Raw genomic sequence first — 227474 nt, 5'->3', positions numbered from 1 at the left:
CGCGCTGAGGATCGGTCATGAACCGAGCATACGAGCGAGTAGGCGCCCGGTGACGTGACGGATATCCCGCAGGCCACACGCACCCGCACGCGCCCCTTGTGCCTCGGCCGTACGCGGGTCCCCGACCCGTAGGCTCGGCCCGGTGATGGAAACGATCGTCTTCGACATCGGCGAGACCCTCATCCGCGACGACCGCTACTGGGCCTCCTGGGCCAACTGGCTCGGCGTCCCGCCGCACACACTGAGCGCACTGGTCGGGGCCGCGGTCGTGCAGGGGCAGGACAGCGCGGACGCGTTGTCGCTGCTGCGCCCCGACATAGACGTCACCGAGGCCTCGCTGGCCCGGGCTGCCGCCGGGCGCGGCGAGCACCTCGACGAGTCGGACCTCTATCCGGACGTCCGCCCGGCCCTGGCGGAGCTGCGCGCGCTGGGCGTACGCGTGGTGGTGGCGGGCAACGGCACGGTCCGGGCGGGCGAGCTGCTGCGCGCCCTCGACCTCCCGGCGGACCTGGTGGCCACCTCCGACGAGTGGGGCGTGGCCAAGCCGGACCCGGAGTTCTTCGCCCGCGTGCTGGAGGTGTCCCGCGCGGAACCCCAGTCGACGCTGTACGTGGGCGACCACCCGGCGAACGACCTCTTCCCGGCCAAGTCCTCGGGCCTCCTGGCGGCCCATCTCCGCCGGGGCCCGTGCGGCTACTGGTGGGCGGACCATCCGGACGTCTCCGAAACGGCGGACTTCCGCATCAACGCGCTGACGGACCTTCCGGCCCTGCTGACGAAGAACCCCGAACCGGCCACCCGCCCGAGAGCACTGCGCGCGCTGTAGCCGCTCCCGTCCCGCCGGCAGACCCAGCCCGTCCGCCGTTCGGCAACGGACCCGGTGCCGGGGCGGCCGGCGCCCCCTCGGGAACCCGAGGCGCAGCCCCTCACTACCGTGTGCGGGATGAACGCGTCGCGCACCGACCCCGGCACCCCGGACTGTCGCGGTCCCCTCCGCTACCTCTGGTGGCTCGTCACCAGTCAGCGGTGGCGGATCGCCGGCGGGGCGGCCCTGGGCAGTGTGTGGATGGTGGGTCTGACGCTTCCCCCGTACCTCCTGTCCCGCGCCATCGACGACGGGCTGGAACCGGGGCGGTGGCCGGCGCTTCTCGGCTGGACGGCCGCCCTCCTCGGCGTCGGTGTGCTCAACGCGTGGCTGTCGATCATGCGGCACCGCACCATGACCCGGGTGCGGCTGGACGGCGCGTTCCGGTCGGTCCGGGTCGTCGTGCGGCACGCGACCCGGCTGGGCGGGGCGCTGCCGCGCCGGGTCACGGCCGGGGAGGTCCTCACGATCGGGTTCGGCGATGTCGCGGTGATCGCCAACACGCTGACGGCCACCGGCCCCGGCGTCGGCGCGGTCCTCGCGTATGTCGTCGTCGCCGCACTGCTCCTGGCCGTCTCGCCGCTGCTCGCCGCCGTCGTGCTGCTCGGGGTGCCGCTGCTCGTGGTCCTGGTCGGTCCGCTGCTCGGGCGGCTCCAGGGCGTCGAGGCGGCGTACCGGGAGCACCAGGGCGCGCTAGCCACCCGGTTCGGGGACATCGTCGGAGGGCTCCGCGTCCTCAACGGCATCGGCGGCAAGGATGTCTACGCCGAGCGCTACCGGCGCGGTTCGCGGGCGCTGCGGGCCGAGGGTTACCGCGTCGGCGCGGTGACCAGCTGGGTCCAGGCCCTGGGTACCGGCCTGCCCGCCCTGTTCCTCGGGGCCGTGACCTGGCTGGCGGCCCGGATGGCCGCCCGGGGCGAGATATCGGTCGGCGACCTCGTCGCGGTCTACGGGTACGCCGCCGTCCTCGTGGTGCCCGTCGCCTCGTTCATCGAGAGCGGCTACGACCTCAGCCGGGGGCTGGTCGCCGCCCGCCGCGTCATCCGCTTCCTGACCCTGGAGCCCGACTCCGCCGCCCGGGACGCGACGGCCGATGCGCCCGGACCGCCCGCCCCGCTCCACGACCCGGACTCCGGCGTCGAGGTGGCGCCCGGCCGGTTCACCGCGCTGGTCTCCGCCCGGCCCGCCGACTCCGCGGCCGTGGTCGACCGGCTCGGCCGGTTCACGGCGTCGGCCGCGACCTGGGGCGCGATACCCCTCGACGCCATCGACCTCACACAGGTCCGCCGCCGCATCCTCGTCGCGGACAACGAGGCCGATCTGTTCGCCGGTCCGCTGCGCGAGGTGATCGGCGGCCTGGACCGCGACGAGGAGTCCGTCGACCGCGCCCTCCACGCGGCCCTGGCGCAGGACGTCGTCCGCGGCCTGCCCGACGGGCTCGACTCCCCCGTCGAGGCGCAGGGCCGCAACCTCTCCGGCGGCCAGCGGCAGCGCGTCCGCCTCGTCCGCGCCCTGCTCGCCGACCCCGAGGTGCTGCTCGCCGTCGAGCCCACCTCCGCCGTCGACGCCCACACCGAGGCCGCCGTCGCGGCCCGCCTCCGTGCCGCGCGCGAGGGCCGCACCACCCTGGTCACCAGCACCTCGCCGCTCCTGCTGGACCGGGCCGACACCGTGTACTACCTCGTCGACGGCACCGTCGCCGCCGCCGGCAGCCACCGCGAACTCCTGGACCGGGAGCCCGGTTACCGCCGCCTCGTCTCCCGGGGTGCGGACGAGGGCGACCGCGAGGCCCCCGCCGAAGGAAACGTCCCGCCGCTCCGGAAGGCCCCGCGATGACCGCCGGCTCCCTGCCCGTCGCCGAGCCGGCCCGCATCCGCCGCGCGGCCCTCGGGCTGGTCCGCCCGGACGGCGGCGCCTTCGCCGCCGTGCTCGGCCTCAACGCGCTGGCCGCCGCTGCCGGGCTCGTCGGCCCCTGGCTCCTCGGCCGCATCATCGACGAGGTCAGGGGCGGGGCCGCGGTGGCCACCGTGGACCGCCTCGCCCTCGCCATCCTCGTCTTCGCGCTCGCGCAGCTCGTCCTCGCCCGGTACGCCGGCTACCTCGGCCACCGCTTCGGCGAACGGGTCCTGGCCCGCATCCGCGAGCAGTTCGCCGACCGCGCCCTCGCCCTGCCCGCCTCGGTCGTCGAGCGCGCGGGCACCGGAGACCTCACCACGCGCGGCACCACCGACGTCGCCGCCGTCGGCGCGACTCTCCGGGACACCGGACCCCAGGTCCTCATCGCCGGTGTCCAGGCCCTGTTCGTCCTCGGGGCCGTCTTCGTGCTCGACCCGCTGCTCGGCGCGTGCGGGGTGCTGGGTCTGCTCGGCATCTGGTTCGCCGCCCGCTGGTACCTGCGCCGGGCGCTCACCGCGTACCTCGCCGAGGGCGCCGCCAACTCCGAGCTCGCCGAACAGCTCGCCGCCACCGCCGCCGGGGCCCGCACCATCGAGGCCCTGGGGCTGGAGCAGCGCCGCATCGCCGCCTGCCAGGACCAGGTGGACCTGTGCTGGACCACCCGGACCCGCACCCTGTTCCTGCGCACGGTCCTCTTCCCGGCCGTGGACATCTCGTACGTCCTGCCCGTGGTCGGCGTGCTCCTCCTCGGCTGCGCGCTCCACGACCACGGCGCCGTGAGCCTCGGTACGGTCGTCGCCTCGGCCCTGTACCTGCGCCGGCTCTCCCAGCCCCTGGACACGATCCTCCAGCAGATGGAGCAGCTCCAGAGCAGCGGCGCCTCCTTCGCCCGGGTCGAGGGCATCGCCCTCGCCACCCGGGTCCCGCCGCCCGCTCCCCCCGCCCCCGCCGACGACCGCATCGAGGTCACGGGTGTGCGGTACGCGTACGAGGGCGGCCGCGACGACGTCCTGCACGGCGTCGACCTCACCGTCCGCCCCGGCGAGCGGCTGGTGATCGTCGGCCCCTCCGGCGCGGGCAAGACCACCCTCGGCAGACTCCTGGCCGGCATGGACCGCCCCCGCACCGGCTCGGTCACGGTGGGCCGGGTGCCGGTGGCCGACCTGGGCCCCGCCCAGCTCCGCCGGCACGTCGTCCTCGTCACGCAGGAGCACCACGTCTTCCTCGGCACCGTCCGCGACAACCTCAAGATCGCCTCCGGCCACGCCACCGACGACGAACTCCGCGCGGCCCTCGCCGCAGTCGGCGCCGACTGGGCCGACGACCTGCCGGACGGCCTGGACACCGACCTCGGCCACGACGCCCATCGCCCGGACGGCGCCCGCGCCCAGCAACTCGCCCTCGCCCGCGTCGTCCTGGCCGACCCGCACACCCTGATCCTCGACGAGGCCACCGCCCTCCTGGACCCGCGCACCGCCCGCCACACCGAACGGGCCCTGGCCGCCGTCCTGGAGGGCCGGACCGTCATCGCCATCGCCCACCGCCTGCACACCGCCCACGACGCCGACCGGGTGGCCGTCATGGAGGACGGCCGCCTCACCGAACTCGGCACCCACGACGACCTCGTGGCCGCCGGTGGCGCGTACGCCGCGCTCTGGCACTCCTGGCACGGCGGCTGAGCGCGTCGGCCCTCACCTCTCGCGGGCCACCCGCGCCCACACCGTCTTGCCGACCACCCGCTCGGCCACGCCCCACGCCGTCGCCAGCGCCTCGACCAGGTTCAGCCCGTGCCCGGCCTCGGCACCCGGGCCCGGCGCGTACCGCTCCGGCATCCGGTCCCCCCGGGCGTCCGACACCTCGATACGGAATGCGTCCGCCTCGGGCCGCACCCGCAGCTCGAAGTCCCTTCCCGGTACGCGCCCGTGCAGCACGGCGTTGGCCGCCAGCTCGGACACGATCACCGCCACGTCGTCGGACAGCTCGCTCCCGTACGGCACGCCCCACGCGTCCAGCTGTTGCACCACCAGCCGGCGTGCGAGCCGGGCGCCTCGGCGGGAGGCGCTGAAACGTTGGACGAAGTCGGTGCCCTCAAGGGTGATTTCGGCGTTCATGTGACTCAGAGTGGCGGAGTACTCGTACGCTGACCAGGAGTGACACCACGACGCCGTGAAGCTGTACGGGCCCGCCCGCCCGGCTGTACGGGATGTCGGCCGTGACCGGACGGACAGAGGCGGTACGGGGCAGATGGCGAACACGGAACAAGAGGAACGACCGGAGCGGCCGGCCGAGTCGGACGGGACCGCGCACCTGTTCAGGGCGCTGGGCAGGCAGATCAAGGTCCTGCGCGAACGGGCGGGCCTGAGCCAGAAGGATCTGGCCTCGGCGACGCACTGCGGGGAGGACCTGATCTCCGCGATGGAACGGGGCGTACGGACGCCTCAGCCGGAGTTCCTGATCAGGGCCGACAAGGTCCTGGGCGCGGGGGGCGTACTGGCTGCGGCCGCGGATGAGGTACGGGACGCGTTGTCGCGGTCCCGGACGCGGCATCCGGGTTGGTTCCGGGACTATGCGCGGGTCGAGGCGGAGTCGGTTGCGCTGCACATCTACAGCACCCAGGCCCTGCCCGGTCTGCTCCAGACCGAGGAGTACGCGCGGGCGGTCTTCACTCAGCGCCGACCGTTGCTGGACGAGCAGACGATCGAGAAGCGTGTGGCCGACCGTATGGCTCGCCAGCAGGTCTTCGAGCGCTGGCCCCCTCCGACGTTCAGCTTCCTGCTGGAGGAGGCGACCCTTCGGCGGCCGATCGGCGGACCCGCCGTCCACAGGGCCCAGCTGCAACGGTTACTGGATGTGGGCCGCCTCCGTACCGTCGAACTTCAGATCATGCCCACCGACCGGGACGAACACCCCAGCCTGGACGCGTCGTTCACCTTGCTCACACCGAAGGGGCGCCCCGAGGCTGCGTACACGGAGACGTACGGGCATGCGAGGCTGATCACGGACCCGGTTGAGGTGCGAGTGTTCAGCGAACGTTTCGGAATCATGCGTTCGCAGGCTCTCACCCCCAGGGATTCCCTGGAACTGATCGAGAAGATGTTGGGAGACCGATGAACACCGAGCAACTGCACTGGTTCAAGAGCAGCTACAGCGGCGGCGAGGGCGGCGCGTGCGTCGAGGTTGCTTACGACTGGCACAAGTCCAGTTACAGCAGCGGCGAGGGCGGCGAGTGCGTCGAGGTCGCGGCCTGCCCCACCACCATCCACGTCCGCGACTCCAAGGACACCCAGCGCCCCCACTTCGACGTCGCGCCGGGCGCCTGGTCCGCGTTCGTCTCGTACGCACGTCAGGGCTGACCCGCACCCGGAACACCGCGTCGTGGACCGCCGCGACGCGGTCGACCGGGGTGCCTCTGACCACCGCGTACCGGCCCCTGCCGTTCCAGAGCTGCGAGGGCTGTGATCGCGCGTTCAGGGAGGCGGAAGCGGGCCGCTGCGGGGAGTGCGAAGAGAGTCGGGCGGCGAACAGGGGGACAACCCACCCCTTGCCACTCTCAACATATAGCGCATGGGGGGCCTTGCCGCAAGACCCCCCTCGTGCCTCAGAATCGCTGGCCTGAGCCGGCACCCTGCGGCATTTGGGAGATTTGCGTAGTGCGAGAGCTGAACCCCCTGCCCACCACCCCTGCCTTCGACCTTCCCGAGCGCCTGTCCGCCAAGGCCGACCCGGCGCTGATCGCGGCGGACGAGGAGCACTTCGCGGCGGTCGCGGCGTGCCTTGAGCAGTCGATCGCGGAACTGTCCGACGCCCTCGCGACCGCCCGCAGGGCACCGGGCGGTGTGGGGCGGCAGGCGATGGACAGGGACGCGGAGATCCACCGCCTGACCGCCCGCCTGCGTACGCTGCGCCGCTTCGGGCTGGACCTGTGCCTCGGGCACATGGTCGGCACGGACGGCGCGGAGCCGGTGTACGTGGGACGGCTGGGCCTCACGGACAGCGAGGGCCGCAGGCTGCTGCTGGACTGGCGCTCGCCCGCCGCCGAGCCGTTCTTCGGGGCGACCCACGGCAACCCGATGGGGCTGGCCAGCCGCCGCCGGTACCGCTGGACCGGGGGCCGGATCAGCGACTACTGGGACGAGGTGTTCACACCGGACGGTTTCGCGGGGCATGCGGCGCTGGACGACCAGTCGGCGTTCATCGCGAGCCTGGGGAGCAACCGGTCGGCCCGGATGCGGGACGTGCTCGGCACGATCCAGGCGGACCAGGACGCGATCATCCGGGCGGGGTCGCGGGGCGCGCTGGTGGTGGACGGGGGGCCGGGGACGGGCAAGACGGTGGTCGCGCTGCACCGGTCCGCGTACCTGCTCTACTCCGATCCCCGGCTGGGGCACCACCGGGGCGGGGTGCTGTTCGTCGGACCGCACCAGCCGTACCTGGGATATGTGGCCGATGTGCTGCCGAGCCTCGGGGAGGAGGGGGTGCAGACGTGCACCCTGCGGGACATGGTGGCCGAGGGAGCCGGGGCGGTGAGCGAGCGCGACCCGGAGGTGGCGCGGCTGAAGGCATCGGCGCGGCTGGTGAAGGCGGTAGAGGCGGCGGTGGCGTTCTACGAGACGCCGCCGGCGAAGGGAATGACGGTTTCGACGCAGTGGTCCGACGTCCGGCTGACAGCCGGTGAGTGGGCGGTGGCGTTCGAGTCGGCGCCGGGGGTGCCGCACAACGAGGCGCGGGACGTGATCCAGGAGGAGCTGATCACGATCCTGGCCGAGAAGCACGAGGACGAGGAGGTTCCGGAGGAGCTGGTGCGGGCGTCGCTGTTCCGGAACCAGGAGCTGACGGCGGCGCTGAACAGCGCGTGGCCGCTGCTGGAGGCGGCGGACGTCGTCGGGGACCTGTGGTCGGTGCCCGCGTATCTGCGCACGTGCGCGCCGTGGCTGGACGCGGACGAGGTGAAGCGGCTCCAGCGGGCGGACGCGCAGGCGTGGACGGTGTCCGACCTGCCGATCCTGGACGCGGCCCGGCAGCGGCTGGGCGACCCGGAGGCGGCCCGCCGCAGACGCCGCAACGAGGCGGCGGCCGCCGCCGAACGGGCGCGGCGGGCCGAGTCCATCGACAGCCTGCTGGAGAACGCCGAGATCGACGAGAGCCAGGGCGCGGTGGGGATGCTGCGGGGGCGGGACCTCCAGGAGACGCTGCTCGACCCGGACGCGCTGTCGACGGCCGAACCGGACCTGCTCGCGGGCCCGTTCGCGCATGTGGTCGTGGACGAGGCGCAGGAACTGACGGACGCGGAGTGGCAGATGCTGCTCCAGCGGTGCCCGTCGCGCAGCTTCACCGTCGTGGGCGACCGCGCCCAGGCCCGCCACGGCTTCACGGAGTCCTGGCGGGAGCGGCTGGAGCGGGTCGGCTTCGACCGCATCACGCTGACCTCCCTGAACGTCAACTACCGGACGCCGGAGGAGATCATGTCGGAAGCGGAACCGGTGATCCGTGCCGCGCTCCCGGACGCGAACGTGCCGACGTCCATCCGCACGGGCGGCATCCCGGTGCGCCACGGCCGCGCGTCGGACCGGGACGACGTCCTCTCCACCTGGCTGAGCACACACCCCGACGGCACGGCCTGCGTGATCGGCGCCCCGGCCTTCCGCCCCGCGTCCCCCCGCGTCCGCTCCCTGACCCCGACGCTGTCGAAGGGCCTGGAGTTCGACCTGGTGATCCTCATCGACCCGGAGACCTTCGGCCGGGGCATCGAGGGGGCGGTGGACCGCTATGTGGCGATGACGCGGGCCACCCGGGAACTGGTGATCCTGACGGGAGCGTGACGGGTCCCCGAGACGTCCGGCCGGCCGGGCTCAGCGCCTGACGGTCAGTCCTTCGGGGTGGTGTCGACCTTGAAGTCCATCTTCACCTGGCCGCCGACGACCGAGGTCGCGGTGACCGTCACCCCGTACTGCTTCCCGCCGTCGGCCAGTTGGCAGCGGATCTGGGCGCCGACCCGGGCCGGGAGGTCCGTGGGGCAGGTGAAGGCGTCGGGCTCGCGGCCCACCTGCGCGGCGAGGGCGGCCTTGCCCTGGCGGGCGACCTCGGCCCTGCTCACCGACTGGGCGCCGGTGCTCGGGGCGTCGGAGCTCGGGGCGTCGGAGCTCGGGGCGTAGGTGGGCCGGGCGGAGTCGCTGGGCTGGAGGTCGGCGGAGCCGCCCGCGCCGGGGGCGTCGTCGACCTTGAAGTCCATGTCGACCTTGTCGCCGTCGACCGACTTCGCGGTGGCCGTCATGCCCAGCTTCGCGCCGCCCGAGGTGACCGTGCACCGCACGGTCGCGCCGACCTCGGCCTTGAGGTCGTCCTCGCAGGTCACGTCGTCGGGCTCACTGCCGACCTTCTTGCCCAGAGCCGTCTTGGCCTGCGCCGCGACCTCGGTCTTCTTCACTTCCTTGGAACCCACGCTCACCGAACACCCGGTGGCCAGGAGCACGGCCACCGCCCCTACCGCGGTTCGCATCACGGTCCTGTTGCGCACCGACTGCCGCATGGGTCCCCCCGGTTGAGTGTTCATGCCACCTACCTGGCGGGCCAAGCTACCACTCGCCCCGGGGCGGACCCGGACCCGAGAACTCAGCCGGTGAAGCCGTTCTCCGCAAGCCCGCACCTCGGCGAGCCCCCGGATCACCCCGTCCGTCACCAACCCGGCGATCCCCCGCCGCCGCGCGTTCCTGGGCAGGCTAGAGCGCGGGGTCCCCCAGCATCCCCGTCAGCCACCCCGCCGCCTCCGTGTCCGCGCGGGCCGTCAGGGAGGCGGGGGCCGAGGGGAAGAGGCGGCCCCAGGAGCAGGCGCGGCCTATCGCGCCCAGGCGCCAGGCCAGGCTTGCGCCGTGGCGCAGGTCTATGCCGGGGGCGCCCATGCCGGACCAGGCGTCCAGGTAGGCGTCGCGGAGCCGGGGCAGGACATGGGGTCCGTACTGTTCGCCCGCCCGGCGCAGCGGCACGAGCAGGCTGCAGAAGGGGTGGGAGACCGCCGCGTCGCCCCAGTCGAAGAACGTGAAGCGGCCCGGGGCAGGGGCGAAGAGCTGGCCGTCGTGCAGGTCCGCGTGGTCGAGGGTGTCCGGGATGCCGATCGCCGCGAGCTCGTCGCACCACTCCTCTACGCGCGGGCGCAGCCGGTGCAGTGCGGTGCGGGTCTCGGGGTCCAGGACGGGGTTGTCCCGGACCAGCCCGTCGAAGAGCGCGGGCAGGACCGCCAGGCGGGCGTCGGGGACACCGAGCCGGGCGATCTCGGCGGTACGGGAGCAGAGCGCGCGCTGCATCGTCCCGTACTGGTACAGCGCCTGTGCCCAGGCCCGTTCGCCCGCTTCGGCGGTCAGGTGCGCGTCCCGGAAGAGCGTGCCGCCGTCCGGGAGCAGGGACCAGCCCCGGTCCGCGTCCACGGCGAGCGGTGCGAGCACCTGGCCGGGCGCCCAGCGCGCCAGTGCCTCGGTCAGCCCGGCCTCGAAGGCGCTCGCGGGCGGGTTCGCCTTGAACCAGGTGTCCGGTGCGCCGTCGGCCGTCATACGGATCAGGACCGACCAGGGCCGCAGGCGCACGGACAGCCGCCGCGCCCGGCGCGGCCCCTGGGCGGCGAGCCCGCGCTCCGCCCAGGCGAGCGCGTCCGCCCGCCAGTCCGGGTCCTCCCAGGGGGTCACCGCGTCCGGGTACTGCCCGCGGTCCACCGTCTCCACCGACGTCTCCTCGTACATCGCGCCATTCCACCACCACGTGGGGCGCGGTTCCACGGTGTTTTACCAGGTGGCGCCGGCGGGGGGCGGCGCGGGACACTGTCGCCATGACCTTCCGGCGCTTCGTCTTCCTCGACCCCGACGGCGGAAGCGGCGGTGGCTGGCTCCACGCGGTGGTCGAGGCGCCGACCGGAGTCTTCTACCAACAGCAGTACGGCGGCACCGCCTGCCAACAGGGCCAGGTCGAGGGCTTCCTGGTCCCGCTGTCCGCCCCTGATCAACTGGCCGCGCTGCGCGAGCTGTTCGAGCGCCATTTCCGCGGCGCCGGCACCTGGAACCGTACGTGGACCGACGACGAGCGGGACTGGCTCCGCGAGCCGGTCGAGGCGATCGGCTACTGGGCCTGCGACGGAGTCGCCGAGGAGCCGCACCTCCTGCGGCTGGACGAGAGCCGGATCCGCGAGGCCGACGAGGCATGGGTCCCCGTGATCACGCCGGACGGCCCCGCGATGCTGGTGTGGTGCAACTCGGACTGAAACGGGCGATGTTGCGGGTATCAAGGCGACACGCACCGGCCGGCCGGCGGTCGGAGCAACGGGGGGGGAACATCATGCGGTGGGAACGCGGGAGAGCGGTCGGGGCCGGGCTGGGGGCCGCCGGGCTGGCCGTCGTCGCCTTGGGTACAGGCGTCATCGCGACCGGCACGGGGACGCTCGGGCTGGAGACGCAGACGTTCCGCCGGATCTCGTGCGACTCCGTGTCCGTCAAGGGCGGCACGGTGTGGCACTGCCGGGGCGAGAGCGCGGCCCAGACCGCCGCCAACGAGGCGGCCCGGCGCCGGGCCGAACTGGACGCCCTGCGCGGGCGGGACGATCTGAAGCCGCCGCAGCCGCTCCGCCGCACGGAGCTGATGTTCGTCGAGCACGACGGCCGCCACGACCCGGACCACGTCACCGCCTCGCGCTCGCCGGTCGGCGACCGCTGGATCGCCCACTCGGGCGGCGTCGTCGGCACGGGCGTGGGCGGGGTCGCCGTCGGGGGCGGGCTGCTGGCGTGGGGCGCCCACCGGCTCCGGCGGGGCGGGGCCCCGGACGCGTACTGAGAACAGCACCGTCGGCCGAGTCCGTGGCCCCCCGGCCCGAGCACGAGGCCAAGGCCGGCCGGCTGCCGGACCTCCTGATGGACGGGCTCGGGCCCGCCGCCCGCCCGGCCCGAGCCCGGGGCGGCCGGCGCCCCTAGAGGAACTCCGCGTACGCGTCCAGCGCGCGCAGGACCTCCGGCTCGGGCGCCGGGGGCAGTTGGAGGACGACCTCCTCGATGCCGAGGTCCGCGTAGTGCGCCAGCTTGCCCGCGCTCGGCAGGACCGCGTACGGGACGATCTGGAGGTCCTTCGGGTCGCGGCCGGCCGCCTCCCAGGCGGTACGCAGGCGCGGCACGGACTCCGTCAGGCCGCGCCCGCCGATCGGGAGCCAGCCGTCCGCGTACTCCGCGATGTGCGCGAAGAGCTTGGGGCCGGCCGCGCCGCCGATCAGGGTGCGCGGGCCGGAGACCGGACCGCGCGGTTGCTGGACCGGCTTCGGGTACGCGTGGCTGGCGCGGACCGAGCCGAACTCGCCCTCGTACGCCGTGGGTTCCTCCGCCCACAGGGCGCGCATCAGCGCCATCCGGTCGCGGCCGAGCTCGCGGCGCGTCGACCAGGTCACACCGTGGTCAGCCGCCTCCTCGACATTCCAGCCGAAGCCGAGGCCCAGGGTGAAGCGGCCGCCGGAGAGGTGGTCGAGGGTGGCGATCTGCTTGGCCAGGTCGATCGGGTCGTGCTGGGCGATCAGGGTGATGCCGGTGCCGAGGGCCAGCCGCTCGGTCACGGCGGCGGCCTGCGCGAGGGCGACGAAGGGGTCCAGGGTGCGGCCGTACTCCGGCGGCAGCTCGCCGCCGGCCGGATAGGGGGTCTCCCGGGCCGCCGGGATATGGGTGTGCTCCGGCAGATAGAGCCCGGCGAATCCCCGCTGTTCCAGCTGGTGCGCGAGCCGCACCGGTGTGATCGTTTCGTCGGTGAGGAAGATCGTTGTGGCGATCCGCATACGAAGGCACCTCCGTCGTCGTCTGGTGGCGGCACCAACGTAAGCCGTCCGTCCCGCAAAGCCGAGACACGCGCACCGGCTCCCGGCCGCTGCCGCCGCGCGCGCCTTCCCCGGTCCTTGATATTTAGGTTAGGCTCACCTAAGCAAAGTGAATCACCGACGTGCGGGACCGAAGGGGGTACGGCTGTGGGGCATGGCTGGGAGGGCGTCGTCCTCAAGCTGATGCGGGGGCGGGACTTCACGTTCACCGTGACCGCGACCGAGCAGGTCACCGACGGCTTCCGGCGGGTGCACGTCACCGATGGCGGGCTGCTCGCCGCGACCGGCGGGGCGCACCCGACGATGTGGGTCCGGCTCTGGTTCGAGCGGGCCGGGAAGCCGCATCAGCGCGCCTACACCCTGGTCGACCCCGACCCGGAGGCCGGCACCTTCAGCCTGGACTTCGCCCTGCACGACGGACCCGCGACCGACTGGGCCCGGGCGGCCGAGCCGGGCGACACCATCGACGCGACGCTCCAGGGCACCGGCTTCTCCCTCCCCGAACCGGCCCCCGCCCGCCTCTTCGTGATCGGCGACCCGGCTTCCCTGCCCGCGATCAACTCCCTGCTGGACGCCGTCCCGGAGACCCCGGCGACGATCTGGTTCGAGACCGCGCCCGGGTCGGACGAGAAGCCGCCGCTCCGCCTGGACCCCGCCCGCCACACGCTCCACCGCGTCGAGCGCCACGACCGGGGCGCCGCACTGGTCGCGTCCGTGAAGTCCACGCTCCCGCAGCTGCTGGGCGACGACACCTCGGACGCGTACGTCTGGATCGCCTGCGACACGGCGACGACCCGGTCCCTGTCGGGGTACGTGCGCAAGGAGCTGGCCGTCACCAAGGAGCGGGTGCACGCCCTGGGTTACTGGCGCTGAGCAGGTACGGGCTCGGCGTGTGCCGGGTCCGGTGCGGCGCCCAGGCCCAACCGGCTTGCGCAGGACCGCTGCTGTGCCACCGCCAGCCCCGCCACCACCGTCCCCAGCACCAGCCAGCCCACCGGCCCCGCGGCCATCACCACGCCGGTCAGCAGCGGCGGGCCCGCGGACTTCTGGATGGACTGCGCCATCCCGGCCACCCCCAGATACGCGGCCCGCTCGTCCGGCGGCGCCAGCAGGACGGCCAGCTCCCAGGAGCTGACCGACCGCATCAGCTCCGCCATCGTGACCAGCACCGCCGCCGCGAGCAGCACCGCGGCCGCCGCCCAGGTGCCGCATCCGGCGGCCCCGGCCGCCAGGGCGCAGCAGACGAACATCAGGACGCCGTACAGCAGCACCGCCCGGACCGCGCGATGCGGACCCTCGGCCCTTTTGGACACGGCCAGTTGCAGCACGACGACCAGCACGGTGTTGATGACCAGGAACGCCGGTACGAGGGCGTGCGGCGCGGAGGTACGGGAGACGAGCCAGAGCGGCAGGCCGACGCCGAGGACCGAGTCGTCGAGGTTCATCGGGATGTCGAGCAGGACGAAGCGGAGATAACCCCGGTCCCGCCAGGGGCCCTTGGGCCGCCCGGACGTCACCACGCCGGGGGCGGCCACCGCGCCCCCCGTCCGCGCCACCTCTCTCGTCCGGCCGCCCGGCTCGCCCGTCCGCCACACGAGCGCGGCGGCGACGACGAAGGACAGGGCGTTGCCGAGGATCAGGGCGCGATAGGCGTCCGTGGTCCCGACGGCCAGACCGATGGCGGCGAGTCCGGCGCCGACGCCGTATCCCGCGTTGGCCGCGCTGCGGGACAACGCCTGGTAGGCCGCCCGCCGTTCGCCCGCAGCCCGGGTGGCGAACAGCATCTCCAGGGTCTTGGCCGCCCGGTCCCCCAGATAGGTGACCGCGACGACGGACAGCAGCGTCTCGAAGCCGGTGCAGAGCAGCACCAGGGTCAGGGTGGCCGGCCGCACCAGATGACACCCGATGAGCAGCGGCCGCACCGGGAAGCGGCCGGCCAGCCGCCCGGCGAGCGGTGAACCCGCGATGCCCGCCACCCCGGCCGCGCCCAGCAGCACCCCGATCTGCTGGGCGCTCAGATGCGTCACGAAGGTGAGGTAGAGGACCGAGGACGCGGCCCACAGCCCCGACCCGGTGCGGTCGACGGCCAGTGCGAGCAGCATGATCCGGGCATCCCGGCCGCCCGGCGGATTGCGCAGCTGAGCCAGCAGCCCCGGCCCGCGCCGCGCCGTCTTCGTACCCCCCGGTGCGCCGCACCGTCCACCCCCGAATATCTCGACATCAAGAGATCAACAGACCGGGGGAAGCCTGCCGCGAGTTATTCTCGATGTCAAGATACTTGATGGCGAGATACTTGGACCGGGGTGTGCCGGAGCGCGCCGGGCCGCCTCACCCCGGCCAGACGATCGCCTGCAGCTCGCTGTACGCGTGCAGCGCGTACGAGCCGACGTCGCGGCCGACCCCGCTGCGCTTGAAGCCGCCGAACGGGGCCTCCATGTTCCGGCCGACCGTGTTCACGCCGACCCCGCCCGCGCGCAGCCTGCGGGCGACGCGGAAGGCGCGGGCCACATCGCCGGACCAGACGTAGTCGATCAGCCCGTAGTCGCTGTCGTTGGCCAGCGCGATGCCCTCCTCCTCGTCGTCGAAGGGCACCACCGCCACGACCGGGCCGAAGATCTCCTCCCGCACCACCCGCATCTCCGGGGTGCAGTCGGCCAGCAGTGTGGGCGCCACGTAGAAGCCGGTGCCGGTCGGGTCCGGGCGGTCGCCGCCCGTGACGACCCGCGCACCCTCCTTCCGGCCCAGCTCCACGTACGACTCGACGCGGTCGCGGTGGGCGGCGGAGATGACGGGACCGACCACCGTGCCCTTCACCGCCGGGTCGCCGACCTTCAAGTGGCCCGCGTACCGGGCGAGTCGGTCGATGAGCGCGTCATGGACGCCCCGCTGGACCAGGACGCGGGTCGGAGCCGTACAGATCTGTCCGCTGTAGAACGAGAACGTCGTCCCGATCCCCGCCACCGCCGAGTCGAGATCCGCGTCGTCGAAGACGAGGGCGGCCCCCTTGCCGCCCAGCTCCATCAACTGCCGCTTCATGGAACGGCCGCAGACCTCCGCGATGCGCTGCCCGACGGCCGTGGAGCCGGTGAAGCTCACCATGTCCACGTCCGGCGCGTCGACCGCCGCCTCGCCCACCCCGGGGGCCGCGCCGCCGACGACGTTGACCACACCCGCCGGCACACCCGCCTCCGCGAGCGCCGCGGCCATCCGGTAGACGGAGAGCGGGTCCTGCGGGGCCGGTTTCACGACGACCGTGTTGCCCATCGCCAGCGCCGGGGCGATCTTGCCCGCCGGGTTGGCCCAGGGGTTGTTGTACGAGGTGATGCAGGTGACCACGCCGACCGGCTGGCGGACGGCGAGCGCACCGAAGATCCCGGCCCGCCCCATCGGCCCGGCCTCGTTGATCTGGGGCGCGACCGCCTCCTCGGCCGGCTCCAGCGCGCCCTTGGCGTACCGCCGGAAGCGGGCGGCGCCCACGGCGACCTGCATGCCCCGGGCCGTCGCGGTGGTGGCGCCGCTCTCCGCCTGCGCGACGGCCGCGTGGGCGGCGAGGTCCCGCTGCATCAGGCCGGCGGCGCGGTCGAGGATCGCGGCGCGCTCCTCGGGGCGGGTGCGGGACCAGGACGCGAAGGCGTCACGGGCGGCCGTCGCCGCCTCGTACACCTGCGCGCGGCTCGCCTCGGGGGCGAGGCCGACGGTCTCCTCGGTGGCCGGGTCTGTCACCTCGTAGTGTCCGGCGGCGGGCTCGGTCCACTCGCCGCCGATGTACAGGCGCTGGGGCGAACCGTTCACCGGGTGCTCACCGTCCGGGTGTCGCGGCCGGAGCGGAGCACCGTGCCGGGGACCGCGCCGGTCACCTTGTCGTCGCGCAGGGTCTCCACCCCGTTGACGCGGACCGACACGATGCCCAGCGCCTTGGAGTCGAGCCGGGGGCTGTCGCCGGGCAGGTCGTGGACGAGGGTGGCGGGGCCGGCGTCGATGCGCTCGGGGTCGAAGAGGACGAGGTCGGCGTGGAACCCCTCCTCGACGCGACCGCGTTCCCGCAGACCGAAGAGGCGGGCGGGGTCGTCGGTGAGCATCTTCACGGCCGCTTCCAGGGGTACGAGCCTGCGGCCGCGCAGACAGTCCCCGAGGAAGCGGGTGGTGTACGGGGCGCCGCACATCCGGTCCAGATGGGCGCCCGCGTCGGAGCCGCCGAGCAGGACGTCCTCGTGCTCCCAGGTCTCCTTGCGCAGCGCCCATGAGTCCGGGTCGTTGTCGGTGGGCATCGGCCACAGGACCGTCCGCAGGCCGTCGGCCGCGCAGATCTCGACGAGGCAGTGGAAGGGGTCCTGGCCGCGCTCGGCCGCGATGTCCCGGACGACACGGCCGCTCAGGCCCTCGTTGGCCGCGCTGTAGGTGTCGCCGATGACGTACCGGCCGAAGTCCGCGAGGCGGCGGAAGACGCCGGCCTCCTTGCTGTCGGCGCGGCGGAGCATCCCGGCCCGGGTGTCCGCGTCGCGCAGCCGCTCGATGCGCTCGGGGACCGGCAGGGCGAGGATCTCGCCCCAGCCGGGGATCAGGTTCAGCGCGCAGAACGTGCCCAGCGACATGTTCATCGGTGTGAGGATCGGCATCGTCAGCGCCACGATCCGGCCGCCGGCGCGGCGGGCGCGCTCGCTGGGGACCAACTGGCGCGGCACACGCTCGGGGACGGCGGCGTCGATGGTCAGCACGTTCCAGTTGAGCGGGCGGCCGGCGGCGGCGGTCATGTCGACGAACAGCTCGATCTCGTCGTCGGAGAACTGGTCGAGGCAGCCCGCGACGATCGCCTCGATCTGCGTGCCCTCGTGCTCGCCGACGGCCCGCGAGAGCGCGAGCAGTTCCTCGGGCAGCGCGTGCCGGGAGGCGACGGGCCGGCCGTCGCCGTCGGAGTGGGTCGAGGACTGGGTGGTCGACAGGCCCCACGCCCCGGCGTCCATCGCGTCGTGGAACAGGGCCAGCATGGCGTCCATCTGCTCGGGCGTCGGCCGGCCGCCGACCGCATCCGCGCCCATGACGTGGCGGCGCAGGGCGCAGTGCCCGACCATGAACCCGGCGTTGACGGCGATCCGCCCGTCGAGCGCGTCGAGGTACTCCCGGAAGCTCGACCAGCTCCAGTCGACGCCCTCCTCCAGGGCCTTGAGCGCCATGCCCTCGACCCGCGACATCATGCGCCGGGTGTAGTCGGCGTCCTCGGGGCGGTCGGGGTGCAGCGGCGCCAGGGTGAACCCGCAGTTGCCGCCGGCGACGGTGGTGACGCCATGGTTCATCGACGGGGTGGCGTACGGGTCCCAGAAGAGCTGGGCGTCGTAGTGGGTGTGCGGGTCGACGAAGCCGGGCGCGAGGACGAGGCCGGTGGCGTCCTCGGCCGTCACGGCGGACTCGGTCACCGTGCCGGGTTCGGCGACGACGGCGATCCGGCCGTCACGGATGCCGACGTCCGCCCGGTAGGAGGCCCCGCCCGTGCCGTCCACGACGGTCGCTCCGCGGATGAGGTGGTCGAGCATGAGGGGTCCCTTCTCTGTGGTGGGTACGCATGCGTGAGCCGGGGTGCGTACGGCCGCGGCACGCACCCCGGCCTCGCGAAGCGGCGATCCGGGAAGACGCCGCCGTCCGTGGCCTTTCCAGCCGGAGGTGGCGGCCGGCCCGGCACGATCAGGCCCCTTCGGCGATTGAGGAGCGGGGGTTCGGGGGCAGCGCCCCCGAGAGGGCCTCCGCCCCCCGGGGTCACTCCGCCGCTTCGCGGAGACGCGTCGTCCGGTGCACCGGATCCGTGTCGATCTGCGGAATCACGTGCTCCCCGATCAACCGGATCGAGTTCAACGTGTCCTCGGGACTCACCCCGATCGGCAGCCCGAAGCTCAGCTGATCCGCCCCCGCCCGCTCCCACCTCCGGCACTGCCCCAGCACCTCGTCCGGGTCTCCGCAGATCATCAGCTCCTCCGCGATCAGCAGCTCGATGATCTCCGCGGAGTACTCCGGCAGCAGCTCGGGCCACTCCGGAATCCCCTCCGGCCGGGGAAACGTGTCGTGGTAGCGGAACAGCAGCGACTGGAGGTAGTTCAGCCCGCCCCCCACCGCGATCTCGACCGCCTTCGCGTGCGTCTCCGCGCAGATCGCCGTCGAGGTGACCATCACGTTGTCGTTGACGAACGCCCCCACCGGCTCCGCGTCCTTGACCGCCGTCTTGTAGGAGTCGACGACCCACTCCATGTCGGAGACCTTCTGCACGCTGAAGCCCAGCACGCCGAGCCCCTTCTTCCCCGCCATCGCGTACGAGGACGGCGAGCCGGCCGCGTACCACATCGCCGGGTGCGCCTTCCCGTACGGCTTGGGCAGGATCTTGCGCGGCGGCAGCGACCAGTGCTTGCCCTGGAAGCCCGCGTACTCGTCCTGGAGCCACATCTTGGGGAACTCGGCGATGGTCTCCTCCCAGAGTTCCTTGGTGTGGTTCATGTCGGTGATGCCCGGCATGAACCCGAGGATCTCGTGGCTGCCCGCCCCCCGCCCGGAGCCGAACTCGAAGCGCCCCTCGGACAGGTGGTCCAGCATGGCGACCTTCTCGGCCACCTTCACCGGGTGGTTGACCGGGGCCAGCGGGTTGAAGATGCCGGAGCCGAGGTGGATGCGCTCGGTGGCGTGCGCGAGATAGCCCAGGTACACATCGTTGGCCGAGAGGTGCGAGTACTCCTCCAGGAAGTGGTGCTCGGAGGCCCAGGCGTACTTGAAGCCGGACTTGTCCGCCTGGATGACGTACTCGGTCTCCTCGATCAGCGCCTTGTGCTCTGCCCCGGGGTCGGCCTTGGCCCGCGCGGCGGGCACGTACCCCTGTACAAAGAGCCCGAATTCCAAGGGGGTTCACCGTCCTCAATTGTTTCTGACACATCGTCAGATTCTGCTGCGTCCGACTGTTCCACCGCCGCCCCGACCCGTCAATACCAATACCTGACGCATCGTCAGAACAGGCTGACCCCGGCCAGCCAGCCACCGTCGATGACGAACGGCTGGCCCGTGATGTACGAGGAGTCGTCCGAGGTCAGAAAGAGCGCGAGCGCCGCCACCTCCTCGGGCCGGCCGATCCGGCCGAGCGGCACGAGCTTGCGGTAGAGCGCGTCCACCGCGCCCTTCGAGGCCTCCGGGTCCGCAGTGGGGTCCAGCGCCGCCGGATTGGTCATCGCGGTGTCCACGGCACCGGGGCAGACGGCGTTGACCCGGATGCCCCGCGCGGCCAGCTCCACCGCCGCCACCCTGGTCAGGCCCAGCACGGCATGCTTGGTCGCGGCGTACGCGCCGACGAGCGCCATGCCGGTGAGCCCGGTGTACGAGGCGGTGTTCACGATCGTCCCGCCGCCCGCCGCCGCGATCTCCGGCGCCGCGGTCTTGATCCCCAGGAAGGCCCCCACCTGATTGACCTGCACCACCTGCTGGAACTCCTCCAGCGGTGTGCTCACCAGCTCGTTGAACCGCAGGATCCCCGCGTTGTTGACCAGCCCGTCGATCTTCCCGAAGGCGTCCTTCGCGGCGGTCACGGCCGCCTGCCAGTCCGCCTCGCGGCTCACGTCCAGATGCGTGAACAGGGCTCTGTCCGCACCCAGTTCCTTGGCAAGTGCCTCGCCCTGCCCGTCGAGCACATCGGCGATCACCACCTGCGCACCCTCGGCGGCGAACAGCCGCGCCTCCTGCTCGCCCTGCCCGCGCGCCGCGCCGCTGATCAGCACGGTCCGCCCGTCCAGCTTGCCCATGACCGGCTCCTACTCGTCGAGGTGGGGTGCGACATCGGCGGCGAACGCCGCCATCTGGTCGGTCAGTTCGCCCCGGTCACGGCTGCGGAAGCGCACCTGGATCTGGTGCACCCCCATCGCCGCGTACTCCCGCAGCGACTCCGCGACCGCCTCCGGCTTCCCGCTGACCGTGCGGCGCCCCACGGACCAGCCAGGCTCGCCCACGTACAGCGGTTCCGTGATGGCGCCGACGACGATCGGCGCGTCGACGCCCGCCTCCTCGCGCAGCGCGTACAGCCGGGCGATCTGCGCGGGCAGCTTCGCCCTCGGGTCCCCCTGCGGCAGCCAGCCGTCACCGCGCACGGCGGCCCGGCGCACGGCCGCCGGCGAGGAGCCGCCCACCCAGATCGGCACCCGCTCCTGGGCGGGTCGCGGCAGCTGGCCGAGCCCGGCGAAGGAGAACCGCTCCCCCGCGAACTCCGGATACTCCTCGGGCCCGAGCGCCGCCCGCAGCGCGTCGACGGTCTCGTCGAGCACGGGCCCCCGCGCCTCGAAGTCCGCCCCGAGCGCCTCGAACTCCTCGCGCACATGCCCGGCCCCGACCCCGAGGATCAGCCGGCCGCCGCTGAGGTGGTCGAGCGTGGCGTACTGCTTGGCGGTGGCCAGCGGGTGCCGCAGCCCGACGACGGCGACATGGCTCATCAGCAGGACACGCTCGGTGACGCCCGCGAGGAAGGCGAGCGTGGCCACGGGGTCGTACCAGACCGTGCTCATGCCCTCGGCGAGCCGCCGGGGAATCGCGACATGGTCGCAGCTCGCGATGTACGCGAACCCGGTGCGGTCGGCGGTACGGGCGATCTCGGCGAGGTCGGCCGGACCGGCCCCGGCCTCCCACGGCTCCGCATAGATGGCGCTCTGCGACTGGACCGGGAGCTGCATCCCGTACGACAGCGGCCCGGCGGGCGATATCGGCACCGGCGGCCTCCTTCCCCTGCACTGATCTGACACATCGTCATGTCCGGTGGTGCGGGGACATCGTCGTACCTGACGTGCCATCAGACAAGAGGCGGGTCCGAACCCTCCCGGCGCCCGCTCCGGTGCACGGCCACCGCCTGCAGCACCAGCGCGCCCGTCGCGAACAGCGCGCTGCCGAGGAGTTGCGTGGCGCGCGACACCTCCAGATAGCGGCTCTGCTCGAACCCCACCCAGACGTATGTGAGCAGCGCGCCCCCGGCGAGCGCCGTCCGGTGCGCCCCGCCCCACCCCGCGCTCCGGGACCACCGCACGCAGGGCACCAGGACCGCCGCCAGCAGCACCGCCCAGCCGAGCACCGGCACGGCCGCCGGCACCCCGTCGGGCAGATGCTCCCGGCCCCAGTAGGCACTGGTGGCGGCGAAGGCGGACGCCCCGACCACCCACGGGCGCGGCAGCGGGGCCGCACCGCGCCCGCCCGTCGGCCGGATCAGGAACGCCACCGCGACCAGCACGGCGATCACACACCCGGCGGCGGCGAACTGCCCCGGCGCGGCCACGAAGTCCTCGGACTCCACCTGGGCCAGGGCGAGGAAGCCGGAGCCCCCGACGAACACGAGGGCGGTCACGGAGAGACCGGGGAGACCGAGCCACGGCCGGGTGCGGTCGCCGCCCCGCGCGAAGGCCTCGACCAGGGCGATGGGCACGCAGATGCTCCACACGGTGTGCAGGGTCAGCACGTCCTGGAGCAGTTGGACGGACGTGTCCAGCACGGGTACGCGCGGCCCGGCGTACGCGGCGGCCAGATCGAAGCCGCCGTAGTGCGGGTTCCACAGCATCTGGTCGACGGGCCCCTCCTCGAACAGCCCGTAGGCCGCCCCGAGCAGGATCATCGTCGGCCAGCCCCGCCCGGCCCGCCGGGCGGCCTCACGCACGAGCAGTGCGCCGCCGCCGTACAGAGGGGCGAGCAGGAACACCGAGGGCAGGGCGGTGACCGGCTGATTGCCGAGAAGGAACTCCCCGATCAGCGGAGCCAGCACGAACAGACCGAGCGCCGACCGGAGGCGGTGGTGGTGTGCGCGGTCGATAGCCATACCGCCGACGCTAGGACGGCCCCCACCCGGCGGACATCGGCCGATGGACGACGACCGCCGGGCGAAAGTATCCGGGAATGAGCCGAAAGTCGTGGGGGAGCGGGGGCGAGGGGGGGACCTCACACCCCGGCCCCCGGCCCTACTTCCGGTACAGGTCCTCGATCTCCGCATCGAAGTCCCGCGTGATCGCGTCCCGCTTCAGCTTCAGCGACGGCGTCAGATGGCCGCCCTCCTCCGTGAAGTCCACCGGGAGCACGGTGAACTTGCGGATCGACTCGGCCCGCGAGACCAGGCGGTTGGCCTCGTCGACCGCGCGCTGGAGCGCCGTGCGCAGGTCCTCGTCGTGGACGAGGTCGCGGATCGGGATGCCCTGCTTCTTCTTCATCCGGCGCCAGTGGTCGAGTCCGTCCGGCTCCAGGGTGATCAGGGCGGTGATGAACGAACGGTTGTCGCCGACCACCATGCACTGGCTGACCAGGGGGTGGGCGCGCAGCCAGTCCTCCAGCGGGGCCGGGGTGACGTTCTTGCCGCCCGAGGTGATGATGATGTCCTTCTTGCGGCCGGTGATCGTGAGGTAGCCGTCCTCGTCGAGCGCGCCCAGGTCACCGGTGGCGAACCAGCCGCCGTCCAGTACGGGGACGGGCGCGCCGCGCTCCGCGTCCCAGTAGCCCTGGAAGACCTGGCCGCCGCTGAGCAGCACCTCGCCGTCCTCGGCTATGCGGACGGCGGTGCCCGGCATCGGCCAGCCGACCGTGCCCAGGCGCGGTCGCAGGGGCGGGGTGACGGTGGCGGCGGCCGTGGTCTCCGTCAGCCCGTAGCCCTCGAAGATCTCGATGCCGGCGCCCGCGTAGAACGCGGCGAGCCGGCGGCCCAGCGGGGAGCCGCCGCAGATCGCGTACCGCACCTGCCCGCCGAGCGCGGCCCGGATGCGGCGGTAGACCAGCGGGTCGTACAGCGCGCGGGCCGCCCGCAGGCCGAGCCCGGGGCCGGGTCCGGTGCCGTGTTCGGCGGCCTCGACGGCCTGCCCGTACCGCTGGGCGATCCGGGCGGCCCGGTCGAAGGACGAGGCCCGGCCCATCTTCTCGGCGGTGGCCCGGCCGGTGTTGTAGACCTTCTCCAGGACGTACGGGATGGCCAGCAGGAACGACGGCTTGAAGCCGGCCAGGTCGGCGAGCAGGTCCTCGGTCCCGATGGACGGGGCGTGGCCGAGGCGGACCCGGGCGCGCAGACAGCCGATCGCGACCATCCGGCCGAAGACGTGCGACAGCGGCAGGAACAGCAGGGTGGACGCGGGGTACTTGCTGACCGACTTGAAGACCGGGTGCAGCAGCTCGATGGCGTTGTCGACCTCGGCGAAGAAGTTGCCGTGGGTCAGCACACAGCCCTTGGGGCGGCCGGTGGTGCCCGAGGTGTAGATGAGGGTGGCCGGGGTCTCCGGTTCCAGCGTGGCGCGGCGGGCGGCGACGGCGTCGTCGGGGATGTCCCGGCCCAGCTTCTTCAGCCGTCCGAGCACGCCGGTGTCGAACTGCCACAGATGCGTGAGGTCGCCGAGCTGCTTGCGTTCCTGGCTGATGAGGCGGCCCTGTTCGGCCGTCTCCACCGCGCAGGCGACCGCGCCCGAGTCCTGGAGGATCCAGCGGGCCTGGAAGGCGGAGGAGGTCGGGTAGATGGGGACGGTGACGAGGCCGGCGGCCCAGGCCGCGAAGTCGAGCAGCGTCCACTCGTAGGTCGTCCGGGCCATGATCGCGAGGCGGTCGCCGCCGCGCAGGCCCTCCGCGATCAGGCCCTTGGCGACGGCGAGCACCTCGGCCCCGAACTCCGCCGCCGTGACGTCCCGCCAGCTGCCGTCCGGCTGCTTGCGGCTGAGGACGGCCTCCTCGGGGGCTTAGCGGGCGTTGTCGAACGGGATCTCCGCGAGCGAGCCCCGGCGCACGGGCGGGGCGAACGCCGGTACGGAGACCTGCCGGACGCTGCCGTCGGCGGCCCTGACCTTCGCGGGCTCGACCAGGACGGGGGTGGCGGGTGCGGGGGAAGTGGCGGGTGGCGTGGACACGTGCGGCTCCTCGGCATCGGGGTCGGGCGGTTCACCTGATCCGTCCGGCGACCGGCCCTGACGCCGTCGCCGAACCGTGCTCAACTTCTTTGCGCGTCACACACGTTCGAGGATCGCCGTCACGCCCTGGCCGCCCGCCGCGCAGATCGAGATGAGGCCCCGCCCCGGGGCGTCCCGTTCCGCGAGGAGCTTGGCGAGGGTGGCGACGATCCGGGCGCCCGTCGCGGCGAAGGGGTGCCCGGTCGCGAGGGAGGACCCCGCGACGTTGAGCTTCTCCCGGTCGACGGGGGCGAGTCCCTGCTTCTCCCAGGCGGCCAGGGTGGCGAGCACCTGGGACGCGAAGGCCTCGTGCACCTCGAAGAGGTCGAAGTCCTCGATGCCCAGCCCGGCCCGCTCCAGCATCCTCGGCACCGCGTACGCGGGCGCCATCAGCAGCCCGTCCTCGCCGCCCACGTAGTCGACGGCCGCCGTCTCGTACAGGGACAGATACGCCTGCGGTTCCAGGCCGCGGCGCTCGGCCCACTCCTCGCTCGCCAGCAGCACGGTCGCGGCGCCGTCCGTGAGCGGGGTGGAGTTGCCCGCGGTCATCGTCGCGTCGGGGTGGTCCGCGCCGAACACCGGCTTCAGCGCGGCGAGTTTCCCGACCGTGGAGCCGGGGCGCAGGTTCTGGTCCCGGTCCAGGCCGAGGTACGGCACGACGAGGTCGTCCAGGAAGCCCCGCTCGTAGGCGGCGGCGAGCCGCTGGTGGCTGGTGGCGGCGAGGAGGTCCTGTTCCGCCCGGCCGATGTCCCACCGGCGGGCGGTGACCGCCGCGTGCTCGCCCATCGAAAGGCCCGTGCGGGGTTCGGCGTTGCGCGGGATGTCCGGGACGAGATGGCGGGGGCGTACGCCTGCCAGCGCCTTGACCCGGCCGGCCGCCGACTTCGCCCGGCGGGCCGCCAGCAGCAGCCTGCGCAGCTCGTCGTTGACGCCGAGCGGGGCGTCGCTCGTGGTGTCCGCGCCGCCCGCGATCGCGGAGTCGACGGCCCCGAGCATGATCTTGTCGGCGGCCGTGATCACCGCCTGGAGCCCGGTGCCGCAGGCCTGCTGGATGTCGTACGCGGGGGTGCGCGGGTCGAGCCGGGAGCCGAGCACGGTCTCCCGGGCCAGGTTGAAGTCCCGGCTGTGCTTGAGGACCGCGCCGGCGGTGAACTCACCGATCCGCTGCCCCGCCAGCCCGAACCGCTCGACCAGGCCGTCCAGCGCGGCGGTCAGCATCTGCTGGTTGGAGGCCTGTGCGTACGGGCCGTCGGAGCGGGCGAACGGGATACGGCTGCCGCCGATGACCGCGACCCGGCGGGGCTGCGGGAGTGCGAGGGGGATCAACTCGACCAACTCATCTCGACCAGCTCCTGACTCTTGAGTAACCTTACTCTGGAGTAAATCTACGACCGATCAGGGAGTCCGGACAATGGCCGACCGCTATCTGCACCTCACCGGCACAGCGACCGGCCGATTTCTGACCCGCAGGCTCGGCCTCCCGCAGCCCGCCCGGCTGCGCCGCTGGACCCCCCGGACCCCGGACCTGGCCGGCCCGGTCCTCCACCTCACCGCCGGGGATTCCGCCGTCACGGACGAGCTCGGGGCGATCCTCGCCGCGACCGGCCTGGAGATCACCGCCGGCGCCGACCGCCCGGCCGGCATCGTGCTGGACGCGACGGGCGTCGGCACCGCCGCCGGACTCGGCGCCGTGCACGCCGCCCTGCACCCGGTCGTCCGCTCGCTCGCCCCGAGCGGCCGGGTCGTCGTCCTCGGCGTGCGGCCCTCCCCGGACGACCACCACCAGGCCGCCGCCCAGCAGGCGCTGGAAGGGTTCGTGCGCTCGCTCGGCAAGGAGATCGGCAGGGGCGCCACCGTGCAGCTGCTGCGCCTCGCGCCCGGCGCGGCCGCGGGCGCCGAGTCCACCCTGCGCTTCCTGCTCTCACCCCGGTCCGCGTACATCAGCGGCCAGGTCATCGAGGTCACCGCCGCCGCCCCCGGCACCGTCGCCGACTGGTCCGCCCCGCTCGCCGGCCGCACCGCGCTGGTCACCGGCGCGGCCCGGGGCATCGGCGCCTCGGTCGCCTCCGTGCTGGCCCGGGACGGCGCCCGGGTCATCTGCCTGGACGTCCCGCAGGCCCAGGAGGACCTGGTGCGCACCGCCGACCTGCTCGGCGCCACCGCCCTGCCGCTGGACATCACGGCGGACGACGCGGCCGAGCGCATCGCCGCAGCGGCCCCCGACGGCCTCGACATTTTGGTCCACAACGCCGGGATCACCCGCGACCGGCGGCTCGCCAACATGGCCGCCGACCGCTGGGCCTCGGTCATCGACGTCAACCTCGACAGCGTCCTGCGCACCACAGACGCCCTGCTCAGGGCCGGCACCCTCAACCGGGGCGGCCGGATCGTCGCCACCGCCTCCATCGCGGGCATCGCGGGCAACAACGGCCAGACCAACTACGCGGCCAGCAAGGCCGGCATCATCGGCCTGGTCCGCTCACTCGCCCCGCGCGCCGCCGCCGACCACGGCGTCACGGTCAACGCGGTCGCCCCCGGCTTCATCGAGACCAAGATGACCGCGGCCGTCCCGCTCTTCATCCGGGAGGCCGGCCGCCGGATGAACTCCCTTTCCCAGGGCGGCCTTCCGGTCGATGTCGCCGAGACCACCGCCTGGTTCGCCCAGCCCGCGTCCACGGCCGTCAACGGCCAGGTCGTCCGCGTCTGCGGCCAGAGCCTGCTGGGAGCGTGACCCCGTGCCGAGCCTGACGCTCTCGCTGCTGCGCGGCGGGCTGACCTCTCCCTTCAAGCGGGCGGGCCGGCCGGGCGCCGTCCTGCCCGCCGGCCGGCAGCACCTCCCGGCCGCCCCGATCGCGCCCGGCCCGCTGGCCGCGTACAGCAGGATCTGCGGCTTCGCGGAGTCCGGCCCGCTGCCGGTGACGTACCCGCACGTCCTGGCCTTCCCGTCGGCCATGCGGCTGATGACCCGGTGGAGCTTCCCGCTGCCGGTCACCGGGCTCGTCCACACCTGGATCGAGATCACCGCCCACCGGGCGCTGCACCCCACCGACCGGCTCGACCTCACGGTGTACGCACAGGAGTTGACCCCGCACCGGCGGGGCACCGAGGTCACCGTGGTGACCGAGGCGCGGCTGTCGGGCGAGCTGGTGTGGGAGTCCCGCAGCGGCTATCTCTCCCGCCACACGGTCCGTACGAGCACCAGGCCGGCGGCCCCGGCGCCCGAGCCCCCGCTCCCCGCCGTCGCCGAGTGGCGGCTGCCCGCCGACCTCGGACGGCGCTACGGGGCCGCCTCGGGCGACCGCAACCCGATCCACCTCCACCCGCTGACCGCCCGGCTGTTCGGCTTCCCGCGCGCCATCGCGCACGGCATGTGGACCGTGGCCCGCTGCCTCGCCGAGGTGCCCGGGACCCCTCCGGTCCACTCCGTACGGGCCGACTTCCGGGCCCCCGTCCTGCTGCCCGGCACCGTCACCTACGCCTCGGACGGCACCGCCTTCCAGCTCCGCAGCGGCGACCGCGTCCACCTCACCGGGACGGCGGCTGCCAGGGACGGCCGTTCATAAGGTTCTCCAGGCCCGCCCACGAGAAGTTCATCAAGGTGGCCGCCGCCTCCTTGGCCGAGACGCCCGGGGTCTCGTTCGCCCAGCCGGCGAGCGACTCCGCGGCGCCCACCAGCGCCTGCGCGAGACCCGCCACATCGCGGTCCGCCAGCGCCGGATCCTGGTGGACCTCGCGGGCCGCGGCGCCGATCAGACCCGTCACGAACGCAACGATCTCCTCGCGCATCACGTTCACCTCGGTGGCGAACGGCTCCCCGTGCGTCCGTGCCTGGCGATACAGCACGGCCCAGCCGTCCGGGTTCTGCGCCGTGTGCGTGAAGAACGCCCGCAGCCCCGACCACAGTTGCCGGTCGGCCGGAAGACCCGGCTCCGCCCCCGCGCGTACCGCTTCGACCAGCGCGTTCGCCTCCCGCCTGATGCAGGCGGAGAAGAGTTCGTCCTTGGAGTTCAGATAGAGGTAGACCAGCGGCTTGGACACCCCGGCCAGCTCCGCGATCTCGTCCATCGAGGCCGCACGGAATCCGCGCTGTCCGAAGGTCTGCACCGCGGCGTCCATCATCTGCTGCTCGCGCACCGCGCGCGGCATCCGTTTGCTCTTCACAGCACCCACGTCGACTTCCTCCCGCCCCCGCTGCGCTACTCCTCGGTAAGACTACGGCGCGGGCCCGGACCACGCCGCCCACACGGAGACCCCCGGCCACCCGGTGGCCGGATCGCCCCGCCCCGGCCCCGTCCGCCGGACATGCGCGAGGGCCCCCTCTCCGCAGCGGAGAAGGGGCCCTCGGGCGGGCGGTGAGCGATCACGCGGGGACCGGCACGCGCCCCTGCTCGGTGTCGCGGACCTCGGCCTCGTCGACCGGGGAGGCCGACGCCGAGTTGTACTTGTCGTGGTCGAGGATCTTCTCCCGGGCCGAGACGATGACCGGGACCAGCGCCTGGCCTGCCACGTTCGTCGCCGTACGCATCATGTCCAGGATCGGGTCGATGGCCATCAGCAGACCGACGCCCTCCAGCGGGAGGCCCAGCGTCGACAGGGTGAGGGTCAGCATGACCGTGGCGCCGGTGAGACCGGCGGTGGCGGCGGAGCCGATCACCGAGACGAACGCGATCAGGATGTAGTCACCGACACCCAGCTGCACGTCGAAGATCTGCGCGATGAAGATCGCGGCCAGCGCCGGGTAGATCGCGGCGCAGCCGTCCATCTTGGTGGTCGCACCGAACGGGACGGAGAAGGAGGCGTACTCCTTCGGGACGCCGAGGCGCTCGGTGACCTGCTGGGTGACCGGCATGGTGCCGACCGAGGAGCGCGAGACGAAGGCCAGTTGGATCGCGGGCCAGGCGCCCTTGAAGAACTGGAGCGGGCTGACCTTGGCGACCGTGGCGAGCAGCAGCGGGTAGACGCCGAACATCACCAGGGCGCAGCCGATGTAGACGTCGGCGGTGAACGTCGCGTACTTGCCGATCAGGTCCCAGCCGTAGTCGGCGATGGCGTAGCCGATGAGGCCGATGGTGCCGAGCGGGGCGAGGCGGATGACCCACCACAGGGCCTTCTGGAGCAGCTCCAGGACGGCCTCGCTGAGGTTGAGGATCGGCTGTGCCTTCTCGCCGAGCTGCAGGGCGGCGATCCCGGCGACGGCGGCCATGAAGACGATCTGGAGGACGTTCAGCTCGGTGAACGGCGAGATCACGTTCTGCGGGATGATACCGGTCAGGAAGTCGAGCCAGGAGCCCGCGTGCTCCGGGAGCTTGCCGTCCTTCGGGGTGAGGCCGGTGCCGGAGCCCGGGTTGGTGATCAGGCCGATCGCGAGGCCGATGGCGACCGCGATCAGCGAGGTGATCATGAACCAGAGGACCGTGCGGCCGGCCAGCCTGGCGGCGTTGTTGACCTTGCGCAGGTTGGTGATCGACACCAGGATCGCGAAGAAGACGAGGGGCGCCACGGCCAGCTTCAGCAGCTGGACGAAGATGTGGCCGACCTTGTCGAGCGTGGTGTAGAGCCAGTCGATGTCCTGGCTGCGGGCGAGCCAGCCGAGCAGGACACCGAGGACCAGACCGGCGACGATCTGGGCCCAGAACGGGACCTTGGGTATGCGGAAACCGGAGCCCGAGGGCTCTTCGGTGGTGGCGGACGCGGGGTTCGCGGACACGGACACACTCCAGATGTGACGCATCGGGACGCACGGGGACGGTGTGCGGGGGACGGGGGTGCGGCGCCCGCGTCAGGGGCGGCGCCGCTGTGATGCCGGTATCAGACGGTGCGGCAACAGACCGCGGACATACAGCGGCAGAGATCGACATGAAGGCGCTCCACGAGCGGGATGCTCGTGGCAGGTCGGAGGCGCACAGCTGTCTTCATGTCGAACACGTTAACACTTGAACTTTGAGAACCTCAAAGGTCTTCTTTGGGCCCGGAGCGCGGCTCCGCGCCCCGCCCGGACGCCTCAACTGCCCCTGGGTGCGCGAAAACCCCAGTACAGGAGCGTTCGCTCCCGCGCTGGGGTTTGACGAAGAAAGGAGGTGGGTGTGATCAGGTTTACATTTCCCTTACCCGACCCTCACCGGGTCACCACCGGCCACTCCCGGCCGCTACTGGGTGACGCCGTCCTCACGCGTGCGGTTGGCCTCCAGGCGCGCCTTGGCGCGGTCGACCTTCGACACGATCTGCTCGGACATCTCGTCGCGCTGCTTGCGCAGCAGGACGTAGCTGAGCGGCGCGGAGAGCACCAGGGCGAGCAGGATGACCCAGACGATGTTGGATCCCCCGGCCCCGGAAGGAATCACCCCGTAGTTGACCGCGATGGCGGCGACGACGAAACAGCCGACGAAGATGCTGAGACGCATCGCGGTGTACCGGATCGTTGCGCTCGGCTTGGCAGCGGACACAGCTCGCCTTCTCTCTACGTACGACAGTCCTGCCCGACCAGTGAAGCATGCCCCACAATCGATCAGTTCGGAGGGCCGCGCCAAGCGCGGGCGGGCCGGCCCGGCGCGGCGCCCTCAGCCGAGCGGCAGCAGCATGATGACGTCGTCGCGGTCGTCGCCGTCGGCCACCCGGATCGCGCCCGGCACCCGGCCGACCTCCTTGTACCCACAGGCGGCGTAGAAGCGGTCGGCACCCGTGCCGCCGCGGCAGGTGAGCCGGATGGCCTCGATGCCGTCGATCCCCCGGGCCGCGTCGGCGGCGGCCGCCATCAGATCCCGGCCGTAGCCCCGGCCCTGGTGGCGGGGGTGGACCATCACCGTGTAGAGCCAGAGCCAGTGCGTCATCAGCCGGTGCGTGTTGTGCGTGAGGAACGCGGTGGCGGCGACGGCCCCGCCCTCGTCGTAGCCCACCAGCAGGCGGGTGCGCCCCTCGGCCATCGCGACGAGGTGCTTGACCAGCTCGGGCCGGACGTCGTCGGCCGAGACGGGCGGCACGAAGCCCACCGCCCCGCCCGCGTTGGACACATCGGCCCAAAGCTCGGCTATCCCGTCCCGCACGGACCGGTCGAACTTCGGATCCAGCTCGAATGTAAGCGCCATAGAGGCAGATTAACCATTACGAGCCATCGGCTCAACCACCGTCCGGAACGCGAGAGAGCTCCGGCCGGGGACGGCGGCCGGAGCTCTCGTGAAGCAGTACAGCAGTACAGCAGGACACGCGGGGCGCGCGCCGCTTCAGACCCGCATGGGCTGCGGCGACTCGCGGCGCTCCGCGTCCGGGCCCGGGTACTCGCGGATGATCTCGTACCGGGTGTTGCGCTCGACGGGCCGGAAGCCGGCGTCGCGGATCAGGTCCAGCAGATCCTCGCGGCCGAGCTTGCTGGGCGTGCCGTAGTTGTCCGCGTCGTGCGTGATCTTGTACTCGACGACCGAGCCGTCCATGTCGTCCGCGCCGTGCTGAAGGGCGAGCTGGGCGGTCTGTACGCCGTGCATCACCCAGAACACCTTGACGTGCGGGACGTTGTCGAACAGCAGCCGGGAGACCGCGAAGGTCTTCAGCGCCTCGGCACCGGTCGCCATCGTCGTACGCGCCTGGAGCTTGTTGCGGACCTTGCCGTCCTTCATGTCCACGAAGTCGTGCTGGTAGCGCAGCGGGATGAAGACCTGGAAGCCGCCGGTCTCGTCCTGGAGCTCACGCAGCCGCAGCACGTGGTCGACGCGGTGCCGGGGCTCCTCGATGTGCCCGTACAGCATCGTCGCCGGGGTCTTGAGCCCCTTCTCGTGGGCGAGCCGGTGGATGCGCGACCAGTCCTCCCAGTGGGTGCGGTGGTCGACGATGTGCTGGCGGACCTCCCAGTCGAAGATCTCCGCGCCGCCACCGGTCAGCGACTCGAGGCCGGCCTCGATCAGCTCGTCGAGGATCTCGGAGGCGGAGAGCCCGGAGATCGTCTCGAAGTGGTGGATCTCGGTGGCGGTGAACGCCTTCAGGGAGACCTGCGGCAGCGCTTCCTTCAGCGCGCTCAGCGAGCGCGGGTAGTAGCGCCACGGCAGCGAGGGGTGCAGCCCGTTGACGATGTGCAGCTCGGTGAGGCTCTCGCCCTCCATCGCCTTGGCGAGCTTCACCGCCTCCTCGATGCGCATCGTGTACGCGTCCTTCTCGCCCGGCTTGCGCTGGAACGAGCAGTACGCGCAGGACGCGGTGCACACGTTGGTCATGTTGAGGTGCCGGTTGACGTTGAAGTGGACGACGTCGCCGTTCTTGCGCGTACGCACCTCATGGGCCAGACCGCCGAGCCACGCCAGGTCGTCGGACTCGTAGAGCGCGATCCCGTCCTCGCGGGTCAGCCGCTCACCGCCCCTGACCTTCTGCTCCAGCTCGCGCTTGAGTCCCGCGTCCACTAGGGCGCCTCCCATATCTCCGTGTAACAGACTCCGCCCACCGTACGCCTAGCCCTCTTCGGGGAGGTCTCCGACCCGGTTCTCCCACTTGGTGGAGAGCACGATCGTGGTACGGGTGCGCGAGACGCCCTTGGTGCCGCTGAGCCGGCGGATGGTCTTCTCCAGACCGTCCACGTCACCGACGCGCACCTTGAGCATGTAGGAGTCGTCGCCCGCGATGAACCAGGCGTCCTCGATCTCCGCGAGGTCCTTCAGCCGGCGCGCCACGTCCTCGTGGTCGGCGGCGTCGGAGAGCGAGATGCCGATCAGGGCCGTGACCCCGAGGCCGAGCGAGGCCGCGTCGACGGTGGCGCGGTAGCCGGTGATGACACCGGCGGTTTCCAGCCGGTTGATGCGGTCGGTGACGCTGGGCCCGGAGAGCCCCACGAGCCGCCCCAGCTCGGCGTACGAGGCCCTGCCGTTCTCCCTGAGGGCCTGGATGAGCTGCCTGTCCACCGCGTCCATGTGTCTGGAACCTTCCATTGTTCAGCAGTATCGCAAGTCTACGTGTAGAATCTAAGGCGTGCAGGCATCAGAGCCTGTAAATCTTCCAGAGCATCCAAAAAATGCTTTCGAATCTTCAGAATCCTCAGGAGTGAGAACACCGTGTACACGATCGAGATGGCCTACGCCCGGATGCGCGAGCTGCAGGACCTGGCCAACCGCTCGCGTGCCCATCAGCCCGCCGCGGCCCACCGGGTCGACAAGACCCGCAACCCGCGCACCCCGAAGTAGCACCGGCCCCCACCGGGTCAGTCACGGGAGCCACCACCGAGCTCCCCCTCCCAGCGGCGGTACAGCCGGTGCGGCACCCCTGCCGCGTCCAGCACCCGCCCCGCGACGAAATCCACCAGATCCTGGATGTGCGTCGCACCCGCGTAGAACGCCGGAGAGGCGGGCAGCACGACCGCGCCCGCCTCGTCCAGGGTCACCAGGTGCTTCAGCGTCTGGCCGTTCAGCGGCGTCTCGCGCACCGCGACGACCAGCTTCCGCCGCTCCTTGAGCGTCACGCTCGCGGCCCGTTGCAGCAGGTCCTTCGAGAGCCCGAGCGCCACGCCGGCCACGCATGCCGTCGACGCCGGGACGATCAGCATCCCCTTCGCGGGGTACGACCCCGAGGACGGGCCCGCGGCCAGGTCGCCGGCCGCCCAGTGCCGTACGCCGGACACGTCCGCGTCGAAGGTGTGCGGCTTCCCGTCCGCCCCGCGCGCCAGCCAGGCGGCCAGATCCTCCCGCCAGTGCGCGTCCCGGAACGCGATCCCGGTCTCGTCCAGCAGCGTCAGCCGCGACGCCCGGCTCACGACCAGATCGACACTCTCCCCGGCGGCCAGCAGCCCGCGCAGCACGGCAGCGGCGAATGGCGTACCCGAAGCGCCCGAAACCCCGACAATCCAAGGCGTTCGCCGCTGCTGACTCACTGAAGTCCCGGAATCCACACCCCCGAGCCTATCCGGCGCACGGCGGCCGGGACCGCACGAGGGGCTCCGCACGTTCCCAAGGATGCAGGGCGGACGAAGGGGGGCGTGTCTCATGGACGGCACACGTACGGGGGCCGGAAACCGGGCCCTCATGGCCGGCGCGGTCATGCTGGGCTGGATCGCGCTGCTCTGGGCCCTGGAGGCCGTCGATCTCGCGACCGGCCACGGCCTCGACAGCCATGGCATCAGCCCGCGCGAGCCGGGCGAGCTGCTCGACATCGTGCCCGCCGCCTTTCTGCACGACGGCTGGGCCCATGTCTCGTCGAACAGCGTCCCGTTGCTGGTCCTGGGCTTCATAGCCGCCCTTGGCGGACTGCGCCGCTTCGCCGGCGTGGTGCTCACCGTGATCGTGACCGGTGGCCTCGGCGTCTGGCTCGTCGCCCCGGCGAACACGGTCACGCTCGGCGCGTCGGGCGTGGTCTTCGGCCTCTTCGGCTATCTGCTCGTCCGCGGCTTCGTGGACCGCCGCCCGCTGGACGTGGTCGTCGGCCTGGTCGTCGCCGCGGTGTACGGCTCCCTGCTCCAGGGTGTCCTGCCCACCGACCCGGGCGTCAGCTGGCAGGGCCATATCTTCGGCCTGATCGGCGGGGTGCTGGCCGCGTTCGCCCTGCGCCGGTCCACCCGCGCCGGGCTCAGACCGTCAGGCCCCGCACCAGCAGATCCAGCAGCGCGCACGCGAACAGGGCGATTCCGATGAAGCCGTTCACCGAGAAGAACGCCCGGTTCAGCCGCGACAGGTCGTGCGGGCGCACCACCCGGTGCTCGTAAACGAAGGCGACCGCGACGATCACCATGCCGATCCAGTAGAAGAGCCCCGCCTCCGTGGCGAGGCCGAACCAGACCAGCAGGCCGGTCGTCACCGCGTGGCAGACCCGCGCGCCCCACAGCGCGGCCGGGATGCCGAAGCGCGCCGGGAAGGACAGCACCCCGTGGGCGCGGTCGGCCTGCACGTCCTGGCAGGCGAAGATCAGGTCGAAGCCGCCGATCCAGATGCCGACGGCGAGCCCCAGGATCACCGCGTCCCACGACCAGCTGCCGGTCACCGCCAGCCAGGCACCGACCGGCCCGATGGCCTGCGCGAGGCCCAGGATCGCGTGCGGGTAGTTCGTGAACCGCTTGCCGTACGGGTAGACGACCATCGGGATCACCGCGACCGGCGCCAGCGCCAGACAGAGCGGGTTCAGCAGGGCGGCCGCCCCGAGGAACACCACGACGGCGGCGAGCGCCCCCGTCCAGGCCGACTTCACCGACACCGCACCCGTCACCAGCTCCCGGCCGGCGGTACGCGGATTGCGGGCGTCGATCTCGCGGTCGATGATCCGGTTCGCGGCCATCGCGAACGTCCGCAGCCCGACCATCGCGACGGTGACCAGCAGCAGCGTCACCCAGTGGATCGAGCCGTCGTCCAGGAACATCGCGGTCAGGGCGGCGATGTACGCGAAGGGCAGCGCGAAGATCGAGTGCTCGATCATCACGAGCCGCAGGAACGCCCTGACCTTGCTGCTCGGTTGTGCGGGCCCGGAGCCCAGGGTCGCTTCGGCGGCGCTCACAGTCCGTATTCCTTCCACCGGCGGTCGACCTTCGCCGCCGTCTCCGGGTCGGACTCGACCATGTCCGGCCAGCCCCCGTCCCGCGTGTAGCCCTCCTCGGGCCACTTCTTCGTCGCGTCGATGCCCGCCTTGCCGCCCCAGAACTGCTGGTACGAGGCGTGGTCGAGGTGGTCGACCGGGCCCTCGGCGACCGTCAGGTCGCGCGCGTAGTCGGTGTTGCCGAGCGCCCGCCAGGACACCTCGTGCAGATCGTGGACGTCGCAGTCCGCGTCCACGACGACGATCAGCTTGGTCAGCGACATCATGTGCGCGCCCCAGATCGCGCTCATCACCTTCTGCGCGTGCTTCGGGTACTTCTTGTCGATCGAGACGATCGCGCAGTTGTGGAAGCCCCCGGACTCCGGCAGGTGGTAGTCCACGATGTCCGGCACGATGATCTTGAGCAGCGGGAGGAAGAACCGCTCCGTGGCCCGCCCCAGCGGACCGTCCTCGGTCGGCGGCCGGCCGACCACGATGGACTGGAGCAGCGGCCGCTTCCGCATGGTCACGCAGTCGATGGTCAGCGCCGGGAACGGCTCCTGCGGGGTGTAGAACCCGGTGTGGTCGCCGAACGGCCCCTCGGGCAGCGTCTCCCCGGGCTCCAGCCATCCCTCGATGACGACCTCGGCATGGGCCGGGACCTGGAGCGGCACGGTCTTGCAGTCGACCATCTCGATGCGCTTGCCCTGGATGAACCCGGCGAAGAGGTACTCGTCGATGTCCCCGGGCAGCGGCGCGGTGGAGGCGTAGGTGACCGCGGGCGGGGCCCCGAAGGCGATGGCGACCGGCAGCCGCTCACCGCGCCGGGCGGCGACCTGGTAGTGGTTGCGGCTGTCCTTGTGGATCTGCCAGTGCATCCCGATGGTGCGGCGGTCATGGCGCTGGAGCCGGTAGAGCCCCAGGTTCCGCACGCCGGTCTCGGGGTGCTTGGTGTGCGTGAGCCCGAGGTTGAAGAACGAGCCGCCGTCCTTGGGCCAGGTGAACAGCGCCGGCAGCCGGTCGAGGTCCACGTCGTCGCCGGTGAGGACGACCTCCTGGACGGGCGCGTTCTCCGGCTTCACCTTCTTCGGCGGTACGTGCACCATCGTGCCGAGCTTCCCGAAGGCCTCCCGGACCCCGACGAAGCCGTGCGGCAGCTCCGGCTTGAGCAGCCCGCCGATCTTGTCGCTGATCTCGGCGTACGACTTCAGCCCGAGCGCCTTCAGCAGCCGCCTGTCGGTGCCGAACACGTTCATGGCCAGGGGCATCGACGAGCCCTTGACGTTCTCGAAGAGCAGCGCGGGCCCGCCGGCCTTGTTCACCCGGTCGACGATCTCACCGACCTCCAGATACGGGTCGACCTCGGCCTTGATGCGCTTGAGCTCGCCCTCGCGCTCCAGAGCCCGGAGCAGGGATCGAAGATCGTCGTAAGCCATACGGACAAGTATCTGCCACCCGCTACTCTGGGCCCGTCACCGGGGCGGGACATTGCCCCGCCAACTCTCCTCGGGGGGACTTTTCCACCATGCTCCGGGCTCTGATCTACCTCCTGCCGCTGGCGCTGACGATCTTCGCGTTCATCGACTGCCTGAACACCCCGGAGGACGAGGCCAAGCACCTGCCGAAGATCGCCTGGGTCTTCATCATCCTGCTGTTCTGGATCGTCGGCCCGATCGTGTGGCTGGCAGCGGGCAAGGTGCGCGAGGTGCCCGCCGGAGGCCGTACGCCCTCCGAGTGGCACCGCGGCCACCGGCAGCAGTGGGTGGCGCCGGACGACAATCCCGACTTCCTCAAGTCGCTGAAGGAAGAGAACAAGAAGGACGAGTCCCTCCTCAAGGACTGGGAGGCCGACCTGCGCCGCCGCGAGGAGGAGCTCAAGCGGCGGGAGAGCGGGCCGGAGGGCTCGACCCCGCCCGCCTCGTAGGACACACACTCTGGTCCGACGGGGCCTCAGGAGGCGTACAGCAGCTGCCCCAGCCGGTTGAGCAGGGGCAGCAGTGCTGTGCGCTCCTCGGGGGTGAGCGCCTCCAGCGCGCCGTGCACGGCGCGCATCTCGGCGCGGATGGTGTGGGCGAGCCGCGTCCCCTCGGGGGTGCGGCTCGCGACTTTGGAGCGGCGGTCGCCGGGGGCGGGGGCCCGGGTGACCAGACCCCGGGCCTCCATGCGGCTGATGAGCCCGGTGGCGTTGGACGCGTCGCAGACGAGGTGGGCGGCGAGGGCGCTCATCGGCATGGGCGCGTGAAGGGCGATCAGCGCGCGGGCCTGCGAGGTGGACAGACCGTGCCGGGCGGCGACGGCGGTGAGGTCGTCGTGGTGGCCGCGCACGACGAGGGCCAGGGGCTCCAGCAGGTCGTCCGGGGTGGGCGCGGCGCGATCGTCCGGAGCAGTGGCGGCGCGGGGCGTCGGTTCGGTGGTCATGGTCGGCCATTCTTCGATCGGCGACTGCCGACCTTTATTTGACATGCTCAATGATTGGCAGTTACATGGAAGTAATTGCTTGAGCATATCAAGCTCTGGCCCGCCCCCGCAGGCCGTTTCCCGACAGGCCGTTCACCCGCACACCGCCCACCGCAGGGAGTACCCCCATGCCCTCCGTACCCGAGACCGTCGACCGCCTTCGCACCACCTTCCGCACCGGGCGCACCAAGAGCCTCGACTGGCGCACAGGGCAGCTCCGGCAGCTGCGGGCCCTGCTCACCGAGCGCGGCGACGAACTGGCCGACGCGCTCCGCGCCGACCTCGGCAAGAGCCGCAAAGAGGCCTACCGCACCGAGATCGACTTCACGGTCCGGGAGATCGACCACACCCTGGAGCACCTGGCCGACTGGCTGCGGCCCGAGCCCGCCCCCGTACCGGCCTCGCTGGGCGGGGCGACGGCCCACACCGTGCAGGACCCGCTCGGCCTCGTCCTGGTCATCGCGCCCTGGAACTACCCGGTGCAGCTCCTGCTGGCCCCGCTCGCGGGCGCGCTGGCCGGGGGCAACGCGGTGGTGGCCAAGCCGAGCGAGCTGGCGCCCGCCACCTCCGCCGCCGTCGCCCGGCTGCTGCCGCTGTATCTGGACACGGACGCGGTCGCCGTCGTGGAGGGGGCCGTCCCGGAGACCACCGAGCTGCTGGCCGAGCACTTCGACCACATCTTCTACACGGGCAACGGCACAGTGGGCCGGATCGTGATGGCCGCCGCGGCGAAGAACCTCACTCCGGTGACGCTCGAACTGGGCGGCAAGTCCCCCGTCTTCGTGGACCGGGACACGGACGTGCGGGCGGTCGCGGCCCGGCTGGCGGCCGGAAAGTTCCTCAACGCGGGCCAGACCTGCGTCGCCCCCGACTACGTCCTGACCGACCCGGAGACCGCCGCCGCCCTCGCGGACGCGCTCGCCGGCGCGGTCGAGGGGCTGTTCGGGGCGGACGCCTCGCAGCACCCGGAGTACGGACGGATCGTCAACGAGCGCCACTTCGACCGGCTGGCCGGACTCCTGGACTCGGGACGCACGGTGACCGGCGGGACGTACGACCGGGACAGCAAGTACATCGCGCCGACCGTGCTGGCCGATGTGGCGCCGGACGCTCCCGTGATGCGCGAGGAGATCTTCGGCCCGGTGCTGCCGATCGTCACGGTGGCCGGGCTCGACGAGGCCATCGCGTTCATCAACGACCGCGACAAGCCGCTCGCGCTGTACGCCTTCACCGACTCGGACGCCGTACGCCGGCGGCTGATCACCGAGACCTCGTCGGGCGCGGTCGGCATCGGCCTGCCGCTGGCCCATCTCACCGTCTCGGACCTGCCGTTCGGCGGGGTCGGCGAGAGCGGCATGGGCAGCTACCACGGCCGCTACTCGCTGGAGACGTTCAGCCACCGCAAGGCCGTCCTGGACACCCCGATGCCGGCCTGACACACCGCTGCCCGCCCCCGGATCCCGGGGGCGGGCAGTCGCGTGCGTGCGGTGCGGGTCTCAGACGCCGGCGTAGGAGTGCTTGCCGGTGACGAAGATGTTGACGCCGTAGTAGTTGAAGATCCAGCAGCCGAAGGCGATCAGCGCCAGGTAGGCGGCCTTGCGGCCCTTCCAGCCGGCGGTGGCGCGGGCGTGCAGATAGCAGGCGTACGCGACCCAGGTGATGAAGGACCAGACCTCCTTGGGGTCCCAGCCCCAGTAACGGCCCCAGGCGTCGCCCGCCCAGATCGCGCCCGCGATGATCGTGAACGTCCACAGCGGGAAGACGGCCGCGTTGATCCGGTACGAGAACTTGTCGAGGCTCGACGCGGACGGCAGCCGGGAGAGCACGGAGTCGGCGAACGCGCCCGGCCGGCCCCCGTTGGCGAGCTTGCTCTCGTAGCTGTCGCGGAAGAGGTACATCAGCGTGCCGGCCCCGCCGATGAAGAACACCGCGCCGCAGATGATGGCGGTGGAGACGTGGATCCACAGCCAGTACGAGTGCAGCGCGGGCACCAGCTGGTCGCTGGAGGTGTAGAGCACCGTGGTCGCGATGCCGAGGTCCAGCAGGACGGTGGTGACCAGGATCAGCCCCATCCAGCGGACGTTCTTCCGCAGCGCGAGCAGGATCAGGTAGGCGCCGACCGCCACCACGGAGAACGTGATGGAGAACTCGTACATGTTGCCCCAGGGGGCGCGCTGCACCGACAGGGCGCGGGCGACGACGCCGCCGGCCTGGACGAGGAACGCCAGCACGGTCAGGGAGACCGCGATCCGCCCGTAGAGGTCGCCCTTGAAGGTGCCGCCGGCCGCGCCGGGCCCGTCCGGGACGTCCCGGGTACCGGCCGCGGAGCGGGTGACGATCTTCGGGCGTTCCAGTACGGCGGTGGCCCCGCCCTGCTGCGCCACCTGGACCTTCACCGTGCCCGCTGCGGCCTGTTCGGTGGTCAGCGCGGCTGCGGTGCGGCCGACCTTGCTGCGGCTGCCGAACACCCACTCCGCGATGTGCGCGAAGAAGGCCAGGGTGTAGACGGCCATCGACGAATAGATCAGCACATTGCTGGTGTGTGCCAGATTCTCGTTGGTTGCGGCGGCGAGATTCACTTCTCAGCCCCTTCGGCAGGTTCTGCGGATGACGCCTCGGCGGCGTCGGTGTCGGGGCCGGGCGCGGTGGGCGCCTCGGCGTTGAGCGTGACCGCGAGATCGGCCAGCTCCTCGGGAAGCTTCGCGGACTCGCTGCGGCCGAGCCCGGCCATCTCGACGACGGTCACCCCGTCCTCGCCGCGCACGGCCCGGACCCAGACCCGGCGGCGCTGGATGAACAGCGAGCCGGCGAGCCCGGCGATGGCGCCGATGGCGCCGGTGAGCGCCCAGCCGCTGGCGGGCTGCTCGGAGATCTGGAAGCTGGCCCATTCCTGAAGGCCCTCGAAGGTGATGGAGCCGGCCCCACCGGGCAGCTTCATCGTCTCGCCGACCAGCAGCCGCTGCTTGAGCTGCTTGCCCTGGGAGTCCTTGAACTCCTTCATCTTGGACGTGTTCAGCTGGTACACGTTCTGCGCGATGCCGGAGTCGACGCCGAGGGAGCCGTGGTAGCCGTTGAGCGCGAGGACGGGCATGTCGGCGGCCGGGAACTGCGAGAACATCGTGCCCTTGCCGTTGCCGGCGAAGGTCGGCACGAAGAAGGCCTGGAAGCCCAGCTGGTCCTTCTTGCCGCTCTTGTCGCGGTAGCCGTCCAGGACCTTGATCGCCCCGCTCGACGTGACGTTGTTGTCGAGGGGCAGCAGCGGCACGGCGGCCTTGTAGACCTCCTTGCCCCGGCCGTCCTTGACGGAGACGACGGGTGCGTAGCCGTGGGCGTTGAGGTAGACCTTGGTGCCGTCGACGACGAGGGGCTCGTTGACCTTGATGACGGTCTTCTTCGGCTTGCCGTAGGCGCCGTCGGAGTAGGTGACGCGCGCCTCGTACGTGCGGGGCGTGCCGATCTGCGGGCCCTGGCGCTCGTACGTACCGACGAAGTCGTCGAGGGTGAAGCTGAAGGGTGCCAGCGAGTCGGTGTCGAAGAGCGAGCCGGACTTGAAGTCGTCGTACTGGGTGATGGTGTTGGAGAACCCGTCGCCCTCGACGACCAGCTTGGCGCCCTCCGACTTGAAGAGCTGCCCCACGGCGAAGGCCACCAGCATCACGATCAGCGCGATGTGGAACATCAGGTTCCCGGCCTCGCGCAGATAGCCCTTCTCGGCGGCGACGGCGTTCCCGTCGACATGGGCCCGGTAGCGGCGCCGGCGCATCATCGCGAGCGCGGCCTCGTGGACCTGCTCGGGCTCGGCCTCGGTGCGCCAGGTGGTGTACGCGGGCAGCCGGGTCAGCCGCTTGGGGGCGCCCGGCGGGCGGCTGCGCAGCTGGCCGACGAAGGTGCCGGTGCGCGGCACGATGCAGCCGATGAGCGAGACGAACAGCAGGATGTAGATCGCGGAGAACCACACCGAGCTGTAGACGTCGAAGAACTGGAGCTTCTCGTAGATCGGCGTGACCGTGGGGTGCAGCCCCTTGAAGGTCTGCACCTTGAGCTCGTCGACGCTGTTCTGCGGGATCAGCGAGCCGGGGATGGCGCCGAGCGACAGCAGGAAGAGCAGGATCAGCGCGACCCGCATGGAGGTCAGCTGGCGCCAGAACCAGCGGGCCCAGCCGATGACCCCCATCGCGGGGAGGTTCGCGAGGGCCTCCTCGCGCGGGGCCGTGGAGAGCTGGGAGCCGGCGGCGCCCAGTTCACGGGCGGTCTCCCGGTCCTGCTCGGCGCGTACCTCCCGCTCGTCGGGGCGCTCGCGCTCCTGGGCGGGGTTGGACTTGGTGTTGCTCATCGGTACTCAGATCCCCACCGTGAAGCCGGTCGACCAGCCCTGCAGTTCCTGCATCATGCTGCCCCACGCGCCGGTCAGCAGGAGCAGCCCGGTCACGATCATCATGCCGCCGCCGATGCGCATGACCCAGGCGTAGTGGCGCTTGACCCAGCCGAACGCGCCGAGGGCCTTGCGGAAGGCGACGGCGGCGAGCACGAAGGGCAGGCCGAGCCCGGCGCAGTACGCGACGGTCAGTATCGCCCCGCGTCCGGCGGTGCCCTCGTTCATCGCGAGCATGCTCACGGAGCTGAGCGTCGGTCCCAGGCAGGGCGTCCAGCCGATGCCGAAGAGCGCGCCGAGCAGCGGGGCGCCCACCAGACCGGTCACCGGCTTCTTGTGGATACGGAACTCGCGCTGGGTCATCCACGGCATCAGGCCCATGAAGAAGATCCCCATGAGGATCATCAGGACGCCGAGGAACTTGGTGAGCGGGCCGCTGTTCGCCTGGAGCGTGTCGCCGAAGTAGCCGAAGAGCGCGCCGCCGGAGACGAACACGGCGGTGAACCCGGCCACGAAGAGCGAGGCCCCCGCGACCATCCGGCCCCGCCGGGCCTCGGCGAGGTCGGCGCCGCTGACCCCGGTGACGTAACTGAGGTAGCCGGGGACGAGCGGCAGGACGCAGGGCGAGAAGAAGGAGACGAGCCCGCCGAGCAGGGCGATGGGCAGGGAGACCAGAAGGGCCCCGCTCAGGACCGTCTCGTTCTGTGTGGCGGCGAGGGTGATCACCTGATCACTTCTCCGCGATCAACGGGTCGAGCATCTTGTGCAGCTGGGTGTCGTCGAGCGGGCCCACGAAACGCGCGGCCAGCTTGCCCTCCCGGTCGATGACGACGGTCGACGGGATGGACTGCAGCTTGAAGGTGCCCTTGGGGAAGCGCAGCAGGAGCTTGCCGGTCGGGTCGTAGAAGCTGGGGTAGGTGACGCCGAAGTCCTTCTCGAAGCTGACGGCCTGGGCCCGCTCCGGGTCACGGGTGTTGACCCCGACGAACTGGACTCCCTTGCCCTCGGTGGCCTTGGCCACCTTGGTGAAGTACTTCGCCTCCAGCCGGCACGGGGCGCACCACGAGCCCCAGGCGTTGAGGACGACGACCTTGCCCTTGTAGTCGGCGAGGTCGATCTTCTTGCCGTCCAGCCCCTCGCCGTCGAGCTTCGGGGCTTCGGCGCGCTCGCCCTTGGCGGCGGTCGCGATCCCGCTGTTGCCCGTGACGAAGTGCGTGTCGCCGCCACCGCTGGTCTTGTCGCCCGAATCGCACGCGCTGAGCGTCAGTGCGAGCGCGACGGCCGCCGCGGGGGCGGCGAGCAGGGTGAAGCGGCGTCGGGGTGCGCGGCCATGGCTCATGTGAAAAGTTTCGCATGGCGGTTTCGGGGATCTTGGGCACCCCCCTCGGTGCCCGTAAAGCCCGTTGTCAGGCTTGTTTAAAGAAGGCGTTCCAGCCGCCCGCGGGTGCCTGGCCGACCTCCAGCGTACGGAGCTTGGCAAGGACCGCCGGGTCCTGGACGTCGAGCCAGTCGACGAACTGCCGGAAGGATACGAGCCGCACGTCGGGCTTCCCCGCGATGTGCTTGAGCGCGTCCTCGACGGCGTCCATGTAGATGCCGCCGTTCCACTCCTCGAAGTGGTTTCCGATGTAGAAGGGGGCGCGGTTCGTCTCGTACGCGCGCTTGAAACCGTTGATGTACGACTGCGTGGCCTGCTCGCGCCAGCCGGGATAGCGCGACGGCATTCCCTTGGTCGAATTCTGCGACTGGTTGGCCAGGATGTTGTAGTCCATGGAGAGGACCTCGAAGGTGTGCCCGGGGAACGGGATGCCCTGGAGCGGCAGGTCCCAGACGTCCATGCGCTTGGTGGGCCAGACCTGGGTGCCGCCGGGCGAGCTGGCGTCGTAGCGCCAGCCGTTCTTCTTCGCGGTGGGCAGCAGATTGTCCTGTCCGAGCAGACAGGGGGTGCGGCCGCCGACGAGTTCCTTGCGGTAATCGAAAGGCAGCGGGTCGAGGTCGCTCCACCCGGTATTGGTGCGCCATTCGATGACGAAGGAGATCGCCTGATCGATTTCGCTCTGCCACTGGGAGGCCGTCCAGTTGCCGACCGATCCGGAACCGCCGCAGAAATGCCCGTTGAAGTGCGTGCCGATCTCATGGCCGTCGAGCCAGGCCTGCCGGACGTTCTTCAGTGTCTCCTTGATGTGACCGTCGGTGAGATAACCGATGTCGGAGGCGCCGATGGGGTTGTTGGGCGGGCGGTAGAGCGTTTTCTTCGATTCGGGCAGCAGATAGAGCCCGGAGAGGAAGAAGGTCATCGTCGCGTCGTGCTGCCGGGCGAGTTCCAGAAAACGCGGGAAGAGTCCGTTGCCGACCTCGCCGGCGCCGTCCCAGGAAAAGATCACGAACTGCGGCGGCTTCTGGCCGGGTTCGAGCGGGACGGGCGCGGCCGGCTGGTGCGGCTGCTTGCCGGTGTCGGCCGTGGAACCGTCCCCGATGGCCCTGACGCCCTTCTTGCCGGTGCCCTTGCCCGTGCCCTTGGCGGTTCCGCCGGCGGCCTGATGGCCGGTGGACCCCTTGTCTGGTCCCGCCCCTCCGGTACCGGAGTCGGAGGAACTGCATCCCGCCAACCCGGCGGCGGCCGCGGCCCCTAGTCCGGCTCCGAGCAGACCCCTTCGGCTGATGTCACGCATGCGGGTTCCCATCTGCGGTCGTTTTGCCTCAAGTCCATACAAACTGGCAAAGGCTTAGATGGGTGAAGCAACACGGGGGTTCCTCGAATTAACACACAATTCTTTACGTAACCAGACCTCAGCCATGACCGAACACAGGTCCTAACTCCTACATCGGACCTATCGTGACAAATCGCCCGCCCCGGTCGCGGTCGGGCCCGCCCCCGACCGCGACCGGGGCGGGCCAGGACCGAGAGGGCCGTTACGCCCCGACCCCCTTGGAGGCCCCCTTCACCGGCTTCGCCCCGGCCAGCAGATGCGCCGGCACGAGATCCCGGGCCGGCTCCGAGTAGCCGACGGACACGATCTTGTCGCCCTGGTACGTGAAGCTCGTCAGCGAGGCGAGCGTGCACTGCCGCTTGCGCGGGTCGTGCCACAGCCTGCGCCGCTCGACGAAGCTGCGCACGATCCAGATCGGCAGCTGGTGGCTGACGCAGACCGCCTCGTGCCCCCGGGCCGCGTCCCGCGCCGCGTCCAGCGCGCCCATCATCCGGACGACCTGCTCGATGTACGGCTCGCCCCAGGACGGCCGGAACGGGTTCGTCAGGTGCTTCCAGTTGTCGGGCTTGCGCAGCGCGCCGTCGCCGACCCCGAAGGTCTTGCCCTCGAAGACGTTGGCCGCCTCGATGAGCCGGGCGTCGGTCGCCAGGTCAAGGCCGTGCGCCTTGGCGACGGGCGTCGCCGTCTCCTGGGCGCGCTCGAGCGGGGAGGCGACGACATGGGTGATGTCGCGCTTCTCCAGGTGCTCGGCGACCCGGTCGGCCATCTGCCGGCCGAGCTCGGAGAGGTGGTAACCGGGGCGGCGCCCGTAGAGCACGCCCTCCGGGTTGTGCACCTCTCCGTGGCGCATCAGATGGACGACGGTGATGTCCCCGCGTCCGTTGCCTGCGGTCTGGCTGGTCTCGCTCATGCGGTGGCCTCCGAAGCGGCGCGGGCGGCGGCCGGCAGCGCGGCGGCGATGCGCTCGACGGCCCGGGTGTCGTGGGCGGTGGAGACGAACCACGACTCGAACGCGGACGGCGGGAGGTAGACACCCTGCGCCAGCATCGAGTGGAAGAACGGCGTGAAGCGGAAGGCTTCCTGCCGCTTGGCGTCCTCGTAATCACGGACGGGCCCGCCCGTGAAGAACACGGAGAACATGTTGCTCGCCGCCTGCACGGTGTGCGCGACGCCCTCCTTGTCCAGGGCGGCGCTCACCAGCCCCCGGATCTCCGCGGAGACCGCGTCGACCTTCGCGTACGCGACGTCGTCCAGCAGCCGCAGCTGGGCGAGCCCGGCGGCGGTGGCGACCGGGTTACCGGACAGCGTGCCCGCCTGGTAGACCGGCCCGGCCGGGGCCAGGTGCGCCATCACGTCGGCGCGCCCGCCGAAGGCCGCGGCCGGGAAGCCGCCGCCCATGACCTTGCCGAACGTCATCAGGTCGGGCCGCACCCCGTCGATGCCGAACCAGCCGGCCTTCGACGTACGGAACCCGGTCATGACCTCGTCGGAGATGTACAGCGCGCCATTGGCGGCGCAGATCTCCTTGAGCCCCGCGTTGAAACCGTCCAGCGGCGGTACGACGCCCATGTTGCCCGGCGACGCCTCGGTGATGACGCACGCGATCTCGCCGGGCTGCGCGGCGAACGCGGCGCGCACGGCCTCCAGGTCGTTGTACGGCAGCACGATCGTGTCGCCGGCCTGGGCGCCGGTGACGCCCGGGGTGTCCGGCAGGCCGAAGGTGGCCACCCCGGACCCGGCGGCGGCGAGCAGCGCGTCGACGTGTCCGTGGTAGCAGCCGGCGAACTTCACGACCTTGGCCCGGCCGGTGAAGCCCCGGGCGAGGCGGATCGCGGACATGGTCGCCTCGGTGCCGGAGGACACGAGCCGCACCTGCTCCACCGGCTCGACGCGGGCCACGATCTCCTCGGCGAGCGCGACCTCGCCCTCACCGGGCGTACCGAACGAGGTGCCGCGGGCGACGGCGTCCTGAACTGCGGCGATGACATCGGGGTGGGAATGGCCGAGAATCATCGGCCCCCACGAGCAGACGAGGTCGACATACTCACGACCGTCGGCATCAGTGAGGTACGGACCGGTACCGGACACCATGAACCGGGGCGTACCGCCCACGGCCCGGAAGGCACGGACCGGTGAGTTCACGCCGCCGGGCGTCACGAGGGACGCGCGGTCGAAAAGCGTCTGTGAAACTGGGGCTTCGTATGAATACGCCACTTTGGTCCTGATCTGCGATTCGAGGGTCGGAGGGCCGGGCCGGAATTTCGGCCACCGGTGAGCGGGGAGCGTGTTCTCCTCGTATGACGAAGGGCGTCAGCCCCCTCGCGTCTGCGAAACTGGGGCGTCATAGGGAAAGCTCACACATGCCATGGTGTCAGAGCCACGGACGGTCTTTGCGGACAGGTGTTTCACCGCACGCCCGTGGGGGAGGTCACTGACACGATGATCGGGTTGCGCGGCGGGGGCTGTGCCTCCTAGTTAGTAGTCGGGTGGATGAGATATGCATCGCGGTGGCGGAGTGGGCGAAGGGACCAACGGCGGTCTGGGGCCCGAGCCTGCCCGGCGGGGCCGGCACCGGCGTGAGGCTGAGCGCAAGCAGGGCATACAGGCCGGTGGCGCGCAGGCGGGCGGCGGAGCCGGAAACAGGAGTGGTGGCCGGGTGGGGGTGACCTACAAGTATTTCGGTGCTCCCAACGGGGCCACGGCCGCACGCGTGCCCATTTCCATGCGCCCGGAGGAGCTCGGCGGCGACGAGCTGGGCATGGGCGGCATGTTCACCAAGATCAAGCCCGAGACGGTGGCCGCGATGGTCCTCACCGGCATACAGGGCATACCTCTGCACAGGGTCCCGCCGCTGGAGCTGGTCGTCCTGCACCCCGACTACGCGGTGGTCAAGCTCCCGATGACGGTCGTGGACCCGCTGCGCGGCGTCGGCGAGGAGTCGGTGGGCGCCGCCGCCTTCATCTGGTCGACGGTCCCGGACCGGGGCGGCCCGCGCGACGCGTTCAACGTCTACCAGTTGCTGCACGAGTGGCAGGATTTCAGCCATCGTCTGCATGACGCGGGACACCAGGCGTACTGCCTTGTATGGCCCTGACCTGAGGTTTTCCAAGGGCGGCCGTGACCGCGCTCCGGCGCATTCGCCCACGCGGCGGCCCCGTTCCTCGCGGCCCTCTCCCGACAAGTAGCCTTGCCGGGAGAGAAAGCGGGTGGAGCGGTTGCCCAGCACCCATAGATACGATAGAGAAGCTGGCCGGGAGCCGGGAGCCGGGAGCCGGGAGCCGGGAGCCGGGAGCCGGGAGCCGGGAGCCGGGAGCCGGGAGCCGGGAGCCGGGAGCCGGGAGCCGGGAGCCGGGAGCCGGGAGCCGGGAGCCGGGAGCCGGGAGCCGGGAGCCGGAGCCGGAGCCGGGAGCCGGGGCCGGGAGCCGGGAGCCGGGAGCCGGGGCCGGGAGCCGGGAGCCGGGAGCCGGGAGCCGGGAGCCGGGAGCCGGGAGCCGGGAGCCGGGAGCCGGGAGCCGGGAGCCGGGAGCCGGGAGCCGGGAGCCGGGAGCCGGGAGCCGGGAGCCGGGAGCCGGGAGCCGGGAGCCGGGAGCCGGGAGCCGGGAGCCGGGAGCCGGGAGCCATCTGAAACCGTTGTGTGCGATCCTGCCGTCAGGCGGAGGTACGCGATGGAGCCCAATGAGAGCATTGTCGTCCCCGTAGGACCCGACGCCGCACGCTGGCGAACATTCGGGGGCGACCGCACCCTGATCGTGGCGGCGAGGACAGTGACCTCGCTCGTGCGCGTACTGGACGTGGTGCCCGAGGTCGTGCACGACGATCCTCGGATCACCGTGGTGTTCGCGTACGATCCGGCATCGGCCTTCAACGACGGTGTGCTCGACCTGCTCCGCTCAACGGGCTGCCGCACCCTCCCATGGTCCCAACTCCCCGATGTCACACCGGACCTGTTGATCTCCGCCTCCGAGAACGTCACGGTCCCCGTCGGCGACTATCCGGTGCTGGTACTGCCGCATGGAGTCGGGTTCCAGAAGCAGGTCCCCGAGTCGGCCGGCCCCGGCACCCGGCTCTCCGGGCTCGTTCCCGAGGATCTGCTGGCGACGCGCCGGGCCTGGCTGGCCGTGTCGCACCCCGTTCAGTCGACGCAGCTGGCGGCAGCTCACCCGGCGACGGCCGGGAGAACGGTTCTCGTGGGCGATCCCTGCTTCGACCGGCTTCGGGCCAGCGCCCTGTGGCGGGACCGATACCGGTCCGCCCTCGGGGTACACCCCGGACAACAACTGGTTCTGGTGAGCTCGACCTGGGGTGAGGAATCGCTGGCCGGATCGTGTCCGGGGCTTCCCGCGCAGCTCTTGGCCCAGCTCCCGGCCGACGAGTTCCGGGTGGCGCTCGTCCTTCACCCGAACGTCTGGTCCGGCCACGGCACCTGGCAGATCCGGGTCATGCAGCGAACCGCAGTGGAGGCAGGACTGATCGTCGTCGACCCCACGGACGGCTGGCAGCAGACCCTGGTGGCGTCCGATCTGGTGATCGGGGACCACGGCTCGGTGACGCTCTACGGAGCAGCGATCGGGCGGCCCGTGCTGCTCGGCGCGTTCGGCTCCGAGGCTGTGCCGGGTACGGCGGGGGACGTGCTCCGCGCGGCGGCGGGGCGGCTGGACGCGAGCCTGCCGCTGCGCACACAGGTGGAGGCCGCGATGGCTGGGCACCATGAGGACCGATATGCCGCGGTCTCCGCCGGGGCCTTCGCGGAGCCCGGGGATTCCCTGCGACGTCTGCGCGAGGTGGTCTACAGCCTCCTTGGCCTGTCCCGGCCCGAACACCCGGTCCGCAGCACCCGCGCGTTCCCTCTTCCTCCCGCGGACAGCCCACGTGCCCGGTCCTTCATGGTGAACACCTCTGTCGTACGGAACGGCGGGGCGGAGATCCATGTGGATGTCCGCCGCTTCCCCGCCGCTCTGGCCGGGGAGACGGGAGAGGGAAAGGCCTCGTTCTGGCACCTCGCCTGCGACATCGACGAGCCGGACACCCGGCTCACGGAGAGCGCCACCGTCGTCTGTTCCGTTTCGGGACTCTTCTCTCCGGAGGCGGGGAGACAGCGCATCGAGGGCTTGCTGACCGATTTCCCCGGGGCCCGCATCGCCGCAGTGCCGGGGGAGGACGGATGCCTGGTCGGAGTACGGGACGGACGGCTCGTGAACGTCGGTGCCCAGCACGGGCCGTGCCCGGACCCCGGTACGGCTGCGGCCGCGGTATACGCCTTCCTGCGTCTCGGCACACCGTTCGAAGGCGCGACGCCAGTCCTGCGTCACGGGGCACGCCGGCAACGGCTGCTGTTCCGCCCGGCGAGTCCTCCGACGGCTCAGCCGGAGTTCAGCCGGGCGAGGACGTCCGCCGCCCGTGGGCTCCCGCCCTCCTCGTAGACCGTGAGGGCCCGACGCAGGTGGTCCCGCGCCTCGTCCGGGTCGTCCAAGAGGTCCGCCAGATCCTCCAGAGCCTGCGCCTCGTAGTGGGAGGCTCCTGCCTGCCGCAGGGCGTCGGCGGCCTGGGTGAGGTCGGAAACCGCACCCACGACGTCACCGAGCCGGGCCTTGACCCGGCCGGCATCGGCCAGGACCCGAGCCGCCATCCGCTGGTCGTGGAGGGTGAGAAACACGTCCCGGGCCAGGGCCAGATCCGCCAGAGCGGCGGCGTGGTCACCGACCACGCTCTGGGCTCGGCCGAGGAAGTACCGGGCCAGGGCCTCTCCTCGTTCCTCCCCGGCCTCGGCGTTCAGAGCCAGCGAGGTACGGTACGCGGCGACCGCCCGGGCAGGATCGTGCAGATCCCAGTAGCGACCCAGGAACTCCTGCACCGATGCGTGGAGGACCGGATGCCCCGACTCCACGGCCAGCCGCTCGGCGATGTCAAGTTGTGTCTTCGCCGGCTCGTCCTGTCCCAGGTCGAGCAGAGGCCGTGACAGCAGGCTGCGCAGTCTGGACTCGGCTGCGGCGTTGCCGTCGCGTCGTGCGGCGTCGGCACCCAGTTCGAGCGACTCCCGCCAGTCCGCGAGGTGCCGGTGATGGAAGAAGAGGGCCGTGAACGCCTCCGCCAGTTGCCACACGGGGCGCTCGAAGCCGAACCGGGACGCGGTACGGAGCACGGCCAGGATGTTGGCACGTTCGGCTTCCAGCCAGCTGATCGCATCGTCACCGGGATCGTCGGCCGTGGCGAACGGGTCGTTGTCGGCCGAGCGACCGACGGCCCCGAAGATCTCCTCCAGCCCCGCGATCCGAAGCCGGTCGGCGCGGATGGCGCGGTCGGCCACGGCTGTCAGCGCGAGGTAGTGGCCGGTGACCCTGCGGACGATTTCCTGTTCGGTGCCCGGTGGGTCGACGGTCCCGGACACATCCCGGGCATGGAGTCGTACCAGGCCGTGCAACGCGTATCTGCGCTCGTCAGTGATGGACAGCAGACTGGCGGTCTCCAGCACGTCCAGCGCTTCCTGGGCCGCCTCGGCCGTGTCGAGCCCGGCGGCCAGCGCAGCGAGGGCGGTGTCGAAGCTGAGGCCTGGAACATGGCCGAGGACGCGGTACATGCGCGCGGCGGATTCGGGCAGGTCACGGTAGGCGATTTCAAGGGCTGCGGACACGGTGCGCTCCTCGTGGGCTGAGGACACGGTGAATCGGCTGAGGCGGCGCTGCTCATCGGACAGCTCATCGACGAGCGCGCTGACTGTCAGGCGGCGGTGTGTCAGCAACCGCGCGCCACAGATGCGAAGGGCGATCGGCAGTCCACCGCACATGTTCACCAGCCTCGCGGAGGCGGCGGGTTCGCGCGCGATGCGCTGCGGGCCGCAGAGGGCCGAGAGAAGTTCCAGGCCGCTGTCGACGCCGAGGACGTCGAGGTGGAGCAGAGACGCGCCGTCGAGGACGAGCTCACCGAGCTGCCACGTGCTGGTCGCCAGCACGGCACAGCCCGGCCCCTGCGGCAGCAAGGTGGTGACCTGCGCCGGGCGCGTCACGTCGTCAAGCACCACCAGCATCCGGCGCTCGGCGGACAGGTCCCGGTAGAGGGCCGTCCGGTCGGCGAGCCCCGCGGGGAGGAACTGATCCGCGACCCCGAGAGACCTCAGGCAGGTGGCGAGCGCCTCGGAGACGTCCCCGCCGGTCCCGGAGCGCAGCGCGCTGAAGTCGACGAAAAGCTGGCCGTCGGGGAAGAGCGACTGGTTGCTGTGGGCCCATTGGCTGGCCGCCGCTGTCTTGCCGATGCCGGGCATCCCGCTGAACACGCCGATCGGGCATTCGGGGACGTCGCCCTTGCCGAATAAGTCGTCGAGTGCGGCCAGGGCGTCGTGACGGTTGACGAACCCACGGGGTGGTCTCGGTACCTGGTCGACGCGCCGTCCCGCGTGTTCCGCGGTCGGCGCGGCTTGGTAATTGAAGGAAATGCCCCCGTGGACGACCCCACTTGGGCCAGTTGCCCATCGACATGGCCGGAGAGACTGTTCATGACCCCAGGCGCCACGGGGCGTTCCGGCTCACCTCGCGTGCTCATGGACCACCGCCTGTTCAGATCGCCGACCAGAGCCCACGGTACTGGACCCACGGCGGGGAGGAAGGCGTTCCGCCGACGCGTCCGGACGGCCTCGTACCAGACCCGTTCACAGGCCTCTGCGCCGCGGCCCTCGGCCGCCCGGTCGGCGCGACGACGAGCGGCCCCGCGCGGGACCCGTGCGCCTCGGACCGCTCGCGATGCGCTCCCGCTCGTCATGTCTGTTCTCGAAATCCGCGCATGTGCCGACGGCAGCGGAACGGAACCGGCCGCGCCGGAACATCGGCGCCGCGCGGATGCTGATGCAGCTCTCCGGTGCGTCCGGCCTGAACGACCACGTCCGCACGTCCGTCCAGGGTGTTGCGCGTCTCGTCGACCGAGCGTCAACAGCATTGCCTCGCACCCGAGATGGGTCGCCGTATTCCCGGGCAGAGGGTCCGGTGGTGGAGGGAAGCCCCCTGGATGCACCGGAACCCCTGCGTCGCTCCGTGCCGTGGACCTAGGCTGTGACGGTCAGACACCTACCCAGGGAGCCCGGCATGGACCCGATCACCGCAGCGGCCCTCACGGCCTTGGCCGGAAGTGTCGGCGGCGATGCCGGCCGCCAGGCGTGGCAGGGTCTCAACACGCTGGTGAGGCGTCCGTTCCGGCGCGGATCGGCAGAGGACGCCCAGACCGAGGGGTCACCCGGCATCAGCTCGGGCGAGCTGGAGGTCGCGGAACTGGAGAACAATCCGGGCGACCCGGTGCGCGCCCAGGCTCTGGCCACCGCTCTCGGCGTGCGTGCCGCCCTGGACGGGGAGTTCCGTGCGTCGCTCGCCGAGTGGTGGCAGGAAGCGCAGAGCGGTTCGAGCCATGAGGTGCACAACAGCATCAGCGGAGGAACCCAGAACGGCCCCGTACTCCAGGGCCGGGACTTCTCAAGCCTCACGTTCAACATGTCCAGGGACGACGACCGCTGACCGCGGAGGCCGCCGGCCTCAGGCCGCCCTGTTCGCATCACGGCCGAACAGCCACAGAAACGCGTAGAGGGGCGCGAACGCCAGGGCGAGCAGCACACCAAGTACCGCCACTGCGACACGGCCTGACCGGCTGCCGTACTCCTCTTGCCGACCGGCCACCCAGATCCCGAATGCGACGAAGGGAGCGATGTTCAGCAACGGCTGCCATATCAATCCACACTGAGCCAGGACAGCAAGCCCCAGCACCGTTGACGACGGGCCACGCCATTGCAGCGTTTCAGCCAGGTCGCCACCGAGGGCCTCCGGCTTCGGCACAGTCAGGAGGCCGACCAGGACGAGCAACGTGGCCAGACCGCCCAGGAAATCGGTTCGGCCGGCGATCCAGGCCGCGGCAGGCGCCGTCCAGCCGGAGGGAATACCGAGTGCCTCGCATGCGGCGGCGGCCCCCAAGAGCGGCTTGTCGCCGTGAGCGGCTCCGTACACGGCCGAGCACCCGGCAAGCGACGCCAGAACCCGGTACAGCGCGGGACCAAAGCGCATGGTCCGCACTTCCCGGATCACTGTATTCACCGTTTCATGCACAGGTGCCGTCACGGACACGTCGCCGTGCACGGCTCCTGCCTGAATCACGGCCCCATTGACATGGCCACCGCTCATCTCGTTGCCCCGGCCTCGCTGATCCACCATGCGCAGAAGGTACTCGGGGCACCAGGCGTACCGCCTCGTCCGGCCCTGGTCCCAGCCCGGTTCCCGGTCCCGGATCCGGCCCTGAACACACTCGCGCCGAACACACGCCCCAGCGGTACCGCCTCGCCCTGACCTGCATGAAAGGCGTCCGTCGGCCAGCGGTATCCGGCCATTCATTGGCCGAAGAAGGATCTTCAGTCGACCTGTGAAACCTGCCGATGCAGGAGGCACCGACACTGAAGGAGGCCTGCCATGGGCGACATTCTGCCGGCCCTGTCCATTCCCGTGCTGGTCTTCGGCGGCGGGATCTATGCCGCGGTCGACACCTGGTGGCGGCGCCGGCATCCGGCGCCCCCGTCCCCGCACACCCACCAGGCCGCCCGGCTGGCCGAGGAGGCGATGCTGGTGGACGCGGAGCGGATCGTGGACGGGGCCTACGAGACCTTCGGCGGGCTCTACGACGGGCCGGGCGCGCCGGACACCCGCCTTCCGGCCGACGACGCCGTGCACGCCGCGCCGTAGGATCCCCGGTCATGTCCGCCGACCGCGCTCACCACCCGTTGACTGTCAGTGCCCCGTCCTACAGTGCCGGTATGGAGCACAGCATGGCATCTTCCGTACGGATCGAGCCCTGGTCGGACGACGACTTCGAGCTACTGCGCCGGGCCAACGCCCCGGAACTGATGGACCATCTGGGCGGCCCCGAGACGGAGGAGGCACTGGCCGGGCGGCACAGCCGCTATGTGGCGCTCAGCGCGGACCGGACGGGCCGGGGCAGGATGTTCCGCATCGCGCTGCCCGGCGTCGCCGACGCCGTGGGCACGATCGGCTTCTGGGAGCGGACCTGGCAGGGCCGCGAGGTGTACGAGACGGGGTGGGCCGTCCTCGCGGAGTTCCAGGGCCGGGGCATCGCGTCCGCCGCGACCCGCGCGGTGGCCGAGCGCGCCCGCGCCGAGAACAAGCACCGCTATCTGCACGCCTACCCGTCCGTGGACAACGGCCCGTCGAACGGGGTGTGCCGCAAGGCGGGGTTCGTCCTGATCGGGGAGTGCGAGGTGGAGTACCCGCCGGGCCACCCCCTGCTGACGAACGACTGGCGGCTGGACCTCCACCCGGAGCGCCCGGACAGCTGACCCGCTCGAATCCGTTTGACGGGCGCGGGGCTCTCCTGGATATTTATCTGCGTCGCACAGATGATGCGTTACGCATATATCACTCGTACCGAAGGGGACTCACCGCCATGCTCACTCTCGTCACCGGCTGCCGCGGCCGCGTCGGCTCCGCGCTCGCCGCCCTCCTGCACGCGGGCGGCCACGGCGTGCGCGCCGCCTCGCGCAACCCGGACCAGCTCTCCCTGCCGCCCGGGGTCCCGGCCGTCGCCTGCGACCTCGGCGACCCGGCCACCTTCCCCGCCGCCCTGGCGGGCGTCGACTCCGTCTTCCTCTACGCCGAGCCGTCCGGCATCGACGCGTTCCTCGACGCCGCCGGGGCCGCGGGCGTACGGCACATCGTGCTGCTCTCCTCCAGCGCGGTCCTCGCCCCGGACGCCGCGTCCAACCCGATCGCCGCCTCCCACCACGCGGTGGAGCGGGCCCTGACCGCCTCGCCCCTCACCGCGACCCTCCTGCGCCCCGGCGCCTTCGCGGGCAACGCGTACCAGTGGTCGCAGGCCTTCCGCTCCGGACGCCCCGTCGACCTGCCCTACCCGCACAGCGGGGGCAGCCCCATCGACGAGACCGACATCGCCAAGGCGGCGCTCGCCGTCCTCACCGACGAGCGGCTCCAGGGCGCCGCCTACCACCTCACCGGCCCGGAATCGCTCACCGCGGCCGAGCAGGTCGCCGTCCTGGCCTCGGCGTCCGGCACCCCCGTCACCGTCCGCACCGTGAGCCGGGACGCCTGGAAGCAGGCCGTGGCCCCCTTCGTCCCGGAGGAGATCGCCGAGGGGCTGCTGTCCTACTGGGCGGCCACCGACGGCCTGCCGGCCGAGGTGACGGGCGAGACGGAGAAGCTGACCGGCCGGCCCGCCCGCACGTTCGCCGCCTGGGCCGCCGAGAACGCCGCCGCCTTCCGCCCCTGACCTCCCCCGTCCCCCTCCCCCGCGCCCGAAATCCCTCGCTGCGGCGCGTGGCCCGATGGCATCCTGAGCCGGTGAACGGACCGGAGATCCACCTCGAAGTCGCCCCCGGGCTCAGGCTCTTCGTCGCACACGGGCGGCGGCTGGGGCGGACACCCGTGACCACGGACGGCTCGTCCACGCTCGGCCATGTCGTGGAGTCGCTCGGCATCCCGCTCACCGAGGCCGGACAGCTGCTCGTCGACGGCCGCCCGGTGCCGGTCTCGCACATTCCGGCGGCCGGCGAAGTCGTCGAGGTACGCCCCGTGCGGCGGCCCCAGCAGGTGCCGGGCGCGCCCCTGCGGTTCCTGCTCGACGTCCACCTCGGCACCCTCGCCCGGCGGCTGCGGCTGCTCGGGGTCGACGCGGCCTACGAGAGCGAGGACCTCGGCGATCCGGCCCTGGCCGCGCTGTCGGCGAAGGAGCGGCGCGTGCTGCTCTCGCGGGACCGGGGGCTGCTGCACCGGCGGGAGATCTGGGCGGGGGCGTACGTCTACAGCGACCGGCCCGAGGACCAACTGCGCGACGTACTGGAGCGGTTCGCGCCGCGCCTGGACCCGTGGACGCGGTGCACGGCCTGCAACGGACTGCTGGCGGCCGCCGACAAGGACTCGGTCGGCCCGCGCCTGGAGGACGGCACGCAGCGCTCGTACGACGTCTTCGCGCAGTGCACGGAGTGCGAGCGGGTGTACTGGCGCGGCGCCCACCACGCCCGTCTGGAGGCGATCGTCGCGGAGGCCGTCCGCGACTTCGGCGCCACCCGCACCTGACGGACGACCGGCGCCCTACACCTCGCGCAGCCGGGCGGCCTGCGCCGCGCTCAGCTCCACCGTCCGCCGCATATGGGCGATGAGCAGGGCGACCTCGTCGTCGTCGTACGCCTCGAACATGGCCGCCCAGTCGCCGTTCAGCCGCTCCCAGACCGCGCCGAACTCCGCCATCCGCGCGGGCACGGTGGTCACGAGCACCCGCCGCCGGTCCGCCGTGTCCCGGGCGCGCGTCACGTAGCCGGCCCGCTCCAGCCGGTCGACCAGCCGGGTCGCCGACCCCGTGGTCAGCCCGGTGAGCTCGGCGATGCGGCCCGTGGTGACCGGCGCCGCCTCCAGGCCGAGCAGATTGAGGCACTGGAGGTCGGTGGGGTGGAGCCCCAGATGGTCGGCGACGGCCTGGTTGAACAGGGCGTAGGCGGCCATGTACCGGCGCGACGTGGTGGAGAGCTCGGCCAGCAGAGCGGTACGGCGGGCGGCGGAGGGCTTCTGCGGCATGCGGAGAGTGTACGGAGCGCACACCGCGCCCCGGCCGCCTTCCGCCCCCTCCCGGCCTCAGAACACGTACTCGTCCCCGGTGGCCGGCGCCAGCACCTCGTGCTCGCTGTTGGCCGTGTTCCGGTCCGTCGCGCCGCCGTTCCACACCGTGTCGATGCGGACGGTCACCTCGGCGGGCCGCCCCCGCAGCTGCAGTTCGAGCGCGAGCTCCGGCCGCTGCGAGCCGTCGGCGGGCAGCGGGCCCGTGCGGCAGAGCACGGTCTCCCGGTCGGACTGCAGACACGCGGCGGGCAGCTCCTGGCGGCCGTCGAGCGGCACGGACACCCGCAGCCGCACGGTCGCGCCGGGCAGGTCCGAGGGCCCGCTGTTCTCGCTCCGCAGCCAGATCCCGAGCCCGCTGTCCCACAGCGAGACATGCCCGTGGTGCGAGACGTCCGCCTCCGGCGCGAACTCCGGCGCATCGGAGGCGGGATCCGGCGCGAGGCTCCGGACCACCGGAGGACCGACCGCCGAGGCCGTACCGACCGCACCCGGCGCCACAGCGGACGCCATTGCCGCCGCAGCGGCCACCCCCAGCAGAGCCTTACGCGTCACTAGCATGCCCTGAAGATACAGATCACCCCGAATTATCCGTATTTACCGACCGGTTCGGCGCGTCTCGTCGTACGCGGGCATGGCACCCTGCTCCCATGCTCGTGCTCCGCTCCCTCGCCCTGTTCCTCGTCGCCGCGCTCTTCGAGATCGGCGGCGCCTGGCTCGTCTGGCAGGGCGTGCGCGAACACCGGGGCTGGGCCTGGATCGGCGCGGGCGTGATCGCGCTGGCCACCTACGGCTTCGTGGCCACGCTCCAGCCGGACGGCGAGTTCGGCCGGGTGCTCGCCGCGTACGGCGGGATCTTCGTGGCGGGCTCGATCGCCTGGGGCATGGCCGCCGACGGCTACCGCCCCGACCGCTGGGACGTGACCGGCGCGCTGATCTGTCTGGCGGGCATGGCCGTGATCATGTACGCCCCGCGCAACCACTGACGGCGCCCCTGCCTATCCTGGCCCCGTACCGATCAGCTGTCCGAGGAGCCCGCCATGGCCGCATCCCCCATCGCCGTCATCACCGGAGCGAGCAGCGGCATCGGTGCCGCGACCGCCCGGCAGCTGGCGGCCGCCGGCTACCGCGTGGTGCTGACCGCCCGCCGCAAGGACCGCATCGAGGATCTCGCCGCCGAGATCACCCGAGCGGGCCACGAGGCCACCGCCTACGCCCTCGACGTCACCGACCGTGCGGCCGTCGACGAGTTCGCCACGGCCTTCCGCACGCTCGCCGTCCTCGTCAACAACGCGGGCGGCGCACTCGGCGCGGACCCGGTCGCGAGCGGCGACCCGGCCGACTGGCGCCAGATGTACGAGACCAATGTCATCGGCACCCTCAACGTCACCCAGGCCCTGCTGCCGGCCCTCACCGCGAGCGGCGACGGCACGGTGGTCATCCTCTCCTCGACCGCGGGCCTGTCCACCTACGAGGGCGGCGGCGGGTACGTGGCCGCCAAGCACGGCGAACACGTCCTGGCCGAGACCCTGCGCCTGGAGATCGTCGGCACCCCGGTCCGCGTCATCGAGGTCGCCCCCGGCATGGTGAAGACCGAGGAGTTCGCCACCACCCGCTTCCGCGGCGACACCGAGAAGGCGGCCAAGGTCTACGCGGGCGTCGACGCCCCCCTGACCGCCGACGACGTGGCCGACACGATCACCTGGGCGGTCACCCGCCCCAGCCACGTCAACATCGACCTGCTGGTGGTCCGCCCCCGCGCCCAGGCCTCCAACTCCAAGGTCCACCGCACGGGCTGAACCCCGCGCCCCCGACGCGGGGTCCCCGGACCCGGGCCCCCGCGTCAGCCCTTCACGCAGATGACCTGCTTCAGCTTCGCGACGACCTCGACGAGGTCCCGCTGCTGGTCGATGACCTTCTCGATCGGCTTGTACGCCCCCGGGATCTCGTCCACGACGCCGGAGTCCTTACGGCACTCCACGCCCCGCGTCTGGTCCTCCAGGTCCTTCGTCGAGAAGCGCTTCTTCGCCGCGTTCCGGCTCATCTTCCGGCCCGCGCCGTGCGAGGCGGAGTTGAAGGACTTCTCGTTGCCGAGGCCCTTCACGATGTACGAGCCGGTGCCCATCGAGCCCGGGATGATCCCGAAGTCACCGGAGCCGGCCCGGATGGCACCCTTCCGGGTGACCAGCAGGTCCATGCCGTCGTACCGCTCCTCCGCCACGTAGTTGTGGTGGCAGGAGATGACCGGCTCGAAGGTGACCTTGGCCTTCTTGAACTCCTTGCGGACCACGTCCTGGAAGAGCGCCATCATGATCGCGCGGTTGTTCTTCGCGTACTCCTGCGCCCAGAACAGGTCGTTGCGGTAGTCCCCCATCTCCGGGGTGTCCGCGAGGAAGACCGCCAGGTCGCGGTCGACCAGACCCTGGTTGTGCGCCAGCTGCCGCGCCCGGCCGATGTGGAAGTCGGCCAGCTCCTTGCCGATGTTCCGGGACCCGGAGTGCAGCATCAGCCAGACCGAACCCGCCTCGTCGAGGCAGAACTCGATGAAGTGGTTTCCCGACCCGAGCGTTCCCATCTGCTTCGTGGCCCGTTCCCGACGGAACCTGACCGCGTCGGCCACCCCGTCGAACCGGCCCCAGAAGTCGTCCCAGTGGGTCGCCGACAGCCCGTGCAGCCGGCCCGGGTCCACCGGGTCGTCGTGCATCCCCCGGCCCACCGGAATGGCCTGCTCGATCTTGGACCGGAGCCCGGACAGGTCCCCGGGCAGATCGTTGGCGGTCAGCGAGGTCTTCACCGCGGACATGCCGCAGCCGATGTCCACGCCCACCGCCGCCGGGCAGACCGCCCCGTGCATCGCGATCACCGAGCCGACCGTGGCGCCCTTGCCGAAATGGACGTCCGGCATGACGGCCAGGCCCTTGATCCAGGGCAGCGTGGAGACGTTGCGCAGCTGCTGCATCGCCACGTCCTCGACCGACGCCGGATCGGTCCACATCCGGATCGGGACCTTCGCCCCCGGTACCTCTGCATACGACATAGTTCCTCGATTCCCCCGAAAAGTCTGAAAGCGCAAAACCGGTGCCAAGGTCGGCAAATGAGTCGGTCGACCGGCATTCACGGCGGCGCGTGCGATACACATTGTGTCCATCGGCCGTCATCGAGCGGCAACCGTTTTTCGCACGAAGGGAGCCCAGGACCGTGCGACGAATGGCGTACGCAACCGGCGCCGTGCTCATCGCCGCGCTCGCCGCGGGCTGCAGCGGCGACACCGGAACCGGTGATTCCGCCGACGACAGCAAGCCGGGCGCGGTCGCCTCCTCGACGGCTCCCCCGGGCAAGTACAGCAGCCTCCCCGAGGCCTGCACCGCCATCCCGCCCGCCACCCTGAAGGACCTCCTGCCCGGCACCGCGGAACTGCCCGAGGCCCAGCAGGAGAAGATCTACGAGGGCTCCGCCACGGTCACCTACGACACCGACCGCAGGGTCGGCTGCCGCTGGAAGTCCGATGCCCCCGAGGGCGTCCGCAGCGTCCACATCGACTTCGAGCGCGTCGTCTCGTACGACACCTCGGTGAGCGACGACGACCGCGCCCGCGAGGTGTACGCGAAGAAGGAGGAGGCGGCCGACCTCCCCCCGGCGACCGGCGCGTCCGACACCGCCGGCGGCGAGACCCCGGCCTCGCCGTCCGCGACCGGCGGCCCCGCGAAGGGAGAGAAGCAGGACGGCGGCACGGACCCGAGCGCGGACCCGAGCGAGAACACGGACAGTCCGGACGGATCGGACGGCAGCCCGGCCGAGAACCTCCAGCCGCGCGTGCTCGACGGGCTCGGCGACAGCGCGTTCCTGGACGACGCGCTCCCCCGTGCGGGTTCCACCGCGCAGCACCACACCGTGAGCGTGGTATTCCGCACATCGAACGTCATCGTCACCATCGAGTACACCGCGCAGCCGGCCCTCGCCACCGCCGACCCCGACAGCCGGGAACTCCAGGAGAAGGCCCAGGCACTGGGCCGGAAGCTGGTCGAATCGATCAGGGGCTGACACCGCCCCCGGGCCGCCGGGAGCGCACGCGGCCCGCCCCTCGCGCCGTCCGGCCGAGGCGGCATCCGATGGCCGTCCGTCGTACCGTGGCCCTTCCGGAGCCACCGGCGGCCACCGCCGTGCGCCCCACCGCCCACCGACCGTCTGGCAGACCGACCGCCGCGCCATCCGAGTGAAGGAACCATGCACCGATCAGCTCCGCGACTCACCCGCATACTCGCCTGCGCCGCCGTTCCGGTGATGCTCGTCGTCGCCGGCTGCTCGTCGGACTCCGACGGCAAGAAGGACCAGGACGCGTCCGCGTCCGCCTCGGCGGACGCGTCGAAGTCGGCGCCGGTGGTCGCACCGGCCAAGTTCGCCGAGCTGCCCGACCCGTGCAAGGCGGTGGCCGCGAAGACGGTCAAGTCCCTGGTCCCCTCGGCCAAGGACAAGAGCGGCACGCGCGGCAAGTCCAGCGACGAGTCCGCGCGCGGCAGCTGCTCCTGGAACGGCCTCGACGACAACGGCGTCAAGGGCTCCCAGTACCGCTGGCTCGACGTCGGCTTCACCCGCTTCGCCTCGGACCAGGCGCTGGGCAGCGGTGCCGCGCGCGCCGAGCAGGACTACGCGAAGCAGATCGCCAAGGCCAAGGCGACCGACGACGCGAAGAAGCTCGAGACCGCCCCCGCCGACTCCCTCGGGGACCAGGCGACCACGATCACCTACGACCTCGCCAAGACGGGTGAGGACTTCAAGTACGCGACGATCGTCGCCCGTACGGGGAACGTGGTCGTCGTCGTCAACTACAACGGCGCGGGCTACGCGGGCTCGAAGACCCCTTCCGCCGACACCATCCTGAAGGGCGCCAGGATGGCGGCCAGGGATGCGGTCGCCGCGGTCGCCGACGCCAACGGGAGCAAGCAGGCGAGCGGCTCCCCCGAGGCGTCGAAGTCCCCCGCCGCCTCGAAGTCCCCGGCCAAGAAGGAGTCCTGACCGCCGGCCGCCCCCGGCGGCCTGCCCGGAAGGCCCCAACGCCCGCCCGTGAAAGCGGTGTCGGGAGCCCGGTTCCCCTCCGGTAACCGGGCTTCCGCCCCTCCCCGCGCGACGTCCCGCGCCCGCGTGTGCCAGGCTGTGCCCGCCGGAAGTCGAGGACGGCCGTCCGGAACCTGGTGTCCGGGACGAAGAAACGGGGAGGGGATTGCGGGTGGCCGCGATGCAGCTGACGCGGACGCATCGGATTCTGATCGGGCTCGTGGTGGCCGGAGCGGTGCTGATCGCCGCGATCGGTTTCGCGGGTTCGTACGCGGCGGTGCGCGCGCTGGCCCTGCAGAAGGGGTTCGGCGACTTCTCCCTGGTCTTCCCGATCGGCATCGACGCGGGCATCTGCGTCCTGCTCGCGCTGGACCTGCTGCTGACGTGGCTGCGCATCCCGTTCCCGCTGCTGCGGCAGACGGCCTGGCTGCTGACCGCCGCGACCATCGCGTTCAACGGCGCCGCCGCCTGGCCCGACCCGCTCGGCGTCGGCATGCACGCGGTCATCCCGGTGCTCTTCGTGGTCTCCGTCGAGGCCGCCCGTCACGCGGTGGGCCGGATCGCGGACATCACCGCCGACAAGCACATGGAAGGCGTCCGCCTCACCCGCTGGCTCCTGTCCCCCGTCCCCACCTTCCGCCTCTGGCGCCGCATGAAGCTGTGGGAGCTGCGCTCCTACGAGCAGGTCATCAAGCTCGAACAGGACCGCCTGATCTACCAGGCCCGCCTCCAGGCCCGCTACGGCCGCAACTGGCGCCGCAAGGCCCCCGTCGAGTCCCTGATGCCCCTGCGGCTGGCCAAGTACGGCGTCCCGCTCGCGGACACCGGCCCCGCCGGCCTGGCCGCCGCGGGCATCGAACCGGCCCTCCTGCCCCCGGCCCCGGCGGCGGTGGAGGCGCCCCCGCAGGCGCAGCAGCCCGAGCTGGCCCCCGCCGAGTGGCACGAGCCGCAGCCGGAACAGGCCCACACGCCCCAGCAGGCCCAGGAACAGGCCCCCCAGGCTCCTCAGGCTCCTCAGGCCCAACAGCAGACGCAGCAGGCACAGCAGCAGCCCCAGCAGCCCCCCACCCACGAGAGCCCGTGGTTCGCGGCGCAGGCGCCGGACGGGGCGTACGAGGGCTCGTACAACCCGACGTTCGTCGAGGGCCTGGAGCCCACCCCGGTCATGATCCCGTCGGGCCCCGGCGGCCGCACCCGCCCGCTGGGCAGCGTGGGCACGGTCGGTACGCTCCCCGGCCCCCGCACCGAGCAGGTCCCGGCGGAGCCGCAGGCCGACCGGCTGCCCCAGGAGCAGCCCGTGGCCGAGGCTGCCGAGGAGTGGGCCGAGGAATGGGCTCAGGAGGACGCGGAGTTCAGCGAGATCGCCTACGAGGTCTTCGCGGCGTTCGTGGCCGAGAACAACGACTACCCGAGCGTGGCGGTCCTCGACATACACCTGACGGACGGCCACAACGTGCGGCACCCGCGCAGCGAGGCCCTGATCCGCCGGCTGATGCCGCACTTCAAGGAGCGCTACCACGCGGAGCTGGAAGCGGACCACATCGCGTAACGCGCGCGGCGGCACAGGCCGAAGGGCCGCCCCCGCACCAGCGGACGGCGGCCCTTCGTCATGCGTGCGCCGGGCGGTTACGCCCCGAGCAGCCTGCGCACCCGGTCCGCCCCCACCGCGAGCAGCAGCGTGGGCAGGCGCGGCCCGGTGTCCCGGCTGACGAGCAGCCGGTACAGCAGCGCGAAGAACGACCGCTGCGCGGTCTTCAGCTCGGGCGTCGGCCTGGCGTCGGCGTCCAGGCCCGCGAGGACCTTCGGCACGCCGTAGACGAGCGTGGTCAGCCCGTCGAGCGACCAGTGCGAGTCGAGCCCCTCCAGGAGCAGCCGCAGCGACTCGCGGCCCTGCTCGTCGAGCGAGCCGAGCAGCTCCTTGTCCGGCTCGTCGCGCACGACGGTACGGGCCTCGGCCGGGACCTGGGTGGTGATCCAGGACTCGGCCCGGTCGAGCCGCGGCCTGGCCTCGTCCAGCGAGGTCAGCGGGGTCGACGGGTCCAGCTCGCTGAGGATGCGCAGGGTCTGGTCCTCGGCCCCGGCGGTGATGTCGGCGACCGAGGCGAGCGTGCGGTACGGCAGCGGGCGCGGCGTGCTCGGCAGCTCACCGGCGGCAGTGCCGATCGCCCGGGCGTACGCGGCGGCGTCGGCCGGCAGCACCGAACCGTCGGCGACCTTGCGCGCCAGCGAGTCCCACTCGTCGTACAGCCGCTGGATCTCCTGGTCGAAGGCGATCTTGAAGGACTGGTTGGGCCTGCGGCGGGCGTACAGCCAGCGCAGCAGCGGCGCCTCCATGATCTTCAGCGCGTCGGCCGGGGTCGGCACACCGCCCTTGGAGGAGGACATCTTCGCCATGCCGGAGATACCGACAAAGGCGTACATCGGGCCGATCGGCTGCACCCCGTCGAAGATCTCGCGGACGATCTGGCCGCCGACGACGAACGACGAACCGGGCGAGGAGTGGTCCACCCCGCTGGGCTCGAAGATCACACCCTCGTACGCCCAGCGCATCGGCCAGTCGACCTTCCAGACCAGCTTGCCCCGGTTGAACTCCTTCAGCCGGACCGTCTCGGCGAAGCCGCAGGCCGAGCAGGTGTAGTTCAGCTCGGTGCTCTCGTCGTCGTACGACGTGACGGTGGTCAGGTCCTTCTCGCAGTTGCCGCAGTAGGGCCTGTACGGGAAGTAGCCGGCCGAACCGCCGCTGCCGTCGTCCTCGCTCGCCGCACCGGACCCTGCCTCGGCCGCCAGCTCGGCCTCGTCGGCCTTCTTCTGCTGCGGCTTCTTCCCGCCCTTGGCACCGGCCGGGTCCTTCTTGGTCCGGTAGCGCTCGAGCACGGCGTCGATGTCGGCGCGGTGCCGCATCGCGTGCAGGATCTGCTCCCGGTACGTCCCCGCGAGGTACTGCTCGGTCTGGCTGATCCCGTCGTACTCGACACCCAGCTCGTCCAGGGACGCCGTCATGGCGGCCTTGAAGTGCTCGGCCCAGTTCGCATGGGCGGAGCCGGCCGGCGCGGGCACCGAGGTCAGCGGCTTGCCGATGTGCTCGGCCCACGACTCGTCGACCCCCGGCACCCCGTTCGGCACCTTGCGGTAGCGGTCGTAGTCGTCCCACGAGATCAGATGCCGCACGGTGTACCCCCGCCGCCTGATCTCGTCGGCGACCAGGTGCGGGGTCATGACCTCACGGAGGTTGCCCAGGTGGATCGGACCCGAGGGGGAGAGCCCGGAGGCGACGACGACCGGTTTGCCAGGCGCACGACGCTCCGATTCGGCGATGACCTCGTCCGCGAAGCGGGAGACCCAGTCGGTCTCGGTGCTGCTCTGACTCTGAGCCACGGTCGGCACGTCCTTCTCTCGTGTAGGACTCGTAGGGGCGGCCCCTCACAGGGGCCGCCCCCCATTCTCCCAGGTACCGCCCACAGCGCGAAAACGGCTTTACATGCCGTGGGACACTTGAGTCCATCCCTGTACCTCTACGGAAACGGCAGTCGGCTCATGGCCTCGGTCAATCCCCTCGCTTCCACGCTCCAGCAGCAGCTGGCGGACGCCCTGACGGCAGCTCTGCCGGATGCCGGTACCGCGGACCCGCTGCTGCGCCGAAGCGACCGGGCCGACTTCCAGGCCAACGGCATCCTGGCGCTCGCCAAGAAGCTCAAGGGCAACCCGCGCGAGCTGGCCGCCCAGGTCACGGCCGCCCTCCCGGCGGGCGAGCTGATCAGGGACATCGAGGTCTCCGGCCCCGGCTTCCTGAACATCACGCTCACCGACCGGGCGATCACCGAGACGCTGGCCGCGCGCGCCGCCGACGGCGACCGGCTCGGCATCCCGGTGAACACCGCCGCGGGCACCACCGTCGTCGACTACGCCCAGCCGAACGTGGCCAAGGAGATGCACGTCGGCCATCTGCGGTCGGCGGTCATCGGTGACGCCATGGTGCGGATCCTGGAGTTCACCGGCGAGTCCGTCGTGCGGCGGCACCACATCGGCGACTGGGGCACCCAGTTCGGCATGCTCATCCAGTACCTGATCGAGCACCCGGACGAGCTGAACCACGAGGGCGGCCAGGCCGACGGCGAGGCCGCCATGTCCTCGCTCAACCGGCTCTACAAGGCCTCGCGGGTCCTGTTCGACTCCGACGAGGAGTTCAAGGCCCGGTCACGGGACCGGGTGGTCGCGCTCCAGGCCGGTGACGCGGAGACGCTCGCCATGTGGCAGCGGTTCGTCGACGAGTCGAAGATCTACTTCTACTCGGTCTTCGACAAGCTCGACATGGAGATCAGCGACCCCGACATCGTCGGGGAGTCCGGCTACAACGACATGCTGGAGGAGACCTGCCGGATCCTGGAGGAGACGGGCGTCGCCGTCCGCTCCGAGGGGGCCCTGTGCGTCTTCTTCGACGACGTGAAGGGCCCGGACGGCAACAAGGTCCCCCTGATCGTCAAGAAGTCCAACGGCGGCTACGGCTACGCGGCGACCGACCTCTCCGCGATCCGCGACCGGGTCCAGAACCTCAAGGCGGACTCCCTGCTGTACGTCGTGGACGTACGGCAGTCCCTGCACTTCAAGATGGTCTTCGAGACAGCCCGGCGGGCCGGCTGGCTGAATAACGGCGTCAAGGCGCACCAGCTGGCGTTCGGCACGATCCTCGGCAAGGACGGCAAGCCGTTCAAGACCCGTGAGGGCGTCTCCGTCCGGCTGGAGGACCTGCTCGACGAGGCGGTCGAGCGGGCGACGGCCGTGGTCCGGGAGAAGGCCGGGAAGATCGGCCTGTCCGAGGAGGAGATCGTCGAGAACGGCCGGTACGTCGGCATCGGCGCCGTGAAGTACGCGGACCTGTCGACCTCCGCCGTGCGGGACTACAAGTTCGACCTGGACCAGATGGTGTCGCTGCACGGCGACACGTCCGTCTACCTCCAGTACGCGTACGCCCGGATCCGGTCGATCCTGCGCAAGGCGGGGGACGCGGAGCCGGCCGCGCACCCGGAGCTGGAGCTGGCCCCGGCCGAGCGGGCGCTCGGGCTGCACCTGGACCAGTTCGGGGAGGTGCTGTCCGAGGTGGCGGCGGGCTACGAGCCGCACAAGCTGGCCGCGTACCTCTACCAGCTCGCCTCGCTCTACACGACGTTCTACGACCAGTGCCACGTCCTGAGCGAGGAGAACGCGGCGGAGGTCGTCGCGAACCGGCTCTTCCTCTGCGACCTCACCGCCCGCACCCTGCACAAGGGCATGGCGCTGCTCGGCATCAGGACGCCCGAGCGCCTCTGAGCGAGCGCCCCGGGGAGGCCGGAGCCCGCTACTCCGGCCTCCCCAGCGCCCACCCCGACACGTCCGACAGGCGCCCGCGCCACAGTGGCAGGCGCAGCGGGGCCGTGCCGCCGAAGATGAGGGTGGCGTCCCGCAGGTGGATCCAGCGGGGGAGGCCGGGGCGGGCCGCCTGGAGTTCGCTGATGCCCTGGTCCACCGTCTCGGGGAACTCCGCCATCAGGTTCGAGCCCTCGCCCTCGACCTGGCGCAGGCTCCTGGACCACTCCGCCTTCCAGGCCTCGTGCCCGATCACCTCACCGTGCAGCACACCGGCCGGAATGGTCAGCGTGAGCGGCAGACCGGAGCGCGTCTCCCGGTCGAGCAGCTGGATCAGCAGCTGGAGCTGGAGGTCGGGCACCTGCTCGGTGATCACCGCGGTCGAGTCCGGTGCGAGTTCGACGGACTCGTTCATGGGCTGCTCCTCTGGCCTCGGCGGCCGTTCCGGGATCGCTCCCGGACACGTACCGCACTCTCGTGTCCCGTCCCGCACCACCTGCCCCGAGGTCGCCACCGCACGCCACGGCCGCCGTCACAGATAACGGCGGATCGGCACGACCGCCGCCTCCCGGAGCCGCTGCGCCACCGAACGCCGCCGCCACCGGTGGCCCTCGATCAGCTCGCTCACCTTCATGTCCTGGTCGAAGTGGTCGTCGAGCGTCGCGGTGAACGTCCGGTCCAGCACCGCGAGCATCACTTCCTCGTCGTGGTCCAGCGAGCGCCGGTTGAAGTTGGTCGAGCCGATCAGCGAGGCGACGCGGTCGACGGTGACGACCTTCGTGTGCATCATCGTCGGCCGGTACTGGTAGATCTTCACGCCGCACGCCGTGAGGTCCTCGTAGTAGCGCTGCCCTGCCAGCTGGCAGACCCGCTTGTCCGTGTGCGGGCCGGGCAGCAGGATCTCCACCTCGACCCCGCGCCGCGCGGTGGCGCAGAGCAGTTCCACGAAGTACGCGTCCGGCGCGAAGTACGCCGTGGTGAGCCGTACCCGCTCCTCCGCCGACTCCAGCACGACCCGGAACAGCGTCTGCATGTCCTGCCAGCCGAAGCTCGCCGACCCGCGCACCACCTGGACGATCGCGTCGCCCGACCCCTTCGTCTCGATGAAGCGGTCGCGCTCGTCGAAGAGTTCGGCATGGCACTCGGCCCAGTTCTGGGCGAACGCCGCCGCCAGACCGTCCACGGCCGGACCGCTCACCCGCACATGCGTGTCGCGCCACTCGTTCTCGTTGCGCGCGTCGCCGCACCACTCCTCGGCTATCCCGACGCCCCCGGTGAACGCGGTCTCCTCGTCGACCAGGAGCACCTTGCGGTGGCAGCGGTGGTTCTGCTTCAGCGGCGAGAGATAGAGCGGCTTGCGGAACCACGCCACCTGCACGCCCGCCTCGTCCATCGCCGCGAGCTGCTCCTTCTCGATCAGCCGGCTCCCGAACCCGTCCAGCAGCAGCCGGACCCGCACCCCGGCCCGGGCCCGCTCGGCGAGCGCGTCCGCGAACCGCCGGGCGATGTCGCCCCGCCAGTAGACGAACGTCATCATGTCCACGGTGTGCTCGGCGCTCCGGATGCCGTCGAGCATCGCGGCGAATATCTCGTCACCGTTGCGGAGGGGGACCAGCACGTTCCCCTCGGTCGCGGCGATCCCGATGAGCCGCTCCAGCCTCCGCCGCAGCCTCTGGGTGCGCTCCCCGAGGATCGTGTCCTCCCGGATCTCCGGTCTGTCGTCCGTGCTGCTGGTCATGTCTCTCCTCGGCGATCCGGTCCGGCAGGAACAGCGGAACAAGCGGACTGGCGGAACAAGCAGAATCCATCTTCCCGCGCCCCCGCCCGCCAACCACCGCCCCACCTGCGCAATCGTCGTCCCGACCGCATACTGCCCCTCTCCAGCCTTCCGGAGGTGGACGATGCCGACTCGGACATGGCCGCGATGGGGGGCACCGGACATCGACGAGGGGCAGGCCTTCGCCTTCATCTGCGGCACACGGAAGGAAACGGGGCCGAACAACGGCGCCGCCGCCTACGTCATGGGCTCCACTGGCGACTGGCTCGACGCTGAGGACCCGACTGTCAGTGGGGGCACTTAGAGTCACCGATATGGCGACGCTCCCGAATCCACTCCGTTCACCGGCCGCCGCCGGGCTCGAACTCCCGCCCGGCACGCTCGTGGACGCCACGATCGACGACACGTGGCACGAACCACTGCTCTGGTACGGGGACGAGCCCGCCTCGCCCGGCACCTGGACCGCGCTGCGCGCGCTCGGGCGGCCCGTCGGGCTGCTGCCCGTGCTGATCGACGGCGGGACACGGGTCCAGTGGCCCGAGGACTGGGACCTCGGGCCGGCCAGGACGTCCTATCCCGGCGACCACGACGCCGAGGATGTACTGAGCGAGGCGTGGGAGGCGTACGCCGCCGACGAGTTGGACCTCGACCGCTCGGAGGCGGACTGGCCGGGCCTGGCCCCCGTACCGGCCGAGGAGGGCCCCGACGCTCCCGACGCCCACGCGGCGGAGACAGCGGGCCAGTTGACCGACCGGGACGGCCCGATGGCGGGGGTACGGGCGGGACTCGTCCCCGCCCGCCGCAGCGCGGACATACCGGCGGCGATCGGCTGGTCGGGCCCGCTCAACCACGAGAACGACGTGGCCAGGCTCTGCGCCGTACTGCGCTCCTGGGAGGACCGCTTCGGCGCCCGCGTCGTGGCACTCGGCTTCGACACGATGATCGTCTCGGTGAGCCGCCCCCCGACGACCACCGCCGAGGCGGAGGCCCTGGCGGCCGAACACTTCGCGTTCTGCCCGGACAACATCCAGCAGTCGACGCTCAACACCCTCCCGGCATACGCGGAGAAGGCACTGCTGAACCAGGAGGTGTGGGCGTTCTGGTGGGACTGACCGCAGCTCCGATGGACTCGGCCGACTGACCTCATGGCGTCCATGACAGGCGAAGCGAGTCTTGAGCCTCTTCCCACCATCACGATCTGACCGCTGCCCGGCAGCACGGAGTCATCGACACACTCGCCGGTGCGGGGGCTCAAGTGCTGGACGGATAGGGCCTACCAAGGCGCTGGCCGGACATCGTGAGAGCGGTTCTCGTCCTCCACCACGCCTCGGCGTGAGGTTGAAAAGAGCCACACCTTCACCGCGCCCAACGCGACCTCGCTCCGTGGAGCGTGCTCCCGCGGCGGGCGCAGCACCACCCTGCATACCCCATCGACTCGCCGCAGGTCGCCGCCGAGGGCCCGGAGTGGCACGACACCAGCGGTTCGCACGAGGACTGGAAACGGCACATCGCGGATGCCGAGGCTCGTGCCGTCCCCAGTTCCGAGGACGTCACCGCTTCCCTTGACCGGCTGCGTGACCGCCTGGACGTCTTGGCCGACGACCAGCCCTGGGACACGATCGCCACTGCCCCCGGCGCGGCCAACCGCGAGCCTATGACCGCGTCGGCCATCACTCCACCGTGGGTCTGGCCAATCGATGGAGGGCGCACATGACGTCGCTGAGGTGGCGGTATGCCCGTCAGTCGGATCGGCGAGCTCTAGCACCTCGATCACCAGGCCATCAATCGAATGTTTATCTCGCGTTGCAAATCTCTCCATTGCGGACAAGAGAGGCTCGAAATCTTCGCGCCCCGCCTGCGCCACCCGTCACACCTCGAAGGAGAGCATGTGCAGTCAGGAATACCGAGCGTCAAAGCTTCCCTGGTCGCTGTTGTGCTCGCGGCTGGCACCCTCGCCGGACTGGATTCGTCGGCAGCTGCCGACGAATCCCCCAACACCCAGGCACCCTTGAGTACTCAGGAGCGCTCTGACCTGGCCGAACAGCACCTGAGTATCGGCCGTACCAGCGAGGGCCAGGCCGCCCTCGTCAACGGCGCCCTGGCAGATCGGGGCGTGACCTCCACAGCTGCTCCGGGGGCCGTGACGCTGTCCTGGAAGCCCTATGCGGCCGACGCCCGCTATACCATCGTCCGCGGCGACACCCCCCTCGCAACCACCGAGAGGGGCCAGGCCGGTTTCAAGGACACCACCGCCACCGCCGGCGCCTCTTACCAGTACCGGATCATCCCCGAGCTCAAGGGGGACACCTCCACCGCCCGCACCTGGGGCCTCACTGTCGCCGTGCCCAAGGTCAACCGCGGTGAGTCCGAAGCGGCATCTGTCCAGCACGCCGCTACCGCCCAGGCAGCCAGTGCCAAGGCGGCAGCCACCACCACCCTGACGTGGACTACGTTCATTCCCCAGAAGTACATCAACCAGCCCATCCCCAAGGCATGCAAGTACTGGGGCTCGAAGTACGTTTACGGCGGCGACAACCGCAGCTTCGACTGGAAGAGCTCCCGCTACCGGACCTCCGAGTCCGCCACCATCACCTGGAGTACTCGCAAGGTCAACGGATACACCTCCGTCAAGGCAACCCACGTCTACAAGAAGTCCAACAAGAAGCTGGTCGCCAAGAAGACCGCCAGCACCAAAGACATGAAGGTCAAGAAACTCGGCGCCGGCTCCGGATACGCCGACATCCGCATGGTGACCCACTCCACGAACCCGTTCTGCAGCGGTGTAGCCAAGGTCAAGGGAGCCATCGACGGTGCACTGACGTTCCACATCACCCGCGGAGGCTGGGAGATCCGCTCCGGCAATCATCGGCAGATGCCCAACCATGAGATCTACATCTACAACGGTGGCCGCGTCACCTGGGTCTACAAGAGCAAGTACGCTTCCGCGCTGTGCCTCGTCGGTGCCGCGATGTGCGACCTGAGGAACCTCACCGGTTACTACGGCAAGTACAAGTAGGCAACCGAGTATGAGAAGGCCGCCGCGCCCAGCGGTCGTTCCAACACGCTGATAATCGTGTGACGCCGACTGCGGAGTCTTGCTTCACTTCCCGTCGGTGCGGCGGGAAGTGAAGCACCTTCACGTGTCGGGTCTTCGGTGGGGGTGAGAAAACGGCCCATGCTCGCCATGAATCAGAGCGACTCCGACTGGGGCCGGGTTCCGCAGGCGCGAGTGAGGCGTTCCCATCTGACGCCGCCATGCCATTGCCTTGGGTGCGGCATGAGTTCTGGCGGATCTCGACTCCACCGCACCCATCGAGCTGGGCTGTTGCGACGACTTCTGAAACCCGAAGGGCGTTGCCGGGGTCCTTCCCCCCTCACGCGAAGAGCTAGGCAAAGACCTTCTTCCAGGCCACTCCGCCGAAGCCGAACACGAAGAACACGTAGCCGGTGTACAGGGCCCAGATCCACAGCACCCCACCCCACTCGCCCCACGTCGCGGCCACACCCATCACGGTGAACAGCGCCAGCAGAGCGAACGTCAGCCCGGCTCCCGGCCAGAAGTCGGAGCGCAGCCAGTCATGTCGGCGGAAGACCGCCACCACGCCGACGACCTCGCCAGCCAGCAACAGCGGCACCAGCACCATTCGGGTGCCGAACGTGAGGACCAGCCCGTCCGGCTCCTCCGAAAACCCCCACAGCATGGTCGTCACCGTGGCGAGCAGCCACGGCACCACCGCCACCCAGATGACCAGCGGAAGCACCACACGCCTGACCGGCATCACAGCAGACCCCCAATTGGCATTACTCACTAAAGTCACGCTACCCTGCTCCGCCCTGCCAGCACGCAAGGGGAGGATGCACTGGCGGAGCCTCGCTGTGCCCGTCGCCGGCACCCTGTCACGAAGCCGATGGGCCTTGACCCCTGATCCTGGACACACGAGACACTGGATCCTGAGGATCTGAGAACGGACATCTCGTGGTCATGAAGAACTACCCGCTGGAGTTCAAGGCGGACGCGGTCGCGCTGTACGAGTCGCGGCCGGAAGCGACGATCAGGTCGGTCGCGGCCGATCTGGGGATCAACCCGGAGACCCTGCGGAACTGGGTGAGGGCAGCCGGGGTGAGCCGTCCCCGAGGACGACGGACGCAAGAACCGGCCCAGCCGCCGGTACCGCTGGAGGCGGAGAACGCCGCCTTGCGAAAGAAGGTCCGCGAGTTGGAGGAGGAACGGGAGATCCTGCGGAAGGCGGCGAAGTATTTCGCCGGGGAGACGCGCTGGTGAACCGCTTCCAGTGTGTCGCCGACCTCCAGCGCCGTCACGGCGTGAAGCGGCTCTGCAGGATCCTCGGCGTCAGCCGCTCGAGCTTCTACTACTGGCAACGGACAGCCGCTGACCGGGCCGCCCGGCAGGTGGCCGACGCCCGCCTGGCAGCCCGGATACGGGCGGTGCACCAGGAATCGGACGGCACCTACGGAGCCCCGAGGATCACCGCCGAGCTCCGCGAGGAGAACGGTGTCGCGGTCAACCACAAGCGCGTCGCCAGGATCATGCGGGCGTCCGGGATCCAAGGGATCCGGTTGCGGCGCCGGCACCGCACCACCGTCTCTGACCCGGCCGCGGCCAAGGCCCCGGACCTGATCGGCCGCGACTTCACCGCGGACAAGCCGAACACGAAGTACGTCGGTGACATCACCTACCTGCCCGTCGCCGGCGGGAAGTTCTGCTACCTGGCGACCGTCATCGACCTCGCATCGCGCCGTCTCGTCGGCTGGGCGATCGCCGACCACATGCGCGCGGATCTCGTCACCGACGCCCTGGCCGCGGCGATCCGCACCCGCGGCAGCCTTGCCGGATCGATCATGCACACCGACCACGGAGCCCAGTACACGAGCAGGAGTTTCGCCGAAGCCTGCAGGTCAGCAGGGGTGCGGCGAAGTATGAGCGCGGTCGGGTCCAGCGCGGACAACGCACTCGCCGAGTCCTTCAACGCGACCTTCAAACGCGAGACCCTGCAAGGACGAAAGAGCTGGCCGACCGAGCGCGAGGCCCGACTCGACGCCTTCCGATGGCTCCACCGCTACAACACCCGACGCCGACACTCCCGCCTCGGACAACGACCACCGATCACCTTCGAAAACGCCCTCCGCCACACACCAACTACGCTGGCACAAGCCGCATAACCCGTGTCCAGAATTCGGGGTCAAGGCCCGATCTCATGGACCGGGCAGGACGCCCTGCCCGGTCTTGCCGCTTGCCTGACGAGGCGGACGCGGGCCCAAGGCGAGGTCGCCTAGGAAGACGGTTTCAGCAGACGACGTGGGCGGCGGCCCCGGCGGAGTTCGGCAGCCGTCGATATCTCCTCGCTGTCTGTGTCGCGGCGCCGGGCGTGCGTACAGGGGCCCAGCAGGTCGCGGAAGCGCACCGTCGCGTACAGGATCGGGACGCCGAAGTCCCCGCCGGGAATCGGCGACAGCAGGCGGGAGCAGGGAATACGTGAGCACCGACGACGACGCGAGCAGCCGATCGGGGCCGTGGTCTGCGTGCGAGCGAGCTGTTGCTCTGACCGGATCGGGCCATACCACATGCCGCCCAGGGCGCCGCGATTCCTTATGCGAGACTTCAGGGATGAGCCCTAAACACGCCTTCCGTCAGGCCCTGTTCACCGCTGGGGCACTGACGGCCCTACTCGTCATATCGGCCTGCAGTTCTGGCGACGCCAAGTCGAACGGAACTGGCACGAACTTTGTGACCAGCAGCGAGACAGGTATCTCAACCGTCCCCAAGGGCAAGCGCCAGGAGGCAGGTTCGCTGGCAGGAGAGACGCTGGAGGGCACCCAGCTTGACGTCGCCAACCTCAAAGGGAACGTGGTCGTCCTGAATCTCTGGGGCTCGTGGTGCCCGCCGTGCCGGGCGGAGACCCCGCATTTCGTCAAGGTCTCGAAAGAGGTCGAAGGTAAGGGCGTGAAGTTTGTCGGGATCAATACTCGCGACTTCAACAAGCAGCCCGCACTGGCCTTCGAGGAAGACTTCGGGGTCCCGTACCCGAGCCTCTACGACCCACGCGGCTCGCTGATCCTCAAGGCGTTCCCCAAGGGGACCGTGGCTCCCAAAGGCATCCCTACGACGGTTGTGCTGGATCGTGAAGGCCGGATCGCCGCGCGCTCGCTCCAGGCGCTCGACGAGGAGCGGCTCCACTCCTTGATTGACCCAGTGATTGCCGAAAAGGAGTGACACCCAATCAAATAACGCCACGATATGGCTGGTTGATTTCCAAGGCGTCGTGCGATGAGTCACAATCGCTACGTGATCATGCCATGATTTCAATCTCTCCTCCTATGGTCTGAGGCGACTGATCACTCACCCCTGCGGGGGGGACATGAACAAGTTGCGTGCAATTCTGACGACGCTGGCTGTCGCTGTCGGCCTGCTCATCCTGGCGCCGACGGCGCCGGCACAGGCCGCGGCAACAGTTGCGGGCTCTTCCGTGTGTAGCGGAAGCCTGGTCGACTACCAGCAGATGGGCACGTACCACAAGCTTGAGGTGTACTGGAACAGCTCGACCAAGAAGAACTGCGCTGTCCTGCTGACGAGCTACGGCACGAAGCATGAGATGACCGTGTCCGTCCAGCGTTGCACCGAGACTAGCCCTTCCGCCTACTGCACGCCCGACTCCGGATCGGGCGCGTTCTCCCAGGACACCGGCAAGTACGGTGAGTATGCCGGTCCCGTCACCGTGACCGCCGGGAGCAAGTGCATCCGGGTCTTCGCCTACGCCACGATCGGCAGCCAGAGCTGGGGAGCTGACTCCGGCAGCATGCGCGGCGGCAAGCAGGCCGCGTTCTGCTAATCGTCGAAAAGCTTGTGTGAGGCGGGCCGGCTTGTCCGGCCCGCCTCACACCTGCAAGAGCTGCCTGGCCCCTACGGCCGGACCATCTTCAGCCTCGACCACACACGCGCCCAAGCGCCCCATGCCAGAGCCCGGGACACCGCCGGTGCTGCCCGAGAGCGCTGGAGGGCCTCCCCACGCCGATGCCGGAGTGGTGCAGGGCGGCCTGCGGCTGCTCGGTTAGGGGCTCGTGCGTGACGACGGAGTCGGCGCACGGCTCGGCGTGACCGAGAAGGGCCTTCTGCTCGGCTTCGTTTCGGCGGACAGGCCTCGGTGCAACCTCTTGGCGGCCCAGTCCATGAGGTACGGGGGATTTCAGCAGGCCGCGGAGACCGACGATGCGTTGGGCGGGCGAGGCTCGGTGGAGGGTCGGCGGCAGGGGGGCAGAGGCCGTCGGGTAGTGCGTCGAGCGGGCCGGGGGTGCCGCATTCCGCGCACTCCATCATCACGCGCTGGAACGAGAATCCCCGGCCGCTGCGGATCGGACAGCGCGGGCGCCAACCTGTCTGCCAGGCGGCGGTCCACGAAGCCGAACGGCGAATCGACCTTCAGTGGCAGGCAGCCCGACGGTCACGGCTTCGACGAGGTAGTCCGCGTCCATACCCCGCGCGAATCAGTCGGCGGCCAGGTCTCCAGCTTCCCGCAGTCGTCCTCGAAAAGCGCCAGCCGGGCATCCACGTGCCCCAGTTCGGCCGACACCCGGTACGCGGGCGAGGATGCCGCGCTGTCGGGCTCGGGGCCCGCCGCCGCACGGCAGCCGCGACCGGCACCGGGTCGGGCGCGATGTGGGCGGCCTACCATTCGTTGTCGCGGGCGGTCCGCGACCAGTACATGTGGAACACCCAATCCACCTGGTCCCCCTCACCGCACGCGCCGCAGGTGGCGTGCCACGGGCAGGGCGGTCAGGGCGAGGGCCGCGGCCGCGTCGGGGTCGCCTCGTTCCCGCACTCGAACGAGTGACCGATCAGCCCCCGAGCGAGAGCCAAGCTTCGAGCCCCAATAGCGCAGAGAGCCCTCAGCGGGCCTGCCACTGGGCGACGTCGTACTGGTAGGCGTACAGCGGCCGCCCCGCGATGCTGCTCGTGCGGAACGGCTTGCCGCCGTCGTCGATGCGCAGCATCCCCTTGCGGCCGCCGCTGCTCCACTCCAGCTCCAGGTACCAGCTGACGTCGTGGCCCTCCACGTGTGCGTCCAGGTCGAAGACCTCCACATCGCTGGAGGAGACCCGGAAGGGGAAGTTCTTCGCCGGCACGACCTCGTCCCCCTGCTGACCCGCCACGGGCTTGAGCAGGGGGCTGCTGTCGTCCAGGTCGACGGCGAAGGACTGGGGCTCGATGCCGCTGCCGCAGCCCTCGCCCATCGAGTACGCGGTCCGCTCCAGGGGTGCCCGGTGGCTCAGCACCCGTACGTGCAGACCGTGCAGGACGACCGCCTCCTGCGAGGGGCCCTGGACGGTGAGTTCCAGCAGCATGCTGCCGCCGTCCACCCCGCCGAGCGCCCGCGCCCAGCCACGCGTGTTGTCCGGCGAGGGCGGCGGGGGCACGCGGTCCGGGGCCTGGTTGAGGAGGTAGTACTGCCCGCAGGGCTCCTGCCAGTTGTACGAGCTGATCGTGACGGTCGGCGGGCGGCCCGTGCCGCCCTTCGGTGCCGAGCCGCCGCTGGGCGTTGCTGAGGCGGAGGCCCGTGCGGACGGAGTTCCCGAAGCGCTCGGTGACGGGGAGCCCGAGCTCTTCGAGGGGCTGGGCGTCGAAGCGGACGCGCTCTCCCGCTCCGGAAGCGCGGAGACGGTGTCGGCGCCCTTCCCGTCCCGTGCGCCCGCCGTGGTGTCGGGACCGTCCCCGCTCAGCTCGCCGAGCGCGAGGGCGGTGGGGACGGTGAGCGCGACGACGGCGGCCGCGGCGAGCAGCACCCGCGTACGGGCGGAGGCCCGCCGCCACCGCGAGCGGGGGGCGGCGCCCTGTTCCGGGCCCGCCGACACCTCCGGAACCTCCAGGACCTCAGCGGCCTCAGCAGACTTAGTGGCCTCAGCGGCCTCCGGAACCTCCGCCACCTCAGGCCCGGAAGGAACCTCAGGCCCGGAAGAAGCCTCCGGCTCGGACGGAACCTCCGGCTTCGCCCGTCCCCGTGCCGCGTCCGCGAGGATCCACCGGCGGTGCAGCTCCACCATCTCGTCGGGCGTGGCCGCGCAGAGCCGGGCGAGCCTTTCGACGGGGGCGTACTCGTTCGGCACGGCGTCCCCGTTGCAGTACCGGTGGAGCGTCGACGTACTGACGTGCAGCTTCCCGGCGAGCACCCCGTAACTGCGCCCCGAACGACCCTTCAGTTCCTTCAGCAGGGCCGCGAATTCCTCGGCCTCCGGTGTCGCCACTGGAGCGTTCCCCCCTCTGGTCCGTCCCAGAACACCGTTCCAGGCACGTGGAATCTGCCCAGGTCACAGTACGCGCAGGCATTCCAGCATCCCCAATGGTGCGGCGGGCGTTGCGGCCGGAATCCGCCGCCCCGCAGGCTGTGGACACACCGCAGAGACCCACGGGGGACGAGCAGTGCGCACTCTCTTCCGCATCGAGCTGATCGATGCCCTGGCCATCGGCGTCGTGATCGTGACCGGATCCGTCGTCATGATCCTCATCCGCCACCACTGAAGACAGACCGAAGAACCACCGAAGAACCACCGCAGAACCACCGACGAACCACGGGGAGCACCACCATGCGTACCAACCGCATCCGCACCACCGTCCTTGCCGCCACCGCCCTCGTCGCCGCCCTCTCCCTCACCGCGTGCAGCGGTGACGACGGCAGCGGCAGCGGCAGCGGCAGCGGCAGCGGCAGCGGCAGCGACAACGGCAAGGCGGGGGCGCCCGCACCGGCCGCGAACACCGCCGGCCACCACTCCGCGTCCCCGTCCGCCGCCCCGCAGAAGGACGGCACGGACGCCGAAACCGACACCGACAGCGGCGCCGACGCCCCGGCAGCCACCACCGCGCCTCCGGCCAAGAGCAAGGCCAGGCCCAAGCCCGCCCCGGCCGCCCCGAAGACCCCCGTCACCTGCGTCGGCGAGAACACCAGGCTCACCGTCACCAAGGTCAGCCGCCCGGTCAACCACCTGCTGCTCACCCTGACCAACACCGGCTCCCGGACCTGCTACGCCTACCACGCGCCCAAGCTCCGCTTCGACGAGGCCCAGGCCGTCTTCCAGGTCCTCGACGACAGCAGGCCCCAGGCCGTGGTGACGCTGGACCCGGGCGAGTCCGCGTACGCCGCGATCGGGCTCACCGGTGAGCCCGGGGGCAAGACGTACAAGGGCACCCACCTCGCCGTGCACTTCTCCGCCAGGGACAACAGCTCCACCAACACCGCCCCGGCCGAACTGACGCTGCCCGCCGGTACGTACTGGAGCGACAGCGGCTATGTCACGTACTGGCAGAGCGAGATGGACGACGCGCTGGTCTACTAGAGGCCGCACTCGTCACCCCGCGGGCCGGCGACAGCACATGCGCGATCGCGGCAGCGGACTCAGCCCAGGTCGAAATCGAACCAGATCCGGTGCGTGCCGTCCTCGTCGACGGCGAGTCCGCCGCCCCCGCTGATCCCGGCCAGCGCCCCGGTGCCGCTCGACGGCACGATCGTGAAGAACTCGTTCGCCCGGTCGCTGCCGCTCGTCGCGGCCGAGTGCACGAAGTTGAACGCGCCCTCGTGCCCGTCGAGCGCGCCCTCGAACGACTCCATGGCGATATACGTGCCCACGCCGGAGTCCTGGTCGAAGGCCGCTGTGAACAGGGTCGTCGAACGGCCCGTGACCTCGCCCTCGAAGCTCTTCACGATGGTCGCGAGCCCGACGGGCAGCGCGGTGGTGACCTCGGGCTCGGGCTTCAGGCCGGCCGGGACGAACGAGGTGACGGTGAAGGTTCCGGAAGCTCTCATGCCACGGATCGTAGGGGCCGGGTACGACAGTCCGGGGGTGCGACCACCTAGGTACGACGACTCATGTGCCCCGCCGCCACACCCGGTTGAATCGCACGCATGTCCCACAACGTCATGGACGGCCGCCCGCGCCACACCTGGATCGCCCCGCTGATCGCCACCGTCGTCACGCTTCCGCTGGCGTTCTTCGCCCTGGTGTCCAGCATGCTCGCGCCGATGGCCTGCGACTCCTGCTCCGACGCGGACTCCGACCGCTTCGACAGCAGCTTCGGCCCGGCCTGGACGGTCTCCTGCACCGGCCTGGTGCTGGCCCTGGCCGTCCTGATCGCGAGCTGGCTGTGCCTCCGGCGCAGGCCGGCGGCCGCGATCGTCCTCGCCGTGGCCGCCCCCGCCACCGTGGCCGTCGCGTGGACGGCCTTCATGTCCCTGGTCGACTGGCCCTAAGGGCTGTCCCGCAATTCCTGGTGGATCAGCGCGCGGCGTCAGATGCGGTGCATCGCAAGGCGGAGAGGCGCCCGCATACTGGATGTATTCGGGCGTTTCGACAACGCGGCGAGGTGCCGTAGCTGTCGTCGTGCGCCCGTCAGGAATTGCGGGACAGCCCTTAGGAACGCCGCAGCTTCTGCGCGACCTCCGTCGCCCAGTACGTCAGGATCATCTGCGCGCCCGCCCGGCGGATCCCGGTCAGGCTCTCCAGGATCGCCGCGTCCCGGTCGATCCAGCCCTTCTCGGCGGCCGCCTCGATCATCGAGTACTCACCACTGATCTGGTACGCGGCGACAGGCACGTCCACCGAGTCGGCGACCTTCGCCACCACGTCGAGGTACGGACCGGCCGGCTTGACCATGACCATGTCCGCGCCCTCCGCCAGGTCGAGCGCCAGCTCACGCATCGACTCACGGACGTTGGCCGGGTCCTGCTGGTACGTCTTGCGGTCGCCCCTGAGCGAGGAGCCGACGGCCTCGCGGAACGGGCCGTAGAACGCGGAGGAGTACTTCACCGTGTACGCGAGGATCGACACGTCCTCGTGCCCGGTCTGGTCCAGCGCGTCCCGGACCACGCCGACCTGGCCGTCCATCATCCCGCTGGGGCCGACCACATGGGCGCCCGCGTCGGCCTGGACCTGGGCCATCTCCGCGTACCGCTCCAGCGTCGCGTCGTTGTCGATGCGGCCGTCCTCGGTCAGCACCCCGCAGTGCCCGTGGTCGGTGTACTCGTCCAGACAGAGGTCGGACATGACGACGAGGTCGTCACCGACCTCCTCGCGCACCGCGCGCAGACCGGCCTGCAGAATGCCGTCCGGGTCGGTGCCCGCCGTGCCCCGGCCGTCCTTCTTCTCGTCCAGCGGCACCCCGAACAGCATGATCGCGGAGACGCCCGCCGAGACCGCGTCGACCGCGGCCTTCCGCAGGGTGTCCAGCGTGTGCTGCTGCACACCGGGCATGGCCGAGATGGCGACCGGGGCGTCGATGCCCTCGCGCACGAACGCGGGCAGGATCAGGTGCGCCGGGTCGAGCCGTGTCTCGGCGACCATCCGCCGCATCACGGGGGTCGTCCGCAGCCGTCGGGGACGAGAGCCGGGGAAGTTTCCGTACACAGTCATCCTTCGAGACTAGACCCGTGCACATCACGCTCTTGCCGACACCTGTGCCGGGAAAGCGGCGCAGAACACGAAGGGCCCGGCCGCTTCACGAAGAAGCGGCCGGGCCCCGCGCACGTCACACCGGATCAGGTCGTCGTACGACGCCGCCGAGCACCCGGACGCCGCTCGCTCGGCCGCGTCACCGGGTCACCGGCCTCCTTCGCCGCGTCCCGGCGCCGCGCGCCGAACTCCGCCAGGGCCTCGGCCAGCTTGTGCACCGAGGGCTCCGGCGACAGCACGTCCACGCGCAGACCGTGCTCCTCGGCGGTCTTCGCCGTGGCCGGGCCGATACACGCGATGACCGTCACATTGTGCGGCTTGCCGGCGATGCCGACCAGGTTGCGCACCGTCGAGGACGAGGTGAAGAGCACCGCGTCGAAACCGCCGCCCTTGATCGCCTCACGCGTGTCGGCGGGCGGCGGCGAGGCGCGGACCGTGCGGTACGCGGTGACGTCGTCGACCTCCCAGCCCAGCTCGATGAGCCCGGCCACCAGCGTCTCGGTGGCGATGTCGGCCCGCGGCAGGAACACCCGGTCGATCGGGTCGAAGACCGGGTCGTACGGCGGCCAGTCCTCCAGCAGCCCGGCGGCGGACTGCTCACCGGAGGGCACCAGGTCCGGCTTCACACCGAAGTCGACCAGCGCGGCGGCGGTCTGCTCACCGACGGCCGCGACCTTGATCCCGGCGAAGGCCCGGGCGTCGAGCCCGTACTCCTCGAACTTCTCCCGCACGGCCTTCACCGCGTTGACGCTGGTGAAGGCGATCCACTCGTAGCGGCCCGTGACCAGGCCCTTGACCGCGCGCTCCATCTGCTGGGGCGTACGCGGCGGCTCGACGGCGATCGTCGGCACCTCGTGCGGCACCGCACCGTAGGAACGCAGCTGGTCGGAGAGCGACGCCGCCTGCTCCTTCGTCCGCGGCACGAGCACCTTCCAGCCGAACATCGGCTTGGACTCGAACCACGCGAGCTGGTCGCGCTGGGCGGCGGAGCTGCGCTCCCCGACCACGGCTATGACGGGCTGGTGCCCATCCGGCGACGGCAGGATCTTGCCCTGCTTGAAGACCTGGGCGATGGTGCCGAGCGTCGCCGTCCAGGTGCGCTGGCGCGTCGTCGTACCGGCGGCCGTCACCGTCAGCGGGGTGTCGGGCTTGCGGCCCGCCGAGACCAGTTCGCCGGCGGCCGCGGCCACCGCGTCGAGCGACGTCGAGATGACGCACGTGGCGTCGCTCGCGCCGACCTCGCTCCAGCAGCGGTCCGAGGCGGTGCGGGCGTCGACGAACCGGACGTCCGCGCCCTGCGCGTCGCGCAGCGGCACCCCGGCGTACGCGGGCACGCCCACGACGTTGGCGACACCGGGCACGACCTCGAAGGGAATGCCCGCGGCGGCGCAGGCCAGCATCTCGCCGCCCGCGTTCCCGTCCAGACCGGGATCACCGGCGACGGCACGGACGACCCGCCTGCCGCCCTTCGCGGCCTCCATGACAAGATTGGCCGCATCCCTGAGAACGGGAACACCGGCGGCTGTTGACTGCGCGTCAACAACCGTCAGCTCAGGCGTGCTTACGCCTGCCCGCGCATGGCAGCGAACGACGCCGAGAACGTCCGGCTCGGCGACAAGAACGTCCGCGCTCGCGAGCGCCTCGACGGCGCGCAGAGTCAGCAGTCCCGGGTCGCCGGGACCGGCGCCGAGGAAGGTGACGTGCCCTGCGGACAGGACAGGAAAATCGGATGCGGCGGGGCCGGTGGGGCTCAAAGTGCTCGCTCCCCCATAAGACCGGCCGCACCCTTGGCGAGCATCTCGGCCGCGAGTTCGCGACCGAGCGCCGCCGCGTCGTCGTGCGACGTGGGAACGGGACCGGTGGTGGACATCTGCACCAGCGAGGAACCGTCGGTGGAACCGACGACACCCCGCAGGCGCAGTTCGTTGACAACCTGACCGTCGGCCAGGAGGTCGGCCAGCGCACCCACGGGTGCGGAGCAGCCGGCCTCCAGGGCGGCGAGCAGGGCACGCTCGGCGGTCACGGCGGCCCGGGTGTACGGGTCGTCGAGCTCGGCGAGCGCGGCGGCGAGGTCGGCGCCGGCGGCGGCGCACTCGATCGCCAGTGCTCCCTGGCCGGGAGCGGGCAGAACGGTGTCGACCGACAGGAAGTCGGTCACCTCACCGGTCAGGCCGAGGCGGCTGAGCCCGGCCGCGGCGAGTACCACCGCGTCCAGTTCACCGCTTCGTACAAATCCGATACGCGTATCCACGTTGCCCCGGATCGGCACCGTCTCGATGTCGAGGCCGTGGCTGCGGGCGTACGCGTTGAGCTGCGCCATGCGGCGCGGCGATCCGGTGCCTATGCGGGCGCCGGACGGCAGCTGCCCGAGGGTCAGCCCGTCCCGCGCCACCAGCACGTCGCGGGGGTCCTCACGGACCGGCACCGCGGCCAGCACAAGGCCCTCGGGCTGCGCGGTCGGCAGGTCCTTGAGCGAGTGGACGGCGAAGTCCACCTCCCCGCGCAGCAGCGCCTCGCGCAGCGCGGCGACGAACACGCCGGTGCCGCCGATCTGCGCCAGGTGCTCGCGGGAGGTGTCCCCGTACGTGGTGATCTCGACGAGCTCGACGGCGCGCCCGGTCACCTCGCGAACCGCCTCGGCGACGAGTCCGGACTGGGCCATGGCGAGCTTGGAGCGCCGCGTGCCCAGCCGGAGCGGCGCGGGACTGCGCGCGCCCGGGGGTGAGTTGTCGGTCATGACCGCCCTCGATTCGGGTCGTTCAGGTCTGCCCGGGAGACGGCGGCGACCGTCTGCGGGTCGAGGTCGAAGAGTTCCCGCAGTGCGTCGGCGTACCCGGCGCCGCCGGGCTCGCTGGCGAGCTGCTTGACCCGCACGGTGGGCGCGTGCAGGAGCTTGTCGACGACGCGGCGCACGGTCTGCGAGATCTCGGCGCGCTGCTTCTCGTCCAGGTCGGGGAGGCGTCCGTCCAGCCGGGCGATCTCGCCCGCGACCACGCCGGCGGCCATCGTGCGCAGGGCGACGACGGTCGGGGTGATGTGGGCGGCGCGCTGGGCGGCACCGAAGGCGGCGACCTCGTCGGCGACGATGGTGCGCACCTGGTCCACATCGGCGGCCATCGGGGCGTCCGCGGACGCCTCCGCGAGCGACTCGATGTCGACGAGGCGCACACCGTCGAGGCGGGCGGTGCCCCCGTCGATGTCGCGCGGCATGGCGAGGTCCAGCAGGGCGAGCCGGACCGGTCCGGTGGACTGCGCGGGCACGACGGCACGGCGCACGGCCCGGTCCTGCGCGGCCTGGGTGGAAAAACCGTTCTCCACCCAGGCGGCGTGCTGGTCCGGGTCGGCGGTCGGCGCCGGTACGGTCGCGGCCGGCGGCTCGTACGCGGGGTCGAAGTCGAGGCCGAGCGCCCCGGCGACGGCCTCCGCGCTCAGCACCAGGCCGGTGGCGCCGGTGCAGGAGACGACGACATCGGCACGTGTCAGTTCGTCGGAGACCGCGGCCATCTCCACGGCGTGCGCGGTCACCCCCGTGCCGCCGGGCTGGTTGAGGATCTCGACCAGCCGGTCGGCGCGGGCGCGGGTGCGGTTGGCGACGACGATCTCGGCGACACCGGTCCGGGCCAGGGTCGCGGCGGCCAGCGAGGACATCGAGCCCGCGCCGATCACCAGGGCGCGCTTGCCCTGGGCCCAGGCGGCGGGGTCGCCTCCCTCGGCGAGCTGTTCCAGGCCGAAGGTGACGAGCGACTGCCCGGCCCGGTCGATCCCGGTCTCGCTGTGGGCGCGCTTGCCGACCCGGAGGGCCTGCTGGAAGAGGTCGTTGAGCAGCCGGCCCGCGGTGTGCAGCTCCTGCCCCAGCGCCAGCGCGTCCTTGATCTGGCCGAGGATCTGGCCCTCGCCCACGACCATCGAGTCCAGCCCGCAGGCCACCGAGAACAGGTGGTGGACGGCCCGGTCCTCGTAGTGCACATAGAGATACGGAGTGAGCTCGTCCAGTCCGACGCCGCTGTGCTGGGCGAGCAGGGTGGACAGCTCGGCCACACCCGCGTGGAACTTGTCCACATCGGCGTACAGCTCGATGCGGTTGCAGGTGGCGAGGACGGCGGCCTCGGCGGCGGGCTCCGCCGCGAGGGTGTCCTGGAGCAGCTTGGCCTGGGTGTCGGCGGCCAGCGAGGCCCGCTCCAGCACGGAGACGGGTGCGCTGCGGTGGCTCAGCCCCACGAGAAGCAGACTCATGCCGGCATCACGGCGGGCATGTCCCCGTCGGGTCCCTTCCGGCCGCCGGTCGTGGCGCGTACGGGCGGCGCAGCCGGGTCGGGGCCGCTGTCGGCGGCCTCCTCGCCGGCCTTGCGCTGCTCGTGGAACGCGAGGATCTGCAGCTCGATCGAGAGATCGACCTTGCGTACGTCGACGCCCTCGGGCACCGAGAGCACGGTCGGGGCGAAGTTCAGGATGGAGGTGACACCGGCGGCGACGAGGCGGTCGCAGACCTGCTGGGCCGCGCCGGGCGGGGTGGTGATCACACCGATCGACACCCCGTTCTCGCTGATGATGCGGTCCAGGTCGTCGGCGTGCTGGACGGGGATCCCGGCGACGGGCGTACCGGCCATCGCGGGATCGGCGTCGATCAGCGCGGCGACCCGGAAGCCGCGGGAGGCGAATCCGCCGTAGTTGGCGAGCGCGGCGCCGAGGTTGCCGATGCCGACGATGGCGACCGGCCAGTCCTGGGTGAGGCCGAGTTCGCGGGAGATCTGGTAGACGAGATACTCGACGTCGTAGCCGACACCGCGCGTCCCGTAGGAGCCGAGGTAGCTGAAGTCCTTGCGCAGCTTGGCGGAGTTGACCCCCGCGGCCGCGGCGAGCTCCTCGGACGAGACCGTGGGGACCGAACGCTCGGAGAGCGCGGTCAGCGCGCGGAGATACAGCGGAAGTCGGGCGACGGTGGCCTCGGGAATTCCTCGGCTACGGGTCGCCGGTCGGTGATTTCGGCCAGTTGCCACGGTGCTCCTGCGGGATGAGCGGGGCTGCAGGCGGCCGTATGTCCCAAGACCGCCCCGTCGAATGCAGGCTATGTCTTTGTGAACGCGTGCACAAAGATAGTGTCCGTTTTGTCCGGTCAAAGTGACCGGGGTCACGCGCATCCGCCGCGCGATCCAGGAACCATGGATCGCATCAGCCCGTTGCAGGCCCGAAGGGGGCAAAGCGGTACACACTCCTCACGACTACGCCCCCGAGACCACTCAAAACGCCCACGATGGTAACCGGGTTTCACTCATGAAAGCAGCGCGCTGCGCAGTCTCGCCGGGTCCACCCGCCAGAACGTGTGCTGTTCGTTATCAATGAGCACCACGGGGATCTGCTCCCAGTACTCCCGGTACAGCTCCTCGTCCCGGGTGATGTCCTTCTCCTCCCAGGACGCGCCGGTCTCCTCACAGACCGACCGCACCACCAGCCTGGCATCGTCACAGAGATGGCACCCGGGTTTTCCGACAAGGGTCACCACACGGTCGGCGGGCTGCTTCTTCTTCGCGCGGCGCAACAGGGGGCTCATGCCTCTTATTCTGCGCCGATACCGAGCGCGGTCCGCTCTTGAACCGGTACGTCCCGGATCGCCCGTTTAACGCATCGGTCTCCGAGAGTTCACGCCACCGCATCCCGCCAGGTCGGGAAGGGCCGGGCCGACTGGCTATGCTCACGGCATGGCCGCTCTTGGATGGCTCACACCCCGTAGGCGCTCCGCGACAGCACGGAGCGTGCTGGCGGGCGAGGCGGCGGCGGAGGCCGCGCGCAAGTCCTCGCTGGACGCCGGGCAGTCCGCGGACACCGAGGACACCGCCGCGTCCGGCACCGAGGCCGCCGAGCCCGAGTTCCCCGTCGTCGGCGACGACCGGGCCGCCGCCTTCTTCGACCTCGACAACACCGTGATGCAGGGCGCCGCGATCTTCCACTTCGGCCGCGGCCTCTACAAGCGCAAGTTCTTCGAGCGCCGCGAACTCACCCGGTTCGCCTGGCAGCAGGCGTGGTTCCGGCTGGCCGGCGTCGAGGACCCGGAACACATGCAGGACGCCCGCGACAGCGCCCTGTCCATCGTCAAGGGACACCGCGTCTCCGAGCTGATGTCCATCGGCGAGGAGATCTACGACGAGTACATGGCCGACCGCATCTGGCCCGGCACCCGCGCCCTCGCCCAGGCCCACCTGGACGCCGGACAGAAGGTCTGGCTGGTCACCGCCGCCCCGGTGGAGACCGCCACGATCATCGCCCGCCGCCTCGGCCTCACCGGCGCGCTCGGCACCGTCGCCGAATCGGTCGACGGCGTCTACACCGGCCGCCTGGTCGGCGAACCCCTGCACGGCCCGGCCAAGGCCGAGGCCGTCCGCGCGCTGGCCGCGGCCGAGGGCCTGGACCTGGCGCGCTGCGCCGCGTACAGCGACTCGCACAACGACATCCCGATGCTCTCCCTGGTCGGGCACCCGTACGCGATCAACCCGGACACCAAGCTCCGCAAGCACGCCCGCGCCCTGGACTGGCGGCTGCGCGACTACCGGACGGGCCGCAAGGCGGCCAAGGTCGGCATCCCGGCCGCGGCCGGCGTCGGCGCCCTCGCCGGCGGCACCGCGGCGGCCGTCGCCCTGCACCGCCGCCGCCGCTGACACCCTGCCGCCCGGCCCCGTCCCGCCGGTGGTCCGCCGGGGCCGGGCCACGCCCGGCCCCCCGCCGCCAATCGGGACCCCTTACCCAGCGACCGCTCCCGCCAGTCGGGTTGCCCGGACTCGACCACAACCCGTCGCGCCCGCAGGCAGATCACGAAGTAATCCGATCAATAAACGGTCACGATGTGCTACTTGATGTGTCGAATAGTCGCTACAGAAGCGACGTAATCGATGATTTGAGCAACTGGGTGTAGCACTGCCTGTACGAAGCGTTATTCTCCTCAGACGCATTCCGGAACCCACCACTCACTACGACGAGTGACGGTTTCGCACTGCACGTGATGGAAGCTCTGCCTCTGGGAGTCCCGTGTACCCACACGTCGGGGTTGACGCCTCGGGCCTGGCTACGCTGCGCGCAACGGTCGCCGACCGCTTGCGCGGCTTCGTCCCCACCGCGTACGCCGTACCCGCATTTGCCACCCCTGCACCTGCCGGCCCTTGCTACGCCCTGGCCGAACGCGGTGCGGCGGTCGGAAGACGCAGCAACCGCGGCGCAACGACCACGTCCACCGTTCGTCGGCCGACCGCCGACAGCGACAGCGCGCGCATGATGGATCTCGTCGAGCGCGCACAGGCCGGTGAGGCTGACGCCTTCGGCCGCCTCTACGACCAGTACAGCGACACCGTCTACCGCTACATCTACTACCGCGTGGGCAGCAAGGCGACGGCGGAGGACCTCACGAGCGAGACCTTCCTGCGCGCCCTGCGGCGCATCTCCACGTTCACCTGGCAGGGCCGCGACTTCGGCGCCTGGCTGGTCACCATCGCTCGCAACCTGGTCGCCGACCACTTCAAATCCAGTCGTTTCCGGCTGGAAGTGACCACCGGCGAAATGCTCGACGCCAACGAGGTCGAGCGCAGCCCCGAGGACTCCGTCCTGGAGTCCCTCTCCAATGCCGCACTGCTGCAAGCCGTGCGCCGACTCAACCCCCAGCAGCAGGAGTGCGTGACCCTGCGCTTCCTCCAGGGCCTCTCGGTCGCCGAGACCGCCCGGGTGATGGGCAAGAACGAGGGCGCGATCAAGACCCTGCAGTACCGCGCCGTCCGCACCCTCGCCCGGCTCCTTCCGGACGATGCCCGCTGACCCCACCCCGGGCCGAATCACTCTCGGCGATATGTTCATCACGCACTGGTCCGATCATCTTTCGTGCGTAACCCAAGTGCCGCGCCACTCGTTGTGCCGGTTGCAGGCCCCCTGTCGTCACACCATGTCCGCAGCCACTCACTCATTCGTGTGGATGCGCTCAAGGTGTGCAACCTTCCGGACCCCCAGGGGAGTCGACCGTCATGACGAGAGGAGGTGCCGCCAGTGATCGCAAACGTTTCGGCACACCGGCGGGCGAACGCCTTCGCCCAGGCCCTGGAGGAGCAGTCGCTCCGCGGTGCGGCGGCCGTACAGCCCGAGGACCCGGCCGACCAGGCCGACCGCGGACCGCTGTTGGCCCTGGCGAACGGCCTCGGTGAGCTACCGAAGCCGCAGTTGGATCCCGAGGTCAAAGTGGTGCAGCGAGCCCAGCTCGTCGCCGCCATGGAGGCCATGCTCGCCGAGGGCGGCGCGTCCGTGGACCCTACGGTGCCCGAACAACGGAGCAAGGGAGCCCACCGGGCCTCCCCGCTCCGGAAACTGCGCCCCAAATCACGCTGGACGAAGGGCCTCGCCGCCGGCGGGCTCACGGTCGGTGTGGCCGCGGGAGCCTTCGGCGGAGTGGCCGCTGCCAGTTCCGACGCCCTCCCGGGTGACTCGCTCTACGGCCTGAAGCGCGGCATGGAGGACATCCACCTCGGCCTCGCCGACAGCGACACGGACCGCGGCGAGGTCTATCTCGACCAGGCCTCGACCCGCCTCAGCGAAGCGCGCCGGCTCATGGAGCGCGGCCGCTCGGGCGACCTGGACCACGAGCAGCTCGGCGAGGTCAGACGCACGCTCAACCGCATGACCCACGACGCCACGGAAGGCCACCGCCTCCTGCACGCGGCCTACGAGCGGGACGGCGCCATCGGTCCGATCCAGACCCTGGACTCCTTCTCCCGCTCCCACCGCGACAGCTGGACCAACCTCCGCGACCGCCTCCCCGTACAGCTCTCCGACGTCGGCGACCAGGTCAGCTCGGTCTTCGCGGCCATAGACGAAGAGGTCGCACCGCTGGAGTCCCTGCTCCCCCGCGCCCCGGAGAAGAGCGACGGCTCCCGGAAGCAGCCCGGCGCCCCCGGCACCAGCGCGGACCCGTCCGCACGCCAGGACGCCCCGTCACCCTCGTCCCCCGCCGACCAGCACGGGAGCAGCCCGGACACCAGCTCATCGCCGCACCCCTCGGACTCGGGCAGCACCCCGGCGGACGGCCTGATCGCGGGCGGTACGGACGGCCTCTTCGACCCGCCGTCCCCCGGCGCCACCTCACCGTCGAAGGGCACCCCGAGCACCGCCCCGACCCCGGACATCACCCTGCCCCCGCTGATCCCCGGCCTGATCGGCGGCCTGGGAATCGACGCCCAGAACGAAAAGGACTGACGCGAAACCGCCGGACGGGCACGTTCAAGCCCGTCCGGCTCGTCGAGCCCCATCAAGCCCGTCCGGCGATCGAGGACAGAGGCGTCTCCCGGCCGCACCCGGGCAGGCCCACCGGCACCCTCAGAAGAACACCGACCGCCGCTGCACCAGCAACTTGTACAACGTGTGCTGAATCTGCTCCCGCACCTGATCCGTCAGATTGAACATCAGCATCGGATCCTCCGCCGCCTCCACCGGATACCCATCCGTGGGAATCGGCTCACCGAACTGAATCGTCCACTTCGTCGGCAGCGGCACCGCCCCCAACGGCCCCAGCCAGGGAAACGTGGGCGTGATCGGGAAGTACGGGAACCCCAGCAACCGCGCCAGCGTCTTCGCGTTGCCGATCATCGGATAGATCTCCTCCGCGCCCACGATCGAGCACGGCACGATCGGCACGCCCGCCCGCAGCGCCGTCGACACGAAGCCGCCCCGCCCGAAGCGCTGGAGCTTGTACCGCTCGCCGAACGGCTTGCCGATCCCCTTGAAGCCCTCCGGCATCACACCGACGACCTCGCCCTGCCGCAGCAGCCGCTCCGCGTCCTCCGCACAGGCCAGCGTGTGCCCGGCCTTGCGGGCCAGCTCGTTCACCACCGGCAGCATGAAGACCAGATCCGCCGCGAGCAGCCGCAGATGCCGCCCCGCCGGATGGTTGTCGTGCACCGCGACCTGGAGCATCAGCCCGTCCAGCGGCAGCGTCCCCGAGTGGTTGGACACGATCAGCGCCCCGCCGTCCGACGGGATGTTCTCGATGCCCTTCACCTCGACCCGGAAGTACTTCTCGTACACCGGCCGCAGCATCGACATCAGGACCTGGTCGGTCAGCTCCTCGTCGTAGCCGAACTCGTCGACCTCGTAGTCCCCCGTGACCCGCCGCCGCAGGAACGCGAGCCCGCCCGCGATCCGCCGGTCCCAGCCACCGCGTCCCGCGCCCTCGGGGGCCACCACAGCCTCCTCTGGCTCCTGCGGCGGCAGCGAGGCGTCCAGCTGCCCCGGAAGGGCGCTCACGGACCCGTTGCCGCGTACCGGGGAGCGCCGGCGCGCGGCGCGCGGCAGACCCCCCGACCGCGAACGGTCGTCGTCGAACGGAATGACCTTGGCATCCGCCATCGTCGCTGCGCTCCTCTACCTGGCGCTCGGAGTCGGGTGTGTGTCGTCGTCGGCCCCGCCGATGCCCGGAGCCGTGCCGGTCCCCCCGGCGAGCCGCGTCGCGGCCACCCGGTCCACGGCCCGGCCCACCGCCTCGGGCGGCAGCAGCCCCGGCGCCCGGCTGCGCGCGAACTCCGCGAAGGTCTCGGCCGTGGAGAACCGCGGGGTGAACCCCAGCGTCTCGCGCATCTGGACCGTGGAGACCACCCTGCCATGGGTGAGCAGCCGGATCTGCTCCGGCGAGAAGTCCGTCATGCCGACCGCCCGCAGCGCCTGCCCGACCCAGGTGACCGCTGGCAGCAGCAGCGGCATGGTCGGCCGCCCCAGCCGCCGCGAGCACTGGGAGAGCAGCAGCACCCCGTCGCCCGCGATGTTGAACGTGCCGCTGTTCAGCGTCCCGCGCCTCGGCTCACTCGCCGCCAGGCCCAGGACGTCGATGACGTCGTCCTCATGGACGAACTGCAGCCTGGGGTCGTACCCGAACACCGTCGGCAGCACCGGCAGCGACAGATAGTCGGCCAGCGGCGAGTCCGCGTCGGGACCCAGGATGTTCGCGAACCTCAGCACGCACACGGCCACGTCCGGCCGGCGGCGCGCGAAGCCCCGTACGTACCCCTCGACCTCCACCGCGTCCTTCGCGAAGCCGCCGCTCGGCAGCGACTTGGGCGGGGTCGTCTCGTGGAAGACCGCCGGGTCGCGGGGCGCGGAACCGTACACACCGGTGCTGGACTTGACCACCATCCGCTGCACGGCCGGGGCCTTCTGGCAGGCGCCGAGCAGCTGCATGGTGCCGATGACATTGGTCTCCTTGACCGCCGTACGGCCCTGGGCGCCGAGCGCCTTGCCGCTGACGTCCAGGTGGACCACGGTGTCGACCGTGTGCTCGCCGAGCACTCTGGCGATGGCGGGCTGGCGGATGTCCGCGCGTACGAAGACGGCGTCGCCCAGATTGTGATCGGGATCCACCGCATCGACCGCGATCACCCGGTCCACGCCCGGCTCCCGCTGGACACGCCGTACGAAACGGCCGCCCAACTGCCGGGCCGCTCCCGTGACGAGCACGACCTTCCCCAAGATCAGCGCCTTCCGTCGGTCTCCCGTGCGAGAGGTGAGTAAGCCCCTCGCACGTCACCGTAGCGGTTCGACACCCCCCGTACACAGCACCGCAGCCCTCCCGCCTTGAACGGCGGAAGGGCTGCGGATTTCACGAACTGCGTTCGCTTACTTCTTGTTGCGACGCTGAACGCGCGTGCGCTTGAGCAGCTTGCGGTGCTTCTTCTTGGCCATCCGCTTACGCCGCTTCTTGATAACAGAGCCCACGACTACCCTCGCTCACTTCTTCTTCACTGGTGCGGGGCGTCTGGGCCCACACGACCTACGTCGGCCTAGCCTACCCGCCACCGCGTGAGGGACGTAATCCGAGGGGAATGTCAGGCCGTCCCCACCCCCACGAAGGACTCGCGGAGATACTCGTGAACCGCTTGCTCCGGCACCCGGAAGGACCTGCCCACCCGGATCGCCGGCAGATGACCGCTGTGCACCAAGCGGTACACGGTCATCTTCGACACTCGCATGACCGAGGCGACTTCCGCCACGGTCAGAAATTTGACCTCGTTGAGAGGCCTCTCGCTGTCAGCAGCCATGACTCACCTGTACCTTCCGCACGAGACGCGCACCGGCTTCCCCTCCGGTGACTCTTCGTCGTTGTGCGCTCACTCCCCAGATTAGGGGCGGGTGATGCGAGTGGGGAAGAGGAGAGACGATCGGCCGCCTACTGTGACAGACACGCCCGATTGAGTACATAGCGCGTGAGCGGCAGGTAGTAGGCCGACCGCACGGCGTCGTCGAGCGGGACCGCGACCGACACCCGCCCCTCGGCCTCACCGACGAACAGCGCGGGGTCGTCCGTATCGGCCAGCCCGATCGCCTCGATCCCCAGCTGACCTGCCCCGCAGACCCATCCGTGGTCCCCGACGACGAGTTCCGGCAGCGGCCCCCGGGCGTCCGCGGCGGCCTCCAGAACGACCCTCACGGGCAGCGGGGAGTGGGTGTGTGCGCCGGTGCCACCCCCGGGCGCCCGCGCGCCGGGTTCACGCACCAGCGCGACTCCCCGTACGTAGTCGAGGTTGTACGCGCGTACGCCGAACCGGGTCGTTATGTCGATACATCGCCCCTGCGCCGGGGTGAGTACGGGACATCCCACCGCCGACAAAGCGTCTGCCAGCGCCGCGTAGAAGCCCAGCAGCCGGTGCGGATGGCCCGTCCCGAACAGCACCGGCGCCCGCCGGGCCGCCGCATCGGACAACCGCGCGGCAAACGCGTCCAGCCCCGCGAGCGTCCGCTCCGGATCGATCACATCGGGCCCCGACACATGGGCTGGATCGTCCGAGACCCCGCACTTGTCCGCCATCAGCCGCAGCAGCTCACGCTCTCCCCACCCCCGGCCGGGATCCAGGCCGAGCAGCACCCGGGGATCCCTGGCCGCGAAGAGCCGGTAGCTCCGCAGGCTCACCTCCCGCGAGGTCGCCACGGGCCCGGCCAGCCGGGCCGCCAGCAGATGCGCGCGCAGCGCGCCGGTGCTCAACACCCTGCCGATGCTGCCCCACTCGCCCCGCCGAGGGGCCAAAATCCTTGTTGCGCCCCACAGTTGGCGTAACCCGCACTCATGCCCGTCAGGTCAGCAGCCCCCGCAGCGGGAACGCCGCCCGCCGGGTCGCCAGCACCGCCTGGTCCAGCCGGTCCGCCGGGTCGTACCCGTCCTCCCACGGCTTCCACGACGGAGTACGCCCGTCCGTCATCCGTGCCGGCCCGAGCTGCCGCGTCCGCGCGTACACCTCGTCCCGCCAGGACGACGGGATCACCGACTCCGGGTCCACGGGCGCGTGCGCGGCGATCCCGACCAGATGCGTCCAGGACCGCGGCACCACGTCCACCACCGCGTAGCCGCCCCCGCCGAGAGCCACCCAGCGCCCGCCCTCCGCATACCGGTGGGCCAGGTCGTGGCAGGCCTCCATCACGGCCCGCTGCGCGTCCAGCGACACCGCGAGATGGGCCAGCGGGTCCTCGAAGTGTGTATCGGCCCCGTGCTGCGTCACCAGCACCTGCGGCCGGAAGTCCGCCAGCAGCTCGGGCACCACCGCGTGGAACGCCCGCAGCCACCCCGCGTCGCCCGTCCCGGCCGGCAGCGCCAGGTTCACCGCACCGCCCTCACCGGCCCCGGCCCCGGTCTCCTCGGGCCAGCCGGTCTGCGGGAAGAGCGTCCTGGGGTGCTCGTGCATCGAGACGGTCAGGACCCGGGGGTCCTCCCAGAAGGCCGCCTGCACCCCGTCCCCGTGGTGCACGTCCACATCGACGTACGCGACCCGCTCGGCCCCCAGCTCCAGGAGCCGCGCGATGGCGAGCGCCGGATCGTTGTAGATGCAGAACCCGGCCGCCCCGCCGGGCATCGCGTGATGGAGCCCGCCCGTGAAGTTCACCGCGTGCCCGGTCACCCCGCGCCACACGGCGTCGGCCGCCGCCACCGACTGCCCGGCGATCAGCGCCGACACCTCGTGCATCCCGGCGAACGCCGGATCGTCCGTGGTCCCGAGGCCGTAGCCCTGGTCCGCCGAGCGGGGATCGGCCGAGGCCGCCTTCACCGCCGCCACGTAGTCCGAGCGGTGCACCAGCCGCAGAGTCGAGTCACCGGCCGCCTTGGCGGCCACCACGTCCACTTCTCTGTCCAGGCCGAACGCCCGCACCAGCCCCATCGTCAGGGCAAGCCTGACCGGGTCCATGGGATGACTGTCCCCGAAGTCGTATCCCGTTACTGCGTCATCCCACATCAACTGTGCGCGGCCGCTCATGCCCGCCACCGTATCGGGCGGGTTCCGCGCCGAACGACTTGGCGTACACCAGCGTCGCGAGCACCAGCACCATGGGGACGAGCATCGCGCCCCGGTAGCTCCAGGCATCGCCGAGCGCCCCCACCAGGGGCGAGCCGACCAGGAATCCCACGTAGTTGAAGATGTTCAGCCGCGCGATCGCGGTGTCGCTCGCCCCGGGGAACATCCGCCCGGCGGCCGCGAACGTCTGCGGCACGATCACGCACAGCCCGAGCCCCAGCATCGTGAACCCGAGCATCCCGGTCCAGGCCCCGCCGGCGACCGCCACCACCCCGAACCCGGCCGCGGCCAGCACCGTCCCGCACCGCACCACGGCCACCGCACCGAACCGCCGCACCCCGAAGTCCCCGACAGCCCGCCCCAGCAGCGTCGTGACCATGTAGACGTTGTACGGAACGGTCGAGAGCTGCTCCGAGCTCCCCAGCACGTCCTGCAGATACTTCGCGCTCCAGTTGGAGACCGTCGAGTCCCCGATGTACGCGAAACACATCACCAGACACAGCGGCATCAGCAGCCTGAAGGACACCGACGCGGCCTTCCCCGGCTCGCCGCCCTGCCGCGACTCCTCCTCGACCTTCCCCTCGACGTACCACCGGCTCCCGATGAACGCGACGGGCAGCAGCACCACGACCGCCGGAAGGTACGAGACCAGCAGCGACAGATCCCAGTGCGCCCCGGCCCACGCCATCGACGCCCCGGCGATCCCGCCCAGGCTGTACGCGGCATGGAAGCCGAGCATGATGGAACGCCCGTACGCCCGCTGAAGGCTGACGCCCATCATGTTCATGGACGCGTCCAGCGCACCGACGGACAGCCCGAACACCCCGAGCGCCACGGCCGCTTCCCACACCTCGCTGCCGGCACCGACGCCGAGCAGCGCGAGCAGGACGACGGGCTGGGCCCACCGCAGGACCACCCTCGGCCGCACCCGCGCGACCACCTTCTCGGTGACCACGCTGCCCACACCTGCCAGGATCGGCACGGCGGCGAGGAACACGGGCAGCAGGCCGTCGGATATCCCGTACCGGTCCTGAATGGCGGGAATCCGGGTCACGAGGAGAGCGAACGTGACCCCTTGCACGAAGAAGCTCAACGCGAGGGACGCTCTGCCGTGCCGCAACCGTGCATCTGTCATGGGCGCGAGCGTAGAGCCAGTTTCTACCCATGGGTAGATGCGTCAGGCGAGCAATTCCCGCAGCTGGCTCATGTCGGAGAAGTGCCCGGTCACCCCGGCCAGCCGGTCCGCGGGCATCATCGAGGTGAACCCGTACACGTCCATGCCGGCCGCCCGGGCCGCCTCGACCCCGAGCGGGCTGTCCTCGATGACGACGCACCGCTCGGGCGCCACCCCCATCCGCTCGGCGGCGAGGAGGAACAGGTCGGGCGCCGGCTTCCCCCGGCCGACGTCCTCCGCGCTGAAGATCCACTCCTCCTCGAACCACTGGTCGAGCCCGGTGCTGGTGTGACTGACCCGGATCCGCTCGTGGCTGCTGGAGGACGCGACGCAGTACGGGACTCCGTCGGCGACGAGCTGTCCCAGCAGGTCATCGACGCCCGGGACGGGTTCCAGCTGCTGCTGGAACGCGGTGAAGATCCGCGCGTGGAGCGTGTCGTCGAAGTCCGCGGGCAGCTTCTCGCCGCCCCTCTCTTCGACAAGGTCGTGCACGCGGTGCACGGCGGAGCCCATGTAGTCGCGAAGGGACTCCTCGTACGAGGTGGGGTGCCCGAGCTCCGTGAGGTAGCCGGCCAGGATGGTGTTGGCGATCGGCTCGCTGTCCACGAGCACACCGTCGTTGTCGAAGATGACCAGTTCGTAGCGCATGCCACGACCTTAAACCGTCGGAACGCAGAAAAGCCCCGTGCCACAAGGGCACGGGGCTTTCCGCAATAATTGTTCGGCGGCGTCCTACTCTCCCACAGGGTCCCCCCTGCAGTACCATCGGCGCTGAAAGGCTTAGCTTCCGGGTTCGGAATGTAACCGGGCGTTTCCCTAACGCAATGACCACCGAAACACTATGAAATTCAAAACAACCGGTACCATCACAGCCGTTCGTTATTTCAGAACTAACACAGTGGACGCGAGCAACTGAGGACAAGCCCTCGGCCTATTAGTACCAGTCAGCTCCACCCGTTACCGGGCTTCCACATCTGGCCTATCAACCCAGTCGTCTACTGGGAGCCTTAACCCCTCAAGGAGGTGGGAATACTCATCTCGAAGCAGGCTTCCCGCTTAGATGCTTTCAGCGGTTATCCTTTCCGAACGTAGCCAACCAGCCATGCCCTTGGCAGGACAACTGGCACACCAGAGGTTCGTCCGTCCCGGTCCTCTCGTACTAGGGACAGCCCTTCTCAATATTCCTACGCGCACAGCGGATAGGGACCGAACTGTCTCACGACGTTCTAAACCCAGCTCGCGTACCGCTTTAATGGGCGAACAGCCCAACCCTTGGGACCGACTCCAGCCCCAGGATGCGACGAGCCGACATCGAGGTGCCAAACCATCCCGTCGATATGGACTCTTGGGGAAGATCAGCCTGTTATCCCCGGGGTACCTTTTATCCGTTGAGCGACAGCGCTTCCACAAGCCACTGCCGGATCACTAGTCCCGACTTTCGTCCCTGCTCGACCCGTCGGTCTCACAGTCAAGCTCCCTTGTGCACTTACACTCCAACACCTGATTGCCAACCAGGCTGAGGGAACCTTTGGGCGCCTCCGTTACTCTTTAGGAGGCAACCGCCCCAGTTAAACTACCCATCAGACACTGTCCCTGATCCGGATCACGGACCCAGGTTAGACATCCAGCACGACCAGAGTGGTATTTCAACGACGACTCCACAACCACTGGCGTGGCCGCTTCAAAGTCTCCCACCTATCCTACACAAGCCGAACCGAACACCAATATCAAACTATAGTAAAGGTCCCGGGGTCTTTCCGTCCTGCTGCGCGAAACGAGCATCTTTACTCGTAGTGCAATTTCACCGGGCCTATGGTTGAGACAGTCGAGAAGTCGTTACGCCATTCGTGCAGGTCGGAACTTACCCGACAAGGAATTTCGCTACCTTAGGATGGTTATAGTTACCACCGCCGTTTACTGGCGCTTAAGTTCTCAGCTTCGCCAACCCGAAAGTCAGCTAACCGGTCCCCTTAACGTTCCAGCACCGGGCAGGCGTCAGTCCGTATACATCGCCTTACGGCTTCGCACGGACCTGTGTTTTTAGTAAACAGTCGCTTCTCGCTGGTCTCTGCGGCCACCCCCAGCTCAGACAGTAAATGTCATCACCAGTGATGGCCCCCTTCTCCCGAAGTTACGGGGGCATTTTGCCGAGTTCCTTAACCATAGTTCACCCGAACGCCTCGGTATTCTCTACCTGACCACCTGAGTCGGTTTAGGGTACGGGCCGCCATGAAACTCGCTAGAGGCTTTTCTCGACAGCATAGGATCATCCACTTCACCACAATCGGCTCGGCATCAGGTCTCAGCCCTAATGTGTGACGGATTTACCTACCACACGGCCTACACCCTTACCCCGGGACTACCACCGCCCGGGCTGGACTACCTTCCTGCGTCACCCCATCGCTTACCTAATACAAGTCTGGTTCGTCGGCTCCACCACTACCCTCAACTCCGAAGAGATCAGGCCGGCTTCACGGACTTAGCATCGCCTGATTCAGTACTGGGCGTTTCAAAGCGGGTACCGGAATATCAACCGGTTGTCCATCGACTACGCCTGTCGGCCTCGCCTTAGGTCCCGACTTACCCTGGGCAGATCAGCTTGACCCAGGAACCCTTAGTCAATCGGCGCACACGTTTCTCACGTGTGTATCGCTACTCATGCCTGCATTCTCACTCGTGAACCGTCCACAACTCGCTTCCGCGGCTGCTTCACCCGGCACACGACGCTCCCCTACCCATCCCAGCAGGCGTTGGCCCTTAATGCTGGAATGACACGACTTCGGCGGTACGCTTGAGCCCCGCTACATTGTCGGCGCGGAATCACTTGACCAGTGAGCTATTACGCACTCTTTCAAGGGTGGCTGCTTCTAAGCCAACCTCCTGGTTGTCTCTGCGACTCCACATCCTTTCCCACTTAGCGTACGCTTAGGGGCCTTAGTCGATGCTCTGGGCTGTTTCCTCTCGACCATGGAGCTTATCCCCCACAGTCTCACTGCCGTGCTCTCACTTACCGGCATTCGGAGTTTGGCTAAGGTCAGTAACCCGGTAGGGCCCATCGCCTATCCAGTGCTCTACCTCCGGCAAGAAACACACGACGCTGCACCTAAATGCATTTCGGGGAGAACCAGCTATCACGGAGTTTGATTGGCCTTTCACCCCTAACCACAGGTCATCCCCCAGGTTTTCAACCCTGGTGGGTTCGGTCCTCCACGAAGTCTTACCTCCGCTTCAACCTGCCCATGGCTAGATCACTCCGCTTCGGGTCTTGAGCGCGCTACTAAACCGCCCTATTCGGACTCGCTTTCGCTACGGCTTCCCCACACGGGTTAACCTCGCAACACACCGCAAACTCGCAGGCTCATTCTTCAAAAGGCACGCAGTCACGACGCACCGAGCAAGCTCGATGCGCGACGCTCCCACGGCTTGTAGGCACACGGTTTCAGGTACTATTTCACTCCGCTCCCGCGGTACTTTTCACCATTCCCTCACGGTACTATCCGCTATCGGTCACCAGGGAATATTTAGGCTTAACGGGTGGTCCCGCCAGATTCACACGGGATTTCTCGGGCCCCGTGCTACTTGGGTGTCTCTTAAACGAGCCGTCAATGTTTCAGCTACGGGGGTCTTACCCTCTACGCCGGACCTTTCGCATGTCCTTCGCCTACATCAACGGTTTCTGACTCGTCTCACAGCCGGCAGACCATGAAAAAGAGATCCCACAACCCCGCATGCGCAACCCCTGCCGGGTATCACACGCATACGGTTTGGCCTGATCCAGTTTCGCTCGCCACTACTCCCGGAATCACGGTTGTTTTCTCTTCCTGAGGGTACTGAGATGTTCCACTTCCCCTCGTTCCCTCCACACTGCCTATGTGTTCAGCAGCGGGTGACAGCCCATGACGACTGCCGGGTTTCCCCATTCGGACACCCCCGGATCAAAGCTCGGTTGACAGCTCCCCGGGGCCTATCGTGGCCTCCCACGTCCTTCATCGGTTCCTGGTGCCAAGGCATCCACCGTGCGCCCTTAAAAACTTGGCCACAGATGCTCGCGTCCACTGTGCAGTTCTCAAACAACGACCAGCCACCCATCACCCCGCCCTTCCGGACGAGTGCACTGGGGCCGGCAACCGAAGGACGACCATGACGGCCGTACCCTCAGATACCCAACAGCGTGCCCGGCACAGTCAACCCGTCTACGTGTTCCACGCCGAAGCAGTACTAACGAAAACTTGCCAACCGTGCCGAATAGTCAACGTTCCACCCATGAGCAACCAGCACCGAACATTCGCCGGTGTACTGGCCTCTGACCAGGCAAGCCCGGTAAGAAGTGCTCCTTAGAAAGGAGGTGATCCAGCCGCACCTTCCGGTACGGCTACCTTGTTACGACTTCGTCCCAATCGCCAGTCCCACCTTCGACAGCTCCCTCCCACAAGGGGTTGGGCCACCGGCTTCGGGTGTTACCGACTTTCGTGACGTGACGGGCGGTGTGTACAAGGCCCGGGAACGTATTCACCGCAGCAATGCTGATCTGCGATTACTAGCAACTCCGACTTCATGGGGTCGAGTTGCAGACCCCAATCCGAACTGAGACCGGCTTTTTGAGATTCGCTCCGCCTCGCGGCATCGCAGCTCATTGTACCGGCCATTGTAGCACGTGTGCAGCCCAAGACATAAGGGGCATGATGACTTGACGTCGTCCCCACCTTCCTCCGAGTTGACCCCGGCAGTCTCCTGTGAGTCCCCATCACCCCGAAGGGCATGCTGGCAACACAGAACAAGGGTTGCGCTCGTTGCGGGACTTAACCCAACATCTCACGACACGAGCTGACGACAGCCATGCACCACCTGTCACCCGACCACAAGGGGGGCCGTATCTCTACGGCTTTCCGGGCGATGTCAAGCCTTGGTAAGGTTCTTCGCGTTGCGTCGAATTAAGCCACATGCTCCGCTGCTTGTGCGGGCCCCCGTCAATTCCTTTGAGTTTTAGCCTTGCGGCCGTACTCCCCAGGCGGGGAACTTAATGCGTTAGCTGCGGCACCGACGACGTGGAATGTCGCCAACACCTAGTTCCCAACGTTTACGGCGTGGACTACCAGGGTATCTAATCCTGTTCGCTCCCCACGCTTTCGCTCCTCAGCGTCAGTAATGGCCCAGAGATCCGCCTTCGCCACCGGTGTTCCTCCTGATATCTGCGCATTTCACCGCTACACCAGGAATTCCGATCTCCCCTACCACACTCTAGCCTGCCCGTATCGACTGCAGACCCGGGGTTAAGCCCCGGGCTTTCACAACCGACGCAACAAGCCGCCTACGAGCTCTTTACGCCCAATAATTCCGGACAACGCTTGCGCCCTACGTATTACCGCGGCTGCTGGCACGTAGTTAGCCGGCGCTTCTTCTGCAGGTACCGTCACTTTCGCTTCTTCCCTGCTGAAAGAGGTTTACAACCCGAAGGCCGTCATCCCTCACGCGGCGTCGCTGCATCAGGCTTTCGCCCATTGTGCAATATTCCCCACTGCTGCCTCCCGTAGGAGTCTGGGCCGTGTCTCAGTCCCAGTGTGGCCGGTCGCCCTCTCAGGCCGGCTACCCGTCGTCGCCTTGGTAGGCCATTACCCCACCAACTAGCTGATAGGCCGCGGGCTCATCCTTCACCGCCGGAGCTTTCAACCTTCCCCCATGAGAGAGAAAGTATTATCCGGTATTAGACCCCGTTTCCAGGGCTTGTCCCAGAGTGAAGGGCAGATTGCCCACGTGTTACTCACCCGTTCGCCACTAATCCACCCCGAAGGGCTTCATCGTTCGACTTGCATGTGTTAAGCACGCCGCCAGCGTTCGTCCTGAGCCAGGATCAAACTCTCCGTGAATGTTTTCCCGTAATCGGGTCGACACCACGAGAGCGGAACAATCAGGCCGGAATAAGACCGATCGTCCACTGTGTCCTCGCTGTGTTCATTGCCTACCAAACCCCGAAGGGTCTGCCAGGACTTTCAAAGGAACCTCCAACCTGCCGAAGCAGGCCGGGGTATCAACATATCTGGCGTTGACTTTTGGCACGCTGTTGAGTTCTCAAGGAACGGACGCTTCCTTCGTACTCACCCCTGCGGGCTTTCCTCCGGGCGCTTCCCTTCGGTCTTGCGTTTCCGACTCTATCAGACTCTTTCGCGTCCGATTCCCGGCCGAAGCGGGTCCCGCATTTTCCGCTTTCCAGTTCTTCGCTTTCGCGTTTCCCTTTCCGGCGAGTCCGACTCTATCAGATCCTTTCGGGCCTGATTCCCAGTCAGCGGGGCTTGTCCTCCCGGCTGTTGGGCCGTTCCGACGAGTGAGACATTAGCGGAATCCAGGGCCTCGACGCTAATCGGGGTCGCGTTCCTTCGAACGCGGATTCCTCATTTCGCACATGCGCACGCCGAGATAGGCGACAGCTGTCGCGTACTCGTTGTGGTTACTGCGGAATGGCTGTCCGGGGACCGACCGGGGTCGGCGCTCACGTCGGACAACTCGGAGCACATTACGTATGCCGCGAGGGTGTGTCAACCCCGGCCCTGGGTGGGGTGCGGTGGAAGGCCAGGCGGTAGTCGCGGGGGCTGGTGTCCAGGTGGGTGGCGAAGTGCTGGCGCATGGTGACCTCGCTGCCGAAGCCCGTGCGGCGGGCCACCTCCGGCAGAGGCAGATCGGTGCGCTCCAGCAGCTTCTGAGCTGCTGCGATGCGCTGGGTGATCAGCCAGCGCAGTGGAGTGGTGCCGGTGGTGGCGCGGAAGTGGCGGGCGAAGGAGCGCGGGGACATGCCGGCCCGGGCGGCGAGCTCCGCCACCGTGTGCGGTTGTGCCAAGTGGGTCAGGGCATGGGCCCGTACGGCGGCGAGGGTGTCGGCGTCGCGGTCCGTGTGCGGGGTGGGCTGCTCGATGAACTGGGCCTGGGTGCCCGTGCGGAACGGGGCGGTGACCATCGAACGGGCGATCGTCGCCGCGGCCTCCGCGCCATGGGCGGTGCGGACGAGATGGAGGCAGAGATCGATGCCGGCCGCCGTGCCGGCGGAGGTCCAGAGGTTGCCGTCGTGGACGAAGAGGGCGTCGGGCACGACCGTCACCCCGGGGTGGCGGGTGCGCAGGCCGTCCGTGAGGTTCCAGTGGGTGACCGCCCGGCGGCCGTCGAGGAGTCCCGCCTGCGCGAGCGTGAAGGCCCCTCCGCAGAGCGCGGCGATCGGGGTGGCCCGGGCATGGGCGCGGCGCAGGGCTTCGAGGACGGGAGCGGGGGCCTCGGTCACATGGTCGTCGAGACCCGGGACGACGACCAGGTCGGCGCGGTCCAGCCAGCCCAGCGTGCGGTCGGGCGTCAGGAAGAGGCCGCCCCGGAGCGGGACGGGGGCGGGGGTGGCCGCCGTGCGGCGCAGGTCGAAGGGCGGGACACCCCGGTCGGTGCGGTCCACGCCCCAGACCTCCGTGATGACGGAGACGTCGAACGCGCGGATGCCGGGGAAGGAGACGAGCGCGATCCGGGTGGTCGGAGCCATCGTGGCAGTAAAGCATCGATCGATGGCTTTCCGACCTCTGGGCGGTCCGGGCACCCGGCGCCAGGATCGTGGTCATGGAGATCGCAGAGAACGCGGCACTGATCGTGGTGGACGTACAGCGGGGTTTCGAGGAGGAGGCGTACTGGGGGCCTCGGAACAATCCCTCGGCGGACGGGAACATCGCCGGGCTGATCGACGCCTGGCAGGCGGACGGCCGGCCGGTCGTCTTCGTACGGCATGACTCGGCGAAGCCGGATTCGCCGTTGCGGGCGGGGTACCGGGGCAACGACTTCAAGGCGTACGTCCAGGAGCGGCGGGGCCGGGGCGGTGGGCCGGAGCTGCTGGTGACGAAGAGCGTGAACTCGTCCTTCTACGGGACGCCGGACCTGCGGGCGTGGCTGGACGCGGCCGGGGTGCGGCAGATCGTGGTGGCCGGGATCCAGACCAATATGTGCGTGGAGACGACCGCGCGGATGGCGGGGAACCTCGGGTACGAGGTCTTCGTGCCGCTCGACGCGACGTACACCTTCGATCTGGTGGGGCCCTGGGGCTGGACGCTGGGCGCGGACGAGCTGGCGCGGGCCACCGCCGTGTCGCTGCACGGCGGTGGGTTCGCAAAGGTGGTGCGCAGTGCGGAGCTGATCGCCGCCGCGGCGTAGCTCAGCCGTTGCCGGAGGCGAGTTCGCGGCTGCGGTCGCGGGCGGCTTCGAGGGCCGCGATGAGCGCGGCGCGTACGCCGTGGTTCTCCAGTTCGCGGATGGCGCTGATGGTGGTGCCGGCCGGGCTGGTGACGGCTTCGCGGAGCTTGACCGGGTGCTCGCCGCTGTCGCGGAGCATCACGGCCGCGCCGATGGCGGCCTGGACGATGAGGTCGTGGGCCTGGGCGCGGGGCAGACCGAGCAGGATGCCGGCGTCCGTCATCGCCTCCACGAGGAAGTAGAAGTACGCGGGGCCCGAGCCGGAGAGCGCGGTGGCCGCGTCCTGCTGGGACTCCGGGACGCGCAGGGTCTTGCCGACGCCGCCGAAGATCGCCTCGGCGGTGGCGAGGTGCTCGGAGGTGGCGTGGCTGCCCGCGGAGATGACGGACATGCCCTCGTCGACCAGGACGGGGGTGTTCGGCATGACGCGGACGACCGGGGTGCCCGTGGTGAGGCGGTCCTCGATGAAGGCGGTCGTGATGCCGGCGGCGGCGCTGATGACCAGGCGGTCGGCGGTGATGTGGGGGGCGAGTTCGTCCAGGAGGCGGCCCATGTCCTGGGGCTTGACCGCGAGGATGAGGATGTCGGCGCGCTTGGCGGCCTCGGCGTTGGTGACCGCGTCCACGCCGTAGCGGTCGTGGAGCTCTGCGGCGCGCTCCGAGCGGCGGGTGGTGACCAGCAGGTTCGCCGGGCGCCAGCCGGCCCGGATCATGCCGCTGAGCAGGGCCTCGCCGATCTTGCCGGTGCCGAGGACTGCAACTGTCTGGGTCATGCGGTTCACCCTCCGGGCGGTGCTCGCTGTGCACGGTGCTCAGTGCTCGTCCCCGTCATCCTCGCACCGGCCGTTCAACCGGTGCGGCGGCGGAGGGTGGCCGCGCCCAGGGTGAGGACGAGGAGCGCGCAGCCCGCGACGATCGCCACGTCCCGGACGAAGTCGCCGGTGATGTCGGTGTGGTGGAGCACCTCGTTCATCCCGTCGACGGCGTACGACATGGGCAGGACGTCCGAGACGGCCTTGAGGACCGGGGCCATCTGGTCACGGGCGATGAACAGGCCGCAGAGCAGCAGCTGCGGGAAGATCACGGCCGGCATGAACTGGACGGCCTGGAACTCCGACGCGGCGAACGCCGAGACGAACAGTCCGAGCGCCGTGCCGAGCAGCGCGTCGAGCAGGGCGACCAGGAGCAGCAGCCACGGCGAGCCGGTGACGTCCAGGCCGAGGGCCCACACCGAGAGGCCGGTGGCCAGGAGCGACTGGAGGACGGCGACGGCTCCGAACGCGAGGGCGTAGCCCGCGATCAGGTCGCCCTTGCCCAGGGGCATGGCGAGGAGCCGTTCCAGGGTGCCCGAGGTGCGTTCGCGCAGGGTGGCGATCGAGGTCACCAGGAACATCGTGATCAGCGGGAAGATGCCGAGCAGCGAGGCCCCGATGGAGTCGAAGGTCCCCGGGCTGCCGTCGAAGACGTACCGCAGCAGCGTGATCATCACGACCGGGATCAGCAGGAGCAGCGCGACCGTACGGGGGTCGTGGGCGAGCTGGCGCAGGACGCGGGCGGCGGTGGCGAGGGTGCGGGCGGGGCTCAGCGGCGGGGTGCCGGTCGTGGTGCTCATCGGGCGTTCTCCTGACGGGTGGCGGCCGCGTCGACCAGGTGGAGGAAGGCGTCTTCGACGGTGTCGGTACGGGCCTCGGTGCGCAGGGCCTCGGGGGTGTCGTCGGCGAGGATCTCGCCGTCGCGCATCAGGAGCAGCCGGTGGCAGCGCTCGGCCTCGTCCATGACGTGGGAGGAGACGAGGAGGGTGGTGCCCCGGTCGGCGGCGAGGGTGTGGAAGAGCTTCCACAGGTCGCGGCGCAGGACGGGGTCGAGGCCGACGGTGGGTTCGTCGAGGACGAGCAGGTCGGGGGTGCCGAGCAGGGCGACGGCGAGGGAGACCCGGGTGCGCTGGCCGCCGGAGAGGGTGCCGGCGAGGGCGTCGGCGTGGCTGGTCAGGTCGACCTCGGTGATGGCGCGGGTGACGGCCGCGCGCCGGTCGTCGCGGTGGCGGCGGCCCGGCCGGAGGATCGAGGCGAAGTAGTCGAGGTTCTGCCGGACGGTGAGGTCGGTGTAGACGGACGGTGCCTGGGTGACGTACCCGACGCGGGGGCGCAGGGTGGGGTGGCCGGCGGGGCTGCCCAGGACCCGGAGGGTGCCGGTGACCTTGGCCTGGGTGCCCACGACGGCGCGCATCAGGGTGGATTTGCCGCAGCCGGAGGGGCCGAGGAGTCCGGTGATCCTGCCGGGTTCGACGGTGAAGTCGAGGCCCTTGAGGACGGTGCGGCTGCCTCGTACGACGGTGAGGCCACGGGCCTCGATGGCGGCGCCCGAAGAATTCATCATGTGATGAATTTTGGTCCCGGCAGGGCGCCGCCGTCAAGGGACGGGCGGAAGCGGGGCGGTTTCGGCGGGGCGGGGCCGGTTTCAGCGGATGGCCACGCCCAGCTGGATGACGTACTCCTCCTCGACCGTGCCGTCGGGGAAGAGCGCCGCGAGGTGGTCGCGCTCCTCGGCGAGGAAGCGCCGGGTGAGTTCGTCGCCGAGGACCAGGAAGGCGGAGTGGCCGCCGAGGTCGGCCAGGTGGGTGGCGAGCGGGATCCGCCGGGACCAGGGGACGCGGCGGTGCGCGAGGTCGAGTCCGGGCGGCAGGTCGCGGTGCCCGGCCGGCGAGCCGCGGGCGCTGCTGCCGTCGGCACCCGCCTCCTCGCGGAAGAAGCGGCGCAGCCGGCTGTCCTGGCCCGCGGTCCACGGGACGGTGTGGTCGGTGACGTTCCACCAGAGGGCGAGCGCGCCGCCCGGCCGCAGGACGTGCAGGGCCTCGGGGGTGGAGCGGGCCGGGTCGGTCGGGGCCTGGTCCGGAGTTCCCCGTCGTCCGCGCGAAGCGCGGGCGCAGCGGCGGTCGGTGTGTGCGACCGTGCGGCGAGCGTGCGTGCCGGGCGTCGGGGCGCGGACGGGGCACTCCGGACCGGGCCCTGGTGCCAGGACCGGGCGTAGGTGATCAGGTCGGCCGAGGCGGCGGCGAAGGGGAGCCGGTTGCCGTCGCCGCGTACGAGGGGACGTCCGGGAGGCCGCGGCGCAGCTCGGCCGCCGTGCCGGGGCCCGGTCCGCCGACGACGACGCGGGCCCCCGGTCATGGAGCCGGCGGGTGGAGATCCCGGTCCCGGCGCCCACGTCGAGCGCGCGGGCCGGCCAGTTTCTCGACGGTGTCGAGAAGGGCGTCCGGATAGCCGGGGCGGGCCGCTGCGTACTGACCGGCGCCCCGGTCGAAGGAAAGGGCGCGCGGGGCGTGGGGGCGGGTGCCGGCCGGGGCTTGGGTGAAGGCACTGGTGTCATGGGCCATCGTGGTCCGCCGTGCCCCTTCGGCGGGCTACTTGCGGCGGGGCTTCTTCGCCTTGGCCGTCCTGCGGGCCGCCGGGTTGCCCGTGCGGGCGGAGCGGCGCTTCGCGTACCGGGCGAGGGCCTCCTCGTACTCCGTGCGCCGCAGTTTCTCGCCCGGGGCCTCGGTGAACGTACGGAAGAAGTACGCGAGCAGCGAGCCGATGAAGCCGATGGTCTTGAGGCCGCGCAGCGTGTCCTCGCGGGCCGGGTCGGCCGGGCGGCGGGAGAAGCCCTCCCAGGTCTTGCGGAACGCGACCGCGCTGCAGACGGCGAACATCAGGACCACCAGCATGCCGACGAAGCCGCCGACGTCCGCGATCTCCAAGCCCTGGTAGGCGAAGCGCAGCACGAAGCAGGCGGCGACCACTGCGGCGAGCGAACCGACGGCGGCCCCGGCGCGGCGGAGCCCGTAGTGGCCGTCGTGCTCGACCCAGGTCGTGCCGAAGAAGCGGAGGGGCTCGGGCTGCGGGCCCGGGGCGGTGCCGGGCGCCGGGCCGTCGGGGGTGTCGCTGTTCTCGCTCACGGGGTCGATTATCCCAGGGCCCGGACCGGGCCGGGGAGACGGCCGTGTCACATGCGGCGGCCCGGGTGCGGCTCCTCCGGAGAAACGGAGGGGCCGCACCCGGGCCGGTCCGGCGGTCTCAGCCGAGCTTGGAGACGTCGCGGACGGCGCCCCGGTCCGCGCTCGTCGCCATGGCCGCGTAGGCGCGCAGCGCCGCCGAGACCTTGCGCTCGCGGGTCTTCGGCGCGTACACGCCGTTCAGCGCCTCGCGGCGGGCGGTCAGCTCGGCGTCGGGGACGAGGAGCTCGATCGAGCGGTTCGGGATGTCGATCCGGATCCGGTCGCCGTCCTCGACCAGCGCGATCGTGCCGCCGGACGCCGCCTCGGGCGAGGCGTGACCGATCGACAGGCCCGAGGTGCCGCCGGAGAAGCGGCCGTCGGTGACCAGCGCGCAGACCTTGCCCAGGCCCCGGCCCTTGAGGAAGGAGGTCGGGTAGAGCATCTCCTGCATGCCGGGGCCGCCGCGCGGGCCCTCGTAACGGATGACGACGACGTCACCGGGCTGGATCTCCTTGCGGAGGATCTTGTCGACGGCCTCCTCCTGCGACTCGCAGACGACCGCCGGGCCCTCGAAGGTCCAGATCGACTCGTCGACGCCGGCCGTCTTCACGACACAGCCGTCCACCGCGAGGTTCCCCTTGAGGACCGCGAGGCCGCCGTCCTTGGAGTACGCGTGCTCCACGTCACGGATGCAGCCGCCTGCCGCGTCCAGGTCGAGGGTGTCCCAGCGCTCGGACTGCGAGAAGGCGGTCGCGGAACGGACGCAGCCCGGGGCCGCGTGCCACAGCTCGATCGCCTCGGGGGACGGGGAGCCGCCGCGGATGTCCCAGTTCTTCAGCCACTCGGCGAGCGAGTCGGAGTGCACCGAGTGGACGTCCTCGTTGAGCAGACCGCCTCGGTGCAGCTCACCGAGGAGGGCGGGGATGCCGCCGGCCCGGTGGACGTCCTCCATGTAGTACGTACCGCCGGGGGCGACGTTCGGCGCGACCTTGGAGAGGCACGGGACGCGGCGCGAGACCGCGTTGATGTCCTCCAGGTCGTACGCCAGCTCCGCCTCCTGGGCGGCGGCCAGCAGGTGCAGGATCGTGTTGGTCGAGCCGCCCATGGCGATGTCCAGCGCCATCGCGTTGTCGAACGCGGCGCGGGTGCCGATGGAGCGCGGCAGGACCGTCTCGTCGTCCTGCTCGTAGTAGCGCTTGGTGATGTCGACGACCGTGCGGCCCGCGTCCTCGTACAGGGCCCTGCGGGCGGTGTGCGTGGCGAGGACCGAGCCGTTGCCGGGGAGGGAGAGGCCGAGGACCTCGGTCAGGCAGTTCATCGAGTTGGCGGTGAACATGCCGGAACAGCTGCCACAGGTGGGACAGGCGTTCTCCTCGATCCGGAGGATGTCCTCGTCGGAGATGCTCTCGTCGACCGCGTCGCTGATGGCGTTGACCAGGTCGAGCTTGCGGACCGTGCCGTCGACGAGGGTGGCCTTGCCGGCCTCCATCGGACCGCCGGAGACGAAGACCGTGGGGATGTTGAGGCGCATCGCGGCCATCAGCATGCCCGGGGTGATCTTGTCGCAGTTGGAGATGCAGATCAGGGCGTCGGCGCAGTGCGCCTCGACCATGTACTCGACCGAGTCGGCGATCAGGTCGCGGGAGGGGAGGCTGTAGAGCATCCCGGCGTGGCCCATCGCGATGCCGTCGTCGACCGCGATCGTGTTGAACTCGCGGGGCACCGCGCCCGCGGCCTGGATCGCCTCGGAGACGATCCGGCCGACCGGGGCGAGGTGGGTGTGGCCGGGGACGAACTCGGTGAACGAGTTGGCGACCGCGATGATCGGCTTGCCGATGTCCTCGCTCGCTACGCCCGAGGCCCGCATAAGGGCGCGGGCGCCCGCCATGTTGCGGCCGTGGGTGACAGTGCGGGACCTCAGCTGGGGCATCGTCTCTCGCTCCTTCGACAGAAAAGACTGCCTCCGAGCGTACGCCTCCCGTGCCAAGATCTGGACGGTGTGTCCGGAATGCGGGACGGGATGACCGGTCGGTGGGCGGGGCGGGGGTGGTTTCGGGGCTCTGCCCCGGGCCCCGCTCCTCAATCGCCGGAGTGCTTGATTTTGCCGGTCGGCGAGCTCAGCTGACGGAGGGGTTCGGTCAGCCCGCTTCCGTCAGGTAGCGCTGGAGGGTCGGAGCCACCATTTCGATGATCTTCTCGGGGTCCGCCGAGGCCAGGGGTTCCGCTCGCAGTACGTAGCGCAGCATCGCGATGCCCACCAGGTGCGACGCGGCCAGCTCCGCGCGGAACGTGGCGTCGGGGACGTCGAGCTGGTCCGCGATCCGTTCCAGCAGACGGCGCAGGACGAAGCCGCGCAGGACCTTCGCCGCCGCCTCGTGCGTCACCGCCGAGCGCAGCACCGCCAGCAGCGGGGCGCGGGTCGCCGGGTTCTCCCAGACCGCGATGAAGTAGCGGGCCAGCCGCTCCCCCACCCCGTCCGTGCCGCCGTCCAGGACGGCCGGGACCACGAGGGCGGGTTCGAAGGAGACCTCGACCGCGGCGGCGAAGACCTCGTCCTTCGTACCGAAGTAGTGGTGGACCAGGGCGGCGTCCACGCCGGCCGCGCGGGCGATGCCGCGGACCGATGTCTTGTCGTAGCCGCGCTCGGCGAACTCGGCGCGGGCCGCCTCCAGGATGCGGGTCCGCGCGTCGGGGCCGGCCGATGCCGACGTGCGCGAGGGGCGGCCTCGGCGCCTGGGGCCCGGGGCTTCGGCGCCCTCGGTCATGAGCGCGGCACCCGCGGCGAGGACGAGGCGAGGTGCAGCCGGGTGAAGGCCAGGGCCTCGGCGAGGTCGGCCTCGCGTTCGGCGGTGGACATCGCCCGGCGGGTGTTGACCTCGATGACGACATGGCCTTCGAAGCCGGTGCCGGCCAGCCGCTCCAGCAGTTCGGCGCAGGGCTGGTCGCCCCGGCCGGGGACCAGGTGCTCGTCCTTGTTGGAGCCCTTGCCGTCGGCCAGGTGGACATGGGCCAGCCGGTCGCCCATCCGGTCCACCATCGCCAGGCCGTCCGTGCGGGCGGTGGCGGTGTGCGACAGGTCCACCGTGAAGTGCCGGTAGTCGTCGTTGGTGACGTCCCAGTCGGGGGCGTACGCGAGCATCTCGCGGTCCCGGTAGCGCCACGGGTACATGTTCTCGACGGCGAACCGCACGTCCGTCTCGTCCGCCATCCGCCAGATCCCGGTGACGAAGTCGCGGGCGTAGTTGCGTTGCCAGCGGAACGGGGGGTGGACGACGACCGTGGACGCGCCGAGCTTCTCGGCGGCGGCGCGGGCCCGCTGGAGCTTGACCCAGGGATCGGTGGACCAGACCCGCTGGGTGATCAGCAGACAGGGGGCGTGCACGGCGAGTATCGGCACCTGGTGGTAGTCCGAGAGCCGGCGCAGGGCCTCGATGTCCTGGCTGACGGGGTCGGTCCAGACCATGACCTCGACACCGTCGTACCCCAGGCGCGCCGCGATCTCGAAGGCCGTCGCCGTCGACTCCGGATAGACCGAGGCCGTCGACAGGGCGACCTTCGCATCCGGGATGCGCACCACTGGTTCTGCCACGCAGACAGCGTACGGGCAGTGGTGCGCCGCGCCGAGGGGCCCCGGCGGAAAGTGAGAAGGGCCATGAAGCTCAGTTCAGGGCCACGTCCTCGCGCGAGGGGAGGTGGTCCAGGCGGCGCAGGATCACGCCCTCGCGCAGCGCCCAGGGGCAGATCTCCAGCTCCTCGACGCCCAGCAGGTCCATCGCGCCCTCCGCGACCAGCGCCCCGGCCAGCAGCTGGGCGGACCGGCCCTCGGAGACGCCGGGCAGGTGCCCGCGCTCCTCGGCCGACATCGCGGCCAGCTTCGGCACCCACTCCTCCAGCGCCCGGCGGCTGAGGGTGCGCTGGACGTACAGGCCCTCGGCGGAGCGGGCGGCGCCGGCGATCCTGGCGAGCTGCTTGAACGTCTTGGAGGTGGCCACGACGTGGTCGGGGCGGCCTATGCGGGAGAACTCGCCGACGCTGCGGGCGATCCGCGCCCGCACATGGCGGCGCAGCGCCTTGACCTCCGCCGGGTCGGGCGGATCGCCGGGCAGCCAGCCCGCGGTGAGGCGGCCGGCCCCCAGCGGCAGCGAGACGGCGGCGTCCGGCTCCTCGTCGATGCCGTACGCGATCTCCAGCGAGCCGCCGCCGATGTCCAGGACCAGCAGCTTTCCGGCCGACCAGCCGAACCAGCGGCGGGCGGCGAGGAAGGTGAGGCGGGCCTCCTCCGTGCCGCTGAGGACGGCGAGGTCGACGCCGGTCTCCTCGCGCACCCTGGCCAGCACCGTGTCGGCGTTGCTCGCCTCCCGGACCGCCGAGGTGGCGAAGGCGAGGACGTCCTCGCAGCCCTTGTCCTCGGCGGCCTGGAGCGCGTCGGCGACCGTCGCCACCAGCCGGTCCACGCCGAGCGGGCCGATGGCGCCGTCCTCGTCGAGGAGCTCGGCCAGGCGCAGCTCGGCCTTGTGCGAGTGCGCGGGCAGCGGGCGGGCGCCGGGGTGCGCGTCGACCACCAGCAGATGAACCGTGTTCGACCCCACGTCGAGGACTCCGAGTCTCATGGGCAGAACGCTACTGGTGCCACGGCTTTACTCTGGGCTCGTGCCAAAGACGAAAAAGGCGAAGCCGGGCAAAGTCACGAAGAAGCAGAGAACGAAGCAGGAGATGCAGCAGCCGGAGACAAAGGGACCGAAAGCGTCCGACGAGACGGGGATCGACTTCGCGCGGGCCTGGGTGGAGTTCCCGGACCCCGCCGACGACGAGCAGGTCTTCCGCTGCGATCTGACGTGGCTGACGTCCCGGTGGACGTGCATCTTCGGCAGTGGCTGCCAGGGCATCCAGGCCGGGCGCGCGGACGACGGGTGCTGCACGCTGGGCGCCCATTTCTCGGACGAGGACGACGAGAAGCGGGTGGCCGAGAACGTGGCCCGGCTCACCCCGGAGCTGTGGCAGTTCCACGACGTGGGCACGGAGTCGGGCTGGGTGCAGACCGACGACGACGGGGAGCGCCAGACGCGGCGCTGGGAGGGTTCCTGCATCTTCCAGAACCGGCCCGGGTTCGCGGCGGGCGCGGGCTGCTCGCTGCACATCCTGGCGCTGCGGGAGGGCAAGGAGCCGCTGGAGACCAAGCCGGACGTGTGCTGGCAGCTGCCGGTGCGGCGGACGTACGAGTGGATCGACCGGCCCGACGACACCCGGGTGCTCCAGGTGTCAATCGGTGAGTACGACCGCCGGGGCTGGGGTCCGGGCGGCCACGACCTGCACTGGTGGTGCACGTCGGCGACGTCCGCCCACGGCGCCGGGGAGCCGGTGTACGTGTCCTACCGGCCCGAGCTGACCGAGCTGATGGGCAAGGAGGCGTACGACCGGCTGGTCGAGCTGTGCGAGGAACGGCTCTCCGCGCTGCTGCCGATGGCACCGCACCCGGCCGACCCCGTGGCGTAGCCCGCCGGGCCAGTCGGCTCAGTCGGCCCGGGGCGGGGTGCTGGGGCCCTTTCCGGGGTCCTCCGGGCCCGTCGGGGCCGACGGGTCGGGGGACGGGCTCGGCTCGCCCGGGTCCGTCGGTGTCGGTGTGGGGTCCGTCGGATCGGGCGTCGGGTCCGGCGGGTCCGTGGGGTGCGTCGGGTCCGGTGAGGACGGCGGCGGGTCCGAGGGGTGCGGGTGGAGCGGGCCGGGCGGCTGCATGCTGCGGGCCGAGGCACCGGGCACCGGCGCCTTCCTCCCGTAGCCGTGCATCGCCACGACCGATCCGGACGGGGCGACGGCGATCCGGGCGGTCCAGGGGCCGGCGGGTTCCCGTGTGCGGTCGACCAGGACGCGGATCGTGACGCTGTCGCCGGCGGCGAGCCTGCCGGAGGCGCTGCTCAGGCGCAGCCAGGACTGGCCCGTGGCCGCCGACCAGGAGACCGGGCCCTTCTTCGAGGCGCGCAGGGTGATCAGGGTGGTGGAGCCGGTCGAGCGGGCCTCGACCGTGAGCCGGCCCGTGCCGGGCCGCTCGCCGTCGGCGCCCGGGCCGCCGTCCGCGCTGATGATCTCGGCCGAGACGTCCGGGCCGCTCTCCCCGTCGGTGAAGCGGGGGCCGGACTCGGGGCGGGCGTTGCCCGCGTTCTCGTAGGGGGCGTACGGGCTGTCGGAGCCGGCGTCCGCGTCGGCGGCGCTGACCGCCGAGCCGTCGCGCCCCTCGCCGGTGAGCGGCGCGCCCCGGTAGGCGGACCACAGGGCGATCACGGGGGCGGCGACCACCGTGGCGACGACCGTGGTCGTCATGACCCGCGAGCGCAGCCGGTCCCGGCGCGCGGCGTGGTCCTTCGGGTCCATCGGGAAGCCCGCGCGGTCGAAGCGCGGGGTGGCGGACCGATTCTTCTGGTGCTTCTGGGCGTGGATCATCGCCACATAGGCGGACGGGCGCGGCGCCTCGACGACCGCCAGCACGGCGGCCGGGGTGACGGACCCGCCGGGCCAGGGCCCCTCGGCACCGGCCCGCTCGGCGGCGCGACGGCAGCGCGGGCAGTCGTCCACATGCCGCACCAGCTCGCGGCGCAGGGTGGCCGAGAGCAGCACCCGGTGGTCGCCGGTGAGCCGGCCGACCGTGGGGCAGTTGCCCGTCTCGACGACGGCCAGGGCGGCCCGGGTCCGCTCCACCTCGCAGGCGGCCGCGGCCAGCAGCTCCCGGGCGGCCGCGGGTTCCAGGCCGAGGACGGCGGCGACCGCGCCCGGGGCCAGCCGGTGCCGTACCGCCAGCTCCAGCGCCTCGCGCTGCTCGGGTGTGGTGCCCGCCGCCTCGGGCCAGGCCAGCTGGGCCAGCTCGCGGCGGTGCGCCTCGGCGGCGGCCGGCGTCTCCGGGTCCCCGGTGGCGGAAGACGCCGGGGGGTGGGGCGCGGGGGTGGTACGGGAAGCGGCAGGGGGCGTGCGTCGTCCTGTGTGCGCGCCCGGAGCGGGACCGCGGCGGTCCTCGTCGCCGGGCCGCCGGTGCGTCCGCGCGCCGTCGGACCTGCGGTGCGCCTGGCGGCCCTGCTTCTGCTCGGCGAGCCGGCGCAGGCATGTCCACCTGGCCAGCGCGTACAGCCAGGTTTTACGTTCCTCCTCGTCCGAGGGGCAGCGCCCGCCCTGGCGCTCCGCCAGGGCCAGGACGCCGCCGAGCGCCTCGGTGGCGGCGTCGTGGTCGCAGAGCACGGAGAGGCAGTACGTGAACAGGCCGTCGAGATGCGGCTCGTAACGGGCGGGCGGCTGCTTCGGCGAGGAGTGGGGCGCGCGGCGCTGCGCCCGGTGTGCGCCGGGGGTGTTCGTGGGGGTCTCCAGCCTGCTGCTCGTCACCTTGCGACCGTAGGCAGCCGGGGCACACACCTCGCGCCCCTTGAACAGATTTAACCCTTACGGGTGAACGTATCGCTCAATATCGGACAGGAATCCCCGATTCCACCCCAAGAGGCGCGCTTCGCTCCCCCGCGAGCCCCGCGCCGGACGGCACTGTCCGACCCCACCTATACGGTGGCGCCATGGCTGCCCGTACGAAATCCGCGAAGGACCGGCCGTCCTACCGCTGCACCGAATGCGGCTGGACGACCGCCAAGTGGCTCGGGCGCTGCCCCGAGTGCCAGGCGTGGGGGACGGTCGAGGAATTCGGCGGCGCCCCCGCCGTGCGGACCACGGCGGCCGGCCGGGTCTCCACCGCCGCGCTCCCCATCGGCCAGGTCGACAGCCGGCAGGCCACGGCCCGCTCGACCGGCGTCGGTGAGCTGGACCGGGTGCTGGGCGGCGGTCTGGTGCCCGGCGCCGTCGTGCTGCTCGCGGGCGAGCCGGGCGTCGGGAAGTCGACGCTGCTGCTGGACGTGGCGGCCAAGGCGGCGAGCGAGGACCACCGCACGCTCTATGTCACGGCGGAGGAGTCCGCGAGCCAGGTCCGGATGCGGGCCGACCGGATCCGGGCGCTCAACGACCATCTGTATCTGGCGGCCGAGACCGATCTGTCCGCCGTCCTCGGCCATCTGGACGCGGTCAAGCCGTCCCTGCTCGTGCTGGACTCCGTGCAGACCGTCGCCTCGCCCGAGATCGAGGGCGCGCCCGGCGGCATGGCGCAGGTCCGCGAGGTGGCCGGGGCGCTGATCCGCGCCTCCAAGGAGCGCGGGATGTCGACGCTGCTGGTCGGCCATGTCACCAAGGACGGCGCGATCGCCGGGCCGAGGCTGCTGGAGCACCTGGTCGACGTGGTGCTCTCCTTCGAGGGCGACCGCCATGCCCGGCTGCGGCTGGTGCGCGGCGTCAAGAACCGTTACGGGGCGACCGACGAGGTCGGCTGCTTCGAGCTGCACGACGAGGGGATCACCGGCCTCGCCGACCCCTCGGGCCTCTTCCTCACCCGGCGCGACGAGCCGGTGCCCGGCACCTGCCTGACCGTCACGCTGGAGGGCAAGCGCCCCCTGGTCGCCGAGGTGCAGGCGCTCACCGTCGACTCCCAGATCCCCTCGCCCCGGCGCACCACCTCGGGCCTGGAGACCTCCCGGGTCTCGATGATGCTCGCCGTCCTGGAGCAGCGCGGCCGGATCAGCGCGCTGGGCAAGCGGGACATCTACAGCGCCACGGTGGGCGGGGTGAAGCTCACCGAGCCGGCCGCGGACCTCGCGATCGCGCTGGCCCTGGCCAGTGCGGCGAGCGACACACCGCTGCCCAAGAACCTGGTGGCGATCGGCGAGGTGGGCCTCGCGGGCGAGGTCAGACGGGTCACCGGGGTCCAGCGCAGACTGGCCGAGGCACACCGTCTGGGCTTCACCCACGCCCTCGTTCCGACCGATCCGGGGAAGGTCCCGGCCGGTATGAAGGTCACGGAAGTCGCCAACATGGGGGACGCGCTGCGCGTGCTCCCGCGCCGGTCTCGTGCACAGGCCCCCCAGGAGGACGGCGCACGCCGGTAGACTTTGCCCTGGTCTCGCCCGTCCGTACGAACGGTACGAGGGACGTAAGGGCACCGCAAACCTGTGACCGGAGGAGTGCAGTGGCAGCCAGCGACCGGGCAGCATCGCCCGGAAAGTCCGGCCAAACCACCGGTAACGAGGCGCTGATGCGCGCCTCGTTGTCCGCCGTCGCGCCCGGAATGGCCCTGCGGGACGGCCTGGAGCGCATTCTCCGTGGCAACACCGGGGGCCTGATCGTGCTCGGCATGGACAGGACCGTCGAGTCGATGTGCACCGGCGGCTTCGTGCTGGACGTGGAATTCACCGCGACCCGGCTGCGCGAGCTGGCCAAGCTCGACGGGGCGCTGATCCTCGACAAGGACATGACCAAGATCCTGCGGGCCGGCGTGCAGCTGGTCCCGGACGCCTCGATCCCGACCGAGGAGACCGGCACCCGCCACCGCACGGCGGACCGCGTCTCCAAGCAGTGCAACTTCCCGGTGGTCTCGGTCTCGCAGTCGATGCACCTCATCGCGCTGTACGTGGACGGGGAGCGCCGGGTCCTGGAGGAGTCCGCCGCGATCCTCTCCCGCGCCAACCAGGCCCTCGCCACGCTGGAGCGGTACAAGCTCCGGCTCGACGAGGTGGCGGGCACGCTCTCCGCGCTGGAGATCGAGGACCTGGTGACCGTCCGGGACGTGACCGCGGTCGCCCAGCGCCTGGAGATGGTGCGCCGGATCGCGACCGAGATCGCCGAGTACGTGGTGGAGCTCGGGACCGACGGCCGGCTTCTCTCGCTCCAGCTCGACGAGTTGATCGCGGGCGTGGAGCCGGAGCGCGAGCTGGTCGTGCGCGACTATGTGCCGGAGCCGACCGCGAAGCGGTCGCGGACGGTGGCGGAGGCGCTCACCGAGCTGGACGCGCTGTCCCACACCGAGCTGCTCGAACTTCCCGTGGTGGCACGGGCGCTGGGGTACAGCGGCTCTCCGGAGACGCTCGACTCGGCGGTCTCGCCGCGCGGTTTCCGGCTGCTGGCGAAGGTGCCGAGGCTGCCCGGGGCGATCATCGACCGGCTGGTGGAGCACTTCGGCGGGCTGCAGAAGCTGCTCGCGGCGAGCGTGGACGATCTCCAGACGGTCGACGGGGTCGGCGAGGCACGGGCGCGCAGCGTGCGCGAGGGCCTCTCCCGGCTGGCCGAGTCGTCGATTCTCGAACGGTACGTGTAGCGGTCGGGGGGCGTACGCCCGCGTACACCCCCCGACGGCCCGTCCGGCCCCTCCGGCTCCCGCCGGACCTCGCCGGCCCTTGGCCCGGCCCTTGGTTCAGTCCTCGGTTCAGTCCTTGGCGAGGACGAACGACGCGCGCTGCACGGGCTCGCCCGGGGCCTTGGCCTCGACCAGGTAGGTGCCGGGACCGGCCTTGCCCGGGGGCGGGGTCGCGCACTTCGGGGCGCTCTTCGCGCGGTCCCACTCCACGGTGTGCACCACGGTCGCGCCGGCGGGCACCTTCAGCAGCACGGCAGCCGGGTTGCGCGGGCAGTCCTTGGACGACCAGACCTCGTCGTCGTCCCCGCCCGCCTCGGTGACGGTCAGCACCGCGCTCTTCGGGCCGAAGTCGGCCTTGCAGGTGGTGGACGAGGTGTTCTTGGCGATCAGCCGGAACCTCGGCTTCTCGTCGGGGCCGTAGCTGACCTCGGTCTTCAGGCTCAACTGCAGTGCGGCGGGCTTGCAGTCGGGGAGCGGGGAGCCGGCCGGGACCTGCTGACCGGTGCTCGCGCCGCCGCCAGAGGCACCGCCGGAACCTTCGGAGCCGCCCGAACCGCCGCCCGAACCGCCCTGTCCGTCCCCGCCGTTGGCGCCGTCGCCGCCGTCCGCGCCGTCTCCCGTACCTCCGGAGCCGCCGTCCGAACTCCCGTCCTTGCCACCGTCGCTGCCGCCGGTGTCGTCCGACTCGTCGCGCCCGCCCGGCTGTTCACTGATCGCCGGGCCGGAACCGGAGGGACCGGGCGTGATCGAGTCGGCGGGACCGGAGCCGGGGGCCTTGGAGTCGTCGTGACTTCCCTTGTCGCCACCGGAGGTGACGGCCCATGCGATCAGCGCCGCGAGCAGCGCGACCAGAGCCGCCGCTACCGCCCTCCGTCGCCAGTAGATGGTGGAGGGAAGCGGACCGATCGGATTACGCAGAGATCCCACGGCGCAAACTGTACGAGAGATCAGCGCCAACTCCCGCCCCACCCGCCGCCCTGGCCGCCAAGTTTTGCCGATCATCATCCCGGGACGGCCCGTTCACGCTGCCGGCCGCCGCGAAACCGCCCCCTGTGATCACCCGGTCACGGCCCAGAACGGACCCATGGGGCCAGTTGCCGCAACGGCTCGCGGGGCGTGCCGCCACTTGCCGGGCACGCGGCCGGGCCGGGCGGGGACAGACGGGTGTGCTCTATCACTCCAAGGGCTCCTTTGCGGGCTGACACCCCCGTGCCCCTGACCCGTGTCTGCCCGTCCGTGCCAGGATCGGGGGTGCGATGACTGCCACGACTGCGACACAGACGCCCCCCGCCTCCCTCCACACCCCTGTCATCGGGTGGTTCGACCAGCACGCCCGCGATCTGCCCTGGCGCCGCCCCGAGGCGGGCGCCTGGGGTGTGATGGTGAGCGAGTTCATGCTGCAGCAGACCCCCGTCAACCGGGTCCTCCCGGTGTACGAACAGTGGCTGTCCCGCTGGCCGCGCCCCGCCGACCTCGCCGCGGAGCCCCCCGGCGAGGCCGTCCGCGCCTGGGGCCGGCTCGGCTACCCGCGCCGCGCGCTGAGGCTGCACGGGGCCGCCAAGGCGATAACGGAACGGCACGGCGGAGACGTACCGAGCGAGCACGCCCAGCTGCTCGCCCTGCCCGGGATCGGCGAGTACACGGCGGCGGCTGTGGCCTCGTTCGCCTACCGGCAGCGGCACGCCGTCCTCGACACCAACGTCCGCCGGGTGTTCGCCCGGGCCGCGACCGGCATCCAGTACCCGCCGAACGCGACCACCGCCGCCGAGCGCAGGCTCGCCCGGGCGCTGCTGCCGGAGGAGGACGAGCGGGCCGCGCAGTGGGCCGCGGCGACGATGGAGCTCGGGGCCCTCGTCTGCACCGCGAAGAACGAGGACTGCACGCGCTGCCCGATCGCCACGCAGTGCGCCTGGCGGCTGGCCGGGAAGCCCGCGCACCAGGGGCCGCCGCGCCGCGGCCAGACGTACGCCGGGACCGACCGGCAGGTGCGCGGCCGGCTGCTCGCCGTGCTGCGCGAGGCGGTGACCCCGGTGCCGCAGGCCGCGCTGGACGCGGTGTGGGAGGAGCCGGTGCAGCGGGCCCGTGCGCTGGACGGGCTGGTCTCCGACGGTCTGGTCGAGCCGCTGGCCGGCGGCCACTACCGGCTGCCGCTGACCTGACGGACCGGGCCCGCCCTCCGCCGTGACGGTGGGGGCGGGCCCTTCCGCGTCCCCGGGCGGGACCTTTGTCCGGGTGCATCCCGGCGCTGTTACACAACCGATGGACAGCCGTGCGTCGGCCTACGGCTGCTCCGCACAGCCTCGTGACAACCGCTCCGTAGCGTCACCGACGTCAGCCCGACGACCAGGCGGCTGGCGGCGGTACCACGGGGTTCCACGGGGACGGAGGCGGTTGTAATGGCGCAGGGCGAGGTGCTCGGTTTCGAGGAGTACGTGCGGACCCGGCAGGAGGCGCTGCTGCGCAGTGCCCGCCGGCTGGTCCCCGACCCCGTGGACGCGCAGGACCTGCTGCAGACCGCGCTGGCCCGCACCTACGGCCGCTGGGACGGCATCGCCGACAAGTCCCTGGCCGACGCCTATCTGCGCCGCGTCATGATCAACACCCGGACCGAGTGGTGGCGCGCCCGCAAGCTCGACGAGGTCCCCACCGAGCAGCTGCCCGACGCCAGCGTCGAGGACGGCACCGAGCAGCGTGCCGACCGCGCCCTGCTGATGGACGTCCTCGGGGTGCTGGCTCCCAAGCAGCGCAGCGTCGTCGTGCTGCGACACTGGGAGCAGATGAGCACGGAGGAGACCGCGGCGGCACTCGGCATGTCGGCCGGTACGGTGAAGAGCACCCTGCACCGCGCGCTGGCGCGTCTGCGCCAGGAGCTGGAGAGCAGGGAGGCCGCGAGCCGGGAGGCCCGGCTCCGCGAGGACCGGGACCACACCCCGGCCGCGCGCACCGCGTCGGCCGGCACCGCGGTGCGGCCGCGGACGCGGGCAGGGGCGCCGGCGGACAGGCGTCACGACGAGCGGGGGCGGGAGCGGTGCGCGGCCTGACAGGCAGCGGTGACGGCGGCGGCGAGAGCGGCGGCCGGCCCACCGACGGGGACAGCGGGGACGGGGCCGGTCACGGGCGCAGACGCCTGGTGGCCGGCTGGGCGGCGAGCAGTACGGCACTGGCCGGGCTCGCCGTCTTCGGGCTGTTCACGGCCAGCTGCTCCACCGGCGGCACGGGCACGCGCGACGAGGGCCCGGCGGGCACCCAGCCGGTCGCCCAGGTCACCCCGAGCGTGACGGCCCCCTCCACGGCCAAGCCCACGCCCCGGATCGACGCGGTGGCGCTGCTCAAGGCGGACACCAAGGTGAGCGAGCGGGTCCGGACGGACCTGAAGCCCTGCACGGGCGACGAGTACCCGGTGGACACCTCGTACGGCACGCTGACCGACGCCTCGTCCGCCGATGTGGTCGTGAACGTGATGACCTGCGGCGACTCGGTGGGCGTCGGCACCTATGTGTACCGGCCGCGCGGCAACGGCACGTACGAGAACGTGTTCACCGTGGAACAGCCCGCCGTGTACGGCACCATCGACCGCGGTGACCTCGTGGTGACGACCCAGGTGTACGGGCAGAAGGACGCGGTCGCCTATCCCTCGGGCGAGGAAGTGATCACGTACCACTGGGCGGGGGGCCGGTTCGGTGAGCAGGACCGGGTACACAACGACTTCAACAGAGCCGTCGGCACCGGGGACGGGGAGTTCCCCGCGCCGGTGGAACCGACGAAGAACTGAGAGCAGTGCGATGGCCGAGACCCATGTCCTGTTCGTCGAGGACGACGACGTCATCCGCGAGGCCACCCAGCTGGCGCTGGAGCGGGACGGCTTCGTGGTCACCGCGATGCCCGACGGGCTCAGCGGCCTCGAGGCGTTCCGGGCCGACCGGCCCGACATCGCGCTGCTCGACGTGATGGTGCCGGGCCTGGACGGGGTCAGCCTGTGCCGGCGCATCCGGGACGAGTCGACGGTTCCGGTGATCATGCTGTCGGCCCGCGCCGACTCGATCGACGTGGTGCTCGGCCTGGAGGCCGGCGCCGACGACTACGTCACCAAGCCGTTCGACGGGGCCGTCCTGGTAGCCCGCATCCGGGCCGTGCTGCGGCGCTTCGGCCATGCCTCGGGGGGCGCCGGCGCCGGGGAGCCGCAGGAGCAGCCCGAGGGCGGGGTGCTGGTCTTCGGTGACCTGGAGGTCGACACCGAGGGCATGGAGGTGCGCAAGGGCGGCGAGCAGGTGAGCCTGACCCCGACCGAGATGCGGCTGCTGCTGGAGTTCTCCTCCGCGCCGGGCACGGTGCTCTCCCGCGACAAGCTGCTGGAGCGGGTCTGGGACTACGGCTGGGGCGGCGACACCCGGGTCGTGGACGTCCATGTGCAGCGGCTGCGGACGAAGGTCGGCCAGGACAGGATCGAGACGGTCCGCGGCTTCGGCTACAAGCTCCGGGCATGAGGCGCCCGGATCTGCGGACGGGTGTCCGCTGGAAGATCAGCATCGCCATCGCGGCGGTCGGCGCGCTGATCGCGGTCGCGCTGAGCCTGGTGGTGCACAACGCGGCCCGGGTCTCGATGCTGGAGAACGCCCGCGAGGTCCAGCTGGAGCGGCTGAACTACGCCCAGCTGCTCTACGAGGCGACGAAGACGAAGAAGGCCGACCCCCGCTTCGGCGCCAAGCTCAACGATCCGACGATGCCGAAGAGCCTGCGCCAGGAGACCCGGCGCAACCGGCGGGCCACGCATGTCGAGGACCGGGGCGGGGTGCCCGACGTCTGGGCGGCCGTGCCGGTGGGCAACGGGGACGTGCTCTCGCTGCACACCCGGTTCGCCGACCGCTCCACCACGATCATGGGCGACCTGGACCGGGCACTGATCATCGGTTCGGTCTCGGTGGTCCTCGGCGGTTCCGCCCTGGGGGTGCTGATCGGCGGCCAGCTGTCGCGCCGGCTGCGCAAGGCGGCGGCCGCGGCCGGGAAGGTCGCCCAGGGCAATACGGACGTCCGGGTCAGGGACGCCGTCGGCGGTGTCGTACGGGACGAGACCGATGAGCTGGCCGGTGCGGTGGACGCCCTGACCGACGCGCTGAACGAGCGGATCGAGGCCGAGCGGCGGGTCACCGCGGACATCGCGCACGAGCTGCGCACCCCGGTGACGGGGCTGCTCACGGCGGCCGAGCTGCTGCCGCCCGGCCGTCCCACGGAGCTCGTACGGGACCGGGCGCAGGCGATGCGCACCCTGGTCGAGGACGTGCTGGAGGTGGCCCGGCTGGACAGCGCGTCCGAGCGGGCCGAGCTCCAGGAGATCGCGCTCGGTGAGTTCGTCAGCCGCCGGGTGGCGCTGCTGGACCCCGATGTGCGGGTGCATGTGGTTCACGAGTCGTGGGTCAGCACCGATCCGCGCCGGCTGGAGCGCATCCTGGGCAATCTGCTGGGCAATGCCGCCAAGCACGGCTCCACCCCGGTGGAGGTCACGGTCGAGGGCCGGGTGGTCCGGGTCCGCGATCACGGCTCGGGGTTCCCGGCGGCGCTGCTGCGGGAGGGGCCGAGCCGGTTCCGTACCGGATCCACCGACCGGGCCGGGCACGGGCACGGTCTCGGGCTGACGATCGCGGCCGGCCAGGCCCGGGTGCTCGGCGCCCGGCTGACCTTCCGCAACGCCGCGCCCGAGGGCGCGGCCCAGGGCGCCGGCGGGGCGATCGCCGTGCTGTGGCTGCCCGAGCACGCGCCGACCGACACCGGCAGCTACCCGATGCTCCTGACCGAGCAGCGCGGCCCGGAGCCGGGGGCCCGCAAGGCCGCCGGCAGCTGGGCGCGCGGGGAGCGACCGGAGGGCTGAGCGGGGGTACGGAGAAGGGCCCCGGGGCGCACACGCGCGCCGAGGCCCTTCTCCGTACGGTCGGACGCTCTACACGGCGTCGGCCACCGGGGCCTTGGCCGTCTCCGGGCCGGCGCCCCGCAGCGGGACCTCCTTGACGAAGAGGGCCGCGACCAGGGCGATCAGCCCGACGGACGCGCCCACCAGGAAGGCGATGTGGGTGCCGGAGGCCACCGCGTACTCGTACGCCTCGCGCACCGGTGCCGGCAGCTTGGCCAGGCTCGCCGCGTCCAGCTGGGCGCCGTGCGTGGTGGCACCCGCGCCGCCGCGGGCGGCCATCTCGTCGTTCACCCGTCCGGTGAACAGCGCGCCCATGATGGCGACGCCGAAGGAGCTGCCGAGCGTGCGGAAGAGGGTGGTGGAGGACGAGGCGACGCCCATGTCCTTCAGCTCCACGCTGTTCTGCGCGACGAGCATCGTGATCTGCATCAGGAAGCCCATGCCCGCGCCCAGCACGGCCATGTAGACGCCGGAGGTGAACCGGGTGGTGGAGGTGTCCATCTGCGAGAGCAGGAAGAGGCCGGTCACCATCAGGATCGAGCCGAGGATCGGGAAGATCTTGTACTTGCCGGTGCTGGTGGTGATCCGTCCGGCGACGAGCGAGACGACCATCATCGCGAGCAGCATCGGCAGGAGCAGCAGTCCGGAGTTGGTCGCGGACGCGCCCTGGACGGACTGCTGGAACAGCGGCAGGAAGAGCACCGCGCCGAACATCACGAAGCCCGCCATGAAGCCGACCAGGGACATCAGCGTGAAGTTCGCGTTGCGGAAGATGTGCAGCGGGATGATCGGCTCCGCGGCCTTCGTCTCGACGAAGAGGAATCCGGCCAGCGCGGCGACGCCGATCGCGATGAGCTCCATGATGACGGCGGAGTTCCAGTCGTACTCCGAACCGCCCCAGGTGGTGACCAGCACGATGGCGGTGATGCCGACGGTCAGCAGGCCGGCGCCGAGGTAGTCGACCTTCGCCTTGGTCCGCTCCCGCCTGGGCAGGTGCAGGACCGTGGTGATCATGATCAGTGCGACGGCGCCCAGCGGCAGGTTGATGTAGAAGCTCCAGCGCCAGCCGAGGTGGTCGGTGATGGTGCCGCCGACCAGCGGGCCGCCGATCATGGCGATGGCCATCACGCCGGCCATCATGCCCTGGTACTTGCCGCGCTCGCGGGGCGGCACGAGGTCACCGATGATCGCCATGACGCCGACCATCAGCCCGCCGGCGCCGAGGCCCTAGACCGCGCGGAAGCCGATCAGCTGGCCCATGTCCTGGGCCATGCCGCTGAGCACGGAGCCGATCAGGAAGATCACGATGGACGTGAGGAAGATGCCCTTGCGCCCGTACATGTCGCCGAGCCCCAGATGGGGGTGGAGGCGGCGGTGGCCAGGGTGTAGGCGGTGACGACCCAGGAGAGGTGTTCGAGTCCGCCGAGGTCGCCGACGATCGTCGGCATCGCGGTGCCGACGATCAGGTTGTCGAGCATGGCCAGCAGCATGGCGATCATCAGGGCGAGCACCACCACCCGCACGCTTCGCTGCTGCGGCTCAGGCTTCCGCGCCCGGTCGGCCGGGCCGTCGTCCGCCTTCCTGTCCGGCGCCTTCTTGAGATCCGCCATGTTCCCCAACTCCCCTGATCCCCTGCTCACCGGGGTACTTACTTGCCGCCCGGCTAGTTGACTATACTCAGGGAAAGCAACCCCGTAACTAGCCGGGCGTCAAGCAAGTATCTCTCGGGAGAGCACCATGGGCAGCACGCCGCAGCCGCGCCGGGGCAACACCCGCCAGCGCATCCAGGACGTGGCCCTGGAACTCTTCGCCGAGCAGGGGTACGAGAAGACCTCCCTGCGGGAGATCAGCGAGAGGCTGGACGTCACCAAGGCGGCGCTGTACTACCACTTCAAGACCAAGGAAGACATCTTGGTCAGCATCTTCGAGGGCCTCAACCGGCCGGTCGCGGAGCTGATCGCCTGGGGCGAGACACAGCCGCGCACCCTGGAGACGAAGGTGGAGATCCTCCGCCGCTACAGCGACGCGCTGGTCGCTGCCGCCCCGCTCTTCCGCTTCATGCAGGAGAACCAGGCGACCGTACGCGACCTGAGCATCGGCCAGACGATCAAGGGCCGGGTCCTGTCCCTCGTCGACCTGATCAAGGACCCCGACGCGCCGCTCACCGACCAGGTGCGCTGCTTCACGGCGCTCTTCACCATGCACGCCGGGATGTTCGCGCTCAAAGACATCGACGGCGACCCCGAGGAGAAGCGCAAGGCCGTCCTCGAAGTCGCCGTCGAACTGGTCACCCGGGCCCATGACCCGGGTCCCCACCAGTAGGGGCAAGGGGTGTCGCGGCCGGATCAGACCGTGACGCCCTCCTTGTGGAGGTAGTTCACCGGGTTGACCGCGGAACCGTAGTTCGCGGTGTTCCGGATCTCGAAGTGCAGGTGCGGGCCGCTGGAGTTGCCGGTGTTGCCGGACAGGGCGATCTTCTGGCCCTTCTTCACGTGCTGGCCGATGTGCACGTCGATCTTCGACAGGTGCGCGTACTGCGAGTAGCGGCCGTCGCTGTGCTTGATCACGATGGCGTTGCCGTACGCGGGACCGTCGCCGCCGCCGTTGGGGCCGGCCTTGACGATGGTGCCGGTGTGCGCGGCCTCGACCTTGGTGCCGATCGGCACGGCGAAGTCCTGGCCGGAGTGCTTGTGCGCCCAGCGGCTGCCGTCGTTGCCGAAGCTCGCGCTCAGCTCGTAGTGGTCGACCGGGGTCTCCCACGCCAGCTTCGCGGCCCGCTTGGCGGCGGCCTTCTTCTTCGCGGCGGCGGCCTTCTTCTTGGCTGCGGCCTTCTTCTTCGCCGCCTCGGCCTTCTTCTTCGCGGTGTGCTCGGCGGCCTTGCCCTGGGCGGCCGCCTGCTTGGCGACCGAGTCGGCGGTGGCCGAGCTCACCAGGCTCGCGGCACCCGGGGTTCCCGCCGTGCCGGCCGCGAACGCAGCACCCGCACCGAGAACCATCGATGTCCCCAGGCCGGCTGCCACCACGGCGCCACGGACACGGGACACGGACGGGCGGCGGGACTGGAACGTAACGCGCTTCGACATAAGCGGAAAACCTCCGGAGATGACTGGACCCGGCATTCCGCCGGGCTGGCCATCCCTTGGTAACCCGCGCCCCCAACCGGGTACAAACCCCCCATCTACGAATAAAAGTCGTAGCCGGAGCCCCGGGAATTCGCCGGGACGGGTCCCGGACAGGGCCTGCCGCAGGCCGTGGAAAGTCTTCGCCGGAACAGGTTTAACCCCAGTTCCAAACCGGCCTTAACGGACACAGACCCGCTATCCGGGCACTTCCACCCAGACCGCCCAAGGGCCCGCCCGCCGCAGGGCCGAAGGTCCCGCGGCGGATCGGGCCCGTTGCTCCTAACCCGGCTAGTAGGCCTCCGAAGGCCTGTGCGCCTTGTCACCGGCGGTGGGACCAAAGACCGTCCGTTCCGGGACCTTCGGCCCGGTGCCGATCGCTACGCGGCGGGCAGGCCGGTCACCTTCTTGCCGTGCAGGGCCACGAGGTTCTTGCCGCCCGCCGCCAGGTACCAGCGCTGGATGTTGCCCGTGCCGTCGTTGTAGGTCCAGCGCAGCGAGCCGTCGGCGGGGTCGAAGGCGTGGATGCCGCCGTTCTTGTCGAACTCCGTCGCCCCGTAGAGGACGTCGCCGACCTTGGCGAACTGCCAGGGGGCCGCGACGTCCAGGCTTCCCTTGTTGTGCCAGTGCCGCTTCCCGGTGGCCGGGTCGGCCGCCCACAGGCCGTGCAGGCTGTCGGAGACGTAGAGAACGCCGTCCAGGACCGCCGGATCGTTGAACCGGGTGTACTTCTCGGTCGCGAAGGACCAGGCCTCCCGGCCGTCCGCCAGGTCGAAGGCGCGCATCCGCTCGCCGTTCGCGACGATGACCAGACCGTCGTGGACCACGAAGCCCCGGTTGCTGGAGCGGCCGATCTTCTTCGTCCAGACCTGGTGGCCGGTCGCGGTGTCGCGGACCGTGAGGTTCTCCCGGAAGTCGGTGTAGGCGAGCCGGTTGCCGGCCACCTGCGCGGTGATGCCGTTCTGGTCCGTGCCGTGATCGCGCTGCTCGCGCCAGACGACCTTGCCGGACGTGGTGTCGATCGCGGCGATGACGTTGTCCGGCGTCCGGAAGTCCTTGTCCAGGATCCCCGCCACGACATAGACGTGGTGCGCGTCCGCGGCGATCGGCCGGGGCTGGGAGTACTCCTTGCCCAGCCGGCTGCGCCAGGTGTCCTTGCCCGTCGCCGGGTCCAGCCCGATGATGTTGCCGTCGTAACGGGCGCTGCCGAGATAGAGCGTCCCGCCGCCTATGAGCATGTTGGCGCCGGGGGTGGTGACCTCGGCGCGGGACCAGATCTCCTTGCCGGTGGCCAGGTCGCGGGCCACCAGCGGGTCACCGGAGACGAGCACCACGTTGTCGACCACGGCGAGCGCGGAGATCCAGGCCAGCCCGTCGAACGTGGCGGGGTGCTGCCAGGCGGCCTGCGGCTTGGACCCCGGAGGCCGGCTTGTCCGCCGCCGGGCTCTGCGTCCCGCCGCCCCCGCCGCCGGCCGCGGGGTCCTCCTCGGGCCCGCAGGCCGAGGTACCGGCCCCCAGCAGTACCAGCCCGGCCCCCGCCAGCCTCATCATCCGCCTGCGCGACACATCGCCTCTGCCCATGGCCTGTCTCCCCCTCGCTGCACGTCCGGACCCGTTTGTACGTCCGGGCCCCGGACGGCGCGTCCGGAGCCGGGCCAGACTAACCAGCGGCTTTCGGCCATCGAGCGGACCGGACGCGACCGGGACAGCCCCGTGACGCGCCCGTCACCGTGTGCGGGCGCAAAGAAAGGGCGGCCCCGGGCCGGTGTGAACCGGTCCGGGGCCGCCCTTTGCACGCTCGGGCGCTAGGCGCCTGTCACGCTTCCTTCGTCATGTTCGGGCCGGCGCCGCCTGCCGCCTGCTCGATCGGCGGGACGTCGGGCAGAGCCGACTTCTCCTCGCCCCTGAAGGTGAACTTCTGCTCGTCACCCTCGCCCTCGGTGCCGACGACCACGATGTGACCAGGGCGCAGCTCACCGAAGAGGATCTTCTCGGAGAGGATGTCCTCGATCTCGCGCTGGATCGTCCGGCGCAGCGGCCGGGCGCCCATCACGGGGTCGTAGCCCTTCTTCGCCAGAAGCGACTTGGCGGCCGGGCTCAGCTCGATGCCCATGTCGCGGTCCTTCAGGCGCTCGTCCACCTTGGCGAGCATGAGGTCGACGATCTGGATGATGTCTTCCTCGGTGAGCTGGTGGAAGACGACCGTGTCGTCGACGCGGTTGAGGAACTCGGGCCGGAAGTGCTGCTTGAGCTCTTCGTTGACCTTGATCTTCATCCGCTCGTAGTTCGTCTTCACGTCGCCCTGGGCGGCGAAGCCCAGGTTGAAGCCCTTGGAGATGTCCCGGGTCCCGAGGTTGGTCGTCATGATGATGACCGTGTTCTTGAAGTCCACGACCCGGCCCTGGGAGTCGGTCAGGCGACCGTCCTCCAGGATCTGGAGCAGGGAGTTGAAGATGTCGGGGTGGGCCTTCTCGACCTCGTCGAAGAGGACGACGGAGAACGGCTTGCGGCGCACCTTCTCGGTGAGCTGCCCGCCCTCCTCGTAGCCCACGTAGCCGGGGGGCGAACCGAAGAGACGCGAGACCGTGTGCTTCTCGCTGAACTCCGACATGTCGAGGGAGATCAGCGCGTCCTCGTCGCCGAAGAGGAACTCGGCGAGCGTCTTGGAGAGCTCGGTCTTACCGACGCCGGACGGGCCGGCGAAGATGAACGAGCCACCGGGGCGCTTCGGGTCCTTCAGACCGGCTCGCGTACGGCGGATCGCCTGCGAGAGGGCCTTGATGGCGTCCTTCTGGCCGATGACGCGCTTGTGGAGCTCGTCCTCCATGCGCAGCAGACGGGAGGACTCCTCCTCCGTCAGCTTGAAGACCGGGATGCCGGTGGCGGTGGCGAGGACCTCGGCGATGAGCTCGCCGTCCACCTCGGCCACGACGTCCATGTCGCCGGCCTTCCACTCCTTCTCGCGCTTGGCCTTCGCCGCCAGCAGCTGCTTCTCCTTGTCGCGGAGAGACGCCGCCTTCTCGAAGTCCTGGGAGTCGATGGCCGACTCCTTGTCCCGGCGGACACCCGCGATCTTCTCGTCGAACTCGCGGAGGTCCGGCGGCGCGGTCATCCGGCGGATGCGCATCCGGGAACCGGCCTCGTCGATCAGGTCGATCGCCTTGTCCGGCAGGAAGCGGTCCGAGATGTACCGGTCGGCCAGCGTCGCGGCCTGCACCAGCGCCTCGTCCGTGATGGACACGCGGTGGTGGGCCTCGTAGCGGTCGCGCAGACCCTTGAGGATCTCGATGGTGTGCGGCAGCGACGGCTCCGCGACCTGGATGGGCTGGAAGCGGCGCTCGAGAGCGGCGTCCTTCTCCAGGTGCTTGCGGTACTCGTCGAGCGTGGTGGCACCGATGGTCTGCAGCTCGCCTCGCGCCAGCATGGGCTTGAGGATGCTCGCGGCGTCGATCGCGCCCTCGGCGGCGCCCGCACCCACCAGGGTGTGGAGCTCGTCGATGAACAGGATGATGTCGCCGCGGGTGCGGATCTCCTTGAGCACCTTCTTCAGGCGCTCCTCGAAGTCACCGCGGTAGCGGGAGCCGGCGACCAGGGCGCCGAGGTCGAGGGTGTAGAGGTGCTTGTCCTTGAGGGTCTCGGGCACCTCGCCCTTGACGATGGCCTGGGCCAGGCCCTCGACGACCGCCGTCTTGCCGACGCCGGGCTCGCCGATGAGGACCGGGTTGTTCTTCGTGCGCCGGGACAGCACCTGCATGACCCGCTCGATCTCCTTCTCGCGCCCGATGACCGGGTCGAGCTTGGATTCGCGAGCGGCCTGGGTGAGATTCCGGCCGAACTGGTCCAGCACCAGGGAGGTGGAGGGAGTGCCCTCCGCGGGGCCGCCGGCGGTGGCGGCCTCCTTGCCCCCCGAGTAACCGGAGAGCAGCTGGATGACCTGCTGGCGCACCCGGTTCAGGTCGGCGCCCAGCTTCACGAGGACCTGGGCGGCGACGCCCTCGCCCTCGCGGATGAGGCCGAGCAGGATGTGCTCGGTGCCGATGTAGTTGTGGCCGAGCTGGAGGGCCTCGCGGAGCGACAGCTCCAGGACCTTCTTGGCTCGGGGCGTGAAGGGGATGTGGCCGGACGGGGCCTGCTGGCCCTGGCCGATGATCTCCTCCACCTGCTGGCGGACCGCCTCGAGCGAAATCCCGAGGCTCTCCAGGGCCTTAGCGGCGACACCCTCACCCTCGTGGATCAGGCCCAGGAGGATGTGCTCGGTGCCGATGTAGTTGTGGTTGAGCATCCGGGCTTCTTCCTGAGCCAGGACGACAACCCGCCGCGCGCGGTCGGTGAACCTCTCGAACATCGTTAATCGCTCCTCAGAGCGGTCAGGCAGTAAGGGGTCGGTCCCCTCCCTGTCCTTCCGCAGCTTAGTCCCGCAAGCGGGGACCGCTCATTTCAACTGCCGACACCCGGCCCTGCTTCCCGGGGGATCTGCTGCCCCGAACGCCGACAACTGCTCCAACCCGATGGTGCGAGACGATGTTCCCGCAGGCCAGGCAGATACCCCTATCGCCAGTACGCCGATGGCGAACGTGAGACGTCCGTTGGCTTGCGTGTCGCCCCTCCCACTAGGGATGTCTTACCCGCAATTACAGACAGTCCATGCGGGGTACGCGGGTTCCCTCCGCTACGGGCGAACATCTTGGTACTCCCGAATGCGTCCGTACGCCCCCAACCCGGACACACTATGCGTTCGATCAGGGACTCTGCGTAACCCCTGGGGCGGATCCGGAGTTCTTCCCACATGGCCCTCACCGTCCCGCCGCCGCGCACCCCGTCACCCGCCGAGCGGGACAGCGATGCCGACGTGCCACTGGGCGACTGGGCCCGGTGGTACGAGCGGGAGCTCGGCTGGGCCGCAGCGGGCAGCGCGCCCGTGCGGCTGCTGACCGGGCTGCGGTTCGACACACTCGTGGTCCCCGCCGCCGCCGGGCTCGCGGCGCTGCGGCGGGCGGGTCCGACGGGACCGGTGGCACTGACGGGCCGTCGGATGAGTCTGCTGGTGGCGCCGGGCAGCGCGGACGAGCTGCCGGGGCTGCTCGACTGGCTGGAGTGGGGCGGGGTCTCTCTCGCGCTGACCGCTCTCGGCGCGGGCGGCCGGATCACCGCACCGCCGCCGCCGGGCCGGCCGGTGCCGCCGGGGGCCGCATCCTGGCTGCGGCCCCCCTGGTCACTGCGAGAACAGGACGGAGTGCCGGTTCTCCCGGCGTTCTCCGGGTTCGGGAGCAGGGGTGGGGATGCTCCCGATCTCATCCGGCTCGTCGACGCCGTGGCGACGGAATGCCATCGGGCCCGGCTGACGCATGCCCGGACGGGGCTGCCTGCCGATGAGCGGACCGCTCAGCCGTTGGCCTTCTCGTAAGCCTCGCGGATCTCGGCGGGAACGCGGCCGCGGTCATTCACATTGTGGCCGTTCTCGCGGGCCCACTTCCGGATCTCGGCGGTGTCCTTGTTGCCCCCCGTAACGGCGCGGCCCTTGCCGCGGCCGGACGCCGCCCGGCCACCGGTGCGCCGGCCGTTCTTGGCGTAGGGCTCAAGAAGACTGCGCAGCTTGTCCGCGTTGCTCGTGGTGAGGTCAATCTCGTAGGTCTTGCCATCCAGCGCGAACGTCACCGTCTCGTCCGCCTCGCCGCCGTCGAGGTCGTCAACAAGAAGGACCTGAACCTTCTGTGCCACCGGATTTCCTTTCATCGAAAATGGAGTACGCGGAAAGGAAACCGCTTTTCCCCGGAAAACACAAACCCCCGGGAGAGGTTCAGGAGCACAAGAGGACGGGAAACGTGCGCGATTCGGACATAGGGCTCGGTCTTCTTCGCGCGGTCACAGGTGCAGAAGCATCCGGCTGTTGCCCAAGGTGTTCGGCTTCACTCGTTCGAGACCGAGGAACTCCGCGACTCCCTCGTCATAGGAACGCAGCAGCTCGCTGTACACATCCCCGTCGACCGGTGTCTCTCCGATCTCGACGAAGCCGTGCTTCGCGAAGAAGTCGACTTCGAAGGTGAGGCAGAAAACCCGGCGGACGCCCAGCCAGCGGGCGGTCTGCAACAACTTGTCGAGGACTTGATGCCCGACTCCGGCGCCCTTGATGCTGTGATCGACCGCGAGAGTACGGACTTCGGCGAGGTCTTCCCACATCACATGCAGTGCGCCGCAGCCGATGACCCGGGCGTCCTCGTCGCGTTCGGCGATCCAGAACTCCTGGATGTCCTCGTAAAGCGTCACCGTCGCTTTGTCGAGCAGGATGCCTTCCCGAACGTAGCCGTCGAGGAGACGGCGGACGGCGGGCACATCGCTCGTGCGCGCACGCCGGACGGTGATGGCCACGTTTATAACCGACGGTTCGGTCTGGAAATCGGTTTGCGGAAGCTCTGAGGACATACGCAGACGCTATCGCCCGCTCTCCGGCTCCGCTTCATCGGCCGCTTCACCGGCTTCACCCGCTTCACCGTCGGGCGCCTCGGCATCCTCGGGAAGTGTGGGCAGAACGATCCGCATCGCGTCGCGGAGCGCTTCGCGCTGCTCCGCCGACATCATCCCGAAGAACGCGACCAGCGCCGCGGCGGGGTTGTCACTCCGCGACCACGCTTCGTTCATCAGGGCCGCCGAGTATGCGGCGCGCGTGGAGACCGCCGTATATCGATATGCGCGGCCGTCCACTTCCCGGCGCACCCAGCCCTTCTGATGGAGATTGTCCATTACCGTCATGACGGTGGTGTAGGCGATGGACCGCTCCTGCTGAAGGTCCTCCAGGACTTCCCGCACGGTTACCGGACGGTTCCATTGCCAGACCCGCGTCATCACGGCGTCTTCCAGCTCTCCCAATTGACGGGGCACAGCGTCACCTTAGTGGCAATTTGTCTGGAATGCGCGGTTATATACACAGCAAAAGGGCGCACGGCTCTCGTGGAGCCGTACGCCCTTCGTACGGGGTGCGCGCGGTGAGCGCCTGCGGAGAGGCTCAGACGCCTTCGGTCCGGGGCGCCTGGTGGGCCGCTTCCGCGCGGCTGATCGCCGCGTCCACGGCCGCGTCCTCCTTGGCCTTGTTCGGCCCGCCCTGGCTCTTGACGATCGTCACGACCAGGCCGATGAAGAAGGCGGCCATCACCACGGGGGGAACGAGCGCGGATACGTATTCCATGGGGTCCAGAGTAGCGAGCCCGCCCCGGCCCCCATGAGAGGCCCCACGGGAGGTCCTGCGAAAGGTCCCACGAGCGGCCTCCCGGACCTCCCGGACCTACCCCGCGGCGCGTTCCTGCGGCGGCGGGTTCGGCCGGCGGCGCGGCGGGAAGACCTCCGAGGGCTTCGGCGCCGGGCGCTCGGACGGCGCGGCGGGCCGGGCCGGGGCCGCCGGGGTCTTCGGCTTGTCGGGCTCCGCCGCCCGGCCGCCGGGCAGCGCGAGCAGTCTGCTGCGGGGCGCGGGTGCGGTCGCGGGCACGGCCCGTCCGGCGAGCCGGGCGCGCACCGAGCGCTCGGCGAGCACCTGGCAGCGCTCCAGGAGCGCCGCGGCGACCGGTCCGCCGCGCAGGGCGCGCAGCGCGGCCAGGTCCTCGGGCCGGGGGTCGTACCCGGCGGCCAGGGCGTCCTGGAGCAGCTCCAGATAGCCGCTGAGGGAGCCGGGGAGGGCGTTTCGGTAGCGGACGAGGTCGGCGAGGAGGAAGGCGCGCAGCCGTCCCGCCTCTCCGACCGCCTCGTCCAGGGAGCCCGCCAGCCGCAGGCAGTCCTGGACATCCTCGTCGGGCAGGGGCGCGGGGTGGAGGGCGATGGCGAGGGCACGTCGGAGCACTCGCAGCTCGTCCGCGCTGAACGCCATACCGCCGCGTGATCCGTAGGGCGTGGGCATGACGCGACAATACGTGCTAAATGGACAAAATCCGTTTAACTGGCCGTCGGTGGCGCGGCGGCTCGGAGGAGCCGCCGCGCGGGGAACCCGCCGGTCGGACCGGGTGGGGCTAGGGCGTGTCGTCAAACTGGCGTCTGCCGGACGACGCCATGCACGCACTCTCGCCGCACCGGCCCCAGACCCCGGTACGCCCAGTACAGGGGCCTGGGGCCGGCACGCCGAGAGCACGCACCTGACGCCGCCCGGCCGCCCTTCGGGCAACGACACCAGTTTGACGACACGCCCTAGAGGCGCGACACGTTGCGCTCGTACACCAGGCGCAGGCCGATGAGGGTGAGCCAGGGCTCGTGCTCGTCGATCACGGAGGACTCGTTGAGCACCATCGGAGCAAGGCCGCCCGTCGCGATGACGGTGACGTCGTCGGGGTCGGAGGCCAGTTCCTTCTTCATCCGCTCCACGACCCCGTCGACCTGGCCGGCGAAGCCGTAAATGATGCCCGCCTGCATGGCCTCGACGGTGTTCTTGCCGATGACGCTGCGCGGCCGGGCCAGCTCGATCTTGCGGAGCTGGGCGCCCTTGACGCCGAGCGCCTCGACGGAGATCTCGATGCCGGGTGCGATGACGCCGCCCGTGTACTCGCCCCGGGCGGAGACCGCGTCGAAGGTGGTGGCCGTGCCGAAGTCGACGACGATCGCCGGACCGCCGTACAGATCGACGGCCGCCACCGCGTTGATGATGCGGTCGGCGCCGACCTCCTTCGGGTTGTCCATGAGGATCGGCACCCCGGTCTTGATGCCCGGCTCGACCAGGACCGCGGGGACGTCGCCGTAGTAGCGGCGGGTCACCTCGCGCAGCTCGTGCAGGACGGCCGGGACGGTGGAGCAGATCGCGATGCCCTCGATCCCGTCGCCCAGCTCCATGCCGAGCAGCGGGTGCATGCCCATCAGGCCCTGGAGCAGCACCGCGAGCTCGTCGGCGGTGCGGCGGGCGTCGGTGGAGACGCGCCAGTGCTCGACGATCTCCTCACCGTCGAACAGCCCGAGAACGGTGTGGGTGTTTCCGACGTCGATGGTGAGCAGCATCAGACGCCGGCCCCGTCGGTGTCGCGGAAGTCCAGGCCGATGTCGAGGATCGGCGAGGAGTGGGTGAGCCCGCCGACGGCCAGGTAGTCCACACCGGCCTCGGCGTAGGCGCGGGCCGAGTCCAGGGTGAGCCGGCCGGAGGACTCCAGGAACGCCCGCCCGCCCACCAGCGCGACGGCCTCGGCCGTCTGCGCGGGGGTGAAGTTGTCCAGCAGGATCAGGTCGGCGCCCGCGTCCAGCACCTCGGTGACCTGCTCCAGGGTGTCGACCTCGACCTCGATCGGCACCTCCGGGAAGACGTCCCTGACCCGCTTGAACGCCTCGGCGACCCCGCCCGCAGCGACGACGTGGTTGTCCTTGACGAGCGCGGCGTCGGACAGCGAGAACCGGTGGTTGACGCCGCCGCCGCAGCGCACCGCGTACTTCTCCAGGGCGCGCAGCCCCGGGGTCGTCTTGCGGGTGTCGCGGACCTCGGCCTTCGTCCCCTCCAGCGCGTCGGCCCAGGCGCGGGTCGCGGTGGCGATCCCGGAGAGCCGGCACAGCAGGTTGAGCGCGCTGCGCTCGCCGGTGAGCAGGTCGCGGGTGCGGGTGGTGACGGTCAGCAGCTTCTGGCCGGGGGCGACGCGGTCGCCGTCCTCGACATGGCGCTCGACTTCGAACTCGGACGTACAGACGATGGACAGCACGGCCTCGGCGACGCGCAGACCGGCCACCACACCCGCCTCGCGGGCGGTGAAGTCGCCGGTGGCCATGGCGTCCTCCGGGACGGTGGCCACGGTCGTGACGTCCACCCCGCCGTCGAGGTCCTCCGCGATCGCCAGGTGCGCGATGTCCTCGACCTGGATCGGGTCCAGGCCCGCCTCGGTCAGGAGCCCGATGAGCGCGGGGTCGAGCCCGCACTCCTCGTAGCCGTCGTCCCCGCCGCAGCCGCAGCCGTCACCGCAGCCGCCCGCGGCAGGTGCGGGCGCGCCGATCTGGATCAGCGGTACGTCCACGGGTGTGGGGCGCGGATTCTCTTCGGGCGTGCTCACGGTTACGGCTCCTCGGGGGTGGGATGGGTAGTGCTCGTTGCTGCGCAGTCTGCTGCCCCGGCTCCGTCCACGGGCCCGAACGCCTCGGTATCCGTCCGACGGAGGACGAGGGTGCGGTCGGGCGAGAGCCGCACGACGAGGTGACGGCGCCAGTGCTCGTCGTCGCGCTCGGGCCGGTCCTCGCGCCAGTGGCAGCCGCGCGTCTCCTCGCGCTCGCGGGCGGCGGCGACCAGCACCCGGGAGACCAGGAGCAGGTTGGTGACCTCCCAGGCCTCGACGCCGGGCACCGCGACCTTCGGCTCGGCGGCCCCGGCGTTCAGGAACGCGCTGCGGTGCAGGTCCTCCAGCTCGTCGGCGGCCCGGGCGAGGCTGTCGGCGGACCGTACGACGCCGGCGCCGCGCGTCATGATGCGCTGGATCGTGGTCCGGGCCTCGGGGGGCAGCAGCGGCGAGGGCACCGGGGCCGACTCGACGGCCGCGCCGGCACGGGGGCGCTCGGCGACGATGTCCGCCGCGATGCGCTCGGCGAAGACGAGACCTTCGAGCAGCGAGTTGGACGCCAGCCGGTTCGCGCCGTGCACACCGGTGCAGGCGACCTCGCCGCAGGCGTACAGGCCGGGCACGGTCGTCCGGCCCCGCAGGTCGGTGCGGACGCCGCCGGAGGCGTGGTGCGCGGCCGGTGCGACCGGGATCGGCTCGGTGACCGGGTCGATGCCATGGGCGCGGCAGGCCGCCAGGATGGTGGGGAAGTGCCGCTCCCACATCTCGGCGCCGAAGTGGCGGGCGTCCAGATACATGTGCTCGGTGCCGTGCAGCTGCATCTGGCGGGTGATGCCCTTGGCGACGATGTCGCGGGGGGCCAGCTCCGCCAGCTCGTGCTGTCCGACCATGAAGCGTGTGCCGTGCGCGTCGACGAGATGGGCGCCCTCGCCCCGTACCGCTTCGGAGACCAGCGGCTGCTGGCCCTCGGAGTCGGCGCCGAGGAAGAGGACGGTGGGGTGGAACTGGACGAACTCCAGGTCCGAGACCTCCGCCCCGGCCCGCAGCGCCAGGGCCACGCCGTCGCCGGTGGCGACCGAGGGGTTGGTGGTGGCGGAGAAGACCTGGCCCATGCCGCCGGTGGCGAGGACCACCGCGGGGGCGTTGACCGCGCCGACGCCGTCGTGCTGGCCCTCGCCCATGACATGCAGCGTGATGCCGGCGGTACGGCCTTCGGCGTCGGTCAGCAGGTCGAGCACGAGGGCGTTCTCGACGGTGTGCAGGGCGGCTTCGCGGACCGCCTCGACCAGGGCGCGGGAGATCTCCGCGCCGGTCGCGTCGCCGCCCGCGTGGGCGATGCGGCGGCGGTGGTGGCCGCCCTCGCGGCCCAGCGCGATGCTGCCGTCGTCCGCCGTGTCGAAGTGGGCACCCGTCCCGATCAGCCGGCGTACGGCGTCGGGGCCCTCGGTGACCAGGGTGCGGACCGCCGCCTCGTCGCAGAGACCGGCGCCGGCGACCAGGGTGTCGTCTAGGTGCTGCTCGGGGGTGTCGCCCTCGCCGAGGGCCGCGGCGACGCCGCCCTGGGCCCAGCGGGTGGAGCCGTCGTCGAGGCGGGCCTTGGTGACGACGACGGTGGAGAGGCCGGCGGCGGCGCAGCGCAGGGCCGTGGTGAGCCCGGCGACGCCGGAGCCGACGACCACGACATCGGCGTCGATGGACCAGCCGGGTGCGGGGGCGGTCAGCCGTATTCCGGTCACGGGGTGGCTCCGAACGTCAAAGGGATGTTGTCGATGAGGCGAGTGGTGCCGACCCGGGCGGCGACGGCGAGGATCGCGTCACCGGCCGTGCGGTCGTCGGGGATCTCGGTGAAGTCGGCCGGGTCCACGAGGGCCACGTAGTCGAGGTCGAGCGGAGGCTGTGCGGCCGCCGCGTCGTCCAGGACCGTGCGGGCGGCCGCGCGCACGGCGGCGGGCCCGGTCTCGGGCCTGGCCCGGGCGACCGCCTGGGCGTCGGCGGCGAGCCGGGCCTCGCCGAGCCGGTTGAGCCCGGCGGCCCGGTCCTCGGTCGCCCCGGCCGTCTGCGCGCGGGCGTGCAGTGCCTGCTGGGCGGCGAGCCGGTCGCGGGCCGCGAACAGGGCCCGGGACAGGGCGAGCGCGGTGCGGCGCTCCTGCGGGTCGAGGAAGCGGTTGCGGCTGGAGAGCGCGAGGCCGTCGGGCTCCCGGGCCGTCTCCACGCCGACGATCTCCACCGGGAAGTTCAGATCGCGCACCATGCGGCGGATCAGCGCCAGCTGCTGGGCGTCCTTCTGCCCGAACAGCGCGAGGCCGGGGCGGGTGAGGTGGAGCAGCTTGGCGACGACGGTGAGCATGCCGTCGAAGTGCCCGGGGCGGGAGGCGCCTTCGAGCCGCTCGCCCATCGGTCCCGCGGAGATCCGCACCTGTGGTTCGCCGCCCGGATAGACCTCCTCCACGGACGGGGCGAAGACCGCGTCGGCACCGGCCTCCCCGGCCACCGCGAGGTCCGCGTCCAGGGTGCGGGGGTAGCGGTCGAGGTCGGCGGCCTCCCCGAACTGGAGCGGGTTGACGAAGACGGTGACCACGACCTGTCCGGCCGGACCGGCCAGGGCCCGTGCCGTGCGGATCAGGGAGGCGTGGCCGTCGTGCAGGGCGCCCATCGTCATCACGACGGCACGCTCGGCCCGGTCCCCGCCCGGGGCGTACGCCTCCAGCTCGGCGGCCGTGCTCAGCAGGGTGGCGGCGGACGCTGTCATCGGGTCTCCTCCGGTCCGGTGCCGCCGGGGGCGGCCGGGCCGCGCGAACCGTCGGCCAGCACGTCGAGCAGGTCCTCGGCCAGCTCCGGCTTGAGCATGCCGTGGGCGAGGGCGCGGTCGGCGGTGGCGCGGGCCATCGCGACGTATCCGGCGACCGTCTGCGGGGCGTGGCTGTGCAGCTCGCCGATGTGCGCGGCGACCGTGCCGGCGTCGCCGCGGGCGACCGGGCCGGTCAGGGCGGCGTCACCGGAGCGCAGGGCGTTGTCCAGGGCGGCGCCGAGCAGGGGGCCGAGCATCCGGTCGGGGGCGGTGACCCCGGCGGTGCGCAGCAGCTCCATGGACTGGGCGACCAGGGTGACCAGGTGGTTCGCTCCGAGGGCGAGCGCCGCGTGGTAGAGCGGGCGGGACTCCTCGGCGATCCACTCGGGCTCGCCGCCCATCTCGATGACCAGCGCCTCGGCGGCGAGCCGCAGCTGCTCGGGGGCGGTGACCCCGAAGGAGCAGCCGGCCAGCCGCTGGACGTCCACGGAGGTGCCGGTGAACGTCATCGCCGGGTGCAGGGCGAGCGGCAGGGCGCCGGCCCGCAGCGCGGGGTCCAGCACCTTCGTCCCGTACCGCCCGGAGGTGTGGACGATCAGCTGGCCCGGGCGGACCGCGCCGGTCTCCGCGAGGCCCTCGACGAGCTGCGGGAGGGCGTCGTCTGGCACGGTCAGCAGGACCAGCTCGGCCCGGGCGAGGACCTCGGCGGGCGTGACCAGGGGGACGTCGGGGAGCAGGGCCGCGGCGCGGCGCACCGAGGCGTCGGAGACACCCGAGACGGCGACCGGGCGGTGCCCGGCGAGCGCCAGGGCCGCTGCGAGGGCGGGGCCGACGCGGCCGGCGCCGACGACTCCGACGGTGAGCCGGGCGGGGCGGTCCCTCGCGTCGAGGGGCTCCTTGGGAGCTGTTGCGTTCACGCTGCGGTGGCCTTCCGTTCCAGTCCGCGGGGGGTACCGGACGATTCCTCTGCATGCTACGCCAGCGGCCTCGCCCACCCTCCCGGCTGTCCACAGCCTGTGGACAGCCCGCCGGCCCGGGGACCGACCGGGTGCAGAGGGCATCGAATTGGGTGGGCAGGGGTCCGGTCGTGCGTGATGATCGTCCCATGGCAGACACGAACGGGCAGGTAACGGACGGGGCGGCGGACCGGGCAGCGGGCCCCCGCGCATACGGGGAGGGCACCGCCGACCCCGAGCGGCTGCGCCGCATCACCGCCTGGCGGCAGGCCGAGCGGATCCTGTCCCGGACACCCGTGGACCGCACGCTCGGCGAGCAGCTGGCCGCCCTGGCCGAGTCCGCGCGCGGGGTCACGGACCTCGGCCGGCCCGCCGACATCTACGGCGACGGCGTCGTCGCCGAGCTGGAGGAGCGGGTCGCGGGGCTGCTGGGCACCGAGGCCGCCGCGTTCTTCCCGACCGGGACGATGGCGCAGCAGGTCGCGCTGCGCTGCTGGGCCGGCCGCACCGGCAACCCCACGGTGGCGCTGCATCCGCTCGCCCACCCCGAGGTGCACGAGCGCGGCGCCCTGCCGGCGGTCAGCGGGCTGCGCACGGTCCACCCGACGTCCGAGCCGAGGCTGCCCACCGCGGCGGAGATCAGCGACTTCGCGGAGCCGTTCGGCACCCTGATGCTGGAGCTGCCCCTGCGGGACGCGGGCTTCGTGCTGCCCACCTGGGAGGAGCTGGAGGCCGTGGTGGCCGCCGCGCGCGAACGCGACGCGGTGGTGCACTTCGACGGCGCCCGGCTGTGGGAGTGCGCCACCCGCTTCGGGCGCGGGCTGCCGGAGATCGCGGCGCTCGCGGACAGTGTGTACGTCTCGTTCTACAAGACCCTGGGCGGGATCTCCGGGGCCGCGCTGGCCGGTTCCGCATCGCTGATCGAGGAGGCCCGCACCTGGCGTCACCGGTACGGCGGCCAGCTCTTCCAGCAGTTCCCCGCGGCGCTCGCCGCGCTGGCGGGCCTGGACCGGGAGCTGCCGAAGCTGCCCGCGTACGTGGCCCACGCCCAGGTGGTGGCGCGGGCGCTGGCCGAGGGGTTCGCCGAGTCCGGTCACGGATGGTTCCGGGTGCATCCCGAGCCTCCGCACACCCATCAGTTCCAGGTGTGGCTGCCGTACCCGCCGGACGTCCTGACGGAGGCGTCGGTGCGGCAGGCGGAGGAGACGGGCGTGGCGCTCTTCCGCAAGTGGCACCCGGCATCCGCCGGTCCGCCCGGCCTTTCGTTCACCGAGGTCACCGTGGCGCAGGCCGGGCTGGAGTGGACGGAGCACGACGTCCGGCAGGCGGTGGCGGAGTTCCTGAAGCGGGTGGAGGCCGCCTGAGCAAGCGGGTGGCGTCCGGCTGGGCGCCCCCGCGGCGGCCCGGCGGTCCCGCCGCCGTGCTCACCGCGCCGACGGGCAGCAGGAGGGGGTGCGGGGCCTGCGGCGGGTGAACAGGGACCGCAGCGCCGTCCGCCACCGGCCGCGCGCCGGACGGCCCGCGATCACCGCGTCGAAACGGCGCCGCTCGCGCACCCCGCGCACCACCGCCCTGTCGTGCCGTCCCGGCAGGGGCGGCGGCAGTTCACCCCGCCGGACCGCGCGGTAGCTGTCGAACATCTGCTGCTGAATGGCGTCCATGGCACTCAGCCTGGGCCGGACCCGGCCCGGGTGCCCCGCCGTTTGACGAGCACCGTCAAACGGCGCGGGTGCTCAGCCGCGCATCCCCCACCATGGAGGGGTGAGCGTGACCATCGACATCGCGGGGCTGGACCCCGACCGCATCGTCTTCGCGACCTCCCCGCTCGTCGAGCTGGGGGTGGCGCTGCACGCGCTGTCCGAGCCGGGGCACCACCCGGGGCTGCACGGCTGGGCGACCGCCACCACCACGGCCCTCGAACCGGACCTGGCCGACCGGCTGCACGAGGCCGACTTCCTGTGGCGGAACACCTTCTCCGACATCTTCATGCCGTTCGCCGGGGTCCGGGGCGGTGACGGCAGGACGGGCGCCGACCTCGCGGAGGACCTGGACATCCTCGACCGGCTGGACGACGAGCGGTTCGTCTCCGCGGCCCTGGAGTTCACCTGCGCCGGCCTCTACGGGACCGGCGCGGCCTCTCCCCTGCACGACGCCGGGATGCGGGCGCGCGCGCTGGAGATGGCGGCGGCGCGCGGCCCCCAGCAGGTGAAGTTCACCCAGCGGCTGCTGGCCGACCCCGCTCCCGTACGCCAGTGGATCCGGCGCCTGCTGGAGGACTGCGACCAGGCGTTCTTCGCGGACACCTGGCAGCGGGTGCGGGTCCAGCTGGTGGCCGACGCGCGGCACAAGACGGACCTGCTGCGGCACAAGGGTCTCCACGAGGCCATGGAGGCGGTCTCGCCGGCCCTCTCGGTCGACGAGGACGGCGGGCGGATCAGCGTCGACAAGCTGAGCCAGGGCTCGACCGTCGCCACCGACCCCGCCGTCGGCCCCGGGCTCACGCTCATCCCGACCAGCTTCGGCTGGCCGCATCTGATGGTGCTGCACGCCCCGGGCTGGCGGCCGGTGCTCCACTACCCCGTGCACCGGCCCGAGCTGCCCTCGCCCGCCTCCGTGGAACTGCTCCAGCTGCGGATGGAGGCCCTGGCCCACCCGATGCGGATGCGGCTGTGCCGCAACATCGCCCGCTCGCCCTACACGACCGGTGAGCTGGCCGACACCAACGGGATCACGGCTCCCGAGGTCTCCCGCCACCTCACCGTGCTCAAGAAGGCGGGCCTGGTCACGACCCGGCGCCGCGGCCGGTACGTCCTGCACCAGCTGGACCTGACCGTGGTGGCGCGGCTCGGCAGCGACTTCCTGGAGGGCATCCTGCGCTGAGCCGGACGGCCCGCGCGTCCGGCGTCAGTCGAACCTGATGTGCCGGATGCCCGTCCAGGCCCTCCGCAGCCGGTGCCGCAGCGCGCTGTCCGTGTCCGGGAGCAGGCTGAGGCCCGCCGATCCCGCGATGCGGTCCGCGACCTGGGGGACGGTCAGCCGGTCCGTACGGATCTGCTCGGCGAACTCCGGGGCCGCGAGCCGCTCCAGGCAGTGGTCCAGCCTGGCCACCGCGAAGCTCTCGTGCTTCAGCCCGCGCCCGAGGCCGCGCTCCCGCAGCCGCCGCAGCACCGTGGTCCGCTCGGCGAGCAGCGCGAAGTGGTGCACCGTGTGCCCGTCCTCGCGCAGCCGCCCGATGATCTCCGCGTAGTAGCCGGAATCGACCAGGGTCATCGGGGCGATCACCGTCCCGGGATGGCCGCGCAGGGCGAGCCCGAGTGTCTCGCGCACCCCCTGCCGCCAGGCGGCCAGGTCCTGGAAGTCGGCGCGCAGCGCGGGCGGCAGGGTGCGGTGCAGCCCGAAGCCGATGTGCTCGGGGTCGCAGACCACGCTGCCGGGCAGCCGTCGCCTCAGCTCGTACGCCGTCTGCGTCTTGCCGCCGCCGAACGGGCCGTTCACCCAGATCAGCGCACCCACCGCTCAGCCCGCCCCGCCGCCGGCGCGCACCAGCCCCGTCTCGTAGGCGAGGACGACGACCTGGACCCGGTCGCGCAGGCCCAGCTTGGTCAGGATGCGGCCGACATGCGTCTTCACGGTCGCCTCGGAGAGCACCAGCCGGCCCGCGATCTCGCCGTTGGACAGGCCCTGGGCGACCAGCAGCATCACCTCGCGCTCGCGTTCGGTGAGCTTGGCGACGTCCTTGTGCTGCGGTTCGGCGGTGCCGCTGGGCAGCATCGGCGAGAACCGGTCGAGCAGCCTGCGGGTGGTGGAAGGGGCGACGACCGCGTCCCCGCTGTGCACGGAACGGATCGCGGCGAGCAGCTCGCCGGGCGGCACGTCCTTGAGCATGAACCCGCTGGCCCCGGCCTTCAGCCCGGAGAAGGCGTACTCGTCGAGGTCGAACGTCGTCAGGATGAGCACCTTGGGCGCGGCGGGCTGCGCGCAGATGCGGCGGGTGGCCTCGACGCCGTCCAGCCTCGGCATGCGCACGTCCATCAGCACCACATCGACGCCGGTGGAGCGCAGGATCTCGAGGGCCTGGGCCCCGTCCCCGGCCTCGGCGACGACCTCCATGTCCGGCTGCGCGGCGAGCACCATCCGGAAGCCGGTGCGCAGCAGCTCCTGGTCGTCGACGAGCATCACGCGGATCGCCATGGGGTCCCTGTCTCCTGTTCGTTCAACGGTCGGTGGGCGTCCGGGCGACCCTAGTCGGCTGGCTTGAGCGGCAGCAGCGCGCTGATGCGGAATCCTCCGCCGGGCCGTGGTCCGGCATCCAGTGTGCCTCCGACCATGCCGACCCGTTCGCGCATGCCGATCATGCCGTGGCCCGCTCCGTCGGCGCCGCCGTCCTCGTACAGCTCGTGCGCCGCGCCCCGGCCGTCGTCCTCGACCAGCAGCCCGAGCCCGTCGTCGAAGTAGACCAGCCGGACGCTCGCCCCGGCGTTCGGACCGCCGTGCTTGCGGGTGTTGGTCAGGGCCTCCTGCACGATGCGGTACGCGGTCAGCTCGACGCCGCTGGGCAGCGGGCGCGGGGTGCCCTCGACCTTGAAGTCGACGGCCAGACCGGCCGTCCTGACCTGGTCGATCAGGTCCTCGATCTGCTCGACGTCGGGCTGCGGGACGTACTCCCCGCTCTCCCGGGCGTCGCCCGTGCGCAGCACCCCGAGCAGCCGCCGCATCTCCGCCAGGGCCTGCCGGCCGGTGCTGGAGATGGTCTCCAGCGCCTGCCGGGCCTGGTCGGGCGCCGCGTCCATCACATAGGCGGCGCCGTCGGCCTGCACCACCATCACCGAGACGTTGTGCGCGACGACGTCGTGCAGTTCACGGGCGATACGGGCCCGCTCGGCGGCCACCGCCACCTTCGACTGCGCCTCGCGCTCCCGCTCCAGCCGGGCGGCGCGCTCCTCCAGCTCGTCGAAGTAGGCCCGCCGGGTCCGCATCGAGTCACCGAGCACCCAGGCCAGGACGAACGGCACCGTCATCACGACGACGAGGAACACCGTCTGCGCCCAGCTGCGCGGCTCCACGTCCTCGTTCGGCCAGCGGAGCTGGGAGAGCGTGGCCGCGCACAGGCTGCATGCCAGGGCGAGCCGGGACGCCCAGCGCTCCCCGACCGTGGCCACCGTGAAGGTGATCACCAGCATGGCGAAGTTCGCGACGGTCGGCCGGACGCCGAAGACCAGCTGGACCACGCCCATCGCGATGGCGAGCAGCAGCATCTTCTCGGGTGCGCGCCGGCGCAGGGCGACGACGACGCAGAGACCGATGACGACCGGCACGATGGCGATGCGCTCACCGCTGCCGCCGCCGCGTCCGACGTCGCCCACGACGATGGTCATGCCGGAGAGCCCGAGGAGGAAGACAGCCCAGAAGCTGTCGACGCCCGTCGGGTGTCTGCGGATGAAATCGTAGAGGCGCTGCACGTAACCCAGCGTAGGGACAGGCGAGGGGTGCCGGGGTCAGCCGAAGGGCCGATCCGGGTCCCGAGACCGTACTCCCCAAGGTGGAGACTTGGAAACGTGACGGATGAGTGGCAGGGGTGGCAGGAGGCGGCCGGGACCGCTTTGTACGGGGACGAGGGGTTCTACCGGCGCCCGGAGGGGCCTGCGGGCCATTTCCGCACCTCCGTGCACGCCTCCCGGCTGTTCGCCGCCGCCGTCGCCCGGCTGCTGGTCAGGACGGCGGCCGGGCTGGGAGCGGACGAGGTGGACCTGGTCGACATGGGGGCGGGACGCGGCGAGCTGGTGACGGGGGTGCTGGCGGCGCTGCCGGCCGAGGGCGGCAAGGGGCTCACGGTCCGGGCGTACGCCGTCGAGCTCGCCGATCGCCCCGGGGGCCTGGACCCCCGGGTGGAGTGGTGCGCGAAGCCGCCGCAGGGCGTGCGCGGGCTGCTGTTCGCCAACGAGTGGCTGGACAACGTGCCGGTCCCGGTGGCCGAGACGGATCCCGACGGCGTCGAACGGTACGTCCTGGTGCGGCCGTCGGACGGGGCGGAGCGGCTGGGCGGACCGGTGGAGGGGGCCGACGCGCGGTGGCTGCGGCGCTGGTGGCCGTCGGCGGGTCCGGGCTGCCGGGCGGAGATCGGCCGCCCCCGCGACGAGGCGTGGGCGGACGCGGTCGCGACGCTGTCGGCCGGGCTCGCGGTGGCGGTGGACTACATGCATGTACGTCAGGAGCGGCCGCCGTACGGCACACTGACCGGCTTCCGGGCGGGGCGCGAGGTGCCACCGGTGCCGGACGGCAGCTGCGACCTGACGGCCCACGTGGCGCTGGACGCGTGCGCGGCGGCGGGCGGGCCGGACGCGGAGCTGCGCACCCAGCGCGAGGCGCTGCGGGAGCTGGGCGTCACGGGCGAACGCCCGCCCCTCTCCCTGGCCTCCACCGATCCGGCCGGCTACGTCCGCGCGCTGGCCTCGGCGGGCGAGGCGGCGGAGCTGACCGCCCGGGGCGGCCTGGGCGACTTCGGCTGGCTGACGCAACGCGTCTGAGCCGGCCGCCACGCGATCAGGCCCCGTCGGCGCGGAAACAAGCCCCTCCGGCGATTGAGGAGCGGGGTCCGGGGCGGAGCCCCGTGCAACGGCACCGCACGCAATACTGGCCCCATGACGGAGACGACCATCGGCATCGGCGGCGCAGCCGAGAGCACCGACATGGTGCTCAACATCGGCCCCCAGCACCCCTCCACCCACGGCGTGCTCCGCCTGCGCATCGTCCTCGACGGCGAACGCATCCAGCACGCCGAGCCGGTCATCGGCTATATGCACCGGGGTGCGGAGAAGCTCTTCGAGGCCCGGGACTACCGGCAGATCGTGATGCTCGCCAACCGCCACGACTGGCTGTCCGCGTTCTCCAACGAGCTGGGCGTCGTGATGGCCGTCGAGCGCATGCTCGGCATGGAGGTCCCCGAGCGCGCCGTGTGGACCCGCACCCTGCTCGCCGAGCTGAACCGGGTGCTCAACCACCTGATGTTCCTCGGCTCGTATCCGCTGGAACTCGGCGGGATCACCCCGGTGTTCTACGCGTTCCGGGAGCGCGAGGAGCTCCAGGCCGTGATGGAGGAGGTCTCCGGCGGCCGGATGCACTACATGTTCAACCGGGTCGGCGGCCTCAAGGAGGACCTCCCGGCGGGCTGGCTCGGCCGCGCCCGGGACGCGGTCGCCTCGGTGCGCTCCCGGATGGGCGTGTACGACGAACTGGTCCTCGGCAACGAGATCTTCCGGGGCCGCACCCGGGGCGTGGGCGTGCTGTCGGCCGCCGCCGTGCACGCGTACGGGGTGTCCGGGCCGATCGCCCGCGCCTCGGGCGTCGACTTCGATCTGCGGCGCGACGAGCCCTATCTCGCGTACGGGGAGCTCCAGGACACCCTGAAGGTCGTCACCCGGGCCGAGGGCGACTGCCTGGCCCGGTTCGAATGCCTGCTGGAGCAGACGCACAACGCCCTGGACCTCGCGGACGCCTGCCTGGACCGGATGGCTCAGCTGGCGCCCGGCCCGGTCAACCAGCGGCTGCCCAAGGTCCTGAAGGCCCCCGAGGGCCACACCTACGCCTGGACCGAGAACCCGCTCGGCGTCAACGGCTACTACCTGGTGTCCAAGGGCGAGAAGACCCCGTACCGGCTGAAGCTGCGCTCCGCCTCGTTCAACAACATCCAGGCGCTCACCGAACTGCTGCCGGGCACGCTGGTCGCCGACATGGTGGCGATCCTGGGCTCGCTGTTCTTCGTCGTCGGCGACATCGACAAGTAGCCGGCCGGCGGCCCGCTACGAGATCGCGCTGCGCAGTTCCGCCACGTCCAGCTGCTCGGTCTCGTCGTGCGCGGTCAGGTCGATGACCTTGCCGACGGCCCGGTTCTCGGCCGTGCCCGTGCGGTGCGCGGCAAGGGCCTCCTCGCCCACCACATCGGCGAGATCCTCGTTCTGCACGGACTCGATCGCCGCGTGCGCCTTCTGCGTACCGAAGAAGTCGAAGCTGCCCTGCGGGACCAGGTGGCGGCGGGAGGCGCCGTACGGCACGACCGCGCCGGCGGCCGGCACCGGTCGCGGGGAAGGCAGCGCCTGGGACGGGCGGGACGCGGGCAGTGCGGCCTGCGGGCGGCGGTGCTGCTGTCCGCCCTCCGTGCCGGAAGCGGCCGCCGCATGCTTGCCGCGCGGCTCCTCCGGCTCCCGGGAGCGCTCCGCGAGATCGCGCTGCCTGGCCTCGTCGGCGGTGCGCCGGGCCTTCTGGAGCGCCGCGTTGCGCGAGAGGTCCTCCAGCGCGCGGGCGGCCCGGAGGTACGCGGACGGCGTCGGGGTGCTGCGCGCGGCGGGCAGTTCGCGGGGCGGCGCGGACGCCTCCAGCGCGAGCTGACGGCGGCTCTCCAGCACACTGGCGCGCTCGGTCTCCGCGTTGGCGTACCGGCGCAGCAGCGCGGCGTGCTCGCCCCGCAGCCCGGCCAGCTCCACCCGCTTGCGGCGCAGCTTCGTCTCCAGACGGGCGCGCAGCTCGCGCGACTCCTCCAGATCGGCTTCCAGCTCCGCCAGGCGTTCCTCGGCCCGCCATTCGTCGCTCGCGCGGGCGCGCGTCAGTTCCGCGACGCGACGGCCCGCCTCCCGGTCCCAGCTGCGCATGAGGAACGCGCCGGTGACGGCTGCGGCCGCCGAGGCGGCGACCAGTGCGCGCAGGACCAGCGGCTCGGCGAGCAGCCAGGCTCCCGCGGCACAGACGACCGAGGCCCCGGCGACGGCCGAAGGCGGAAGGATTCTGTGCAGAGGTGGCGAATGGCGATGGCGTCCACGTGGCATGGCCCGAAATTTACCGTGCGTACGGGGCGCATGGGGGGCCGCCCGGCAATCTGTTCCCCGCCAGTTACCTGACGGCCCCTGAACCGCTCATTCCGCGCGCTCCGCGAGGGCCTTCGCGGGGCCTTCGCTACTTCTTGATCAGCCCCTTCGACCGGAGGTATTCCTTCGCCACATCCGTGGGCTTGGCGCGCTCGGAGTCGACCTTGCGGTTCAGTTCCGCGAGATCCTCGGTGGTGAGTGTGCCGGTGAGCTTGCCGAGCGCGTCGGCGACGTCCTGGGCGCCCGCGTCCTTGGCGTTGAGAACGGGCAGGACGTTGTCCGCGTTCTGCAGCTTCTTGTCGTCCTCCAGGAAGACCAGGTCGAAGCTGTCCAGCACCGCGTCCGTGGTCGTGGTGAGGACCAGTTGGTCCTTGCCGTCCTTGACCGCCTGCTTGGACTGCGGCGTACCGACGCCCTTGGGGTCGATACCCGTGACGTCGATGCCGTACGTCTTCTTGAGGCCGGGTGCGCAGAAGGGCCGCACCTCGCACTCGTCGCCCGCCGCGATCTTGACCTTGAGCTTGGAGGCGCCGAGATCCGAAAGGGTCTTGAGCTTGTTCTTCTCGGCGAATTCCTTGGTGACCGCGAAGGCGTTCTGGTCGACGGCCTTGCCGGCCGGGAGCACCTTCAGCCCGCGCGGAGTGGCGAGCTTCTCCAGGGCGGCGACGGTGGCCGCGGTGTCGCCCGAGGCGACCGGCTTCGCCTCGGCGGCCTTCGCCCCGTTCACCTTGGCGTTGAGGAATTCGGCGATCGTCGCCGCGTATTCCGGAACGACGTCGATCTCGCCCTTCTCCAGCGAGGGTTCGTAGAGTTCGCGGTTCTTCACCGTGGTGATCGAGGTGCTGTATCCGGCGTCACCGAGAATCTGCGCATACAGCTCGGCGAGCACCTTGGACTCGGTGAAGGCCGCCGCGCCGACGACGAGCGAGCCCTTCTTCCCGGAGTCGTCCTTCCCCCCGGCCGGCGCGCCCTTGTCCTTCTCCAGGCTGTCGCCGCCGCAGGCGGCCAGCGAGCCCGCCAGCGCGGCGATGCCGATGACCGCGCCGGCTATGCGCGAGGTCCTGCTCATGTTGTTCTCCGTCCACGGCAACGAGGCCATATGCGACAAGCGTTATCGGTTGGGTGCGCCGTGCCGGGCGGTCATGCCGTCCGGCGGCGGCGCAGGGGTGACAGCATCCGGTCGATGCCGACGAGAGCCGCCTCCACCACCAGGGCGAGCACGGCGACCAGCAGGGCGCCCGCGACCACCTGCGGGGTGTTGTACGTGTTGAAACCGGCGGTGATGATGCGCCCGAGACCCCCCTGGCCGACCATGGCGGCGATCGTCGCCGTGGCCACGACCTGGACCGCCGCCGACCGCAGCCCGGTCATGATCATGGGGTAGGCCAGCGGGAGTTCGACGCGGACGAAGAGCTGGCCGCCCGACATGCCCATCCCGCGCGCGGCCTCCGCCACCGAACGGTCCACCTCCGTCATCCCGACGTAGGCGTTGGTCAGCAGCGGCGGCACCGCGAAGAGCACCAGGGCGATGATCGTCGGTATGTATCCCGCGTTGCGCAGGGGCGAGACCATGAAGAGGGCCAGCACCGCGAAGACCGGGATCGCCCGCCCGACGTTGGAGATGTTGACGGCCAGCGTGCCCCCCTTCCCGATGTGGCCCAGGTACAGAGCGATCGGCAGCGCGATGGCGCAGGACAGGGCGAGCGCGACCCCGCTGACGTACAGATGCTCACCGAGCCGGTGGGCCACCCCGCTCTCCCCCGACCAGTTGGCGCCGGTGGTGAGCCAGGTCCAGGCCTCGCCGAGAACTCCCATGGGTCAGACCGCCTTCGCCGGGCCGGGCGCGCCCACCGCGTCGTGGGTCGCGCGTATGCGGGTCCAGGGGGTCAGCAGCCGCTGCACACCGAGCAGGAGCAGGTCCGCGACGACCGCGAGCAGCACGCAGAGCACCGAGGCGGCCAGCACCTGGGCCTTGAAGAAGCTGGGCAGCGCGTCGTCGATGAGGTTGCCCAGGCCGCCCCGGCCGACGATCGAGCCGACCGTCGTCAGCGCGATCGTGGACACCGTCGCGATCCGCACCCCGGCCATCAGCGCGGGCATCGCGAGCGGCAGCTCGACCTCCCAGAGCAGCCGTGCCGGTCCGTACCCCATCCCGCGCGCGGCCTCCTTGGCCTCCTGGGGCACCGCTTCCAGGCCCGCCAGGATGTTCCGTACGAGAATGGTCAGCGAGTAGAGCACGAGGCCGGTGACCACCAGCGCGGCGGAGAGCCCGAACAGGGGCAGGAGCAGCGAGAACATCGCGAGCGACGGCACGGTGTAGAGCACCGTCGTCAGCCCGAGGACCGGTCCGGCGAAGCGCCGGCTGCGGCGCGCGAGCAGCGCCAGCGGAAAGGCCACGGCGACGCCGATCGCGACCGAGACCGCGGTGATCCAGATGTGCTGGACCGTGGCATCGGTCAACTCCTGGCTGCGGGAACGGAGATACTCCCCGCAGATCCAGTCGTTCGTCACCAGGCAGTTCTGTCCGGCCATCCGTCCCCCCACCTCCCGGTCGCCCTCTCGTACTGATGTCCGGCGAGCCTATCCTCGACCACTGACAATCACCGAGGGCCGTCGTATTCCAGCAACATGTCCTTCACAAAACACGCGCCACAATGGGGAACCATGATCCGTTTCGAGCACGTCACCAAGCGGTATGCGGACGGCACCACCGCCGTCGACGACCTTTCCTTCGAGGTCGCCGAGGGTGAACTGGTCACGCTCGTCGGACCTTCGGGCTGCGGCAAGACGACCACCATGAAGATGGTGAACCGGCTGATCGAACCGACCGAGGGCCGGATATTCCTCGACGGGGACGACATATCCGCCATCGACCCCGTCCAGCTGCGCCGCCGCATCGGCTATGTGATCCAGCAGGTCGGTCTGTTCCCGCACAAGACGGTGCTGGAGAACACCGCGACCGTCCCCCATCTCCTCGGCTGGAAACGCGGAAAGGGCCGCGAACGCGCGGCGGAACTCCTCGATCTGGTCGGACTCGATCCCTCCGTTTATGGCGACCGATATCCGGAACAGCTGTCCGGCGGTCAGCGTCAACGCGTGGGCGTGGCAAGGGCGCTGGCCGCCGACCCGCCCGTGCTGCTGATGGACGAGCCTTTCGGCGCGGTCGACCCGGTCGTCAGGGAACGGCTCCAGAATGAATTCCTGAGGCTTCAGGAACAGGTCCGCAAAACCGTGCTGTTCGTCACCCACGACATCGAGGAAGCCGTCCGGCTCGGCGACCGCATCGCCGTCTACGGGCAGGGCTCGATCGAGCAGTTCGACTCCCCCGCCACCGTGCTCGGCGCCCCCGCCACCGGATATGTCGCGGATTTCGTCGGCGCGGACCGGGGGCTCAAGCGCCTGTCCGTCACCCCCGTCGAGGAGAGCGACCTCGACCAGCCGCCGGTCGTCCACCTCGACGACCCGCTGGCCGCCGCGACCGAACGGCTGCGCGCGGACGGAGCTCGCTGGGCCGTCGTGCTGGACGGCCAGGACCATCTGCACGGCTGGATCGCCGCCGGTGACGCGCTGTCCGGGTCCAAGGGCACGGTCAGGGAGCACGCCCGCCGGATGGAGGCCTGGCTGCCCGTCGGCGCCCCGCTCAAGCAGGCGTTCGCCACCATGCTCCAGCACGACGCGGGCTGGATCGCCGTCATCGACGAGGAGGGCGAGGGCCGGTTCCTCGGTGTGCTCACCCCGGCCCGTCTGCACGAGGCGCTGCGCCGGTCCATCAGCGCGGACGACCGTGCGGTGCCGCGCGCCGAGGTGGCCGTCGAGAGCGTGGCGGGCGTCGCGAAGGCCGCGGGCCTCTGAGCGGCGGCGGGACCGGCCGGGGGCGGCCGAAGCCACCGGCCGCCCCGCTCAGTTCTCGCTGAGCCGGCTGCTCATCCAGTCCAGGGCCGCCGGGATCTCCCGGCGCCAGGTGTTGAAGTTGTGCCCGCCGCTGGGCAGCACGATCGAGGAGACCTGGGCGGGCGGCTTCACCAGGGCCAGGAACTTCCGGGTCCCGGCGTAGTTCGACTCGCCGTGGCGGGAGGTCGTCACCAGGAAGGACGAGTCCGGCTGGGTCCGGTTCTCCAGCGTCCACAGCAGGTCGGCGCGCTCGCGGGCCCGCTGGTCGCCGTGGAAGAGGTCGCCGGTCGTCGGGTCCTCGGCCGCCTTGTAGTACGCGGACAGCCCCGCGCTCGCGGTGTACCGGGCCGGATGGTGCAGCCCGATCTTCAGGGCGCAGTAGCCACCGGTCGAGTTGCCGATGATGCCCCAGTTGCGGGCGTGCCGGCCGACCCGGTAGGCCGCCGAGACGGCCGGGGGCAGGTCCTTGGCGAAGAAGGTCTCGGTCTTCGGGCCGCCCTCTATGTCCACGCACTCGGTGTCGCGCGGCGGCGCGAGCGTCGGACGCAGCATCACCAGGATCATCGGCTGCGCCCGTCCGGCCCGCACCCGGTCGAGTGCCGTGCGCGGGTAGCGCAGCCCCTTGATCAGGTTCTCCGAGGTGCCCGGGTAGCCCGTGAGCACCACCACCGCCGGGAACTTCCGCCGGGCGAAGGCGGGCTGGAAGTACTCCGGCGGGAGGTAGACGTACGCCGAGGTCTCGATCCCCGAGTGCCGGCCCGCGATCACCACCTTGTCGATCCGGCCGCCCCGGGTGGGCAGCGCCCCGCCCGGCACGTCCGGCCGCTGGGTCCCCACCCGGACGATGTTCTTCGCGGCCAGCGTCCCGGCGGCGTGGTCGGTGACCACGCCCAGCTCCTGCTTCCGGCCGAACAGGTCCGCCCAGGAGCCGTAGAACAGGAAGGAGTTGTTGGCCAGCAGGCCGACGAAGGCGAAGACCGCCATCTGGGTGGCCAGCAGCAGCCCCACCCGGCCGAACACCGCGGAGACACTGCGCCGGGCGAGCCGCGGCCAGAGCCAGATGGTGGCGGCGAACAGCATGACGGCCAGCGCGACCGCCAGAATCAGCACTGCTTTGCCCGTAAGGCCCATGACCGGTGAACTTTCTTGTCAGGAAATTTCCGGTCCGCGGTGAACCCGCGGCCCGGAAGGCTCGTCCTAGAGGTCGCACATCGTCCGCAGGGCTCCGGCCGACGGACTCCAAGAATCTCTCGCGGAACCACGGGAAGCGATGTCTATCACGCTAGATGGGGATAAATCGGGATCGGTTCCGGTCGGCGCACGTAAGTTCGTGCACGGACCGCGACCGGAAGCCGTACCGGCGCTCGTCGGCACCGCCTGCACCGCCGTCGGCCTGATCGACGTCGCCGCCGGTGTCTTCCCCCGCTTCCGGCACAGCCGGATGCACACCCTCGCCGAGGTGCTCCCCGGGGCGCTCGGCCCCTTCGCCGCCGCGCTCTCGCTGAGCGCGGGCGTCCTGCTGCTGCTGTTGGCCCATGGTCTCAAGCGCCACAAGCGCCGGGCCTGGCGGGCCGCCGTGGTGCTCCTCCCGGCGGGCGCGCTGGCGCAGTTCGTCTACCGGCACTCGGTGCTGGGCGCCGTCGTCTCGCTGACGCTGTGTTACCTGCTCGTACGCCACCGGAGTGAATTCGCCGCGCTCCCCGACCCGCGCAGCCGCTGGCGTGCGCTGGCCAACTTCGTCCTGCTCGGCGCGGGTTCGCTGGGCCTCGGGCTGGTCATCGTCAGCGTCCACCCCGGCCGGCTGGTCGGGAACCCCAGCATCGCCGACCGGCTCCAGCACGTGCTGTACGGCCTGTTCGGCTTCGAGGGCCCGGTCGACTACGCCGGTGTCACCTCCTGGACCGTCGGCTACTCCCTGGGCGCCCTCGGCCTGCTGACCGCCGTCACCACCATCTACCTCGCCTTCCGCCCCGAACACCCGGCCGCCCGCCTCACCGAGGACGACGAGACCCGGCTGCGCGCCCTGCTGGAGCGGCACGGCGGCCGTGACTCGCTGGGCCACTTCGCGCTCCGCCGCGACAAGGCCGTGGTCTTCTCGCCCAGCGGCAAGGCCGCCGTCTGCTACCGCGTGGTGTCCGGCGTGATGCTGGCCAGCGGCGACCCGATCGGTGACGTGGAGGCCTGGCCCGGCGCCATCGAACGCTTCATGGACGAGGCCAGGGCCCATTCCTGGACCCCGGCCGTGATGGGGTGCAGCGAGACCGGCGGCGAGGTCTGGACCCGCGAGACCGGGCTCGCCGCCCTGGAGCTCGGCGACGAGGCGGTGGTGGACGTCGCGGATTTCTCGCTCGCCGGGCGCGCGATGCGCAACGTACGCCAGATGGTCAAGCGCATCGAGCGCGGCGGCTACGAGACCCGGGTCCGGCGTGTGGCCGACATCGGTGAGACGGAGCTCGCCCGCATCCGGCGGGCCGCCGCCGACTGGCGCGGTACGGACAACGAGCGCGGCTTCTCCATGGCGCTCGGCCGGATCGGTGACAGCGCCGACGGCGACTGCTTCATCGCCACCGCGCACAAGGCCGACGAGGAGAGCGCCGAGTCCCCGTACGGCGACCTGAAGGCCGTGCTCCACTTCGTGCCGTGGGGCACCGACGGCATGTCCCTCGACCTGATGCGGCGCGACCGGGCCGCCGACCCCGGGATGAACGAGCTGCTGATCGTGGCCTCCCTCCAGGCGGCCCCCCGGCTCGGCATCACCCGGGTCTCGCTGAACTTCGCGATGTTCCGCTCGGCCCTCGCCCGGGGCGAGAAGCTGGGCGCCGGGCCGGTGCTGCGCATCTGGCGCGGTCTGCTGATCTTTCTCTCGCGCTGGTTCCAGATCGAGTCGCTGTACAAGTTCAACGCCAAGTTCCGGCCCCGCTGGGAGCCGCGTTTCGTGGTCTACCGGGCCGCCCGCGACCTCCCCCGGATCTCGCTGGCCGCCATGCAGGCCGAGGGCTTCGTGAGCTTCGCGCTCCCCCGCCCGCTGGCCCGCCGGCTCGCGCCCGGCGGACGCCGCCCCTGCGCCCACGTACGCACACCTGCGGGGGAGCACGGCGCCCACCCGGCGTGACCCCGCCGCGTACGGGCCTACGCTGGTCGCATGAGTACGTTGCGTGGACGAGGCACGGTCCAGGGTCTGCCGGAGTGGGACCGCTGTGCGGTCATGGGTGTCGTCAATGTGACCCCCGACTCCTTCTCCGACGGGGGCCGCTGGTTCGACACCACGGCGGCCGTCAAGCACGGCCTCGACCTGGTCGGCGAGGGCGCCGACCTGGTCGACGTCGGCGGTGAGTCGACCCGCCCCGGCGCCAGCCGGGTGGACGAGGCCGAGGAGCTGCGCCGGGTCATACCGGTGGTCCGCGGCCTGGTCTCGGAGGGGGCCACGGTCTCCGTGGACACCATGCGGGCCCGGGTCGCCGAACAGGCCGTCGCCGCCGGGGCCCTCCTGGTCAACGACGTGAGCGGCGGTCTCGCCGACCCCGCGATGATCCCGGCCGTCGCCGACGCCGGGGTGCCCTTCGTCGTCATGCACTGGCGCGGCTTCAGCGAGTCCATGAACAGCCGTGCGGTGTACGGGGACGTGGTCGCCGAGGTCGTCGAGGAGCTGCGGGTCCGGATGGACGCCGTGATCGCCGGCGGTGTCGCCCCGGAACGGGTCGTGATCGACCCCGGGCTCGGCTTCGCCAAGGACGCGGGCCACGACCTCGCGCTCCTGGCCCGCCTGGACGCCCTGCACGCGCTCGGCCGCCCCCTGCTGGTCGCCGCCTCGCGCAAGCGGTTCCTGGGCCATGTACTGGCCGGGGAGGGCGGACCGCCGCCCGCCCGCGAACGGGACGCGGCCACCGCCGCCGTCTCCGCGCTGTCCGCCCGGGCCGGCGCCTGGGCCGTCCGGGTCCACGAGGTACGGGCCACCGCCGACGCCGTACGGGTCGCCCGTGCCATCGAAGGAGCCGCGTGAACGAGCCGAGGGACGAGCACGCGTCGGCAGCCGCCGACATCGAGGCCGTGGAACAGGCCAACACCGCCTTCTACGAGGCGATGGAGCGCGGGGACCTCGAGACGCTGTCCGGTCTCTGGCTGCCCGGCGAGGACCTCACCGTCTCCTGCGTCCACCCCGGCTGGCCGGTCCTCAGCGGCCGCGGCGAGGTGCTGCGCAGCTACGCCCTGATCATGGCGAACACCGAGTACATCCAGTTCTTCCTGACCGACGTCCAGGTCGCCATGACGGGCGACACCGCACTGGTGACCTGCACCGAGAACATCCTCAGCGGCGGCCCCGCCGAGGAGGGCAGCTCCCTGGGGCCCCTGGTCGGCCAGCTCGTCGTCGCCACGAATGTGTTCCGCCGCACTCCGGACGGCTGGAAGCTCTGGTCCCACCACGGATCGCCCGTACTGACCGAAACCGGTGAGGAAGAGGACGAAGAGTCCCCCTCCTGAGTGGGTACAAGGCCGGTAGAGGCCCGAAAGAGCGCCCGTCGGGATTGGAGGCGGGTGCACCGGGGTATCAGCGGCTATCTGTTCCGTGCCCTCGTGTCCCCAACCCCGCGCGGAAGCGGTGTCGGTGCTCGCAGGTAGATTCGCCATCGGGTACCCGGCCGCCCGCACGCGGCCGCGTACCCCTACGTCAACAACAGCAGGAGTGATTCGCGTGGATCGTGTCGCGCTGCGCGGCCTCAAGGCCCGTGGGCACCATGGCGTCTTTCCCCGGGAACGGGAAGAGGGACAGACGTTCATCGTGGACCTGGTGCTGGGCCTCGACACCCGCCCCGCGGCAGCAGCCGACGACCTGGCGCAGACCGTGCACTACGGCGTGGTCGCCGAGGAGGTCGTCGCGGTGGTCCAGGGCGAACCGGTCGATCTGATCGAGACGCTCGCGGAGCGCATCGCCCAGCAGTGCCTCAAGCACGAAGGCGTCGAGGAGGTGGAGGTCGTGGTGCACAAGCCGGACGCGCCCATCACCGTCCCCTTCGACGACGTCACCATCACCATCACCCGGAGCCGAGCATGACTGCATTTTCCACCGAGGGGCAGAGCGACCCGACCGTCCAGCCGGTGCCCGCCTCCGTGGTCGCGCAGGTGGACGCCGCGGACATCACCCTGTCCAACCCCAAACGGGCCGTGATCTCCCTCGGCTCCAACCTCGGCAACCGCCTGGAGACCCTCCAGGGCGCCATCGACGCCCTCGAAGACACCCCGGGCCTCCGGGTCAAGGCGGTCTCCCCGGTGTACGAGACGGAGCCCTGGGGCGTCGACCCCGGCTCCCAGCCCTCGTACTTCAACGCGGTCGTCGTCGTGAAGACCACGCTGCCCCCGTCCTCCCTGCTGGAGCGCGGCCAGGCCATCGAGGAGGCCTTCGACCGGGTCCGCGAGGAGCGCTGGGGCCCGCGCACCATCGACGTCGACATCGTGTCGTACGCCGATGTGGTCTCCGACGACCCGGTGCTCACGCTCCCCCACCCCCGGGCCCGTGAGCGCGCCTTCGTCCTCGCCCCGTGGCACGACGTGGACCCCGAGGCCCAGCTGCCCGGCGTCGGGCCGGTCGCCGATCTGCTGTCCGGTGTGGGCCGCGGCGGCGTACTGCCCCGGGCCGACCTGGAACTCCGGCTGCCCGAGTAGTCGTTAGGCTCACAGACGGCAGACAGATGACTGCAGACCGGTCCATGGACGGCGAGAGGCGGCACCCCCGGTGAAGGAACTACGGCTCGGAGTACTGGCCGGCCTCTTCGCCGCCGCCGGGGTGCTGTCCTGGGGCGCCGCCCGCCTCTGGGACTCCCTCGGCACCCTGCCGAGCGTGCCGCTGGCCGCGCCCATCGTGCTCGCGGTCATCGCCGTGGTCCTGCTGGCGACGGCGCTCTCCATTCGCTCCCGGCTGCGCGCCCAGCGCGAGCGCCAGCCGGGCGCGAAGGGCGTCGAGCCGCTGATGGCGGCCCGTGCCGTCGTCTTCGGCCAGGCCAGCGCCCTCGTCGTCGCGCTGGTCGCCGGGATGTACGGCGGCACGGGCGTCTTCCTGCTCGGCCAGCTGGACAACACGCCCCGCCGCGACCAGGCCGTCTACGCGGGCTTCGCGGTCCTGGCCGGCATCGCGGTGATCGCGGCAGCACTGTTCCTGGAGCACGTCTGCAAGCTCCCGGACGACGAGGACGACAACAAGAACGCGGCGGCGGCGTAGGCCGCCCGCCCGCTCTCCTGCCGCCCGTTCCCCTCCGTCAGCGCGCCATGATGAGGCTCATGGCCTCGGCGCGCGTCGCGGGGTCGCGGAGCTGGCCGCGGACGGCCGACGTCAGCGTCTTCGCGCCGGGCTTGCGGATCCCGCGCATCGACATGCACATGTGCTCGCACTCCACGACGACGATGACGCCGCGCGGCTCCAGGATCTCCATCAGGGACTCGGCGATCTGCGTGGTGAGCCGCTCCTGCACCTGCGGGCGGCGGGCGTAGACGTCCACCAGCCGGGCCAGCTTCGACAGACCGGTGATCTTCCCGCTGGACGCCGGGATGTACCCGACGTGCGCCACCCCGTGGAACGGCACCAGGTGGTGCTCACAGGTGGAGAACACCTCGATGTCCTTGACCAGCACCATCTCGTCGTGACCGAGGTCGAAGGTGGTCGTCAGGACGTCCTCGGGCGCCTGGTACAGGCCCGCGAAGATCTCCTTGTACGAGCGGGCCACCCGGCCCGGCGTCTCCCTCAGCCCCTCCCGGTCGGGGTCCTCCCCGACGGCGATCAGCAGCTCGCGTACGGCGGCCTCGGCACGCTTCTCGTCGAACTCACCGATCGAACCCTGGCCGTCCAGCGTCACCGGGTCGGTCATCTGTGCCTCGTTCCTCTGAACCATCACTGCGTGGACATCCGCGCAGGTATACGGAAAAGCCGCGCCCCCACAGGCTAAAACCTGGGGGGCGCGGCTTCCATTCCGTACCCGGTGAGAGGCCCGTGAGAGGGCCCACACCGGGGTCGGTGACTAGCTCTCGGGACGCTCCTCGGGGACCGCCTCGGTCGGAACGACGTCCGTGACCGAGCCATTCGCCGTGGTGGCGCCGTTGGTGAGGGCGAGCTCCTTCGGGGAGAGCACCGGCGGCCGGGTGGACGGCGTGCGCCGGGCGGACCCGGTCCACGCCGGACGGGCCGGACGCTTGACGATCGGGGCGAAGATCTCGGCGATCTCCGCCTTGCCGAGGGTCTCCTTCTCCAGAAGCTGGAGAACCAGGGCGTCCAGGACGTCACGGTTCTCGACGAGGATCTCCCACGCGTCGTTGTGGGCGGTCTCGATGAGCTTCTTGACCTCCTCGTCGACCAGTGCGGCGACCTCTTCCGAGTAGTCGCGCTGGTGGCCCATCTCGCGGCCCACGAAGGGTTCGGTGTTGTCGCCGCCGAACTTGATCGCGCCGAGCCGCTCCGTCATGCCGTACTGCGTGACCATCGCGCGGGCCGTGGCCGTGGCCTTCTCGATGTCGTTCGCAGCGCCGGTGGTCGGGTCGTGGAAGACCAGCTCCTCGGCCGCGCGCCCGCCCAGCATGTACGCCAGCTGGTCGAGCATCTCGTTGCGCGTCGTGGAGTACTTGTCCTCCTCCGGGAGCACCATCGTGTAACCGAGGGCGCGGCCGCGGGAGAGGATCGTGATCTTGTGGACCGGGTCCGACTGAGGTGAGGCCGCCGCGACCAGGGCGTGTCCGCCCTCGTGGTACGCGGTGATCTTCTTCTCCTTCTCGGACATGATCCGGGTCCGCTTCTGCGGGCCCGCCACGACGCGGTCGATGGCCTCGTCGAGCATGTTGTTGTCGATGAGCTTCAGATTGCCGCGCGCCGTCAGGAGCGCCGCCTCGTTCAGCACGTTCGACAGGTCGGCACCGGTGAAGCCGGGCGTACGACGGGCGACGGCGCCGAGGTCGACGTCCGGTGCGACCGGCTTGCCCTTCTGGTGGACCTTGAGGATCTCCAGACGGCCCTGCATGTCCGGGCGGTCGACCGCGATCTGCCGGTCGAAACGGCCCGGGCGCAGCAGCGCCGGGTCGAGGATGTCCGGCCGGTTCGTGGCGGCGATCAGGATGACGCCGCCCTTCACGTCGAAGCCGTCCATCTCCACGAGCAGCTGGTTCAGCGTCTGCTCGCGCTCGTCGTGCCCGCCGCCCATACCGGCACCGCGGTGCCGGCCCACGGCGTCGATCTCGTCGACGAAGACGATCGCCGGGGCGTTCGCCTTGGCCTGCTCGAAGAGGTCACGGACACGGGAGGCACCGACACCGACGAACATCTCGACGAAGTCGGAACCGGAGATCGAGTAGAACGGGACACCCGCCTCACCCGCGACGGCCCGGGCGAGCAGCGTCTTGCCCGTACCGGGAGGTCCGTACAGCAGGACACCCTTGGGGATCTTGGCGCCGACGGCCTGGAACTTCGCCGGCTCCTGGAGGAACTCCTTGATCTCGTGGAGCTCCTCGACCGCCTCGTCCGAGCCCGCCACATCGGCGAACGTCGTCTTGGGGGTGTCCTTGGTGATCAGCTTGGCCTTGGACTTGCCGAACTGCATGACCTTGGAGCCGCCACCCTGCATCTGGTTCATCAGAAACAGGAAGACGACCACGATGAGGACGAACGGCAGCAGCGAGAAGAGGATCGAGACGAACGGGGACTGCTTCGACGGCGAGACGGTGTAACCCTTCTCGATGTCACCGCTCTCGAACTTCTTCTGCAGCGTGTCGGCGAGCTGGACACCCTGATTGCCGATGTAGCTCGCCTGGAACTTGCTGCCGGACTCGCCGTCGAGCTTCTGGCCGTCCTTCAGCTCAATCTTGAGGATGTGATCGTCACCGGTGGTCAGCTTGGCCTGCTCCACCTGGTTCTTACTGATCGCCTGGATCACCTTGCCGGTGTCCACCGTCTTGTAGCCGCCGGACGAGCCGACGACCTGCATCAACACGACCACGGCGAGGACGGCCAGCACGATCCACATGACCGGCCCACGGAAGTATCGCTTCACGTCCATCCATACGGAGCGAAGTCGCCCCGTCCCTCCTGCCCGTAGGTAAATGCTGCTGTGAGTAAAGACTGTTCCTCGGACGGTACACCGGCATTGTCACCGACGTCCGCCGGGGACGTCTGCCGAACCCGCCTTCGAAGGCTCAACGGCGGGAAATCGGTGAGGGTTCCCCGGAGCGGGCCCGGGGTTGCTCAGCCGCCGTAGACGTGCGGGGCGAGAGTGCCGACGAAGGGGAGGTTGCGGTACTTCTCCGCGTAGTCCAGCCCGTAGCCGACGACGAACTCGTTGGGGATGTCGAACCCGACCCACTTGCAGTCGAGCGCGACCTTCGCCGCGTCCGGCTTGCGCAGCAGGGTGCAGATCTCCAGCGACGCCGGCTCGCGCGAGCCCAGGTTCGACATCAGCCAGGACAGGGTCAGGCCCGAGTCGATGATGTCCTCGACGATCAGGACGTGCTTGCCCTTGATGTCGGTGTCCAGGTCCTTGAGGATCCGCACCACGCCGGAGGACTGGGTGCCCGCGCCGTACGACGAGACGGCCATCCAGTCCATGGTGACGGGGGTGGACAGGGCACGCGCCAGGTCTGCCATGACCATCACCGCGCCCTTGAGGACTCCGACGAGGAGGAGGTCCTTGCCCGCGTACTCCGCGTCGATCTTCGCGGCCAGCTCGACGAGCTTCGCGTCGATCTCTTCCTTGGTGAGGAGCACCGACTGAAGGTCGGTACCCATGTCCTTCTCGTTCACCCGCGTCTCTTTCTTTGCCTGCCGGGTCCGGGGTGGTGTCCCGGGCCTGCGCGGCCGCTCGCCCTGCATGTCAGCCGCTTGTGCGTCAGCTCTGCCGGATGACCAGTCTGCCACCCTGGCGCCGGGCCTCGACGCGGCCGGGGAGGTTGATGGCCTGCTGGCCGCGCCAGCCGGTGATGAGGCGGTCGACTTCCTCGATGTGGCGGGCGAAGAGCGAACCGGCCGGGGAGCCCGCCTCTATGGCCGCCCGGCGCAGGACGCGACGGCGGACGGCGGGCGGCAGCGCGTACAGCTTGGCGCACTCCAGCCGGCCCGCGTCGTCGCGTACGTCACGTCCGGCCTCGGCGGCCCAGGTGTCCAGGGCGTCCGCGTCGTCGCGGGAGAGCTGGGCCGTACGGGCCAGGGCCTCGACGACCCCTTTGCCGAGCGCCTTCTCCAGGGCGGGCAGGCCCTCGTGGCGCAGCCGGGAGCGGGTGTAGGCGGGGTCGATGTTGTGCGGGTCGTCCCAGACGGGCAGGGACTGGGCCAGACAGGCGGTGCGGGCGGTCTGCCGGTCGAGCTGGAGAAAAGGGCGGCGGTAGCGGCCGGCCGGACCCGAGGCGGCGGCCATGCCGGACAGGGAACGGATGCCGGAGCCGCGGGCGAGGCCCAGCAGCACGGTCTCCGCCTGGTCGTCGCGGGTGTGGCCGAGCAGGACGGCGGCGGCGCCGTGGCGTTCGGCGGCGGCGTCCAGGGCGGCGTAGCGGGCGTCGCGGGCGGCGGCCTCGGGGCCGCCCTCGTGTCCCACCCGCACGGCGACGACCTCGGCGGGGCCGAGGTCCATGGCGGCGAGGCGGGCGACGACCTCGGCCGCGCGGAGGTCGGAGCCGTCCTGGAGGCCGTGGTCGACGGTGATGCCGCCGGCCCGGACGGGGAGCTTGCGGGCCTCGAAGGCGAGGGCGGAGGCGAGCGCCATGGAGTCGGCGCCGCCGGAGCATGCCACGAGTACCAGCGGGGTATCGGGCCGCTCGGGGAGGGCGACGCTCGGCCGGCCCGCGCCGGCCCGGGCGAGCTCGGGGTGCGGGGCGCGTGCGGCGTGCCCCGTGCGTTCGGTCTGCTGGGCGAATTCGTCGATGACGTCGTGGAGTACGCGGCGGACCGCCAGGCGTATCGCCGCGACCGCAGGATGGGGACCCATGTCCGGTGCCCTTCGTGAAGTTCTGGAGAGGTGCCTCGGAGTGCCGGGACGGGAAAGAGTGCCGTCACTCAGAGTGCGTCGATGGTGACAGAGCAAAGCCGTTCATCGAGCATTGCACGCCTTCCCATGCCCCTACGGTCCCTCGGATGGGTGATTACCCGCGCGTTGCCTTCGGGTCCCGGGCCTTCGCGCGGGCCGTGATCATGACTCTGCCTTACGGTGCACCCTCGTGATCCAGTCCTGCGGGGCGGCGATCTCGGCCTTGGTCGGCAGGGTGTTGGGCGAGGTCCAGACCCGGTTGAAGCCGTCCATGCCGACCTCGTCGACCACGGCGCGGACGAACCGCTCGCCGTCCCGGTACTGCCGCAGCTTGGCGTCGAGGCCGAGCAGCTTGCGCAGCGCCTGGTCGAGCCGGCTCGCGCCGCGCGCCCTGCGCTGCTGGAACTTCTCGCGGATCTCGCCGACGGAGGAGACCACCTCGGGGCCGACGCCGTCCATCACATAGTCGGCGTGCCCCTCCAGCAGGGACATCACCGCCGTGAGCCGGCCCAGGATCTCGCGCTGGGCGGGGGTCTGGACGATCTCGACGAGGCTGCGACCGCCGTCCTCGCCCTCCTCGCCCTCGGGCCGGCCGCCGGCCAGCGACTGGGCGGCGTCGCGCAGCCGCTCCAGCAGGGTCATCGGGTCGACGTCGGTCTCGTCCAGGAACGACTGGATCTCGCCCTGGAGGTGGTCGCGGAGCCAGGGCACCGCGGTGAACTGGGTGCGGTGGGTCTCCTCGTGGAGGGCGACCCAGAGGCGGAAGTCGTGCGGGTCCACCTCCAGCTCCCGCTCGACATGGACGATGTTCGGCGCGACCAGCAGCAGCCGGCCGCCGCCCTCGGCGGAGGCGGGCAGCTCGCGGGAGGCGGGGGCGAACGTCTCGTACTGGCCGAGGACCCGGGAGGCCAGGAACGACAGCAGCATCCCCACCTCGACCCCGGTCACCTTGGAGCCGACCGCGCCGAGCACGGCACCGCCCGCACCGCCGCCGCGCCGCTCCTCCATCTTCTCCAGGAGGGGGCGCAGCAGCTCACGGAAGCCCGCCACGTTCGCCTTGATCCAGCCCGCCCGGTCGACGACCAGGACCGGGGTGTCCTCCGGCTCGGTCCCCTCCGGGATCATCCGGGTGAAGGAACGGACGTGCTCCTCCGCCGCCTTGGCATGCCTGCGCAGCTCCGCGACGACCTCGCGGGCCTCCTCGCGGCTGATCTCGGGACCCGGCCGCACTAGCCGGGTCGCGGTCGCGACCGCGAGATTCCAGTCGACCATCCCGGCACCACCGATGCTCGTCATGCGTCAACCGTACGTGCTCTCTCCTTGATGCGGTGAGGTGTTGACCGGCTCATCGTCCGCCGGTGGCGAGTGCGGCGGCGAGCTTGTCGAGGGCGGACTGCGCCTCGGAGGGTGCGGTGGTGCCCGTCGCCATGAAGGCGAAGGTGAGCAGCCGGCCCTGCGGGTCGACGACCGTGCCCGCCAGGGTGTTGACGCCGGTGAGGGTGCCGGTCTTGGCGCGGATCAGGCCGGTGCCGCCGGTCTTCGCGGTGTAGCGGCTGCTGAGCGTGCCGCTGAAACCGGCCACCGGGAGGCCGGTGAGGACGGGGCGCAGTTCGGGGTGGTCCGGATCGGCCGCCCGGGCGAGGAGCCCGGCGAGCAGGGCCGCGCTGACCTTGTCCCGGCGGTCGAGCCCGCTGCCGTCGGCGATGTCGACGCCCTTGAGCGGCAGGCCCAGCTTCTTCAGCTGGGCGGTGACGGCCCGTCGGCCGCCCGTGAAGTCGGCCGGCCGGCGGGCGGCCAGCGCGGTCTGCCGGGCGAGCGCCTCGGCGATGTCGTTGTCGCTGTTGGTCAGCGCCCGTTCGACGAGCCCGGACAGCGGGGCGGAGAGGTGCCGGGCGACGGCCCGGGACTTGGCGGGCGCCCGGCCGGACGCGGGGCCGGACTTCGTACCGATCCCGGCGTCGTCCAGCAGTTCGGCGAAGTCGCGGGCGGCGTCCCCGGCCGGGTCGCCGGTGCGCGGGGCGGGCCCGCTGGAGCTGTCGTCGAGGCGCCCCTCGTCGAGCATCAGGGCGCTGACGGGGGCGATGTTCTCGTTGGGGCCGATCGGGTGGAGTGCGGGCCCGGAGTAGCCGGAGGTGTCGTAGCGCAGCCGTACGGAGGTGACGCCGCCGTCCTTCAGGGCGCGGGCGGTGTCGGCGGCCAGGGTGCGCAGGGCGGCCCGGTCCAGGGTGGGGTCGCCGCCGCCGGTCAGGGTCACGGTGCGCAGGTCGGCGGAGGCCAGGACGGTGGTGGGGATGCGGTGCTCGGGGCCGAGCGCGGTCAGGGCCGCGACCGCGGTGGCGATCTTCACCGTGGAGGCGGGCGTCATGGGGGTGTCCGCCCCCACGCCGTACAGCCGCTTGCCGCTGACGGTGTCGATGACGACGGCGCTGCGCCGGGTGCCGAGCGCGGCGTCCTTCAGCAGCGGGTCCAGGACGGCGCGGAGTCCGGCCGAGGCGCCGGACGGGGCGTCGGCCGCCGCGGTGGCCGTGCCGGTGCCCAGGGCGGCCAGGACGGGCCCCGCGCTGGGGGCGGGGGACGGGCCGGACGGGCCGGCGGGCTCGTGATGTGCGCCACCTGTGCCGGAGCGGGCGGCCGCCCAGTCCTGCTCGGCCTTACGCTGACCCGAGTCCCAGGGGCCGGCGGCGAGGACGGCGCCGGCCGCGAGTGCCAGGCCGGCCGCGGCGGAGACAGCCGTGAACTGCCAGTTGTTCAGTCCGTTCCGCAGGTCCAGAGCACCCTTGAGGGCGGCCCTGTTCAGCTTGCCGGGCGGGTCGATCGACGGTCTTTCCACCGGCTCGGCCACCGTTGACCAGCCCCTTTCGCGAGCACACATCTCCGTGAGGGACACTTAACCACCAGTCGTATGTGTTGATCATGGAGGAGCCACCCGTGGAGTTCGACGTCGTTATCGAGATCCCGAAGGGTTCGCGGAACAAGTACGAGGTGGATCACGAGACCGGCCGGATCCGCCTGGACCGTCGACTCTTCACCTCGACCAGCTACCCGGCCGACTACGGCTTCGTCGAGAACACCCTCGGCGAGGACGGCGACCCGCTGGACGCGCTGGTCATCCTGGAGGAGCCGACCTTCCCGGGCTGCCTCATCAAGTGCCGCGCCATCGGCATGTTCCGGATGACCGACGAGGCCGGCGGCGACGACAAGCTGCTGTGCGTCCCGGCCTCCGACCCCCGGGTGGAGCACCTGCGCGACATCCACCACGTGTCGGAGTTCGACCGCCTGGAGATCCAGCACTTCTTCGAGGTCTACAAGGACCTCGAGCCCGGCAAGTCCGTCGAGGGCGCCGACTGGGTCGGCCGCGCCGAGGCCGAGGCCGAGATCGAGAACTCCTACAAGCGCCTTGAGGCGCAGGGCGGCGCGCACTGACGTTCCGCTTGCGGTTCAGCGTCTCGTTTCGGGCGGCACACCTTCACCGGTGTGCCGCCCGTTTCGCATGAGCTCCCTTGGGCGTGGCCATACTGGGCAGGAGTGCGGCCGAGGACGCGCAGCCGACGAGGAGCGAGGTCAGTAGTGGCGGAACCGGGCGGTCCCGAAGACCAGAAGCCCCAGTCCGACGAGGCGCGCAGCGCCTTCTCCCAGCCCGCCGGTGTGGGCAGGCCGGCCGGTGTGCCGGAGGAGGACCACCCGACGTCGGAATTCGCCCTGCCGACCGGTGTGACGCCCGAGCCGCCGTCTCCGGGGGCCGGGACCGGGGCGCCCGGTTCCGGTTCCGGTTCCGACTCGATGAGCTCCGCCTTCGTCCCGCCGCGCACCTACAGCGCCCAGGACTCCCCGCCCGCGTTCACGCCCGCGCACGGCATCCCGATGATCCGGCTGACCGAGGAAGCCCCCTGGCAGGACCGGATGCGCACGATGCTGCGGATGCCGGTCGCCGACCGTCCCGCGCCGGAGATGGTCCAGCGGCACGACGACGACTCGGGCCCGGCCGTGCCCCGCGTGCTCGACCTGACCCTGCGTATCGGGGAACTGCTGCTGGCCGGCGGCGAGGGCGCCGAGGACGTCGAGGCGGCCATGTTCGCGGTGACCCGCAGCTACGGTCTCGACCGCTGCGAGCCGACGGTCACCTTCACGCTGCTGTCGATCTCGCACCAGCCGTCGCTGGTCGACGACCCGGTGACGGCGAGCCGTACCGTACGCCGCCGGGGCACCGACTACACCCGGCTGGCGGCGGTCTTCCGGCTCATCGACGACATCACCACCGAAGAGGCCGAGATCTCCCTGGAGGAGGCCTACCGGCGCCTCGCGGAGATCCGCCGCAACCGGCACCCGTACCCCGGCTGGGTGCTCACGCTGGCCGCCGGAGGGCTGGCGGGCGCCGCATCGGTGCTGGTCGGCGGCGGGTTCCTGGTGTTCCTGATCGCGGCGCTCGGCGCGATGCTCGGGGACCGGCTGGCCTGGCTGTGCGCCGGGCGCGGGCTCCCGGAGTTCTACCAGTTCGTCGCCGCGGCGATGCCGCCCGCCGCGATGGGGGTGGCGCTCACGCTCACCCACTGGTCCGACGTACGGCCTTCGGCGGTCATCACCGGTGGGCTGTTCGCGCTGCTGCCGGGGCGGGCCCTGGTGGCGGGCGTGCAGGACGGTCTGACCGGCTACTACATCACCGCGGCGGCCCGGCTGCTGGAGGTCATGTACTTCTTCATCGGCATCGTCGCCGGTGTGCTGCTGGTGCTGTACGGGGGCCTGCAGCTGGGGGCCGAGCTGAACCCGGAGGCACGGCTCATCACGCACAACCGGCCGGTGATCCAGATCCTGGCGTCGATGGTGCTGAGCCTGGCTTTCGCGATCCTGCTCCAGCAGGAGCGGTCCACGGTGCTGGCGGTGACCCTCAACGGCGGGGTGGCCTGGGTGATCTACGGGGCGATGGCCCGGACCGGCCATATCTCGCCGGTGGCGGCCACGGCGGTGGCCGCCGGGCTGGTCGGGCTGTTCGGGCAGTTGTTCTCGCGCTACCGCTACACCTCCTCGCTGCCGTTCATCACGGCCGCGATCGGCCCGCTGCTGCCCGGTTCCGCCACGTACTTCGGTCTGCTGGGCATCGCGCAGAACGAGCTGGACCGGGGGCTCGCCTCGCTGTCGACCGCGGTGGCGACGGCGGGGGCCATCGCCATCGGGGTGAATCTGGGGAGCGAGATCTCCCGGCTGTTCATGCGGGTGCCGGGCGCGGTCGGCGGCGCGAACCGCCGCGCGGCCAAGCGGACGCGCGGCTTCTGATCCGGCTGCCCCGGACCGGGGCCGGGGTCAGCGCTTGGCGTGCCGGCCCCGGCGGCCCGCAGCCGGGTCCTGCGAGGTCTCGGCGCCGCCGCCCGCGGCCGCTTCCTTCTTCGCCTTGCTCCGGGCGCGCAGGAACTCGATGGCGATCGGCACGACCGAGATCAGCACGATCAGGACGAGCATCGCCTCGATGTTCTTGTGCACGAACTCGACGTTGCCGAGGGCCGCGCCGAGCAGCGTCACACCGACGCCCCAGAGCACGCCGCCGATGATGTTGAACGTGATGAACGAGCGGTAGTTCATCCGGCTGACCCCGGCGATGATCGGGGTGAACGTGCGCACGATGGGCACGAAGCGGGCCAGGATCAGCGACTTCGGCCCGTACTTCTCGAAGAACTCATGGGCCTTCTCCACGTTCTCCTGCTTGAAGAGGCGGGAGTCGGGCCGGTTGAACAGCGAGGGGCCGACCTTGCGGCCGAAGAGATAGCCCACCTGGTCGCCGATGATCGCCGCCAGCGCGACCAGGACGCAGACCAGCCACAGCGGGGTGTCCAGCTTGTCCGTCGTCACCAGCAGACCCGTGGTGAACAGCAGCGAGTCGCCGGGCAGGAAGAAGCCGATCAGCAGCCCGGACTCGGCGAAGACGATGACCAGCACGCCGATCAGCCCGAACTGGCCGATGAGGTGGTCCGGGTCCAGCCAGCTCGGTCCGAGCGCAAGCGTATTCAAGGGTCCGGGCTCCAGGATGAGGTCGATGGCGGCTGCGTGGCCGCCCAAAGCTATCAACGCCGCGCGGCCCCTCCGGGTTCCACCGGCCCCCGTGGAGATGCACACAGGGCGAAGCGGGGCAAAACTCGGTCCAGGAGGTGCCACATCATGGGCATTGAGGATTACGGCGGCGGCCAGGCGGCACAGTCCGACGTGCTGGTCGTCACCACGAACGACATCCCCGGCTACCAGGTGACGCAGGTCATCGGTGAGGTGTTCGGCCTCACGGTCAGATCCCGCCATCTCGGCAGCCAGATCGGTGCCGGGCTGAAGTCCATGATCGGCGGCGAGCTGAAGGGCCTGACGAAGACGCTCGTCGAGACCCGCAACCAGGCCATGGAGCGGCTGGTCGAGCAGGCGAAGGCGCGCGGCGCCAACGCGGTGCTGATGATGCGCTTCGACGTGACCGAGGCGGCGGACGTCGGCACGGAGGTCTGTGCGTACGGCACGGCCGCCGTGATCAGCAGGAGCTGAGCCGGCCGTCGCGGGGCGGGCGCCCCGCCCCCGCGACGGCGGGAACCGCTGCTCCCCGCGCCGCGCGCCGGCCTCGATCGCGTCGCGCGGATGCTCGGCCAGGCCCGGCCGCATCGAGTCGTAGAACGCCTTGAACCGCGGGTCGGCGACATACATCCCGCCGAGCCCGCGGTGGATCTCGGTCGTGCACTCGTAGAACCAGGCCGTGATGTGGAGCCGGTGCTCCTCGGCGAGGTCCATCGCGCGCTCGCCGCCGGTCGAGGTCGGCGTCGTCGTACCGCCGGTGGCCCGCGTGGCTGTGCCCGCTCGGTGAGGGCAGTCCGATGCCGTCGTAGTGGTGCAGCGTGCGCACGGTGACTCCGGCGAACCCGGCGACCTGTCCCACGGAGTGCTCCATGGCTCCCCGCTCCTTCCTGTGTGGGTACGGGTCCGAGCCTCGGCCCTGACGCGACGTGAGGTGCAAGCCCGGATCGCTGACGCGTAACGCACCTTTTGATGCCTTGTGCGCCTTTTGGGTCGCTAGGGTGAGCCGATGTCCACCGATTCCGTCGTCGCCGCCGAACCGGCCCCCGCGCGCCGGCTGCTGACGCTCACCGTGCCCGCCCTGGCCGTGGGCGTGGCCTCGGCCCTCGTCCTGCTCGGCGTCAGCATCGTCTCCGAGCGGTTGCAGGACGTGCTCTGGGAGACGCTGCCCGACGCGCTGGACATCGGCCGGTACTCCTCGCTGTGGATGATCGTGATGCTCACCGCGACCGGTCTGGTGACCGGTCTGGTCATCCGGGCGGTCCCCGGGCGGGCCGGACCCGACCCGGCGACCATGGCCTGGTCGATCCGCCGCTCGCCCCGCTCGTCGTGCCGGGGCTGCTGCTGGTGACCGCCCTGGCCCTGGCGGGCGGGGTCAGCCTCGGCCCGGAGAACCCGATCACCGCAGCGAACATCGCGCTGGCCTCCTGGGCGGGCCGCCGTTTCGTACCGGGCGCCCCGGCCGAGCTGTGGCTCGCGCTCGCCGCCGCAGGCACCATCGGCGCCCTGTTCGGCACCCCGGTCGCCGCCGCGCTGATCCTGACCGAGACGCTCGCCACCACCCCCGGCGGGGGCGCGCTCTGGGACCGCCTCTTCGGGCCGCTCGCGGCCGGCGCCGCAGGTTCGCTCACCATGACGCTGGCCGCCCACCCCAGCTTCGACCTGTCCCTGCCGTCCTACGGGCACGCGCACTGGGGCGATCTGCTGTCCGCCGTCGTCATCGCCTCGGCCGGAGCGGTGCTGGGACTCGCCGCGGTCTACGCGTTCCCCCTGGTGCACCGCGCCTTCCGTGCCCTGCGGCATCCCGTGGTGGCCCTGACCCTGGGCGGGCTGCTGCTCGGGCTGCTCGGCGCGCTCGGCGGGCACCTCACCCTGTTCAAGGGGCTGGACGAGGTGAAGACGATCGCCGCCGACCCGGACGGCTGGTCGGCCGGTGAGTTCGCGGTCATGGCGGTCGTGAAGACCGCCGCCCTGCTGATCGCGGCCACCTGCGGCTTCCGGGGCGGCCGGATCTTCCCCGCGGTGTTCTCCGGCGTCGCGCTCGGCCTGTGCGCCCACGCCCTGGTCGACGGGGTCCCGGTGGCGCTCGCGGTGACCTGCGCGGTGCTCGGCGTCCTGCTGGCCGTCACCCGGCAGGGCTGGCTCAGCCTGTTCACGGCGGCGGTGCTCGCCTCCGACATGTCGCTGCTCCCCCTGCTGTGCGTCGCCTCGCTGCCCGCCTGGCTGCTGGTGACCGGACGGCCGCAGATGCAGCTGCGCGAGGACGGTACGCCGCTGCGCTGAACCGGACGGCGCAGCACCGGTGGCGGCCGCCGCGGCGGTCCGTATCGTCGGATTCGTCCGGCCTCGCCGACGCGAGCCGAGAAGGGCAGGTCTGCGATGCCGCTCCACAAGGGCTCCGCGCACGGCACCGAACCGTCCGACGAGATGCGCAGGCTCGCGCTCAACCCGTTCTTCGGGGAGGCCGATCCGGTCACCGGGATGGAGCTGGCGCCGCCCCGGCACCGCATGCCCGACGGGCCGCTGCCGCCCTCTACCGCGTACGGCCTGGTCCATGACGAGCTGATGCTGGACGGCAACTCACGGCTCAACCTCGCCACCTTCGTCACCACCTGGATGGAACCCCAGGCCGGGGTGCTGATGAGCGAGTGCCGCGACAAGAACATGATCGACAAGGACGAGTACCCGCGCACCGCCGAGCTGGAGCGGCGCTGTGTGGCGATGCTGGCCGACCTCTGGAACGCGCCCGACCCCTCGGCGGCCGTGGGCTGTTCGACCACCGGGTCCAGCGAGGCCTGCATGCTGGCCGCGCTCGCCCTCAAGCGCCGCTGGTCCAAGCGGAACGCCGACCGCTATCCCGCGACCGCCCGGCCCAATCTGGTCATGGGCATCAACGTGCAGGTCTGCTGGGAGAAGTTCTGCAACTTCTGGGAGGTGGAGCCGCGCCTGGTCCCGATGGACGGCGACCGCTTCCACCTCGACCCGCAGGCCGCCGCCGGCCTCTGCGACGAGAACACCATCGGGGTCGTCGGCGTCCTCGGCTCCACCTTCGACGGCAGCTACGAGCCCATCGCCGAGCTCTGCGCCGCCCTGGACGCCCTCCAGGAGCACACCGGCCTGGACATCCCCGTCCATGTGGACGGGGCGTCCGGGGCGATGGTGGCGCCCTTCCTGGACGAGGACCTGGTCTGGGACTTCCGTCAGCCCCGGGTCGCCTCCATCAACACCTCCGGCCACAAGTACGGCCTGGTCTACCCGGGCGTCGGCTGGGCGCTGTGGCGCACCCCCGAGGACCTGCCGGAGGAGCTGGTCTTCCGGGTCAACTACCTGGGCGGCGACATGCCGACCTTCGCGCTGAACTTCTCCCGGCCCGGGGCGCAGGTCGTGGCGCAGTACTACACCTTCCTGCGCCTGGGCCGGGAGGGCTACCGGGCCGTCCAGCAGGCCTCCCGGGACGTGGCCATGGGGCTGGCCGAACGCATCGAGGCGCTGGGCGACTTCAAGCTCCTCACCCGGGGCGACCAACTGCCCGTCTTCGCGCTGACGACCGCGCCGGACGTGACGGCGTACGACGTCTTCGACGTCTCGCAGCGGCTGCGCGGACGCGGCTGGCTGGTGCCCGCGTACACCTTCCCCGCCAACCGGGAGGACCTGTCGGTGCTGCGGATCGTCTGCCGCAACGGCTTCTCGTCGGACCTGGCGGAGCTGCTGCTGAACGACCTGAAACTCCTGCTCCCCGAACTGCGCGCCCAGTCCGAGCCGCTGAGCCGGCGCCACGGCGCGGCGACCTCCTTCCACCACTAGGGCCTGTCCGGCCTCAGCGGCCGAGCCCCGCGAACCGGCGTACCGCCAGCGGGAAGAACACCGCCAGCAGCGCCAACGGCCAGAGCAGCGCGAGCAGTTCGGCATCGTCTCCGGGGCGGCGAACACATTGGAGAGGAGGCCGACCGGCCAGACCAGGATCTGCACCGCCTGCACCGTCTCCGGCCGCCCCGCCACAACCGCAGCAGCAGGAGCAGCCCCACCGCCGTCATCACCGCGAGCGCGGCGGACGACTGGAGCATGTCGGCGACGGCCCGGCCGACCAGACCGCGCCGGGGGCCATCGGCATCGAGGCAAGTGACTCCCGGGAATTCGTCAAACCTGGTCAGTGGGTATCCCCGGGGTTCGGCACCCCGGTCGCGTAGGGATTCTCCTCGCCCTCGGCGAGCACGCCGACGAACGGATCGCCCTCACCCGCGAAGACGTAGGCCCCGCCCTCGATCCGCGCGATCAGCCCGCGCGTCCACTCCGCGCCGGCGTCCGCCGAGTGGACCCAGAGATTCATGATCTCGCCGATGTGGCCGATCGACCCCAGCCCGTCCTGCGGCACGTAGTGCTCGGTGACGGCCGCGCGCCAGGCCGCCAGGCCGGTCAGCCGCTCCCTGAGCAGGGCCACCGCCTCGGACCGCTCCAGGTCGACGATGAAGCCGATGCCCGCGGACAGCACGTCCATCTTCTGGTCGTACGAGGTCAGCGAGGCGCGCAGCAGGGCGAGGTACTCCTCGGTGCCCCGCTCGGTGATCTCGTACTCGGTGCGCGGCGGGCCGCCGACCGTGCTCGGCGCCACCTCGTGGGCGAGCAGCAGGCCCTGCTTGGCCAGCTGCTTCAGGGCGTGGTAGACGGAGCCCGGCTTGGCGTTGGACCACTCGTGGGCGCCCCAGTACTCCAGGTCGTTGCGGACCTGGTAGCCGTGGGCCCGGCCGTGCCGGCGTACGGCTCCGAGGACCAGCAGCCGGATCGCGGACATGCCCTCCACCCTCTCTGATCAACTTTGACCAGAGTAGCCCGGCGGACCCCGCCGGGCGGAGCGGGTCAGAACGGGAAGACGCTCCGGCCGTGCTGCACGGAGATCCACTTCTGGGTGGTGAACGCCTCCACGGCGGCGTCGCCGTTCAGCCGTCCCAGCCCGGAGCTCTTCTCGCCGCCGAAGGCGACGCCCGGGTCGTCCTGGACGGTGGAGTCGTTGACATGGAACATCCCGCTGCGTATCCGCTGGGCGAACCGCACGCCGCGCTCGGCACTCGCCGTGTGCACCGCGCCGCTGAGTCCGTACGGGCTGTCGTTGACGATCCGTACGGCGTCCTCCTCGCCGTCGAAGGTGACCAGCAGCGCGACCGGGCCGAAGATCTCCTGGGAGAGCAGCGGAGAGCCCTCGGGTATCCCCGCGAGCACGGTCGGCTCGACGAGGTTGCCCCGGGTGCGGCCCCGGACCGGGGCGGTGGCGCCGTCGGCGAGCGCCTGGTCGACCAGGGCGGCCAGCGCGTCCGCGTGGAAGGTGTTGATGACCGGGCCGATCTGGGTCTCGCTCTCGCGCGGGTCGCCGGTCCGCAGCGCGGCCACCCGGGCGGCGAACTTCTCGCCGAACTCCGCCGCGACCGACCGGTCCACCAGGATCCGGTTGGCGGCCATGCAGACCTGGCCCTGGTAGACGAAGCGGCTGAAGACGGCGGCGTCGACCGCGTAGTCGATGTCCGCGTCCTCCAGCACCACCAGGGCGCTGTTGCCGCCGAGTTCGAGCACGGTGCGCTTGAAGAGCCCGCCCGCCGTCGCGGCGATGTGGCGGCCGACCGCGTCCGAGCCGGCGAAGGAGATCACCTTGGGCACGGGGTGCTCGATGAACGCGTCCCCTATCTCGGCGCTGTCGGTGACGACCACGTTGAGCAGGCCGGCCGGCAGCCCCGCTTCCTCGAAGATCTTCGCGAACAGCCCGCCGCCCACCACCGGGGTGTTCTGGTTGGGCTTGACCACGACCGCGTTGCCGAGCGCCAGGGCCGGCGCGACCGACTTCATCGTCACCAGGAAGGGGAAGTTGAACGGGCCGATGACCCCGATGACCCCGACGGGCGTCCGGTAGAGGCGGTTCTCCTTGCCGTCCACCGCCGAGGGCAGGATCCGGCCCTCCGGGTGCAACGCCTGCCGGGCCGCCTCGCGCAGGAACTCCTGGGCCAGGCCCACTTCGTAGAGCGCCTTGGACCGGGTGCCGCCCAGCTCGTCGATGATCGCCTCGACGATCTCGCCGGCCAGCTCCTCGGTGACCCGCAGGGCCCGCTCCAGCACCTGTCGACGCGCGTAGGGACCGGCGGACTCCCACTCGCCCTGGGCCCGCTCGGCGGCACGGTAGGCGCGGTCGACCTCGCCGGCGGTGGCGACGGTGATCGCGGCGAGCTTCTCGCCGTTGAAGGGATTGAAATCGATGATGTCCCAGGAGCCGCTGCCCGTACGCCATTCACCGTCGATGTACTGGGCGGCCAGCTCGTGGAAGAAGGACATGCGATCCCTTACTGCAGGTGCAGACTCCTGTGGGATCGTCATCCTACTGAAATATCAGGAGAGTTGAAGAAGTCCACGGAGCAGGTCACGGCTCTCCTCGGGTCCCGGGCTCTCCTGGTGGAGCCGCTCCATCGCCTTTTCGTACTGGGCGACTTCTTCGTCCTTGTCCAGATAGAGCGCACTTGTCAGCTGCTCCAAATAGACAATGTCCGACAGATCGGATTCCGGGAATCGCAGCATCGTAAAGGAACCGCTCTCGCCCGCGTGCCCGCCGAAACTGAACGGCATCACCTGGAGCGTGATGTTCGGCTGTTCCGACATTTCGATCAGATGCCGCAGTTGCGCCCGCATCACTTCGCGTCCGCCGTACGGACGGCGCAGCGCCGCCTCGTCCAGCACCGCGTGGAAGCGGGGCGCCCGTTCGGAGACGAGGGTCTTCTGCCGCTCCAGCCGCAGCGCGACCCGGCGGTCTATCTCGGCTGCCGGTGCGCCGCGCATGCCCCGGGAGACGACCGCGTGGGCGTACTCCTCGGTCTGCAGCAGCCCGTGCACGAACTGGACCTCGTAGATCCTGATGAGCGAGGCCGCACCCTCCAGGCCGACGTACGTCTGGAACCAGCCGGGCAGTACATCCCCGTAACTGTGCCACCAGCCCGCCACGTTGGCCTCACGGGCCAGGCCGAGCAGGGAGTCGCGCTCCGCCTCGTCCGTGACGCCGTAGAGCGTGAGCAGATCCTCGACGTCCCTGGCCTTGAAGCTCACCCGTCCCAACTCCATGCGGCTGATCTTCGATTCGGAGGCCCGGATGGAGTAGCCGGCCGCCTCGCGCGTGATGCCGCGCGAGTCACGCAGTCTTCTGAGCTGCGAGCCCAGCAGGATGCGCCGCACCACGGATCCACTCGACTCGCCTGCCGCCACTGGTCCAACCCTCCCCATCGCTTCCCTGGCACCGGGGCTCCCCCTGAACCCCAAGAGCCGGATTCTGCCATCAAAACGCTTCAGCCCGTACTCATTCGATTACGGAAATGAGAAGACTTCTGGAAGACCGCAAAAGTCCGGCCCGGAAGAAATGACCCAGAACCGGCACGGGTGTGGACACGTCAGGCGCGTGCACGTGCATCTGCCCTTGCATCTGCCCTGCGCATTCGGAACCATGGGGCTCGCGCACCTGCGTGCTCGTTCGTGTTGTGCCGCTGTACCCGCGTACCCGCAGTACCCGCTACAGCCGCGAATCCCGGGAGTGCCTCGCATGGGGACGAATGGATCGACGATGCTCGAGCCGTTACGGCAGGGGCTTCCCCCCATCGATCCCTCCGCCGTCTCCGGATCGGCGACCTGCACACTGCCCGCCCGCTACGAAGCCGTCGGCGGGGCACGGCAGTTCACCCGGTCGACCCTGAACGGCTGGGGTCTGGGCGAACGCTTCGACGATGTCGCGCTGGTCGTCTCCGAGCTGGTCACCAACGCCCTGCGGCACGCCCTGCCCGCCGACACCCCGCGCGAGCCCCAGGACCCGCCGGTGCGGCTGCATCTGATGCGCTGGACCTCGCGGCTGGTGTGCGCGGTACGCGATCCGAGCCGGACGGGACCCGTCGCCTCGGCGGCGGCCGACTCGGCGGAGTCGGGCCGGGGGCTGTTCCTGGTGGAGTCCTTCAGCGACTGCTGGGGGTGGCACCCCTCCCCCGTACTGAGTACGGAGAACCTGTCGTCCGCGGCGCCGCGCGGCAAGGTCGTCTGGGCGCTCTTCCGGCTGTCCGACCCGATGTGACCCCTCGGGTCCCGGCCACACCCATGGGCTGAACCCCGCCGGAGAACGGCGGAGTTCGGCCCTCTGCCGTGAGCCCTCGGCTATGAGCCCTCGGCTATGAGGTGGTCGAACTCCCCGTCCTTCACGCCGAGGAGCAGCGCCTCTATCTCGGCCGGCGTGTAGACCAGCGCCGGCCCGTCGGGATGGCGCGAATTGCGCATCGCCACATCCCCGTCGGGCAGTTTCGCGAACTCCACACAGGAACCCTGGGAGTTGCTGTGTCTGCTCTTCTGCCAGACGACTCCGCGAAGCTCTGTGGCCGCCATGCCGTTGTACACGTGGTGCACAGGACGCTCCCCGAGTTGCAAGGTGCAAGTGTCAACTGTCTCGGATCATAGCTGTGTTCAATTTCCCCTGCATGAGCGGATGCATGCGCAGATGCACGTGCACGGGGGGTGTTCCCTCGATTACAGCTTCTCCCGGAAGAGACGGTCCATGACTCCGTTCGGCTCCCGATTCCCGGAGTTGACTCCCCCCTGCCCCTTGCGACTCACTGGTAGCTTGGACGGCCATTCGACTTCCAGGGGGAATTCCGCATGTACAAACTCGCACGTACCGGCGCTGTCGTCGCCACCGGCCTGCTGACCGCGCTCGCGCTCACCGGGTGCGGCAGCGACGGCGACAAGGACAGCGCGGACAAGGACTCCACCCCGAGCAGCGCCCCGTCGGCCCCCGCCGGCGGCTCCGCCGACACCGGGTCCGGCGACGAGGGCGGCGGCTCGGCGGGCGACCTCAAGGCGCTCGAAGGAGCCTGGGCCGGACAGACCGACGGCAAGGCCGTGGTGCTGTCCGTCGCATCCGGGAAGGCCGTCGTGGTCGCCGATTCCCACGTCTGCTCGGGCACCGCCGAGGACATGGGCGGCAAGCCGATGCTGGACCTCAAGTGCGCCGACGGCGACACGGCCCGCACGATGGGGACCATCGCGTCCAACGACGGCAAGACCGTGGTCGTCTCGTGGGAGGGCGGCGGCAAGGACACGCTCGCCAAGACCGACGCCGACTCGCTCAAGAACCTGCCCGACCTCGCGGACCTGCCGACCCCCTGACCGGGCGTCAGCCCCCGGGGTCACCGGCGTCGCCGCCACCGGGCGCCCGGGAGGACTTCGGGGCGTCCTCCAGCCCCCGGGAGAAGTCCTCCAGTGCCTCCAGCAGGAGGTCGGCCCCGTTGCGCACGACCGGGTCGCCGCCCTCCTCGGCCGCCCGCTCCTCCTCGTCCCACCGCGCCAGCGCCTCCCGGACCGCCGTCCAGTCCGGCACCCGCCGCTCCCGCACCGCCTTCGCGCCCTGCTCGGTGGCCCGGCGCAGCGCGGCGGCGAGGGGGGCGGCCGCCGGTACGGGGGTGGCACCGCCCTCCGGGAGGTGGGCCTCCATCAGCATCGCGACCCGGCCCAGCTGGGCCAGCGCGTGCTGGGTGTCGTCGGCGGCGGCGTGCGAGAGGCCCCGGTGGCGCACCGGTTCGTGCCGGGCGGTGGCGACCGCCTCCTGCCAGGCGACCCGGGCCTCGCGGGTGGCGAGCAGGGCGTGGCGGACGTCGTCGTGGCCCCGGTCGGCCGGATCGGCGTACTGATCGACGACCGAGGCGGCGTAACGGCCGTCCTCCTTCAGCCAGTCACCGAGCCGGTTGCGCAGTCTCGGGGTCTCCCAGGCCGGATAGACGGCGTACGAGACCATCGCCAGCAGCCCGCCGACCAGGGTGAGGACGACGCGTTCGAGCACGGTCTGCGACCAGTCGTCGCCGGCCATGCCGAGCAGGAAGACGACGTACGCGGCGACGCACGCCTGGCCGACCGCGTAGCCGGTGCGCATCAGCAGATACATCAGCAGGGCGCAGACCACCGCGAAGGCGGCGGAGAGGCCGGTGCCGGGGTGCGCGGCCTGCACGATCGCGGTCGCGAGGAAGACCCCGACGACGGTGCCGCCGAACCGGGCCACGGACCGTGCGTACGTCTGGGAGAACTCCGGCCGCATCACCATGACGGCCGCCATCGGGGCCCAGTAGCCGTGCCCGTACGGCAGGACCCGGCCCAGCAGATAGCCGAGCGCGGCGACGGCGGCGAGCCGGACGGCGTGGCGCAGGATCGGGGAGCCGTGGTGCAGTTCGCGGCGCATCGACCTGAGCACGACCGGGACCAGCCGCAGCAGGGTGGGGCGACGCTTGTGCTCGGCGGGAGTGCGCCCGTCCCGGGGCGCGCCGAGGGCGTCGGCAGCCTCTTCCGCCCCGGCCCGCTCCTCCTTGGTGCCCTCGCCCTCGGCCGCCTCGATCACGTCGGAGAGCAGGGCCGCCAGCCGGTCGGCGGCGCGCAGCGGCGGGCCCGCGAGCAGCGCCCCGGTGTCGGGGGTCTTCAGCACGGCGACGGCGGGGGCGGGCAGCCGCACCGGGTCGCCGTTGCGGATCGCGCGGGCCGCCGCGTCGAGCAGCGCGGCGGCGGCGGACAGCAGCTCGCGGACCCGGTCGCGCTCGGGGCCCTCGGCCGGTACCCCCATCGCCGGGTCGGCCAGCGAGGCGAGCACCGGTCTGATCCGTTCGGCGACCCCGCGTGAGCCGTGCAGTTCGGCCGGGCGGCGGCGGGCCTGGCGCGGGGTGACGGAGGCGGCGCTGCGGGCCAGCATCAGCGGGACGGGGTCGAAGTGGGCGACCGGGTCGTGGCGCAGCCGGCGGGCGTAGTCGGCCTCGGCGGCCAGCGCGTCGGCCAGGGCGTCGCGCTGGGCGCCCCACCGGCGCACCGGGAGGAGCACGATCAGCGCCGCCTGGACCACCCCGCCGAAGGTGATCATCGCGGCGTGCAGGGCGGCCTCGGCGACGGAGGTGGGCAGGGTGATGGTGACGAGCATGATCGCGACGTTGGACGCGGCGATGATGCCGCCCGTCGGGCCCGCCGCCCAGGCCAGCCCCGCGACGAAGGTCCAGAGCACCAGCACGGCCATGAAGAGCAGGAGACGGGGGCCGGCGACATAGCCGATGAACGTCGACAGGCCGAGGCTCACGCCGGAGACCAGCGCGAGCACGGGACGGGGGCGCCAGCTGCGCTGGAAGGTGGCGATCGCCGCCTGGAACGCGCCGAACGCCGAGCTGGCGGCGACCACCGGCCCGAACAGCGCGAGGCCGACCCCGATGACCAGGGCCAGTCCGGCCGCGCCCCGGAGCGCGATCAGCGGTTCGAGGCGCCGCCGCTCGATCGTCAGCCCCGAGCGGGCGGTCAGCTTCAGCGCCCGGAGCCAGCTCATGAACCGAGCCTAACCGGAATTTCCCTTGTGCCCGAGTTGTCGGGACGGGGTCGCGCCGGCCGCGCGGCGGGGGTGGGGCCCGCGGCCTCGGGCGGTCCGCTCAGCCGGAGATCTCCGGCGGCGCCCCGCCCATCCTGGCCCGGTCCGCCGCCCGGGTGCCGTGCGTCCAGCCGTCCAGGTCGGTGGCGCCCCGCACCCGGGTGGTCGTGGTCCGGGGGAACATCTTCTCCGCCGCGTCCGTGACCGCCAGGTCCCGGGCGGCCAGCACGGGCAGAAGCCCCGCGTCCGCCGCGCCGGACGGTCCTGCGGCACCCTCCGCGTCGGCCTCGGCGGTGGCCCGCGCGGTGCCGTCGGCCAGCCGGCTGCCCAGCCGCTGGGCGTACGCCATCAGGAAGGACTGCCGGAAGGTCTTCGTCCGCTTGCGTCCGCCGGCCCGCTGGCCGGCCTCCGCCCGGGTCATCGCCGCGGTGCCCTGCACCAGCAGCGAGGTGTGGAGCAGTTCCACGGCGTCCAGGTCCGCCTCGAAGCCCACCACCGTCGTGAAGCCGAACTCGCTGTTCCACACCGCGCGGCAGCGGTTCGCGGCGGCGACCGCGTCCAGCAGGATCGCCTTCGCCGTCTCGTAGGGGGCGTCCACCCCGATCCGGAGGGCACCGGGGACCCGGCCGCTGTGCGTCCGGGCGGCGAGCAGGGCCTCGTCGATGCTGTGCCGGGCCATCAGCTCCTGCGCCTTGGTGGTGAGCGCCTCCGCCTCCTCGGGGAACCCGGTAGCCTCCGCCTTCGCCAGCAGCGCGCGGATCCGGGTCAGCATGCGCGGCTCGCCCTCGACGGGTGGCAGCCGAAGGGCGTCGCGGGCCGCGCCGGGCGGCGGTCCGACGGGTTCGACGGCGGGCAGCCGCAGCAGCAGCCGGTAGAGCCCCAGCAGCGCGGAGGCGTACGAGAAGCGGTCGGGACGGCCCGCCGGCGGCACCGCGGGAAGCTCGTCGAGCTGGGCCCGCCAGCGGGGCGGCAGCCGGTCGTAGCGCCGGACCTCCGCGCCGATCAGACCGGCGGCCAGACCGGCCGCGTGCTCGTCGAGGTCGCGGCGGACGAGCCGGATCACATCGGCGGGCAGCCAGCCCCGCTCCCATGCGCGCCGGACGAACTCCTCGCCGCGCCGGCGCAGCTCCGCGTCGGAGGCCGGGTCGGCGGCCAGGAGCGAGGCGCCGGTGTCCAGGCCGGTGTCGCCCTCCGAGTAGAGAGCGGCCGCGAACGCCTGGTCGATCACCGGTTCCATGAGGTCAGGGTAGGCGGGCCGGGCCCGGGGAAACCATCCACAGCCTGTGGATATCGAACGCCCGGCCGAGCCCGGTCAGGGCGCCCACGGGAGCAGGACGAGCTTGCCGCGTACGTGCCCGGCCTCGCTCAGCGCCTGCGCCTTCGCCGCGTCGTCGAGCGGGAAGGCCTCCGTGACCTCGACGCGCAGCTCCCCGTCGGCGGCGAGCCTCGCGTGCTCGGCGAGCCGTTCCCTGGACCGGGAGCCGCCCCCGGAGAAGGAGACCCCGTACTCGGCGGCGGCCGGGTCCGCGATGGTGACGATCCGGTCCGTGCCGCCGCGCAGCTCGACGGAGTCCGGCAGGGCGCCGCGCCCCGCCACGTCGAAGACCGCGTCCACACCCTGGGGAGCGGCGTCCCGCACCCGGCCGACCAGCCCCTCCCCGTACTCCACCGGGGTCGCGCCGATCACCCGCAGATAGTCGTGGTTGGCGGTGGACGCCGTGCCGATGACGGTCGCGCCCCGGGCCGCCGCCAGCTGGACCGCGGCCGAGCCGACGGCTCCGGCCGCCCCGTGCACCAGCAGGGTGTCCCCCGCGCCGACGGCCAGCTCGTCCAGGACCCGCTGGGCGGTGTTCGACGCGATGGTCAGGGCCGCCGCGTCCGGCCAGTCGAGACCGGCCGGCTTCGGGGCGACGAGGGCGGCGTCGGCCAGGGCGTATTCGGCGTACGAGCCGGTGGCGCTCCAGCCCAGCACCTCGTCGCCCTCCGCCACCCCGGTGACCCCTTCGCCCGTCCGGTCGACGACCCCGGCGAACTCGACGCCCGGGATCGCCGGCAGCGAGGTGGGGAAGACGTCCTCCATCCAGCCGCGCCGGATCTTGTAGTCCATCGGGTTCACCCCGGCGGCCATCACCTTCACCCGGACCTGTCCCGGGCCGGGGTGCGGGTCCTCGACCCGGGCGTGGTGCAGGACCTCGGGTCCGCCGAACTCCTCGAAAACGATCGCTTCCATCGTGGCTGTCCCCTCGGTCGACGCTCCGGGCCCCGCAGCAGGGTCCTGCCGATCCTCCCGCCTGCGACGCGACCGCGCACGCCGCCCCGCTGTCAGTGCCGGGTGCCAGACTCGGCCGTATGACCGAACGCTGGGCGCTGGCCGTCACGGAGAGCGGTGGCGCGCTCCTCGCCCCGCTGGACCGCGCGGGGCTGCCCGCAGGCCCGGTCCTGTCCGAACCCGACGTGGCCGAGGCGGTCCGCTCCCGGCCGGACGTCGCCCGCTGGGTGTGGCGTTCGACCGCCGAGGTCTACCCCCTGCTGCTCGCCGCCGGGGTGCGGGTCGAGCGCTGTTACGACATCGAGGTGGCCGAGTCCCTGCTGCTCGGGCACGAGGGGCGGCTCGGCGAACCCCGCTCGGCCGCCGCCGCCCACGCCCGGCTGCGGGGCGGCCCGGTGCCGCCCGATCCGCCGGCCCGGGCGGCGGTGCCGGGCTCCCAGTCCTCCCTGTTCGAACCCCCGACGGGGACGGGTCTGCCCTTCGACGCCCTCCTCGAGGTGTACGCGGCCCAGCTCGCCCGCCATGACGCGACGGACCGGCCCGGCCGGATGCGGCTGCTGACGTCCGCCGAGTCCGCGGGGATGCTGGTCGCCGCCGAGATGAACCGCGCGGGCCTGCCCTGGCGGGCCGACGTCCACCGGGAGGTGCTGCACGAACTGCTCGGCGAGCGGTACGCGGGCGGCGAGCCGCGCAGGCTGGCCGAGCTGGCCGACGAGGTGTCCGCCGCCTTCGGCCGCCGGGTCCGCCCGGATCTCCCCGCCGACGTGGTGAAGGCCTTCGCGCAGGCCGGCATCAAGGTGCGCTCCACCCGCCGCTGGGAGCTGGAGGAGCTGGACCATCCGGCGGTGGAACCGCTGGTCCGGTACAAGAAGCTGTACCGCATCTGGACCGCGCACGGCTGGAGCTGGCTCCAGGACTGGGTGCGCGACGGCCGCTTCCGCCCGGAGTACCAGCCGGGCGGCACGGTCAGCGGTCGCTGGACGACCAACGGCGGCGGGGCGCTCCAGATCCCCAAGGTGATCCGGCGGGCCGTCGTGGCCGACGAGGGCTGGCGCCTCGTCGTCGCGGACGCCGACCAGATGGAGCCGCGCGTGCTGGCCGCCATCTCCCGCGACCGGGGCCTGATGGAGGTGGCGGGCCATGACGGCGACCTCTACACGGCCCTGTCCGACAAGGCGTTCCACGGCGACCGCGACCACGCCAAGATCGCCCTGCTCGGCGCCGTCTACGGCCAGACCTCGGGGGACGGGCTGAAGAATCTGGCCGCCCTGCGCCGCAGGTTCCCAAACGCCGTCGCCTATGTCGACGACGCCGCGAAGGCGGGCGAGGAGGGCCGTCTCGTACGGACCTGGCTCGGCCGGACCAGCCCGCCGGCGGCCGGCAGCGGTGACGACGACGGGGAGGCCGGGATACCGCAGGAGGCCGACGGGCCGGGTCCGGACGGCTCCGACCGCGCGGACGGCGGCTTCACCCCCGGGTACGCCTCGTCGGACGCCCGGGCGCGCGGCCGCTTCACGCGCAACTTCGTGGTGCAGGGCAGCGCGGCCGACTGGGCCCTGCTGCTCCTGGCCGCCCTGCGGCGGTCGATCGCCGCCGCCGGGCTCCGGGCCGAACTGGTCTTCTTCCAGCACGACGAGGTGATCGTGCACTGCCCCCGGGAGGAGGCCGACGCCGTGGTGGAGGCGATCCGGGCGGCCGGTGAGCTGGCCGGCCGGACCGCCTTCGGTGAGACGCCGGTGCGCTTCCCGTTCACCACGGCGGTGGTCGAGCGCTACTCCGACGCGAAGTGAGGAGGCCGCGCCCCGGCTACCCGCGCTGCCAGAGCGCGGGGACGCTGGGCGGCTCCCAGCCCGTCTGCGCCTGGTGGCCCTGGAGGCAGCGGTAGCGCACGGAGCCGTACGTGACGACGTCACCGGCCGCGTAGGCGGTGCCGGCCGCCCAGGTGCCGCCCGGGTCGGTCGGCGGGTCCGTCGGATCGGTCGGGCCGCCACCGCTGGTGACCAGGGTCAGCCCGTACGCCTGGAGCGCCGGGTTCACCGGCTGGAAGTACGTCGTACCGCCCTGGGAGCAGTTCCCGCTGCCGCCGGAGGTGACGCCCTGGGCCTGGCTGCCGGAGATGAACGAGCCCCCGGAGTCTCCCGGTTCGGCGCACACATTGGTGCGGGTCACCCCGGAGACGGTGCCCTCCTGGTAGGTGACGCTGCTGTTGCGCTGCTGGACCGTGCCGCAGTGCCAGCCGGTGGTGGAGCCCGAGCGGCAGACCGACGAGCCCTCCAGCGCCTCGGTGGAGCCGGTGACCGTCACATCGCCGTTGCCGTAGCCGTTGACCAGCGGGCGCGGGGTCCAGTTGGTGTTCGTGGCGACCCAGGAGTAGTCGCGGCCGGGGAAGGTGGAGCCCTGGAAGGAGCCCTGCGCCTGCTGGTTGTAGCCGCTGGTGCCGACGCCCGGGGTTCCGCAGTGCCCGGCGCTGACGAAGCCGCCCTGGGTGCCGCGCCGGACGGGGAAGCCGATGGAGCAGCGCCCCGAGCCGTTCATGTAGTACGCGTCACCGCCCCGCAGATCCGCGAACGTGCGCGGACGCTCGGCGGACTGAGTGACCGTCACCAGATCGCGTGCGACCCCGGCCGCCGCGAGGAAGGTGCCGGCGGCGGCGCTCCGGCCGGCCTCGACGACGACGCGGTTGGTGCGCACGTCGACGTACCAGGCGGGTATCTCCTCCGGCGCCCGGCGCCCGGCGCAGGGCGGTCCGGTCGAGCGCGGCCTTGGCGGCGGTGAGTTCGGCCAGGCTGTGGGCGACGACCTCGGCGCGGGCCCCGGCCTTCGTGATCCGGGCGGTGTCCGCCGGGTCGGTGGTGGCGACGGTAAGCTCCGCCGCGTCGCCGCTCACCCGGGCCCCGGCGAATTTGGCGCCCAGCGAGTGCCGGAGTCCGGCGGCCGCGGCCGCCGCCCGGGACTCGCCGGCGATCCGGCCGCGCGCCTGGGCGGCGGTGAGTCCGAGGTCCCGCTGCATGGCCTTCAGCAGTCCGGGCGAGAGCGGGGCGGCTGCCCCGGCGGGGCCGGCCGGGTGGGGGACGGGTCCGGCGGACGCCGGGCCCGTCAGCCCGGCGAGCGCGAGCGCACCGGCGGCCGCGGTCGCGGTGCACGCGGCCAGGGCACGTCTGCGGAGCATGGATCTCTCCACGGAACTCTCCTTGACTTCGGGGGATTTGCCGTCAACGTAGCCGCGTACGCACCGGCTCCAGGAGATCCCGTCCGCCCCATCGCACCGCGTTATGGGGCCGGCTGTCACACGCGGGAAACAGCTTGTGGACAGGCTCCCCGGCGCCCGCCCGGCCCGAGTAGGTTCCCCTCATGCGAATAGGCCAACTGCTGGGCAGCGGACGCGACGCCGACGTATACGAACTGGACGAGGCATGGGTCCTGCGGCGCTATCGCCACGGGCTGGACGCCACCCGCGAGCTGCCCGTCATGTCCTACCTCTCGGCCTCGGGCTACCCCGTCCCCCGGCTCGGCCCGCATCCCCCCTCGGCCGGCCCCGGCGATCTGGTCCTCCAGCGGCTGACCGGCCCGACGATGCTGGAGTCCCTGCTCGCCGGGGAGACCGGCGCCGAGGAGGGCGCCGTCCTGCTGGCCGGCCTCCTCGCCGATCTGCACACCGTCCCGGCCCGGCTCTCGGCCGACCCCGAGGACCGGATCCTCCATCTCGACCTGCACCCGGACAACGTGATCCTGACGGCCGACGGGCCCGTCGTGATCGACTGGAGCAACACCGAGGAGGGCCCGCCCGCACTGGACCGGGCGATGTCGGCCCTGGTCCTGGCCCAGGTCTCCGTCGACCCGTCCGTCCCGGTGGCGGACGAGGCCCGTACGCTGCTGGCCGCCCTGGTCCCGCTCCTGGCCGCCGACGACGGCATCCCCGCCCGCCACCTCGCCGACGCCGCGGCCCGCCGCACCGCCAACCCGACGATGAGCCCGGCCGAAGTCGCCCTGATCGGCGATGCGGTGGAGCTGGTCACCGTTTTGGCGCGCTAGGGCCTGTCTTCGAACTCCCCTCGTCGCCCGGAGCGGCAGAGGGGAGTTCGAAGACAGGCCCTAGGCCCGCCGTGCCCACCCCGCCGGGCGCTCCGTGCCCGGCCGGGGCCGGCGGCCCGCCCGGGACCAGGGGGCCGGGCGGACGACGTCGGCGGGCAGGTCATCGGCGCGGTGGAAGGCCAGGGCGTGCAGGACGGCGAGGACGGCGGCGAGTTCCTCGGGGGTGGGGTCTCCGGAGAGCAGTCGGATGCTCATGCCGGCTGGTTCCCGTGCTTGCGGTGCGGGAGCGCCACCGTCTTGGTGCGGAGCATGCCCAGCCCGGCGGCGAGGACCGCGCGGGTGTCCGCCGGGTCGATGACGTCGTCGACGAGCCCGCGCTCGGCCGCGTAGTACGGGTGCATCAGCTCGGCCTTGTACTCCTTGACCAGTTGCGCACGGGTGGCCTCCGGGTCGTCGGAGGCCGCGATCTGCCGCCGGAAGACGACGTTGGCGGCGCCCTCGGCGCCCATGACCGCGATCTCGTTGGCGGGCCAGGCGTACGAGAGGTCGGTGCCGATGGAGCGGGAGTCCATGACGATGTAGGCGCCGCCGTACGCCTTGCGCAGGATCACCTGGATGCGGGGCACGGTGGCGTTGCAGTACGCGTACAGCAGCTTGGCGCCGTGCCGGATGATGCCGCCGTGCTCCTGGTCGACGCCGGGCAGGAAGCCCGGCACGTCGACCAGCGTGACCAGCGGGATGTTGAAGGCGTCGCAGAGCTGGACGAAGCGCGCGGCCTTCTCCGAGGCGTGGATGTCCAGGACCCCGGCGAGCACCATCGGCTGGTTGGCGACGATGCCGACCGTGCGGCCCTCCAGCCGCCCGAGCGCGCAGATGACATTGCCCGCCCAGTGCTCCTGCACCTCCAGGAAGTCGCCGTCGTCGAGGAGTTCCTCCACCACCCGGCGCATGTCGTAGGGGCGGGACGGGTCGGCGGGCACCAGGTCGAGCAGCGTGTCGCCGGGCCGGTCGGCCGGGTCGTCGCAGACGGCCGCGGGCGGCTCCTCTGCGCTGTTCTGCGGGAGCAGCGAGAGCAGATGGCGGACCTCCTCCAGGCAGGTCTCCTCGTCGTCGTACGCGAAGTGCGCGACACCGGAGGTCCCGGCGTGCACATCGGCGCCGCCCAGCCCGTTCTGGGTGACCTGCTCGCCGGTGACGGCCTGGATGACGTCGGGTCCGGTGATGAACATCTGGGAGGTCTCGCGGACCATGAAGACGAAGTCGGTGAGCGCCGGGCTGTAGGCGGCGCCGCCCGCGCACGGGCCGAGCATCACGCTGATCTGCGGGATGACGCCGGAGGCGCGGGTGTTGCGCTGGAAGATGCCGCCGTAGCCGGCGAGCGCGGTGACGCCCTCCTGGATACGGGCGCCGGCGCCGTCGTTGAGCGAGACGAGGGGCGCGCCGGCCGCCAGCGCGAGGTCCATGATCTTGTGGATCTTCTCCGCGTGGGCCTCGCCCAGGGCGCCCCCGAAGATCCGGAAGTCGTGGGCGTAGACGAAGACCGTGCGCCCCTCGACCATGCCCCAGCCGCCGACCACGCCGTCGGTGTGGGGGCGCCGGTCCTCCAGGCCGAAGCCGGTCGCCCGGTGCCGGCGCAGCTGCTCGACCTCCTGGAAGGTGCCGGGGTCCAGCAGCAGGGCGATGCGCTCACGGGCGGTGAGCTTGCCCTTGGCGTGCTGGCGGGCGGTGGTGGCGGCGTCGCCGGCGGCCACGGTGGCGTGCAGGCCGTTCAGTTCGGCGGTGCGGGTGGCGAGCGACAGCACGGCGGCGGGCGCCGCGAACTCCTCCTCCAGCTCCGCCGTGTCCGGCGCCTGTGCGGTGTCCCTCTGTACGGTGTCCGTTCTGCTCATGGTCCTCACGGTCCGACTCCCTTGGTTGAGAGGCCGAGGCCGCGGTAGCGGCGTGGCCAGATGCCGTGCTTGCCGGGGGCGAGAATGCCCTCCGCGTCGAGTGCGTCCTTGATGCGCTCACCGAGCCTGAGCACGGCGTGATCGTTGAACCCGTATGTCGCGGCGACCTGGTCCATGAGGGCCGGGTGGGCGCGCTGGATGCCGTATCCGGCCGCCGCCGTCGCCCGGACCAGCGCCTCGCACAGTGCGAGGGTGCGCGCCCGGTCGCCCGGGTCGAGCGGGTCGAAGAGCGCCACGAAGCGGTGGTGCAGGGCGCGGGCGCCGACCGCGAAGGCCCCCAGGTAGTCCTTTCCGTGCGCGTGGGCGAGGTCGCGCGCCAGGGTGTACTGCGCGAGGGCGTCCGCCCCGGTCGCCGGTGAGACCGGCGTCAGGTCCAGCCGGCCGCCGTCGGGCACCCAGTCGTCGGTCTCATCGGCGAACGGCCTTTCCGGGCCCGTGCGTTCGCCGGCGCGGTGGAAGCGGACACCGGGTACGGCGGCGAGCGCGTCGTGGATCACGGACCACTGGGCGTCCATGACCGAGGGGGCCCCGGTCAGCGCCCCGTACAGATGCCAGCGGCCGGTCCCTGGCTCCTCGGCCGGTGCGGTGGGCGAGGCGCCGCGCACGGTGGGGGTGTCGCCGAGGGTGCGGTCCATCAGCAGCGGGCGCAGGATGTCGACGAGCGGTCCGAGGTCCTCCTCCCGGGCGAAGGTGACGGCATAGGCGCGCCGGGCCGGCGGTTCGGGCCGCAGCCGGACCCCGAGCTTGGTGACGACCCCGAGCGCGGAGCGGGCGAACATCGGCCCCAGCGCGGGTCCGCAGCCGTACGGGGCCCAGGGCCGGGGCCCGCCGCCCGTCAGGGCCGCCGTGCCGGTGCGCACCACGTCGCCGTCGGCGAGCACGATCTCCATGCCGTACGGCGCCGCCGCCGCGTCCTCGTACCCGGCGCCGCCCGCAGAGCGCTCCAGCGCCTCGCCCAGCACGCTGCCCCAGCGCGGGCCCGCCGGGTCGGCCCGGTATTTCAGGCCGAGTTCGCCGAGCCGGGCGTCGAGGTCGTGGAAGGTGACGCCCGGCTCGACGACCGCGTAGCCGCCCGCCGCGTCGACCTCGGTCACCCGGTTCATCCGGCCGAGGTCGACGGCGACGGCCCCGGGGAGGCGGGGCGCCGCGCCGCCGTACCCCGGATCGCGGCCGGGCAGGACGGGCGAGAGCGGCACGCCGTGGCTGCCCGCGATGCGCATCACCGCCCGGACGTCCTCCACCGAGGCGGGCAGCAGCGCGGCGGACGCCGTGAAGTGCCCGGCGTCCAGGACCGGTTGCGGGTCGGCGTACCCCGCGAGCCCCACCGCGTCCCCGGTCAGCACCCACCGTTCGCCCAGCGCCGCCCGGAAGGCGGCGAGGGCCCGGGTGAATTCCCGGCCGTCCACCCCGGGCGGGAGCGGGCGGGCCCTCATGGCGTACCTGCCCCGATCCGTACCGGGGACCGCTCCGACGGTGCGAACGCCTGGATCTCGATGCGTTCCCACACGCCGGAGACGGCGAACGGATCTCCGGTGGCGAACTCCTCCACCTGTTCCCGGGTCCCGGCCTCGACCACGATCAGGGAACCGACGGCGGTGATGCCGTCGCCGGCCACCAGCGGGCCGTACAGGACCGGCCGTACGGCCGCGGCGCGCAGCCGGGCCGAATGGGCCGGCCGCTGCTCCGCGCGCAGAGCGGCGGTTCCGGGTGCGTCGAGGCAGTGGATCGCCCACAACATGTGCTTCTCCTCTGGCTGTCGGGGCCCGGACCGGGCGGTGGGCCCCTCGGTCGGCGGTCGTCAGGCGGCGCGCTCGCCGCTCTCGGCGGGCGCCGACTGCTCGCGGAGCCGGGTCAGTTCACTGACCACGGCCTGGCGGGCCGCGAGCTTCTCCTGCTTGGCGCTGAACTTCTCCGGGATGACCCGGTACTCGGCCTCGACGACGCTGGCGAGCTTCTCCCCGTGGTGGAAGCCGATGCGGCACCGGAAGACCGATCCGACCGGGGTCCTGCTGTGCTCGAGCAGTTCGTACTGGGCGGTCGCGGGCAGCGGGAAGACGAAGCTGTGGAAGGTGGAGCCGACCGAGCTGATGACGAACCGGGTCCGCTCGGGGCCGGTCACGAAGAACTGCTCGGTGACCGCCGTCCACAGCTGGCGGGCCGCCTCCAGCAGGGTGATGGCCGGGATGTGCTGGCCGGTGAGGTGGTCCTCCAGCACCTCGACACGCTCGTCGATGACGAGATCGGCGACGAACCGCTTCTCCCCGATCTGGCCCACCGGGCCGATCAGGACGTTCTTGGCGTCGTGCTTGTGGGTGAGCCGCTGCTCGGCCGGCTCGGGGACCCCGGCCTTGCCGAGCGAGACGGCCGGTCCGTGCTCCTCGGCCAGCGCCCGTATCTCCGCGAGCTGTTCGGCGCTGAGTCCCTGGCCGATGCTGACCGAGAGGTTCTCGGCCAGCTCCCCGGCCCGCAGCCGGGCGAGCAGTGCGGAGACCGGGATGGTCCCGCGGTTGGCGAGGAAGTCCTCGAAACGGTCTCCCACGGCGATGAGTGCTTCGTGCGACATATCGATCCCTCCAAGGGTGTGGGGCGGGTTCGCCGGCCGGGGCGGAGCCCGGGTCCGGGTGGTCAGACGGCGGTGGCGGCGAGGTTCTCGACGGTGCGGACGTAGGCGTCGGACAGCGCGCCGACGGTGCGGACGTCGGAGATGACGTACTCCTCCTCGAAGGGGTCGACGCCGAGCTCCATCTCCAGCTGGATGACGAGGCGGGCCAGCAGCAGGGAGTTGAGCCCCAGCTCGTGCAGGAACTCCGCGCCGGTGAGCGTGGGGTGCACGGGCCGCTCGGCCTCCAGCAGCAGGGCGTTGATCTCCTGGTGGACCAGGGCGGTGATGTCGGCAGCGATCAGCATGTGATTCCTCCGTCTACGACGATTGACTGCCCGGTGATGAAAGAGGATCCGGGCGAGATGAGATAAAGCACCGCGTCGGCGATTTCGTTCATGGTGCCGAGCCGGCCGAGCGGCGTGCGCCGCTGAATGCGTTCCCGGTTCTTCTCGGTGACGTCCTCGGTCATGTCACTGTCGAAGAATCCCGGGACCAGCGAATTGACCCGGATATTGAAGGCGCCGAGTTCACGGGCCAGGCTCCGGCTGAATCCGTCGAGCCCGGCCTTGGTGGCGGAATAGACCGCCACCCCCCGGTATCCGCGAATGGCGTTGATGGACGAGATGTTCAGGATCTGGCCGCCGCCCTGCCGGGTCATGGCACGGGCGCAGGCCTGGGCGAGGGTGATCGGGGCGACGAGGTTGCTCGCGATCAGGGTCTCGGTCTGCTTCCGGGACGTGGTGAGGAAGAGCTCCTGGTGCAGCACGGCCGCGTTGTTGACGAGCAGGTCGACCCGGCCGAACCGGCGCACCACCGTGCGCACGACCCCGCGCAGCGCGTCCGGGTCGCCCAGGTCCGCGGCCTCCCAGAGGAAGCGGTCGGGCCGCTCGGCCTGGAGGTCCTTGACGAAGTCGTTGGCGGACCGGCTGAAGGTCGCCACCCGCCAGCCCTCGCCGAGCAGCCGCTCGACGAGCAGCCGGCCCAGGCCGCGGCTGCCGCCGCTGATCAGCGCGACCCGGTCCGGGGCGCTCACACCTTGCTCCGGATCTTCTTGTAGCGCTCGGAGTGCTGCGGGGCGGCGGATATCTCCACCAGCACCGGCACCTTGTACGCCTCCAGCCGGCCGGCGCAGAACTCCCGCACCCGGCGCGAGACCTCGCGCCGGTCCTCGTCCTCGACCAGCTGCACGGTGGCCTTCACCACCATGCCGGTGACCGGGCTCGGGCGGCCGCTGACGGTGGCCTCCGCGACGTTGGGAACCTCCAGCAGGACGCTCTCGACCTCGCTGGGGTAGACCTTCTCGCCGCCGACGTTGATGATCTCGGAGTCACGGCCCAGGATGCGGACCCAGTCGCCGTCGACCTCGACCACGTCCTGGGTGTTGAAGAACCCCTCGTCGTCGAAGGGCGCCGGGGCGTTGAGGTAGCCGAGCATGGCCATCTCGGAGCGGATCCACAGGATGTTGTCGATGATCCGGTGCTCGAAACCGGCGTTGCCGAGCTTCACCCAGAGCGTGTCGTCGCCCCGGGAGCGGGTCGGCAGGATGCCCAGCTCGGACAGTCCGTACGTCTGCTTGAGACGCACCCCCGGCAGCACCTCGCCCAGCCGGCGCAGCGTCTGGAGCGGCATCGGCTCGGTGCCGTACGTGATGAGGGTGAGCGAGTCGGTGGCGTACCGCTCATGGGCTCCGGAGATCAGCACCATGTTCAGGAACGTCGGGGTGGTCGGCAGGATCTGCACCCGGTGCTCGGCGATGGCCGCGAAGACGGCCTCCGGGGTGCGCTCGGCGACGGTCACCACGGTGCCGCCCTGGCTCAGGGTGTGCAGCAGGGTGTTGACGCCGCCGATGTGGTCGAGGCTGAGGAAGGACAGGATGCGCGAGGGCCGGGTCGGTTCGCCGTAGCGGGCGAGCACCTTCTCGAAGTCGAGCACCGAGGCCTTGCTGCGGCCGGTCGTGCCGGAGCTGAAGAGGACCAGGCCGGGCCGGCCGGCGTCCCGGAGCTCCTGGTAGAGCGCGTGCCCGGCAGTGCGGCCGGTGCGCTCGCAGCGGTGCACCCCGCCGGCGTCGACCCGGATGACCACCTCGACCTGCGCCACGTCCAGGAACTCCGCGCGCTTGGTGGCCGGCAGGGTGCCGAGCGGTACGACGACGGCGCCGCGCTCGATCAGCGCCAGCAGACCGGCGCAGGCCTGCGGGGAGTACGCGCCCTCCAGCGTGACGACCTCGCCGGCCCGCACCCGGTGCCGGTCGAGGAAGAGCCGCCATTCGGCGACGAGGCGCAGCAGGTCGTCGTACCGGTAACTGCGGCCCTCGAAGGCGACGGCCTCGGAATCCCGGAAGGATTCCAGTCGGGTCAGAAATGGATGGGGCATCGTTTTCTCCCGTGGCGGTTGAATTAATCGATCTCGATAACTCGAAGCTAACTCGCATCAATTCGGGACTCAATATGCCATTTATGAGCCCTCGGACGGCCGGTGCATTCGGGGTACCCGTTCGGGGTGCCCGCCCGGGGTAGCCGGAAAGGCATGTAGCGGAAGTGGCATCGACGGCGCATGCTCGACGGCGTACCGCCTTACTGCCGTGACCTGTCCTGGGATGGCAGCGGGCCGCCGAATCCGGCCGCCCCGGTGCGCCGATTTCCGGCGCGTTGCCCCCAGGAGCAGAAGTGATCCAGCAGATCCTGCCGCCCGCCGTCGCCTGCGCCGCCGCGACGGCCGACCTTCCCGACGCCCGCGTCCTGCCGGAGGAGGAGGCGCTGCTCGCGCGGTGCGTGGAGCACCGCCGCCGGGAGTTCACCACCACCCGGCACTGCGCCCGAAGTGCCATGTCGGCCCTGGGAGTCGAGCCGGCCGCGGTGCTCCCCGGCGCGAAGGGCGAGCCGCGCTGGCCCGCCGGGGTGACCGGCAGCATGACCCACTGCGACGGCTACCGGGCGGCGGCGCTGTCCCGCAGCGCGGAGTTCCACAGCGTCGGCATCGACGCCGAGCGCCACGCCCCGCTGGAGGAGTCGATGGTGCGGCACATCTCCGTGCCGTCCGAGCGCGAGCACCTGGCCGAGCTGGCCCGGCTCAGGCCCGAAGTGCACTGGCCCACCGTGATGTTCAGCGCCAAGGAGACGGTCTACAAGGCGTGGTACCCGCTCACCGGGCGCTGGCTCGGCTTCCGGGACGCCCGGCTGACCTTCGACCCGGCGGCCGGCACCTACCGGGCCCGGCTGATGGTGCCCGGCCCGGTGGTGGACGGCTCCAGGCTGGGCTGGTTCACCGGCCACTGGGCGGTGCGCGAGGGGCTGGTGCTCACCGCGATCGCGCTGCGGCGTGCGCGGTGATCCCGGTCAGCTCGGTGGCCGCCCAGGCCCCGGCGGTCCGCAGATAGCCGGGGGCCGCCGACAGCACGGGCCAGTCGAGCCGCTGGGCGTGCTCCATCAGGACCCGGTCCCCGCCGCCGACGACGACGGGACGGCCGACCGCCATCAGCATGTCGAGGTCGCTGGCGTGGTCCCCGTAACAGCTGGACTCCTCTGCGTTCAGGCCGAGTCCGTCGAGGGTCTCGCGGACGGCGTCGGCCTTGACCGAGCCGATCATCGGGCGCTCCACCTCACCGGTCAGCGTGCCGTCGGGACCCACCACCGGCTCGGAGCAGAGCACCAGGTCCGCCTCCAGGTCCTCGGCCAGCGGGTCCAGGCAGCCGCGGAACGAGCCGGAGACGAGCACCACCAGATCGCCCGCCTCCCGGTGCCTGCTGACGGCGGCCCAGGTCGAGACGGTGACGGCGGCGGGCCCGCGCCGGTACTCCTCGTACCATGCGCGCCCGGCCCGGCGGAGTTCGTCCATCGGGACCCCGGCGAACCGCCGGTAGTAGCGGCGGTTGATCTCGGAGCGGTGCACCCCGGAGTCCGCGTCGGCCCGGACCTGGGCCATCACGGCCGCGTGGCCGGAGCCGTCGTCGCCGTGGCGGGCCATCCAGAAGCGCAGGAAGTCGAACATGCTCTTGGTGTTGATGAGCGTCTCGTCGACGTCGAAGAAGGCGGCCCGGGTGGGCTTCGTGGTCATTTCCTCGTTCATGAGGTTCGTCGCGTGATTCATGGCGTCGTTCACCAGCCGGATTCGTAGGGGGAGGCCGGCGCGTGGGTGGCGGCCGGCGTAACGGTGGTGGTGCGTACGGCGGCGGCGCCGCACAGCCCCTCGCGCAGCGCCCGGGCGGCGGCCAGGGTGCGGTTGGGGCAGTTGAGCTTGGCGAGGATGTTCGCCACCAGCCGCTTCGCCCCGTGCTCGGAGATCCGCAGACGGCGGCCGATCTGCTTGTTGCTGAGCCCGTCCACGACGAGGGTGAGCGCCTCGCGCTCGCGCGGCGTGAGCCGGGGCGCGGCGGGGACCTCGCGGGCCCCCCGGCCGGCCAGCTCCAGCAGGCCGCGGGTGAGCTCGGCGGGTATGCGGACCTCCCCGGCGCGCATGGCGCCGAGCATGTCGCCGAGGGCCGCCGCGTCGAGGCCGTCGGAGAAGAGCAGGGAGGCGCCGGCGACGGAGGCGACCCGGTCGAGGTCCACGGACCGGGTGTCCGGCAGCAGGAGGAGCACCCGGACGCCGTACGCGGCGACGCGGTGCAGTACGGAGTCGCTGTCCAGGTCCGCCGGCTCCGGGACGATCAGGAGGAGGTCGGTCCTCGGGTCGTGCACGGCGTCCACGGCGGCCGACAGCTCCGCGAACGCGCGGCAGCTGCCGACGAGGCCGACGGAGGTGAGCATGCCCTCCAGGCCGTAGCGCTGGAGGTCGTCACGGACGGCCAGGATGACGTCGAGCTTCTCGGAGACGGCAGGTGCGGCGGTGTGTGCGGCGGCGTGCGAGGTGGTGTGCGATGTGGTGTGTACCGGCGGAGCGGCGACTGCGAGAGCCGCGCGGTTCTGCGACATTGCCCTTACCCCCATGGGTCCTTGTCGGTGACCGCTGGGGCCACCCGTATGCAAGGAACGCTAGACGCGCGAAGGGCCGTGGAGGCCGTCACTGCCTCCTACTCCGGGTGGCCGCGGACCGAAAGTAGTAGCCGGATACCTCGGGGGTATCCGGCCGGCGGGGGGTACGGGGACGGTTCGGGCCGCAGAGGCGGTTCAGGCCGCGGGGGCGGCGGCCGGGACGCCGGACAGCGCCTGGCGGGCGAAGGCCACCACATGGGCGCGCAGGTCGAGACCGCCGTCGGCGTCCGCCTCCGTGCCGATGATCAGCCGGGCGAGCTGCGGCACCGCGTTCGGCCAGGCGGCGAGCCCGATCAGGCTCAGCAGACAGGCCGCGACCTGCGGGGACGCCTCGGTCCCGAAGCTCTCGGCGAGCGCGGCGATCTTCTCCTCGTAGTGGCCCCGGCGGCGCTCCTCGTTGGGCAGGACCCCGTCGCGGTAGTGCAGCCCCTCCCAGAAGAAGAGCCTGACCAGGACCGGGTTGTCGCGGTGGAAGTCGTACACCCGTCCCACGTACTCCGCGGGGTCGTCGCCGCCCTTGAGCGGGACGGCCTCGGCGAGCTCGTCCAGTGCGCGACCCACGACGGCGTCGAACAGTTTCTGCTTGTTGCCGAAGTAGCCGTAGATGCGCTCCTTGTTCACGCCGGCCAGCTCCGCGATGCGGTCGACGCGGGCCCCGGCAATGCCGTGAGCTGCGAATTCCTCCTTCGCCGCAGCGAGGAGCCGTTCCTTGGTGTGGGTCGTGTCCGAGGTCATGACACCAGCCTAGAGCGGCTTCCGCCGAATGCCAACCAACTAGCTGGTTGACATCCAACTAGTTGGTTGGCATCGTGGAACACGTCGCCGAGGGCAGCACCACCGCCCCGGCCCCAGGACTCGCACCACCGACCGCACGATCCGCCGACCCATGGATGGGACCTCTCATGACCACCGTCGCCCGCCCCGCCGCCACCGCCGCTTCCGCCGCTTCCGCCGCTTCCGCCGCCGACAGGAATCAGCCCCGGTCCGCCGCTCCCGCGCAGCCGGTCCCGCTGCCCTCCGTCCACACCCGGGTCCTGCTCACCTGGATCGCCGTCTTCTCGGCCCTGACCGCCGTGCAGCTGGTCCTCGGCCCGTACGTCGCGGGCTTCCCCATGCTCCTGCGCACCCTGGTCATCACCGGGGTCGTCGTGCCGGCCGTCGTCTACGCCCTGGTGCCGAACCTCCTGAAGGTCCGGGCCGCGGTGCTGCGCCGCCGCCACTGAGCCGTACGGCACATGGCTGATTCCAGCCATCAATGACACGCAGTCCGCAAATCGGCTTATCCTGCACCGGTTCGACGATCAGAAATGCCGTTGAGCACGGGGGAGGAGAGCGTGATGAGAGAACAGGCCCGGAGCCGTCTCGGCAGCCGCCAGGACGGCCGGCCCGTGGACCGCTTCAGAGCGTACGAGGACGAGGTGATCGCCCTCTACCACGCCCGGCTCCGCGGGATCCACAGCCCGCTCGCCTCCGACCCGGAGGTCTGGGCCCAGTGCGAGTTGCAGGGCCGCAGGGTCTTCCGTGACTGCGCCGACAGCCTCCAGGCCGGGCTGACCGAGGTGTCCGACAGCCATATCGCCGAAGTCGTCGACCTCGGCAGCGCCCGGGTCCAGCAGGGCGTCCATCTCACCCACTCGGTGCGGGCCGGTGTCATCCTCTTCGACACCGTCCTGGAGCGCCTGCTCGAATGCACCGAGGGCGTCGAAGGCACCGAACAGGCCTACTCGGCGGCCATCCGCGCCCTCCAGCAGGGTATCGGGCGCCGCCTCGAGGTCGGCTCGATCGCCTACGACTCCTTCATGCTCGCCCGGGTCCGCGAGGTCCACGACAAGGGCCACCGCAAGCTGGCCCGCGAGATCCACGACCAGATCGGCAACTCCCTGAGCCTGGCCATGCGCCAGCTGGAGCTGTACGAGATCGGGGTCGCCCGGCAGAACGCCGACGTGCCCAAGGAGGTACGGGCCGCACAGGACGCCATCCTGGAGACCCTCGCCCACACCAGGGAACTCGTTACCGAGCTCCGCCGCCCCGCCATCACCGGCTGTCTGGAAGCGGCGCTCGCCTCCTTCGTCGCCTCCATGGGCGACGAGGGCGTGCCCGTCCAGCTCTGGGTGCGGGGGCTGGACGAATGGATACCGGCCCCGGTAGCCGAGGAGGTGTTCGTCATGGTCCGCGAGTGCCTGCGCAACTCCTTCCGGCACGCGGAGGCGGGCAACATCGTCGTCCACATCGACATCGCCCCGCACGAGATCCAGACCGAGATCATCGACGACGGCCTCGGCTTCGACGTGGAACAGGTGCTGGCCGGCGGCCGTACGAACGGCCTCACCGGCCTCCAGGAACGCACCGACCTGCTGGGCGGCACCCTGCACATCGGCTCGTCCGCGGGCCGGGGCACCCACGTCACCATCTGGATCCCCATCAAGGAGGACCGGACCCTGCGATGAACGACGCCACCCCCGAATCCGTACGGATCCTCGTCGCGGACGACCACACCCTGCTGCGCGAGGCCCTCTGCGACCTGCTGCGCTCCGAGCCCGGCTTCGAGATCGTGGCCCAGGCGGGCAACGGCGAGGACGCGATCCGGCTGGCCGCCGCCCACCGCCCCGACGTCGTGCTGCTCGACATCGAGATGCCGCGCAACGACCCCCCGGCCACCGTCCGCCGGCTGCTCCAGGGCGACCCCGGGCTGCGGATCATCGTGCTGAGCATGTACGACGGGCAGCAGCTGGTGCAGGAGCTGCTGCAGCTCGGCATCAGCGGTTATCTGCACAAGAGCACCGGCCGCGAGACGCTCATCTCGGCCGTGCGCTCCCGCGAGGGCGGCGAGCTGCGCACCGTGACCGTCTCGGTCTCCCCGCACAGCCTCCGCGCCCCGCAGCCCGCGCCCGACGGCGCCGGCGGTCTGTCCGACCGCGAGGCCGAGGTACTCACGCTGGTGGCCCAGGCCATGAGCAACCGTCAGATCGCGGTCAAGCTCGGCATCGCCGAAGGAACGATCAAGCGGCACATGCGGAACATCTTCACCAAGCTCGACGCCGTCTCCCGGATCGACGCCGTGAACAAGGCCGTGGAACGCGGGCTGCTCCCCCAGCCCGACCAGCCGCGCGGCCGCCGCTTCTGAGACGCCGTCGTGCCCCGCACACGCAGGACGTGTGCGGGGCACGAGGGCGAATTCGGCCGGCTCAGGCGGACAGCACGAGCCCGGCGAAGAGCGTCACATGGACCAGATGCTGCGTCACCATGAAGGCGCGGTACGGCGTACGGCCCCGGGCCGCGTCGCCCCGCGTGGTCCGGCAGAGCACCGCCACCACCACGGCTCCCCCGGACAGGACCACCGCCGCCGGGCCCAGCAGGGCGGCCCCGTGCGCGACCGCCGCGAGGAAACCCCCGGCGATCAGAAGGGCGCCCCCGCCGCCCACCAGCCGGGCGGTGGTGTCCCCCCAGGCGGTGACCGAGGTACGCCGGCCGGCCGCCGCGTCGCCCCGCACATGGGAGAAGTCCTTGGTCACGGCCCCCACCACGCACATCCACAGCGACATCGTGACGGCCAGTACCAGCACCGCGCCCGAGGGCCGGCCCTCCCCCGCCGCCGTCCAGCCCGCCGCGTAGGTCAGCAGCCCCATCAGCAGAACAGAGCCCGAGGTGCCGGCCGCGCTGCGCTTGAGCTGGAAGGGCGCCGCCGAGTAGGCGTAGCCGAGGAAGAGGAAGGCCAGGTCGAAGGCGATCAGCAGGACGTTGTTGCAGGCCAGCGCCGTGATGACGGAACCCGCCGCGGCGAGCCAGGTCAGCCGGGCGGCTGCCCTCGGTGACAGGTCGCCCCGGGCGATCGGCCGCCCGGTCCGGTTCACCCGGTCCTCCCGGACGTCCGACACCCCGTTGATGCCGTACGTGAACAGCGTCGCCAGCACCCAGCAGACGCCCGGCGCGATCAGCCTCGGCCCCACCCCCGCGAAACCGGCACCGGCGGAGACCGCGGCCCCCGCCAGGAAACGCATCAGAAAGACGATCTGTACGCAGCAGCGCGCCTCTTCGAGGAACAGGACCACGGCGCGCGCCGCACCTGCGATCCGCAGGGTGGAAGTCGGTGTACCGGAATTGATCTGTGCTGTGTATGCCCCCATGACCAGGGACATTAATGACGGGCCGGGGACACACACATGCCCCATCGGCGGGCTTTCCGATACCCCTTTTGGGGAAGGGGCCGTATCGGAAGGACCGCCGACGGGGCAGTCGGCACGTGGGGGGAAGCGCGGGTGCGGGGGCGTGGGGGGGGAAGCGGGCGGCGGGGGCGTCAGCGTTCCTGCTGCGCGCCGGTCACCGAGGGCAGGTTCACCAGCAGCGCGGCCAGCAGACCGATGATCAGACCGGTGAAGTGGACCTGCTGCGCGGCCCCGATGTAGATCCAGTAGCCGAAGAACATGCCGCCCGACAGGAAGAGCAGGAACAGCCCGGCGAACGCACCCAGCGCGATGTTCGCGCGCTGCGTGACGACGATGCCGGTGTCCTCGCCGCGCGCCCGGCGCACCAGCCCGTAGGCGGCGCGGGCGAGCAGGGCCACGATCAGCACCTCGTAGATGATGACGCCGATCAGCGCCGGGGTGGCCATCGACTCGGGCATCGCCCGCCACTCGAGGCCGTTGCCCCGGACCGGGTCCTTCACCAGGTCGCTCATCGTCAGCATGGAGCTGATCAGGGCCTTGTTGGTGCCGAAGTCATTGATGTTGTTGAGCGTGACCAGGCCCAGCCACAGGGTCAGGCCGCTCATCAGGAAGGCGTTGAGCGCGGCCAGCCGCGAGCGGACCGCGAGGTCCGGGCGGCCGGTGGCCTGCGGGCTCGCCATGTCCTTCGTGGTGGGCCGGTCGGCGGTCAGTGCCATGGCAGAACTCCTCGGAGCTGAAGGGGAAGGGGAACCGTTCGGTGGTCCCAGCGTGCCCGGCTTCCCGCCGCACCGGCAGCCCCTCCTTCGACCTGCCCGACCGGCCTGCCCGGACTGCCTGCCCGGCCGGCCCCGGGCGAGGTCCGCTTCGGCGCCGCTCTCAGCGGGTGTGGTTCTTGTCGATCGTGTAGTCGCTGATCCGCCACCCGGCCCCGCCCGAACCCGCCATGGCCTTGGCCGTCCAGGGCCGGCGGTCGTCCTTCGTCGCGGGAAGGGGCTTGCCCGTCGCACGCCGCACCACGATGCCTGTCACGTCGACGCAGTCGGTGATCGTGGCCGAGTGGACGGCGGAGGAGGTGTCCACCCCGGAGACCTCGGGGTCCGTCACGGGCCTCCCCTCGAAGGCGAGGCCCTGCTGGTTGTAGTAGGTGAGGGCATCGGTGATCTGCACCGTGGCGTCACCGGTCGTGTACGCGGCCGGCTTCTCCTGGGGCATGCTCCCGGAGGAGTAGGCCTCGACCTGGACGTCCCACATGCCGCGGTACGCGGCCAGGGCGTCCCGCCCGTCCGCCGCCTTCTCCTGCCGGCCGATGTCCTCACTGCCCCGACTGCCCCGGCCGGCAGTCGCCTTGGGCGCATCCGGCTCGTCACCACCCGGAGAACCACAGCCGGCCACCAGCAGGAGAAGGGCCGCAGCCGTCCCCGTACAGGCCTTCAGTCCGGTACTGCTCCCGCGCGCCATCGGACCCCCGGTCGTACGCCGTCGCCCCGAGCCCGGATGTGCGGCTGCCGTCCGGCACATGATGTGCCGTCATTCTGCATCAGCCGCACGCGCGCCGGCGCGGTCAGCCCCGCGCCCGGACCACCACCGTGATCGGGCCGACCTGGCCGAAGTACGCGCCCTCGCCGCCGTACGCGGTGTGGAAGGACTCCGACATGTGGTCGACCGTGTAGACGGCGGCCATGGCGGCGCCCTGGGCCGGGGGGTTGCCGTTGTCGGACCAGACCTCCAGGACCACGCAGTCCTGGCCGTCCCTGGCCACCACCGCGGCGGCGTGGAACTGGCTCATCTCCTTCGTGCTGTCCGGCTTCGCCGCGACGATCACGAAGGCCTGGCCGGGCTGGGGGCTCGCGGCCTCGTTGCGTTCGCCGGTGAAGCCGCGGGCCTGGCGGCGGTTGGTCGCGTCCGCCTGGCCGAACGCCTCGGCCCTGTCCTCGCCCCGGAAGCGGGTGTCGATCGTGCTGTACTCGCCGCCTCCCCACTCCAGCCGGCCCACCTGGTTGTTGATGATCTCCTCGGCGGCGTGCAGGCAGTCGAGAAGGATGGGGCCGCCGAGCCAGTAGCCGTTGTAGGTGCCGCCGCCGATCACCTGCTGCTGGTTGGTGGACCGCAGGGCGGCGGCGAGCTGCCCGGCCGGCACGTCGTCGCGGACCCACACCACCTGGTCCTCGGGCACCACGACGAACTGGCCGGTCTCCGTGACATGGACCCGGCCGAGCGCGGGGTCGTCCTGTGCGGTGTAGCGCTGGATCTGCCCGGTGCGGGCGCTCCCCGCCGCCGTGGCCGTGTCCGCCGCGTGGCCGTCGCGCACGGTGGGCGCGGTGCTCCGCATGACCCGGGTCGCGTTGGCCTCGGCGGCCTTCTCGTACGCGTCCGACGGGTCGGAGATCCGCAGTCCGCCGCCCGTGTCGGTCCCCGCGACGGGGCCGTTGCGCTGCTGGATGACGTGGGTCAGCTCATGGGCGAGCGTGTGCTTGTCGGCGCCGCCGGGCCCGATGACGATATGGCTGCCGGAGGTGTAGGCGCGGGCGCCGATCTCGGTGGCGGAGGCGCGGGCGGCGCTGTCGGTGTGCAGGCGCACCTCACCGAAGTCGGCCCCCAGCCGGCCCTCCATCTCCTGCCGTACCGGCTCCTCCAGGGGCGTGCCCGGCCGGCGCAGCACGTCGTGGACCGCGGAGCGCTGTACGGCGGGCGCCTCGTCGCGCGGATGGCCGCAGCCGTCGCCGTGCTGATGGCGGGAGCGCTGGACCATCCGTACGACCGCGCTGTTGCCCACGGTCCGTTGGAGGCCGAGCGGTGCCAACCTGCCCGAAAGGGGCGGTGATTGCTCCGGCGTTCTCGTCGTCCGGGCGGGCTGGGCGGCCGCTTCCGCCGAGTTGGCTTCCTCGCGTCGTTGCGAACCTCGCGCACGCATATGCCGCCCTCCCGGGCCGATGTGGGGGACGGAACCGAGTCCGCCCCAATTCAACCGGGCCATTCGAGTCCGTGCCCTCTACTACATGGACGAGAACGAGCCATATATCGGGCGGCGGACCGCCCGGAGGCCTCACCCCGAACCGGCGTTCCCACGTGCCCGGGGGCAGGGCGTCCCACCGGTCTCTCTCCCGGTGCAGGCCCTCTGATCAGCGACGACGGGGCGAGGGAAGGAGACGGCAGCCGGATGCCGGGGTCCGGTCGGGCACCCGAAGGGGCTTCCGGGTCCGTTTCGGCGTGACATCGCGCACACCTGTTCCCCTTCACCGGCATGCCGGTTCCGGCCTGGCCCCGGAATCTGCTCTTCTCCTATCCGAAAGATGGGAATCACATGGTCGGACACGGCCGTTCCTACGGTTTGAGTTCGCTGAGCTCGCCGCTCACATTCAGCACTTCGTGGCACTCGGAAGCCTGCTTTCCGGTGGCGGGGGTGCCGGGCTTCTGGCAGTTCACGGAAGCGGTGACGGTGGCATTTTCGGGGATCTGAATGGGGGTGACCCAGTGGTAGTCCTGGTTGCGGAACGTCTCGAGCGCGATGGTGGTGATCTTGCGCTCGCCGAAGGTGATGGTCACCACCCCTTCGTCGCCCTGGAAGTTGGCGACGACCAGGTCCGTGATGGCGAAGACCTTCCCGTCCGGGACCTTGTACGTCCCCACCTTCTCGGCGCCGCCGCCCGTCTGTACGTCGATCGTGGCCGAGCTCTGCTGGCCGCTTCCCTCGACGACGCCGGGACCGCCGTTGCCGCCTCCGGAACCCGTCGAACCGCCGCCGTCCTGACCGCCCTTGTCCTCGGGGCCGCCGGGCTGCTCACCCTTTCCGTCCTGCGTGCCCTGGCCGGTGTCCGGCTTCGCGGCCTCGCGCTGCTTCTCCTCCTGCGCCGCGTCGGTGGCGGCCTGCTTCGCCGTGCTGCGTACCGCCGGGCGGACCAGCGCGAACCAGGCGATCAGCAGCGCGAGCAGCGCGGCGAGAACCACCAGCAGCCAGCGCGGCAGGATGGGCAGTTGGACGAATTCACCGGGCAGCCGTTCGTCCTGCCCTCCCGGGACACCCGGCTGCGCCTCGGGCGCGGCATCGTCCTTCGGGGCGGCCGACACCTCGAAGGGCCAGGTCACCGGCTGGCCGAACCAGATCGGCTTGCGGGTGCGCACCCGCAGGCGCACCTCGGCCGACTCGCCCGGTTCCAGGCGGCGTTGGGCGGGGGTGATCCCGAACCGGATCTCCTCACCGGCCTGTTGCCCGGCGAACGCCACATCGACCGGCGTATTGCCGAGGTTCTGCGCGGCGATGCGGTAGCGGGCGGCCAGCCAGCCGCGCCGGCGGCGGGGCTCCAGCTCCCGGCGCAGCTCGGCGAAGGCGGCCACCGTCACCGTGGTCTCGCGGACATCGACCAGTTCGGGGTGTTCCGCCGGCAGCACCTTGACGCCCAGCGGTATCTCCCCTGCGCGGACCTCGTGGGACCGGGGCGGGGCGAGCTTGACGGTCACCACTTCGGAGGTGCCGGGGTACAGCGAGACACGCGCCGGCTCGACGGTGCTCCACGCGGCGCAGTCGCCGACCACCTCCAGCGCGTACGCCTCGACGATGTCGCTGTCGTTGCGCACGGTCAGGGTGGTGGTCGCCTCACCTCCGGGCGACACCGTCACGGTGGGGAATTCGAGTTCGGCAGATGTGGTCACGCTCCGACGCTAGGCCAGCGGGCCACCGCACCAGCAGAGACGGGAGGGCAACGGCCGGGCAAGGGCAGTGCCCCGGTGGCACACCGCCGCGCTGCCCTCGCGTATCCGGCCGCGGCCCGCGCGCCGTGAACGGCTCCGGCGGGATCCACCCCACCCTCACCCACCCTCCGCCGGATGAAACGGAACGAAACGGACAGTGAACGATGGCACCGACCGAAACGACGCGCCCCCAGGCGCCACCGAGGCAGCACCGCGCACCCCACTCCGCCTCCGCCCGCCCCACCAGGACCGCTCCCGCCGCCCCGTCGCATCCCGGCGGGCGGGTCTCCGTCGCCGTGTACGCGGGGGACCTGATCCTGCACGCCGGGGTCGTCCAGCAACTGCGCCAGCGGCCGGAGGTGGAGCTGCTCGACGAGTCGGACGCCGAGCGGGCCCAGGCGTCCCTGGTGGTCGTGGACGTGGTCGACGACTCAACGGTCCAGCTCCTGCACCGGCTTCAGCGCAACACCGCGACCCGTACCGGCCTGGTCGTCGGGTTCTTCGAGTCCGGCACGCTGCAGACGATGATCGAGTGCGGGGTGGCCGCCGTGCTGCGGCGCGCCGAGGCAGACCAGGACCGGCTGGTGCACCTGGTCACGGCGATGGCCAACGGGGAGGGTGTCCTGCCGGGTGACCTCCTCGGCAAGCTCCTCGACCATGTCAGCAGCCTCCAGCGGACCGTCCTCGACCCCCGGGGCCTCACCCTCTCCACCCTGACGACCCGGGAGGCCGACATGCTCAAGCTGGTGTCGGAGGGCTTCGACACCGCCGAGATCGCGTTGAAGACGTCGTACTCGGAGCGCACGGTCAAGAACGTGCTGCACGAGGTCGCGACGCGTTTACAGCTTCGCAACCGTGCGCACGCCGTCGGCTACGCGATGCGCAACGGCCTCATATGACAACCACCACCGGGCCGGTGTGAGCCGGCCCGCCGGGCCCGCCCCGTCCGTGCGGGCACCCGGGAAGTGAACGTACGGGGAGGTGCCGCGGCCGCAAAGGGCAGCGGCACCTTCCCCCGCTCGGGGTACTACCGGCCTGTTCTTCCCTCCGCACGCACGCGAGGCTGATGGAGCTGGGGGCCCTGGGGCGACACGCCCCGGAGCCATGAAGTACGACTGCGAGGTGGACCGTGATCGGCACCGCTGGTCCCGCCGGGAACTCCCGGCTGGGCAGACTGACGGGAGCTGTGGTGCTGTTGGTGCCGCTGCTGGTGGCGGTCTCCGGGTCCGCCCCGGGCGGCGTCACCCGGGCCGCCGCCGCCCCGGCGGACGCCGGGACCCCCCTGGCCGACACCGGGCGGATCGCCTACGCCGGTACGGAACACCGCAGCCTGGGCCGGGTGACGGGACCGCAGCAGAGCGACCCGCTCTTCGGCGCCGGGCCCGCCCACTTCGACACGGACCCCTCCGCCCGGGGCGACCGTCTCGTCTTCACCAGCCTGCGGGACGAGGCACAGCCGCAGGTCTATCTGCGCGAGGCCGACGGTTCCGTACGGAAGCTGACCACCGGCCGGGACGCCTCGCACCCCGAACTCTCCCCGGACGGACGGACCGTGGTCTTCGACTCGGCCGAGCCCGGCATCGCCGGGGCCGGGAAGCAGCGGGACCTGTGGGCCGTCGGCACCGACGGCACGGGGCTGCGCAGGCTGACCGACACCCCGGCCAACGAGGAGTGCGCGACGTTCTCGCCGGACGGCGGGCGGATCGCCTACTCCGGCGACGCGGACCCCGCAGGCCGCTGGCGGATCTACACCCGGCCCCTCGACGGCGGACCGGCGACCGCGCTCACCGACCCGGCGGCCGGTGACGCGACCGAGCCGTCCTGGAACCCGGTCGACGACGACGCCCACCGCGCCCTGATCGCGTACACGCTCCAGGCGGACGCCGAGACCGGTCCCCGGCTGCGGGTGACGGACGGAGCGGGCCGGGACGAGCCGTTCCTGAACGGCGGCGCGGCCGGCTGGCGCACCAGCGCGGCGTCCTGGCTGCCGGGCGGCGACGCGATCCTCTTCCTCAGCCCGGACCTGCCCTGCGGGTGCACCACGTTCGACAACGTCTACCGGGCGCCGTACAACTCGCAGGACCAGCCGCAGGATGTGCTGGCCGAGGACCGTTCGGTGACCGATCCGGTCTGGCTGGGCGGTCCGGACACCGGCTCCGTCGTCGTCGCGCGGACGAGCGCCCCGGCCCGGCACCTGGCGACGCTCCAGGACGTGCGGCCGGACGGCTCCGACCCCCGGGACCTGGGCCTGAGCATCCTGAAGGAGGACCCGGCGGCGGACAGCTACACCGACCCGTCGGCCGACCCGCTGTTCAACCCCGGGGAGGGCTTCGACCCCTGGACCGAGCGGCAGAACTACACGCCGGACGGCCGGCGCATCGTGGTGACCCGCTTCGAGGACACCGACGCCGGGCGCATCGAACGGATCTGGCTGGTCGACGCCGACGGCTCGAACGCCGCCGCGATGCCGCTGGCCGGGCGCGGCGAGCGCGACTGGGACACCGACCCCACCTTCTCGCCGGACGGCACCCGGCTCGCCTTCACCCGGACCTCGCCCGGCGGGGTGGGCCAGGCGTCCGGGCCGGGCCGCATCCTGATCGCGGACGCGGCCACCGGCGCGATCGTGGACGAGATCCGTCCGCCCGCAGGTCAGGCGGCGGGCGGCGACGCACAGCCGACCTGGTCGTCGGACGGCACGACGATCGCGTTCACCCGCAATCTGACGATCGACGGCAACGGCGGCAACAAGCACGTCTGGACCGCCTCCGTGGACGACCTCACCCGGCAGCAGGACCTCAGCGCCACGCTCTGCCCGGCGGGCTGCCAGGTGATCGACGACAGCCCGGCGTTCTCCCCCGACGGCCGCACCGTCGCGTTCAACCGCAAGGACGGCGGCGGCAGGGTCAACGAGCGCTCCGGCGTCCTGCTGGCCTCGCTGACGGACGGCGGCTGCCAGGTCGTGCTGCCCACCGGACTGCGGCAGGACCCGGGTGCGTGCGGCCGGGAGCTGCCCGACACCTCCGCGTCCGGCCCGTTCCAGCCGCGCGACGTGGCCTGGTCCCCGGACGGCAGCCACCTGGTGCTCAGCTCGCGCCGCGAACTCCCGGCGAACTCGCGGGAGAAGCTGAACACGCTGGACCTCTCGACCGGGGTCCTGACGCCGATCACCAAGCGGCTGCCCGGACGCCAGAAGGAGCCTGCCTACCAGCAGTCGGTCGACCTCTCGGTGACCGCGCCGCCCACCGCACCGCCCCTGACGGTCGGGACCACCACGCCCCTGACGGTCACGGTCACCAACCGGGGCCCCTCGCCCTCGCCCGGGACCACCTTCACCGTCGCCGCCCCGCCCGGGGTGCGCGTGGACCGGATGACCACACCGGCCGGCAGCTGCGGGGACGCCTCCCCGACCTGCGACCTCGGGGTGCTCGCCCCGGGCGCGAGCATCGAGGTGACCGCCGAGCTGACCGGCGTGACGACGGGCGACCAGGAGATCGGCTGGTCCGTCTCCGGGGCCGTCGTCGACCCCACCCCGACCGACAACGCGGCCGTGACCGTCGTCCCGGTCCAGGACGCCCCCGCTCCGCCGACGCCCGACCCGACACCGACGCCGACCCCGACCGTCACGTCCGTGCCGAAGCCCCCGCCGCCCGCGCCCGCGCCTCCCGCGCCCGCACCGGCTCCTGAGGCCGGGCCCGCTCTGCGGATCGTCGCGCAGCCCAGCCCCGGTTACGTAGGCGGCCGGGTCGTGGTGACGTACACCGTCCGCAACGGGCGCAACGCCCTGGCCACCGGGTTGCGGCTGCGGCTCGGGCTGCCCGCCGCGATTCCCGCAGACCCGCTGCCCGCGGGCTGCTCCGCCGGGGTCTGCGCCCTGGGCGACCTGGCACCGGGAGCGACATCGGTCGTACGGGTCGTCCTGCGGCCGGACAAGGCGCTGCGGACCACGATCGACGGGAAGCTGACCACGACCGGCACCGACGCCGATCCGAAGGACAACGCCGTGCGGGTGCCGCTGCGCATCCTTCAGCCGAAGATCATCGCCGTTCCGGCCGTCGGCAAGCCCGGATTCGTCACCTCGGTCCGGGGCAAGGACTTCCCGCCCGGCGCCCCGGTGACGCTCACCTGGAAGCCGGGGATCACCGCCACGGCCCCACCGGCCGTGGCCGGTTCGGCGCGGACGTTCATCGCGCAGCTGCTGATCCTGGTCAAGGACCAGACGGGCCCGCGCACGATCACCGCGAAGGGCCCCGGGTTCAGCCCGGTGACCACCCCGTTCCTGGTGGTGACAGGCAGCATCGGGCCGCCGGACGAAGTGGGCCGCCGGTGATCCACGAGGTCGACGAGGGGCTGCGGCTGCTGCTCGTGGAGGCCGGTCTGGAGGAGAGCGGGGTGGAGCTGGTCTTCGACGCGCCCACCCGCGACTGGTCGGCCCGGCGCAACGCCCCGACGATCAGTGTGTTCCTCCACGACATCCGCGAGGACGTCAGCAGGCGCCGTACCGGCACGGCGGAGGAGCACGACGCGGACGGGGTGATCGTCGGCTGGCGCACCCCGCCCCGCTGGTTCGAGCTGACGTATCTGATCACCGCCTGGACCAACCGCCCGCAGGACGAGCACCGCCTGCTCTCGGAGGTGCTCCGCTGTCTGATCCGCGCCGATGTGCTGCCCGCCCGGATGTGTACGGGTTCGCTGGCCGAACTCGGCCTCGCGGTCGGCCTGGAGGCGGCAGCGCCCGGGATGGACGGGCCGTCGGCCTCGGACGTGTGGTCGGCGCTGGGCGGCGAGCTGAAGGCCTCCGTCGCGCTGCGGGTCTCGGCGCCCCTGGCCGGTGAACGGACGCCCGCCGGGCCGCCGGTCACCGAGGGCCTCGTCGTGCGGTCCGCTCCCGCCGTCGACGGCGGGAGCGACGGGGACGCGGGGCGCCGGCTGCGCTACACCGGCGCCACGGATCCCGGTGCCGACGGCTTCGCCGGCACCCGCGAGCGGCTGCATCCGACGGCTCGGCGCCGACGCGGCGGCACGGCCCGGTGACGCCCCAGGACGTCCGCCCCGCGACGCCCTCGCACCCCTCGCACCTCCGCTCCACGACACCCCAGGATCCCCACGCCCCCATGCCCCAGCGCCAGGACCTCCGCGAACAGCCCCAGGACCTCCACGAACGGCCGCCCGCCGCCGACGGAACCGGCCATGAGCCGCCGCCCGCCGCCGACCCGGCCGGCCTCGCCCACCTGTGGCTGCGGCTCGCACTCGTCGAGCGGCGGGTCCGGGACGCCGTGGCCGCCCGCCGGGCCGTCGATCCGGACCCGGACGACCCGTACCGGGGCCAGTACCTCACCCCCGAGGGCGCCGAGCGCATCCTGCGTACGCCCGCCGCGGCCACCGACGAGGAGCGCGCGGAGCCCGTGCAGGAGCCGGCACCCGAGCCGCCGGCGGGCAGCCGGATCGCCGGGCTGGCACGGGCGTTCGGGCTGGCGCCGCTGGACGTCGAGCTGCTGCTCGTCGCCCTGGCGCCCGACATCGACGCCCGCTTCGAGCCGCTCTACGGCTATCTCAACGACGATCTGACCCGCCGCAGGCCCACCGTGCAGCTGGCCCTGGAGCTGTGCGGGCAGCCCATGGCGGGCCCCGCGCGCTTCCGGCTCTCCCCGTCGGCGCCGCTCGTCGCCGGCGGGCTCCTCGAAGTCACCGAGACCGAACGGCCACTGCTCACCCGGGTGCTGAAGGTCCCGGACCGGATCACCGCCCACCTCCTGGGGGACGACGAGATCGACGGCAGCCTGCACTGGCTGGTCTCCGTGGGCGGTCCGCAGCCCGCGGCCGACACCGAGCGGACGGACCGGATCGCCGCAGCCGCCACAACGGGCAGCGGACTCGTCCACCTCCTGGACCGGGGCGGCGACCCCGGCAGACTGGCCATCGACGCGCTCACCGCCACCGGCCGCCGCGCCCTCGTGGTGGACGTGGCCGCACTCGTCGCCGACCCCGCCCCGGGCCGGGCCGTCCGGACCCTGGCGACGGAGGCCCGGCTGAGCGGCGGCGGCGTCGTGCTCGGCCCGCTCGAAGCGCTCGACCCGGCGCACCCCGGCCGCGTCCGGCTGCTGCGCGACCTGTGCGCCGCCGTCGGCGGGGCCGCGCCCCTGATCACGTACGGCACCAAGGGCTGGGACCCGCTGTGGGCCGGCGAGAGCCCGGTGGCGGTGGCCGTCCCGCCGCCCCCGCCGGAGCTGCGGACCGAACGGTGGCGGTGGGCGCTCGCCACCGCCGGCCGGTCCCTCGGCGCCGGGCCGGACGCGTACGAACTCCCGGACGGGGAGCTGGAGGAGGCGATGGCCTCGTACCGGCTCGACGCGGAGCAGGTACGCAAGGCGGCCGCCGTCGCCACCCGTACGGCCGTGCTGGAGGGGCGGCCCCTGCGGGCCCACGACCTGCGCGCCGCCGTCCGCGCCCAGAACGGCGCCGGTCTCGAACGGCTCGCCCGCCGCATCGAGCCCGCGGTCGGCTGGGACGACCTGGTGCTGCCCCCGCCCACCCGTCGCCAGCTGGGCGAACTCGCGCTGCGGGCCCGCCACCGCGAACAGGTCCTCGGCAACTGGCGGATGCGGCCGGGCGGCGGCCGGGGCCGGGGCGTGATCGCCCTGTTCGCCGGGGAGTCCGGCACGGGCAAGACGATGTCCGCCGAAGTGGTGGCCGCCGAACTGGGCATGGAGCTCTACGTCGTGGACCTGTCCACCGTGGTGGACAAGTACATCGGCGAGACCGAGAAGAACCTGGAGCGGATCTTCGCCGAGGCGTCCGAGGTCAACGGCATCCTGCTGTTCGACGAGGCGGACGCGATCTTCGGGAAGCGCTCGCAGGTCAAGGACGCGCACGACCGGCACGCGAACGTGGAGTCCGCGTATCTGCTCCAGCGCATGGAGTCCTTCGACGGGATCGCCGTACTGACGACCAATCTGCGGGCCAACCTGGACGAGGCGTTCACCCGGCGGCTCGACGTGGTCGCGGAGTTCCCGATGCCGGACGTCGCCCAGCGGCTCGCGCTGTGGGACCGCTGTCTGGGGCCGGAGATGCCGCGCGACGCCGGACTCGATCTGGACTTCTGCGCCCGGCGGTTCGAGCTGGCGGGCGGATCGATCCGGGCATGCGCGGTGACGGCGGCCTATCTGGCGGCGGAGACCGGACGGCCGCTCGGCATGGAGCAGATCGTCACGGCCGTGCTCCAGGAGTACCGGAAGCTCGGACGGCTGCTGCTGGAGAGCGAGTTCGGGCCCTGGCTGAGCGGGCTGCGGAGCGCGGACACGGCCTAGGGCCTGTCTTCGAACTCCCCTCGTCGCCCGGCAGAGGGGAGTTCGAAGACAGGCCAGGGCTCTTCGTCCGGGCTGTCCCGCAGGTCGGCGCGGGTGCCCGGGAAGGCAGCGATGTTGCCCCTGGTCGGGGACCTTGGGACCTACTGCCGGGCCGTACGGCGGTGTGGACTGGACGGCGACCGAGTGGCCAGCTGAAGGAGCGAGTATGCCGTCGTACCTCACCCCGGGCGTGTACGTGGAGGAGGTGCAGTCCGGAGCGCGGCCGATCGAGGGAGTCGGCACCGCCGTGGCGGCCTTCGTCGGCTTCGCCGAGTCCGGACCGTTTCATGAGCCGACCCTGGTCACCAACTGGGACCAGTACGTCCAGACGTTCGGGTCCTTCACGGCCGGTACGTATCTGACGCACGCGGTCTACGGCTACTTCGCCAACGGCGGTGGCACCGCCTACATCGTCCGCATCGGCGGCCCCGCGCAGGGCTCCGGACAGGACGCCGTGGCGCAGGCACCGGCGCCCGCCGCGCTCGGCGGCTTCCTGATCTCGGCCCGCCCCGGGGTGAGCGGCGAGATCTCGGTGGAGATCGCCGAACCCGAGGGCGAGAACCCGCCGGAGGACAAGTTCCGGCTGCTGGTCCGCCAGGGCAGCAAGGTGGTGGAGACCTACGACGCCTCCACCCGTAAGAACGTCAAGGGCTATCTGGTCACCCAGACCCGCGACTCCAAGCTCATCGAGGTCACCGAGCAGCCGGGCGTCGCCCAGAGCCGCCCGACCGCGCAGAGCGTGGCCCTCGCCACGGCCACCGCCTCCGCACCGGCCCCCGGGAACGGCGTCGCGACGCTCGACGCCGCCGAGTACGTCGGTGACGCGGCGGCCCGCACCGGATTCGCGGGCCTGGAGTCGATCGACGAGATCACCATGGTCGCGGTGCCGGACCTGATGAGCGCCTACCAGCGCGGCGACATCGACGCCGAGGGCGTCAAGACCGTGCAGCTCGCCGTCATCTCGCACTGCGAGCAGATGGGCGACCGGGTGGCCGTCCTGGACACCCCGCCGGGCCTGAACGCCCAGCGGGTCCGCACCTGGCGCAACGACGACGCCGGCTTCGACTCCCGCTACGCGACCGTGTACTACCCCTGGGTCAAGGTCTTCGACCCGGCGACCGGCCGCAACGAGCTGGTCCCGCCGAGCGGCCATGTCTCCGGTGTGTGGGCGCGCAGCGACGGCGAGCGGGGCGTGCACAAGGCTCCCGCCAACGAGGTCATCCGCGGTGCGGTGGACCTCGAACTCCGCCTCAGCAAGGGCGAGCAGGACCTGCTCAACCCGATCGGCGTCAACTGCGTACGGGCCTTCCCCGGGCGCGGCATCCGGATCTGGGGCGCGCGGACCCTGTCCTCCGACCCGGCCTGGCGCTACCTCAACGTCCGGCGGCTCTTCAATTACCTGGAGGAGTCGATCCTCCTGGGCACCCAGTGGGTCGTCTTCGAGCCCAACGACGACCGCCTGTGGTCCAGCATCCGCCGCAACGTCACCGCCTTCCTCACCGAGGAATGGCGCCGGGGCGCGCTCTTCGGCCGGACGGCGGAGGAGGCGTTCTACGTGAAGTGCGACCGGGACAACAACCCGCAGGAGTCGATCGACCTCGGCCGGGTCGTCTGCGAGATCGGGGTCTCCCCGGTGAAGCCCGCCGAGTTCGTGGTGTTCCGCCTGGCGCAGTTCTCGGACAGCACGAGCCTCGTCGACGAGTGACCCACGCGGTCGCTCCCCCATCTCCGCCTCAGGTTTTCCGCGAAAGAAAAGGTGACATTCAGTCATGGCAGAGGGCGATGCTCTTTCCACCCACGTCTTCGGCGTCCAGCTGGGCGGCTATCTCGTCGAGTCCGTCCAGGAGATCAGCGGACTGACCGTCGAGGAGGAAGTCGTCGAGGTCCGCCAGGTCACGGCGGAGGGCAAGCAGATCATCCGCAAGCAGCCCGGCGCCCGCCAGGCCGGCGAGGTGACGATCACGCGGGGACTCGACAAGAGCAGCGAGTTCACCAAGTGGATCAAGGAAACGCTGAACAACGGCGCCGTGGACACCGCGCGCCAGAACCTCACGATCGAGATCAAGGACTCGACCGGTGAGACCGTGCGCCGCATCCAGCTGATGCAGGGCTGGGCCAGCAAGTGGGAGGGCCCGTCCCTCAAGGCCGGCGAGTCCAGCGCCGCCACCGAGAGCGTGACCATCACCTTCGAGGAGATCGTGGTCGAATGAGGCGCAGGACGGTCACGGCCGGCGGGCTGGACGAGGTACTCGACACTCTGGCGTCCACCGAGCGGGAGGCGGCCCCCGCGCCGCCGCCCGCGCAGAACCGGCCGGCCGCCCAGGAGCTGCGCACCGAGTTCGAGTTCGAGCTGCCGCGCGGTTACGTCGACGACGACGGCACCCTGCACCGGCGCGGCTCGATGCGGCTGGCGACGGCCCGCGACGAGCTGCGCCCGCAGATCGACCTGCGGGTCAAGGAGAACCCGGCGTATCTGAGCGTGGTGCTGCTGAGCCAGGTGATCACCCAGCTCGGCACCATCACGGACGTGCACGCCGGGGTCGTCGAGCGGATGTACGCCACCGACGTGGCGTTCCTCCAGGACTTCTACCGGCGGATCAACAGCGAGGGCCACACGCATGCGGCGGTGACCTGCCCGTTGTGCCACGGCTCGTTCGAGGTGGACCTCTCGGGTGGGCGCCTGGGGGAATCGTGACGTACGCGCTCCCCCGGCTGCGGGAGGAGATCGCGTACGTCGCCTATCACTTCCATTGGCAGCGTGAGGACATTCTCGACCTCACCCACGGCGAACGTCAGCAGTGGGTACGGGAGATAGCGCGGATCAACACCCGCGTCAACGAAGGCGGGTGAACGCGTGGGGCTCGGGGACTGGTTCCGCAGGGGACAGCGGCCGGCCGGGGAATCCGCCCCGTCCGGGGCGGTCGCACCCGCCGAACCGCTGCCGGCCGGCACCTCGGGACCCGACACCTCGGGGCCCGGTGACTGGGACGGCGGCTGGCGCCGGGTGGCGCCGCCGGCCGTGACGGTGGCGCGGTCGTCGATCGGCGTGAGCGACGGGCTGCGGTTCCGCTCGGGCCTCGCGTCCTGGCAGAACCCCGCGTTCGGCGGCGAACTGGGCCACGCGGTGATGCCGTCGGCGCCGGTGGGCCTGATCCACGGCGTCACCCGCCCGGCGACCGCCCGCCCCGCGGCACCCGGCAGCCCACTGCTGCTGCGTGCGGTGCGGGCGGGGGGCGATACGGAGACTGAGCCGGGGCCGGCGGTGGAGCCGGGACCGGGCACGGGGTCAGGGTCAGGGTCAGGGTCGGCATCGGCATCGCGGTCCGGGGCGCGGTCGGGATCCGGCAGCGCCCCGGCCGCCGCGCCCCGGCCCCGTAATGCGGGCCCGGCGAGCGGGGCCGACCTGCCGCCGGTACAACGGGCCGTGCTGGGTTCGGGTTCGGACGAGCCGACGGTACGGAGCTCCGAGGACCTGACCGTCCAGCGGTCCGGGACGAGGACCGGCTCTGGCTCTGGCACCGGCACGCATACGGCGGCTGGTGGGCAAGCCGACGCCGGTGGACGCCTCGCCGCGCGCGCGGCCCGTCCGGACGGCGGTGCCTCCACGACCCGCCAGGGCCCTGTGGCCACCCCTTCCGCCCCGACCGCGCCCAGCGCTTCGTCGGCTCCGCTGCCGGTACGGTCCGCCGCCCCGGCCTCGACGCCTGCCCCGGCACCGGCGCAGCCCGGCCCGGCCGCCGCACGCCCGACGGGCACCGGCCGCACCGAGAACGCCACGCCACCCTCGCGGGCCGGCTCCAGGGCAGCTCCCGTACAGAGGGCTGCCGCCGCACCTGCCGCACCTGTCACATCGGGACCGGCTGGACCGGCTGCGGCTCCCGCTCCGGAGGCCGTACGCCCTTCGGCGCGGCCCGCCGCCGTACGTCCGCACGCGGTGCGACCGTCACTGATCGTGGCCCGGCGGCCGGCGATGCAGCCGCGTACGCTCGCGGCCGTCCCGTCCACCGGCGCCCGCGCCACCGTGTCCGTACCCGTGCCCGAAGCAACTCCGCGCGGGGGCACGGACAACACCCCTGCCGTGCAGCGCAGCAGCACCGACCGCCCCACAGCACCGGAGAGGGCGAAGGCGAGCGCGCCCGAGACGGTACGCCCGGCGCTGGGCGCGCCTCTGCGTGAACTGCCCGCCGACGCGGAGCCGTTCCCGCAGCCCACCGGACCGGCCCCCGCACCGGCACCGGCCGCCGAGGCCGCCCTGCCCGTACTGCAACGGCAGCCCTCGGCCGCGCCGGCAACCCCGCCGACCGCACCGACCGCACCGAATCCGTCTGCCCCATCTGCCGCCTCACCTGCATCGCCCGCATCACCCACGCCCCAGACGCCGAAGGCCCCGCAGCGGCCCGCACCAAGCACTCCGGCCGCCCGGGCACGGGCGCGCGGCGGCATCGGCATGCCGCTCACGGCGCTGCCGCCCACCGCCGCCCCGGCAGGCAACGCGCCACTGCTCGGCCACCCGGCCCAGGTGCAGCGGCGCACGCCGTCCACCGCGCCCGCCTCGCAGCCCGCGTCCCCGTCACCGCGCCCTGCCGACGCCGAGGCGCCGACCCAACCGTCCGCACCCGCTCCGGGCCCGGACGCTCCCGCGATGCCGGTACGCGCCGGAGCGACGCCCACGCCCACGCCCGCTTCCACGCCAACGCCCGCTCCCGCGCCCGTCGTCCAGCGCGCGACGTCAACCGGATCACCCGCGCCCAGCACTCCCGCGCCGCCTCGCCCGACCGGCGAGCGCCCGGCTCCCGTACGCATCCGACCCATCGAGACACCCCGGCGGACCCCGGCGACCAGCGCCCCCGCCGGCGCCGAGCCCCGTACGGAACTCGCTCTCATCCAGCGCTCGCGCTCCCTCCTGGCGGACCGCCCGCTCAGCGTCAACACGGGTGCGGCGGAAGGCTTCTCCGGAACCGCGGCCCCCGCCCCGGCAACGTCACGTCCCGTCGTGGCCGCCAGGTGGCGGCGCGACGCCCCGGCCCCGGGGACCACGCCCTCGCGGCCGACGGAAGCGGCGACGGGCCCCGTGCCCGGGGGCGGCCGGCAGACACGTCACGCCTCGCCCGCTCCCGTACAGCGTTCCGCCGTCCGGGGCGGCACGACGCCCCCGCGCGGCACAGCCGGCACCACCCCGAGCACCCCGGCGACAGCCGCGACACCCCCGGCCCTCCGGAGCATCCGCCCCGTCGTCCAGCGGACGGCGCCCCCGGGCCTCGCCACACCCACAACACCAACAGCACCCACAGCACCCACAGCACCCACCACAGGCGCCACACCCACCCCGCCGACCGCCACACCCCGCGTCCCCGTCGTACGACTCAACCCGTCGCCCCCCGCCCCGGGCTTCCGGAGCGCGGGAGCATCCTCCGGCACCCCCGTGGCGCCCATCCAGCGGCTGCCGCTCTCAGACGCGTCCCAACCGACGCTCCCCGCACCCGGGTTGAGCGCACCCCCGCCGCCCCCGGCCGTACCGGAGCTGTCCGTACGCGTCGCGCAGAGAGCCCCCGCGCCCGGCCACGCCACCACCGCACCACCGCTCCCGAACACCGCATCGCCGTCGCCCCACGGCGCCGCCCAGGCGCAGGCCGTCCAGCGGGCGGCGACGAACGCCGGGGTCCCCGGAGGCGTGCCCGTACGCGCGGCCTCGCCCCGGCCCCAGCAGACACCGGCGGCCCCCGCACCGGCCCCTCAACCCGCACCCGCCGGACCCGACATCGAGGAACTGGCCCGGCGCCTGCTCGACCCGGTCAGCCGGCTGCTGCGGGCCGATCTGCGCCGGGGACGGGAACGGACCGGGCGGCTGTACGACGGTCGCCGCTGACGGCGGTCCGGACGGCAGGGACGAAAGAGGTGGGGAGAGGCAAGGGAGAGAAAACGGATGACGGACAACATCTTCGCGACCAGCGTGTTCTTCAAGCTCGTCATCGGAGGCAACGACCTGGGCGCGTTCCACACCTGCTCCGGGCTCGGTGCCGAGGTGGAGATGGAGCAGTACGCCGAGGGCGGCAACAACGGCTTCGCCTGGCAGCTGCCGGGCCGGATCACCTGGACCAACATCACGCTGACCAGGCCCGTCACCGCCGACACCACGAAGATCGCCCGCTGGCTGAACGAGATCATCCAGCGGGTCGAGCCCAAGGACGGCGAGATCGTCGCACTGAAGCCGGACCTCAGCCGGATCATCAGCTGGCAGGTGCTCGGCATCGTGCCGGTCCGCTGGCAGGGTCCGTCGTTCGACCCCGCCAACTCACAGGCCGCGATCGAGACGCTGGAGATCGCGCACGAGGGCCTGCTCCCGTCCTGACCGGCACAGACACCACCACCAGCACCACCACCAGCAGCAGCAGCAGAGAGGAGGAGACGGGATGGCATCCGGAGCCCGTACCAGCCGCGCCCGCGCCCAGCTGACCATCATGGAACCGCCGGCGACGGTCGGCGCCCGGCCGGGCGGCAGCCTGGCCCGGCTCACCCTCCAGTTCAACCCCGCGAAGCTCTCGCTGAGCAAGACCACCGAGTGGCGGCGGACCCCGTCCCGGATGGCGGGGCAGTCCGCGCTGCCCGAGTTCGTCGGCAGCGGGCCGCGCTCGCTGTCGCTGGAGGTCTTCCTCGACGCCACGGCCACCCACGACAACTCCGTGGAGAAGGCCGTCGAACAGCTGATGCTGGCCTGCGTCCCCACTCCGAGCAGCCTGGCGCGCAAGACGCCCGCGAGCCCGTGGGTGCGCTTCGACTGGGGTACCTCGCGCACGACGTCCTTCGACGGGGTGCTGTCCAACCTCTCCGTCTCGTACACCCTCTTCGACGTGGACGGGAAGCCGCTGCGGGCGACCTGTTCCCTGTCCATCGAGGAGGCGAGCGTCGATCCGGCCGGGCAGAACCCCACCTCCGGTTCACGCGAGGCGCGCCGCACCCATCAGGTCGTCGCGGGGGACAGCCTGCCGCTGCTGGCCTGGCAGGAGTACGGCGACGCCACCGCCTGGCGCACGATCGCGGAGGCCAACGACATCGACGACCCGATGGTGCTCGTGCCCGGCACCGAGCTGATCGTCCCCGCCACCGAAGACCCCGTCACGCCCCCGTCCGCACTGGAGGACCCCCGATGACCACCGGCGGCAGGTCGTTCGCGGCCGATCCCATCGTCGAGGCCCCCGGCGAACTCCCCCAGGTCTGGGCCGCCCAGCTGGTGAGCTGTGTCGTGGACGAGAGCGTCCGGCTGCCCGACACGGCCCTGCTCACCTACCGCGACCCGAACCACGAACTGCTCACCGCGACCGGCATCACACTCGGCACCCCGCTGAAGATCTCGGTGGCCACCGTGCAGGGGCAGGCCCGGGAGCGGCTGTTCACCGGCGAGGTGACCGCCGTCGAGCTGGACACCGACACGACCGGCTCCTTCACCGTCGTACGGGCGTCCTCCAAGGCCCACCGCCTCCAGCGGGGCCGGAAGGTGGTGGCCTTCCGCAACATGCGGACCGCCGACATCGTCCGCAAGGTCGCCGCCGGGGCCGGGCTCTCCTGCGGGAGGGTCGAGGCCGCGCCGATCACGTACACCCAGCTCACCCAGGCCAATGTGTCGGACTGGGAGTTCCTCCAGTTCCTCGCGGAGGAGAGCGGGGCTCTGGTGCGGGTCGACGAGAAGGGGCTGCTCCAGTTCGTGAAGCCCGAGCCGGCGTCCTCGGCACCGGCGCCCACCTCGTCCGCCGACCGGAACCCGATGGTCCTGGAGTACGGACGGAATCTGCTGGCGCTGCGCTCCGTGCTGACGGGGGCGGACGGGGCGGACAACGTCGAGGTGCGCGGCTGGGACGTGAAGACCAAGACCCCGCTGGTGGCGCGGCACCCGTCGGTCCGCAGCACGACCGTCACGCCGGGGATGAGCCCGTCGGTGGCCGGCCGCGTGTTCGGCCCGGCCAGCAAGCTCACGGTGACCGACACCCCGTACCGCACCCAGGCCGAGGCCAGGGCCGTGGCGGGATCGGTGGCCGCGTCGGTGAGTTCGGGCTTCGGCGAGATCGAGGCCGTGGCGGAGGGCAACCCCCGGCTCCGGGCCGGGAAGCCGGTCGCCCTGGCCAACGTCGGGCCCGCGTTCTCCGGCCGCTACACCGCGACGGCCGCCCATCACGTCCTGGAGCCGCACGGCGGCTACCGCACGACCGTCATCGTCAGCGCCGCCACCGACCGCTCCCTGTCCGGGCTCGCCACCGGCGCCAACGCTCCCTCGCGCGGCCCGCGCATCCCCGGTCTCGCGATCGGGATCGTCACCGACATCCGCGAGGGCCGGGAGGAACGCGGCTGGGTGCGGCTGAAGTTCCCCTGGCTCGACGACACCTACGTCACCGACTGGGTGCGGACCGTGCAGTGGGGCGGCCAGGGCGGCGGCGGGGTGTTCAGCCCCGAGGTCAACGACGAGGTGCTGGTGGGCTTCGAACAGGGCCTGCTGGACAGCCCGTACGTGATCGGCGGGCTGTACAACGGTGTGGACCGGCCCTCGCCGCACGACGTCCCGCTCGTCGACCGGGCGAGCGGCAAGGTCAACCGCCGTTCCCTGGTCTCCCGTTCGGGCAACCGGGTCGAGCTGCTGGACTCCCCGCGCGGGCTGTCCGGCGTACGGCTGGCCAGCGGCGACAAGTGCCTGGAGGTCACCCTCGACCAGCGGCGCAACCGGATCGACCTGCGGGTGTCCGGCGCCGGCGGCCGGCGCACGCTCAGCTCCGTCCGGCTTTCCTCCAAGGGCATCACGCTCGACGCGGGGACCGGTGAGGTGAACGTGACCGGCCGCTCGGTCAACATCAACGGCAAGGCGCAGGTCACCGTGGACGGCGGCCTGCTCGCGGTCCTCAAGGCCAAGCTGATCCGCATCAACTGACGTACCCGACGACCCCGTTCCGTGGTTCCGGCCACCGACCCCGCCCTCTCCGAGCAAGGAGCAGCAACGATGCCCCCCGCAGCCCGCACCGGCGACTCCACCGTCCACGGCGGTGTCATCGGCACCCCGCCCCCCGGCGCCGTCGCGGTCGCCACCGTGCTGATCGGCGGCCGGCCCGCGGCCGTCACCGGGAGCCTGCACGTCTGCGTGGTTCCGCCGCACGCCGCGCTCGGACCGGGCAACGTGATCATGCCCAACCCCGCCGCCGCGCTCACCGGCGCGGTCCTGATCGGCGGACTCCCGGCCGCCCGGATGCGCGACACCACCACCTGCGGGGCCGCGATCCTGACCGGTGCGCCCAACGTCCTGATCGGGGGCCCGCTGTGAGCGGGAAGTTCATCGGCCGGGGCTGGGGATTCCCGCTGCGGGTCTCGCCCACGGGCGGCATCGGCATGGTCGAGCGCGACCAGGAGATCGAGGAGGCGATGCGGCTGATCCTCGGCACCGCGCCGGGCGAGCGCCCGATGCGGCCGGAGTTCGGCTGCGGCATCCACGACTACGTCTTCGCGCCCGGCGACGGGGCCACCGCGGGACGTATCGCCCACGAGGTCCGGGTCTCCCTGGAGCGCTGGGAGCCGCGCATCGAGGTATCCGAGGTCGTGATCGCGTTCGACCGGGTCGACGAGGGCACCCTCTACATCGATGTCCGCTACACCGTGCGCTCCACGAACGACCTGCGCAACCTCGTCTTTCCCTTCTACACGATCCCCTCCGAGGGCACGGAAGACGCAGGAGTGAGCTGATGGCACTGCCCTCCCCCAACCTGGACGACCGGCGCTTCCAGCAACTCGTGGACGAGGCCAAGCGGTACGTCCAGCAGCGCTCCCCCGAGTGGACCGACCACAACGTCTCGGACCCCGGCGTCACGCTGATCGAGACGTTCGCCTTCATGGTCGACCAGCTGCTCTACCGCCTGAACCGGGTGCCGGAGAAGAACTACGCCGCCTTCCTGGACCTGCTCGGCGTCACCCTCTTCCCGCCGTCCGCCGCCACCGCCGAGGTGGACTTCTGGCTCTCGGCGCCGCAGCCCGAGACCGTGCTGCTGCGGGCCGGGACGGAGGTCGCGACCGCGCGCGCCGAGACGGAGGAGGCGGTGGTGTTCTCCACCGCCCAGGACCTGCCCATCGTGCCCAGCGCGCTGGAACGGCTGGTCACCGCACCCGCGTCGGGTGAGCAGACCGACCGCACGGCCCTGCTCTCCGCCGGTACGGACATCCCCTGCTTCCAGGCGTCGCCCGCGCCCGGCGACGCGATGCTGTTCGGCCTGCCCACCGCCGTACCCCGCTGCATCGTCGCCGTACGGCTGGACAGCCGGGTGGAGGGCGTGGGCGTCGACCCCCGGCAGCCGCCGCTGGTCTGGGAGGCCTGGGACGGCGCCCGGTGGGTCCGGTGCGCGACGGGCGCGGACGGTACGGGCGGGCTGAACCGGCCCGGCGAGGTCATCGTGTTCGTCCCGGCCGGACACACCGCGTCCGTGGTCGCGGGCACCCGGGCGGGCTGGCTGCGCTGCCGGGTCGTCGCGGCGGAGGCGGGCCAGCCGTTCTACTCCGAGTCGCCGACGATCCGCGAGGCGGAGGTGTTCACCGTCGGCGGTACGGCGACGGTGGAGCACGCCGAGACCGTCAACGACGTCCCCCTCGGCGTCTCCGAAGGGGTCGCCGGGCAGCGGTTCTCGGTGAGCCGGCCGCCCATCCTGCTGGACGGCGAACCGCCGGCCGTCGAGGTGTCCACCGCCGAGGGCTGGGAGACGTGGACGGCGGTCGAGCACTTCGGCGCCTCCGCCCCCGGCGACCGGCATGTGCGCATCGACGCCACCTCCGGCGAGTTCGCCTTCCCGCCCGCCGTGCGCGAACCCGACGGCACGATGCGCACCTACGGCGCCGTCCCCGGGAAGGGCGCGCACCTGCGCATCCCCCGCTACCGCACGGGCGGCGGCCGCGCCGGAAACGTCGCCCGGGGCGCGATCTCCGTACTGCGCAGCTCGGTGCCGTACGTGGCCCGCGTCGAGAACCGGGAAGCGGCCGGCGG

General features: G+C 71.5%; 205 protein-coding genes, 3 rRNA genes and 7 pseudogenes (2 of these 215 cut by a window edge). 88 read left to right on the top strand and 127 right to left on the bottom strand.

All coding sequences use genetic code 11. The annotated features are described in order from the left end of the window. Positions 1–19: the 5' portion of a bifunctional FO biosynthesis protein CofGH gene (locus RLT58_RS21015; protein WP_311311916.1), read on the bottom strand. The gene continues 2564 nt to the left of window position 1, outside the view; 19 of the gene's 2583 nt are visible here — the first part of the coding sequence; it begins with the start codon at positions 17–19; its stop codon lies off the left edge, out of view. Between the two features lie 126 nt (positions 20–145). Between RLT58_RS21015 and RLT58_RS21010 the strand changes: the two genes are divergently transcribed. The 3 genes from RLT58_RS21010 to RLT58_RS21000 all read left to right on the top strand — a co-directional run bounded on the left by RLT58_RS21010 (position 146) and on the right by RLT58_RS21000 (position 4440). Next, positions 146–826: an HAD family hydrolase gene (locus RLT58_RS21010; protein WP_311314587.1), complete on the top strand. Its 681-nt coding sequence runs from the start codon at positions 146–148 to the stop codon at positions 824–826. A gap of 117 nt (positions 827–943) precedes the next feature. Continuing rightward, on the top strand, positions 944–2701 hold the full coding sequence (locus RLT58_RS21005; RefSeq protein WP_311311915.1) for an ABC transporter transmembrane domain-containing protein: 1758 nt from the start codon (positions 944–946) through the stop codon (positions 2699–2701). Beyond that, positions 2698–4440, top strand: a complete 1743-nt coding sequence (locus RLT58_RS21000; RefSeq protein WP_311311914.1) for an ABC transporter ATP-binding protein — start codon at positions 2698–2700, stop codon at positions 4438–4440. The genes RLT58_RS21005 and RLT58_RS21000 overlap by 4 nt, the downstream gene beginning before the upstream one ends. Positions 4441–4452: 12 nt before the next feature. Here RLT58_RS21000 and RLT58_RS20995 read toward each other — a convergent pair whose 3' ends face one another. Then, the gene (locus RLT58_RS20995; protein WP_311311913.1) at positions 4453–4872 is read right to left on the bottom strand and encodes an ATP-binding protein; all 420 of its coding nucleotides are present in this window, start codon (positions 4870–4872) and stop codon (positions 4453–4455) included. A 133-nt stretch (positions 4873–5005) separates the two neighbouring features. Between RLT58_RS20995 and RLT58_RS20990 the strand changes: the two genes are divergently transcribed. The 3 genes from RLT58_RS20990 (at position 5006) to helR (ending at position 8580) form a co-directional block, all read left to right on the top strand. Next, complete coding sequence (locus tag RLT58_RS20990; protein ID WP_311311912.1) at positions 5006–5872, top strand: helix-turn-helix domain-containing protein; 867 nt, start codon at positions 5006–5008, stop codon at positions 5870–5872. Beyond that, positions 5869–6114: a DUF397 domain-containing protein gene (locus RLT58_RS20985; protein ID WP_311311911.1), complete on the top strand. Its 246-nt coding sequence runs from the start codon at positions 5869–5871 to the stop codon at positions 6112–6114. Before RLT58_RS20990 ends, RLT58_RS20985 begins: the two co-directional genes overlap by 4 nt. Before the next feature lie 306 nt (positions 6115–6420). Continuing rightward, positions 6421–8580, top strand: a complete 2160-nt coding sequence (gene helR, locus RLT58_RS20980) for an RNA polymerase recycling motor ATPase HelR (RefSeq protein WP_311314586.1) — start codon at positions 6421–6423, stop codon at positions 8578–8580. 44 nt (positions 8581–8624) lie between these two features. Here helR and RLT58_RS20975 read toward each other — a convergent pair whose 3' ends face one another. Together RLT58_RS20975 and RLT58_RS20970 are read right to left on the bottom strand one after the other, a co-directional pair. Continuing rightward, positions 8625–9257 (bottom strand): DUF4333 domain-containing protein, encoded by a 633-nt coding sequence (locus RLT58_RS20975; protein WP_311311910.1) that lies wholly within the window; start codon positions 9255–9257, stop codon positions 8625–8627. Between the two features lie 220 nt (positions 9258–9477). Beyond that, positions 9478–10488 carry a phosphotransferase gene (locus RLT58_RS20970; protein WP_311311909.1) on the bottom strand — a complete coding sequence of 337 codons (1011 nt, stop codon included), beginning with the start codon at positions 10486–10488 and terminating at the stop codon, positions 9478–9480. 86 nt (positions 10489–10574) lie between these two features. Here RLT58_RS20970 and RLT58_RS20965 point away from each other — a divergent pair, with 86 nt between their 5' ends. Together RLT58_RS20965 and RLT58_RS20960 are read left to right on the top strand one after the other, a co-directional pair. After that, entirely contained in the window at positions 10575–11003 is a 429-nt protein-coding gene (locus RLT58_RS20965; protein WP_311311908.1) for a DUF6210 family protein, read from the top strand. Between the two features lie 74 nt (positions 11004–11077). After that, a complete protein-coding gene (locus tag RLT58_RS20960) occupies positions 11078–11569 on the top strand; it encodes a hypothetical protein (RefSeq protein WP_311311907.1) in 492 nt (163 codons plus the stop codon). 133 nt (positions 11570–11702) lie between these two features. Here the strand turns inward: RLT58_RS20960 and RLT58_RS20955 are convergent, their stop codons facing one another. Further along, positions 11703–12548 carry an LLM class F420-dependent oxidoreductase gene (locus RLT58_RS20955; RefSeq protein WP_311311906.1) on the bottom strand — a complete coding sequence of 282 codons (846 nt, stop codon included), beginning with the start codon at positions 12546–12548 and terminating at the stop codon, positions 11703–11705. A gap of 186 nt (positions 12549–12734) precedes the next feature. On the opposite strand from RLT58_RS20955, the gene RLT58_RS20950 reads away from it, so the two are divergent. Then, complete coding sequence (locus RLT58_RS20950; RefSeq protein WP_311311905.1) at positions 12735–13460, top strand: siderophore-interacting protein; 726 nt, start codon at positions 12735–12737, stop codon at positions 13458–13460. On the opposite strand, the gene RLT58_RS20945 is transcribed toward RLT58_RS20950, so the two are convergent. The 9 genes and pseudogenes from RLT58_RS20945 to RLT58_RS20905 form a co-directional block, all read right to left on the bottom strand. After that, positions 13448–14689 carry an MFS transporter gene (locus tag RLT58_RS20945; protein WP_311311904.1) on the bottom strand — a complete coding sequence of 414 codons (1242 nt, stop codon included), beginning with the start codon at positions 14687–14689 and terminating at the stop codon, positions 13448–13450. The two genes, RLT58_RS20950 and RLT58_RS20945, sit on opposite strands and share 13 nt — an antisense overlap. Before the next feature lie 226 nt (positions 14690–14915). Beyond that, the gene (locus RLT58_RS20940; RefSeq protein ID WP_311311903.1) at positions 14916–16379 is read right to left on the bottom strand and encodes an aldehyde dehydrogenase family protein; all 1464 of its coding nucleotides are present in this window, start codon (positions 16377–16379) and stop codon (positions 14916–14918) included. Continuing rightward, a complete protein-coding gene (locus RLT58_RS20935) occupies positions 16376–18115 on the bottom strand; it encodes an N-acyl-D-amino-acid deacylase family protein (RefSeq protein ID WP_311311902.1) in 1740 nt (579 codons plus the stop codon). Before RLT58_RS20935 ends, RLT58_RS20940 begins: the two co-directional genes overlap by 4 nt. Positions 18116–18335: 220 nt before the next feature. After that, a complete protein-coding gene (locus RLT58_RS20930) occupies positions 18336–19460 on the bottom strand; it encodes an LLM class flavin-dependent oxidoreductase (protein WP_311311901.1) in 1125 nt (374 codons plus the stop codon). Between the two features lie 104 nt (positions 19461–19564). Next, on the bottom strand, positions 19565–20350 hold the full coding sequence (locus RLT58_RS20925; protein ID WP_311311900.1) for an SDR family NAD(P)-dependent oxidoreductase: 786 nt from the start codon (positions 20348–20350) through the stop codon (positions 19565–19567). Between the two features lie 9 nt (positions 20351–20359). Then, entirely contained in the window at positions 20360–21304 is a 945-nt protein-coding gene (locus RLT58_RS20920; RefSeq protein ID WP_311311899.1) for an LLM class F420-dependent oxidoreductase, read from the bottom strand. Between the two features lie 80 nt (positions 21305–21384). Continuing rightward, on the bottom strand, positions 21385–22395 hold the full coding sequence (locus RLT58_RS20915; protein WP_311311898.1) for a hypothetical protein: 1011 nt from the start codon (positions 22393–22395) through the stop codon (positions 21385–21387). A 139-nt stretch (positions 22396–22534) separates the two neighbouring features. Then, positions 22535–24448: pseudogene (locus RLT58_RS20910) on the bottom strand (AMP-dependent synthetase/ligase). Between the two features lie 96 nt (positions 24449–24544). After that, positions 24545–25822: an acetyl-CoA C-acetyltransferase gene (locus tag RLT58_RS20905; protein ID WP_311311897.1), complete on the bottom strand. Its 1278-nt coding sequence runs from the start codon at positions 25820–25822 to the stop codon at positions 24545–24547. Positions 25823–25898: 76 nt separating this feature from the next. Here RLT58_RS20905 and RLT58_RS20900 point away from each other — a divergent pair, with 76 nt between their 5' ends. Both RLT58_RS20900 and RLT58_RS20895 read left to right on the top strand, forming a co-directional pair. Then, positions 25899–27218 carry a 3-oxoacyl-ACP reductase gene (locus RLT58_RS20900; RefSeq protein ID WP_311311896.1) on the top strand — a complete coding sequence of 440 codons (1320 nt, stop codon included), beginning with the start codon at positions 25899–25901 and terminating at the stop codon, positions 27216–27218. A gap of 4 nt (positions 27219–27222) precedes the next feature. Then, a complete protein-coding gene (locus RLT58_RS20895; protein WP_311311895.1) occupies positions 27223–28050 on the top strand; it encodes a MaoC family dehydratase in 828 nt (275 codons plus the stop codon). On the opposite strand, the gene RLT58_RS20890 is transcribed toward RLT58_RS20895, so the two are convergent. From RLT58_RS20890 to RLT58_RS20865, 6 genes are all read right to left on the bottom strand, one after another. Then, complete coding sequence (locus RLT58_RS20890) at positions 28013–28633, bottom strand: TetR/AcrR family transcriptional regulator (RefSeq protein ID WP_311314585.1); 621 nt, start codon at positions 28631–28633, stop codon at positions 28013–28015. The two genes, RLT58_RS20895 and RLT58_RS20890, sit on opposite strands and share 38 nt — an antisense overlap. Before the next feature lie 214 nt (positions 28634–28847). After that, on the bottom strand, positions 28848–30194 hold the full coding sequence (locus tag RLT58_RS20885; RefSeq protein ID WP_311311894.1) for a dicarboxylate/amino acid:cation symporter: 1347 nt from the start codon (positions 30192–30194) through the stop codon (positions 28848–28850). A gap of 439 nt (positions 30195–30633) precedes the next feature. Next, entirely contained in the window at positions 30634–30888 is a 255-nt protein-coding gene (locus tag RLT58_RS20880) for a DUF4229 domain-containing protein (protein ID WP_311311893.1), read from the bottom strand. A 156-nt stretch (positions 30889–31044) separates the two neighbouring features. Next, positions 31045–31569, bottom strand: a complete 525-nt coding sequence (locus RLT58_RS20875) for a GNAT family N-acetyltransferase (RefSeq protein WP_311311892.1) — start codon at positions 31567–31569, stop codon at positions 31045–31047. 135 nt (positions 31570–31704) lie between these two features. Further along, on the bottom strand, positions 31705–32868 hold the full coding sequence (gene mqnE / locus RLT58_RS20870) for an aminofutalosine synthase MqnE (protein WP_311314584.1): 1164 nt from the start codon (positions 32866–32868) through the stop codon (positions 31705–31707). Positions 32869–32916: 48 nt separating this feature from the next. Next, complete coding sequence (locus RLT58_RS20865) at positions 32917–33372, bottom strand: Lrp/AsnC family transcriptional regulator (RefSeq protein WP_311311891.1); 456 nt, start codon at positions 33370–33372, stop codon at positions 32917–32919. A gap of 141 nt (positions 33373–33513) precedes the next feature. Between RLT58_RS20865 and RLT58_RS20860 the strand changes: the two genes are divergently transcribed. Then, a complete protein-coding gene (locus RLT58_RS20860; protein ID WP_266779945.1) occupies positions 33514–33642 on the top strand; it encodes a hypothetical protein in 129 nt (42 codons plus the stop codon). Between the two features lie 17 nt (positions 33643–33659). On the opposite strand, the gene RLT58_RS20855 is transcribed toward RLT58_RS20860, so the two are convergent. Next, positions 33660–34325 (bottom strand): UbiX family flavin prenyltransferase, encoded by a 666-nt coding sequence (locus tag RLT58_RS20855; protein ID WP_311314583.1) that lies wholly within the window; start codon positions 34323–34325, stop codon positions 33660–33662. 112 nt (positions 34326–34437) lie between these two features. On the opposite strand from RLT58_RS20855, the gene RLT58_RS20850 reads away from it, so the two are divergent. Then, the gene (locus RLT58_RS20850) at positions 34438–35082 is read left to right on the top strand and encodes a rhomboid family intramembrane serine protease (protein ID WP_311311890.1); all 645 of its coding nucleotides are present in this window, start codon (positions 34438–34440) and stop codon (positions 35080–35082) included. Here the strand turns inward: RLT58_RS20850 and mqnP are convergent. Together mqnP and RLT58_RS20840 are read right to left on the bottom strand one after the other, a co-directional pair. Beyond that, on the bottom strand, positions 35018–35935 hold the full coding sequence (gene mqnP / locus RLT58_RS20845) for a menaquinone biosynthesis prenyltransferase MqnP (RefSeq protein WP_311311889.1): 918 nt from the start codon (positions 35933–35935) through the stop codon (positions 35018–35020). The two genes, RLT58_RS20850 and mqnP, sit on opposite strands and share 65 nt — an antisense overlap. After that, positions 35932–37389: a menaquinone biosynthesis decarboxylase gene (locus tag RLT58_RS20840; RefSeq protein ID WP_311311888.1), complete on the bottom strand. Its 1458-nt coding sequence runs from the start codon at positions 37387–37389 to the stop codon at positions 35932–35934. Before RLT58_RS20840 ends, mqnP begins: the two co-directional genes overlap by 4 nt. 89 nt (positions 37390–37478) lie before the next feature. Here RLT58_RS20840 and RLT58_RS20835 point away from each other — a divergent pair, with 89 nt between their 5' ends. Next, the gene (locus RLT58_RS20835; protein WP_311311887.1) at positions 37479–37877 is read left to right on the top strand and encodes a PLD nuclease N-terminal domain-containing protein; all 399 of its coding nucleotides are present in this window, start codon (positions 37479–37481) and stop codon (positions 37875–37877) included. Between the two features lie 26 nt (positions 37878–37903). Here the strand turns inward: RLT58_RS20835 and RLT58_RS20830 are convergent, their stop codons facing one another. Continuing rightward, positions 37904–38371 (bottom strand): MarR family winged helix-turn-helix transcriptional regulator, encoded by a 468-nt coding sequence (locus RLT58_RS20830; RefSeq protein ID WP_311311886.1) that lies wholly within the window; start codon positions 38369–38371, stop codon positions 37904–37906. Positions 38372–38538: 167 nt separating this feature from the next. Here RLT58_RS20830 and RLT58_RS20825 point away from each other — a divergent pair, with 167 nt between their 5' ends. Beyond that, a complete protein-coding gene (locus RLT58_RS20825) occupies positions 38539–39846 on the top strand; it encodes an aldehyde dehydrogenase family protein (RefSeq protein WP_311311885.1) in 1308 nt (435 codons plus the stop codon). Positions 39847–39906: 60 nt separating this feature from the next. On the opposite strand, the gene ccsB is transcribed toward RLT58_RS20825, so the two are convergent. The 7 genes from ccsB to hemL form a co-directional block, all read right to left on the bottom strand. Continuing rightward, positions 39907–40989, bottom strand: a complete 1083-nt coding sequence (gene ccsB / locus RLT58_RS20820) for a c-type cytochrome biogenesis protein CcsB (RefSeq protein WP_311311884.1) — start codon at positions 40987–40989, stop codon at positions 39907–39909. Next, positions 40986–42743: a cytochrome c biogenesis protein ResB gene (locus RLT58_RS20815; RefSeq protein ID WP_311311883.1), complete on the bottom strand. Its 1758-nt coding sequence runs from the start codon at positions 42741–42743 to the stop codon at positions 40986–40988. The genes ccsB and RLT58_RS20815 overlap by 4 nt, the downstream gene beginning before the upstream one ends. Positions 42744–42749: 6 nt before the next feature. After that, entirely contained in the window at positions 42750–43508 is a 759-nt protein-coding gene (locus RLT58_RS20810; protein WP_311311882.1) for a cytochrome c biogenesis CcdA family protein, read from the bottom strand. A gap of 4 nt (positions 43509–43512) precedes the next feature. After that, positions 43513–44121: a TlpA family protein disulfide reductase gene (locus RLT58_RS20805; protein ID WP_311311881.1), complete on the bottom strand. Its 609-nt coding sequence runs from the start codon at positions 44119–44121 to the stop codon at positions 43513–43515. A 67-nt stretch (positions 44122–44188) separates the two neighbouring features. After that, a complete protein-coding gene (locus RLT58_RS20800; protein WP_311311880.1) occupies positions 44189–45454 on the bottom strand; it encodes a polysaccharide deacetylase family protein in 1266 nt (421 codons plus the stop codon). Positions 45455–45695: 241 nt separating this feature from the next. Continuing rightward, positions 45696–46403 carry a histidine phosphatase family protein gene (locus RLT58_RS20795; RefSeq protein WP_311311879.1) on the bottom strand — a complete coding sequence of 236 codons (708 nt, stop codon included), beginning with the start codon at positions 46401–46403 and terminating at the stop codon, positions 45696–45698. Beyond that, positions 46400–47707 (bottom strand): glutamate-1-semialdehyde 2,1-aminomutase, encoded by a 1308-nt coding sequence (hemL, locus tag RLT58_RS20790; RefSeq protein WP_311311878.1) that lies wholly within the window; start codon positions 47705–47707, stop codon positions 46400–46402. The genes RLT58_RS20795 and hemL overlap by 4 nt, the downstream gene beginning before the upstream one ends. A gap of 283 nt (positions 47708–47990) precedes the next feature. On the opposite strand from hemL, the gene RLT58_RS20785 reads away from it, so the two are divergent. Beyond that, complete coding sequence (locus RLT58_RS20785) at positions 47991–48587, top strand: hypothetical protein (protein ID WP_311311877.1); 597 nt, start codon at positions 47991–47993, stop codon at positions 48585–48587. A gap of 571 nt (positions 48588–49158) precedes the next feature. Further along, complete coding sequence (locus RLT58_RS20780) at positions 49159–50913, top strand: CDP-glycerol glycerophosphotransferase family protein (RefSeq protein ID WP_311311876.1); 1755 nt, start codon at positions 49159–49161, stop codon at positions 50911–50913. Here the strand turns inward: RLT58_RS20780 and RLT58_RS20775 are convergent. After that, on the bottom strand, positions 50853–52760 hold the full coding sequence (locus RLT58_RS20775) for an NB-ARC domain-containing protein (RefSeq protein WP_311311875.1): 1908 nt from the start codon (positions 52758–52760) through the stop codon (positions 50853–50855). The two genes, RLT58_RS20780 and RLT58_RS20775, sit on opposite strands and share 61 nt — an antisense overlap. 802 nt (positions 52761–53562) lie before the next feature. Between RLT58_RS20775 and RLT58_RS20770 the strand changes: the two genes are divergently transcribed. Next, positions 53563–53985 (top strand): hypothetical protein, encoded by a 423-nt coding sequence (locus RLT58_RS20770; RefSeq protein ID WP_311311874.1) that lies wholly within the window; start codon positions 53563–53565, stop codon positions 53983–53985. 18 nt (positions 53986–54003) lie between these two features. Here RLT58_RS20770 and RLT58_RS20765 read toward each other — a convergent pair whose 3' ends face one another. Next, the gene (locus RLT58_RS20765; protein WP_311311873.1) at positions 54004–54672 is read right to left on the bottom strand and encodes a hypothetical protein; all 669 of its coding nucleotides are present in this window, start codon (positions 54670–54672) and stop codon (positions 54004–54006) included. A 252-nt stretch (positions 54673–54924) separates the two neighbouring features. Between RLT58_RS20765 and RLT58_RS20760 the strand changes: the two genes are divergently transcribed. The 4 genes from RLT58_RS20760 to RLT58_RS20745 all read left to right on the top strand — a co-directional run bounded on the left by RLT58_RS20760 (position 54925) and on the right by RLT58_RS20745 (position 57558). Beyond that, complete coding sequence (locus RLT58_RS20760; protein WP_311311872.1) at positions 54925–55194, top strand: hypothetical protein; 270 nt, start codon at positions 54925–54927, stop codon at positions 55192–55194. A gap of 83 nt (positions 55195–55277) precedes the next feature. After that, positions 55278–55805: a GNAT family N-acetyltransferase gene (locus RLT58_RS20755; protein WP_311311871.1), complete on the top strand. Its 528-nt coding sequence runs from the start codon at positions 55278–55280 to the stop codon at positions 55803–55805. 107 nt (positions 55806–55912) lie between these two features. Beyond that, positions 55913–56752 (top strand): NAD(P)H-binding protein, encoded by an 840-nt coding sequence (locus RLT58_RS20750; RefSeq protein ID WP_311311870.1) that lies wholly within the window; start codon positions 55913–55915, stop codon positions 56750–56752. A gap of 71 nt (positions 56753–56823) precedes the next feature. Continuing rightward, the gene (locus RLT58_RS20745) at positions 56824–57558 is read left to right on the top strand and encodes a Mut7-C RNAse domain-containing protein (protein ID WP_311311869.1); all 735 of its coding nucleotides are present in this window, start codon (positions 56824–56826) and stop codon (positions 57556–57558) included. Positions 57559–57573: 15 nt separating this feature from the next. On the opposite strand, the gene RLT58_RS20740 is transcribed toward RLT58_RS20745, so the two are convergent. Beyond that, a complete protein-coding gene (locus RLT58_RS20740) occupies positions 57574–58053 on the bottom strand; it encodes a MarR family winged helix-turn-helix transcriptional regulator (protein ID WP_311311868.1) in 480 nt (159 codons plus the stop codon). A gap of 57 nt (positions 58054–58110) precedes the next feature. Then, positions 58111–58653: a hypothetical protein gene (locus tag RLT58_RS20735; RefSeq protein ID WP_311311867.1), complete on the bottom strand. Its 543-nt coding sequence runs from the start codon at positions 58651–58653 to the stop codon at positions 58111–58113. A gap of 89 nt (positions 58654–58742) precedes the next feature. Here RLT58_RS20735 and RLT58_RS20730 point away from each other — a divergent pair, with 89 nt between their 5' ends. Together RLT58_RS20730 and RLT58_RS20725 are read left to right on the top strand one after the other, a co-directional pair. Next, positions 58743–59078, top strand: a complete 336-nt coding sequence (locus tag RLT58_RS20730) for a YnfA family protein (RefSeq protein WP_311311866.1) — start codon at positions 58743–58745, stop codon at positions 59076–59078. Positions 59079–59132: 54 nt separating this feature from the next. Continuing rightward, positions 59133–59891, top strand: a complete 759-nt coding sequence (locus RLT58_RS20725; protein WP_311311865.1) for an SDR family NAD(P)-dependent oxidoreductase — start codon at positions 59133–59135, stop codon at positions 59889–59891. Between the two features lie 44 nt (positions 59892–59935). On the opposite strand, the gene RLT58_RS20720 is transcribed toward RLT58_RS20725, so the two are convergent. Continuing rightward, complete coding sequence (locus tag RLT58_RS20720; RefSeq protein ID WP_311311864.1) at positions 59936–61129, bottom strand: RtcB family protein; 1194 nt, start codon at positions 61127–61129, stop codon at positions 59936–59938. Between the two features lie 170 nt (positions 61130–61299). Between RLT58_RS20720 and RLT58_RS20715 the strand changes: the two genes are divergently transcribed. From RLT58_RS20715 to RLT58_RS20705, 3 genes are all read left to right on the top strand, one after another. Beyond that, positions 61300–62133 (top strand): DUF3558 domain-containing protein, encoded by an 834-nt coding sequence (locus RLT58_RS20715; protein ID WP_311311863.1) that lies wholly within the window; start codon positions 61300–61302, stop codon positions 62131–62133. 183 nt (positions 62134–62316) lie between these two features. Continuing rightward, positions 62317–63105, top strand: a complete 789-nt coding sequence (locus RLT58_RS20710; protein WP_311311862.1) for a DUF3558 family protein — start codon at positions 62317–62319, stop codon at positions 63103–63105. A gap of 220 nt (positions 63106–63325) precedes the next feature. Continuing rightward, the gene (locus RLT58_RS20705) at positions 63326–64693 is read left to right on the top strand and encodes a DUF2637 domain-containing protein (RefSeq protein ID WP_399131918.1); all 1368 of its coding nucleotides are present in this window, start codon (positions 63326–63328) and stop codon (positions 64691–64693) included. 77 nt (positions 64694–64770) lie between these two features. On the opposite strand, the gene lysS is transcribed toward RLT58_RS20705, so the two are convergent. Then, positions 64771–66528, bottom strand: coding sequence for a lysine--tRNA ligase (gene lysS / locus RLT58_RS20700; RefSeq protein WP_311311860.1), 1758 nt, complete (start codon positions 66526–66528; stop codon positions 64771–64773). Between the two features lie 150 nt (positions 66529–66678). Here lysS and argS point away from each other — a divergent pair, with 150 nt between their 5' ends. Continuing rightward, positions 66679–68448, top strand: a complete 1770-nt coding sequence (argS, locus tag RLT58_RS20695) for an arginine--tRNA ligase (protein ID WP_311314582.1) — start codon at positions 66679–66681, stop codon at positions 68446–68448. Positions 68449–68476: 28 nt separating this feature from the next. On the opposite strand, the gene RLT58_RS20690 is transcribed toward argS, so the two are convergent. Together RLT58_RS20690 and RLT58_RS20685 are read right to left on the bottom strand one after the other, a co-directional pair. Further along, positions 68477–68899 (bottom strand): GvpU-like protein, encoded by a 423-nt coding sequence (locus RLT58_RS20690; RefSeq protein WP_311311859.1) that lies wholly within the window; start codon positions 68897–68899, stop codon positions 68477–68479. A gap of 117 nt (positions 68900–69016) precedes the next feature. After that, a complete protein-coding gene (locus RLT58_RS20685; RefSeq protein ID WP_311311858.1) occupies positions 69017–70222 on the bottom strand; it encodes a phospholipase D-like domain-containing protein in 1206 nt (401 codons plus the stop codon). Positions 70223–70575: 353 nt separating this feature from the next. Here RLT58_RS20685 and RLT58_RS20680 point away from each other — a divergent pair, with 353 nt between their 5' ends. Together RLT58_RS20680 and RLT58_RS20675 are read left to right on the top strand one after the other, a co-directional pair. Further along, the gene (locus tag RLT58_RS20680; RefSeq protein WP_311311857.1) at positions 70576–71373 is read left to right on the top strand and encodes a DUF4253 domain-containing protein; all 798 of its coding nucleotides are present in this window, start codon (positions 70576–70578) and stop codon (positions 71371–71373) included. 776 nt (positions 71374–72149) lie between these two features. After that, on the top strand, positions 72150–73277 hold the full coding sequence (locus RLT58_RS20675; RefSeq protein ID WP_311311856.1) for a hypothetical protein: 1128 nt from the start codon (positions 72150–72152) through the stop codon (positions 73275–73277). Positions 73278–73647: 370 nt separating this feature from the next. Here RLT58_RS20675 and RLT58_RS20670 read toward each other — a convergent pair whose 3' ends face one another. Then, a complete protein-coding gene (locus RLT58_RS20670) occupies positions 73648–74040 on the bottom strand; it encodes a hypothetical protein (RefSeq protein ID WP_311311855.1) in 393 nt (130 codons plus the stop codon). A 197-nt stretch (positions 74041–74237) separates the two neighbouring features. On the opposite strand from RLT58_RS20670, the gene RLT58_RS20665 reads away from it, so the two are divergent. The 3 genes from RLT58_RS20665 to RLT58_RS20655 all read left to right on the top strand — a co-directional run bounded on the left by RLT58_RS20665 (position 74238) and on the right by RLT58_RS20655 (position 77109). Next, positions 74238–75442, top strand: a protein-coding gene (locus RLT58_RS20665) for an IS3 family transposase (RefSeq protein WP_311311854.1) whose coding sequence is annotated in 2 segments (ribosomal slippage) — positions 74238–74529 and positions 74529–75442 — 1206 coding nt in all. Because the reading frame shifts where the segments join, the coding sequence is not laid out codon by codon here. 445 nt (positions 75443–75887) lie between these two features. Next, positions 75888–76493 (top strand): TlpA family protein disulfide reductase, encoded by a 606-nt coding sequence (locus tag RLT58_RS20660; protein WP_311311853.1) that lies wholly within the window; start codon positions 75888–75890, stop codon positions 76491–76493. A gap of 145 nt (positions 76494–76638) precedes the next feature. Further along, positions 76639–77109, top strand: a complete 471-nt coding sequence (locus RLT58_RS20655) for a hypothetical protein (RefSeq protein WP_311311852.1) — start codon at positions 76639–76641, stop codon at positions 77107–77109. 1054 nt (positions 77110–78163) lie between these two features. Here RLT58_RS20655 and RLT58_RS20650 read toward each other — a convergent pair. Beyond that, positions 78164–79516 carry a helix-turn-helix domain-containing protein gene (locus RLT58_RS20650; RefSeq protein WP_311311851.1) on the bottom strand — a complete coding sequence of 451 codons (1353 nt, stop codon included), beginning with the start codon at positions 79514–79516 and terminating at the stop codon, positions 78164–78166. 339 nt (positions 79517–79855) lie between these two features. On the opposite strand from RLT58_RS20650, the gene RLT58_RS20645 reads away from it, so the two are divergent. Continuing rightward, positions 79856–80602: a DUF4232 domain-containing protein gene (locus RLT58_RS20645; protein WP_311311850.1), complete on the top strand. Its 747-nt coding sequence runs from the start codon at positions 79856–79858 to the stop codon at positions 80600–80602. Positions 80603–80661: 59 nt separating this feature from the next. Here RLT58_RS20645 and RLT58_RS20640 read toward each other — a convergent pair whose 3' ends face one another. After that, positions 80662–81069: a DUF3224 domain-containing protein gene (locus RLT58_RS20640; RefSeq protein ID WP_311311849.1), complete on the bottom strand. Its 408-nt coding sequence runs from the start codon at positions 81067–81069 to the stop codon at positions 80662–80664. 99 nt (positions 81070–81168) lie between these two features. On the opposite strand from RLT58_RS20640, the gene RLT58_RS20635 reads away from it, so the two are divergent. After that, positions 81169–81513, top strand: coding sequence for a hypothetical protein (locus tag RLT58_RS20635; RefSeq protein ID WP_311311848.1), 345 nt, complete (start codon positions 81169–81171; stop codon positions 81511–81513). Positions 81514–81673: 160 nt separating this feature from the next. Here RLT58_RS20635 and hemB read toward each other — a convergent pair whose 3' ends face one another. The 6 genes from hemB to RLT58_RS20605 form a co-directional block, all read right to left on the bottom strand. After that, positions 81674–82672 carry a porphobilinogen synthase gene (hemB, locus tag RLT58_RS20630; protein ID WP_311311847.1) on the bottom strand — a complete coding sequence of 333 codons (999 nt, stop codon included), beginning with the start codon at positions 82670–82672 and terminating at the stop codon, positions 81674–81676. Positions 82673–82797: 125 nt separating this feature from the next. Continuing rightward, complete coding sequence (locus RLT58_RS20625) at positions 82798–84465, bottom strand: bifunctional uroporphyrinogen-III C-methyltransferase/uroporphyrinogen-III synthase (protein ID WP_311311846.1); 1668 nt, start codon at positions 84463–84465, stop codon at positions 82798–82800. Then, on the bottom strand, positions 84462–85448 hold the full coding sequence (hemC, locus tag RLT58_RS20620) for a hydroxymethylbilane synthase (RefSeq protein ID WP_311311845.1): 987 nt from the start codon (positions 85446–85448) through the stop codon (positions 84462–84464). The genes RLT58_RS20625 and hemC overlap by 4 nt, the downstream gene beginning before the upstream one ends. After that, a complete protein-coding gene (locus RLT58_RS20615) occupies positions 85445–86944 on the bottom strand; it encodes a glutamyl-tRNA reductase (protein ID WP_311311844.1) in 1500 nt (499 codons plus the stop codon). The genes hemC and RLT58_RS20615 overlap by 4 nt, the downstream gene beginning before the upstream one ends. Then, positions 86941–87708 carry a redox-sensing transcriptional repressor Rex gene (locus RLT58_RS20610; protein ID WP_311311843.1) on the bottom strand — a complete coding sequence of 256 codons (768 nt, stop codon included), beginning with the start codon at positions 87706–87708 and terminating at the stop codon, positions 86941–86943. Before RLT58_RS20610 ends, RLT58_RS20615 begins: the two co-directional genes overlap by 4 nt. Before the next feature lie 272 nt (positions 87709–87980). Beyond that, the gene (locus RLT58_RS20605; RefSeq protein ID WP_311311842.1) at positions 87981–88259 is read right to left on the bottom strand and encodes a glutaredoxin family protein; all 279 of its coding nucleotides are present in this window, start codon (positions 88257–88259) and stop codon (positions 87981–87983) included. 148 nt (positions 88260–88407) lie between these two features. On the opposite strand from RLT58_RS20605, the gene RLT58_RS20600 reads away from it, so the two are divergent. From RLT58_RS20600 to RLT58_RS20590, 3 genes are all read left to right on the top strand, one after another. Further along, positions 88408–89361 carry an HAD family hydrolase gene (locus RLT58_RS20600; protein WP_311311841.1) on the top strand — a complete coding sequence of 318 codons (954 nt, stop codon included), beginning with the start codon at positions 88408–88410 and terminating at the stop codon, positions 89359–89361. 367 nt (positions 89362–89728) lie between these two features. Next, the gene (locus tag RLT58_RS20595; RefSeq protein ID WP_311311840.1) at positions 89729–90505 is read left to right on the top strand and encodes an ECF subfamily RNA polymerase sigma factor, BldN family; all 777 of its coding nucleotides are present in this window, start codon (positions 89729–89731) and stop codon (positions 90503–90505) included. 225 nt (positions 90506–90730) lie between these two features. Beyond that, the gene (locus tag RLT58_RS20590; protein WP_311311839.1) at positions 90731–91930 is read left to right on the top strand and encodes a DUF5667 domain-containing protein; all 1200 of its coding nucleotides are present in this window, start codon (positions 90731–90733) and stop codon (positions 91928–91930) included. A gap of 120 nt (positions 91931–92050) precedes the next feature. Here the strand turns inward: RLT58_RS20590 and RLT58_RS20585 are convergent, their stop codons facing one another. From RLT58_RS20585 to RLT58_RS20530, 12 genes are all read right to left on the bottom strand, one after another. Further along, complete coding sequence (locus tag RLT58_RS20585; RefSeq protein WP_311311838.1) at positions 92051–93079, bottom strand: lysophospholipid acyltransferase family protein; 1029 nt, start codon at positions 93077–93079, stop codon at positions 92051–92053. Between the two features lie 15 nt (positions 93080–93094). After that, complete coding sequence (locus RLT58_RS20580) at positions 93095–94192, bottom strand: NAD-dependent epimerase/dehydratase family protein (protein ID WP_311311837.1); 1098 nt, start codon at positions 94190–94192, stop codon at positions 93095–93097. Positions 94193–94339: 147 nt separating this feature from the next. Then, on the bottom strand, positions 94340–94438 hold the full coding sequence (locus tag RLT58_RS20575) for a 30S ribosomal protein bS22 (protein ID WP_003948845.1): 99 nt from the start codon (positions 94436–94438) through the stop codon (positions 94340–94342). A gap of 110 nt (positions 94439–94548) precedes the next feature. Further along, positions 94549–94761: a helix-turn-helix domain-containing protein gene (locus tag RLT58_RS20570; RefSeq protein WP_123460011.1), complete on the bottom strand. Its 213-nt coding sequence runs from the start codon at positions 94759–94761 to the stop codon at positions 94549–94551. A gap of 128 nt (positions 94762–94889) precedes the next feature. Beyond that, positions 94890–95705: a phosphatase gene (locus RLT58_RS20565; RefSeq protein WP_311311836.1), complete on the bottom strand. Its 816-nt coding sequence runs from the start codon at positions 95703–95705 to the stop codon at positions 94890–94892. An 85-nt stretch (positions 95706–95790) separates the two neighbouring features. After that, positions 95791–96963: an acetoin utilization protein AcuC gene (locus RLT58_RS20560; RefSeq protein ID WP_311311835.1), complete on the bottom strand. Its 1173-nt coding sequence runs from the start codon at positions 96961–96963 to the stop codon at positions 95791–95793. Further along, positions 96932–98137 carry an MFS transporter gene (locus RLT58_RS20555; protein WP_311311834.1) on the bottom strand — a complete coding sequence of 402 codons (1206 nt, stop codon included), beginning with the start codon at positions 98135–98137 and terminating at the stop codon, positions 96932–96934. The genes RLT58_RS20560 and RLT58_RS20555 overlap by 32 nt, the downstream gene beginning before the upstream one ends. Positions 98138–98179: 42 nt before the next feature. Next, positions 98180–98824: an HAD family hydrolase gene (locus tag RLT58_RS20550; RefSeq protein ID WP_311311833.1), complete on the bottom strand. Its 645-nt coding sequence runs from the start codon at positions 98822–98824 to the stop codon at positions 98180–98182. A 71-nt stretch (positions 98825–98895) separates the two neighbouring features. After that, positions 98896–99012, bottom strand: a 5S ribosomal RNA gene (rrf, locus tag RLT58_RS20545). 78 nt (positions 99013–99090) lie between these two features. Continuing rightward, positions 99091–102214: ribosomal RNA gene (locus RLT58_RS20540) — 23S ribosomal RNA — on the bottom strand. 300 nt (positions 102215–102514) lie between these two features. Beyond that, a 16S ribosomal RNA gene (locus RLT58_RS20535) occupies positions 102515–104040 on the bottom strand. The 16S, 23S and 5S rRNA genes sit together here, the layout of an rRNA operon. Positions 104041–104684: 644 nt before the next feature. Next, positions 104685–105686, bottom strand: a complete 1002-nt coding sequence (locus tag RLT58_RS20530; protein ID WP_311311832.1) for a GlxA family transcriptional regulator — start codon at positions 105684–105686, stop codon at positions 104685–104687. 74 nt (positions 105687–105760) lie between these two features. On the opposite strand from RLT58_RS20530, the gene RLT58_RS20525 reads away from it, so the two are divergent. Continuing rightward, entirely contained in the window at positions 105761–106345 is a 585-nt protein-coding gene (locus tag RLT58_RS20525) for a cysteine hydrolase family protein (RefSeq protein WP_311311831.1), read from the top strand. Position 106346: 1 nt separating this feature from the next. Here RLT58_RS20525 and proC read toward each other — a convergent pair whose 3' ends face one another. The 9 genes from proC to RLT58_RS20480 all read right to left on the bottom strand — a co-directional run bounded on the left by proC (position 106347) and on the right by RLT58_RS20480 (position 114966). After that, the gene (gene proC / locus RLT58_RS20520) at positions 106347–107156 is read right to left on the bottom strand and encodes a pyrroline-5-carboxylate reductase (RefSeq protein WP_311311830.1); all 810 of its coding nucleotides are present in this window, start codon (positions 107154–107156) and stop codon (positions 106347–106349) included. A 74-nt stretch (positions 107157–107230) separates the two neighbouring features. Next, a complete protein-coding gene (locus RLT58_RS20515; RefSeq protein ID WP_311311829.1) occupies positions 107231–107995 on the bottom strand; it encodes an ABC transporter permease in 765 nt (254 codons plus the stop codon). Further along, positions 107992–108759: an ABC transporter ATP-binding protein gene (locus RLT58_RS20510; protein WP_311311828.1), complete on the bottom strand. Its 768-nt coding sequence runs from the start codon at positions 108757–108759 to the stop codon at positions 107992–107994. The genes RLT58_RS20515 and RLT58_RS20510 overlap by 4 nt, the downstream gene beginning before the upstream one ends. A gap of 81 nt (positions 108760–108840) precedes the next feature. Next, complete coding sequence (locus RLT58_RS20505; protein ID WP_399131657.1) at positions 108841–109587, bottom strand: SAM-dependent methyltransferase; 747 nt, start codon at positions 109585–109587, stop codon at positions 108841–108843. 196 nt (positions 109588–109783) lie between these two features. Then, the gene (locus RLT58_RS20500) at positions 109784–110317 is read right to left on the bottom strand and encodes a hypothetical protein (protein WP_311311827.1); all 534 of its coding nucleotides are present in this window, start codon (positions 110315–110317) and stop codon (positions 109784–109786) included. A gap of 118 nt (positions 110318–110435) precedes the next feature. Beyond that, positions 110436–112286 (bottom strand): dihydroxy-acid dehydratase, encoded by a 1851-nt coding sequence (gene ilvD / locus RLT58_RS20495; protein ID WP_311311826.1) that lies wholly within the window; start codon positions 112284–112286, stop codon positions 110436–110438. 208 nt (positions 112287–112494) lie between these two features. Further along, entirely contained in the window at positions 112495–113121 is a 627-nt protein-coding gene (locus RLT58_RS20490) for a TetR/AcrR family transcriptional regulator (RefSeq protein ID WP_311311825.1), read from the bottom strand. Beyond that, positions 113118–113945, bottom strand: a complete 828-nt coding sequence (locus tag RLT58_RS20485) for a sugar phosphate isomerase/epimerase family protein (protein WP_311311824.1) — start codon at positions 113943–113945, stop codon at positions 113118–113120. Before RLT58_RS20485 ends, RLT58_RS20490 begins: the two co-directional genes overlap by 4 nt. A 70-nt stretch (positions 113946–114015) precedes the next feature. After that, a complete protein-coding gene (locus tag RLT58_RS20480; RefSeq protein ID WP_311311823.1) occupies positions 114016–114966 on the bottom strand; it encodes a Ppx/GppA family phosphatase in 951 nt (316 codons plus the stop codon). A gap of 40 nt (positions 114967–115006) precedes the next feature. On the opposite strand from RLT58_RS20480, the gene RLT58_RS20475 reads away from it, so the two are divergent. Continuing rightward, positions 115007–115849 carry a DUF3109 family protein gene (locus RLT58_RS20475; RefSeq protein WP_311311822.1) on the top strand — a complete coding sequence of 281 codons (843 nt, stop codon included), beginning with the start codon at positions 115007–115009 and terminating at the stop codon, positions 115847–115849. An 18-nt stretch (positions 115850–115867) separates the two neighbouring features. Here RLT58_RS20475 and RLT58_RS20470 read toward each other — a convergent pair whose 3' ends face one another. Then, on the bottom strand, positions 115868–117718 hold the full coding sequence (locus tag RLT58_RS20470) for an RNA polymerase sigma factor (protein WP_311311821.1): 1851 nt from the start codon (positions 117716–117718) through the stop codon (positions 115868–115870). 182 nt (positions 117719–117900) lie between these two features. On the opposite strand from RLT58_RS20470, the gene radA reads away from it, so the two are divergent. Next, positions 117901–119313 carry a DNA repair protein RadA gene (gene radA, locus RLT58_RS20465; protein WP_311311820.1) on the top strand — a complete coding sequence of 471 codons (1413 nt, stop codon included), beginning with the start codon at positions 117901–117903 and terminating at the stop codon, positions 119311–119313. An 80-nt stretch (positions 119314–119393) separates the two neighbouring features. Continuing rightward, entirely contained in the window at positions 119394–120518 is a 1125-nt protein-coding gene (disA, locus tag RLT58_RS20460) for a DNA integrity scanning diadenylate cyclase DisA (RefSeq protein ID WP_311311819.1), read from the top strand. 108 nt (positions 120519–120626) lie between these two features. On the opposite strand, the gene RLT58_RS20455 is transcribed toward disA, so the two are convergent. After that, positions 120627–121442 carry a hypothetical protein gene (locus RLT58_RS20455; protein WP_311314581.1) on the bottom strand — a complete coding sequence of 272 codons (816 nt, stop codon included), beginning with the start codon at positions 121440–121442 and terminating at the stop codon, positions 120627–120629. Positions 121443–121813: 371 nt separating this feature from the next. Between RLT58_RS20455 and RLT58_RS20450 the strand changes: the two genes are divergently transcribed. The 5 genes from RLT58_RS20450 to cseC all read left to right on the top strand — a co-directional run bounded on the left by RLT58_RS20450 (position 121814) and on the right by cseC (position 126420). Then, positions 121814–122716: an HhH-GPD family protein gene (locus RLT58_RS20450; protein WP_311311818.1), complete on the top strand. Its 903-nt coding sequence runs from the start codon at positions 121814–121816 to the stop codon at positions 122714–122716. 237 nt (positions 122717–122953) lie between these two features. Further along, positions 122954–123598 (top strand): SigE family RNA polymerase sigma factor, encoded by a 645-nt coding sequence (locus RLT58_RS20445; protein WP_311311817.1) that lies wholly within the window; start codon positions 122954–122956, stop codon positions 123596–123598. Then, positions 123586–124329, top strand: a complete 744-nt coding sequence (locus RLT58_RS20440; RefSeq protein WP_399131656.1) for a hypothetical protein — start codon at positions 123586–123588, stop codon at positions 124327–124329. Before RLT58_RS20445 ends, RLT58_RS20440 begins: the two co-directional genes overlap by 13 nt. Before the next feature lie 10 nt (positions 124330–124339). Further along, positions 124340–125041 (top strand): two-component system response regulator CseB, encoded by a 702-nt coding sequence (cseB, locus tag RLT58_RS20435; RefSeq protein WP_311311816.1) that lies wholly within the window; start codon positions 124340–124342, stop codon positions 125039–125041. After that, positions 125038–126420: a two-component system sensor histidine kinase CseC gene (gene cseC / locus RLT58_RS20430; RefSeq protein WP_311311815.1), complete on the top strand. Its 1383-nt coding sequence runs from the start codon at positions 125038–125040 to the stop codon at positions 126418–126420. The genes cseB and cseC overlap by 4 nt, the downstream gene beginning before the upstream one ends. A gap of 69 nt (positions 126421–126489) precedes the next feature. Here cseC and RLT58_RS20425 read toward each other — a convergent pair. Further along, positions 126490–128069, bottom strand: a pseudogene (locus tag RLT58_RS20425) (MDR family MFS transporter). Between the two features lie 127 nt (positions 128070–128196). Between RLT58_RS20425 and RLT58_RS20420 the strand changes: the two are divergent. Next, the gene (locus RLT58_RS20420) at positions 128197–128781 is read left to right on the top strand and encodes a TetR/AcrR family transcriptional regulator (protein ID WP_311311814.1); all 585 of its coding nucleotides are present in this window, start codon (positions 128197–128199) and stop codon (positions 128779–128781) included. A gap of 23 nt (positions 128782–128804) precedes the next feature. On the opposite strand, the gene RLT58_RS20415 is transcribed toward RLT58_RS20420, so the two are convergent. The 3 genes and pseudogenes from RLT58_RS20415 to RLT58_RS20405 form a co-directional block, all read right to left on the bottom strand. Further along, on the bottom strand, positions 128805–129542 hold the full coding sequence (locus tag RLT58_RS20415) for a M23 family metallopeptidase (RefSeq protein ID WP_311311813.1): 738 nt from the start codon (positions 129540–129542) through the stop codon (positions 128805–128807). A gap of 416 nt (positions 129543–129958) precedes the next feature. Further along, positions 129959–131129, bottom strand: a pseudogene (locus tag RLT58_RS20410) (PQQ-binding-like beta-propeller repeat protein). A gap of 265 nt (positions 131130–131394) precedes the next feature. Next, complete coding sequence (locus tag RLT58_RS20405; protein WP_311311811.1) at positions 131395–133923, bottom strand: ATP-dependent Clp protease ATP-binding subunit; 2529 nt, start codon at positions 133921–133923, stop codon at positions 131395–131397. A 441-nt stretch (positions 133924–134364) separates the two neighbouring features. Here RLT58_RS20405 and RLT58_RS20400 point away from each other — a divergent pair, with 441 nt between their 5' ends. Beyond that, a complete protein-coding gene (locus RLT58_RS20400; protein WP_311311810.1) occupies positions 134365–134982 on the top strand; it encodes an SCO3374 family protein in 618 nt (205 codons plus the stop codon). On the opposite strand, the gene RLT58_RS20395 is transcribed toward RLT58_RS20400, so the two are convergent. The 10 genes from RLT58_RS20395 to RLT58_RS20350 all read right to left on the bottom strand — a co-directional run bounded on the left by RLT58_RS20395 (position 134961) and on the right by RLT58_RS20350 (position 143278). Then, positions 134961–135296 carry a histone-like nucleoid-structuring protein Lsr2 gene (locus RLT58_RS20395; RefSeq protein WP_311311809.1) on the bottom strand — a complete coding sequence of 112 codons (336 nt, stop codon included), beginning with the start codon at positions 135294–135296 and terminating at the stop codon, positions 134961–134963. The two genes, RLT58_RS20400 and RLT58_RS20395, sit on opposite strands and share 22 nt — an antisense overlap. A gap of 144 nt (positions 135297–135440) precedes the next feature. Continuing rightward, entirely contained in the window at positions 135441–135998 is a 558-nt protein-coding gene (locus tag RLT58_RS20390) for an amino-acid N-acetyltransferase (RefSeq protein WP_311311808.1), read from the bottom strand. Positions 135999–136007: 9 nt separating this feature from the next. Then, a complete protein-coding gene (locus RLT58_RS20385; protein ID WP_311311807.1) occupies positions 136008–136454 on the bottom strand; it encodes a BlaI/MecI/CopY family transcriptional regulator in 447 nt (148 codons plus the stop codon). Between the two features lie 124 nt (positions 136455–136578). Next, positions 136579–136758, bottom strand: a complete 180-nt coding sequence (locus tag RLT58_RS20380) for a hypothetical protein (RefSeq protein WP_311311806.1) — start codon at positions 136756–136758, stop codon at positions 136579–136581. Between the two features lie 96 nt (positions 136759–136854). Next, positions 136855–137430: a hypothetical protein gene (locus RLT58_RS20375; RefSeq protein WP_311314579.1), complete on the bottom strand. Its 576-nt coding sequence runs from the start codon at positions 137428–137430 to the stop codon at positions 136855–136857. Between the two features lie 314 nt (positions 137431–137744). After that, the gene (locus tag RLT58_RS20370) at positions 137745–138542 is read right to left on the bottom strand and encodes a type III pantothenate kinase (protein ID WP_311311805.1); all 798 of its coding nucleotides are present in this window, start codon (positions 138540–138542) and stop codon (positions 137745–137747) included. Further along, positions 138542–139573 carry a carboxylating nicotinate-nucleotide diphosphorylase gene (gene nadC, locus RLT58_RS20365; protein ID WP_311311804.1) on the bottom strand — a complete coding sequence of 344 codons (1032 nt, stop codon included), beginning with the start codon at positions 139571–139573 and terminating at the stop codon, positions 138542–138544. Before nadC ends, RLT58_RS20370 begins: the two co-directional genes overlap by 1 nt. A gap of 2 nt (positions 139574–139575) precedes the next feature. Continuing rightward, on the bottom strand, positions 139576–141309 hold the full coding sequence (locus RLT58_RS20360) for an L-aspartate oxidase (protein ID WP_311311803.1): 1734 nt from the start codon (positions 141307–141309) through the stop codon (positions 139576–139578). Next, on the bottom strand, positions 141306–142322 hold the full coding sequence (panC, locus tag RLT58_RS20355) for a pantoate--beta-alanine ligase (protein ID WP_311311802.1): 1017 nt from the start codon (positions 142320–142322) through the stop codon (positions 141306–141308). The genes RLT58_RS20360 and panC overlap by 4 nt, the downstream gene beginning before the upstream one ends. Next, positions 142319–143278: a Rossmann-like and DUF2520 domain-containing protein gene (locus tag RLT58_RS20350; RefSeq protein WP_311311801.1), complete on the bottom strand. Its 960-nt coding sequence runs from the start codon at positions 143276–143278 to the stop codon at positions 142319–142321. Before RLT58_RS20350 ends, panC begins: the two co-directional genes overlap by 4 nt. A 188-nt stretch (positions 143279–143466) precedes the next feature. Between RLT58_RS20350 and RLT58_RS20345 the strand changes: the two genes are divergently transcribed. Beyond that, complete coding sequence (locus RLT58_RS20345) at positions 143467–144681, top strand: threonine aldolase family protein (protein ID WP_311311800.1); 1215 nt, start codon at positions 143467–143469, stop codon at positions 144679–144681. A gap of 60 nt (positions 144682–144741) precedes the next feature. Here the strand turns inward: RLT58_RS20345 and RLT58_RS20340 are convergent, their stop codons facing one another. After that, entirely contained in the window at positions 144742–144978 is a 237-nt protein-coding gene (locus RLT58_RS20340; RefSeq protein WP_311311799.1) for a hypothetical protein, read from the bottom strand. Positions 144979–145084: 106 nt separating this feature from the next. Here RLT58_RS20340 and RLT58_RS20335 point away from each other — a divergent pair, with 106 nt between their 5' ends. Then, positions 145085–146197 carry a DUF5937 family protein gene (locus tag RLT58_RS20335; protein WP_311311798.1) on the top strand — a complete coding sequence of 371 codons (1113 nt, stop codon included), beginning with the start codon at positions 145085–145087 and terminating at the stop codon, positions 146195–146197. A 24-nt stretch (positions 146198–146221) separates the two neighbouring features. Here RLT58_RS20335 and RLT58_RS20330 read toward each other — a convergent pair whose 3' ends face one another. Genes RLT58_RS20330 through RLT58_RS20320 form a run of 3 tightly spaced genes read right to left on the bottom strand, consistent with a single transcriptional unit; the run spans position 146222 to position 148776 of the window. Continuing rightward, entirely contained in the window at positions 146222–146821 is a 600-nt protein-coding gene (locus RLT58_RS20330; RefSeq protein WP_311314578.1) for an AAA family ATPase, read from the bottom strand. Positions 146822–146833: 12 nt separating this feature from the next. Continuing rightward, on the bottom strand, positions 146834–147508 hold the full coding sequence (locus tag RLT58_RS20325; protein WP_311311797.1) for a response regulator: 675 nt from the start codon (positions 147506–147508) through the stop codon (positions 146834–146836). 50 nt (positions 147509–147558) lie between these two features. After that, positions 147559–148776, bottom strand: coding sequence for a sensor histidine kinase (locus RLT58_RS20320; RefSeq protein ID WP_311311796.1), 1218 nt, complete (start codon positions 148774–148776; stop codon positions 147559–147561). A gap of 96 nt (positions 148777–148872) precedes the next feature. Between RLT58_RS20320 and RLT58_RS20315 the strand changes: the two genes are divergently transcribed. Both RLT58_RS20315 and RLT58_RS20310 read left to right on the top strand, forming a co-directional pair. Next, the gene (locus RLT58_RS20315) at positions 148873–149841 is read left to right on the top strand and encodes an SAM-dependent methyltransferase (protein ID WP_311311795.1); all 969 of its coding nucleotides are present in this window, start codon (positions 148873–148875) and stop codon (positions 149839–149841) included. 114 nt (positions 149842–149955) lie between these two features. Continuing rightward, a complete protein-coding gene (locus RLT58_RS20310) occupies positions 149956–151098 on the top strand; it encodes an NADH-quinone oxidoreductase subunit D (RefSeq protein WP_311311794.1) in 1143 nt (380 codons plus the stop codon). 15 nt (positions 151099–151113) lie between these two features. On the opposite strand, the gene RLT58_RS20305 is transcribed toward RLT58_RS20310, so the two are convergent. The 4 genes from RLT58_RS20305 to RLT58_RS20290 all read right to left on the bottom strand — a co-directional run bounded on the left by RLT58_RS20305 (position 151114) and on the right by RLT58_RS20290 (position 154704). Continuing rightward, entirely contained in the window at positions 151114–152133 is a 1020-nt protein-coding gene (locus tag RLT58_RS20305; protein ID WP_311311793.1) for a hypothetical protein, read from the bottom strand. 127 nt (positions 152134–152260) lie between these two features. Further along, the gene (locus RLT58_RS20300) at positions 152261–153241 is read right to left on the bottom strand and encodes an ABC transporter substrate-binding protein (protein WP_311311792.1); all 981 of its coding nucleotides are present in this window, start codon (positions 153239–153241) and stop codon (positions 152261–152263) included. Positions 153242–153312: 71 nt separating this feature from the next. Further along, positions 153313–153987: an ABC transporter permease gene (locus tag RLT58_RS20295; protein WP_311311791.1), complete on the bottom strand. Its 675-nt coding sequence runs from the start codon at positions 153985–153987 to the stop codon at positions 153313–153315. A gap of 3 nt (positions 153988–153990) precedes the next feature. Next, entirely contained in the window at positions 153991–154704 is a 714-nt protein-coding gene (locus tag RLT58_RS20290; protein WP_311311790.1) for an ABC transporter permease, read from the bottom strand. Positions 154705–154836: 132 nt separating this feature from the next. On the opposite strand from RLT58_RS20290, the gene RLT58_RS20285 reads away from it, so the two are divergent. Further along, positions 154837–156024, top strand: a complete 1188-nt coding sequence (locus RLT58_RS20285; protein ID WP_311311789.1) for an ABC transporter ATP-binding protein — start codon at positions 154837–154839, stop codon at positions 156022–156024. Positions 156025–156072: 48 nt separating this feature from the next. Here the strand turns inward: RLT58_RS20285 and RLT58_RS20280 are convergent, their stop codons facing one another. Beyond that, positions 156073–157194: an alpha/beta hydrolase gene (locus tag RLT58_RS20280; RefSeq protein WP_311311788.1), complete on the bottom strand. Its 1122-nt coding sequence runs from the start codon at positions 157192–157194 to the stop codon at positions 156073–156075. 139 nt (positions 157195–157333) lie between these two features. Here RLT58_RS20280 and RLT58_RS20275 point away from each other — a divergent pair, with 139 nt between their 5' ends. The 6 genes from RLT58_RS20275 to RLT58_RS20250 all read left to right on the top strand — a co-directional run bounded on the left by RLT58_RS20275 (position 157334) and on the right by RLT58_RS20250 (position 162274). After that, positions 157334–159175: a phosphatidylglycerol lysyltransferase domain-containing protein gene (locus RLT58_RS20275; RefSeq protein ID WP_311311787.1), complete on the top strand. Its 1842-nt coding sequence runs from the start codon at positions 157334–157336 to the stop codon at positions 159173–159175. Positions 159176–159268: 93 nt separating this feature from the next. Continuing rightward, positions 159269–160063 carry a dihydropteroate synthase gene (gene folP / locus RLT58_RS20270; RefSeq protein ID WP_311314577.1) on the top strand — a complete coding sequence of 265 codons (795 nt, stop codon included), beginning with the start codon at positions 159269–159271 and terminating at the stop codon, positions 160061–160063. Beyond that, entirely contained in the window at positions 160060–160542 is a 483-nt protein-coding gene (locus RLT58_RS20265) for a nuclear transport factor 2 family protein (RefSeq protein ID WP_311311786.1), read from the top strand. The genes folP and RLT58_RS20265 overlap by 4 nt, the downstream gene beginning before the upstream one ends. Before the next feature lie 211 nt (positions 160543–160753). After that, a complete protein-coding gene (gene folB, locus RLT58_RS20260; RefSeq protein ID WP_311311785.1) occupies positions 160754–161113 on the top strand; it encodes a dihydroneopterin aldolase in 360 nt (119 codons plus the stop codon). Further along, positions 161110–161721, top strand: coding sequence for a 2-amino-4-hydroxy-6-hydroxymethyldihydropteridine diphosphokinase (folK, locus tag RLT58_RS20255; protein ID WP_311311784.1), 612 nt, complete (start codon positions 161110–161112; stop codon positions 161719–161721). The genes folB and folK overlap by 4 nt, the downstream gene beginning before the upstream one ends. A gap of 70 nt (positions 161722–161791) precedes the next feature. Beyond that, entirely contained in the window at positions 161792–162274 is a 483-nt protein-coding gene (locus tag RLT58_RS20250; RefSeq protein WP_311311783.1) for a DUF3180 domain-containing protein, read from the top strand. A gap of 37 nt (positions 162275–162311) precedes the next feature. Here RLT58_RS20250 and folE read toward each other — a convergent pair whose 3' ends face one another. From folE to dacB, 6 genes are all read right to left on the bottom strand, one after another. Then, positions 162312–162917, bottom strand: a complete 606-nt coding sequence (gene folE, locus RLT58_RS20245) for a GTP cyclohydrolase I FolE (RefSeq protein WP_311311782.1) — start codon at positions 162915–162917, stop codon at positions 162312–162314. Positions 162918–163067: 150 nt separating this feature from the next. Then, positions 163068–165089: an ATP-dependent zinc metalloprotease FtsH gene (gene ftsH / locus RLT58_RS20240; protein ID WP_311311781.1), complete on the bottom strand. Its 2022-nt coding sequence runs from the start codon at positions 165087–165089 to the stop codon at positions 163068–163070. 185 nt (positions 165090–165274) lie between these two features. Continuing rightward, entirely contained in the window at positions 165275–165814 is a 540-nt protein-coding gene (hpt, locus tag RLT58_RS20235; RefSeq protein ID WP_037777945.1) for a hypoxanthine phosphoribosyltransferase, read from the bottom strand. Positions 165815–165914: 100 nt separating this feature from the next. Continuing rightward, positions 165915–167006, bottom strand: coding sequence for a tRNA lysidine(34) synthetase TilS (tilS, locus tag RLT58_RS20230; RefSeq protein ID WP_311311780.1), 1092 nt, complete (start codon positions 167004–167006; stop codon positions 165915–165917). Positions 167007–167207: 201 nt separating this feature from the next. Further along, on the bottom strand, positions 167208–168341 hold the full coding sequence (locus RLT58_RS20225) for an Rv3626c family coenzyme F420 biosynthesis-associated protein (RefSeq protein ID WP_311311779.1): 1134 nt from the start codon (positions 168339–168341) through the stop codon (positions 167208–167210). Between the two features lie 49 nt (positions 168342–168390). Then, positions 168391–169887, bottom strand: a complete 1497-nt coding sequence (gene dacB / locus RLT58_RS20220) for a D-alanyl-D-alanine carboxypeptidase/D-alanyl-D-alanine endopeptidase (protein WP_311311778.1) — start codon at positions 169885–169887, stop codon at positions 168391–168393. A gap of 86 nt (positions 169888–169973) precedes the next feature. On the opposite strand from dacB, the gene RLT58_RS20215 reads away from it, so the two are divergent. Both RLT58_RS20215 and RLT58_RS20210 read left to right on the top strand, forming a co-directional pair. After that, the gene (locus RLT58_RS20215) at positions 169974–170468 is read left to right on the top strand and encodes an inorganic diphosphatase (protein ID WP_123460069.1); all 495 of its coding nucleotides are present in this window, start codon (positions 169974–169976) and stop codon (positions 170466–170468) included. A gap of 144 nt (positions 170469–170612) precedes the next feature. Continuing rightward, positions 170613–172313 carry a threonine/serine exporter family protein gene (locus tag RLT58_RS20210; protein ID WP_311311777.1) on the top strand — a complete coding sequence of 567 codons (1701 nt, stop codon included), beginning with the start codon at positions 170613–170615 and terminating at the stop codon, positions 172311–172313. A gap of 27 nt (positions 172314–172340) precedes the next feature. Here the strand turns inward: RLT58_RS20210 and RLT58_RS20205 are convergent, their stop codons facing one another. After that, positions 172341–173042 (bottom strand): DedA family protein, encoded by a 702-nt coding sequence (locus RLT58_RS20205; RefSeq protein ID WP_311314576.1) that lies wholly within the window; start codon positions 173040–173042, stop codon positions 172341–172343. Between the two features lie 147 nt (positions 173043–173189). Between RLT58_RS20205 and RLT58_RS20200 the strand changes: the two genes are divergently transcribed. After that, positions 173190–173555 carry a YbjQ family protein gene (locus tag RLT58_RS20200; protein WP_311314575.1) on the top strand — a complete coding sequence of 122 codons (366 nt, stop codon included), beginning with the start codon at positions 173190–173192 and terminating at the stop codon, positions 173553–173555. A gap of 57 nt (positions 173556–173612) precedes the next feature. Here the strand turns inward: RLT58_RS20200 and RLT58_RS20195 are convergent. Further along, positions 173613–173952, bottom strand: a pseudogene (locus RLT58_RS20195) (TipAS antibiotic-recognition domain-containing protein); the annotation flags it as partial. 135 nt (positions 173953–174087) lie between these two features. On the opposite strand from RLT58_RS20195, the pseudogene RLT58_RS20190 reads away from it, so the two are divergent. Both RLT58_RS20190 and RLT58_RS20185 read left to right on the top strand, forming a co-directional pair. Further along, positions 174088–175361 (top strand): annotated as a pseudogene (locus RLT58_RS20190) (ion channel protein). A gap of 96 nt (positions 175362–175457) precedes the next feature. Beyond that, on the top strand, positions 175458–176882 hold the full coding sequence (locus RLT58_RS20185; RefSeq protein WP_311311776.1) for a glutamate decarboxylase: 1425 nt from the start codon (positions 175458–175460) through the stop codon (positions 176880–176882). Positions 176883–176895: 13 nt separating this feature from the next. Here the strand turns inward: RLT58_RS20185 and RLT58_RS20180 are convergent. The 4 genes and pseudogenes from RLT58_RS20180 to RLT58_RS20165 all read right to left on the bottom strand — a co-directional run. After that, positions 176896–177192 (bottom strand): annotated as a pseudogene (locus tag RLT58_RS20180) (ABC transporter permease); the annotation flags it as partial. A 33-nt stretch (positions 177193–177225) separates the two neighbouring features. After that, positions 177226–177867, bottom strand: coding sequence for a PadR family transcriptional regulator (locus RLT58_RS20175; RefSeq protein WP_311311775.1), 642 nt, complete (start codon positions 177865–177867; stop codon positions 177226–177228). Positions 177868–177932: 65 nt separating this feature from the next. Beyond that, positions 177933–179390: an aldehyde dehydrogenase family protein gene (locus tag RLT58_RS20170; RefSeq protein ID WP_311311774.1), complete on the bottom strand. Its 1458-nt coding sequence runs from the start codon at positions 179388–179390 to the stop codon at positions 177933–177935. A 54-nt stretch (positions 179391–179444) separates the two neighbouring features. Then, complete coding sequence (locus RLT58_RS20165) at positions 179445–180326, bottom strand: Sco1979 family transcriptional regulator (RefSeq protein ID WP_311311773.1); 882 nt, start codon at positions 180324–180326, stop codon at positions 179445–179447. A gap of 334 nt (positions 180327–180660) precedes the next feature. On the opposite strand from RLT58_RS20165, the gene RLT58_RS20160 reads away from it, so the two are divergent. Continuing rightward, positions 180661–181158, top strand: a complete 498-nt coding sequence (locus RLT58_RS20160; RefSeq protein ID WP_311311772.1) for an ATP-binding protein — start codon at positions 180661–180663, stop codon at positions 181156–181158. A gap of 80 nt (positions 181159–181238) precedes the next feature. On the opposite strand, the gene RLT58_RS20155 is transcribed toward RLT58_RS20160, so the two are convergent. Next, on the bottom strand, positions 181239–181484 hold the full coding sequence (locus RLT58_RS20155; protein ID WP_311311771.1) for a DUF397 domain-containing protein: 246 nt from the start codon (positions 181482–181484) through the stop codon (positions 181239–181241). 249 nt (positions 181485–181733) lie between these two features. Here RLT58_RS20155 and RLT58_RS20150 point away from each other — a divergent pair, with 249 nt between their 5' ends. After that, a complete protein-coding gene (locus tag RLT58_RS20150; RefSeq protein WP_311311770.1) occupies positions 181734–182243 on the top strand; it encodes a hypothetical protein in 510 nt (169 codons plus the stop codon). 7 nt (positions 182244–182250) lie between these two features. Here RLT58_RS20150 and RLT58_RS20145 read toward each other — a convergent pair whose 3' ends face one another. From RLT58_RS20145 to RLT58_RS20135, 3 genes are all read right to left on the bottom strand, one after another. After that, positions 182251–184422 (bottom strand): FUSC family protein, encoded by a 2172-nt coding sequence (locus RLT58_RS20145; protein ID WP_311311769.1) that lies wholly within the window; start codon positions 184420–184422, stop codon positions 182251–182253. A 100-nt stretch (positions 184423–184522) separates the two neighbouring features. Continuing rightward, positions 184523–185698, bottom strand: coding sequence for a DUF2786 domain-containing protein (locus tag RLT58_RS20140; RefSeq protein ID WP_311311768.1), 1176 nt, complete (start codon positions 185696–185698; stop codon positions 184523–184525). A gap of 75 nt (positions 185699–185773) precedes the next feature. Then, on the bottom strand, positions 185774–186691 hold the full coding sequence (locus RLT58_RS20135; RefSeq protein ID WP_311311767.1) for an NADP-dependent oxidoreductase: 918 nt from the start codon (positions 186689–186691) through the stop codon (positions 185774–185776). Between the two features lie 119 nt (positions 186692–186810). Between RLT58_RS20135 and RLT58_RS20130 the strand changes: the two genes are divergently transcribed. Continuing rightward, positions 186811–188520: a bifunctional 3'-5' exonuclease/DNA polymerase gene (locus RLT58_RS20130; protein ID WP_311311766.1), complete on the top strand. Its 1710-nt coding sequence runs from the start codon at positions 186811–186813 to the stop codon at positions 188518–188520. A gap of 16 nt (positions 188521–188536) precedes the next feature. On the opposite strand, the pseudogene RLT58_RS20125 reads toward RLT58_RS20130, so the two are convergent. After that, positions 188537–189899: pseudogene (locus tag RLT58_RS20125) on the bottom strand (alpha-lytic protease prodomain-containing protein). A gap of 182 nt (positions 189900–190081) precedes the next feature. On the opposite strand from RLT58_RS20125, the gene RLT58_RS20120 reads away from it, so the two are divergent. After that, positions 190082–190762 carry a phosphotransferase gene (locus tag RLT58_RS20120; protein WP_311311765.1) on the top strand — a complete coding sequence of 227 codons (681 nt, stop codon included), beginning with the start codon at positions 190082–190084 and terminating at the stop codon, positions 190760–190762. A gap of 60 nt (positions 190763–190822) precedes the next feature. On the opposite strand, the gene RLT58_RS20115 is transcribed toward RLT58_RS20120, so the two are convergent. From RLT58_RS20115 to RLT58_RS20080, 8 genes are all read right to left on the bottom strand, one after another. Continuing rightward, positions 190823–191017, bottom strand: a complete 195-nt coding sequence (locus tag RLT58_RS20115; protein WP_311311764.1) for an acyl-CoA carboxylase subunit epsilon — start codon at positions 191015–191017, stop codon at positions 190823–190825. After that, positions 191014–192651: an acyl-CoA carboxylase subunit beta gene (locus RLT58_RS20110; protein ID WP_311311763.1), complete on the bottom strand. Its 1638-nt coding sequence runs from the start codon at positions 192649–192651 to the stop codon at positions 191014–191016. Before RLT58_RS20110 ends, RLT58_RS20115 begins: the two co-directional genes overlap by 4 nt. Positions 192652–192656: 5 nt before the next feature. Continuing rightward, positions 192657–194144: an FAD-binding oxidoreductase gene (locus tag RLT58_RS20105; protein WP_311311762.1), complete on the bottom strand. Its 1488-nt coding sequence runs from the start codon at positions 194142–194144 to the stop codon at positions 192657–192659. Beyond that, positions 194141–194449, bottom strand: coding sequence for a YciI family protein (locus tag RLT58_RS20100; RefSeq protein ID WP_311311761.1), 309 nt, complete (start codon positions 194447–194449; stop codon positions 194141–194143). Before RLT58_RS20100 ends, RLT58_RS20105 begins: the two co-directional genes overlap by 4 nt. A 60-nt stretch (positions 194450–194509) precedes the next feature. Beyond that, the gene (locus tag RLT58_RS20095) at positions 194510–195274 is read right to left on the bottom strand and encodes an AfsA-related hotdog domain-containing protein (RefSeq protein WP_311311760.1); all 765 of its coding nucleotides are present in this window, start codon (positions 195272–195274) and stop codon (positions 194510–194512) included. A 62-nt stretch (positions 195275–195336) separates the two neighbouring features. After that, positions 195337–195618 (bottom strand): phosphopantetheine-binding protein, encoded by a 282-nt coding sequence (locus RLT58_RS20090; protein WP_311311759.1) that lies wholly within the window; start codon positions 195616–195618, stop codon positions 195337–195339. Continuing rightward, positions 195612–196346, bottom strand: coding sequence for an SDR family NAD(P)-dependent oxidoreductase (locus RLT58_RS20085; RefSeq protein WP_311311758.1), 735 nt, complete (start codon positions 196344–196346; stop codon positions 195612–195614). Before RLT58_RS20085 ends, RLT58_RS20090 begins: the two co-directional genes overlap by 7 nt. Further along, a complete protein-coding gene (locus RLT58_RS20080; protein ID WP_311311757.1) occupies positions 196343–197686 on the bottom strand; it encodes a class I adenylate-forming enzyme family protein in 1344 nt (447 codons plus the stop codon). The genes RLT58_RS20085 and RLT58_RS20080 overlap by 4 nt, the downstream gene beginning before the upstream one ends. Before the next feature lie 293 nt (positions 197687–197979). Here RLT58_RS20080 and RLT58_RS20075 point away from each other — a divergent pair, with 293 nt between their 5' ends. Next, positions 197980–198642, top strand: coding sequence for a 4'-phosphopantetheinyl transferase family protein (locus RLT58_RS20075; RefSeq protein ID WP_311311756.1), 663 nt, complete (start codon positions 197980–197982; stop codon positions 198640–198642). On the opposite strand, the gene RLT58_RS20070 is transcribed toward RLT58_RS20075, so the two are convergent. The 3 genes from RLT58_RS20070 to RLT58_RS20060 form a co-directional block, all read right to left on the bottom strand. Next, positions 198611–199366: an HAD family hydrolase gene (locus RLT58_RS20070; protein ID WP_311311755.1), complete on the bottom strand. Its 756-nt coding sequence runs from the start codon at positions 199364–199366 to the stop codon at positions 198611–198613. The two genes, RLT58_RS20075 and RLT58_RS20070, sit on opposite strands and share 32 nt — an antisense overlap. A 41-nt stretch (positions 199367–199407) precedes the next feature. Then, positions 199408–200223: a helix-turn-helix transcriptional regulator gene (locus RLT58_RS20065; RefSeq protein ID WP_311311754.1), complete on the bottom strand. Its 816-nt coding sequence runs from the start codon at positions 200221–200223 to the stop codon at positions 199408–199410. 195 nt (positions 200224–200418) lie between these two features. Beyond that, a complete protein-coding gene (locus RLT58_RS20060; protein ID WP_311311753.1) occupies positions 200419–201018 on the bottom strand; it encodes a TetR/AcrR family transcriptional regulator in 600 nt (199 codons plus the stop codon). Between the two features lie 167 nt (positions 201019–201185). On the opposite strand from RLT58_RS20060, the gene RLT58_RS20055 reads away from it, so the two are divergent. The 3 genes from RLT58_RS20055 to RLT58_RS20045 all read left to right on the top strand — a co-directional run bounded on the left by RLT58_RS20055 (position 201186) and on the right by RLT58_RS20045 (position 203407). Continuing rightward, positions 201186–201506: a putative antibiotic biosynthesis monooxygenase gene (locus tag RLT58_RS20055; RefSeq protein WP_311311752.1), complete on the top strand. Its 321-nt coding sequence runs from the start codon at positions 201186–201188 to the stop codon at positions 201504–201506. Between the two features lie 165 nt (positions 201507–201671). After that, positions 201672–202730 (top strand): sensor histidine kinase, encoded by a 1059-nt coding sequence (locus tag RLT58_RS20050; RefSeq protein ID WP_311311751.1) that lies wholly within the window; start codon positions 201672–201674, stop codon positions 202728–202730. Then, on the top strand, positions 202727–203407 hold the full coding sequence (locus tag RLT58_RS20045; RefSeq protein ID WP_311311750.1) for a response regulator: 681 nt from the start codon (positions 202727–202729) through the stop codon (positions 203405–203407). Before RLT58_RS20050 ends, RLT58_RS20045 begins: the two co-directional genes overlap by 4 nt. 61 nt (positions 203408–203468) lie before the next feature. Here the strand turns inward: RLT58_RS20045 and RLT58_RS20040 are convergent, their stop codons facing one another. From RLT58_RS20040 to RLT58_RS20020, 5 genes are all read right to left on the bottom strand, one after another. Then, the gene (locus RLT58_RS20040; RefSeq protein WP_311311749.1) at positions 203469–204407 is read right to left on the bottom strand and encodes a UbiA family prenyltransferase; all 939 of its coding nucleotides are present in this window, start codon (positions 204405–204407) and stop codon (positions 203469–203471) included. A gap of 170 nt (positions 204408–204577) precedes the next feature. Beyond that, positions 204578–205162 (bottom strand): DUF2165 family protein, encoded by a 585-nt coding sequence (locus RLT58_RS20035; RefSeq protein WP_311311748.1) that lies wholly within the window; start codon positions 205160–205162, stop codon positions 204578–204580. Between the two features lie 160 nt (positions 205163–205322). Beyond that, the gene (locus RLT58_RS20030; RefSeq protein ID WP_311311747.1) at positions 205323–205904 is read right to left on the bottom strand and encodes a hypothetical protein; all 582 of its coding nucleotides are present in this window, start codon (positions 205902–205904) and stop codon (positions 205323–205325) included. A 103-nt stretch (positions 205905–206007) separates the two neighbouring features. Beyond that, positions 206008–207219: an eCIS core domain-containing protein gene (locus RLT58_RS36130; RefSeq protein WP_399131655.1), complete on the bottom strand. Its 1212-nt coding sequence runs from the start codon at positions 207217–207219 to the stop codon at positions 206008–206010. 548 nt (positions 207220–207767) lie between these two features. Then, entirely contained in the window at positions 207768–209093 is a 1326-nt protein-coding gene (locus RLT58_RS20020) for a COG1470 family protein (protein ID WP_311311746.1), read from the bottom strand. Between the two features lie 203 nt (positions 209094–209296). On the opposite strand from RLT58_RS20020, the gene RLT58_RS20015 reads away from it, so the two are divergent. The 15 genes from RLT58_RS20015 to RLT58_RS19945 form a co-directional block, all read left to right on the top strand. Next, on the top strand, positions 209297–210031 hold the full coding sequence (locus RLT58_RS20015; RefSeq protein WP_311311745.1) for a helix-turn-helix transcriptional regulator: 735 nt from the start codon (positions 209297–209299) through the stop codon (positions 210029–210031). Between the two features lie 230 nt (positions 210032–210261). Continuing rightward, positions 210262–213459 (top strand): hypothetical protein, encoded by a 3198-nt coding sequence (locus RLT58_RS20010; protein WP_311311744.1) that lies wholly within the window; start codon positions 210262–210264, stop codon positions 213457–213459. Beyond that, complete coding sequence (locus RLT58_RS20005; protein WP_311311743.1) at positions 213456–214163, top strand: Pvc16 family protein; 708 nt, start codon at positions 213456–213458, stop codon at positions 214161–214163. Before RLT58_RS20010 ends, RLT58_RS20005 begins: the two co-directional genes overlap by 4 nt. Positions 214164–214243: 80 nt before the next feature. Further along, on the top strand, positions 214244–216436 hold the full coding sequence (locus RLT58_RS20000) for an ATP-binding protein (protein WP_311311742.1): 2193 nt from the start codon (positions 214244–214246) through the stop codon (positions 216434–216436). 205 nt (positions 216437–216641) lie between these two features. Continuing rightward, a complete protein-coding gene (locus RLT58_RS19995; RefSeq protein ID WP_311311741.1) occupies positions 216642–218180 on the top strand; it encodes a phage tail sheath family protein in 1539 nt (512 codons plus the stop codon). Positions 218181–218244: 64 nt separating this feature from the next. Next, positions 218245–218685, top strand: coding sequence for a phage tail protein (locus RLT58_RS19990; protein ID WP_311311740.1), 441 nt, complete (start codon positions 218245–218247; stop codon positions 218683–218685). Next, positions 218682–219170, top strand: coding sequence for a hypothetical protein (locus RLT58_RS19985; protein ID WP_311311739.1), 489 nt, complete (start codon positions 218682–218684; stop codon positions 219168–219170). The genes RLT58_RS19990 and RLT58_RS19985 overlap by 4 nt, the downstream gene beginning before the upstream one ends. Continuing rightward, positions 219167–219325, top strand: a complete 159-nt coding sequence (locus RLT58_RS19980; protein ID WP_003966147.1) for a DUF6760 family protein — start codon at positions 219167–219169, stop codon at positions 219323–219325. Before RLT58_RS19985 ends, RLT58_RS19980 begins: the two co-directional genes overlap by 4 nt. A 2635-nt stretch (positions 219326–221960) precedes the next feature. Then, positions 221961–222341, top strand: a complete 381-nt coding sequence (locus RLT58_RS19975; protein ID WP_311311738.1) for a hypothetical protein — start codon at positions 221961–221963, stop codon at positions 222339–222341. A 57-nt stretch (positions 222342–222398) separates the two neighbouring features. After that, positions 222399–222824, top strand: coding sequence for a phage tail protein (locus RLT58_RS19970; RefSeq protein WP_311311737.1), 426 nt, complete (start codon positions 222399–222401; stop codon positions 222822–222824). Positions 222825–222885: 61 nt separating this feature from the next. Further along, positions 222886–223623: a CIS tube protein gene (locus RLT58_RS19965; RefSeq protein WP_311311736.1), complete on the top strand. Its 738-nt coding sequence runs from the start codon at positions 222886–222888 to the stop codon at positions 223621–223623. After that, positions 223620–225386 carry a VgrG-related protein gene (locus RLT58_RS19960; protein WP_311311735.1) on the top strand — a complete coding sequence of 589 codons (1767 nt, stop codon included), beginning with the start codon at positions 223620–223622 and terminating at the stop codon, positions 225384–225386. Before RLT58_RS19965 ends, RLT58_RS19960 begins: the two co-directional genes overlap by 4 nt. Positions 225387–225455: 69 nt before the next feature. After that, complete coding sequence (locus RLT58_RS19955; protein WP_311311734.1) at positions 225456–225773, top strand: PAAR domain-containing protein; 318 nt, start codon at positions 225456–225458, stop codon at positions 225771–225773. Then, positions 225770–226189: a gp25 family contractile injection system sheath assembly initiator gene (locus RLT58_RS19950; RefSeq protein ID WP_311311733.1), complete on the top strand. Its 420-nt coding sequence runs from the start codon at positions 225770–225772 to the stop codon at positions 226187–226189. Before RLT58_RS19955 ends, RLT58_RS19950 begins: the two co-directional genes overlap by 4 nt. Further along, positions 226189–227474, top strand: the 5' portion of a protein-coding gene (locus RLT58_RS19945; RefSeq protein ID WP_311311732.1) for a putative baseplate assembly protein. Its footprint extends 676 nt past the window's final position; only the first 1286 of its 1962 coding nucleotides appear in the window; the start codon lies at positions 226189–226191; its stop codon lies beyond the right edge, outside the window. The genes RLT58_RS19950 and RLT58_RS19945 overlap by 1 nt, the downstream gene beginning before the upstream one ends.

The organism is Streptomyces sp. ITFR-16 (genome assembly GCF_031844705.1).
Taxonomy (GTDB): domain Bacteria; phylum Actinomycetota; class Actinomycetes; order Streptomycetales; family Streptomycetaceae; genus Streptomyces.
The sequence above is the reverse complement of the archived record's forward strand: the minus strand, read 5'-3'. Positions and strand labels throughout refer to the sequence as shown.

What these genes read in the sequence shown, in the direction of transcription:
- RLT58_RS21010 (WP_311314587.1), top strand. Translation starts at nt 146, where the DNA reads ATGGAAACGATCGTCTTCGACATCGGCGAGACCCTCATCCGCGACGAC.
- RLT58_RS21005 (WP_311311915.1), top strand. Translation starts at nt 944, where the DNA reads ATGAACGCGTCGCGCACCGACCCCGGCACCCCGGACTGTCGCGGTCCC.
- RLT58_RS21000 (WP_311311914.1), top strand. Translation starts at nt 2,698, where the DNA reads ATGACCGCCGGCTCCCTGCCCGTCGCCGAGCCGGCCCGCATCCGCCGC.
- RLT58_RS20995 (WP_311311913.1), bottom strand. Translation starts at nt 4,872, where the DNA reads ATGAACGCCGAAATCACCCTTGAGGGCACCGACTTCGTCCAACGTTTC.
- RLT58_RS20990 (WP_311311912.1), top strand. Translation starts at nt 5,006, where the DNA reads ATGGCGAACACGGAACAAGAGGAACGACCGGAGCGGCCGGCCGAGTCG.
- RLT58_RS20985 (WP_311311911.1), top strand. Translation starts at nt 5,869, where the DNA reads ATGAACACCGAGCAACTGCACTGGTTCAAGAGCAGCTACAGCGGCGGC.
- RLT58_RS20975 (WP_311311910.1), bottom strand. Translation starts at nt 9,257, where the DNA reads ATGCGAACCGCGGTAGGGGCGGTGGCCGTGCTCCTGGCCACCGGGTGT.
- RLT58_RS20970 (WP_311311909.1), bottom strand. Translation starts at nt 10,488, where the DNA reads ATGTACGAGGAGACGTCGGTGGAGACGGTGGACCGCGGGCAGTACCCG.
- RLT58_RS20965 (WP_311311908.1), top strand. Translation starts at nt 10,575, where the DNA reads ATGACCTTCCGGCGCTTCGTCTTCCTCGACCCCGACGGCGGAAGCGGC.
- RLT58_RS20960 (WP_311311907.1), top strand. Translation starts at nt 11,078, where the DNA reads ATGCGGTGGGAACGCGGGAGAGCGGTCGGGGCCGGGCTGGGGGCCGCC.
- RLT58_RS20955 (WP_311311906.1), bottom strand. Translation starts at nt 12,548, where the DNA reads ATGCGGATCGCCACAACGATCTTCCTCACCGACGAAACGATCACACCG.
- RLT58_RS20945 (WP_311311904.1), bottom strand. Translation starts at nt 14,689, where the DNA reads ATGCTGCTCGCACTGGCCGTCGACCGCACCGGGTCGGGGCTGTGGGCC.
- RLT58_RS20935 (WP_311311902.1), bottom strand. Translation starts at nt 18,115, where the DNA reads ATGCTCGACCACCTCATCCGCGGAGCGACCGTCGTGGACGGCACGGGC.
- RLT58_RS20925 (WP_311311900.1), bottom strand. Translation starts at nt 20,350, where the DNA reads ATGGGCAAGCTGGACGGGCGGACCGTGCTGATCAGCGGCGCGGCGCGC.
- RLT58_RS20915 (WP_311311898.1), bottom strand. Translation starts at nt 22,395, where the DNA reads ATGGCTATCGACCGCGCACACCACCACCGCCTCCGGTCGGCGCTCGGT.
- RLT58_RS20900 (WP_311311896.1), top strand. Translation starts at nt 25,899, where the DNA reads ATGGCCGACCGCTATCTGCACCTCACCGGCACAGCGACCGGCCGATTT.
- RLT58_RS20890 (WP_311314585.1), bottom strand. Translation starts at nt 28,633, where the DNA reads ATGCCGCGCGCGGTGCGCGAGCAGCAGATGATGGACGCCGCGGTGCAG.
- RLT58_RS20880 (WP_311311893.1), bottom strand. Translation starts at nt 30,888, where the DNA reads ATGCGTCTCAGCATCTTCGTCGGCTGTTTCGTCGTCGCCGCCATCGCG.
- RLT58_RS20875 (WP_311311892.1), bottom strand. Translation starts at nt 31,569, where the DNA reads ATGGCGCTTACATTCGAGCTGGATCCGAAGTTCGACCGGTCCGTGCGG.
- RLT58_RS20865 (WP_311311891.1), bottom strand. Translation starts at nt 33,372, where the DNA reads ATGGACGCGGTGGACAGGCAGCTCATCCAGGCCCTCAGGGAGAACGGC.
- RLT58_RS20850 (WP_311311890.1), top strand. Translation starts at nt 34,438, where the DNA reads ATGGACGGCACACGTACGGGGGCCGGAAACCGGGCCCTCATGGCCGGC.
- RLT58_RS20840 (WP_311311888.1), bottom strand. Translation starts at nt 37,389, where the DNA reads ATGGCTTACGACGATCTTCGATCCCTGCTCCGGGCTCTGGAGCGCGAG.
- RLT58_RS20835 (WP_311311887.1), top strand. Translation starts at nt 37,479, where the DNA reads ATGCTCCGGGCTCTGATCTACCTCCTGCCGCTGGCGCTGACGATCTTC.
- RLT58_RS20830 (WP_311311886.1), bottom strand. Translation starts at nt 38,371, where the DNA reads ATGACCACCGAACCGACGCCCCGCGCCGCCACTGCTCCGGACGATCGC.
- RLT58_RS20825 (WP_311311885.1), top strand. Translation starts at nt 38,539, where the DNA reads ATGCCCTCCGTACCCGAGACCGTCGACCGCCTTCGCACCACCTTCCGC.
- RLT58_RS20815 (WP_311311883.1), bottom strand. Translation starts at nt 42,743, where the DNA reads ATGAGCAACACCAAGTCCAACCCCGCCCAGGAGCGCGAGCGCCCCGAC.
- RLT58_RS20805 (WP_311311881.1), bottom strand. Translation starts at nt 44,121, where the DNA reads ATGAGCCATGGCCGCGCACCCCGACGCCGCTTCACCCTGCTCGCCGCC.
- RLT58_RS20800 (WP_311311880.1), bottom strand. Translation starts at nt 45,454, where the DNA reads ATGCGTGACATCAGCCGAAGGGGTCTGCTCGGAGCCGGACTAGGGGCC.
- RLT58_RS20795 (WP_311311879.1), bottom strand. Translation starts at nt 46,403, where the DNA reads ATGAGCGAGACCAGCCAGACCGCAGGCAACGGACGCGGGGACATCACC.
- RLT58_RS20785 (WP_311311877.1), top strand. Translation starts at nt 47,991, where the DNA reads ATGCATCGCGGTGGCGGAGTGGGCGAAGGGACCAACGGCGGTCTGGGG.
- RLT58_RS20780 (WP_311311876.1), top strand. Translation starts at nt 49,159, where the DNA reads ATGGAGCCCAATGAGAGCATTGTCGTCCCCGTAGGACCCGACGCCGCA.
- RLT58_RS20770 (WP_311311874.1), top strand. Translation starts at nt 53,563, where the DNA reads ATGGACCCGATCACCGCAGCGGCCCTCACGGCCTTGGCCGGAAGTGTC.
- RLT58_RS20765 (WP_311311873.1), bottom strand. Translation starts at nt 54,672, where the DNA reads ATGGTGGATCAGCGAGGCCGGGGCAACGAGATGAGCGGTGGCCATGTC.
- RLT58_RS20760 (WP_311311872.1), top strand. Translation starts at nt 54,925, where the DNA reads ATGGGCGACATTCTGCCGGCCCTGTCCATTCCCGTGCTGGTCTTCGGC.
- RLT58_RS20755 (WP_311311871.1), top strand. Translation starts at nt 55,278, where the DNA reads ATGGCATCTTCCGTACGGATCGAGCCCTGGTCGGACGACGACTTCGAG.
- RLT58_RS20750 (WP_311311870.1), top strand. Translation starts at nt 55,913, where the DNA reads ATGCTCACTCTCGTCACCGGCTGCCGCGGCCGCGTCGGCTCCGCGCTC.
- RLT58_RS20740 (WP_311311868.1), bottom strand. Translation starts at nt 58,053, where the DNA reads ATGCCGCAGAAGCCCTCCGCCGCCCGCCGTACCGCTCTGCTGGCCGAG.
- RLT58_RS20735 (WP_311311867.1), bottom strand. Translation starts at nt 58,653, where the DNA reads ATGCTAGTGACGCGTAAGGCTCTGCTGGGGGTGGCCGCTGCGGCGGCA.
- RLT58_RS20730 (WP_311311866.1), top strand. Translation starts at nt 58,743, where the DNA reads ATGCTCGTGCTCCGCTCCCTCGCCCTGTTCCTCGTCGCCGCGCTCTTC.
- RLT58_RS20725 (WP_311311865.1), top strand. Translation starts at nt 59,133, where the DNA reads ATGGCCGCATCCCCCATCGCCGTCATCACCGGAGCGAGCAGCGGCATC.
- RLT58_RS20720 (WP_311311864.1), bottom strand. Translation starts at nt 61,129, where the DNA reads ATGTCGTATGCAGAGGTACCGGGGGCGAAGGTCCCGATCCGGATGTGG.
- RLT58_RS20715 (WP_311311863.1), top strand. Translation starts at nt 61,300, where the DNA reads ATGGCGTACGCAACCGGCGCCGTGCTCATCGCCGCGCTCGCCGCGGGC.
- RLT58_RS20710 (WP_311311862.1), top strand. Translation starts at nt 62,317, where the DNA reads ATGCACCGATCAGCTCCGCGACTCACCCGCATACTCGCCTGCGCCGCC.
- RLT58_RS20705 (WP_399131918.1), top strand. Translation starts at nt 63,326, where the DNA reads ATGCAGCTGACGCGGACGCATCGGATTCTGATCGGGCTCGTGGTGGCC.
- argS (WP_311314582.1), top strand. Translation starts at nt 66,679, where the DNA reads ATGGCCTCGGTCAATCCCCTCGCTTCCACGCTCCAGCAGCAGCTGGCG.
- RLT58_RS20690 (WP_311311859.1), bottom strand. Translation starts at nt 68,899, where the DNA reads ATGAACGAGTCCGTCGAACTCGCACCGGACTCGACCGCGGTGATCACC.
- RLT58_RS20685 (WP_311311858.1), bottom strand. Translation starts at nt 70,222, where the DNA reads ATGACCAGCAGCACGGACGACAGACCGGAGATCCGGGAGGACACGATC.
- RLT58_RS20680 (WP_311311857.1), top strand. Translation starts at nt 70,576, where the DNA reads ATGGCGACGCTCCCGAATCCACTCCGTTCACCGGCCGCCGCCGGGCTC.
- RLT58_RS20670 (WP_311311855.1), bottom strand. Translation starts at nt 74,040, where the DNA reads ATGCCGGTCAGGCGTGTGGTGCTTCCGCTGGTCATCTGGGTGGCGGTG.
- RLT58_RS20660 (WP_311311853.1), top strand. Translation starts at nt 75,888, where the DNA reads ATGAGCCCTAAACACGCCTTCCGTCAGGCCCTGTTCACCGCTGGGGCA.
- RLT58_RS20655 (WP_311311852.1), top strand. Translation starts at nt 76,639, where the DNA reads ATGAACAAGTTGCGTGCAATTCTGACGACGCTGGCTGTCGCTGTCGGC.
- RLT58_RS20645 (WP_311311850.1), top strand. Translation starts at nt 79,856, where the DNA reads ATGCGTACCAACCGCATCCGCACCACCGTCCTTGCCGCCACCGCCCTC.
- RLT58_RS20640 (WP_311311849.1), bottom strand. Translation starts at nt 81,069, where the DNA reads ATGAGAGCTTCCGGAACCTTCACCGTCACCTCGTTCGTCCCGGCCGGC.
- RLT58_RS20635 (WP_311311848.1), top strand. Translation starts at nt 81,169, where the DNA reads ATGTCCCACAACGTCATGGACGGCCGCCCGCGCCACACCTGGATCGCC.
- hemB (WP_311311847.1), bottom strand. Translation starts at nt 82,672, where the DNA reads ATGACTGTGTACGGAAACTTCCCCGGCTCTCGTCCCCGACGGCTGCGG.
- hemC (WP_311311845.1), bottom strand. Translation starts at nt 85,448, where the DNA reads ATGACCGACAACTCACCCCCGGGCGCGCGCAGTCCCGCGCCGCTCCGG.
- RLT58_RS20615 (WP_311311844.1), bottom strand. Translation starts at nt 86,944, where the DNA reads ATGAGTCTGCTTCTCGTGGGGCTGAGCCACCGCAGCGCACCCGTCTCC.
- RLT58_RS20605 (WP_311311842.1), bottom strand. Translation starts at nt 88,259, where the DNA reads ATGAGCCCCCTGTTGCGCCGCGCGAAGAAGAAGCAGCCCGCCGACCGT.
- RLT58_RS20600 (WP_311311841.1), top strand. Translation starts at nt 88,408, where the DNA reads ATGGCCGCTCTTGGATGGCTCACACCCCGTAGGCGCTCCGCGACAGCA.
- RLT58_RS20585 (WP_311311838.1), bottom strand. Translation starts at nt 93,079, where the DNA reads ATGGCGGATGCCAAGGTCATTCCGTTCGACGACGACCGTTCGCGGTCG.
- RLT58_RS20570 (WP_123460011.1), bottom strand. Translation starts at nt 94,761, where the DNA reads ATGGCTGCTGACAGCGAGAGGCCTCTCAACGAGGTCAAATTTCTGACC.
- RLT58_RS20560 (WP_311311835.1), bottom strand. Translation starts at nt 96,963, where the DNA reads ATGAGCGGCCGCGCACAGTTGATGTGGGATGACGCAGTAACGGGATAC.
- RLT58_RS20555 (WP_311311834.1), bottom strand. Translation starts at nt 98,137, where the DNA reads ATGACAGATGCACGGTTGCGGCACGGCAGAGCGTCCCTCGCGTTGAGC.
- RLT58_RS20550 (WP_311311833.1), bottom strand. Translation starts at nt 98,824, where the DNA reads ATGCGCTACGAACTGGTCATCTTCGACAACGACGGTGTGCTCGTGGAC.
- RLT58_RS20530 (WP_311311832.1), bottom strand. Translation starts at nt 105,686, where the DNA reads ATGGCTCCGACCACCCGGATCGCGCTCGTCTCCTTCCCCGGCATCCGC.
- RLT58_RS20525 (WP_311311831.1), top strand. Translation starts at nt 105,761, where the DNA reads ATGGAGATCGCAGAGAACGCGGCACTGATCGTGGTGGACGTACAGCGG.
- proC (WP_311311830.1), bottom strand. Translation starts at nt 107,156, where the DNA reads ATGACCCAGACAGTTGCAGTCCTCGGCACCGGCAAGATCGGCGAGGCC.
- RLT58_RS20515 (WP_311311829.1), bottom strand. Translation starts at nt 107,995, where the DNA reads ATGAGCACCACGACCGGCACCCCGCCGCTGAGCCCCGCCCGCACCCTC.
- RLT58_RS20510 (WP_311311828.1), bottom strand. Translation starts at nt 108,759, where the DNA reads ATGATGAATTCTTCGGGCGCCGCCATCGAGGCCCGTGGCCTCACCGTC.
- ilvD (WP_311311826.1), bottom strand. Translation starts at nt 112,286, where the DNA reads ATGCCCCAGCTGAGGTCCCGCACTGTCACCCACGGCCGCAACATGGCG.
- RLT58_RS20490 (WP_311311825.1), bottom strand. Translation starts at nt 113,121, where the DNA reads ATGACCGAGGGCGCCGAAGCCCCGGGCCCCAGGCGCCGAGGCCGCCCC.
- RLT58_RS20480 (WP_311311823.1), bottom strand. Translation starts at nt 114,966, where the DNA reads ATGAGACTCGGAGTCCTCGACGTGGGGTCGAACACGGTTCATCTGCTG.
- radA (WP_311311820.1), top strand. Translation starts at nt 117,901, where the DNA reads ATGGCTGCCCGTACGAAATCCGCGAAGGACCGGCCGTCCTACCGCTGC.
- RLT58_RS20450 (WP_311311818.1), top strand. Translation starts at nt 121,814, where the DNA reads ATGACTGCCACGACTGCGACACAGACGCCCCCCGCCTCCCTCCACACC.
- RLT58_RS20445 (WP_311311817.1), top strand. Translation starts at nt 122,954, where the DNA reads ATGGCGCAGGGCGAGGTGCTCGGTTTCGAGGAGTACGTGCGGACCCGG.
- cseB (WP_311311816.1), top strand. Translation starts at nt 124,340, where the DNA reads ATGGCCGAGACCCATGTCCTGTTCGTCGAGGACGACGACGTCATCCGC.
- cseC (WP_311311815.1), top strand. Translation starts at nt 125,038, where the DNA reads ATGAGGCGCCCGGATCTGCGGACGGGTGTCCGCTGGAAGATCAGCATC.
- RLT58_RS20420 (WP_311311814.1), top strand. Translation starts at nt 128,197, where the DNA reads ATGGGCAGCACGCCGCAGCCGCGCCGGGGCAACACCCGCCAGCGCATC.
- RLT58_RS20415 (WP_311311813.1), bottom strand. Translation starts at nt 129,542, where the DNA reads ATGTCGAAGCGCGTTACGTTCCAGTCCCGCCGCCCGTCCGTGTCCCGT.
- RLT58_RS20405 (WP_311311811.1), bottom strand. Translation starts at nt 133,923, where the DNA reads ATGTTCGAGAGGTTCACCGACCGCGCGCGGCGGGTTGTCGTCCTGGCT.
- RLT58_RS20400 (WP_311311810.1), top strand. Translation starts at nt 134,365, where the DNA reads ATGGCCCTCACCGTCCCGCCGCCGCGCACCCCGTCACCCGCCGAGCGG.
- RLT58_RS20390 (WP_311311808.1), bottom strand. Translation starts at nt 135,998, where the DNA reads ATGTCCTCAGAGCTTCCGCAAACCGATTTCCAGACCGAACCGTCGGTT.
- RLT58_RS20380 (WP_311311806.1), bottom strand. Translation starts at nt 136,758, where the DNA reads ATGGAATACGTATCCGCGCTCGTTCCCCCCGTGGTGATGGCCGCCTTC.
- RLT58_RS20375 (WP_311314579.1), bottom strand. Translation starts at nt 137,430, where the DNA reads ATGGCGTTCAGCGCGGACGAGCTGCGAGTGCTCCGACGTGCCCTCGCC.
- RLT58_RS20370 (WP_311311805.1), bottom strand. Translation starts at nt 138,542, where the DNA reads ATGCTGCTCACCATCGACGTCGGAAACACCCACACCGTTCTCGGGCTG.
- panC (WP_311311802.1), bottom strand. Translation starts at nt 142,322, where the DNA reads ATGACAGCGTCCGCCGCCACCCTGCTGAGCACGGCCGCCGAGCTGGAG.
- RLT58_RS20345 (WP_311311800.1), top strand. Translation starts at nt 143,467, where the DNA reads ATGGCAGACACGAACGGGCAGGTAACGGACGGGGCGGCGGACCGGGCA.
- RLT58_RS20340 (WP_311311799.1), bottom strand. Translation starts at nt 144,978, where the DNA reads ATGGACGCCATTCAGCAGCAGATGTTCGACAGCTACCGCGCGGTCCGG.
- RLT58_RS20325 (WP_311311797.1), bottom strand. Translation starts at nt 147,508, where the DNA reads ATGGCGATCCGCGTGATGCTCGTCGACGACCAGGAGCTGCTGCGCACC.
- RLT58_RS20310 (WP_311311794.1), top strand. Translation starts at nt 149,956, where the DNA reads ATGACGGAGACGACCATCGGCATCGGCGGCGCAGCCGAGAGCACCGAC.
- RLT58_RS20305 (WP_311311793.1), bottom strand. Translation starts at nt 152,133, where the DNA reads ATGCCACGTGGACGCCATCGCCATTCGCCACCTCTGCACAGAATCCTT.
- RLT58_RS20300 (WP_311311792.1), bottom strand. Translation starts at nt 153,241, where the DNA reads ATGAGCAGGACCTCGCGCATAGCCGGCGCGGTCATCGGCATCGCCGCG.
- RLT58_RS20295 (WP_311311791.1), bottom strand. Translation starts at nt 153,987, where the DNA reads ATGGGAGTTCTCGGCGAGGCCTGGACCTGGCTCACCACCGGCGCCAAC.
- RLT58_RS20290 (WP_311311790.1), bottom strand. Translation starts at nt 154,704, where the DNA reads ATGGCCGGACAGAACTGCCTGGTGACGAACGACTGGATCTGCGGGGAG.
- RLT58_RS20285 (WP_311311789.1), top strand. Translation starts at nt 154,837, where the DNA reads ATGATCCGTTTCGAGCACGTCACCAAGCGGTATGCGGACGGCACCACC.
- RLT58_RS20280 (WP_311311788.1), bottom strand. Translation starts at nt 157,194, where the DNA reads ATGGGCCTTACGGGCAAAGCAGTGCTGATTCTGGCGGTCGCGCTGGCC.
- RLT58_RS20275 (WP_311311787.1), top strand. Translation starts at nt 157,334, where the DNA reads ATGTCTATCACGCTAGATGGGGATAAATCGGGATCGGTTCCGGTCGGC.
- folP (WP_311314577.1), top strand. Translation starts at nt 159,269, where the DNA reads ATGGGTGTCGTCAATGTGACCCCCGACTCCTTCTCCGACGGGGGCCGC.
- folK (WP_311311784.1), top strand. Translation starts at nt 161,110, where the DNA reads ATGACTGCATTTTCCACCGAGGGGCAGAGCGACCCGACCGTCCAGCCG.
- folE (WP_311311782.1), bottom strand. Translation starts at nt 162,917, where the DNA reads ATGACCGACCCGGTGACGCTGGACGGCCAGGGTTCGATCGGTGAGTTC.
- ftsH (WP_311311781.1), bottom strand. Translation starts at nt 165,089, where the DNA reads ATGGACGTGAAGCGATACTTCCGTGGGCCGGTCATGTGGATCGTGCTG.
- hpt (WP_037777945.1), bottom strand. Translation starts at nt 165,814, where the DNA reads ATGGGTACCGACCTTCAGTCGGTGCTCCTCACCAAGGAAGAGATCGAC.
- tilS (WP_311311780.1), bottom strand. Translation starts at nt 167,006, where the DNA reads ATGGGTCCCCATCCTGCGGTCGCGGCGATACGCCTGGCGGTCCGCCGC.
- RLT58_RS20225 (WP_311311779.1), bottom strand. Translation starts at nt 168,341, where the DNA reads ATGACGAGCATCGGTGGTGCCGGGATGGTCGACTGGAATCTCGCGGTC.
- RLT58_RS20200 (WP_311314575.1), top strand. Translation starts at nt 173,190, where the DNA reads ATGGGCATTGAGGATTACGGCGGCGGCCAGGCGGCACAGTCCGACGTG.
- RLT58_RS20185 (WP_311311776.1), top strand. Translation starts at nt 175,458, where the DNA reads ATGCCGCTCCACAAGGGCTCCGCGCACGGCACCGAACCGTCCGACGAG.
- RLT58_RS20175 (WP_311311775.1), bottom strand. Translation starts at nt 177,867, where the DNA reads ATGTCCGCGATCCGGCTGCTGGTCCTCGGAGCCGTACGCCGGCACGGC.
- RLT58_RS20170 (WP_311311774.1), bottom strand. Translation starts at nt 179,390, where the DNA reads ATGTCCTTCTTCCACGAGCTGGCCGCCCAGTACATCGACGGTGAATGG.
- RLT58_RS20165 (WP_311311773.1), bottom strand. Translation starts at nt 180,326, where the DNA reads ATGGGGAGGGTTGGACCAGTGGCGGCAGGCGAGTCGAGTGGATCCGTG.
- RLT58_RS20160 (WP_311311772.1), top strand. Translation starts at nt 180,661, where the DNA reads ATGCTCGAGCCGTTACGGCAGGGGCTTCCCCCCATCGATCCCTCCGCC.
- RLT58_RS20150 (WP_311311770.1), top strand. Translation starts at nt 181,734, where the DNA reads ATGTACAAACTCGCACGTACCGGCGCTGTCGTCGCCACCGGCCTGCTG.
- RLT58_RS20145 (WP_311311769.1), bottom strand. Translation starts at nt 184,422, where the DNA reads ATGAGCTGGCTCCGGGCGCTGAAGCTGACCGCCCGCTCGGGGCTGACG.
- RLT58_RS20140 (WP_311311768.1), bottom strand. Translation starts at nt 185,698, where the DNA reads ATGGAACCGGTGATCGACCAGGCGTTCGCGGCCGCTCTCTACTCGGAG.
- RLT58_RS20135 (WP_311311767.1), bottom strand. Translation starts at nt 186,691, where the DNA reads ATGGAAGCGATCGTTTTCGAGGAGTTCGGCGGACCCGAGGTCCTGCAC.
- RLT58_RS20130 (WP_311311766.1), top strand. Translation starts at nt 186,811, where the DNA reads ATGACCGAACGCTGGGCGCTGGCCGTCACGGAGAGCGGTGGCGCGCTC.
- RLT58_RS20120 (WP_311311765.1), top strand. Translation starts at nt 190,082, where the DNA reads ATGCGAATAGGCCAACTGCTGGGCAGCGGACGCGACGCCGACGTATAC.
- RLT58_RS20115 (WP_311311764.1), bottom strand. Translation starts at nt 191,017, where the DNA reads ATGAGCATCCGACTGCTCTCCGGAGACCCCACCCCCGAGGAACTCGCC.
- RLT58_RS20110 (WP_311311763.1), bottom strand. Translation starts at nt 192,651, where the DNA reads ATGAGCAGAACGGACACCGTACAGAGGGACACCGCACAGGCGCCGGAC.
- RLT58_RS20105 (WP_311311762.1), bottom strand. Translation starts at nt 194,144, where the DNA reads ATGAGGGCCCGCCCGCTCCCGCCCGGGGTGGACGGCCGGGAATTCACC.
- RLT58_RS20100 (WP_311311761.1), bottom strand. Translation starts at nt 194,449, where the DNA reads ATGTTGTGGGCGATCCACTGCCTCGACGCACCCGGAACCGCCGCTCTG.
- RLT58_RS20095 (WP_311311760.1), bottom strand. Translation starts at nt 195,274, where the DNA reads ATGTCGCACGAAGCACTCATCGCCGTGGGAGACCGTTTCGAGGACTTC.
- RLT58_RS20090 (WP_311311759.1), bottom strand. Translation starts at nt 195,618, where the DNA reads ATGCTGATCGCTGCCGACATCACCGCCCTGGTCCACCAGGAGATCAAC.
- RLT58_RS20080 (WP_311311757.1), bottom strand. Translation starts at nt 197,686, where the DNA reads ATGCCCCATCCATTTCTGACCCGACTGGAATCCTTCCGGGATTCCGAG.
- RLT58_RS20070 (WP_311311755.1), bottom strand. Translation starts at nt 199,366, where the DNA reads ATGACCACGAAGCCCACCCGGGCCGCCTTCTTCGACGTCGACGAGACG.
- RLT58_RS20065 (WP_311311754.1), bottom strand. Translation starts at nt 200,223, where the DNA reads ATGTCGCAGAACCGCGCGGCTCTCGCAGTCGCCGCTCCGCCGGTACAC.
- RLT58_RS20060 (WP_311311753.1), bottom strand. Translation starts at nt 201,018, where the DNA reads ATGACCTCGGACACGACCCACACCAAGGAACGGCTCCTCGCTGCGGCG.
- RLT58_RS20055 (WP_311311752.1), top strand. Translation starts at nt 201,186, where the DNA reads ATGACCACCGTCGCCCGCCCCGCCGCCACCGCCGCTTCCGCCGCTTCC.
- RLT58_RS20045 (WP_311311750.1), top strand. Translation starts at nt 202,727, where the DNA reads ATGAACGACGCCACCCCCGAATCCGTACGGATCCTCGTCGCGGACGAC.
- RLT58_RS20040 (WP_311311749.1), bottom strand. Translation starts at nt 204,407, where the DNA reads ATGGGGGCATACACAGCACAGATCAATTCCGGTACACCGACTTCCACC.
- RLT58_RS20035 (WP_311311748.1), bottom strand. Translation starts at nt 205,162, where the DNA reads ATGGCACTGACCGCCGACCGGCCCACCACGAAGGACATGGCGAGCCCG.
- RLT58_RS20030 (WP_311311747.1), bottom strand. Translation starts at nt 205,904, where the DNA reads ATGGCGCGCGGGAGCAGTACCGGACTGAAGGCCTGTACGGGGACGGCT.
- RLT58_RS20015 (WP_311311745.1), top strand. Translation starts at nt 209,297, where the DNA reads ATGGCACCGACCGAAACGACGCGCCCCCAGGCGCCACCGAGGCAGCAC.
- RLT58_RS20000 (WP_311311742.1), top strand. Translation starts at nt 214,244, where the DNA reads ATGCCCCAGCGCCAGGACCTCCGCGAACAGCCCCAGGACCTCCACGAA.
- RLT58_RS19995 (WP_311311741.1), top strand. Translation starts at nt 216,642, where the DNA reads ATGCCGTCGTACCTCACCCCGGGCGTGTACGTGGAGGAGGTGCAGTCC.
- RLT58_RS19990 (WP_311311740.1), top strand. Translation starts at nt 218,245, where the DNA reads ATGGCAGAGGGCGATGCTCTTTCCACCCACGTCTTCGGCGTCCAGCTG.
- RLT58_RS19985 (WP_311311739.1), top strand. Translation starts at nt 218,682, where the DNA reads ATGAGGCGCAGGACGGTCACGGCCGGCGGGCTGGACGAGGTACTCGAC.
- RLT58_RS19970 (WP_311311737.1), top strand. Translation starts at nt 222,399, where the DNA reads ATGACGGACAACATCTTCGCGACCAGCGTGTTCTTCAAGCTCGTCATC.
- RLT58_RS19965 (WP_311311736.1), top strand. Translation starts at nt 222,886, where the DNA reads ATGGCATCCGGAGCCCGTACCAGCCGCGCCCGCGCCCAGCTGACCATC.
- RLT58_RS19960 (WP_311311735.1), top strand. Translation starts at nt 223,620, where the DNA reads ATGACCACCGGCGGCAGGTCGTTCGCGGCCGATCCCATCGTCGAGGCC.
- RLT58_RS19955 (WP_311311734.1), top strand. Translation starts at nt 225,456, where the DNA reads ATGCCCCCCGCAGCCCGCACCGGCGACTCCACCGTCCACGGCGGTGTC.